This is a genomic window from Microbacterium sp. CH1 (assembly GCF_001595495.1).
Taxonomy (GTDB): Bacteria; Actinomycetota; Actinomycetes; order Actinomycetales; family Microbacteriaceae; genus Microbacterium.
The window spans coordinates 155,722-381,598 of sequence record NZ_LOSO01000011.1 but is presented as its reverse complement, the minus strand read 5'-3'; the positions used below and the strand labels follow the sequence as shown (position 1 = coordinate 381,598).

General features: G+C 69.4%; 222 protein-coding genes, 3 tRNA genes, 1 other RNA gene and 1 pseudogene (2 of these 227 running past the window's edge). 105 read left to right on the top strand and 122 right to left on the bottom strand.

Features of this window, described 5'->3' with window-relative positions; translation table 11 throughout:
* The 3 genes from AUV07_RS05175 to sucB all read left to right on the top strand — a co-directional run.
* Positions 1–885: the 3' portion of a leucyl aminopeptidase gene (locus AUV07_RS05175; RefSeq protein ID WP_062635170.1), read on the top strand. It extends 594 nt beyond the left edge of the window; only the last 885 of its 1,479 coding nucleotides appear in the window; the start codon falls outside the window, past its left edge; its stop codon occupies positions 883–885.
* Positions 886–890: 5 nt separating this feature from the next.
* The gene (lpdA, locus tag AUV07_RS05170) at positions 891–2,264 is read left to right on the top strand and encodes a dihydrolipoyl dehydrogenase (protein ID WP_062634400.1); all 1,374 of its coding nucleotides are present in this window, start codon (positions 891–893) and stop codon (positions 2,262–2,264) included.
* A 66-nt stretch (positions 2,265–2,330) separates the two neighbouring features.
* A complete protein-coding gene (gene sucB / locus AUV07_RS05165) occupies positions 2,331–4,100 on the top strand; it encodes a 2-oxoglutarate dehydrogenase, E2 component, dihydrolipoamide succinyltransferase (protein ID WP_062634398.1) in 1,770 nt (589 codons plus the stop codon).
* Positions 4,101–4,115: 15 nt separating this feature from the next.
* Here sucB and AUV07_RS05160 read toward each other — a convergent pair whose 3' ends face one another.
* Positions 4,116–5,549, bottom strand: coding sequence for a hypothetical protein (locus AUV07_RS05160; RefSeq protein ID WP_062634396.1), 1,434 nt, complete (start codon positions 5,547–5,549; stop codon positions 4,116–4,118).
* Positions 5,550–5,713: 164 nt separating this feature from the next.
* Between AUV07_RS05160 and AUV07_RS05155 the strand changes: the two genes are divergently transcribed.
* Positions 5,714–6,424 (top strand): DUF4191 family protein, encoded by a 711-nt coding sequence (locus AUV07_RS05155; RefSeq protein ID WP_025103588.1) that lies wholly within the window; start codon positions 5,714–5,716, stop codon positions 6,422–6,424.
* Between the two features lie 57 nt (positions 6,425–6,481).
* On the opposite strand, the gene AUV07_RS05150 is transcribed toward AUV07_RS05155, so the two are convergent.
* On the bottom strand, positions 6,482–7,669 hold the full coding sequence (locus AUV07_RS05150; protein WP_025103589.1) for a RimK family alpha-L-glutamate ligase: 1,188 nt from the start codon (positions 7,667–7,669) through the stop codon (positions 6,482–6,484).
* Between the two features lie 18 nt (positions 7,670–7,687).
* Between AUV07_RS05150 and AUV07_RS05145 the strand changes: the two genes are divergently transcribed.
* Positions 7,688–8,176 carry an ATP-dependent zinc protease family protein gene (locus AUV07_RS05145; RefSeq protein WP_036292426.1) on the top strand — a complete coding sequence of 163 codons (489 nt, stop codon included), beginning with the start codon at positions 7,688–7,690 and terminating at the stop codon, positions 8,174–8,176.
* A gap of 3 nt (positions 8,177–8,179) precedes the next feature.
* On the opposite strand, the gene AUV07_RS05140 is transcribed toward AUV07_RS05145, so the two are convergent.
* Complete coding sequence (locus AUV07_RS05140; RefSeq protein ID WP_025103591.1) at positions 8,180–8,575, bottom strand: RDD family protein; 396 nt, start codon at positions 8,573–8,575, stop codon at positions 8,180–8,182.
* Between the two features lie 147 nt (positions 8,576–8,722).
* Between AUV07_RS05140 and glnA (AUV07_RS05135) the strand changes: the two genes are divergently transcribed.
* The 6 genes from glnA (AUV07_RS05135) to AUV07_RS05110 all read left to right on the top strand — a co-directional run bounded on the left by glnA (AUV07_RS05135) (position 8,723) and on the right by AUV07_RS05110 (position 13,267).
* Positions 8,723–10,147, top strand: a complete 1,425-nt coding sequence (glnA, locus tag AUV07_RS05135) for a type I glutamate--ammonia ligase (RefSeq protein WP_025103592.1) — start codon at positions 8,723–8,725, stop codon at positions 10,145–10,147.
* Between the two features lie 205 nt (positions 10,148–10,352).
* Positions 10,353–10,643 carry a hypothetical protein gene (locus AUV07_RS05130; protein WP_062634394.1) on the top strand — a complete coding sequence of 97 codons (291 nt, stop codon included), beginning with the start codon at positions 10,353–10,355 and terminating at the stop codon, positions 10,641–10,643.
* On the top strand, positions 10,643–11,929 hold the full coding sequence (locus AUV07_RS05125) for a putative T7SS-secreted protein (RefSeq protein WP_062634392.1): 1,287 nt from the start codon (positions 10,643–10,645) through the stop codon (positions 11,927–11,929). The genes AUV07_RS05130 and AUV07_RS05125 overlap by 1 nt, the downstream gene beginning before the upstream one ends.
* Positions 11,926–12,408 carry a hypothetical protein gene (locus AUV07_RS05120; RefSeq protein WP_062634390.1) on the top strand — a complete coding sequence of 161 codons (483 nt, stop codon included), beginning with the start codon at positions 11,926–11,928 and terminating at the stop codon, positions 12,406–12,408. Before AUV07_RS05125 ends, AUV07_RS05120 begins: the two co-directional genes overlap by 4 nt.
* Complete coding sequence (locus AUV07_RS05115) at positions 12,405–12,689, top strand: WXG100 family type VII secretion target (RefSeq protein WP_062634388.1); 285 nt, start codon at positions 12,405–12,407, stop codon at positions 12,687–12,689. The genes AUV07_RS05120 and AUV07_RS05115 overlap by 4 nt, the downstream gene beginning before the upstream one ends.
* Positions 12,690–12,784: 95 nt before the next feature.
* Positions 12,785–13,267, top strand: coding sequence for a hypothetical protein (locus AUV07_RS05110; RefSeq protein WP_062634386.1), 483 nt, complete (start codon positions 12,785–12,787; stop codon positions 13,265–13,267).
* A 67-nt stretch (positions 13,268–13,334) separates the two neighbouring features.
* Here the strand turns inward: AUV07_RS05110 and AUV07_RS05105 are convergent, their stop codons facing one another.
* The gene (locus tag AUV07_RS05105) at positions 13,335–13,727 is read right to left on the bottom strand and encodes a VOC family protein (RefSeq protein WP_062634384.1); all 393 of its coding nucleotides are present in this window, start codon (positions 13,725–13,727) and stop codon (positions 13,335–13,337) included.
* A gap of 136 nt (positions 13,728–13,863) precedes the next feature.
* Here AUV07_RS05105 and AUV07_RS05100 point away from each other — a divergent pair, with 136 nt between their 5' ends.
* Together AUV07_RS05100 and AUV07_RS05095 are read left to right on the top strand one after the other, a co-directional pair.
* On the top strand, positions 13,864–15,243 hold the full coding sequence (locus AUV07_RS05100) for a serine/threonine-protein kinase (RefSeq protein WP_197462116.1): 1,380 nt from the start codon (positions 13,864–13,866) through the stop codon (positions 15,241–15,243).
* Positions 15,244–15,391: 148 nt separating this feature from the next.
* Positions 15,392–16,495 (top strand): AI-2E family transporter, encoded by a 1,104-nt coding sequence (locus AUV07_RS05095; protein ID WP_442922877.1) that lies wholly within the window; start codon positions 15,392–15,394, stop codon positions 16,493–16,495.
* Here the strand turns inward: AUV07_RS05095 and AUV07_RS05090 are convergent, their stop codons facing one another.
* From AUV07_RS05090 to AUV07_RS05075, 4 genes are read right to left on the bottom strand one after another with little or no spacing between them, the layout of a single operon-like run.
* Positions 16,496–17,416 carry a diacylglycerol/lipid kinase family protein gene (locus AUV07_RS05090; protein WP_060923238.1) on the bottom strand — a complete coding sequence of 307 codons (921 nt, stop codon included), beginning with the start codon at positions 17,414–17,416 and terminating at the stop codon, positions 16,496–16,498.
* Positions 17,417–17,464: 48 nt separating this feature from the next.
* On the bottom strand, positions 17,465–20,440 hold the full coding sequence (locus AUV07_RS05085; protein ID WP_062634378.1) for a bifunctional [glutamine synthetase] adenylyltransferase/[glutamine synthetase]-adenylyl-L-tyrosine phosphorylase: 2,976 nt from the start codon (positions 20,438–20,440) through the stop codon (positions 17,465–17,467).
* Positions 20,441–20,447: 7 nt separating this feature from the next.
* Complete coding sequence (gene glnA / locus AUV07_RS05080; protein WP_025103603.1) at positions 20,448–21,785, bottom strand: type I glutamate--ammonia ligase; 1,338 nt, start codon at positions 21,783–21,785, stop codon at positions 20,448–20,450.
* 2 nt (positions 21,786–21,787) lie between these two features.
* On the bottom strand, positions 21,788–22,027 hold the full coding sequence (locus AUV07_RS05075) for a hypothetical protein (protein ID WP_062634376.1): 240 nt from the start codon (positions 22,025–22,027) through the stop codon (positions 21,788–21,790).
* An 81-nt stretch (positions 22,028–22,108) separates the two neighbouring features.
* On the opposite strand from AUV07_RS05075, the gene ppgK reads away from it, so the two are divergent.
* Positions 22,109–22,855 carry a polyphosphate--glucose phosphotransferase gene (gene ppgK / locus AUV07_RS05070; RefSeq protein WP_025103605.1) on the top strand — a complete coding sequence of 249 codons (747 nt, stop codon included), beginning with the start codon at positions 22,109–22,111 and terminating at the stop codon, positions 22,853–22,855.
* A gap of 94 nt (positions 22,856–22,949) precedes the next feature.
* Here the strand turns inward: ppgK and rnpB are convergent.
* From rnpB to AUV07_RS05050, 4 genes are all read right to left on the bottom strand, one after another.
* Positions 22,950–23,333, bottom strand: an RNA gene (gene rnpB, locus AUV07_RS05065) — RNase P RNA component class A.
* Between the two features lie 24 nt (positions 23,334–23,357).
* On the bottom strand, positions 23,358–25,058 hold the full coding sequence (locus AUV07_RS05060) for a bifunctional 3'-5' exonuclease/DNA polymerase (protein WP_082802856.1): 1,701 nt from the start codon (positions 25,056–25,058) through the stop codon (positions 23,358–23,360).
* Between the two features lie 22 nt (positions 25,059–25,080).
* Positions 25,081–25,818, bottom strand: a complete 738-nt coding sequence (locus AUV07_RS05055; RefSeq protein WP_062634374.1) for a zinc ribbon domain-containing protein — start codon at positions 25,816–25,818, stop codon at positions 25,081–25,083.
* A gap of 37 nt (positions 25,819–25,855) precedes the next feature.
* On the bottom strand, positions 25,856–26,239 hold the full coding sequence (locus AUV07_RS05050; RefSeq protein WP_062634372.1) for a YchJ family protein: 384 nt from the start codon (positions 26,237–26,239) through the stop codon (positions 25,856–25,858).
* A gap of 100 nt (positions 26,240–26,339) precedes the next feature.
* Here AUV07_RS05050 and AUV07_RS05045 point away from each other — a divergent pair, with 100 nt between their 5' ends.
* On the top strand, positions 26,340–27,179 hold the full coding sequence (locus tag AUV07_RS05045; RefSeq protein ID WP_062634365.1) for an aldo/keto reductase: 840 nt from the start codon (positions 26,340–26,342) through the stop codon (positions 27,177–27,179).
* Between the two features lie 10 nt (positions 27,180–27,189).
* Here the strand turns inward: AUV07_RS05045 and AUV07_RS05040 are convergent, their stop codons facing one another.
* On the bottom strand, positions 27,190–28,026 hold the full coding sequence (locus tag AUV07_RS05040) for a helix-turn-helix transcriptional regulator (RefSeq protein WP_025103610.1): 837 nt from the start codon (positions 28,024–28,026) through the stop codon (positions 27,190–27,192).
* Between the two features lie 100 nt (positions 28,027–28,126).
* Here AUV07_RS05040 and AUV07_RS05035 point away from each other — a divergent pair, with 100 nt between their 5' ends.
* On the top strand, positions 28,127–28,891 hold the full coding sequence (locus AUV07_RS05035) for an SDR family oxidoreductase (RefSeq protein ID WP_062634363.1): 765 nt from the start codon (positions 28,127–28,129) through the stop codon (positions 28,889–28,891).
* A 33-nt stretch (positions 28,892–28,924) separates the two neighbouring features.
* Here the strand turns inward: AUV07_RS05035 and AUV07_RS05030 are convergent, their stop codons facing one another.
* The 3 genes from AUV07_RS05030 to AUV07_RS05020 all read right to left on the bottom strand — a co-directional run bounded on the left by AUV07_RS05030 (position 28,925) and on the right by AUV07_RS05020 (position 30,931).
* Entirely contained in the window at positions 28,925–29,878 is a 954-nt protein-coding gene (locus AUV07_RS05030) for an L-lactate dehydrogenase (RefSeq protein WP_062634361.1), read from the bottom strand.
* Positions 29,879–29,942: 64 nt separating this feature from the next.
* Complete coding sequence (locus AUV07_RS05025; RefSeq protein WP_062634359.1) at positions 29,943–30,830, bottom strand: TIGR01777 family oxidoreductase; 888 nt, start codon at positions 30,828–30,830, stop codon at positions 29,943–29,945.
* A gap of 28 nt (positions 30,831–30,858) precedes the next feature.
* Positions 30,859–30,931: transfer RNA gene (locus AUV07_RS05020), tRNA-Val, on the bottom strand.
* Positions 30,932–31,084: 153 nt separating this feature from the next.
* On the opposite strand from AUV07_RS05020, the gene aceE reads away from it, so the two are divergent.
* The 6 genes from aceE (at position 31,085) to AUV07_RS04990 (ending at position 38,709) form a co-directional block, all read left to right on the top strand.
* A complete protein-coding gene (gene aceE / locus AUV07_RS05015) occupies positions 31,085–33,811 on the top strand; it encodes a pyruvate dehydrogenase (acetyl-transferring), homodimeric type (RefSeq protein ID WP_062634357.1) in 2,727 nt (908 codons plus the stop codon).
* A gap of 31 nt (positions 33,812–33,842) precedes the next feature.
* Positions 33,843–35,039, top strand: a complete 1,197-nt coding sequence (locus tag AUV07_RS05010) for a PucR family transcriptional regulator (RefSeq protein WP_025103615.1) — start codon at positions 33,843–33,845, stop codon at positions 35,037–35,039.
* 97 nt (positions 35,040–35,136) lie between these two features.
* Positions 35,137–36,057, top strand: coding sequence for an ACP S-malonyltransferase (locus tag AUV07_RS05005; protein WP_062634355.1), 921 nt, complete (start codon positions 35,137–35,139; stop codon positions 36,055–36,057).
* Complete coding sequence (locus tag AUV07_RS05000) at positions 36,054–37,055, top strand: beta-ketoacyl-ACP synthase III (protein ID WP_062634353.1); 1,002 nt, start codon at positions 36,054–36,056, stop codon at positions 37,053–37,055. The genes AUV07_RS05005 and AUV07_RS05000 overlap by 4 nt, the downstream gene beginning before the upstream one ends.
* Positions 37,056–37,124: 69 nt before the next feature.
* On the top strand, positions 37,125–37,373 hold the full coding sequence (locus tag AUV07_RS04995; RefSeq protein ID WP_017202249.1) for an acyl carrier protein: 249 nt from the start codon (positions 37,125–37,127) through the stop codon (positions 37,371–37,373).
* 97 nt (positions 37,374–37,470) lie between these two features.
* Complete coding sequence (locus AUV07_RS04990) at positions 37,471–38,709, top strand: beta-ketoacyl-[acyl-carrier-protein] synthase family protein (RefSeq protein ID WP_025103618.1); 1,239 nt, start codon at positions 37,471–37,473, stop codon at positions 38,707–38,709.
* 88 nt (positions 38,710–38,797) lie between these two features.
* On the opposite strand, the gene yczE is transcribed toward AUV07_RS04990, so the two are convergent.
* A complete protein-coding gene (gene yczE / locus AUV07_RS04985) occupies positions 38,798–39,475 on the bottom strand; it encodes a membrane protein YczE (RefSeq protein ID WP_062634351.1) in 678 nt (225 codons plus the stop codon).
* A gap of 95 nt (positions 39,476–39,570) precedes the next feature.
* On the opposite strand from yczE, the gene yczR reads away from it, so the two are divergent.
* Entirely contained in the window at positions 39,571–40,974 is a 1,404-nt protein-coding gene (gene yczR, locus AUV07_RS04980; protein ID WP_062634349.1) for a MocR-like transcription factor YczR, read from the top strand.
* A gap of 139 nt (positions 40,975–41,113) precedes the next feature.
* Here yczR and AUV07_RS04975 read toward each other — a convergent pair whose 3' ends face one another.
* Positions 41,114–41,617, bottom strand: coding sequence for a DUF3145 domain-containing protein (locus AUV07_RS04975; RefSeq protein ID WP_025103621.1), 504 nt, complete (start codon positions 41,615–41,617; stop codon positions 41,114–41,116).
* Between the two features lie 238 nt (positions 41,618–41,855).
* Positions 41,856–42,629, bottom strand: a complete 774-nt coding sequence (locus AUV07_RS04970; RefSeq protein ID WP_025103622.1) for a hypothetical protein — start codon at positions 42,627–42,629, stop codon at positions 41,856–41,858.
* A gap of 176 nt (positions 42,630–42,805) precedes the next feature.
* Between AUV07_RS04970 and AUV07_RS04965 the strand changes: the two genes are divergently transcribed.
* Both AUV07_RS04965 and AUV07_RS04960 read left to right on the top strand, forming a co-directional pair.
* Positions 42,806–44,809, top strand: a complete 2,004-nt coding sequence (locus AUV07_RS04965; protein ID WP_062634347.1) for a DUF262 domain-containing protein — start codon at positions 42,806–42,808, stop codon at positions 44,807–44,809.
* Positions 44,806–46,062: an alpha/beta fold hydrolase gene (locus tag AUV07_RS04960; protein WP_197462115.1), complete on the top strand. Its 1,257-nt coding sequence runs from the start codon at positions 44,806–44,808 to the stop codon at positions 46,060–46,062. Before AUV07_RS04965 ends, AUV07_RS04960 begins: the two co-directional genes overlap by 4 nt.
* A 192-nt stretch (positions 46,063–46,254) precedes the next feature.
* On the opposite strand, the gene AUV07_RS04955 is transcribed toward AUV07_RS04960, so the two are convergent.
* From AUV07_RS04955 to glgA, 3 genes are all read right to left on the bottom strand, one after another.
* Complete coding sequence (locus AUV07_RS04955) at positions 46,255–46,512, bottom strand: type B 50S ribosomal protein L31 (protein WP_025103626.1); 258 nt, start codon at positions 46,510–46,512, stop codon at positions 46,255–46,257.
* 191 nt (positions 46,513–46,703) lie between these two features.
* A complete protein-coding gene (locus tag AUV07_RS04950; RefSeq protein WP_025103627.1) occupies positions 46,704–47,489 on the bottom strand; it encodes an ABC transporter ATP-binding protein in 786 nt (261 codons plus the stop codon).
* A 17-nt stretch (positions 47,490–47,506) separates the two neighbouring features.
* Positions 47,507–48,691 carry a glycogen synthase gene (gene glgA / locus AUV07_RS04945; RefSeq protein ID WP_062634344.1) on the bottom strand — a complete coding sequence of 395 codons (1,185 nt, stop codon included), beginning with the start codon at positions 48,689–48,691 and terminating at the stop codon, positions 47,507–47,509.
* A gap of 69 nt (positions 48,692–48,760) precedes the next feature.
* Between glgA and AUV07_RS04940 the strand changes: the two genes are divergently transcribed.
* From AUV07_RS04940 to AUV07_RS04930, 3 genes are read left to right on the top strand one after another with little or no spacing between them, the layout of a single operon-like run.
* A complete protein-coding gene (locus AUV07_RS04940; protein WP_062634342.1) occupies positions 48,761–50,002 on the top strand; it encodes a glucose-1-phosphate adenylyltransferase in 1,242 nt (413 codons plus the stop codon).
* 48 nt (positions 50,003–50,050) lie between these two features.
* Positions 50,051–50,686, top strand: coding sequence for a phosphoserine phosphatase SerB (serB, locus tag AUV07_RS04935; RefSeq protein WP_062634340.1), 636 nt, complete (start codon positions 50,051–50,053; stop codon positions 50,684–50,686).
* 38 nt (positions 50,687–50,724) lie between these two features.
* A complete protein-coding gene (locus AUV07_RS04930; RefSeq protein WP_062634338.1) occupies positions 50,725–51,420 on the top strand; it encodes an alpha/beta fold hydrolase in 696 nt (231 codons plus the stop codon).
* A 15-nt stretch (positions 51,421–51,435) separates the two neighbouring features.
* Here the strand turns inward: AUV07_RS04930 and AUV07_RS04925 are convergent, their stop codons facing one another.
* The gene (locus tag AUV07_RS04925; protein ID WP_062634337.1) at positions 51,436–52,146 is read right to left on the bottom strand and encodes a beta-ketoacyl-ACP reductase; all 711 of its coding nucleotides are present in this window, start codon (positions 52,144–52,146) and stop codon (positions 51,436–51,438) included.
* A 140-nt stretch (positions 52,147–52,286) separates the two neighbouring features.
* Here AUV07_RS04925 and AUV07_RS17755 point away from each other — a divergent pair, with 140 nt between their 5' ends.
* The 4 genes from AUV07_RS17755 to AUV07_RS04905 are packed head-to-tail and all read left to right on the top strand — an operon-like array spanning position 52,287 to position 54,169.
* Positions 52,287–52,772: a DUF4190 domain-containing protein gene (locus tag AUV07_RS17755; RefSeq protein WP_062634335.1), complete on the top strand. Its 486-nt coding sequence runs from the start codon at positions 52,287–52,289 to the stop codon at positions 52,770–52,772.
* 52 nt (positions 52,773–52,824) lie between these two features.
* The gene (locus AUV07_RS04915) at positions 52,825–53,169 is read left to right on the top strand and encodes a DUF3099 domain-containing protein (protein ID WP_025103634.1); all 345 of its coding nucleotides are present in this window, start codon (positions 52,825–52,827) and stop codon (positions 53,167–53,169) included.
* Complete coding sequence (locus AUV07_RS04910; protein WP_062634334.1) at positions 53,166–53,363, top strand: hypothetical protein; 198 nt, start codon at positions 53,166–53,168, stop codon at positions 53,361–53,363. Before AUV07_RS04915 ends, AUV07_RS04910 begins: the two co-directional genes overlap by 4 nt.
* Positions 53,360–54,169, top strand: a complete 810-nt coding sequence (locus tag AUV07_RS04905) for an SURF1 family cytochrome oxidase biogenesis protein (protein WP_062634332.1) — start codon at positions 53,360–53,362, stop codon at positions 54,167–54,169. Before AUV07_RS04910 ends, AUV07_RS04905 begins: the two co-directional genes overlap by 4 nt.
* A gap of 175 nt (positions 54,170–54,344) precedes the next feature.
* Here AUV07_RS04905 and AUV07_RS04900 read toward each other — a convergent pair whose 3' ends face one another.
* Positions 54,345–54,938 carry a pyridoxine/pyridoxamine 5'-phosphate oxidase gene (locus tag AUV07_RS04900; RefSeq protein ID WP_062634330.1) on the bottom strand — a complete coding sequence of 198 codons (594 nt, stop codon included), beginning with the start codon at positions 54,936–54,938 and terminating at the stop codon, positions 54,345–54,347.
* A gap of 21 nt (positions 54,939–54,959) precedes the next feature.
* Positions 54,960–56,558 (bottom strand): ABC-F family ATP-binding cassette domain-containing protein, encoded by a 1,599-nt coding sequence (locus AUV07_RS04895; RefSeq protein ID WP_025103638.1) that lies wholly within the window; start codon positions 56,556–56,558, stop codon positions 54,960–54,962.
* Positions 56,559–56,724: 166 nt separating this feature from the next.
* Here AUV07_RS04895 and AUV07_RS04890 point away from each other — a divergent pair, with 166 nt between their 5' ends.
* The 4 genes from AUV07_RS04890 (at position 56,725) to AUV07_RS04875 (ending at position 60,676) form a co-directional block, all read left to right on the top strand.
* Complete coding sequence (locus tag AUV07_RS04890) at positions 56,725–57,342, top strand: DedA family protein (protein WP_062634328.1); 618 nt, start codon at positions 56,725–56,727, stop codon at positions 57,340–57,342.
* 5 nt (positions 57,343–57,347) lie between these two features.
* Positions 57,348–58,616, top strand: coding sequence for a sensor histidine kinase (locus tag AUV07_RS04885; RefSeq protein ID WP_062634326.1), 1,269 nt, complete (start codon positions 57,348–57,350; stop codon positions 58,614–58,616).
* Entirely contained in the window at positions 58,613–59,284 is a 672-nt protein-coding gene (locus AUV07_RS04880) for a response regulator (RefSeq protein ID WP_062634324.1), read from the top strand. The genes AUV07_RS04885 and AUV07_RS04880 overlap by 4 nt, the downstream gene beginning before the upstream one ends.
* A gap of 96 nt (positions 59,285–59,380) precedes the next feature.
* Entirely contained in the window at positions 59,381–60,676 is a 1,296-nt protein-coding gene (locus AUV07_RS04875) for an acyltransferase family protein (protein ID WP_062634322.1), read from the top strand.
* 3 nt (positions 60,677–60,679) lie between these two features.
* Here AUV07_RS04875 and AUV07_RS04870 read toward each other — a convergent pair whose 3' ends face one another.
* Positions 60,680–61,273, bottom strand: coding sequence for a CbiQ family ECF transporter T component (locus tag AUV07_RS04870; RefSeq protein ID WP_062635166.1), 594 nt, complete (start codon positions 61,271–61,273; stop codon positions 60,680–60,682).
* Positions 61,270–61,983, bottom strand: a complete 714-nt coding sequence (locus tag AUV07_RS04865) for an energy-coupling factor ABC transporter ATP-binding protein (RefSeq protein ID WP_062634321.1) — start codon at positions 61,981–61,983, stop codon at positions 61,270–61,272. The genes AUV07_RS04870 and AUV07_RS04865 overlap by 4 nt, the downstream gene beginning before the upstream one ends.
* A gap of 50 nt (positions 61,984–62,033) precedes the next feature.
* On the opposite strand from AUV07_RS04865, the gene AUV07_RS04860 reads away from it, so the two are divergent.
* Entirely contained in the window at positions 62,034–62,618 is a 585-nt protein-coding gene (locus tag AUV07_RS04860) for a TetR family transcriptional regulator (RefSeq protein WP_062634319.1), read from the top strand.
* Here the strand turns inward: AUV07_RS04860 and AUV07_RS04855 are convergent.
* From AUV07_RS04855 to sufB, 7 genes are all read right to left on the bottom strand, one after another.
* A complete protein-coding gene (locus AUV07_RS04855) occupies positions 62,581–63,951 on the bottom strand; it encodes an MFS transporter (RefSeq protein ID WP_062634317.1) in 1,371 nt (456 codons plus the stop codon). The two genes, AUV07_RS04860 and AUV07_RS04855, sit on opposite strands and share 38 nt — an antisense overlap.
* Positions 63,948–65,102 carry a MalY/PatB family protein gene (locus AUV07_RS04850; RefSeq protein WP_062634315.1) on the bottom strand — a complete coding sequence of 385 codons (1,155 nt, stop codon included), beginning with the start codon at positions 65,100–65,102 and terminating at the stop codon, positions 63,948–63,950. The genes AUV07_RS04855 and AUV07_RS04850 overlap by 4 nt, the downstream gene beginning before the upstream one ends.
* 93 nt (positions 65,103–65,195) lie before the next feature.
* Positions 65,196–65,525, bottom strand: a complete 330-nt coding sequence (locus tag AUV07_RS04845) for a metal-sulfur cluster assembly factor (protein WP_017202280.1) — start codon at positions 65,523–65,525, stop codon at positions 65,196–65,198.
* 9 nt (positions 65,526–65,534) lie between these two features.
* Positions 65,535–66,305: a Fe-S cluster assembly ATPase SufC gene (gene sufC / locus AUV07_RS04840; protein ID WP_025103648.1), complete on the bottom strand. Its 771-nt coding sequence runs from the start codon at positions 66,303–66,305 to the stop codon at positions 65,535–65,537.
* A 3-nt stretch (positions 66,306–66,308) separates the two neighbouring features.
* Complete coding sequence (locus tag AUV07_RS04835) at positions 66,309–66,635, bottom strand: non-heme iron oxygenase ferredoxin subunit (protein WP_025103649.1); 327 nt, start codon at positions 66,633–66,635, stop codon at positions 66,309–66,311.
* Positions 66,632–67,837, bottom strand: coding sequence for a Fe-S cluster assembly protein SufD (gene sufD / locus AUV07_RS04830; RefSeq protein ID WP_062634313.1), 1,206 nt, complete (start codon positions 67,835–67,837; stop codon positions 66,632–66,634). The genes AUV07_RS04835 and sufD overlap by 4 nt, the downstream gene beginning before the upstream one ends.
* The gene (gene sufB / locus AUV07_RS04825) at positions 67,838–69,256 is read right to left on the bottom strand and encodes a Fe-S cluster assembly protein SufB (RefSeq protein ID WP_025103651.1); all 1,419 of its coding nucleotides are present in this window, start codon (positions 69,254–69,256) and stop codon (positions 67,838–67,840) included.
* Between the two features lie 232 nt (positions 69,257–69,488).
* Between sufB and AUV07_RS04820 the strand changes: the two genes are divergently transcribed.
* A complete protein-coding gene (locus AUV07_RS04820) occupies positions 69,489–70,610 on the top strand; it encodes a COX15/CtaA family protein (protein ID WP_062634311.1) in 1,122 nt (373 codons plus the stop codon).
* 54 nt (positions 70,611–70,664) lie between these two features.
* On the opposite strand, the gene AUV07_RS04815 is transcribed toward AUV07_RS04820, so the two are convergent.
* Both AUV07_RS04815 and AUV07_RS04810 read right to left on the bottom strand, forming a co-directional pair.
* Positions 70,665–71,090, bottom strand: a complete 426-nt coding sequence (locus tag AUV07_RS04815; RefSeq protein WP_062634309.1) for a hypothetical protein — start codon at positions 71,088–71,090, stop codon at positions 70,665–70,667.
* Positions 71,087–71,509, bottom strand: a complete 423-nt coding sequence (locus AUV07_RS04810; RefSeq protein WP_157523927.1) for a hypothetical protein — start codon at positions 71,507–71,509, stop codon at positions 71,087–71,089. The genes AUV07_RS04815 and AUV07_RS04810 overlap by 4 nt, the downstream gene beginning before the upstream one ends.
* A gap of 256 nt (positions 71,510–71,765) precedes the next feature.
* On the opposite strand from AUV07_RS04810, the gene AUV07_RS17940 reads away from it, so the two are divergent.
* The gene (locus tag AUV07_RS17940; protein ID WP_231868199.1) at positions 71,766–72,242 is read left to right on the top strand and encodes a hypothetical protein; all 477 of its coding nucleotides are present in this window, start codon (positions 71,766–71,768) and stop codon (positions 72,240–72,242) included.
* On the opposite strand, the gene AUV07_RS04800 is transcribed toward AUV07_RS17940, so the two are convergent.
* On the bottom strand, positions 72,188–73,093 hold the full coding sequence (locus AUV07_RS04800) for a heme o synthase (RefSeq protein WP_062634305.1): 906 nt from the start codon (positions 73,091–73,093) through the stop codon (positions 72,188–72,190). The genes AUV07_RS17940 and AUV07_RS04800 overlap by 55 nt on opposite strands.
* A gap of 249 nt (positions 73,094–73,342) precedes the next feature.
* Here AUV07_RS04800 and tkt point away from each other — a divergent pair, with 249 nt between their 5' ends.
* Genes tkt through pgl form a run of 6 tightly spaced genes read left to right on the top strand, consistent with a single transcriptional unit; the run spans position 73,343 to position 81,440 of the window.
* A complete protein-coding gene (tkt, locus tag AUV07_RS04795; RefSeq protein WP_062635164.1) occupies positions 73,343–75,439 on the top strand; it encodes a transketolase in 2,097 nt (698 codons plus the stop codon).
* Positions 75,436–76,548 carry a transaldolase gene (tal, locus tag AUV07_RS04790; RefSeq protein WP_062634304.1) on the top strand — a complete coding sequence of 371 codons (1,113 nt, stop codon included), beginning with the start codon at positions 75,436–75,438 and terminating at the stop codon, positions 76,546–76,548. The genes tkt and tal overlap by 4 nt, the downstream gene beginning before the upstream one ends.
* Positions 76,545–78,152 carry a hypothetical protein gene (locus tag AUV07_RS04785; protein WP_025103657.1) on the top strand — a complete coding sequence of 536 codons (1,608 nt, stop codon included), beginning with the start codon at positions 76,545–76,547 and terminating at the stop codon, positions 78,150–78,152. Before tal ends, AUV07_RS04785 begins: the two co-directional genes overlap by 4 nt.
* Before the next feature lie 20 nt (positions 78,153–78,172).
* Positions 78,173–79,723: a glucose-6-phosphate dehydrogenase gene (zwf, locus tag AUV07_RS04780; RefSeq protein ID WP_062634302.1), complete on the top strand. Its 1,551-nt coding sequence runs from the start codon at positions 78,173–78,175 to the stop codon at positions 79,721–79,723.
* A complete protein-coding gene (locus AUV07_RS04775; RefSeq protein ID WP_062634299.1) occupies positions 79,720–80,655 on the top strand; it encodes a glucose-6-phosphate dehydrogenase assembly protein OpcA in 936 nt (311 codons plus the stop codon). The genes zwf and AUV07_RS04775 overlap by 4 nt, the downstream gene beginning before the upstream one ends.
* Positions 80,656–80,660: 5 nt before the next feature.
* The gene (gene pgl / locus AUV07_RS04770) at positions 80,661–81,440 is read left to right on the top strand and encodes a 6-phosphogluconolactonase (RefSeq protein WP_062635162.1); all 780 of its coding nucleotides are present in this window, start codon (positions 80,661–80,663) and stop codon (positions 81,438–81,440) included.
* Here the strand turns inward: pgl and AUV07_RS04765 are convergent.
* Complete coding sequence (locus tag AUV07_RS04765) at positions 81,434–82,474, bottom strand: DMT family transporter (RefSeq protein WP_062634297.1); 1,041 nt, start codon at positions 82,472–82,474, stop codon at positions 81,434–81,436. The genes pgl and AUV07_RS04765 overlap by 7 nt on opposite strands.
* 61 nt (positions 82,475–82,535) lie before the next feature.
* On the opposite strand from AUV07_RS04765, the gene def reads away from it, so the two are divergent.
* Entirely contained in the window at positions 82,536–83,102 is a 567-nt protein-coding gene (gene def / locus AUV07_RS04760) for a peptide deformylase (protein WP_082802854.1), read from the top strand.
* Positions 83,103–83,219: 117 nt separating this feature from the next.
* Positions 83,220–83,735 (top strand): septum formation family protein, encoded by a 516-nt coding sequence (locus tag AUV07_RS04755; RefSeq protein WP_062634293.1) that lies wholly within the window; start codon positions 83,220–83,222, stop codon positions 83,733–83,735.
* 64 nt (positions 83,736–83,799) lie between these two features.
* Here AUV07_RS04755 and AUV07_RS04750 read toward each other — a convergent pair whose 3' ends face one another.
* A complete protein-coding gene (locus AUV07_RS04750) occupies positions 83,800–85,212 on the bottom strand; it encodes a helix-turn-helix domain-containing protein (protein WP_062634292.1) in 1,413 nt (470 codons plus the stop codon).
* 114 nt (positions 85,213–85,326) lie between these two features.
* Between AUV07_RS04750 and AUV07_RS04745 the strand changes: the two genes are divergently transcribed.
* The gene (locus AUV07_RS04745; RefSeq protein ID WP_025103665.1) at positions 85,327–86,424 is read left to right on the top strand and encodes an alcohol dehydrogenase catalytic domain-containing protein; all 1,098 of its coding nucleotides are present in this window, start codon (positions 85,327–85,329) and stop codon (positions 86,422–86,424) included.
* Positions 86,425–86,468: 44 nt separating this feature from the next.
* Positions 86,469–87,905 carry an APC family permease gene (locus AUV07_RS04740; protein WP_062634290.1) on the top strand — a complete coding sequence of 479 codons (1,437 nt, stop codon included), beginning with the start codon at positions 86,469–86,471 and terminating at the stop codon, positions 87,903–87,905.
* Positions 87,906–88,023: 118 nt separating this feature from the next.
* On the opposite strand, the gene AUV07_RS04735 is transcribed toward AUV07_RS04740, so the two are convergent.
* The 5 genes from AUV07_RS04735 to dusB all read right to left on the bottom strand — a co-directional run bounded on the left by AUV07_RS04735 (position 88,024) and on the right by dusB (position 93,404).
* Positions 88,024–88,099, bottom strand: a tRNA-Asn gene (locus AUV07_RS04735).
* Positions 88,100–88,196: 97 nt separating this feature from the next.
* Positions 88,197–88,970 carry an ATP-binding cassette domain-containing protein gene (locus AUV07_RS04730; protein ID WP_025103667.1) on the bottom strand — a complete coding sequence of 258 codons (774 nt, stop codon included), beginning with the start codon at positions 88,968–88,970 and terminating at the stop codon, positions 88,197–88,199.
* A gap of 36 nt (positions 88,971–89,006) precedes the next feature.
* On the bottom strand, positions 89,007–90,875 hold the full coding sequence (gene dnaG, locus AUV07_RS04725) for a DNA primase (RefSeq protein WP_062634288.1): 1,869 nt from the start codon (positions 90,873–90,875) through the stop codon (positions 89,007–89,009).
* The gene (locus AUV07_RS04720; protein WP_062634287.1) at positions 90,875–92,260 is read right to left on the bottom strand and encodes a deoxyguanosinetriphosphate triphosphohydrolase; all 1,386 of its coding nucleotides are present in this window, start codon (positions 92,258–92,260) and stop codon (positions 90,875–90,877) included. Before AUV07_RS04720 ends, dnaG begins: the two co-directional genes overlap by 1 nt.
* A complete protein-coding gene (gene dusB / locus AUV07_RS04715; RefSeq protein ID WP_062634285.1) occupies positions 92,250–93,404 on the bottom strand; it encodes a tRNA dihydrouridine synthase DusB in 1,155 nt (384 codons plus the stop codon). Before dusB ends, AUV07_RS04720 begins: the two co-directional genes overlap by 11 nt.
* 59 nt (positions 93,405–93,463) lie before the next feature.
* Between dusB and AUV07_RS04710 the strand changes: the two genes are divergently transcribed.
* Both AUV07_RS04710 and AUV07_RS04705 read left to right on the top strand, forming a co-directional pair.
* Positions 93,464–93,958, top strand: coding sequence for a glutathione peroxidase (locus tag AUV07_RS04710; protein ID WP_062634283.1), 495 nt, complete (start codon positions 93,464–93,466; stop codon positions 93,956–93,958).
* A 143-nt stretch (positions 93,959–94,101) separates the two neighbouring features.
* Entirely contained in the window at positions 94,102–95,298 is a 1,197-nt protein-coding gene (locus tag AUV07_RS04705) for a metallophosphoesterase family protein (RefSeq protein WP_062634281.1), read from the top strand.
* A gap of 64 nt (positions 95,299–95,362) precedes the next feature.
* Here the strand turns inward: AUV07_RS04705 and AUV07_RS04700 are convergent, their stop codons facing one another.
* Positions 95,363–96,037 (bottom strand): DsbA family oxidoreductase, encoded by a 675-nt coding sequence (locus tag AUV07_RS04700; protein ID WP_062634279.1) that lies wholly within the window; start codon positions 96,035–96,037, stop codon positions 95,363–95,365.
* A 52-nt stretch (positions 96,038–96,089) separates the two neighbouring features.
* On the opposite strand from AUV07_RS04700, the gene AUV07_RS04695 reads away from it, so the two are divergent.
* Positions 96,090–96,698, top strand: a complete 609-nt coding sequence (locus AUV07_RS04695; protein WP_062634277.1) for an AAA family ATPase — start codon at positions 96,090–96,092, stop codon at positions 96,696–96,698.
* On the opposite strand, the gene AUV07_RS04690 is transcribed toward AUV07_RS04695, so the two are convergent.
* Positions 96,641–97,441, bottom strand: coding sequence for an isoprenyl transferase (locus tag AUV07_RS04690; protein ID WP_062634275.1), 801 nt, complete (start codon positions 97,439–97,441; stop codon positions 96,641–96,643). The genes AUV07_RS04695 and AUV07_RS04690 overlap by 58 nt on opposite strands.
* Positions 97,438–98,184: a DNA repair protein RecO gene (recO, locus tag AUV07_RS04685; RefSeq protein ID WP_062634273.1), complete on the bottom strand. Its 747-nt coding sequence runs from the start codon at positions 98,182–98,184 to the stop codon at positions 97,438–97,440. The genes AUV07_RS04690 and recO overlap by 4 nt, the downstream gene beginning before the upstream one ends.
* Before the next feature lie 34 nt (positions 98,185–98,218).
* On the opposite strand from recO, the gene AUV07_RS04680 reads away from it, so the two are divergent.
* Entirely contained in the window at positions 98,219–98,911 is a 693-nt protein-coding gene (locus AUV07_RS04680; RefSeq protein WP_025103677.1) for a trimeric intracellular cation channel family protein, read from the top strand.
* Between the two features lie 66 nt (positions 98,912–98,977).
* On the opposite strand, the gene AUV07_RS04675 is transcribed toward AUV07_RS04680, so the two are convergent.
* Positions 98,978–99,691, bottom strand: a complete 714-nt coding sequence (locus AUV07_RS04675) for a TetR/AcrR family transcriptional regulator (RefSeq protein WP_062634271.1) — start codon at positions 99,689–99,691, stop codon at positions 98,978–98,980.
* A 66-nt stretch (positions 99,692–99,757) separates the two neighbouring features.
* Between AUV07_RS04675 and AUV07_RS04670 the strand changes: the two genes are divergently transcribed.
* On the top strand, positions 99,758–100,138 hold the full coding sequence (locus tag AUV07_RS04670; protein ID WP_062634270.1) for a VOC family protein: 381 nt from the start codon (positions 99,758–99,760) through the stop codon (positions 100,136–100,138).
* Positions 100,139–100,211: 73 nt separating this feature from the next.
* Here the strand turns inward: AUV07_RS04670 and leuA are convergent, their stop codons facing one another.
* The 15 genes from leuA to AUV07_RS04595 all read right to left on the bottom strand — a co-directional run bounded on the left by leuA (position 100,212) and on the right by AUV07_RS04595 (position 114,196).
* Positions 100,212–101,966 carry a 2-isopropylmalate synthase gene (gene leuA, locus AUV07_RS04665; protein WP_025103680.1) on the bottom strand — a complete coding sequence of 585 codons (1,755 nt, stop codon included), beginning with the start codon at positions 101,964–101,966 and terminating at the stop codon, positions 100,212–100,214.
* A gap of 234 nt (positions 101,967–102,200) precedes the next feature.
* Complete coding sequence (locus AUV07_RS04660) at positions 102,201–103,142, bottom strand: quinone oxidoreductase family protein (RefSeq protein WP_157523925.1); 942 nt, start codon at positions 103,140–103,142, stop codon at positions 102,201–102,203.
* Positions 103,143–103,185: 43 nt separating this feature from the next.
* Positions 103,186–103,656 carry a hypothetical protein gene (locus tag AUV07_RS04655; RefSeq protein WP_062634265.1) on the bottom strand — a complete coding sequence of 157 codons (471 nt, stop codon included), beginning with the start codon at positions 103,654–103,656 and terminating at the stop codon, positions 103,186–103,188.
* On the bottom strand, positions 103,653–104,636 hold the full coding sequence (locus AUV07_RS04650) for a hypothetical protein (protein ID WP_062634264.1): 984 nt from the start codon (positions 104,634–104,636) through the stop codon (positions 103,653–103,655). The genes AUV07_RS04655 and AUV07_RS04650 overlap by 4 nt, the downstream gene beginning before the upstream one ends.
* Positions 104,636–105,157, bottom strand: a complete 522-nt coding sequence (locus tag AUV07_RS04645) for an RNA polymerase sigma factor (protein ID WP_062634262.1) — start codon at positions 105,155–105,157, stop codon at positions 104,636–104,638. Before AUV07_RS04645 ends, AUV07_RS04650 begins: the two co-directional genes overlap by 1 nt.
* A gap of 54 nt (positions 105,158–105,211) precedes the next feature.
* The gene (era, locus tag AUV07_RS04640; protein WP_062635160.1) at positions 105,212–106,108 is read right to left on the bottom strand and encodes a GTPase Era; all 897 of its coding nucleotides are present in this window, start codon (positions 106,106–106,108) and stop codon (positions 105,212–105,214) included.
* Complete coding sequence (locus AUV07_RS04635; RefSeq protein WP_062634260.1) at positions 106,101–107,393, bottom strand: hemolysin family protein; 1,293 nt, start codon at positions 107,391–107,393, stop codon at positions 106,101–106,103. Before AUV07_RS04635 ends, era begins: the two co-directional genes overlap by 8 nt.
* Positions 107,390–107,851: an rRNA maturation RNase YbeY gene (gene ybeY, locus AUV07_RS04630; RefSeq protein ID WP_025103688.1), complete on the bottom strand. Its 462-nt coding sequence runs from the start codon at positions 107,849–107,851 to the stop codon at positions 107,390–107,392. The genes AUV07_RS04635 and ybeY overlap by 4 nt, the downstream gene beginning before the upstream one ends.
* Positions 107,848–108,873, bottom strand: coding sequence for a PhoH family protein (locus AUV07_RS04625; RefSeq protein WP_231868217.1), 1,026 nt, complete (start codon positions 108,871–108,873; stop codon positions 107,848–107,850). The genes ybeY and AUV07_RS04625 overlap by 4 nt, the downstream gene beginning before the upstream one ends.
* A gap of 46 nt (positions 108,874–108,919) precedes the next feature.
* Positions 108,920–109,267 (bottom strand): HIT domain-containing protein, encoded by a 348-nt coding sequence (locus tag AUV07_RS04620; RefSeq protein ID WP_062634256.1) that lies wholly within the window; start codon positions 109,265–109,267, stop codon positions 108,920–108,922.
* Positions 109,268–109,304: 37 nt separating this feature from the next.
* Positions 109,305–110,033, bottom strand: a complete 729-nt coding sequence (locus tag AUV07_RS04615) for a 16S rRNA (uracil(1498)-N(3))-methyltransferase (protein WP_062634255.1) — start codon at positions 110,031–110,033, stop codon at positions 109,305–109,307.
* A gap of 2 nt (positions 110,034–110,035) precedes the next feature.
* Entirely contained in the window at positions 110,036–111,148 is a 1,113-nt protein-coding gene (gene dnaJ / locus AUV07_RS04610) for a molecular chaperone DnaJ (RefSeq protein WP_025103692.1), read from the bottom strand.
* 36 nt (positions 111,149–111,184) lie between these two features.
* Positions 111,185–112,216, bottom strand: coding sequence for a heat-inducible transcriptional repressor HrcA (hrcA, locus tag AUV07_RS04605; RefSeq protein WP_025103693.1), 1,032 nt, complete (start codon positions 112,214–112,216; stop codon positions 111,185–111,187).
* A 109-nt stretch (positions 112,217–112,325) separates the two neighbouring features.
* Entirely contained in the window at positions 112,326–113,543 is a 1,218-nt protein-coding gene (hemW, locus tag AUV07_RS04600) for a radical SAM family heme chaperone HemW (protein ID WP_062634253.1), read from the bottom strand.
* Complete coding sequence (locus AUV07_RS04595) at positions 113,543–114,196, bottom strand: DUF1990 family protein (protein ID WP_025103695.1); 654 nt, start codon at positions 114,194–114,196, stop codon at positions 113,543–113,545. Before AUV07_RS04595 ends, hemW begins: the two co-directional genes overlap by 1 nt.
* Before the next feature lie 186 nt (positions 114,197–114,382).
* Here AUV07_RS04595 and AUV07_RS04590 point away from each other — a divergent pair, with 186 nt between their 5' ends.
* Positions 114,383–114,703, top strand: coding sequence for a GIY-YIG nuclease family protein (locus AUV07_RS04590; RefSeq protein ID WP_062634251.1), 321 nt, complete (start codon positions 114,383–114,385; stop codon positions 114,701–114,703).
* A 57-nt stretch (positions 114,704–114,760) separates the two neighbouring features.
* Here the strand turns inward: AUV07_RS04590 and lepA are convergent, their stop codons facing one another.
* Positions 114,761–116,629, bottom strand: a complete 1,869-nt coding sequence (gene lepA / locus AUV07_RS04585) for a translation elongation factor 4 (RefSeq protein ID WP_062634249.1) — start codon at positions 116,627–116,629, stop codon at positions 114,761–114,763.
* 242 nt (positions 116,630–116,871) lie between these two features.
* Between lepA and AUV07_RS04580 the strand changes: the two genes are divergently transcribed.
* The 5 genes from AUV07_RS04580 to AUV07_RS04560 all read left to right on the top strand — a co-directional run bounded on the left by AUV07_RS04580 (position 116,872) and on the right by AUV07_RS04560 (position 123,372).
* Positions 116,872–117,855, top strand: a complete 984-nt coding sequence (locus AUV07_RS04580; protein ID WP_025103697.1) for an ABC transporter permease — start codon at positions 116,872–116,874, stop codon at positions 117,853–117,855.
* A 1-nt stretch (position 117,856) separates the two neighbouring features.
* Positions 117,857–118,795 (top strand): ABC transporter permease, encoded by a 939-nt coding sequence (locus tag AUV07_RS04575; RefSeq protein ID WP_062634247.1) that lies wholly within the window; start codon positions 117,857–117,859, stop codon positions 118,793–118,795.
* A complete protein-coding gene (locus tag AUV07_RS04570; RefSeq protein WP_062634245.1) occupies positions 118,792–120,720 on the top strand; it encodes an ABC transporter ATP-binding protein in 1,929 nt (642 codons plus the stop codon). The genes AUV07_RS04575 and AUV07_RS04570 overlap by 4 nt, the downstream gene beginning before the upstream one ends.
* A 129-nt stretch (positions 120,721–120,849) precedes the next feature.
* A complete protein-coding gene (locus AUV07_RS04565; RefSeq protein ID WP_062634243.1) occupies positions 120,850–122,565 on the top strand; it encodes an ABC transporter family substrate-binding protein in 1,716 nt (571 codons plus the stop codon).
* A gap of 75 nt (positions 122,566–122,640) precedes the next feature.
* The gene (locus AUV07_RS04560) at positions 122,641–123,372 is read left to right on the top strand and encodes an alpha/beta fold hydrolase (protein ID WP_062634241.1); all 732 of its coding nucleotides are present in this window, start codon (positions 122,641–122,643) and stop codon (positions 123,370–123,372) included.
* Here AUV07_RS04560 and AUV07_RS04555 read toward each other — a convergent pair.
* Complete coding sequence (locus tag AUV07_RS04555) at positions 123,364–124,602, bottom strand: MFS transporter (RefSeq protein WP_062634239.1); 1,239 nt, start codon at positions 124,600–124,602, stop codon at positions 123,364–123,366. The genes AUV07_RS04560 and AUV07_RS04555 overlap by 9 nt on opposite strands.
* Positions 124,599–125,972: a glycoside hydrolase family 1 protein gene (locus AUV07_RS04550; RefSeq protein ID WP_062634237.1), complete on the bottom strand. Its 1,374-nt coding sequence runs from the start codon at positions 125,970–125,972 to the stop codon at positions 124,599–124,601. Before AUV07_RS04550 ends, AUV07_RS04555 begins: the two co-directional genes overlap by 4 nt.
* 220 nt (positions 125,973–126,192) lie before the next feature.
* Here AUV07_RS04550 and rpsT point away from each other — a divergent pair, with 220 nt between their 5' ends.
* Positions 126,193–126,453 carry a 30S ribosomal protein S20 gene (rpsT, locus tag AUV07_RS04545; protein WP_025103704.1) on the top strand — a complete coding sequence of 87 codons (261 nt, stop codon included), beginning with the start codon at positions 126,193–126,195 and terminating at the stop codon, positions 126,451–126,453.
* 68 nt (positions 126,454–126,521) lie between these two features.
* Here the strand turns inward: rpsT and holA are convergent, their stop codons facing one another.
* Positions 126,522–127,559 (bottom strand): DNA polymerase III subunit delta, encoded by a 1,038-nt coding sequence (gene holA, locus AUV07_RS04540; protein WP_025103705.1) that lies wholly within the window; start codon positions 127,557–127,559, stop codon positions 126,522–126,524.
* Between the two features lie 251 nt (positions 127,560–127,810).
* On the opposite strand from holA, the gene AUV07_RS04535 reads away from it, so the two are divergent.
* Positions 127,811–128,377, top strand: coding sequence for a DUF5067 domain-containing protein (locus AUV07_RS04535; RefSeq protein ID WP_082802853.1), 567 nt, complete (start codon positions 127,811–127,813; stop codon positions 128,375–128,377).
* 88 nt (positions 128,378–128,465) lie between these two features.
* On the opposite strand, the gene AUV07_RS04530 is transcribed toward AUV07_RS04535, so the two are convergent.
* The 4 genes from AUV07_RS04530 to AUV07_RS04515 all read right to left on the bottom strand — a co-directional run bounded on the left by AUV07_RS04530 (position 128,466) and on the right by AUV07_RS04515 (position 135,668).
* Complete coding sequence (locus AUV07_RS04530; RefSeq protein WP_082802852.1) at positions 128,466–130,874, bottom strand: ComEC/Rec2 family competence protein; 2,409 nt, start codon at positions 130,872–130,874, stop codon at positions 128,466–128,468.
* A gap of 85 nt (positions 130,875–130,959) precedes the next feature.
* Entirely contained in the window at positions 130,960–131,565 is a 606-nt protein-coding gene (locus AUV07_RS04525) for a ComEA family DNA-binding protein (protein WP_062634235.1), read from the bottom strand.
* Positions 131,566–131,734: 169 nt separating this feature from the next.
* Positions 131,735–134,299 carry a leucine--tRNA ligase gene (gene leuS / locus AUV07_RS04520; RefSeq protein WP_102209531.1) on the bottom strand — a complete coding sequence of 855 codons (2,565 nt, stop codon included), beginning with the start codon at positions 134,297–134,299 and terminating at the stop codon, positions 131,735–131,737.
* Positions 134,300–134,345: 46 nt separating this feature from the next.
* Positions 134,346–135,668: an anthranilate synthase component I family protein gene (locus AUV07_RS04515; RefSeq protein ID WP_062634231.1), complete on the bottom strand. Its 1,323-nt coding sequence runs from the start codon at positions 135,666–135,668 to the stop codon at positions 134,346–134,348.
* 41 nt (positions 135,669–135,709) lie between these two features.
* Here AUV07_RS04515 and AUV07_RS04510 point away from each other — a divergent pair, with 41 nt between their 5' ends.
* Genes AUV07_RS04510 through AUV07_RS04500 form a run of 3 tightly spaced genes read left to right on the top strand, consistent with a single transcriptional unit; the run spans position 135,710 to position 138,276 of the window.
* Positions 135,710–136,381: a DedA family protein gene (locus AUV07_RS04510; RefSeq protein ID WP_025104953.1), complete on the top strand. Its 672-nt coding sequence runs from the start codon at positions 135,710–135,712 to the stop codon at positions 136,379–136,381.
* A 4-nt stretch (positions 136,382–136,385) separates the two neighbouring features.
* On the top strand, positions 136,386–137,411 hold the full coding sequence (locus AUV07_RS04505; protein ID WP_062634229.1) for an App1 family protein: 1,026 nt from the start codon (positions 136,386–136,388) through the stop codon (positions 137,409–137,411).
* Between the two features lies 1 nt (position 137,412).
* Positions 137,413–138,276, top strand: a complete 864-nt coding sequence (locus tag AUV07_RS04500) for a hypothetical protein (RefSeq protein WP_062634228.1) — start codon at positions 137,413–137,415, stop codon at positions 138,274–138,276.
* Positions 138,277–138,279: 3 nt separating this feature from the next.
* Here AUV07_RS04500 and AUV07_RS04495 read toward each other — a convergent pair whose 3' ends face one another.
* The 5 genes from AUV07_RS04495 to AUV07_RS04475 are packed head-to-tail and all read right to left on the bottom strand — an operon-like array spanning position 138,280 to position 142,604.
* Positions 138,280–139,488 carry a glycoside hydrolase family 3 N-terminal domain-containing protein gene (locus AUV07_RS04495; RefSeq protein WP_062634226.1) on the bottom strand — a complete coding sequence of 403 codons (1,209 nt, stop codon included), beginning with the start codon at positions 139,486–139,488 and terminating at the stop codon, positions 138,280–138,282.
* Between the two features lie 5 nt (positions 139,489–139,493).
* The gene (locus AUV07_RS04490; protein ID WP_062634224.1) at positions 139,494–140,150 is read right to left on the bottom strand and encodes an SDR family oxidoreductase; all 657 of its coding nucleotides are present in this window, start codon (positions 140,148–140,150) and stop codon (positions 139,494–139,496) included.
* 28 nt (positions 140,151–140,178) lie between these two features.
* Positions 140,179–140,706 carry a hypothetical protein gene (locus AUV07_RS04485; protein ID WP_062634222.1) on the bottom strand — a complete coding sequence of 176 codons (528 nt, stop codon included), beginning with the start codon at positions 140,704–140,706 and terminating at the stop codon, positions 140,179–140,181.
* Entirely contained in the window at positions 140,703–141,494 is a 792-nt protein-coding gene (locus AUV07_RS04480) for a hypothetical protein (protein WP_062634220.1), read from the bottom strand. Before AUV07_RS04480 ends, AUV07_RS04485 begins: the two co-directional genes overlap by 4 nt.
* Positions 141,495–141,536: 42 nt before the next feature.
* Positions 141,537–142,604, bottom strand: a complete 1,068-nt coding sequence (locus AUV07_RS04475; protein ID WP_062634218.1) for a flavin-containing monooxygenase — start codon at positions 142,602–142,604, stop codon at positions 141,537–141,539.
* 135 nt (positions 142,605–142,739) lie between these two features.
* Between AUV07_RS04475 and AUV07_RS04470 the strand changes: the two genes are divergently transcribed.
* The 3 genes from AUV07_RS04470 (at position 142,740) to AUV07_RS04460 (ending at position 144,481) form a co-directional block, all read left to right on the top strand.
* Positions 142,740–142,812, top strand: a tRNA-Ala gene (locus tag AUV07_RS04470).
* 164 nt (positions 142,813–142,976) lie between these two features.
* Positions 142,977–143,225 carry a helix-turn-helix domain-containing protein gene (locus AUV07_RS04465; protein ID WP_062634216.1) on the top strand — a complete coding sequence of 83 codons (249 nt, stop codon included), beginning with the start codon at positions 142,977–142,979 and terminating at the stop codon, positions 143,223–143,225.
* 17 nt (positions 143,226–143,242) lie between these two features.
* Entirely contained in the window at positions 143,243–144,481 is a 1,239-nt protein-coding gene (locus AUV07_RS04460; protein ID WP_082802851.1) for a tyrosine-type recombinase/integrase, read from the top strand.
* Positions 144,482–144,552: 71 nt separating this feature from the next.
* Here the strand turns inward: AUV07_RS04460 and AUV07_RS04455 are convergent, their stop codons facing one another.
* The 5 genes from AUV07_RS04455 to AUV07_RS17255 form a co-directional block, all read right to left on the bottom strand.
* Positions 144,553–144,837 (bottom strand): WXG100 family type VII secretion target, encoded by a 285-nt coding sequence (locus AUV07_RS04455; protein ID WP_062634213.1) that lies wholly within the window; start codon positions 144,835–144,837, stop codon positions 144,553–144,555.
* Entirely contained in the window at positions 144,834–145,019 is a 186-nt protein-coding gene (locus AUV07_RS04450) for a hypothetical protein (RefSeq protein WP_062634211.1), read from the bottom strand. Before AUV07_RS04450 ends, AUV07_RS04455 begins: the two co-directional genes overlap by 4 nt.
* Before the next feature lie 341 nt (positions 145,020–145,360).
* Positions 145,361–145,645 (bottom strand): hypothetical protein, encoded by a 285-nt coding sequence (locus AUV07_RS17515; protein WP_157523921.1) that lies wholly within the window; start codon positions 145,643–145,645, stop codon positions 145,361–145,363.
* Positions 145,646–145,650: 5 nt separating this feature from the next.
* Positions 145,651–145,884 (bottom strand): hypothetical protein, encoded by a 234-nt coding sequence (locus AUV07_RS17510; protein WP_157523919.1) that lies wholly within the window; start codon positions 145,882–145,884, stop codon positions 145,651–145,653.
* Between the two features lie 129 nt (positions 145,885–146,013).
* Positions 146,014–147,012 (bottom strand): tyrosine-type recombinase/integrase, encoded by a 999-nt coding sequence (locus AUV07_RS17255; protein ID WP_197462114.1) that lies wholly within the window; start codon positions 147,010–147,012, stop codon positions 146,014–146,016.
* A 1,081-nt stretch (positions 147,013–148,093) separates the two neighbouring features.
* Here AUV07_RS17255 and AUV07_RS17750 point away from each other — a divergent pair.
* Positions 148,094–148,372 (top strand): MmpS family transport accessory protein, encoded by a 279-nt coding sequence (locus AUV07_RS17750; RefSeq protein WP_197462113.1) that lies wholly within the window; start codon positions 148,094–148,096, stop codon positions 148,370–148,372.
* 364 nt (positions 148,373–148,736) lie between these two features.
* On the opposite strand, the gene AUV07_RS04440 is transcribed toward AUV07_RS17750, so the two are convergent.
* The 4 genes from AUV07_RS04440 to AUV07_RS04425 form a co-directional block, all read right to left on the bottom strand.
* Positions 148,737–149,735: an acetylxylan esterase gene (locus AUV07_RS04440; RefSeq protein ID WP_062634207.1), complete on the bottom strand. Its 999-nt coding sequence runs from the start codon at positions 149,733–149,735 to the stop codon at positions 148,737–148,739.
* Positions 149,736–149,904: 169 nt separating this feature from the next.
* Complete coding sequence (locus tag AUV07_RS04435) at positions 149,905–150,177, bottom strand: Atu4866 domain-containing protein (RefSeq protein WP_062634205.1); 273 nt, start codon at positions 150,175–150,177, stop codon at positions 149,905–149,907.
* Positions 150,174–151,649, bottom strand: a complete 1,476-nt coding sequence (locus tag AUV07_RS04430; RefSeq protein ID WP_231868198.1) for an amidohydrolase family protein — start codon at positions 151,647–151,649, stop codon at positions 150,174–150,176. The genes AUV07_RS04435 and AUV07_RS04430 overlap by 4 nt, the downstream gene beginning before the upstream one ends.
* Positions 151,609–152,349 carry an Atu4866 domain-containing protein gene (locus AUV07_RS04425; RefSeq protein WP_062634202.1) on the bottom strand — a complete coding sequence of 247 codons (741 nt, stop codon included), beginning with the start codon at positions 152,347–152,349 and terminating at the stop codon, positions 151,609–151,611. Before AUV07_RS04425 ends, AUV07_RS04430 begins: the two co-directional genes overlap by 41 nt.
* 141 nt (positions 152,350–152,490) lie before the next feature.
* Here AUV07_RS04425 and AUV07_RS04420 point away from each other — a divergent pair, with 141 nt between their 5' ends.
* From AUV07_RS04420 to AUV07_RS04375, 10 genes are all read left to right on the top strand, one after another.
* A complete protein-coding gene (locus AUV07_RS04420) occupies positions 152,491–153,324 on the top strand; it encodes a helix-turn-helix domain-containing protein (RefSeq protein WP_062634200.1) in 834 nt (277 codons plus the stop codon).
* Between the two features lie 221 nt (positions 153,325–153,545).
* Positions 153,546–153,803, top strand: a complete 258-nt coding sequence (locus AUV07_RS17935) for a carboxymuconolactone decarboxylase family protein (protein WP_231868216.1) — start codon at positions 153,546–153,548, stop codon at positions 153,801–153,803.
* 126 nt (positions 153,804–153,929) lie between these two features.
* Positions 153,930–154,973: a LacI family DNA-binding transcriptional regulator gene (locus tag AUV07_RS04410; RefSeq protein WP_062634198.1), complete on the top strand. Its 1,044-nt coding sequence runs from the start codon at positions 153,930–153,932 to the stop codon at positions 154,971–154,973.
* A gap of 61 nt (positions 154,974–155,034) precedes the next feature.
* Positions 155,035–156,384, top strand: coding sequence for an ABC transporter substrate-binding protein (locus tag AUV07_RS04405; RefSeq protein ID WP_082802848.1), 1,350 nt, complete (start codon positions 155,035–155,037; stop codon positions 156,382–156,384).
* A 53-nt stretch (positions 156,385–156,437) separates the two neighbouring features.
* Positions 156,438–157,415 carry a carbohydrate ABC transporter permease gene (locus AUV07_RS04400; RefSeq protein ID WP_062634194.1) on the top strand — a complete coding sequence of 326 codons (978 nt, stop codon included), beginning with the start codon at positions 156,438–156,440 and terminating at the stop codon, positions 157,413–157,415.
* Positions 157,412–158,296, top strand: a complete 885-nt coding sequence (locus AUV07_RS04395) for a carbohydrate ABC transporter permease (RefSeq protein WP_062634192.1) — start codon at positions 157,412–157,414, stop codon at positions 158,294–158,296. The genes AUV07_RS04400 and AUV07_RS04395 overlap by 4 nt, the downstream gene beginning before the upstream one ends.
* Before the next feature lie 41 nt (positions 158,297–158,337).
* Positions 158,338–159,942 (top strand): FAD-dependent oxidoreductase, encoded by a 1,605-nt coding sequence (locus AUV07_RS04390; RefSeq protein WP_062634190.1) that lies wholly within the window; start codon positions 158,338–158,340, stop codon positions 159,940–159,942.
* Positions 159,943–159,987: 45 nt separating this feature from the next.
* Positions 159,988–161,232, top strand: coding sequence for an enolase C-terminal domain-like protein (locus tag AUV07_RS04385; protein ID WP_062634187.1), 1,245 nt, complete (start codon positions 159,988–159,990; stop codon positions 161,230–161,232).
* A 29-nt stretch (positions 161,233–161,261) separates the two neighbouring features.
* Entirely contained in the window at positions 161,262–162,197 is a 936-nt protein-coding gene (locus AUV07_RS04380; RefSeq protein ID WP_062634185.1) for a 5-dehydro-4-deoxyglucarate dehydratase, read from the top strand.
* Positions 162,194–163,660, top strand: coding sequence for an aldehyde dehydrogenase (NADP(+)) (locus AUV07_RS04375; RefSeq protein WP_062634183.1), 1,467 nt, complete (start codon positions 162,194–162,196; stop codon positions 163,658–163,660). The genes AUV07_RS04380 and AUV07_RS04375 overlap by 4 nt, the downstream gene beginning before the upstream one ends.
* A gap of 7 nt (positions 163,661–163,667) precedes the next feature.
* Here the strand turns inward: AUV07_RS04375 and AUV07_RS04370 are convergent, their stop codons facing one another.
* A complete protein-coding gene (locus AUV07_RS04370) occupies positions 163,668–164,825 on the bottom strand; it encodes a hypothetical protein (protein WP_062634181.1) in 1,158 nt (385 codons plus the stop codon).
* 23 nt (positions 164,826–164,848) lie between these two features.
* Here AUV07_RS04370 and AUV07_RS04365 point away from each other — a divergent pair, with 23 nt between their 5' ends.
* A complete protein-coding gene (locus tag AUV07_RS04365) occupies positions 164,849–165,691 on the top strand; it encodes an NAD-dependent epimerase/dehydratase family protein (RefSeq protein WP_197462111.1) in 843 nt (280 codons plus the stop codon).
* Positions 165,692–166,336: 645 nt separating this feature from the next.
* Here AUV07_RS04365 and AUV07_RS04355 read toward each other — a convergent pair.
* Complete coding sequence (locus AUV07_RS04355) at positions 166,337–167,026, bottom strand: GntR family transcriptional regulator (RefSeq protein ID WP_062634177.1); 690 nt, start codon at positions 167,024–167,026, stop codon at positions 166,337–166,339.
* Between the two features lie 84 nt (positions 167,027–167,110).
* On the opposite strand from AUV07_RS04355, the gene AUV07_RS04350 reads away from it, so the two are divergent.
* From AUV07_RS04350 to AUV07_RS04315, 9 genes and pseudogenes are all read left to right on the top strand, one after another.
* Positions 167,111–167,527 (top strand): VOC family protein, encoded by a 417-nt coding sequence (locus tag AUV07_RS04350; RefSeq protein WP_062634175.1) that lies wholly within the window; start codon positions 167,111–167,113, stop codon positions 167,525–167,527.
* 5 nt (positions 167,528–167,532) lie between these two features.
* Positions 167,533–168,285, top strand: coding sequence for an SDR family NAD(P)-dependent oxidoreductase (locus tag AUV07_RS04345; protein ID WP_231868197.1), 753 nt, complete (start codon positions 167,533–167,535; stop codon positions 168,283–168,285).
* 595 nt (positions 168,286–168,880) lie between these two features.
* Complete coding sequence (locus AUV07_RS04340; protein WP_062634171.1) at positions 168,881–170,023, top strand: MFS transporter; 1,143 nt, start codon at positions 168,881–168,883, stop codon at positions 170,021–170,023.
* Between the two features lie 315 nt (positions 170,024–170,338).
* Positions 170,339–171,352 (top strand): DUF4236 domain-containing protein, encoded by a 1,014-nt coding sequence (locus tag AUV07_RS17245; RefSeq protein ID WP_082802846.1) that lies wholly within the window; start codon positions 170,339–170,341, stop codon positions 171,350–171,352.
* Positions 171,349–171,447 (top strand): annotated as a pseudogene (locus AUV07_RS18210) (DUF2510 domain-containing protein); the annotation flags it as partial. The gene AUV07_RS17245 and the pseudogene AUV07_RS18210, both read left to right, overlap by 4 nt.
* A gap of 54 nt (positions 171,448–171,501) precedes the next feature.
* Complete coding sequence (locus AUV07_RS04325) at positions 171,502–172,737, top strand: GmrSD restriction endonuclease domain-containing protein (protein WP_231868196.1); 1,236 nt, start codon at positions 171,502–171,504, stop codon at positions 172,735–172,737.
* A gap of 62 nt (positions 172,738–172,799) precedes the next feature.
* A complete protein-coding gene (locus AUV07_RS18205) occupies positions 172,800–173,336 on the top strand; it encodes an NAD(P)-binding domain-containing protein (RefSeq protein ID WP_082802844.1) in 537 nt (178 codons plus the stop codon).
* 810 nt (positions 173,337–174,146) lie between these two features.
* Positions 174,147–174,458: a hypothetical protein gene (locus AUV07_RS04320; protein ID WP_062634165.1), complete on the top strand. Its 312-nt coding sequence runs from the start codon at positions 174,147–174,149 to the stop codon at positions 174,456–174,458.
* Positions 174,455–175,279 carry a hypothetical protein gene (locus AUV07_RS04315; protein WP_062634163.1) on the top strand — a complete coding sequence of 275 codons (825 nt, stop codon included), beginning with the start codon at positions 174,455–174,457 and terminating at the stop codon, positions 175,277–175,279. Before AUV07_RS04320 ends, AUV07_RS04315 begins: the two co-directional genes overlap by 4 nt.
* A 96-nt stretch (positions 175,280–175,375) precedes the next feature.
* Here the strand turns inward: AUV07_RS04315 and AUV07_RS04310 are convergent, their stop codons facing one another.
* Positions 175,376–175,801, bottom strand: a complete 426-nt coding sequence (locus AUV07_RS04310) for a hypothetical protein (protein WP_157523913.1) — start codon at positions 175,799–175,801, stop codon at positions 175,376–175,378.
* A gap of 170 nt (positions 175,802–175,971) precedes the next feature.
* Between AUV07_RS04310 and AUV07_RS04305 the strand changes: the two genes are divergently transcribed.
* Together AUV07_RS04305 and AUV07_RS17745 are read left to right on the top strand one after the other, a co-directional pair.
* Positions 175,972–177,177: a DUF3500 domain-containing protein gene (locus AUV07_RS04305; RefSeq protein ID WP_062634159.1), complete on the top strand. Its 1,206-nt coding sequence runs from the start codon at positions 175,972–175,974 to the stop codon at positions 177,175–177,177.
* Positions 177,178–177,280: 103 nt separating this feature from the next.
* On the top strand, positions 177,281–177,454 hold the full coding sequence (locus AUV07_RS17745) for a hypothetical protein (RefSeq protein ID WP_164498152.1): 174 nt from the start codon (positions 177,281–177,283) through the stop codon (positions 177,452–177,454).
* Positions 177,455–177,517: 63 nt separating this feature from the next.
* Here AUV07_RS17745 and AUV07_RS04300 read toward each other — a convergent pair whose 3' ends face one another.
* From AUV07_RS04300 to rplU, 11 genes are all read right to left on the bottom strand, one after another.
* On the bottom strand, positions 177,518–177,775 hold the full coding sequence (locus AUV07_RS04300) for a hypothetical protein (protein WP_231868195.1): 258 nt from the start codon (positions 177,773–177,775) through the stop codon (positions 177,518–177,520).
* Between the two features lie 138 nt (positions 177,776–177,913).
* Positions 177,914–178,603, bottom strand: a complete 690-nt coding sequence (locus AUV07_RS04295; protein ID WP_025104964.1) for an SDR family oxidoreductase — start codon at positions 178,601–178,603, stop codon at positions 177,914–177,916.
* Between the two features lies 1 nt (position 178,604).
* Positions 178,605–178,985 carry a ribosome silencing factor gene (rsfS, locus tag AUV07_RS04290; protein ID WP_062634155.1) on the bottom strand — a complete coding sequence of 127 codons (381 nt, stop codon included), beginning with the start codon at positions 178,983–178,985 and terminating at the stop codon, positions 178,605–178,607.
* Complete coding sequence (locus tag AUV07_RS04285) at positions 178,985–180,046, bottom strand: hypothetical protein (RefSeq protein WP_062634153.1); 1,062 nt, start codon at positions 180,044–180,046, stop codon at positions 178,985–178,987. The genes rsfS and AUV07_RS04285 overlap by 1 nt, the downstream gene beginning before the upstream one ends.
* Positions 180,043–180,645 carry a nicotinate-nucleotide adenylyltransferase gene (gene nadD / locus AUV07_RS04280; RefSeq protein ID WP_029989831.1) on the bottom strand — a complete coding sequence of 201 codons (603 nt, stop codon included), beginning with the start codon at positions 180,643–180,645 and terminating at the stop codon, positions 180,043–180,045. The genes AUV07_RS04285 and nadD overlap by 4 nt, the downstream gene beginning before the upstream one ends.
* A gap of 6 nt (positions 180,646–180,651) precedes the next feature.
* The gene (locus AUV07_RS04275) at positions 180,652–180,873 is read right to left on the bottom strand and encodes a hypothetical protein (RefSeq protein WP_062634151.1); all 222 of its coding nucleotides are present in this window, start codon (positions 180,871–180,873) and stop codon (positions 180,652–180,654) included.
* Positions 180,874–180,940: 67 nt separating this feature from the next.
* Complete coding sequence (locus AUV07_RS04270; RefSeq protein WP_062634149.1) at positions 180,941–182,194, bottom strand: glutamate-5-semialdehyde dehydrogenase; 1,254 nt, start codon at positions 182,192–182,194, stop codon at positions 180,941–180,943.
* 9 nt (positions 182,195–182,203) lie between these two features.
* Positions 182,204–182,989, bottom strand: a complete 786-nt coding sequence (gene proB / locus AUV07_RS04265) for a glutamate 5-kinase (RefSeq protein ID WP_062634147.1) — start codon at positions 182,987–182,989, stop codon at positions 182,204–182,206.
* Positions 182,986–184,485 carry a GTPase ObgE gene (obgE, locus tag AUV07_RS04260; protein WP_025104971.1) on the bottom strand — a complete coding sequence of 500 codons (1,500 nt, stop codon included), beginning with the start codon at positions 184,483–184,485 and terminating at the stop codon, positions 182,986–182,988. The genes proB and obgE overlap by 4 nt, the downstream gene beginning before the upstream one ends.
* 98 nt (positions 184,486–184,583) lie before the next feature.
* Entirely contained in the window at positions 184,584–184,841 is a 258-nt protein-coding gene (rpmA, locus tag AUV07_RS04255; RefSeq protein WP_025104972.1) for a 50S ribosomal protein L27, read from the bottom strand.
* Positions 184,842–184,859: 18 nt separating this feature from the next.
* The gene (gene rplU / locus AUV07_RS04250; protein ID WP_025104973.1) at positions 184,860–185,168 is read right to left on the bottom strand and encodes a 50S ribosomal protein L21; all 309 of its coding nucleotides are present in this window, start codon (positions 185,166–185,168) and stop codon (positions 184,860–184,862) included.
* Positions 185,169–185,381: 213 nt separating this feature from the next.
* Between rplU and AUV07_RS04245 the strand changes: the two genes are divergently transcribed.
* Complete coding sequence (locus AUV07_RS04245) at positions 185,382–185,651, top strand: DUF4031 domain-containing protein (RefSeq protein WP_025104974.1); 270 nt, start codon at positions 185,382–185,384, stop codon at positions 185,649–185,651.
* On the opposite strand, the gene AUV07_RS04240 is transcribed toward AUV07_RS04245, so the two are convergent.
* Positions 185,613–188,096 carry an Rne/Rng family ribonuclease gene (locus AUV07_RS04240; protein WP_157523911.1) on the bottom strand — a complete coding sequence of 828 codons (2,484 nt, stop codon included), beginning with the start codon at positions 188,094–188,096 and terminating at the stop codon, positions 185,613–185,615. The two genes, AUV07_RS04245 and AUV07_RS04240, sit on opposite strands and share 39 nt — an antisense overlap.
* A 282-nt stretch (positions 188,097–188,378) precedes the next feature.
* Between AUV07_RS04240 and AUV07_RS04235 the strand changes: the two genes are divergently transcribed.
* On the top strand, positions 188,379–188,990 hold the full coding sequence (locus tag AUV07_RS04235; RefSeq protein ID WP_025104976.1) for a vitamin K epoxide reductase family protein: 612 nt from the start codon (positions 188,379–188,381) through the stop codon (positions 188,988–188,990).
* Positions 188,991–189,057: 67 nt separating this feature from the next.
* Here the strand turns inward: AUV07_RS04235 and ndk are convergent, their stop codons facing one another.
* The 6 genes from ndk to AUV07_RS17925 all read right to left on the bottom strand — a co-directional run bounded on the left by ndk (position 189,058) and on the right by AUV07_RS17925 (position 195,913).
* Positions 189,058–189,474, bottom strand: coding sequence for a nucleoside-diphosphate kinase (gene ndk / locus AUV07_RS04230; protein ID WP_025104977.1), 417 nt, complete (start codon positions 189,472–189,474; stop codon positions 189,058–189,060).
* Between the two features lies 1 nt (position 189,475).
* Positions 189,476–189,889, bottom strand: a complete 414-nt coding sequence (locus AUV07_RS04225) for a DUF4233 domain-containing protein (RefSeq protein WP_231868194.1) — start codon at positions 189,887–189,889, stop codon at positions 189,476–189,478.
* Positions 189,886–191,238, bottom strand: coding sequence for a bifunctional folylpolyglutamate synthase/dihydrofolate synthase (locus AUV07_RS04220; RefSeq protein WP_062634143.1), 1,353 nt, complete (start codon positions 191,236–191,238; stop codon positions 189,886–189,888). Before AUV07_RS04220 ends, AUV07_RS04225 begins: the two co-directional genes overlap by 4 nt.
* Positions 191,235–194,729, bottom strand: coding sequence for an isoleucine--tRNA ligase (ileS, locus tag AUV07_RS04215; protein WP_062634141.1), 3,495 nt, complete (start codon positions 194,727–194,729; stop codon positions 191,235–191,237). The genes AUV07_RS04220 and ileS overlap by 4 nt, the downstream gene beginning before the upstream one ends.
* 312 nt (positions 194,730–195,041) lie before the next feature.
* Positions 195,042–195,494 (bottom strand): DUF559 domain-containing protein, encoded by a 453-nt coding sequence (locus AUV07_RS17930; protein WP_231868193.1) that lies wholly within the window; start codon positions 195,492–195,494, stop codon positions 195,042–195,044.
* 5 nt (positions 195,495–195,499) lie between these two features.
* Positions 195,500–195,913 carry a hypothetical protein gene (locus AUV07_RS17925; RefSeq protein WP_231868192.1) on the bottom strand — a complete coding sequence of 138 codons (414 nt, stop codon included), beginning with the start codon at positions 195,911–195,913 and terminating at the stop codon, positions 195,500–195,502.
* A 242-nt stretch (positions 195,914–196,155) separates the two neighbouring features.
* Here AUV07_RS17925 and AUV07_RS04205 point away from each other — a divergent pair, with 242 nt between their 5' ends.
* The gene (locus AUV07_RS04205) at positions 196,156–196,797 is read left to right on the top strand and encodes a pentapeptide repeat-containing protein (protein WP_062634139.1); all 642 of its coding nucleotides are present in this window, start codon (positions 196,156–196,158) and stop codon (positions 196,795–196,797) included.
* On the opposite strand, the gene AUV07_RS04200 is transcribed toward AUV07_RS04205, so the two are convergent.
* The 11 genes from AUV07_RS04200 to AUV07_RS17505 form a co-directional block, all read right to left on the bottom strand.
* Entirely contained in the window at positions 196,787–198,295 is a 1,509-nt protein-coding gene (locus tag AUV07_RS04200) for an ATP-binding cassette domain-containing protein (protein WP_062634137.1), read from the bottom strand. The genes AUV07_RS04205 and AUV07_RS04200 overlap by 11 nt on opposite strands.
* The gene (locus AUV07_RS04195; RefSeq protein WP_062634134.1) at positions 198,292–199,104 is read right to left on the bottom strand and encodes an ABC transporter permease; all 813 of its coding nucleotides are present in this window, start codon (positions 199,102–199,104) and stop codon (positions 198,292–198,294) included. The genes AUV07_RS04200 and AUV07_RS04195 overlap by 4 nt, the downstream gene beginning before the upstream one ends.
* A complete protein-coding gene (locus tag AUV07_RS04190) occupies positions 199,101–200,048 on the bottom strand; it encodes an ABC transporter permease (protein WP_062634131.1) in 948 nt (315 codons plus the stop codon). The genes AUV07_RS04195 and AUV07_RS04190 overlap by 4 nt, the downstream gene beginning before the upstream one ends.
* Before the next feature lie 46 nt (positions 200,049–200,094).
* Positions 200,095–201,708, bottom strand: coding sequence for an ABC transporter substrate-binding protein (locus AUV07_RS04185; protein WP_062634129.1), 1,614 nt, complete (start codon positions 201,706–201,708; stop codon positions 200,095–200,097).
* 82 nt (positions 201,709–201,790) lie between these two features.
* Positions 201,791–203,317, bottom strand: coding sequence for a serine hydrolase domain-containing protein (locus AUV07_RS04180; RefSeq protein ID WP_062634127.1), 1,527 nt, complete (start codon positions 203,315–203,317; stop codon positions 201,791–201,793).
* A complete protein-coding gene (locus AUV07_RS04175) occupies positions 203,314–204,027 on the bottom strand; it encodes a type 1 glutamine amidotransferase (protein WP_062634125.1) in 714 nt (237 codons plus the stop codon). Before AUV07_RS04175 ends, AUV07_RS04180 begins: the two co-directional genes overlap by 4 nt.
* Positions 204,024–205,154, bottom strand: a complete 1,131-nt coding sequence (locus tag AUV07_RS04170) for a dipeptidase (protein ID WP_082802843.1) — start codon at positions 205,152–205,154, stop codon at positions 204,024–204,026. Before AUV07_RS04170 ends, AUV07_RS04175 begins: the two co-directional genes overlap by 4 nt.
* The gene (locus AUV07_RS04165; RefSeq protein WP_062634121.1) at positions 205,138–206,025 is read right to left on the bottom strand and encodes an aminotransferase class IV; all 888 of its coding nucleotides are present in this window, start codon (positions 206,023–206,025) and stop codon (positions 205,138–205,140) included. The genes AUV07_RS04170 and AUV07_RS04165 overlap by 17 nt, the downstream gene beginning before the upstream one ends.
* 32 nt (positions 206,026–206,057) lie before the next feature.
* Entirely contained in the window at positions 206,058–207,206 is a 1,149-nt protein-coding gene (menC, locus tag AUV07_RS04160) for an o-succinylbenzoate synthase (protein WP_062634114.1), read from the bottom strand.
* Complete coding sequence (locus AUV07_RS04155) at positions 207,203–207,886, bottom strand: MurR/RpiR family transcriptional regulator (RefSeq protein WP_062634112.1); 684 nt, start codon at positions 207,884–207,886, stop codon at positions 207,203–207,205. Before AUV07_RS04155 ends, menC begins: the two co-directional genes overlap by 4 nt.
* Positions 207,883–208,659, bottom strand: a complete 777-nt coding sequence (locus tag AUV07_RS17505; RefSeq protein ID WP_157523909.1) for a GNAT family N-acetyltransferase — start codon at positions 208,657–208,659, stop codon at positions 207,883–207,885. Before AUV07_RS17505 ends, AUV07_RS04155 begins: the two co-directional genes overlap by 4 nt.
* A 93-nt stretch (positions 208,660–208,752) precedes the next feature.
* Here AUV07_RS17505 and AUV07_RS04145 point away from each other — a divergent pair, with 93 nt between their 5' ends.
* The 8 genes from AUV07_RS04145 (at position 208,753) to AUV07_RS04110 (ending at position 218,297) form a co-directional block, all read left to right on the top strand.
* The gene (locus AUV07_RS04145) at positions 208,753–209,901 is read left to right on the top strand and encodes a M20/M25/M40 family metallo-hydrolase (protein WP_062634108.1); all 1,149 of its coding nucleotides are present in this window, start codon (positions 208,753–208,755) and stop codon (positions 209,899–209,901) included.
* Positions 209,902–210,188: 287 nt separating this feature from the next.
* A complete protein-coding gene (locus AUV07_RS04140; protein ID WP_082802841.1) occupies positions 210,189–212,021 on the top strand; it encodes an ABC transporter substrate-binding protein in 1,833 nt (610 codons plus the stop codon).
* Between the two features lie 72 nt (positions 212,022–212,093).
* A complete protein-coding gene (locus AUV07_RS04135) occupies positions 212,094–213,137 on the top strand; it encodes an ABC transporter permease (protein WP_062634106.1) in 1,044 nt (347 codons plus the stop codon).
* Positions 213,134–214,048, top strand: coding sequence for an ABC transporter permease (locus AUV07_RS04130; RefSeq protein WP_082758500.1), 915 nt, complete (start codon positions 213,134–213,136; stop codon positions 214,046–214,048). The genes AUV07_RS04135 and AUV07_RS04130 overlap by 4 nt, the downstream gene beginning before the upstream one ends.
* A gap of 1 nt (position 214,049) precedes the next feature.
* Positions 214,050–215,699 (top strand): ATP-binding cassette domain-containing protein, encoded by a 1,650-nt coding sequence (locus AUV07_RS04125; RefSeq protein ID WP_062634104.1) that lies wholly within the window; start codon positions 214,050–214,052, stop codon positions 215,697–215,699.
* A complete protein-coding gene (locus tag AUV07_RS04120) occupies positions 215,696–216,658 on the top strand; it encodes a S66 peptidase family protein (protein ID WP_062634101.1) in 963 nt (320 codons plus the stop codon). The genes AUV07_RS04125 and AUV07_RS04120 overlap by 4 nt, the downstream gene beginning before the upstream one ends.
* The gene (locus tag AUV07_RS04115) at positions 216,655–217,488 is read left to right on the top strand and encodes a serine hydrolase (protein WP_062634099.1); all 834 of its coding nucleotides are present in this window, start codon (positions 216,655–216,657) and stop codon (positions 217,486–217,488) included. Before AUV07_RS04120 ends, AUV07_RS04115 begins: the two co-directional genes overlap by 4 nt.
* Positions 217,485–218,297 (top strand): serine hydrolase, encoded by an 813-nt coding sequence (locus AUV07_RS04110; protein ID WP_062634097.1) that lies wholly within the window; start codon positions 217,485–217,487, stop codon positions 218,295–218,297. The genes AUV07_RS04115 and AUV07_RS04110 overlap by 4 nt, the downstream gene beginning before the upstream one ends.
* 12 nt (positions 218,298–218,309) lie before the next feature.
* Here the strand turns inward: AUV07_RS04110 and AUV07_RS04105 are convergent, their stop codons facing one another.
* Complete coding sequence (locus AUV07_RS04105) at positions 218,310–219,359, bottom strand: P1 family peptidase (protein ID WP_062634095.1); 1,050 nt, start codon at positions 219,357–219,359, stop codon at positions 218,310–218,312.
* Positions 219,360–219,516: 157 nt separating this feature from the next.
* Between AUV07_RS04105 and valS the strand changes: the two genes are divergently transcribed.
* Together valS and AUV07_RS04095 are read left to right on the top strand one after the other, a co-directional pair.
* A complete protein-coding gene (gene valS, locus AUV07_RS04100; protein WP_062634092.1) occupies positions 219,517–222,111 on the top strand; it encodes a valine--tRNA ligase in 2,595 nt (864 codons plus the stop codon).
* Positions 222,111–222,320 carry a hypothetical protein gene (locus AUV07_RS04095; protein WP_062634090.1) on the top strand — a complete coding sequence of 70 codons (210 nt, stop codon included), beginning with the start codon at positions 222,111–222,113 and terminating at the stop codon, positions 222,318–222,320. The genes valS and AUV07_RS04095 overlap by 1 nt, the downstream gene beginning before the upstream one ends.
* An 84-nt stretch (positions 222,321–222,404) precedes the next feature.
* On the opposite strand, the gene AUV07_RS04090 is transcribed toward AUV07_RS04095, so the two are convergent.
* From AUV07_RS04090 to tdh, 4 genes are read right to left on the bottom strand one after another with little or no spacing between them, the layout of a single operon-like run.
* A complete protein-coding gene (locus AUV07_RS04090; RefSeq protein WP_062634089.1) occupies positions 222,405–222,623 on the bottom strand; it encodes a hypothetical protein in 219 nt (72 codons plus the stop codon).
* On the bottom strand, positions 222,620–223,234 hold the full coding sequence (locus AUV07_RS04085; protein ID WP_062634088.1) for an ArsR/SmtB family transcription factor: 615 nt from the start codon (positions 223,232–223,234) through the stop codon (positions 222,620–222,622). Before AUV07_RS04085 ends, AUV07_RS04090 begins: the two co-directional genes overlap by 4 nt.
* A 54-nt stretch (positions 223,235–223,288) precedes the next feature.
* Positions 223,289–224,467, bottom strand: coding sequence for a glycine C-acetyltransferase (locus AUV07_RS04080; RefSeq protein ID WP_062634087.1), 1,179 nt, complete (start codon positions 224,465–224,467; stop codon positions 223,289–223,291).
* A complete protein-coding gene (tdh, locus tag AUV07_RS04075) occupies positions 224,467–225,510 on the bottom strand; it encodes an L-threonine 3-dehydrogenase (RefSeq protein WP_062634086.1) in 1,044 nt (347 codons plus the stop codon). The genes AUV07_RS04080 and tdh overlap by 1 nt, the downstream gene beginning before the upstream one ends.
* 81 nt (positions 225,511–225,591) lie before the next feature.
* Here tdh and AUV07_RS04070 point away from each other — a divergent pair, with 81 nt between their 5' ends.
* On the top strand, positions 225,592–225,877 hold the 5' portion of the coding sequence (locus AUV07_RS04070; protein ID WP_062634085.1) for a LysR family transcriptional regulator. Its footprint extends 647 nt past the window's final position; only the first 286 of its 933 coding nucleotides appear in the window; its start codon is at positions 225,592–225,594; its stop codon lies off the right edge, out of view.

The following is a 225,877-nucleotide window of genomic DNA, read 5'->3' as shown; positions in this document are numbered from 1 at the left end:
CAGATCCTCGACGAGACCGCTCTCGCGGAACAGGGCTTCGGCGGCATCCTCGGCGTCGGCCAGGGCTCCGACCGGCCGCCGCGTCTCGTCCGCCTCGACTACGCGCCGGCGGACGCGCAGCGCCACATCGCCCTCGTCGGCAAGGGCATCACCTTCGACACCGGCGGCCTGTCGCTGAAGCCCGCGGCCTCGATGGTCGGCATGAAGTTCGACATGGCCGGTGCCGCGACCTCCCTCGCCGCCCTCCGCGCCATCGCCGCCCTCCGGCTCCCCGTGCACGTGACCGCCTGGCTCTGCATCACCGACAACATGCCGTCCGGCCGCGCCCTCCGCCCCGGCGACGTCATCCGCATCCTCGACGGCACCACCGTCGAGGTGCTGAACACCGACGCGGAAGGGCGCCTCGTCCTCGCCGACGGTCTGGTCGCTGCGAGCCGCGAGAACCCCGATGTCATCATCGACGTCGCGACCCTGACCGGCGCGATCGTCGCGGCCCTCGGCCACCGTCACACCGGCGTCTTCGGTGACGACGAGACGGTCGCGGAATTCCTCGCCGCCGCCGCGCGCACGGGAGAGCCGGCGTGGCACATGCCGCTGCCCGCCTACATGGAGGAGACGCTCGACTCCCCCATCGCCGACATGATCAACGCCAACATGGGAGATCGGATGGGCGGCGCGTCCTTCGCCGGCCTCTTCCTGCGGCGCTTCGTCGGCCGCACCTCGGACGCGGACGACGCGCCGCGCATCCCCTGGGTGCACCTCGACATCGCGGGCTCCGGTGAACACGCTGGCGCCCCCTACGGCTTCACCGAGAAGGGCCCCACGGGGGCGATGGTCCGATCGATCATCGCCTTCGCCGAAGCAGCATCCCACCCGGAGGCATGACACCCATGACAACCCACACCTTCGACATCGTCGTCCTGGGCGGCGGCAGCGGCGGGTACGCCGCGGCACTGCGAGCGAGCGAGCTCGGCAAGTCCGTCGCACTGATCGAGAAGGACAAGGTGGGAGGTACATGCCTCCACCGCGGGTGCATCCCTACGAAGGCGCTGCTGCACGCCGCCGAGGTGGCGGACCACGTGCGTGGCGCCTCCTCCGTGGGAGTCACGGCCTCGTTCGGCGGGATCGACGTCGCCGGGGTGCGCACCTACCGCGAGGGCATCGTCGCCAAGAAGTACAAGGGTCTCGAGGGGCTCGTCAAGGCGCGCGGGATCACGACGGTCACCGGGCTCGGTCGCCTGAACGCGGACCGGAGCGTGAGCGTCGGCGACGACGTCTACGTCGGCACGGACGTGATCCTCGCCACGGGCTCCTACAGCCGCTCGCTGCCGGGGCTCGAGATCGGCGGCCGGATCCTGACCAGCGAGCAGGCCCTCGCCCTGGACGTCATCCCCGAGCGCGTGCTCATCCTGGGCGGCGGCGTGATCGGCGTCGAGTTCGCGAGCGTGTGGCGCTCCTTCGGTGCCGAGGTGACGATCGTGGAGGCCCTGCCCCACCTCGTCCCGAACGAAGACATCGCGATGAGCAAGGGCCTCGAGCGCGCGTTCCGCCGCCGCGGCATCCGGTACTCCCTCGGCGTGCGCTTCCAGAGCGCCACGCAGGACGACGCGTCCGTGACCGTCACGCTGGAGGACGGCACGGAGTTCACCGCCGACTACCTCCTCGTCGCCGTCGGCCGCGGCCCCGCCACCGCCGACCTGGGCTTCGAGGACGCCGGCGTGCGTCTGGACCGCGGGTTCGTGACGGTGGACGGCGACCTCCGCACCGATGTCCCCGGTGTGTGGGCGGTCGGCGACATCGTCCCGGGTCTCCAGCTCGCCCACCGCGGGTTCCAGCAGGGGATCGCGGTCGCCGAGCGCATCGCGGGTCTCTCCCCCGTGAACGTGCCCGACGTGCAGATCCCGAAGGTCACCTACTCCAGCCCCGAGGTCGCCTCGGTCGGTCTGACGGAGGAGGCGGCGGTCGCCGCGCACGGTGCCGACGCCGTCCATTCCTACGAGTACAACCTCGCGGGGAACGGGAAGAGCGAGATCATCGGCACGGGCGGCCTCGTCAAGGTCGTCCGTCTCAAGGACGGACCCGTCCTCGGTGTGCACCTCCTCGGCGACCGCGTCGGAGAGCTCATCACCGAAGGGCAGCTCGCGGTCGCGTGGGAAGCCCACCCGGAGGACATCGCGCCGCTCATCCACGCCCACCCGACCCAGAGCGAGGCCCTCGGCGAAGCCTTCCTCGCACTGGCCGGAAAGCCCCTGCACGCCCTCTGAGCACCAACCGGTGCCCGAGTCACTAAGCTAGACAAGCGTCATACAACTTCTGAAGGAGACTCAGTCATGAGCACATCCGTGGTCCTCCCCGCTCTCGGTGAGAGCGTCACAGAGGGTACGGTCACCCGCTGGCTCAAGCAGGTGGGAGACACCGTCCAGGCGGACGAGGGCCTGCTCGAGATCTCGACCGACAAGGTCGACACCGAGATCCCCTCCCCCGTCACCGGCGTGATCGAGGAGATCCTCGTGGCCGAGGACGAGACCGTCGAGGTCGGTGCTCTGCTGGCCCGCATCGGTGACGGCAGCGGCGCGGCCCCTGCCGGCGATGCCCCTGCCGCCGCCGAAGCCGCTCCGGCCGAAGCCGCCGCCCCCGCCGCTCCGGAGCCCGCCGCGGCTCCCGCAGCGGAGCCGCAGGCTCCCGCCGAGTCCGCGCCCGCCGAGTCCGCCCCTGCGGCTCCGTCCGGCGACGCGACCGACATCGTGCTCCCCGAGCTCGGCGAGAGCGTCACCGAGGGCACCGTCACCCGGTGGCTCAAGCAGGTCGGCGACTCGGTCGAGGTCGACGAGGCGCTCCTCGAGATCTCCACCGACAAGGTCGACACCGAGATCCCGTCGCCGGTCGCCGGCGTGCTGCAGGAGATCGTCGCCGGCGAGGACGAGACCGTCGAGGTCGGCGCCGTGCTGGCACGTGTCGGTTCGGGTGCTGCTCCCGCCGCTCAGCCCGAGGCTCCTGCCGCTCCGCAGGCCGAGGCTCCCGCCGCGCCGGCCCCGCAGGCCGAGGCTCCGGCTGCACAGCCCGAGGCTCCGGCTGCTCCCGCTCCGCAGGCGGAGGCCCCCGCCGCGCCGGCCCAGCCCGCCGCTCCCGCACAGCCCGCTGCTCCCGCACAGTCCGCGCAGACCGAGGCTCCCAAGCTGTCGCTGCCGACCGAGAGCGACAACCTGTACGTGACCCCGCTCGTCCGCCGTCTGGCTGCGCAGCAGGGCGTGGATCTGGCCACGGTCAAGGGCACCGGCGTCGGAGGCCGTATCCGCAAGGAGGACGTCCTCAAGGCGGCCGAGACGGCGACCGCCGCACCGGCCGCCGCCGCGGCACCGGCTCCGGCACCGCTCGAGGTGTCGCCGCTGCGCGGGACCACTCAGCCGATGTCGCGCCTGCGCAAGGTCCTCGCCAAGCGCGCGGTCGAGTCGATGCAGCAGACCGCTCAGCTCACCACCGTTGTCGAGGTCGACGTCACCGCTCTCGCCGAGTACCGCGACAGCGTCAAGGCGTCCTTCCTCGAGAAGACGGGCGACAAGCTCTCCTTCCTGCCGTTCTTCGCGCTGGCGGCGGCGGAGGCCCTGCAGGCCTTCCCGATCATCAACGCGACGGTCGACGGCGAGCAGATCGTCTACCCGGCCTCCGAGAACGTCTCGATCGCGGTCGACACCGAGCGCGGTCTGCTCACGCCGGTGCTCCGCGACGCGGCCTCGAAGAACATCGCCGAGATCGCCCACGAGATCGCCGACCTCGCGGCGCGCACGCGCGACAATAAGCTGAAGCCGGACGAGCTCGCCGGCGGCACGTTCACGCTGACCAACACCGGTTCGCGCGGCGCGCTGTTCGACACCCCCGTGGTGTTCCTGCCGCAGTCGGCGATCCTCGGCACCGGCACGGTCGTCAAGCGCCCGGGTCTGGTCAAGGTCGGCGGCACCGATGCGATCGCGGTCCGCTCCTACGTGTACCTGGCTCTGTCGTACGACCACCGCATCATCGACGGTGCCGACGCGGCCCGCTTCCTCGGTGCGGTGAAGGCCCGCCTCGAGGCTGCGCAGTTCAGCGGTCAGCTCGGAGCCTGATCCGGCGGCTTCGCCTCACCTCGGCTGGTCCGCGACGCGATACGCGTCGCGGACCAGCCATTTCTCGTCCACCCACACCAGTACGACGATCATCGCCCCCGCGCCTGAGCCGTCTCGACCCGCGGACGACGACGACAGCTCCAGCACGGCGATGTCTCCGTAGCGATCCACCAGCATAGGGTCCTCCCCGCCGATGAGCTCTGCCGCGACCGCCCTGATCGCCGGCGCTCCCCCCGCGATCGCCGTCGCGCACACCGGATCCTCTCGCGACTCGCACTCCGCGATCCGCGTCATCACGTCCGGCAGGGCGGCCAGCGGATCATCGACCGCCGGTGGCGTGGCGCCCGCGGTGGGCGACGGCATCGGCGACCGCGCGGGTTCCCGCGAGGTCTCGTCCGCGGGATCCGATATCGACGGACGCGCGGTCGTCGCCGTACCCGCATCGGGGCTTCCGGCCGCAGACCCCTCTCCTCCGCTGGGCCACAACGACCCGGCGACGAGCACAGCCGCCGCGCAGACTCCGGCGACGACGAAGATCCGCGCCCGGCGGGGCCGTGTGCTGCGCCGCTCCGTCCCTCGGGGCGCTGCGACCTCGCGCGGGCGGACGAGGGCGCGCGCTCGGCCGGCGAGGTGGTCGAGGAAGGCGCGAAGGGCGGCGGCGACCGTCGCTCGCTCGCGCACGCGGGGACGGTCCCGCCGCACACCGGTCTCGCGCACCCGAGTGCGCGTGGCGGAGTCGGCTCGGAGGCGCCGGAGCGCCGTGGCGGCGCCGACCCCGGCACCCGCTTGATCCTCGGTCGCGGACTCCAGCGGCCGCGGCGCCGCGATCTCCAGCAGCTCCCGCTCCCCTTCTTCGAGCAGCCGTCGCGGTACACGGCGTTGCGCGGCAGCCGTGCGGAGATGCTTCCGGAGGCGATCGAGGACGCGGATCAGCGCCTTATCCGCGCAGTCCGCGTACAGGCGATCCAGGACCGCCAGGACCGCCGACGCCGCGTCCTGGCCCGCTCCCAGCACGAAGACAGGACGGCCGCGTTCGGTGAGCCACCAAGCCCCCGGCACCTCGGCGGCCGGCATCGGCCCCAGCTCGCTCAGCCCGCGCAGCATGCTCACGACGACCGTGCTGATCTCCCCCGAAGACAGCCCTCCCCGCGCTCGACCGGCCCGCTCCAGGAAGACGTGCAGTGTCTCCGTGCACCACGGAAGCAGCACGTCGTGTCCGCGCGCGCGACGGACGACGTCGAGAGGGGCGGCGACGTGCTGCGACCCCGCGTACCGCCACCCCGCCCATCCGGTGAGGCCCTCCGCATCGCGGCGCACGACGGGACCATCCGGCGAGGCGACGAGAGCGCCCTCCAGCGGTCCCTCCCCAGGATCCAGGAGCCGGATCGTGCGATGAGCCTGCGGCAGTACGGCCTGGTCGAAGGGCGGATTCTCGCTCTCATCTGTCATGCGACCCATCCCAAGCGATCGCCACGGTCCCGTCCGCGCATTCAGCCGCTCCGGGACGAGATCCGGCATCGGGCCGGACTGTGCAGGAGAGATGAGGCGCCCTCCTCTCCGCTGCACGCGAACGGCGGCATCGCACGGCTCTCGGACTCGGTAGGCTGGTCTCCATGGCAAAGCGTGCTCCCGAACCCGAGAAGCGTCCTGGGTTCTTCTCCCAGATCAAGTCCCTCTTCCGGTTCACGCGCGAGGCCTACCCCTGGCTCCCCTGGGCGCAGGCCGCGATCCTCATCGGCGGCGTGCTCCTCGGTCTCCTGGCCGGCTACCTGATCCCGCCGTTCCAGGTGTGGACGCTCGTCCTCTGGGCGATCACGGGCCTTATGCTCGGCGTCCTCGGCGCCCTCTTCCTCATGACCCGACTGTCGACCTCGGCCATGTACACGAAGATCGACGGCATGCCCGGTGCGACGGGTCACGTGCTCAGCACCAGCCTCGGCCGACAGTGGCAGGCCTCCGAGACCCCGGTGGGCATCAACCCGAAGACGCAGGAGGCCGTATACCGGACGGTCGGCCGCGGCGGCATCGTCGTCGTCGGCGAGGGCGCCCGCGGACGCCTCACGCGACTGGTGAACGAGGAGCGCAGCCGGGCGCAGCGCGTCGCCCACGGCGTGCCGATCACGGTGCTCTACGTCGGGCACGGCGAGGACGAGGTGCCGATCGCCGACCTCGCGAAGACTATCAAGAAGCTTCCGAAGGCCATCGACAAGGCCACCATGGCGGCCGTCATCCGCCGCATCGACTCGGTGTCGCAGTCGCTGTCGTCGCTTCCCATCCCGAAGGGGATCGACCCGACGAAGGTGCGGGCCCAGCGTCCGCGCTGACCCGCTCCCCGGAACCGCGAAGCGCGGCCGTCCTCTTCGAGGGCGGCCGCGCTTCTCTCATTCCGAGAGCGGCTGCTTGGGGAGGCGGCGCACCTTCGCACGCCGGCGCCGACGCTCGGGGATCATCGAGCGCATCTCATCGAGCTTGCCGAAGCAGAACAGGCGGTCGTCGGCCTCGAGGACCACGTGCTTGCGCGGGTTCGGGATGACGCTGACCCCGCGGTGCAGCGTGAGCACCGTGATGTCGCGTTCCCACAGACCGGCCTCTCCCAGCGTCTTCCCGACGAGGTCCGCGGCACCGTGGACCATGAGCTCGGCGACGCCGTAGCCCGTGGAGACCGTGAGGCGCTGCCGCACGTCGATCTCCGGGAAGGCGACCTGACCGGCGATGTAGTCGATGATCGCGCCCGCGACGTCGAGCTTGGTCGCGGTCTCGATGCCCTGCAGGCCCGGGGAGGAGTTGACCTCCATCACGAGGGGTCCCTCGTCCCCCTCCAGCATGTCCACGCCGGCGACACGGAGGCCCATGATCTGGGCCGACCGCACGGCGGCCCGCTCGTAGACCGGGTCGAGCTCGATCGCCTCGACCGAGCCGCCACGGTGCACGTTGGAGCGGAACTCGTCTCCGGCCGCCGAGCGGCGCATCGCCGCGACCACGCGGTCCCCGACGACGAGCGCGCGGATGTCCCGGCCCCTGCTCTCAGCGATGAACTTCTGGATGAGCACGTTCTGCTTGGTCGAGTGCAGCGTCTCGATGATGGCCTCGGCCACCTTCACCTGGGGTGCGAGGATGACGCCGATGCCCTGGGTGCCCTCGAGCAGCTTGATCACCACGGGAGCGCCGCCGACGCGCTCGATCGCCGGTCGCACGTCGGCGCGGTTGCGCACGAAGGCGGTCGGCGGCATCGCGATGTTGTGCCGGGAGAGGATCTGGTTCGCTCGCAGCTTGTCACGCGCGCTGGAGATGCCGTTCGCCGTGTTGGGGGTGTAGACGTCCATCTGCTCGAACTGCCGCACCACGGCGGTGCCGAAGTACGTGATCGAGTTGCCGATGCGGGGCAGGATCGCGTCGTAGTCGCTGAGCTGCCGGCCCCGGTAGTGCAGGTCGGGCTCATCGGAGGTCAGGTCGATCGCGAAGCGCAGCGTGTTGAGCACCTTCACGTTGTGGCCCCGCTGCAGTGCGGCCGCGCGGAGGCGTTGGGTGGAGTACGCCTGCGGCGCACGGGACAGCACTGCGATCTTCACGGGGGATTTCCTGCCAGGATGTATCAGGTGAGTAGGTCTACCCATTCAAACACCCTTACGGGGTGGCGCGAGTGGGTGAGCCTGCCCGATCTCGGCGTCGACTGGATCAAAGCCAAGATCGACACCGGCGCCCGCACCTCGTCCCTGCACGCGTTCGACATCCAGGAGTTCGAGCGCGACGGCGAGGCCTGGGTGCGTTTCCGCGTGAAGCCCTGGCAGGACAGCCAGGAGGACGCCGTCGTCGTGGAGTCCCCCATCCACGATCGCCGGGCCGTCCGGAGCTCGTCCGGGCACGCGCAGGAGCGTCTCGTCGTGCAGCTGATGATCCGGCTCGTCGACCGCGAGGTGATGGCCGAGGTCACGTTGAGCAACCGGGACGAGATGGGATTCCGCATGCTGATCGGCCGCGAAGCGCTGCGCCGCGGCTACGTCGTCGATCCAGCGCGTTCCTTCCTCGGCGGCCGCGCACCCCGCGAGGCACGCCGGCGCAACCGCGGCCGCGCCTGAGCGTCAGGCGCGGATGAGGACCGTTCCCACGGCCTTGTCGTGCAGACCGCGCTGATCCGGGTCCCACACCACGGCCGGGATCACGATCAGGAGCAGCAGCGTGCGCACGATCGGACGCCACAGACCGACCCATCCGCCGTCGAGACGGACGACACGCATGCCGAGGATGCGGTGCCCGGGGCTGCCGCCCGCGGTCGGGATGAAGAGGATCTGCACGACACCGAAGATGAGCAGCGTGGCGAACGGGTCGTACTGGAAGAACGCGACGGAGAGGATGACGGCTGCCGTCCAGTCGATCGCGAGGGCCCCGATCCGGCGTCCAGGGCGACCGATGCTCCCCGGTCCGGACTCCGGGAGTCCGAGTCGCTCACCGGGGTACGTGTTCACAGCATCCGTCACCCCTCCAGCCTACCGAGGCTGTGGATGCCCTCCGATCCTGCTCACGCTGTAACACGGACGAAACAAAGCGGATACCGTGGAGAAATCCCCCGTCCGTACTGTGCAGAGTGGCCCCGAAGCCATCGATCCGCATCACAGGAGTCGTACATGTTCAAAGATTCGTCCGAGGTACTGGCCTACATCAAGGAGAACGACGTCAAATTCCTTGACATCCGTTTCACCGACCTCCCTGGTGTGCAGCAGCACTTCAACATCCCTGCGGCGACGGTCGACGAGGCCTTCTTCACGGACGGACAGCTGTTCGACGGCTCCTCCATCCGCGGCTTCGCCAGCATCCACGAGTCGGACATGCAGCTCATCCCGGATGTGACGACGGCGTACATCGACCCCTTCCGCGAGGCCAGCACCCTCGTGATGATCTTCGACATCTACAACCCGCGCACCGGCGAGATCTACTCGAAGGACCCGCGTCAGGTCGCGAAGAAGGCGGAGAAGTACCTCACCTCCACCGGCATCGCCGACACCGCGTTCTTCGCTCCCGAGGCCGAGTTCTACATCTTCGACGACGTGCGCTACTCCGTCACGGCCGGCGAGAGCTTCTACAAGGTCGACTCCGAGGAGGCCGCGTGGAACACCGGCCGCGAGGAGGAGGGCGGGAACCTCGCCAACAAGACCCCCTACAAGGGCGGCTACTTCCCCGTCAGCCCGGTCGACAAGACGGCCGACCTGCGCGACGACATCACCCTTAAGCTCATCGATGCGGGCTTCATCCTCGAGCGCTCCCACCACGAGGTGGGCACGGCCGGCCAGCAGGAGATCAACTACCGCTTCGACACCATGGTGCACGCGGCCGACGACATCCTGAAGTTCAAGTACATCGTCAAGAACACCGCCGAGGAGTGGGGCAAGGTCGCCACCTTCATGCCGAAGCCGCTGTACGGCGACAACGGCTCGGGTATGCACACCCACCAGTCGCTGTGGAACGACGGCAAGCCGCTGTTCTACGACGAGGCCGGCTACGGTCAGCTCAGCGACATCGCGCGGTGGTACATCGGCGGCATCCTGGCGCACGCGCCGGCCCTGCTCGCCTTCACCAACCCGACGCTGAACAGTTACCACCGTCTGGTCAAGGGCTTCGAGGCTCCGGTCAACCTGGTCTACTCGGCCGGCAACCGCTCCGCCGCGATCCGCATCCCGATCACGGGCTCGAACCCGAAGGCCAAGCGCATCGAGTTCCGCGCCCCCGACGCCTCGGGCAACCCGTACCTCGCCTTCGCCGCGCAGCTCATGGCGGGCCTCGACGGCATCAAGAACCGCATCGAGCCGCACGAGCCCGTCGACAAGGACCTCTACGAGCTTCCGCCCGAGGAGGCCAAGAACATCCCGCAGGTGCCGAACTCCCTGCTGGACTCGCTCGAGGCGCTCCGCGCCGACCACCAGTTCCTCCTCGAGGGCGGCGTGTTCACCGAGGAGCTCATCGAGACCTGGATCTCCTACAAGTACGAGAACGAGATCCTGCCGATCGCTCAGCGCCCGCACCCGTTCGAGTACGAGCTGTACTTCGGAGTCTGAGCCGACCGCGGATCGCGACAGAGCCCGTCCCCATCTGGGGGCGGGCTCTTTCGCTGTCCGGTGGCCCGTGCGAATACGGCACCCAGACCTCTACGTACTTATTTGGGGGCGCTTCATACACATATACAGACTTTTAGCTGTCTTTTGACTCCGTAGTCGCTTATGCTCGATCCCGCAGCCGGGGGGCTCGCAGGAAGAGGGCAGCATGTCGCAGGACTATGAAGTCGACACGGACGTGTTGCGGGCGATGGCGGCGAAGACGCGACGCATCGTCGCAGACGTCGGATCGACCGACCTCGCCCCGCCGACGAGTGCCGGCCACGAGTGGGTGGTCGCAGCCTCTGAGCGGTTCGCCGAAGCCTGGTCTGCGGGCCTCGCGTCCCGGGTGACGGACTCCGACGACTTCACCGAGCGTTTGGCGACGACGGCCCGGGTCTTCGACGAGGGGACGGATGCCGCGAAGGCCGAGGTCGACGCGATGATCTGGGAAGAGTGATGGAGCTCGGGCAGACCCGCTCCGCCGCCGCCCTCATTCCCGGCTCCCCCGGCGAGGTCAGGCAGGCAGCCGAGGCGTGGAAGGCGCACAGCGTGGCTGCGGCACGAGTGCACGACCAGCTCGCGGCGCTCGACGACGAGGGCACCTGGACGGGCGCGGCCTACGATGCGTACCTGGCGCGCTTCGATCGTCAGCTGCTGCACTGGTCGAACGCCGGCGACGGGCTCCGCGAGGGTGCTCACGCCCTGTTCACCTGGGCGGATGCTCTCGAGTGGGCGCAGGAGGAAGCCGCGCGCGCCATCACCCTGTGGGACGAGGCCGAGCAGCAGGCCGCCACGGCACTGGCCGCGCACCGCGCCCACGTCCGCGAGCTTCGGGTCGGGCAAGGCCTCCGGCACCCGGAGGTGGAGGTGCCGTTCGTCGACCCGTCCGGTCTGGCGCATGAACAGGCCAGAGAGGTGCTGTTCAACGCTCGGGCGACACTGGAGGTGTTCGCCCGAGACTGCACCGTCCGGTTGAACCAGGCTGCGGAGACAGCGCGCATGCCGCTCACCGAGGCTGAGGCCGCGACCGCCGCCCAGCATGCCGTCACCGAGGCGGTGTTCACCCTTGCTGTCGTGCAGCCGTTCCACGCCACGATGGACATGCTCGCTGTCGCCGCGCAGACGCTGTGGGAGCACCCGGACATCATCCTCGAACTCCTGGGCGGCGCTGCGACCTTCATCGGAGGCGCCACACTCGCTGTCGGTGGCGGAGGCCTGACGGTGACCGGAGTCGGTGCCATCGCTGGCGCGCCCGCCATCGCCGCCGCCGGCGTCGGCGTCGCCGGCGCCGGCGCCGGACTCGTCGGCGACGCGGCAGGGCGATGGTTCCGCGAAACCGACCGAACCGCAGACTCCCGCAAGGGTGTCGATCGCGGGGATGGACGAGACTACGAGGGCAAATACGCAAACGGTCAGGAGAACAAGCCGTGGGTCGACAAAGAGAAGATCGGACTCGACAAGTTCGCCGCTGAAGAGCAAGTGGAAGTGATCCGCACCAAAGCCAAGGTGGGCTACGACGGCGCGCCGCAGGACGGCCGATACTATGACGGCCTCGTCCGAAACCCTGACGGGACGTTCACAGCTATCGAGGTCAAGTCCGGTGGTGCTTATGACGCGTATTTCCGGCCGGGGAGCACACAGCGCCAGTTCGACGCGCAAGTGAACGATGGGGCCGTCGCGAGAGGGCAGCTCAATGGTGAGAGTATCGAGATTTCTAGGGTGATTGTGAGAAGGGAACCATGAGCAGCTACGGACCGTTCGCAGAGAGAACCCCACGCGGCCAGGAAGGGTGGATTGAAGAGGTCTTTCGTCCGGTCCCGCACACTCTTCGACTGAGGCTCGAAGCACTGGACGGCCTGGAGACATTCACCTACATCATCTGGCGGGGCAGCGACCCGACGAGCATCGTGGGGTTCGAGTCCAAGCCTGGTGGATCCTTCATGCAGGCGGCGGGTTCAGCCGATCAGATGACCGTGGAGGTCCGGTTGGCAGGGCCTGACGGTCAGACCCACCTGTACACGGTAGGGCGTCCCGAGCCTGCCGACGAGACGACGCTGATCCCCATCAGTCAGACCCGTGCGGTGCGCGTGTTCTCGAACGAGGTGTTCACCGCTGACGAGGCCGCGGTCATTTTCTACACGTACTACCTCACCGACGCCGTCGCTCAGCCGTACGTCCTCCGCGAGCTCGACCTCAGCCAGGAGCTGTCGGAGGAACGATGAAAGTCGCGGTCCGCCACGACGCCGTCAGCGACACGGTCGCGCGTCTCGCCCTCACCGTCCGGCAGTTCCAGGAGCAGCTCGACACCCTCGACGCGGAGGCCGCTCGACTTCGATCCTCATGGTCCGGTGAGGCGCAGGCAGCATACGACCGCGCCCACCACGACTGGGGCACCGCCATCCGCCGTATGAAGGCCGCCCTCGCCGAAGCCAACCGACGGCTCATCACCGCCAACGCCATCTCCATAGAGACCGCGAGCACCGCCGCCCGCCTCTGGAAGTGACGCTCATACGGTCCGAGATGGAACCCCGCCCGCGGCAACCTGGACGGCCAAAACATCGTCGTCATCATCACGCGAGTAGAGAGCAGGGATGTCCCATGAGAGCGCCATTTACGCATGGCGAAGAAACACCCAGCGGGCAGCGCGGCTGGATCACGGACAGCTTCCGCCCCATTCCCGCGCATCTGAGGCTCATGCTGGGCCACCTGGACGGCGAGCGAAAGCTGACCTACATAATCTGGCCCGGATCCGATCCCTCCAGCACCGTGGGCTTCCGCGAGCCTGCCACGGATACCTTCATGCAGGCGGCAGGCACTGCCGACGCAATGACGGTGGAGGTGAAACTGCCTGGACCTGACGGTGAGAGCCACTTGTATACGGTCGGGCGTCCCAAGCCTGCCGACGGGACGACGCTGATCCCGATCAGTCAGACCCGTGCGGTGCGCGTGTTCTCGAACGAGGTGTTCACCGCAGACGAAGCCGCGGTCATCTTCTACACGTACTACCTCACCGACGCCGTCGCTCAGCCGTACGTCCTCCGCGAGCTCGGCCTCAGCCAGGAGCTGTCGGAGGAACGATGAGAGTCTTAGAGACCGCCAGCACCGCCGCCCGCCTCTGGCGGTGACGGCGCACCGGGCAGGGCCCGCGTCAGCGCTCGTCGGCGACGATCTCCGCCTTGAATCCCGCGGAGTTCTCCAGCCATCCGGCATAGTGATCCGGCCCACCGGCGTGCGGGTAGCGCTCCCCGTACAAAGGCCGCCAGCCGTGTTCGGGGGCCGCCGCCATGACCGCGTCCACACGGTCCCGCGGGCCCGCAGCGAAGGCGAGATGGTTCACGCCCGGGGCGCGACGATCGTGTTCGCTGCCGCTGAGGTTCGGGGATGTCGTGAGGGTGACATACGCGCCACCCGCCTCCCAGGACTCGCCCTCGGGCCACGCGCTGGCGCGGACGAACCCCACCGCACCGAGCAGCCACCCCCACTCAGCTCGCGACGACACGAGGTCGGCGACCCAGACCTCCACATGGTGAATCCCTGCCATCCGTCCAGTCTCCCAGCTGCCCGTGGATCCGCCGTTGCAGGTGTCGGCCTCCACGTCAACCCCAACGCAGTGTTTTCTCTGCGCGGATACGGTGAAGACACCGTCGGGATACCCGGTCCCGCCAATGGAGGACGCCGTGATCACCCAGGAAGCCCCGCCCACCGCCGCGCTTCTGGACGGCCGCTACCGCCTGGCGGAAGCCGTCGGCATGGGCGGGATGGCGACCGTGTATCGCGCGGAGGACATCGCCCTCGAGCGCACCGTCGCCGTGAAGATGTTCCGCGAAACCGACGATGCGGTCGTCCCCGTGGAGCGGGTGCATTCGGAGAAGGCCCTGCTCGCTGGCCTGAACCACCCGGGCCTGGTGACCCTTCTGGATGCGTGTCTCGAGCCCGGCCGACCGAAGTACCTCGTGATGGAGTACGTGCCGGGGCCGACTCTGAGCATGCGGATGGCCCGCGCGACGGTCACGCCTCAGGAGGCGGCCACGATCGGAGCGGACATCGCCTCCGCTCTGCACGCCGTGCACTCCGCGGGCATCGTGCACCGCGACATCAAGCCGTCGAACGTCCTCCTCACGCCGCCCGTCGACACGAACGGCCGATGGGCCGCGAAGCTTGCTGACTTCGGGATCGCGTGCACCATGGACACGTCCAGAGTCACCACCCCCGGGATCGTGCTCGGCACACTCACCTACATGGCCCCGGAGCAGCTGCGGAATGGCGACCTCCGGCCGTCCGTCGACATCTATGCGCTCGGGCTCGTCCTGCTGGAGGCCCTCACCGGCAAGCCGGGCTTCGCCCCCACCCTCAGCGTCGAATCCGCCCTCGCCCGTCTCCACATCGCGCCAGAGATCCCCGCGGAGCTGGGATCGGAATGGGCCGCACTGCTCCGTGCGATGACGGCGATCGACCCCGAGGCACGTCCGCACGCTCTGGAGGTCGAGAGCGAACTGCGCCGGTTGATCGATCTCCCCGTCACCGAAGAGGTGGCAACGGACCTCACCGTGCCGCTTCCGGCGCCGACGGCAGGCGCCCTCCCCCGCACCCGCGCCGAGGCTCGCGCCCGCCGTCGCGCCGCCTCGGCGCACCCCGCGGCGTCTCCGGCGCGGCGCACGCGCCGTCGTCGCGAGTCCCTGCTCATCGCCGCCGTGGTCGTCCTCGGCGCGGTGACCACGGCCTCCGCAGCACTGGTCGGACACGGCGAGCAGGCTCTCGCCAGCTCGGGCGCCGTCTTCGACGGTGCGTCGAGGATCGTCGACAGCGTCGAGGACTCCGTGCCGGTCGAGCCGGCTCCCGCGGACGCCGTCGTCGACTCCGAGCCGGCGGAGACCGTCGCTGTGGAGCCGGTGGCCTCGACCCCGGTGGCACCGACGGCACCGGTCACCGAGTCGGTCGACGAGGAGAACCTGCCCGAGAACGCCGCACCGCAGGCGCAGGAGAACCGAGGCAAGAGCCCGGGCCGCGACGGCAACAACGGCAAGGGCAACAACGGCAAGGGCAACAGCAGCCACTGACCCGACGCTCCCGACGCTCGCCGAGCCGGCGGGTGTCGCTGAGCAGCGCGCGGGACCGGGTGGAGGATGATCGAGTGTCGAGTATCGACAGAGGGAGGGGACCATGCGTCGCAGGAAGTTGATCGCACCGCCGGATCAGGCACCCAGCGTGTCCGCGCAGCGACGGTCGCCCTCGAGCGTGGTCGCCGGCGCCAGGGCGAACCCGTTCATGTTCGGTCTCCTCGGCGCCCTCGGGGTGCTCGTCGCGCTCATGATCGGCGGCATCGTCGGCCAGCTCGCCACCGTGCTGGTCTACATCGGCGTCGCGCTCTTCCTGGCGCTCGGCCTCGATCCCATCGTGCGGTTCATCGAGCGCAAGCTCCCCCGCCCCGCGGCCGTCGCCGTGGTGGTGATCGGCGTTCTCCTCGCCTTCGCCGGAATCATCCTCGCCATCGTTCCCACCCTCGTGGAGCAGATCGGGAACCTGATCGAAGACGGTCCGAAGATGGTCAAGGACTTCACGAACAGCGCCTGGTTCCAGGACGTCAGCGGACAGTTCGGCGGCACGATCAAGGACGCAGTGGACGGCGTGGTCGGCTTCGTGCAGAACCCGGACAACTTCCTCGACATCGGCGGCGGTGTCTTCGCCGTCGGCGCCGGGATCGCCGGAGGCCTGGCGGGCATCACGATCGTGGTCATCCTCACGCTCTACTTCATGGCGTCGCTGCGCAGCATGAAGCGGGTGGCTGCCCGATTCGTCCCGGCGTACCAGCGCGACACGTTCAGCGAGCTCCTGGAAGACGTCTCCAGTGCCGTCGGGCGCTACGTCATCGGTCAGGCGAGCCTCGCGCTCACCAACGGCATCCTGAGCCTCATCTTCCTGACCATCATCGGAGCGCCGGTGCCGGCGCTGCTCGCACTGATCGCCTTCATCGGCTCGATGATCCCGCTCGTCGGAACCCTCTCGGCGTCGATCATCATCTCGCTCATCTGCCTGTTCGTCTCGCCGACGACCGCGCTGATCGCGATCATCTACTACCTGATCTACATGCAGATCGAGGCGTACGTACTCTCTCCGCGGATCATGAACAAGGCCGTCGACGTCCCGGGCGCACTGGTCGTCATCGCCGCAGTAGCCGGTGGCGCGCTCGGCGGGATCCTGGGTGCGCTCGTCGCGATCCCGGTGGCCGCGAGCATCATCATCATCGTGCAGAAGGTCGTCTTCCCCAACCAGGACAGGAAGAAGACGCCGCCCGCGGTGACCGTCGCCTGATCAGCGGACGAGGACGGCGCCCGGCTGCACGCGGACGGTGAAGGCGTCGATCTCGCCGACCTCCTCGCCGTCGATCTCGAACATCTGCGGCGCGGCGAGCTGCACGCGGATCCGCTCCGCCGACACGTGGGTGGTGGAGTCCGTGCTGACCGCCTGATCGACGTTCCCGATCATGCGACGGATGCCGTTGTCCCAGACGACCGAGCGGACGGTGTCGAGCCACTGCAGCGCGCCGTCGGAGCTGATGAGCAGCATGTCGAGGAGGCCGTCGTCGAGGACGGCGTCCGGAAGCAGGCGGATGCCGCCCTGGAGCATGCCGCAGTTGCCGACGAGCAGCGTGTGCCCGCGCACCTCCTCCGGTTCGTGGTCGTCGAGCTGCAGCGTGATATCCGTCATCTCGGTGCCGGCCAGTGCGCGCCCCATCGCCTCGACGTAGGCGAGCCAGCCGGCGCGATCCTTCAGGTCGTCGTTGGTCTCCACGAGCATCTGCGCGTCGACCCCGAACCCGACCATGACGGAGAAGGCATGCTCCTCGCCGTCGAACTCCACCCAGCCGAGGTCGATGCGGTGCGGCTCGGAGTCGCGGATGTGCTCGAGCGCCGGCAGCACGCCCTCGAGCGGCACGCCGAGGTTGCGCGCGAGCAGATTGCCCGTGCCCTGCGGCACGATCCCGAGAGCGACATCGGTGCCGACCAGAGCTTCCGCGACGGCGCGGATCGTACCGTCGCCGCCGACCGCGATGACGAGAGCGCAGCCCTCCTCCACGGCCTTCGCCGCGACGCCGCGCCCGGGGTCGTCCGGGGTGGTCTCCCCCCAGCGCACATCGGCTTCCTCGCCGAACGCGAGGGTCACCGCTTCCCCGAGGACATCCCGGTCGGACTTCGTCGGGTTCCAGATCACGCCGATGCGAGGAGAGGTCATACGCTCACTCTGAGCGACGGAGGACGATCGTGCAACTCGACCGGCCGTCTAGCCGTAGAAGAGCTGCTCGAAGGTCCGCCGGGCGCGCCGCGTGACCGCCAGGTAGTCCTCCTCGAGCGGTGTCGCCGACCGGGGCGGATAGCCGAGCAGACGGGCCAGGGCATCCAGCTGACGGCGGTCGGCAGGCAGGACGTCGCTCGTCTGCCCCGTGAGCAGGGTGATGCCCGAACGGAGACGGCTCGACAGCAGCCAGGCGGCCCGCAAGCGCTCGGCGTCGTCCTCCTCGACGAGCCCGGCTGCGACCGCGGCGTCGAGCGCGTGCAGCGTGGACGTGGTGCGGAGACCCGGGACGTCGGTCGCATGCTGCAGCTGGAGGAGCTGCACGAGCCACTCCACGTCGCTGAGAGTTCCCGGCCCGAGCTTGAGGTGACGACGGGGGTCGGTGCCCTGCGGCAGCCGCTCCCCCTCGACGCGCGCCTTGATCCGCTTGATCTCCCGGAGCCCCTGGAGGTCGACCGTCTCCGGGTACCGGACGCTGTCCGCGAGCTCCATGAACCGCCCGATGAGCTTCGTGCTCCCGGCGACACCGCGCGCCCGCAGGAGTGCTTGCGCCTCCCAGGACAGCGACCAGCGGCGGTAGTAGGCCGCGTAGGCGTCGAGGGACCGCACGATCGGACCGTTGCGCCCCTCGGGCCGCAGACCCGCGTCGAGGTCGAGAGGGAGACGATGGTCGGTGAGGTGATCGCGGAGCCCCGCTACGATCCGGGTCGCGAGCTTCTCCGCTCTGCCCGGGTCGACGCCGTTCGCGTCGTACACGTACAGGACGTCGGCATCGGACCCGAAGCCGAGCTCGGCACCCCCGAACCTTCCCATGCCGATGACCGCGAAGTCGAGCGCCGCGTCCTCGGGCGGCACGACCTCGCGGAGGACGGCGCGGAGGCCCGCCTGGATCGTCGCGTCCGTGATGTCGGTGAGCGCGGTGGCCACCTCCTCGATGGTGACGACGTCGAGGACGGCTGCCATCGCCGTGCGCAGGAGCTCGCGACGCCGCAGGGCCCGGACGGCCCGCAACGCGTCGGCGACCGTCTCATGGCGCGTCTGGATCGCTCGGGCCTCGTCGTCGAGCGCCTGCGCGCTCCGCGGACGCAGCCGCTCGGCGCTGTCCAGCCACGCCACCGACTCCGGGATCCACTCCAGCAGCTCGCCGATGTACCGCGACGACGACAGCAGTCGGGTGAGGCTCTCGGCCGCGCCGGAGGAGTCCCGCAGCATGCGCAGGAACCACGAGGTGTCCCCCAGCCGCTCGCTGATGCGGCGGAACGCGAGGAGGCCGTAGTCGGGGTCGCTGCCGTCCGCGAACCAGCGCACCATGACGGGCATGAGGTGCCGCTGGATCGTCGCCTTGCGGCTGAGTCCGCGTGTCAGCGCGCCGATGTGGCGCAACGCTCCCGCCGGGTCGCGGAACCCGATCGCGGCGAGCCGGTCGTGAGCCTGCTCCGCGGAGAGGGTGCGCTCCTCCTCGGGCAGTCCGGCCACGGCGCTCAGCAGCGGGCGGTAGAAGAGGCGGGTGTGGATGTCGCGTACCTCGCGGCGGACGCTCTCCCAGCGTGCCCAGACGCCCTCCCCCGTCTCCGCCAGCTTCGTGCTGCGCGCCAGGATGCGCAGGCCGGCCGGCGTCTTGGGCATGAGGTGGGTGCGGCTGAGGTCGCGCAACTGCAGACGGTGCTCCATGAGCCGCAGCACCCGATAGTCGTCCGCGAAGGTCCCCGCGTCCGCCCGGCCGATGTAGCCGCCGACGACCAGGGCGTCCAGGCTCTCCAGCGTGCCACGCGTGCGCAGCGACTCGTCGGTGAGACCGTGCACGAGCTGCAGGAGCTGCACCGTGAACTCGATGTCACGCAGCCCGCCCGCCCCGAGCTTGAGCTGGTACGGGGCGTCCTCCGGGTCGATGTGCTCCATGACCCGCTCACGCATGCGCTGGACGCTCTCGACGAACTCCTCCCTGGCGGCACTCGACCACACGCGCGGCTGCACCGCCTCGATGTAGGCAGCGCCCAGGTCGGGGTCGCCCGCCAGCGGACGAGCCTTCAGCAGAGCCTGGAACTCCCAGCTCTTCGCCCACCGGTCGTAGTACGCGACGTGCGATGCGAGGGAGCGCACGAGGGCGCCCTGCTTGCCCTCCGGGCGCAGCGCCGCGTCGACCTCCCAGAGCGGCGGCTCGACCTCGATGGCGCTGAGGTTGCGCATGGTGTCCCTGGCCAGACGCGTGGCGATGTCGATCGCCTGCGGCTCGGAAAGCGCCTCTCCATCCGCCGTGCCGCCGACGAAGATGACGTCGACGTCGCTGACGTAGTTGAGCTCCCTCGCGCCGGCCTTCCCCATGCCGATCACGGCCAGCTGAGTGGCAGCGACGGCGTCCCGACCGGCGGACGGCGCCTGGCGGGTGCGGGCGATCGCGAGCGAGGCCTCGAGGGCGGCGCCGGCGAGATCCGCGAGGGAAGCGGCAACCGCGGCGACGACCTCTTCGGGACGCGAGTGACCGAGATCGAAGGCGGCGATCTCCGCGAGGTTCCGCCGATACGCGACGCGGAGCGCCACGACCGTCCCGTCGTCCGCCGCGTCGGCGAACCCGTCCTCCGCCCCGACGGCAGCGAGGAGACGATCGCGCCACACGTCCGCCGTGGGGAGCACGTCGATCGGTGCGGCCAGCACGTCCAGCTCGTCGGGATGCCGCAGGAAGAACTCCGCCAGTCCCACGGAGGCACCGAAGACGCGCCAGACACGCCGGCGCGTCTCCTCGTCGTCCGCGAGCGCCCGCAGCGGGTCAGGGTCTCGTCGAGCGACCCGCAGCATCCCGCGAACGGCCGCATCCGGGTCCGCAGCGACGGCCGCCTCGAGCAGCATCGCGCGCGGCACGCCGAGCAGGCTCTCGAGCTCCGCCAGCGACGCCGCAGCCTCGCTCAGCTCGGCGAATCCGAGCCGGGCGAGGGCCGAGAGCGAGACGGAGGCGTCGGGGCGAGCCATGCCGCGCTCAGAGGAGCTCGAGGTTGTTCTTCAGCTCCAGCGGCGTGACCTGGCCGCGGTACGCCTCCCACTCCTTGCGCTTGTTGAGCAGCACGTAGTTGAACACCTGCTCGCCCAGCGTCTCCGCGACGAGCTCGGAGGCCTCCATGTACTCCAGGGCGTGGTCGAGGCTGGCGGGCAGGGCGGAGTAGCCCAGCGCCCGGCGCTCGGCGTCGCTCAACGCCCAGACGTTGTCCTCCGCCTCCGGCGGAAGCTCGTACTCCTCCTCGATGCCCTTGAGACCGGCGGCGAGCATGAGCGCGTACGCGAGGTAGGGGTTCGCTGCGGAATCGAGCGCGCGGTACTCGACGCGCGAGGACTGCCCCTTGTTCGGCTTGTACATCGGGACGCGGACGAGCGCAGACCGGTTGTTGTGGCCCCACGTGATGAAGCTCGGCGCCTCGTCACCGCCCCAGAGCCTCTTGTACGAATTGACGAACTGATTCGTCACGGCGGAGATCTCGTTGGCGTGCTTGAGCAGGCCCGCGATGAAGTGACGGCCCGTCTTGGAGAGCTGGTACTTCGCACCCTCCTCGTAGAACGCGTTCTGATCGCCCTCGAACAGCGACATGTGCGTGTGCATGCCGCTGCCGGGCTGGCCGCTGAGCGGCTTCGGCATGAACGTGGCGTACACGCCCTGCTCGATCGCGACCTCCTTGATGACCGTGCGGAAGGTCATCACGTTGTCTGCGGTGGTGAGGGCGTCGGCGTAGCGGAGGTCGATCTCGTTCTGGCCGGGGCCGCCCTCGTGATGGCTGAACTCCACGGAGATGCCGAGGTCTTCCAGCATGCGGACCGAACGGCGACGGAAGTCGTGCGCCGTGCCCCCGGGCACGTTGTCGAAGTAGCCGGCGGAGTCGACGGGGACGGGCCCCTCAGGACCGAACGACGACGACTTGAGCAGGTAGAACTCGATCTCCGGGTGCGTGTAGAACGTGAAGCCCGCATCGGCAGCCTTCGCGAGCGTCCGCTTCAGCACGTGACGGGGATCGGCCACCGCGGGCTGTCCGTCGGGAGTGGTGAGGTCGCAGAACATGCGCGCGGTCGGGTCGATCTCCCCGCGCCACGGCAGCGTCTGGAAGGTCGTCGGGTCGGGCTGGGCGAGCAGATCGGACTCGTACGTGCGGGTCAGCCCCTCGATCGCGGAGCCGTCGAACCCGATGCCCTCGGCGAAGGCACCCTCGACCTCGGCCGGCGCGATGGCGACGGACTTGAGCGTGCCGATCACGTCGGTGAACCACAGGCGCACGAACTTGACGCCGCGCTCCTCGATCGTCCGGAGGACGAAGTCCCTCTGCTTGTCCATGGCTACTCTGCGCCCTGGCCCTTCTCTGCACCGAAACCGCTGGAGGGCTTCGCGTCCCAGCCCTGCTCCGCGGCCTCTTCCTCGGCCCAGGCACGCGACCGCTCCTTGAGGACCTCGGGGGCGCGGTGCGCCTCGGCCTCGGTGTCGAACGGACCGATGCGGTCGATGGACGGCGACAGCATGCCGAACTCGACCTCGCCCGTGACGGAGTTGTACCAGTACTTGTGATCGCCGTCGGTCATGGCTGCTCCTTCTTCCCGCGAGCGGTTGGGGTGATGTCATCGATCCTACTGGCGTGCACCGTGGTCGCTAAGCTATCGGCCATGGCAAAAGCGATCGGCGTCGACATCGGCGGCACGGGCATCAAAGCGGGAATCGTCGACCTCGAACACGGCACCATGGCCTCGGATCGGGTACGCGTGCCCACTCCGGCCGGCGCGGCACCGGAAGACGTCCTCGTCGCGGTGCAGACGGTCCTGAAGACGCTCGACGTGCACGAGTCGACCCTGCCGCTCGGCGTGGCGTTCCCCGCGATCGTCAAGCGCGGCAAGACCCTCTCCGCGGCGAACGTCTCGAAGGAATGGATCGACTTCGACGCCGAGCGCTTCTTCCGCGACGGCCTCGGCCGCAACATCGTCTTCGTGAACGACGCCGACGCCGCCGGTGTCGCGGAGGCCCGCCACGGAGCCGCACGCGACGTGCTCGGCTTCACGCTCCTGACCACGCTCGGCACCGGGATCGGCTCCGCGTTCCTGTACGACGGCGTGCTGCTCCCGAACACGGAGCTCGGCCACCTGAACTTCCGCGAGTACGAGTCCGTCGAGACCTATGCGGCCACCTCGGCGCGCGAGCGCGAGGGCCTGAGCTGGGAGGAGTGGGCCGAGCGGCTGCAGGCGTTCTACTCCCACATCGAGTTCCTGTTCAGCCCCGACCTGTTCGTGGTCGGTGGCGGCGTGTCGAAGAACGCGGGCGACTTCCTGCCCCTGCTCGACCTGAAGACGCCGATCGTCCCCGCGATCCACCGCAACAACTCGGGCATCATCGGCGCGGCCTCGCTCGCCGGCGACTGACCCTTCGACAGGCTCGGGGCCCTTCGACAGGCTCAGGGACCCAACGAGAGAAGGCCCCGATGACGGGAGTCATCGGGGCCTTCGGCGTTGGAGGCGAATGGGCCGACCTGTACGCCGGGTTCTGTTCCGGGGTTCTTCGCCCCTTCGACGGCCATCTCTCTCGGCGACACGTTGCCGTGCCGCTCCAGCGGTCTACCCGAGGACTCGGCGGGCCGCGTCATCATCCTCTGTCTGACCTTGCTCCGGGCGAGGTTTACCTGGCGGGCCGTGTCACCACGGCCCCCGGTGGTCTCTTACACCACCCTTTCACCCTTACCCCTTCGGGCCCTTCGACAAGCTCAGGGACCGAACGGGCGGTCTGCTCTCTGTGGCACTGTCTCGCGGATCACTCCGGGTGGGTGTTACCCACCGCCCTGCCCTGTGGAGCCCGGACGTTCCTCGGTGCGGTTGCCCGCCACGCGACCGTCCAGTCGACCCATTCGCCCCTCCAGTCTACGGGGCCTCACTTCTCGGCGGAGTCCGCGATGCGCAGATCGAGCGGCACGTCGATCGGGAAGGTGCCGAACAGGCGGGAGGTGGCGACGGCAGCGGCCTCGCGGACGGCGTCGGCCGCAGCCTCCGCCTGCTCCTGCGGCGTGTGCAGGATGACCTCGTCGTGCAGGAAGAACGCCAGGTGCGGCTCCCGGGCGAACGGCCCCGATGCCTCGGCCGCGCCGAAGACCTCGGGAAGCTGTGCCAGGCGGTGACGGATCTCGGCGAGCCAGATGAGCGACCACTCCGCCGCGGTGCCCTGGACGACGAAGTTCCGGGTGAAGCGCCCCCACTCCCGTGCGCGGCGGCGGGCGAGGGAGACCACGGCGGGATCGGCGTCGGCGCCCGTGGCATCGGCCTGCAGTCGCATCCACTCCGTGGACGGACGCGGCGAGGAGCGACCGAGCCAGGTCGAGACGATGCCGCCGTCCTCCCCGACCCGCGCCGCGTCGTCGACGAGCGCCATCGCGCGGGGATAGACCTTCCGCAGCCGGGGAACAAGTCGCCCGCTGTCGCCGCTGGTGGCGCCGTACATCGCTCCCAGCACCGCGTACTTCGCCTCCTCGCGGGTCGCGACGGCACCTGACGCGACGACCCCCGCGTAGAGATCGCCGCCGCGCGCCGCGGCCGCCATCGCCTCGTCGGCCGCCATGGCCGCGAGCATCCGCGGCTCGAGCTGGGCGACGTCCGCGACGACGAGGGCCCAGCCCGGATCCGCACGCACTGCGGGGCGGAGGTTGCGCGGCAGTTGCAGCGCGCCGCCGCCGGCCGATGCCCACCGTCCGGTCACGACGCCTCCGGGGATGTACACCGGACGGAAGCGGCCGTCCTGCACCCATTCCGACAGCCAGGTCCAGCCGTTCGCGCTGAGCAGTCGAGACAGCTTCTTGTAGGCGAGGAGCGGCTCGATCACGGGGTGATCGTGCGCGGACAGCTCCCACTTGCTCGTGGACTCCACCGACACGCCCACGCGGTGCAGCGCCCGCAGCAGCTTCGGCTGGCTGTCCAGGTGCAGCGTGGGGTCGTCGAGCAGGGCCCGCACCTCGTCGCCGCGCTCCACCATCCGTCGGGGCAGCCCGCCCGAGGCGGGACGAGCGCCCAGGGTCTCGGTGAGGATCGCGTCATGCACCCCGGCGTCCCACGGGAGCCCCGCGACGCGCATCTCCTCGGCGATCAGCCCGCCGGCCGACTCTGCGGCGCACAGCAGCGTCAGGCGTCCGTCGGCCGCCTCCGCCATCACGGTCCGCTGCGCGCGGTACTGCTCGAGTGCCGCGGTGACCGCGTCCTCACCGGACTCCTCGTCGAGGACGTCGAACAGGGAGGGGGTCGTGTCGACCGGGTCCCGGCGCTCCCACGCCGCGGCGGGTGCCAGCGGTGTGGACACCATGGCCGTGTCGCGCAGGATCGCGTGACAGAGGACGAGGTCGTGGCTGCGCGTGATCCTGACGCCTTGGCTCAGGAGCAGCGCGTAGATCTCGGCCGCGCTGCGGATGATCCACCGCGGGGCGTCTGCGGCTTCGACCGCGGCCACCCATCCCGCGAGTTCCGCCGCGGGCAGGAGCGTACGCTGCTGCTCCTCGTCGTGTTCGTCCAGCTCGATCGCGGCGTACTCCCCCGCACCGAGGCCGACCAGCGCGAGGCGTCGCTCCGGGCCCGACGCCGGCGCCGTCACAGGCGGTGCAGGCCGGATGCGCTCATGACGAGAGTCCCGACTCCTCGGTGCGCACGAGGATGCAGCCGCACTCGGGGCACGAGACGACCTCGTCCTCGGGCGCGCGACGGATCTCGTTGAGATCGGTGCCGGGCAGCATCATGCGGCAGCCTTCGCAGGTTCCGCGGGTGAGGAGCGCGGCTCCGGCGCTGTTCGCGGCGCGGCGATCGTACTCCGCGAGAAGCGGCGCGGGAACGGTGGCGGCGACCGCCTCCCGGTCGCGGGCGAGCTGGGCGCCGAGCTCGGTCGCCGCGGCGACGTCGGCCTTGCCCTGCGCGGTGAGGGCACTCCCCTCCGCGGTCGTCGCATCCAGCAGCGCCTGCTGGGCGGCCACGGCGGCGTCGGCTTCCTCGACTCGGCCCATGACGTCGAGCTCCGCGTCCTCCAGGTCACTCAGACGCTTGGCGAGGCTGGCAAGCTCGTGCTCCAGAGCCTGCGCCTCCTTCGGGTTGGTGGCCGCCGCGAGGCGCTGGGCGTCGCGGTCGCGCCGCTGCTCGGCCAGCGCGACGTCCGACTCCAGCCGCGAGAGCTCGGTGCGGGCGTCGTCCCTGGCGCCGGTCAGGACGGTGAGCTCGCGGAGCTGCTCCTGACGGATGGCGACGAGCTCGGTGATCCGGCCCGCCTGGCTCGGCTGCGTGCGGGCGCGCTCCGCCTGCGCGATGCGCCGGTCGAGGTCCGCGATGTCGAGCAGGGTGCGCTGGTTCTCCGGGGTGGCGTTCACGCTCTCAAATCTACTCGCTGCCGGGCCGAGGGCCGCATCACCGGATGTCGCCGTCCACGTAGAACCACGTCCGGTTCTCACGGACGAAGCGGCTGCGCTCGTGCAGCGATCCGCGCGTGCCGCCCTGCCGCCAGAACGCCTCGAACTCGACCACGCCCTCCGTGTCGAAAGGGCCGCCCGCCACGCGGTCCACGATCAGCAGGCGCCGCCACTCCAGGTCCGCCTCGAAGGTGATCGTCTCCGGTCGCGTCTCCGGGTGCCAGGTGCGGAGCAGGTACGCCCCGTCCTCCCGCACGAAAGCGGTGTACCGGGAGCGCATCAGCCGCTCGGCGGTCGGGGCAGGAGCGCCGTCGAGGAGGGGGCCGCAGCACGCGGCGACCGTGTCCCCCGAAGCGCAGGGGCAGCGGGAGGGCTCCGTCATGAGAGCGCGACGATCAGGGTCATGCCTGCTAGCATCGCGCGGAGGGCCGTGCGGCGCCAACTCGCCCTACGCTGGAGGCACGCCAACGCCAGGAGCACCGATGACCACTGTCCCCACCTTCCGCGCCCACAACGGCTTCGCCCTGCCGGCACTCGGCCTCGGCACGTATCGGCTGAACGGCGACGCCGGAGCCGACGCGGTCGCCCAGGCCCTCCGTGCGGGTTACCGGCTCGTGGACTCGGCGTTCAACTACGAGAACGAGGGCTCCGTCGGGCGCGGCGTCGCGGCCTCCGGCGTCCCCCGCTCCGAGGTCATCGTGACGACGAAGCTCCCCGGGCGGCACCATGCCCGCGCGACGGCGACCGCCAGCATCGAGGAGAGCCGCTCCCGCCTCGGCCTCGACGCGACCGATCTGCACCTCATCCACTGGCCGAACCCGAGCCAGGACGAGTACGTCGAGGCGTGGGAGGCGCTCGTGGACGCCCAGGCGCGGGGCGTCGTCCGCCAGATCGGCGTCTCGAACTTCCTCCCCGAGCATCTCGAGCGCATCGAACGGGAGACCGGGGTCCGGCCGGTCGTGAACCAGATCGAGGTGCACCCGTACTTCCCGCAGGAGGAGCAGCTGGCCTATCACCGGGAGCGCGGCATCCTCACCGAGGCCTGGAGCCCGCTGGGACGTGCACAGGCCCTCCTCGACGAGGACGTTGTCCGCGAGGTGGCCGCCGCCCACGACATCACGCCCGCACAGACCGTCCTCGCCTGGCACGTGGCCAGGGAGACGGTCGCGATCCCGAAGGCGTCGTCCGCGGAGCACCAGGCCGCGAACCTCGCCGCCGCCGCCGTCGTGCTCGACGACGCGGAGGTCGCTGCGATCACCGCACTCGGACGCGCGGACGGGCGCCTGTTCGACGGCGATCCCGCGGTGCACGAGGAGTCCTGAGCGCGAGGGCTCAGACGCTCTGCGTGCCGAGCACGCGTAGGAACTCCAGCTTCCCGGCCGCCTCGCTCCCGGGCTGCGCCGTCAGGACGATGAGCGCCTGCGACTCGTCCTCCGTGAACAGCGCCTGGCAGTCCACCTCGATCTCCCCCAGCTCCGGATGGACGATCACCTTGTGCTGCTCGAAGCGACGGGCGACCTCGTGGGCCGCCCAGAGCCGCACGAACTCGGGACTCCGTTCCGACAGATCCGCCACGATCTCCCCCGCCCGCGACCGCGCGCCCATGGTGCCGTACGCCGCGCGCAACGCCGCCACCAGCGCCCGTGACTGCCGGGGGTGATCGACCTCCCGGTACCGACGCCGTTCCTCCTCCGGTCGCGCGAACCAGCGATGGATGCCGCTCCTGTCGAGCCCGGTCAGACCGCTCGCGTCTCCGATCAGCGCCCGGGAGGCGTCGTTCTGCACCAGCACCTCATCGAGAGCCGAGACCACGAACGCCGGGGTGTCGTGCAGACGGTCGAGCACGCGGAGGATGCCGGGACGGACGTAGTCGGTGATAACCGCGCGATCGGGAGCGCTGAGTCCGCTGAGGCGATAGAGGTAGTCGCGCTCGTCCGAGGACAGCCGCAGCGCACGGGCGAGGGCGGCGAGGATCTGCGCGCTCGGCTGCGGGCCCCGACGCTGCTCGAGACGCGTGTAGTAGTCCGTCGACATGGTCGCCAGCTGTGCGACCTCCTCGCGGCGCAGTCCGGCCGTCCGTCGCCGAGTCCCCTCGGGCAGGCCCACGTCGGCAGGACGCAGCGCCTCCCGACGGCGCAGGAGGAAGTCGGCCAGGGCGTCACGATCCATCCGTGCAGTATCCCCCGGACGCGTGAGGGGATCCAGGGACCGCCGATCCCCCGATCGGCCGTCTCTGGAACGGCGCGGACGCAGCGTCGAGGCTGGGGCCATGGACATCACCGGAAACACCATCTTCATCCCCGGCGCGACGAGCGGGATCGGCCTGGCGCTGGCCCTCAGGCTGCAGGAGCGTGGCAACACCGTGATCGTCGGGGGACGCCGAGAGGACCGGCTGGCTGCGATCGCTGCCGCGCATCCCGAGCTCCACACGGTCCGCATCGACACGGCCGACCCGGCGAGCATCGACGAGACCGCGGCCGCGGTGCTCTCCGCACACCCGACGCTGAACGTGCTGGTCACGATGGCCGGCATCATGCGGGCGGAGGACTGGACCACGCCGGCCGGCTTCCTGTCCACCGCCGAGGAGACTGTCACGACGAACATCCTCGGCCCGATCCGTCTCGTCGCCGCCTTCATCGAGCACCTGCAGGCCCAGCCCTCGGCGACCATCATGACCGTCTCCTCCGGTCTCGCCTTCGCACCCCTGAAGGTCACGCCCACGTACAACGCGAGCAAGGCGGCGATCCACATGCTCAGCGAGTCGCTGCGGCTGCAACTCGCCGGCACGACCGTCGCGGTGCAGGAGCTCGAGCCGCCGGCGGTGCGCACGGACCTCATGCCCGGGCATGCGGAGAACGAGGCCGCACTGCCCCTCGACGCGTTCATCGACGAGGTCATGACGCTCATCGAGACCCAGCCGGACGCGACCGAGATCCAGGTCGAGCGGGTGAAGTTCCTCCGCTTCGGCGAGGCGCGGGGCGACTACGACGAGGTCGTCGCGCTGCTCAACCGCACGGATCCGCACGGCCGGTGAACCCCGGTGGGGCGGACCGTCGCCCCACCGCGGTCACTCCCGCAGGGACTCCGCGACCGCGGTGAGTGCGTCGGCGGACTGCCGCAGCAGCTCGAGCTCGCGATCCGAGAACGCGGTCGTGCGGATCGGGACGGCCCCGGCGGCGCTGACGATCGACGGCACGGACAGGGCGACGCCGTCGATCCCGTGGAAGTCGCGGAGAACCGTGCTCACGGGCATCACCGCGTGCTCGTCCCGGAGGATCGCCTCCACGATGCGCGCGCTGGAGAGCCCGATCGCGTAGTTCGTGGCGCCCTTGCCCTGGATCACCTTGTAGGCGGCGTCACGGACGTCGACGGCAATCTCATCCAGCTCCTCCAGAGTGAAGCGCGGGTGCCCCGGGGTCTCCCAGTCGAGGATCGGGACCGTGCCGATCGTCGCTCGCGACCAGAGCGGGAACTCGGTGTCGCCGTGCTCTCCGATGATGTGGGCGTGCACGCTGGCCGTGGACACGCCCGCCCGCTCCCCCAGCTTCCAGCGCAGCCGAGACGTGTCGAGCACGGTGCCCGACGCGAAGATGCGCTCCGGCGGCAGTCCTGTCTCTTGCTGCGCGATGACGGTGAGCACATCGCACGGGTTCGTGACGATGACGTAGACCGCATTGGGGGCGACCGACAGCAGCTCCGGCATCATTCGCCGGATGATGCCGGCGTTCACCCCGGCGAGCTCGGTGCGGGTCTGTCCCGGATTCTGCTTCGCTCCCGCCGTGATGACCACGACGTGGGAACCGGCCGCCACGGAGATGTCGCTGCCGCCGATGATGTCGCTGCTGCCGGTGAACTGCGTGCCGTGCGCGAGGTCGAGCACCTCCGCCTCGACCTTCTCCGTCGCGATGTCGTACAGGGCGACGTGACGGGCCGAGCCGCGGATCAGAGCTGCATAGGCCACGCTCGATCCGACGCTTCCGGCGCCGACGACGGTGAGCTTCGAGTTCTCGATGATCTCCATGCGCCCATCCTGGCAGCGCGGCCGCCGCGACGGCAGGGGTCTCGCCGGGAGAATCGCGGCGTCGTCAGACCGCCGCGGCCACCGCCTCCGCAGCGGTGCGATGGGTGAAGCGGAAGCCGGACTGCTGCAGAGCCTCGGGCCGCACGTCGGCGTCCGGGAGCAGCAAGGATTCGGCCGCATCGCCGAGGGCGAGGCGCAGGGCCCACCGGGGTGCGGGCAGCCAGAACGGCCGGTGCATCCGCTCCGCGAGCGCGCGTCCGATGTCGTTCGCCGACGCCCGGGTGGGTCCGGTGAGGTTGACGGGCCCCGCGAGCTTCTCATCGAGGACATGGCGGATACCGCGCACCTCGTCGTCCAGGGAGATCCACGGCCAGACCTGCGTACCCGGCCCCAGCGGGCCGGCGACGCCGAGCTTCGTCAGCGTGATCATCGGCCGGAGCACACCCCGGCGGTGGATCACCGGTGCCGTCCGCAGCAGGGCGACCCGCGTGTGGTCCTCCGCTCGTCGCGCGGCCGTCTCCCAGCGCACGGTGAGGTCGGCGAGGAAGGTGCTCCCGGGGCCCGAGTGCTCGGTGAGCACCTCACCCGGCGCAGAACCGTAGTAGCCCACGGCGGAGGCGGAGAGGAAGGCGGGCGCGTCCGTGCGCAGAGCGCGCAGAGCGGTGGTGAGCGTGTTCGTCGCGTCGAGCCGCGATTCGACGAGCTGACGGCGATATCCGCGCGTCCACGGGAGCCGGCCGACGCTCGCGCCTCCGAGGGCGACGACGGCCTCCGCTCCCGCGAGCGCATCCGGGTCGAGCGCGGTGTCCCCCGGCGACCATTCGATCTCGCCCTCCGCCTGCGGAGGACGTCGCACGAGGGTGCTCACCTCGATGCCGTCCGCCCTCAGGGAGGCGGCGAGGGCGGAACCGATGAGGCCTGAGGCCCCGCTGATGACGATGCGTCGCGCCATTGCCGCTCCCCGCTGCAATCGATACGGGTGGGCCCTGCCGGGATCGAACCGACGACATCCACGGTGTAAACGTGGCGCTCTACCAGCTGAGCTAAAGGCCCTGGTGCCCTCAGTCTATCCGGGCGCGGATGCGCACCCGTGTCGTGGAAGAGGGATAGGCTGAGGTCGGCGCGCGTTGTGCACGGCCGACAAGGCTGCCCGTGTCGCTTCCCGTTTCCTTGGCATGACCTGCCAGCTTGACGAAAGGTTCCCCCGTGACCGTCCACGATCAGGATCCGTACTCTCAGGGCCCCCTCGACAGCGATCCGGAAGAGACCGGTGAGTGGCAGCAGTCGCTCGACGAGCTGGTGGACGCCAAGGGCCACGGCCGCGGGCGCGAGATCATGCTCAGCCTGCTCAAGCGCTCCAAGGAACTGCACCTGAACGTGCCGATGGTTCCGACCACCGACTACATCAACACCATCGCCCCGGAGAACGAGCCTGAGTTCCCCGGCGACGAGGAGATCGAGCGGCGTTACCGCGCCTGGATCCGCTGGAACGCCGCCATCACGGTGCACCGCGCCCAGCGCCCCGGCATCGGCGTCGGCGGTCACATCTCCACCTACGCGTCCTCCGCGGCGCTGTACGAGGTGGGCTTCAACCACTTCTTCAAGGGCGCGGACCACCCCGGTGGCGCCGACCAGATCTTCATCCAGGGCCACGCCTCCCCCGGCACCTACGCCCGCTCCTTCCTCGAGGGTCGCCTCACCGAAGACCAGCTCGACGGCTTCCGGCAGGAGAAGTCGCACGCGCCGAACGGCATCCCGTCGTACCCGCACCCGCGCCTGATGCCGGAGTACTGGCAGTTCCCGACCGTGTCGATGGGTCTCGGCCCGATCAACGCGATCTACCAGGCGATGTCGAACAAGTACCTCGAGAACCGCGGCATCAAGGACACCTCGCAGTCGCACGTCTGGGCCTTCCTCGGCGACGGCGAGATGGACGAGGTCGAAAGCCGCGGCCAGCTCCAGGTCGCCGCCAACGAGGGCCTCGACAACCTCACCTTCGTCGTCAACTGCAACCTGCAGCGTCTCGACGGCCCGGTGCGCGGCAACGGCAAGATCGTCCAGGAGCTCGAGTCGTTCTTCCGCGGCGCGGGCTGGAACGTCATCAAGGTGATCTGGGGCCGCGAGTGGGACGACCTGCTCGCCCGCGACACCGAGGGCGCACTGCTCAACCTCATGAACGTCACCCCCGACGGCGACTACCAGACGTACAAGGCCGAGTCCGGCGCGTACATCCGGGAGCACTTCTTCGGTCGCGACGAGCGCGCCGCCGCGCTGGTCAAGGACTACTCCGACGACGACATCTGGAACCTCAAGCGCGGTGGCCACGACTACCGCAAGGTCTACGCCGCTTTCAAGGCCGCGACCGAGCACAAGGGCAAGCCGACGGTCATCCTCGCGAAGACCGTCAAGGGCTACGGGCTGGGTCCGCAGTTCGAGGGCCGCAACGCGACCCACCAGATGAAGAAGATGACGCTGGACAACCTCAAGACGTTCCGCGACGCGATGCACATCCCGATCACGGACGCGCAGCTCGAGGAGAACCCGTACCTGCCCCCGTACTACAACCCGGGACCGCAGGACGAGACGATCCAGTACATGCTCGAGCGCCGCAAGGCCCTCGGCGGCTTCCTCCCGGAGCGCCGCTCGACGCACGTCGGCCTGTCCCTTCCCGAGGAGAACGCCTACGCGCTCCCCAAGAAGGGCTCCGGCACGCAGGAGATCGCCACGACCATGGCGTTCGTCCGTCTGCTGAAGGACCTGCTGCGCTCGAAGGAGTTCGGCCACCGCATCGTGCCGATCATCCCCGACGAGGCGCGCACGTTCGGCATGGACGCGTACTTCCCGACCGCGAAGATCTATAACCCCAACGGCCAGCACTACACGTCGGTCGACCGGGAGCTGCTGCTCGCCTACAAGGAGAGCCCGCAGGGACAGATCGTCCACGTCGGCATCAACGAGGCCGGTGCTCTCGCGGCGTTCACCGCCGCGGGCACGTCGTACGCGACGCACGGCGAGCCGCTGATCCCGATCTACATCTTCTACTCGATGTTCGGCTTCCAGCGCACCGGTGACGCCCAGTGGGCCGCCGGCGACCAGATGGCCCGCGGCTTCATCATCGGCGCCACCGCCGGCCGCACCACCCTCACGGGTGAGGGCCTCCAGCACGCCGACGGGCACTCGCACCTGCTCTCCTCCACCAACCCGGCGACGGTCTCCTACGACCCCGCGTACGGCTACGAGATCGCGCACATCATGCGTTCCGGTCTCGAGCGGATGTACGGCGGGCAGCACGAAGACCCGAACGTCATGTACTACCTCACGGTGTACAACGAGCCGATGGTCCAGCCCGCGGAGCCGGCCGACGTGGATGTGGACGGCATCGTCCGCGGCATCCACCGCGTCTCCGTCGGCGAGGGCGACGGCCCCCGCGCCCAGCTCTTCGCCTCCGGCGTCGGCCTGCCCTGGGCGCTCGAGGCCCAGGAGCTGCTGAAGAAGGACTGGGGTGTCGTCGCCGACGTGTGGTCGGTCACCTCGTGGACCGAGCTGCGCCGCGACGGCCTCGCCGCCGACGAGCACAACTTCCTCCACCCGGACCAGGAGCCGCGCACCGCGTACCTCACGCAGAAGCTCCAGGGCGCCGAGGGTCCCGTCGTCGCGGTGAGCGACTTCATGCACGCGGTGCAGGACCAGATCCGCCCGTGGGTCCCGAACCGCTTCGCCACGCTCGGTGCCGACGGCTTCGGCTTCTCGGACACCCGTGCCGCGGCCCGCCGCTTCTTCAAGATCGACGGACCGTCGATCGTCGTGCGCACGCTGCAGGCGCTGGCCGAGGAGGGCAAGGTCGACCGCGGCCTCTCCGCCCAGGCCATCGAGAAGTACCGCCTGCACGACGTGAACGCCGGCACGAGCGGCAACGCAGGCGGCGAAAGCTGAGCCCTCGGTGACAGCTGCCTCCGCCGCCGGCATGGACAAGGCCGCCACGCTCACCTGGCTGCGCCGGATCTCCGGCGACATCGCCACGGTGACGATCAAGCGGCTGGAGGACACCCTCCCCTGGTACGCCGACATGCCACCGGCCCGCCGCTCCGCGGTCGGGCTGGTGGCGCAGGCGGGCATCACCTCGTTCATCCAGTGGTACGACGACCCGACGTCCACCCCGTGGATCGCTGCGGACATCTTCGCCGCCGCTCCCCGTGAGCTGCTGCGGAGCGTGAGTCTGCAGCAGACCCTCCAGCTCATCCGCGTCACGGTCGAGGTGACCGAGGAACGGGTGGCGGGCAAGGGCGAGCACCTTCGCGAGGCCATCCTGCTCTACTCGCGGGACGTGGCGTTCGCCGCCGCCGACGTCTACGCGCGCGCCGCCGAGGCCCGCGGCCTCTGGGACGCGCGGCTCGAGGCGCTCGTCGTCGACTCGATCCTCACGGGCGAGGCCGACGAGGAGCTACCCAGCCGGATCGCCGCTCTCGGGTGGCACGGCCACGGAGAGGTCGCGGTCCTCGTGGGCACCACGCCTCCGCAGTTCGACGTCGACCTCGTGCGTCGCACGGCGCGGAAGCTCGCGGTCGACGTCCTCATCGGCGTGCAGGGCTCGCGCCTCGTGCTCGTGCTCGGACGCGCGCGCGTCGAGGGCCAGGAGGGCGAGGACGAGGAGCTCGGGTTCCAGGAGATCGCGGCCCGTCTGGAGCCGTCGTTCGGCCCGGGGTTCGTCGTGCTGGGGCCGGCTGTAGCTGCCCTCGTCGACGCCAGCCAGAGCGCGCGTGCGGCGCTGGCCGGATTCGCGGTGGCCCGCGCCTGGCGGAGCGCACCGCGGCCCGTCGAAGCCGACGACCTGCTTCCGGAGCGCGCCCTCGCCGGCGACCCTCTCGCGAAGCAGACCCTCATCGAGCGCATATACCGCCCGTTGCAGGCGCATTCGACCGACCTCGTCACCACGCTCTGGAGCTATCTCGACAACGGCCGTTCCCTCGAGGCGACGGCCCGCGAGCTCTTCGTGCATCCGAACACCGTCCGTTACCGCCTGAAGCGGGTGAGCGAGGTCATCGGGTGGGACGCGACCGGGCCGCGCGAGGCGCTCATCCTGCAGACGGCGCTCATCCTCGGCTCCATCGGGGCCGCGGAGCAGGTACGCCGCCGTCCGCCGCTGCGCCGCCCTCCGCGCTGACCCACCCGGCGCATTCTGTGCGCCACACACAAGGGTTCCGCGCAATCTTGTGATGGATCATCCACCGTTCTGCCGCGATCGTTGGCAGACTGGGTGGGTGATTGTCGTCGTCTGCCCTGGACAGGGCTCGCAGACCCCCGGATTCCTCGCCCCCTGGCTCGAGCTCGACGGAGTGGAGGAGCGTCTCGCCGCCTACTCCGAGGCCGCGCAGGTCGATCTCCGCACGCACGGCACCGAGTCGGACGCGGACACCATCCGCGACACCCGGGTCGCCCAGCCGCTGATCGTGGCCGCCTCCCTCGTCGCCGGTGACGCCCTCGTGGCCGCCGCCGGTCGCCGCGCGGACGGCATCGCCGGGCACTCCGTCGGGGAGATCGCGGCGCTCGTCGGCAGCGACGTGCTGGACGCCGCGACGGGCATGCGCCTCGTCGGCATCCGCGGGCGGGCGATGGCCGATGCCGCCGCCCAGACCCCGACGGGGATGAGCGCGGTCCTCGGCGGCGATGAGGAGACGCTCCTCGCCCGCCTCGCCGAGCTCGGCCTCGCGCCGGCGAACTTCAACGGCGGCGGGCAGATCGTCGTCGCGGGCCCTCTCCCGGCCCTGGCAGCTCTCGCCGAGGAGCCGGTCAAGGGCACGCGCGTGGTGCCGCTCCAGGTCGCCGGAGCGTTCCACACCGACTACATGGCCTCCGCCGTCTCGGCGCTGCGCGACGCGGTCGCCGACGTGCAGCCGTCCGACCCCGAGATCACGCTCTGGACCAACCGCGACGGCTCGGTCGTGACCGACGGAGCGACGGCGCTCGACTACCTCGTCGATCAGGTCTCCTCCCCCGTCCGGTGGGACCTCTGCATGACCTCCTTCGCCGACGCCGGGGTGACCGGCGTCATCGAGCTCGCCCCCGCGGGCGCCCTCGTCGGTCTCGCCAAGCGCGGCCTGCGCGGCGTGCCGACGGTCGCCGTGAAGACCCCCGAAGACCTCGAAGCCGCCGTCGCCCTGCTGAACGGAGAAGCCGCATGACCGCCTCCCTCGCCCAGATCGCCGGGCCCGCCTACACCCGCATCTACGCCTTCGGCGCGGCTCGTGGCGAGAACGCGGTGCCCAACGAAGACCTCATCGGCCCGATCGACTCCAGCGACGAGTGGATCCGTCAGCGCACCGGCATCGTCACGCGCGCCCGGGCGGACAAGGGGACGGACGCCATCGACCTCGCGACCGCGGCGGCAGCCGAGGCCATCGAGAAGTCGGGTGTCCCCGCCGACCAGGTCGACCTCGTCATCGTCGCGACCATCAGCAACCCGAAGCAGACGCCGTCGGTCTCGGCCATCGTCGCCGACCGCGTCGGGGCCAACCCGGCCGCGGCCTACGACATCAACGCGGCCTGCGCCGGCTACGCCTATGCGGTCACCCAGGCGGATGCGCTGATCAAGGCGGGCGCCGCGCGCTACGCCCTCGTGATCGGCACGGAGAAGCTCTCCGACGTCGTGGACCCGACCGACCGCAGCATCTCGTTCCTCCTGGGCGACGGCGCCGGCGCCGCCCTCATCGGCCCGAGCGACACGCCGGGCATCGCCCCCGCCGTGTGGGGCAGCGACGGGTCCAAGGCCGACGCCGTCGGCATGAACGGCACCCTCACCGACTTCCGCGACGGCGTGGTGCCGTGGCCGACGCTCCGCCAGGAGGGCCCGACGGTCTTCCGCTGGGCGGTCTGGGAGATGGCGAAGGTCGCCCGCGAGGCACTGGACAGGGCCGGGATCGAGGCCACCGATCTCGCCGCCTTCATCCCGCACCAGGCGAACATGCGCATCATCGATGAGTTCGCCAAGCAGCTCGGTCTGCCGGAGACGACCGTCATCGCCCGCGACATCGAGACCACCGGCAACACGTCGGCCGCCTCGATCCCGCTCGCGAGCCACCGCCTCATGGCCGAGCACCCGGAACTCTCCGGCGGCCTCGCCCTGCAGATCGGCTTCGGGGCCGGGCTCGTGTTCGCGGCCCAGGTCGTCGTCCTCCCCTGAAGACGCGCCGACCTTCCCTAGACTGTTCCACGGTTCCGAATACAACCCGTAAGAAAGAGGAAGACCACCATGGCTTTCACCAACGATGAGGTCCTCGCCGGCCTCGCAGAGCTGATCACCGACGAGACCGGCATCAACGCCAGCGAGGTCGCCCTGGAGAAGTCGTTCACGGACGACCTCGACATCGACTCGATCTCGATGATGACGATCGTCGTCAACGCCGAGGAGAAGTTCGGCGTCACCATCCCCGACGACGAGGTCAAGAACCTGAAGACCGTCGGCGACGCCGTCAACTTCATCGTCGCGGGCCAGGAGTAATCCCGGCAGGATGCCACCCTCGCCCCGCGCGGGGCGTGGCATCCTCCGGCCCTGCCCATCCCCCGCACGAACTCGTTTCGACAAGGAACCACACCTCATGACCAAGCGCATCGTCGTCACCGGCATCGGCGCCACCTCCGCCATCGGCGGGACGGCCCCGGAGAACTGGGACAACCTTCTCGCCGGTGCCTCCGGCGCCCGCACGATCGAGCACGACTGGGTGCAGGAGTACGACCTGCCCGTCACGTTCGCCGCCTCCGCGAGCGTCCGCCCGGAAGAGGTGCTGCCCCGCCACGAGGCGAAGCGTCTCGACCCCTCTTCGCAATTCGCGCTCATCGCGGCGCGCGAGGCCTGGGAGGACGCGGGCTCGCCCGAGGTCGCTCCCGAGCGCCTCGGCGTCGACTTCGCGACCGGGATCGGCGGCCTCTGGACGCTGCTCGACGCCTGGGACACGCTGCGCGAGAAGGGCCCCCGCCGGGTCATGCCGTTGACCGTGCCGATGCTGATGCCGAACGCGGCCGCCGGCAACCTGTCGCTGCAGTTCGAGGCCCGCGCCTATGCGCAGACCGTCGTCAGCGCGTGCGCCTCCAGCACCGAGTCGATCATCCACGCCTTCCACCACCTGCAGGAGGGGCTGGCCGACGTCGTCATCGCCGGCGGCACCGAGTCGGCGATCCACCCGATCACGATGGCCGCGTTCGCGTCCGCGCAGGCGCTGTCGCGCCGCAACGACGACCCGGCCCACGCCTCTCGACCCGGCGCGATCGACCGCGACGGCTTCGTGATGGGCGAGGGCGCCGCGGCCCTCATCCTCGAGACCGAGGAGCACGCCAAGGCCCGCGGCGCGAAGATCTACGGTTACGTCCTCGGCGGCGGCGTGACGGCCGACGCGTACCACATCACCGGCAACGACCCGGAGGGCAAGGGGGCGGCGCGTGCCGTGATCCAGGCACTCGAGGAGGCCGGCATCACGCCCGACCAGGTGACGCACATCAACGCCCACGCGACCTCGACCCCGGTCGGCGACCCCAACGAGTACGTCGCGCTGAAGAACGTCTTCGGCGACCGGATCGACGAGATCCCGGTGTCGGCGACCAAGGCGTCGACCGGACACCTCCTGGGCGGGACCGGCGCGCTGGAGGCGATCTTCTCCCTCCTCGCGCTGCGGGACCGCGTGGCCCCGCCGACGATCAACATGACCGAGCCGGACCCGGAGGTGCCGTTCCGTCTGTCCGGAGAGGCGGCTCCGCTCGGCGACGGCCCGCAGATCGCCATCAGCAACTCGTTCGGCTTCGGCGGACACAACGCCGTGCTCGTGCTGGGCGGCGTCGACTGACCGTTTCCGCGTTCACGATGAAGGCCCCCGGGATGTGATCCCGGGGGCCTTCGTCATGCGCGCGGGCTGCTCCAGCCCTTCGACAGGCTCAGGGACCCGCGGGGGCGCTCGCCCGGACGGCGAGGCGCTGCGAACGCTCGCGGCGGCGCCGCTCGATCCGCGGGAGGAACCAGCCGATCAACGGGCCGACACCGAACGCGAACAGCACGGTGCCGACGCCCACGGGACCGCCGAGGAGGAAGCCGACGAGGAGCACGGAGCCTTCGAGGACCGTCCGCGCCAGCCAGATCGGCCACCGGGTCACCCGGACGAGCCCCGTCATGAGTCCGTCGCGCGGTCCGGGGCCGAAGTCCGCCGCGATGTAGAGTCCGGTGGCGAACGCCAGCAGCACGAGTCCGAAGACGAACATGGGCGCCCCCACCCACACGGACGGCGGAGCAGGCAGCACGAGGAGCGTGAGGTCGGCGAAGGGGCCGATGAGCAGCGCGTTGAGCAGGGTGCCGAGACCCACCCGTTGACGGAGCGGGATCCACAGCAGCAGGACGACGATCGAGATCAGCACCGTCACGACCCCGTACCCGAGGCCCGTCCAGCGTGCGACACCCAGCGACAGGACGTCCCAGGGCGCGACGCCGATGCCGCCTCGCACCATGAAGCCGAGGGCGACGCCGTAGAGGAAGAGCCCGCCCACGAGCTGCACCAGGCGCTCGACCAGGTCTCGACGGCTGGTCGCGGTGAACGGCAGGAAGACGGCACGGAAGAGCATCTCTCCATCGTGGCCCGCACGAAGGCGGGACGAGGCCGACCACTGAGCGAAAAGTGGTCTGCACATGGAAGGCCACTTTGCGGCAGGCTGGAGGCATGGCCTCCCGTCTCGTCACCCAGCTCGGTACGCAGGACATCGACGACGCCTCGGCGTCGGGCCTGGCCGACCGCATCAGAGCCCTCATCCTCGACGGACGCCTCACGGTCGGCGAGAGACTGCCGAGCGAACGGGCCCTCGCCCTCGAGCTGCGGCGGTCACGCTCGACCATCACCCGCGCCTACGGCGTTCTCGAGGCCGGCGGCTACGTGTCCCGACATCATGGCGGAAGCACCAGAGTGACCCTCCCGCACGGCCCGGCGGCCGCCACCCCCGACGCGGACGACGAGGCGATCGACCTGTCGATCGCCTCGATGGACTCGACCCCCGGCCTGTACGACGCGACCGTGCGGTCCCTCCCCCGGCTGGCGGCGCTGCGGGGCACGAGCGGCTACTCGCTGCAGGGCCTTCCCGAGCTCCGAGAAGCCGTGGCCCGCCGATTCACCGAACGCGGCGCGGCGACCTCGGCCGACGAGATCATGATCACCTCGGGCGCCCTGAACGCCGTCAACCTCATCCTCACGGCGATCGGCCGCCGCGGCGAACGAGCCCTCGTGGAGCAGCCGACGTTCCCGCATGCGCTCGAGGCTCTGCACCGGCACGGCTACCGTCTGGTGCCGACGCCGGTCGACACCGACGGCTGGGACACGCGGCACCTCACCGACACCCTGCGGACAGCGCGCCCGCACGTCGCGTACCTCATCCCGGACTTCCACAACCCCACCGGAGCGACGCTGCCGCAGGAGGAGCGGTCCCGGATCGCGACGACGGCCCGCAACACCGGCACGCACCTGATCGTCGACGAGACGACGGCTGAGCTGGACATCGACCGGGGATGGGTTCCGACGCCGATGGCAGCCGAGGGCCCGAACGTGATCACCGTGGGATCGATGTCGAAGATCGCGTGGGGAGGCATGCGCATCGGCTGGATCCGCGCCGAGCGCTCGGTCATCGCCCGGCTGCTGGCCGTCCGCCCCTCGTTCGAGCTCGGCACGGCCCTCCTCGAGCAGTGCATCGCCGTGGAGCTGCTCGACGACGTCCCGGCACTGACCCAGCACGTCCGGCGACGTCTCCAGGCCGGGCGGGATACCGTGACCGTGGGAATCGCCGGGATCCCGGGCATGCGGATGCCGGAGACGCCCGGCGGCCTCTCCGCCTGGATCGATCTCGGCGCTCCCCTGTCGACGACCCTCTCGCTCGCTGCCCGCGAACGGGGACTCATCCTGCCGCCCGGCCCGCGCTTCACGACCGGCGGCGTGCTGGAGCGGCGACTCCGGATCCCGATCACGCTCCCACCCGAGCGTGCGGCAGAGGCGATGACGCGCCTGGCACAAGCCTGGGCGGACGTGCGCGGCGGTGGAGTGAACACCGTCGACGACCTCGCGCACGCGGCCGTGATCTGACCGGGGCAGACGAAGACCCCGCCCGGTCGCCCGGGGCGGGGTCTTCGTCGAGCGGAGCGGGGATTCGTCTTCTCAGCGTCCGGGATCACTCACCGGAATCCGATACTCACGCCTCCGCGCACCCGGTATCGACGGTCGGTCAGCCGACCTTGTGGAGCCAGACGACGCGCGCGTCGTCGCTGGCGTGACGGAAGGGCTCCAGCTCCTCGTCCCAGGCGGAGCCCAGGGCGATGTCGAGCTCGCGCTGCAGCTCGACGGCGTTGCCCGCGGCGATCTCCATCGCGTAGCGGATGCGGTCCTCGCCGATGACGATGTTGCCGGCGGCATCGGTCTGGGCGTAGTGGATGCCGAGGTCCGGCGTGTGCAGCCACCGACCGCCGTCACTGCGCGGCGTCGGGTCTTCGGTCACCTCGAATCGGAGGTGCTCCCAGCCCCGGATCGCAGTCGCGAGGGCAGCACCGGTACCGACGGGACCGTCCCAGTAGAACTCGGCGCGGCGTGCGCCGGTCAGCACGGGCTGCTCGGTCCAGTCGAAGTTCACCGCACGCCCGATAGCGCGACCCACCGCCCATTCCAGGTGCGGGCAGAGCGCGCGAGGCGCCGAGTGGATGAACACCACTCCGCGTGCGTAAGCCGTCGCCATGATCTCTCCGTTTCATCAGGTGCGTCTTCCCCTACGACCTGAACCACGAAGTGGCGAGAGTATGCGGTTGTGCGCCCATTCTCGCCGAGTTCCCGCGAAATCACAAGCGTGTGATTCGACGACGAAGGCCCCGGTCCGTGACCGGGGCCTTCGGGCGCTTCGACGAGCTCAGCGACCCAGTGTGGGAAAGCTCAGGCGACCCAGCGTGGGGACGCTCAGCGACCCAGTATGGGGACGCTCAGGCCTCGCTCATGGCCTGCTTGACCTGCTGGCCCTTCGCGGCATAGTAGGCCGCGCGAGCGGCGTCCTTGCGGGCCTGCTCGGCGTAGCCGAACTCGAGCACGTCCTGCGGGACCTCGACGTTCGGGACGTCGTCGGTGCCGTGGTACTTCTCGATGTAGGCGTCGAGCTCGGGACCGGAGGTCCACGAGGTGATGAGGCAGTAGCGCGGGTCGGTGCCGTTGTGCGTGGCCGCGTGCCACAGACGCTGGGTGTCGACAATGAGCTGCGCGCCGGCCGGGAGGGCGATGCGGTACTCGATGCTGGGGTCCGTGCGGTTCTCACGCAGGACGAAGTAGCTGTCCTTGTCGTCCGTCAGGTTGAAGAACCCGCGGACGACCCAGCCGGTGCCGTCCGGGTTCAGGCGGTTGTTGTCGTCCTGGTGGAGGTTGTAGAGGCAGTCGCCGTACGGGGTCGGCTGCAGCTCGATGACGCGGCAGCGGCCGACGTTCGCACCGGGCTCCTGCGCACGACGGGTGAGGTTCGGGGCCTTGGCGGTCTGCTCGTCGATCCAGACGCCGTCCTTGTCGGTGCGCGGCGGCTTGTGGTTCCAGAAGCCGTTGCACTCGATGTCGCCGAAGGCGCTGGCGAGGGGCGCGAACCGGGTGTCGCCCGAGGACTTCCAGTCGACGTACTCGATGTCGAGCCACTCCTTGGGGTCGGCCTCCTGGTCGTAGCTGTCGAGGACGACGAAGCCCTTCTCCTCCAGCGCTGCGGACTTAATGTATCCCATGATCGAGTCATGTTCCTTTCATCGGGGGCCAGCACGTTTTAACAGGCCCTGATAAGGCAAGGCTAACAGCGGGACCTGGCGCTCCCCCGGAGGGTCGCCGTGGATAAGCGAATAGACTGGGCGGGGCACCCGGCGCGTCCGTGGCGCCTGTCGCTACGGGAGGACGAGACACCAGCATGAGCACCGCGACCAACGTCGAGGCGACGGCAGTCAACACGATCGAATGGCTCGCGGCGGGACGCACGACCATCGTCGTCCCGGTCTACCAGCGGCAGTACCGCTGGGACATCGGCGGCTGCGAGCGGCTCCTCTCCGATGTCAGGGCGGTGGCCGCGGAAGACGACGCGCATCGCCATTTCATCGGTTCGATCCTCTCCGCCGAGGACGGCTCCGGTCCGGACGCCGACCTCATCCTCATCGACGGGCAGCAGCGCCTCACCACGCTCATGCTCCTCGTCGCCGCGCTGCATCACTCGGTGCGTGACCGCGATCCGGAGCTCGCCGCCGACCTCGCCCGCGTGCTGGTCCGCCCCGACGATCCCGAGCGCACGAAGCTCCGTCCGCACGACGCCTGGGCCGATCTCTACGAGTCGGTCGTGCTCGACCGCCGGGACGACGTCGACCGCGAATCGCGCTTCGACGACAACTACGCGTTCTTCCGCAGCCAGATCCATGCCGACGAGGTGCCGTTCATCTGGCAGGGGCTGCAGCGCCTGGAGCACGTCTCGATCACGCTCGGCGCCCAGGCCAACGCGCAGCAGATCTTCGAGAGCCTGAACTCCACCGGCGAGCCGCTGCGGGATCACGAGCTGATCCACAACTACATCCTCATGGGGCTGAACCACGCCGAGCAGATGGATGTGGAAGCGCGGTTCTGGCTGCCGATCGAGCAGCACACGGGCGAGGCGATCGGCGCGTTCTGGCGCCACTACCTCGTGCTCGTGACGGGGCGTGAGGTGGCGGCGAACGGCGAGCACGGCGTGTACAGCGCCTTCCGCCAGTCGTTCCCGCGCGTCGACGTCGCCCACCTCCAGGCCGACGCCGAGACGTGGCGGCACTACGCGGAGATCTACGGCATCCTCCTCGATCCGACGAAGGAGCAGGACCCGGAGATCGCGCGGCAGCTGGGGTACGTGAACACGTTCGGACGCTCCTCCTCCCCGCTGGTCATGAGCGCCTACAGCGATCACGCGCGTGGCCTCATCGACCGGAGTCAGCTCCTCGAGACGCTCGAGTGGCTGCAGGCGATGTTCCTTCGTCGCGCGCTCGTGAACCTTCCCGCCGAACGCCTGATCGCCCGTCTCTGTCGCGCCCGTCGTGACGGACACGACGCCCTCGCCCGCGCCATCGCGCGCATCACCCCGTCGGACGAGCGGGTCAGCGCCGTGCTCAAGTACAGCGAGCTGCCGTATCCGGCCTACGTGCTCGGCCGGCTCGAGGGCGTCGACGACGTGGACGGCTTCGACGTCGAGCACGTCGTGCCCGCCGTGCCCGGCGACGCCTGGTCCGGCGACGGTGTGCGTCCCTGGAGCGAGTACTCCGAGGACGAGCAGAACAGCCACCGCGCCCTCGCACCGACCCTCGGCAACCTCACGCTCCTGGAGCAGGGGCTGACGGAGCGGGTGTTCGGCGCTTCCTTCCCCGCCAAACGCGATGAGGCCTACGCCCGCAGCGCGGTGCCGGCCACCCGCGCCCTCGCCGCAGAGGAATCCTGGGGCACGGCGGCCATCACCGCACGAACGGTGGCGCTGACGGCCGACCTCGTCCGCGTGTGGGCACGACCCGCGCTGCCGGAGATCGACGACGACGGCCTCACGCCGATCCTCGACGCCGTGCGCCGCCGCGGCTGGCCCGCGGGGTGGGAGCGCGAGTTCGACTACGTGGAGTACCGGGGCGAGCGGTGGGAGGTCTACGACGTCAAGCACCTGTTCAACCGCGTGTTCCGTCGCGCCTGGACCGACACGACCGAGGCCGCTCTCGCGTACTGCGCGAGCCACGGCGGCCCGATCTACCGCGACAAGGCGTGGAAGGGGCAGTGGGACGACCTCGATGACACGCACTTCCTCTACATGGGCTGGGACTCGAACTACATGATGACGGCCGTCCAGGGTGTCCTCGACGAGTCCGGCATCGCCGCCGAGGTCTTCGTGAAGTACTCCTACATCGGGAATGTGATGTGACAATGACCACTGTCATCCGCCGCCGCCTGCTCGACCTCGCCGTCGAGGATCACACGCTCACGGTCCCCCTCGCCTGGGACGACCCGGCAGACACCCGCACGATCGACGTGTTCGCTCGCGTCGTCGCACGGGAGGGAGGCGAGGCGCTCCCCTACCTCGTCTTCCTGCAGGGCGGGCCGGGCCACGAGGCGCCGCGCCCCTTCCACTCCTCCGCGGCACCGGCGTGGCTGGATCAGGCCCTCGCGCACTATCGGCTCGTGCTCCTGGACCAGCGCGGCACCGGCCTCTCCTCCCCCGTCGGCGACGGCGACCTCGCGCAGGGCGCCGAAGCCGTCGCCGAGTACCTGACGCACCTGCGTGCCGATGCCATCGTGCGCGACTGCGAGGCACTGCGGGAGCATCTGGGGGCATCGACCTGGAGCGTCCTCGGGCAGTCCTTCGGCGGGTTCACGACGCTGGCCTACTTGTCCACCCACGCGGATTCCCTCGATGATGTCTTCATCACCGGCGGTCTCAGCACGGTCGAGCGCGATCCGGACGAGGTGTACGCGCTCTGCTACGACAAGATGCGCACGGCCTCCGAGCGGTATTACCGACGCTTCCCGGAGCACCGCGACGTCATGCGACGCCTGATCGATCTCGCGGACGCCGGTGAGCTCGTCCTCCCCGACGGCGAGGTCGTATCGCGTTCCCGCCTCCGCTCGGTCGGCTCCGCTCTCGGCACCGACGACGGCTGGCAGACGGTCTGGTCGCTGCTCGAACGGGATCCCGCATCCAACGCCTTCCGGCACGACCTCCAGCACGCCATGCCCTTCGGCGGCCGCAACCCGCTGTACTACGCCTTCCACGAGTCGAGCTATGCGAACGGACACACCACGCGGTGGTCCGCCGAGCGCGTCGAGCCGACCGATTTCCGCGACGATCCGACGCTCTTCACGGGCGAGCACATCCGCCGCGAGTGGGCCGACACCGTCCCGGCGCTGCAGCCCTGGCGCGAGGTGACGTCGATCCTGGCGGAGCACCCCTGGCCGCGGATCTACGACACCGCCGCCCTCGCCGCCTCCGGGGCGACGGGCGCGGCCGCCGTGTACGTGAACGACGTGTATGTGCCCCTGGAGTTCTCGCTGGAGACCGCCCGTCTCCTTCCCGGTGTGACACCCTGGGTGACGAGCGAGCACGAGCACAACGGCCTGCGGACGGGGCCCGTGCTGGAGCGGCTGATCGACCTCGCCCACGGACGCCGCCTCCGCTGACCTCCGCCGCGCGACGGGTGCCACCGCCGCGCTCCGCGATCTATCCGGCGCACGGTCCCGGCGCCGACCCCCGGAGATCCGCCGGGCCGTATCGAGCGCGGACGCATCGTCATCGACGTCTGAGCGACTCGTCCACCCCGGACATGACGAAGGCCCCGCACTCGGAGGAGTACGGGGCCTTCGTGGGCGGTCTTACTTGGAGGAGCCGCCGAAGCCCTTGAAGCGCTGGTTGAACTTCTCGACGCGGCCGGCCGAGTCCATGATGCGCTGCTTGCCCGTGTAGAAGGGGTGCGAGGCCGAGGAGATCTCGACGTCGATCACCGGGTACTCCACGCCGTCCAGCTCGATCGTCTTGTCGCTCGTGACGGTGGAGCGGGTGAGGAAGGTCTCGCCCGAACCCAGGTCGCGGAACACGACAGCCTTGTACTCGGGGTGAATGTCAGTCTTCATGGGATTCCTTTGTTGCTGCCCTGGATTGTGCCAGGGACGAGGGAAGTCTGTGGTGCCGAACGCACCAAGGATCGATTCTACCAGTACTTCGACAAGCTCAGTAACCCATCGGAACCGAGGTCAGTAACCCATCGGAACCGAGGTCAGTAACCCATCGGAACCGAGCTCAGTAACCCACGAGAGGGCCGAGGTCAGGACGCGGCGCGGGCGGAGTAGCGCCCGTCCTCGCTGCTGAGCGCGATCGGCATGCCGAAGGTCTCGCCGAGGGCGTCCGCGGTGAGCGTCTCCGCGATCGGGCCCGCGGCGACCACGGCGCCGTCGCGGATCAGCAGCACGTGCGTGAACCCGACGGGGATCTCCTCGACGTGGTGGGTGACCATGAGCATCGCGGGCGTCGTCGGCGCCGACGCATAGCCGCCGAGCAGAGCCAGCAGCTCCTCGCGCGACCCGAGGTCGAGCGAGGCCGTCGGCTCGTCGAGCAGCAGGAGCTCCGGGTCCGTCATGACCGCCCGGGCGATCTGCACGCGCTTCTGCTCACCGTCGCTCAGCGTGCCGAAGGTGCGGTCGGCGAGGTGCGCGAGACGCCAGTCGCCCAGCACGCGCAGCGCACGCCGCTCATCGATGTCCTCGTAGCTCTCGTTCCAGCGCCCGAGCACGGAGTACGCCGCCGTGAGGACGGTGTTGAGCACCGTCTCGTCACGCGGGATGCGCTTGGCCATGGCCGACGACGCGAACCCGATCCGCGGACGGATCTCGAAGACGTCCGCGCGTCCGAGTGTCTCGCCGAGAACGGTGACCGTGCCCGAGGTGGGGTGCATCAGCGTGTCCGCGAGCTGCAGCAGGGTCGTCTTCCCCGCACCGTTCGGCCCGAGGATCACCCATCGCTGATCGTCAGAGACCTGCCAGGTCACGTGATCGATGATGTTGCGCCCCTCTCGGCGCACGACGACGTCGGTGAACTCCAGAGCGATCGGCATACCGAAAGCCTATCGGCTCAGGCGGACAGCTCTGCGTAGAGCGCGCGGGTCTCGTCGGCGATCGCGCCCCAGCTGAACTGCGTGCGGGCCCGCTCCCGACCGGCCTCCCCGTACTCCCGCGCCCGCGCCGGATCCGTGGCGACCTCGGTGAGGACTGCCGCGAGATCGGCGACGAAGCGGTCGGGGTCGGTCGGTGTGCCCGTGCCGTCCTGCACCTGCTCGATGGGGACCAGGCGGCCCGTCACGCCGTCGTCGACGACCTCGGGGATGCCGCCGGTCGCGGTTCCCACGACGGCCGCTCCGCAGGCCATGGCCTCGAGGTTCACGATCCCGAGCGGCTCGTAGACGGAGGGGCAGACGAAGGTGGTCGCCGCGGCCAGGATCGCCGACAGCTCGTCCCGGGGCAGCATCCGCTCGATCCACACCACGCCCTCTCGGGTCTGCTGCAGCAGCCGCACCCCCTCCTGGACCTCCGCCATGATCTCCGGCGTGTCCGGAGCACCGGCGCAGAGGATGAGCTGGACCTCGGGCGGCAGCAGCCGTGCCGCCTGCAGAAGGTAAGGCAGCCCCTTCTGCCGTGTGATGCGTCCGACGAAGACCACCGAGGGGCGGTCAGGATCCATACCGATCGAGGAGAGGAAGGCCGGATCCTGCACCGGACGCCAGCGCTCCACATCGATCCCGTTGTGGATCACCCGGACCCGCGCGGGGTCGACCTGCGGATAGCTGCGGAGGATGTCCGCGCGCATGCCGGCGCTCACGGCGATCACCGCGGCGGCGTTCTCGTAGGCGAGCTTCTCGATGCCGCTCGACACGGCGTAGCCGCCCCCGAGCTGCTCGGCCTTCCACGGCCGCAGCGGCTCGAGGCTGTGCGCCGTGAGCACGTGCGGGATCCCATGGAGCTGGGAGGCGAGGTGTCCGGCGAAGTTGGCGTACCAGGTATGGCTGTGCACGACGTCGGCGCCCGCGATGGCCGACACGATCTCCAGGTCCGTCCCGAGCGTCTGCAGCGCCGGGTTGGCGGCGGAAAGGCTCTCGGGAGCGCGGTAGGCGAAGGTGCCGTCCTCGTCGCGCGGCGCGCCGAAAGCACGCACCGTCACATCGATGTCCCGACGAAGTGCGGAGACGAGTTCGGCGACGTGCACACCCGCGCCTCCGTAGATCTCCGGCGGATACTCCTTGGTGATCATCTCGACTCGCATGCCTAGACGCTATCGAGCGGGTTGTCCAGATGCTAGTTCCCCGCGCCGAACGGGATCTATGGTGGACCCATGTCCGCTCCAAAGAAGGTCTTCGGGATCATCCTCGCCGGCGGCGAGGGCAAGCGACTCATGCCGTTGACGGCCGACCGCGCAAAACCTGCCGTCCCGTTCGGCGGCCAGTACCGCCTGATCGACTTCGCCATCTCGAACCTCATCAACTCCGGGCTGAGACAGATCGTCGTCCTGACCCAGTACAAGTCGCACAGCCTCGACCGGCATATCTCGCAGACGTGGCGGATGTCGGCGCTGCTCGACTCGTACGTCGCCTCGGTCCCGGCCCAGCAGCGGCTCGGCAAGCGGTGGTTCTCCGGATCCGCCGACGCGATCCTGCAGAGCATGAACCTGATCAACGACGAGAAGCCCGACATCGTCGTCGTGATCGGCGCCGACCACGTCTATCGGATGGACTTCCGGCAGATGCTCGAGGCGCACATCGAGTCCGGAGCGAAGGCGACGGTCGCGGGCATCCGTCAGCCGCTAGCCCTGGCATCGCAGTTCGGGGTCATCGACGCCGACCCGGAGTCCGGGCGCATCCGGCAGTTCCTCGAGAAGCCCACCGACGCCACGGGTCTCGCGGACTCCCCACACGAAGTGCTGGCCTCCATGGGCAACTACATCTTCGACACGGACGCCCTCATCGCGGCGGTCGAGGCCGACGGCGAGCTGCCGACGTCGAGTCATGACATGGGCGGCGACATCGTCCCGTACTTCGTCGACCGCGGCGAGGCCGGCTACTACGACATGAAGCAGAACGAGGTCCCGGGGTCTTCCCCGCGCGACCGCTCGTACTGGCGCGACGTGGGGACGATCGACTCGTTCTTCGACGCGCACCGTGACCTGATCTCGACCCTCCCGATCTTCAACCTCTACAACATGGAGTGGCCGATCCACTCGCAGGCGGTCAACTCCCCGCCGGCGAAGTTCGTCCGCGACTCCGTGGGGCGGATCGGCAACGCGATCGACTCGATCGTCTCGCTGGGGTCGGTGCTCTCCGGCACGCACCTCGAACGCAGCGTCGTGGGGCCGTGGACCCTGGCCGGCGGCGGCTCGACCATCACGGACTCCGTGGTGTTCGATCACGTCCACGTCGGTCAGGGCGCCCGCGTGCACCGCGCGATCCTCGACAAGAACGTCGTGCTCGCCGACGGCGCCACGGTCGGTGTCGACCGCGAACGCGACCTCGCCCGCGGGTTCACAGTCACGGAGTCGGGGATCACGGTCGTGGGCAAGGGCGTGTTCATCGAACGCTGACGCGTCATGCGGCGTGGGCTCCGGTCCCCCGGTCGCTAGGCTCGGGGGGTGACCACCGCGCGATTCCTCGTCGTCCTCGATGCCGATTCCACGCTCATCCGGAACGAGGTGATCGAGCTCCTCGCCGAGGAGGCCGGCCGTCGCGCCGAGGTGCAGGCGGCCACGGAAGCCGCGATGCGCGGGGAGATCGACTTCGCGACCAGCCTCCGCTCCCGGGTGGCTGCCCTCGCGGGCGTTCCCGTCGAGGCGTTCGCCCGCGTTCGCGCCCGCGTCGAGCCGACTCCGGGCGTCCGCGACCTCACCGCCGCCGTGCACGCACAGGGCGGAGTCGTCGGCGTCGTCTCCGGCGGGTTCCACGAGATTCTCGACGACGTCGCGCCAGGGCTCGGCGTGGACCGGTGGCGCGCGAACCGCCTCGAGGTCGCCGACGGCGCGCTCACCGGGCGGGTGGACGGTGACATCGTCGACGGCGCGGCCAAGGCCTTCTGGCTGCGCACCTGGGCCGAGGAGCTCGGCGTGGCGCCGCACGCGACCATCGCGATCGGCGACGGCGCCAACGACCTCCCGATGATGGCGGTCGCCGGCCTGGGGCTCGCCTTCAACGCCAAGCCCGCCGTCCGCGAGTCCGCGAGCCTGGTCATCGGCCCGGTCGACCTCGGAACGGTCATCCCGCTCCTCCCCTGACCCTGGCCGATGTCCGGGGCAGGGTCTACGGTCGGGTCATGGACATCATCCTCATCCCCGGCCTCTGGCTCGACGCCTCCAGCTGGGACGACGTCGTGCCTGCCCTCGAGCGCGCCGGGCATCGCCCTCGTCCGCTGACCATGCCCGGGCCCGACGCGTCTGCGGAGACGGCAGCGGGTGTCGGGATCGACGACTGGGTCGCCGCCGCGGTCGCCGCCGTCGATGCCGCGGAGGGAGACGTGGTGGTCGTCGGGCACAGCGGCGGAGGCAACGTCGCCTGGGGCGTCGCCGACGCGCGACCGGACCGCGTGACCCGGGCCGTCTTCGTCGACACCGTGCCGCCGCCCCCGGGTTCGGGCATCAGCGAGTTCCCGGTGCAGGAGGGTGTCGTCCCGTTCCCGGGCTGGGGTTTCTTCCCCGACGAGGACGTGCACGATCTGGACGACGCGACCCGTGCGAGGACGGCCCCGCTCACGCACAGCGTCCCCGCGCGGGTGCCGACGGATGAGCTCGCTCTGCACGACCCGGCACGGTACCGCATCCCGGTCACCCTGCTGATGGGAGGGCTGGATCAAGACGCCTTCGACGCGGTGATCAGCCAGTGGGGTCCGTACGCCGAGGAGTATCGGGCGATCGGCGACGCCGAGGTCGTCCGGATCGGCTCGGGACACTGGCCGCAGTTCTCGGCGCCCGAGCGTCTCGCGGAGCTCCTCGTGCGCGCGATCGATCGCTGACGAGGACTGCGGGGGTCAGTGCCCCATGCCGAGACCGCCGTCGACCGGGATGACGGCGCCCGAGATGTAGCCGGCGTCGTCGCTCGCCAACCAGGTCACGACGCCCGCGACCTCATCCGGCGTCGCGAACCGCCCCGCGGGGATGTTCGCCTTGTACTGCTTCTGCGTCTCCTCGGGGAGCTCCGCCGTCATGTCCGTCTCGATGAAGCCGGGTGCCACCACATTGGCGGTGATGCCGCGTCCGCCGAGCTCACGCGTGAGCGAGCGGGCGAAACCGACCAGCGCGCTCTTGGAGGCGGCGTAGTTCGTCTGCCCCGCGGAGCCGTACAGGCCCACGACGCTGGAGATGAGGATGACCCGTCCGAACCGTGCCCGCAGCATCCCCTTCGACGCACGCTTGACGACGCGGAAGGTGCCGCCGAGGTTCGTGGCCACGACGCTGTCGAAGTCGTCCTCGCTCATGCGCATGAGCAGGGTGTCCTTGGTGATCCCGGCGTTGGCGACGACGATCTCCACCGGACCCAGCTGCTGCTCCACCTCGGTGAAGGCCGCGTCGAGAGCGGCGGCGTCCGTGACGTCGGCGCGCACCGTCAGGGTGCCTTCCGGACCCTCTCCGCTGCGAGCGGTCACCGCCACCCGGTATCCCTCCCGCACGAAGCGCTCGGCGATGGCGCGGCCGATGCCGCGGTTGCCTCCGGTGACGAGGACGACGCGCTCCGCGGTCATGGGACACTCCTGGGTCTGGGGTCGAGGGCCGGGGTTCCGGGCCGTGATCGATCCTAGCGACGTTGCCGTGCCGCCTTCACGACGGCGGTTTGACAGACCGGGAGCCTCCTGGGACTCTGAGGGCGACGAAAGGCACCAGCGTGAGCGATCCCCGTATCTCCGGTTCGTCCGGCGAGCAGCCCCCGGCCTTCCCCCCGGCTCCCGGTTCCGCCCCGGCGTACCCGGGGTTCCCGCCGGCACCGCCGGCGAACGCCGCCACGCAGCCGTCTTCGGCGCCTCAGCAGTACTCGGCCCCGCAGCAGTACGCGGCCCCGCAGCCGTATGGAGCCGCGCCTGCGCGGCCGTCCAGCGGACTCGCGATCACCTCCCTCGTCTGCGGCATCGCCGGTGTCGTGCTGTTCTGGGCGATCGTGCCGATGCTCGCCTCGATCGCGGCCGTGATCACCGGTCACATGGCGCTCGGACAGATCCGTCGCACTCCCGGTCTCGGCGGCCGCGGCATGGCGATCGCCGGGCTCATCCTCGGCTACGTCATGATCGGCGTGCTGGTCTTCACCATCGTCTCGACGATCATCGGCCTCGTCGTCTTCGGCGCCTTCACCCTGCCGTTCGTCTTCGCGAGCTGACGCCTCGCCCGGGCATGCCGATGTCGCCACGGCGGCGTAGGCTGGAACCATCGTGAAGAACGCACGTCGAGTCCCGGCCGTCACCTCACTGCCGCAGTCCCCGCGGGATGAGGGAGACCATCGTGTGCGCCGGTATGCCCTGACGATGACGATCCGCATCGTCTGCTTCGGGCTGATGTTCTTCGTGCAGCCGTTCGGCTGGTGGACCTGGGTGTTCGCGCTGGCCGCCGCCGTGCTCCCGTACATCGCCGTCGTCTTCGCGAACGCCGGCAGCGACAGCACGGAGACCGCCGCCGAGTCGCCGATGCGCGAGATCGACGCGCCGCCCGCACCATCGCTCGCTCCGGAGACCGCCCCCGACGTCATCACCATCCGCGAAGGCCGCACCGACCGATGAGCGCGCTCATCTGCTCGCGCGCCGGCTGCCGGAGCGCAGCCACGAGGCAGGTCGTCTGGCGCAACCCGCGTATCCACGCCGCCGACCGCGAGAAGATCTGGTTGGCGTGCGATGAGCACGTCGGCTTCCTCCACGACTACCTGGCCGCGCGGGACTTCCCGGTGACGGTGCGAGACGGGGTGCCCTCCTCATGAGCAACCGCCTGACCCGCTGGGGCGTGTACGTCCTCATCGCCATCGGATTCGCGATCGCCTGCGTTTTCCTCTCCAACTGGCAGTTCGAGAGGAACGAATCCCGCGCCGAGCAGATCGCGCTGGTGGAGCAGAACTACGACGCCCCGGCCGTCCCCCTCGCCGACGTGGTCGCCGAGGACGAGCTCGACCCCGCGGACGAATGGCGCCCCGTCACGCTGCAGGGCGAGTACCTCGCCGACGAGCAGCTCCTGGTCCGCAACCGTCCCCACGGCGGAACGAGCGCGTTCGAGGTGCTGGTCCCCTTCCGCGACACGGACGGTCGTGTGCTCATCGTCGACCGCGGCTGGGTGGCACCGGGCGAGGGCGAGCTCCCGGACGCTGTCCCCTCTCCACCGTCCGGCGAGGTCACGGTGACCGTCCGCCTGCGTCCCGGCGAGCCGCTTCCCGGGTCCGGACGCGGGGCTCCGGAGGGCCAGGTGCCCACGATCCACCTCCCGTCCATCGCCGACCTCGTCGGCGACGAGGTGATCACCGGTACGTACGGACGCCTGGTCGAGGAGCAGCCCGCCGCCGAGACGGCGCTGGGTGGCTTCGAGTCCCCCACCGACGACCCGGGTCCGCACCTGTCCTATGCGATCCAGTGGATCCTGTTCGCCATCATGGGCTTCATCTTCATCGGGTACATCATCCGCACGGAGATCGTGAAGCACCGCGAAGAGGTCGAGGGGAAGCCGGCACCGGTGAAGGCACCGAAACGCCGCGACCGCGACGCGGACGCCGAGGACGAACTGCTCGACGCCCGGTGACGCACCCGCCGAGCGTCACGCGACCGCGAGAATGCGCCGGACGCTGCGCTGCCCGGCACCCTTTCGATCCCGGACGGCCCACCCTGCCGCTGCAGGATCGGAAACGGGCCCTTCGGACCGTCGGGAAGCACCATTTCGATCCCGCCTGCGGGACGCTTTCGGTCGTTCTGGATCTCTAGCGCTCTCGAGCAGAGCCCGTGACGATATGCCGCCATCCGCGGGCGACGACGTCGTACACGATCCGGGTGTGGTTCCGGTCGGACGCCCCTTGCCAGAACTCGACCCGCGTCGGCACCACCCGCCACAGCACCCAGTCTCCCGGCCCGAGACCGGCACGTGCGCTCGCGGAGCGCGCTGCGAGGTCGGCGTCGCTCTCGGCCGCGGTGGCTTCTTCCACGGTTCCCCGCACGCGCACGGCACGCCGTTGCGGCTGCCACCAGAGGTTCAGCGCCGCAACGGGCTGCGCGTCGAGCTGCGCGGCCTTCCGCGAGGACCGGGCCCCGGCGAAGGCCCAGCCGCGCGCGTCCACGTCCTTGAGGATCAGGGCGCGCGCGTCCGGGATGCCGTCCGCGTCCACCGTCGCCAGCGTCGCCGCGTGCGGTTCGGGGACACCGGCCGCGGCCGCCGCGCGGAGCCACTCCCGGAAGAGCAGCACCGGATCGTCGGGAAGGTCGTCGAGGTGCAGCGGCGGCGCCGTCCCAGTGAGGGTGGGCTGCGCACGCAACCACGCCGCGAGTTCCGAGGGAGGAAGGACCGAATGCGCCGCCATGCCTCCGACTATGCCACGCCCCTACGCGAGCTCGATGAGGTCCTGGTACTCCTGGCTCCAGATGTCCTCGACGCCGTCCGGAAGGATGAGGACGCGCTCGGGGTTGAGCGACTGCACGGCACCCGGGTCGTGAGACACGAGCACCACGGCGCCCTCGTAGTGGGCCAAAGCCCCGAGGATCTCCTCCCGCGAGGCCGGATCGAGGTTGTTCGTGGGCTCATCGAGCAGCAGCAGGTTCGCGGACGACACGACGAGCGTGGCGAGCGACAGCCGGGTCTTCTCTCCACCGGAGAGCACACCCGCCGGCTTCAGAACGTCGTCGCCGGTGAACAGGAAGGAACCGAGGACCTTGCGCGCCTCCGTCTCCGTGATGTGCGGGGCGGCGGACACCATGTTCTCGAGGACGGAGCGGCTGACGTCGAGGTTCTCGTGCTCCTGCGCGTAGTACCCGACCTTGAGGCCGTGTCCGGGCTCGAGCTGCCCGGTGTCCGGCTTGTCGACACCTGCCAGCATGCGCAGCAGCGTCGTCTTTCCCGCACCGTTGAGACCGAGCACGACGACCTTGGAACCGCGGTCGATCGCGAGGTCGACGTCGGTGAAGATCTCCAGCGAGCCGTACGACTTCGACAGCCCGGAGGCCATGAGCGGGGTCTTGCCGCAGGGGGCGGGCTTCGGGAACCGCAGCTTCGCGACGCGGTCCTCCTGACGCACGTCCTCCAGCCCGGAGAGGAGCTTCTCGGCGCGCGCGAGCATCTGGTGCGCTGCCGCCGCCTTCGACGCCTTCGCTCCGAAGCGCGCCGCCTGCTGCTGCAGCGTCGTCGCCTTCTTCTCGGCGTTGGCCCGCTCCTTCTTGCGACGTTCCTCGTCCGCAGCGCGCTGCCGCAGATAGTTCTTCCAGTTCATGTTGTAGATGTCGATGACCTGGCGGTTGGCGTCGAGGTAGAACACCCGGTTGACGGTTTCGCCCACGAGCTCGACATCGTGGCTGATGACGATCAGCCCGCCCTTGTAGTTCTTGAGGAACTCGCGCAGCCACACCACGCTGTCGGCGTCGAGGTGGTTGGTCGGCTCATCGAGGATCATCGTCTGCGCGTCGGAGAAGAGGATGCGCGCGAGCTCGATGCGACGACGCTGGCCGCCGGAGAGGGTCGACAGCGGCTGGTCGAGGATGCGGTCCGGCAGCGAGAGGTTGTGCGCGATCGACGCGGCCTCGGCCTCGGCCGCGTACCCGCCCTGCGCCTCGAACTTCTCGGTGAGCGCGGCGTAGCGCTTCATCGCCTTGGCAGCGACCGCGGGGTCGTCGGAGCCCATGGCGAGCGAGGCCTCCGTCATGCCGAGGTTGAGCTGGCCGAGGCCGCGGGCGTCGAGGATCCGGGTACGGGCGAGGTCTTCCGGATTGCCGGAACGGGGGTCCTGCGGCAGGTAGCCGAGTTCGCCGGACCGGGTGACGGTGCCGCCCGAGGGCAGCACGTCGCCGGCGAGCACCTTGGTGAGCGTGGTCTTGCCCGCACCGTTGCGTCCGACGAGGCCGATCTTGTCGCCGTCGGACACACGGAACGAGACGTTCTCCATCAGCAGGCGCGCGCCAACGCGGATCTCGAGGTCGTGCACGGCAAGCACAGCGGACGTCCGTTCGTTCGGGAGGAGGTGGTGGCCGAGCGGCCAGCCAACCAGTATATGCCGCCCTGCCTGTGGCGACGCCCGGCACGGATATCCCTCTCCAGGGTGACCGGGGCGATACCCCGGAGTGATGCCCCTCTCCCCACCCCCTGCTTACGGTGCCGGAGTGGACATCCTCAACGACCTCATCCTGCAGGCGATCGCCTCCCCGTGGCTCTACGCCGTGCTCTTCGCGGTGACTGTGATCGACGGGTTCTTCCCGCCGGTCCCGAGCGAGACGGTCCTCGTCGCCGCGGCGGCGGTGGCCGCGTCCACCGGCGACGGCAACATCGTGCTGCTCGGTGCCGTCGCCGCCCTGGGCGCCGCGATCGGCGACAACATCGCGTTCCTCATCGGGCGCCGACTGGGCACGACGAGGTTCGCCTGGATGCGGCGCCCCCGCGTCGCCGCCGCCTTCGCCTTCGCGCAGCGCGCCCTCGATCGCCGCAGTGCCACGCTGATCCTCGGCGCCCGCTACATCCCGATCGGACGCGTCGCGGTGAACATGTCCGCCGGAGCGCTCGGGTTCCCCTGGCGGCGGTTCCTCCCGCTGAGCCTCATCGCCGGTGTGAGCTGGAGCGTGTTCAGTCTCGCGATCGGGCTCCTCGCCGGCGCCTGGCTGCACGACCAGCCCGTGCTCAGCGCCGCGATCGGCATCGTCGTCGCGTTGCTCGTCGGTGTGATCATCGACCGGATCGCGGCGCTCCGCCGACGCCGTACGCCGGTCGCGCACCTGGCAGGATGAGACGCATGGCACGCCGCCGAGAGCGCACCCCGCGCCCGCCACGGATGAGCCGTCGCACCGGCGCCCTCGTGGCGCTGACTGCGGCGGTCGTCGTGCTGTACGCGCTCCTCGTCTCCCTGCAGACGGTGCTCTCCGGCACGCCGCTGCCCCTGTCCTTCCTGCTCGGCGCCGCCGTATGCGGCGCTCCCCTCCTCGTCCCCTCCCGGCCGCGGACGGCGATCGTCGTCTTCGCCGCCGGCGCCTTCCTGCTACCGCTCCTCGTCGAGCCGGCGCGCGCGATCCACTCCCCCTGGCCCTGGTCGGTACCGGCGCTCCTGGCCTTCGTCCTCCTCGTGGGCGTGATGTCCTTCGTGCAGGGAGCCCGCCTCGGAGGCCTCACCCTCGTGATCGGCGCACTGACCTCGCTGACGGCGCCGCTGGTGCGCCCGGACATGGTCGCGACGCCGGCGAGCTCCGGCAGCGCAACCGCCAATCTCATCGTGACGACCTCGGTCGCTGCCGCGATGCTGCTCATCGCCGTCCTCGTCGCCGGTCGCGTGCGTGTCGCGGCGGAGCTGACGAGGGAGAAGGAGCACAGCGCGCTGGAGGAATCCCGGCGCGCTCTCGTGGAAGAGCGCACCCGGATCGCCAGGGAGCTGCACGACGTCGTGGCGCACAGCATGTCGGTGATCCAGGTGCAGGCGTCGACCGCGCGCTACCGGATCGCGGACCTCGACGCCGAGGCCGCCGCCGAGTTCGACGACATCGCCGCCACCGCGCGTACGTCGCTCACCGAGATGCGGCGCATGCTGGGAGTGCTCCGCACCGAGGACCAGCACGCCGAGCTCGCACCGCAGCAGGGACTGGACGACGTCCCGGCCCTCGTCGACACGATCCGCAGGGCAGGGGTGGAGGTCGGCCTCGTGCTGGAGGGGATGGAAGTGGCCTCCGCGGCGGGACCCGGCGTGCAGATCGCCGCCTTCCGCATCGTGCAGGAGGCGCTGAGCAACGCCGTCCGCCACGCGCCCGGTGCCCGCGTCACCGTCCGGCTCCATGCCGACGCCGACGCCCTGCACATCCGTGTGCGCAACGCCGCACCGCCGCAGCCGACCGAGAGCCCCTCCGGCGGCTACGGCCTCCGGGGAATGCGCGAGCGCGCCGAGCTGCTCGGCGGAAGCCTCGCCGCCGGGCCGTCCGACGACGGCGGCTGGACCGTCGAGGCCACCCTGCCGCTGTCCGCGACGGCCGCACCGACCACCCCGACCGCCTCGGCGGAAGACAAGGAGAACCCGTGACGATCAGCGTACTCATCGCCGACGACCAGGCGATGGTCCGCGCCGGTTTCGCCGCCCTGCTGGACGCGCACGAGGGGATCCGCGTGGTGGGCCAGGCGGCCGACGGCGCGGAGGCCGTGACGCTCGCCGCGCGGCTCGATCCCGACGTCATCCTCATGGACGTCCGCATGCCGGAGCTCGACGGCATCGAGGCCACCCGCCGCATCCTCGGTCCGTCGTATCCTGCCGCGCACGTGCCGCGGATCCTCATGCTCACCACCTTCGACATCGACGACTACGTCTACGACGCCCTCGCCGCCGGGGCCAGCGGGTTCCTGCTCAAAGACGCTCTTCCGGAGGAGCTCGTGCACGCCGTGCGCGTGGTGGCGGGCGGCGATGCCCTCCTCGCCCCCAGCGTGACCCGGCGCATGATCGAGCAGTTCGCCGGACGGCGGCCGGCCTCACGGCGGTCTGCGACCGCCCTGGCCGATCTCACCGACCGCGAGCGGGAGGTCCTCGTCCTCATCGGCAAGGGCCGGTCGAACACCGAGATCGCGGGCGACCTGTTCATCGCCGAGCAGACCGTGAAAACCCACGTCGGCAAGGTGCTCGCGAAGCTCGGTCTCCGCGACCGTGTGCACGCCGTCATCCTCGCGTACGACACCGGTCTGGTCGAGCCCTCCGCCTGAGTCACCCCTGCGTAGGGGTCAGGACGGCACCACGGAGTGATGTCCCGTCCACCACCGCCTCCATAGCCTCCGAGGACACCGTTCCCAGGAGGACTCATGGTCATCGCCGCGGCTCCACGCCTCAGCACCCCCGCCCCCGCCGTACCCGCCCCCATTGGCCACCGCGACACCGGCATCGATTTCGTCCGGGCGCTGTGCGTGCTCGGCGTCGTCCTGCTGCACGCGGTCATGGTCGGGGTCACCGTGTCCGAGACCGGGCCGGTGTTCGAGAACGCGAGCGACGGCACGAGCTGGATCGCGCCGCTGAGCTGGGTGCTGCAGGTGATGCCGCTCTTCTTCGTGATCGGTGGATTCTCCGGGCTCCTCGCGTACCGGCGCCTGCGCGCCCGCGGCGGCAGCGCCACCGCCTTCGTGGCCGGTCGGGTGCACCGGCTCCTGCGTCCGGCCTTGTTCACGGTCGGCGCGGTCGGGCTCGCGCTCGCGGTGCTCACCGTCCTCGGTGTCGCGCCGGATCTCATCGCGGTCGCCGGCTTCCGATACGGACAGCCGCTGTGGTTCCTCGGGGTCTTCCTGCTGTGTCAGGCGCTGCTTCCCGCGCTCGTCGCCCTGCACGAGCGCGCGCCCCTGCGCACGATCACCGTCCTCGCCACCGCGGCCGTGGCGGTCGATGTCCTGCGGGCCGTCACCGGGACGGACGCCGTGGGCTTCCTCAACCTCGCTTTCGTGTGGTTGACGATGCAGCAACTCGGATTCCTCCTCGCCGACGGCCGCGTGGACGCCCTTCGTCGCCGGACCCGCGTCACGATCGGCATCGGCGCCCTCGGGGTGCTCGTCGCCCTGTTCCTCATCGGCGCGTACTCCCCCGACCTCATCGCCAACATCAATCCGCCCACGTGCGCCCTGCTGCTGGTCGGGCTGATCCACACGATCCTGTTCTCCCTGTACCGTGCGCAGATCGGGCGCCTCAGTCGTCGCCGTCCGGTGGCCGCGTTCACCGCCTTCGTCACGCGGCGGACGATGACGATCTACCTCTGGCACATGCCGGTGCTGCTGGCGATGGCCGGGGCGACGGCCGTGGCCGCCCTCCTCGGCGGATTCACTCTGCCCGCGCTCGACAGTGCGGAGTGGTGGGCCGCCCGCCCGCTGTGGCTCCTGACGGCTGTCGTCCTCACCGCGATGGTCGCGGTCCGTGTCGACCGGTTCGAGAATCACCCCTCGCCGCAAGCCACGTCCTCGCGGCGCCGCCTGGCCGTGGGAACCGTCCTCGGTCTCACCGGAGTGGTGCTGCTGCTCGTCCTCGGCACGACCGTCTCCACCGCCGCCCTCGCGGTGCTGCTGCTGGTCGCGGCGCTGCGGCTGGCCGGACGCCCCGGACGCCCCGTCCTGGCGTGACCGTCAGCCGACCCCGCGAGCCGCGAGGGCATCGCCGACCTGATCCGCGTGGCGCAGCGTCAGCACGAGCAGCGGCACTACTCCGCGCACGCCCAGGCGGACTCCTCGTGCGCGCTCCGCGTCCCGTACCCGCTGCGAGAGTCCGGCCACGACGGGAACCATGGTCAGCGTGAGCGACACCGCCATCGACACCGCCTCCGGATCGACCCCGACGCGCCGCAGCGGACGCAGGAGGCGCTGCAGCACGGCCAGGAGATCGGACATCCGGGTCGTCAGGGTGAGGAGGGCGGCGAGCAGCAGCAGCACGGCGACCCGGCCGGTGCTCACCCAGGCGGCGACGGGAGACACGAAGACGGCGAGGGCGATCGCGAGCACGAGCAGGACCGCACGCAGCCGCCACAACTCCGTCACCGCGGCGGAGAGCGGCACCCCCGCGATCGGGTAGAGCGCGAGCACGGTCGCGAGGCAGGCCGCGATGCTGAGCGGCCCGTGCGGGAACAGCGTCAACGCGAGCGCCGCGATGGCGAGGCCCACCAGTTTCGGACCGGCCGGCACCCGGTGCAGCAGTCCCGCACCGACCGAGGACGGCACGATCATGCGCACAACCGGCGGTAGCGTGCGATGACCCTCTCGGGCTCTCCCTGTCCGGCGACGCGCCCGCCGTCGAACAGGACGGCGGTGTCGCAGCGGGCCGCGAGTTCGAGATCGTGGGTGACGATCAGCACCTGCGCCTCCTGTGACAGAAGGAGGTCTCCGATCCGCCGCGCGTTGCGCAGGTCGAGGAGTGTCGTCGGCTCGTCCGCCACGATCAGCGCCGGCTCGGCGAGGAGCACCGCGGCGAGGGCCAGCATCTGCTTCTGTCCTCCCGAGAGCGACGACGCCGGGATGTCGGCGTGGGCGCCGAGACCGTGGCGGTCCAGCGTCTCCTGCACGCGGGCGGCGATCTCGTCACGGGGCCGCCCTCGGAGGGACAGCGCCAGATCCTCGGCCGGAGTCGGCATCAGGATCTGGGCATCCGGATCGGTGAAGACGAAGCCCACCCGACGGCGCACGGCGGTCCGCTCCCGGAGCGCGTCGAGGCCGTGGACGGTGACCGTTCCCGTGGTCGGCGTCATGAGGCCGTTCAGCAGCCGGGCGAACGTCGACTTCCCCGAGCCGTTCGCTCCGATCACGGCGATGCGCGGTGCGGCCAGCTCCAGCGTCACGTCGTCGAGGAGCACGCGGCCGTCGACGGTCACTCCCACGCTGTCGAGACGCAGGACCCCCGGCTCCGCAATCGTCGTCGCGTCCCGCTCCCGCCAGCGCATGCATCCTCCTGAACACCGTTCACCTGAACGCCGTTCACTATAGTGGGGGCATGAGTCCCGAGACGAATCCCGCCCGTCACGATCGGGAGAGCGTCGCACGGACCGCCCTCGCCCTTCTCGACGAGGTGGGGTTGGCCGATCTCTCCATGCGCCGCATCGCGGCCCGGCTCGACGTGCAGCCGAGCGCCCTCTACTGGCACGTGGCGAACAAGCAGGAGCTCCTCGCCGACCTCGCCGATCGGATCACGGCGACCGTCCCGGACGGAGCAGAGGGCGTGCTCGCGACCGCCCGTGCGCTCCGCGACGCCCTCTTCGCCTACCGGGACGGCGCCGAGCTCGTCCTCAGCACGTACGCGCTCCAACTCGGCTCGGCACACGCCCGCGACGCCCTGGTCGCCGCCCTCCACGCCGAGGGCGCCACGGACGCCGAGGATCGCGGGGCGGCGATCCTGCACTTCGTGCTCGGCCATGCCACCCTCGTCCAGCAGCGGATGCACGCCGACAGCCATGGCGCACTCCCGGCCTCCGGCGAGATCGACGTCACCGCGGGCCTGGACCGGGTGTTCGACCTCGGCGTCCTCGCTCTGGCCGGCGAGCTCAGCGCACCGATGACTCCGCGGCGTGCCCGAGCCTGAGCCCGGGGATCACCGCGAGCAGCACCAGCCCGACACCGAGGACGAACACGACGGCGAACGCGTCCGCGCCGCCGCCGAGGGTGGCGACGGCGAGCCCCGCCAGCGCGATGGCGACCGCCGAACCCGCGGCATCCGAGATCGACAGCGCCGAGGAGTTGAATCCCTGGTTCGTCTCGTCCGAGTAGGCCAGCGTCAGCACGGTGAGCCGCGGATACAGCAGCCCCATGCCGCCCCCGGCGAACGCCCACCCGACGATCACGAAGACCGGGGAGGCATCGAACGCCGCTGCGGCCAGGACACAGAGCATCGCCACGAGCAGTGCGCCGAGGCTGAGCGCCGTGATGCGGTGATTGCCCAGCCGCTCACCGTAGCGGCCCTGCGCAGCCGACGCCCCGGCCCAGGCGAAGGCCGCGAGCATCAGGGCGACTCCGGCCCAGGTCGCGGAGAAGTCGAACTTCCGCATCAGCAGGTACGGGATGTAAGCCTCCGCGGCGAAGAACGCCCCGGCCGCCACGCCACGCATGAGCACGACGCTGGGAAGCCCGGCGCCGGCTCGGAGGGTCCGTCGCGGCAGGAGCGGCAGCACGACGACGCCGATCGCGAGCACGGCCCCCAGTGCCACCGGCCACCCGATCGCCGGATCGAGCTCGGCGGACAGTCCGATCACGACCGCGAGCACCGCCACGACGACGGCCAGCAGCAGACGGGTGAGCAAGGCCCGGCGGTCCTGCGGCTCCCCGCGGCCGAGATCGACACCTCGCAGACGGATCGCGATCATCGAGAACGCGATCGCGGTCAGGACCGCCACGCCGAGGAACGCCCAGCGCCAATCGAGGTACTCCGCCACCGCTCCCGCGAGGAAGGGTCCGATCATCGACGGGACCACCCAGGCGGCCGCGAACGCCGCGAACACCCGGCCGTGCAGGTGCGGCGGATACAGCCGCGCGACCACGACGTACAGGGCCACCGTCTGCCCACCCGCGCCCAGCCCCTGCACCAGTCGTCCGATCAGGAACTGGGGCATCGTCGTCGCGAACCCGGAGATCAGCAGCCCCAGGATGAAGAGGGCGACGGCGGCGTACAGCGCCCCGCGCGGACCACGCGCGTCCGACCATGACCCCGCCGCGACCATCCCGATCACGCTGGTCGCGAGCGTGCCGGCGAAGGCGACCGCATACAGCGACTCCCCGTCCAAGGCGTCGCTGACGATCGGCATGACCGTGGTCACCGCGAGGGCCTCGATCGCGGCGAGGAAGATCAGGGCGACGGCACCCAGGGTCACCCAGAACCGGCTGCGGTCCCAGATCGTGGCGGTGGGATCCGCCGCCGTCATCGCTCGACGAGCGCGGCGATGCGCTCGACCGCCTCGGTGAGGATCTCCGGGCTCGTGCCGAAGTTGAGTCGCACGTGCCCGGCCCCTTCCTCGCCGAAGGCCGGGCCGAAGTGCAGCGCCACCTTCGCCTCGCGGAGGATCTTCCGGGCGGGGTTGTCTCCCCAGCCGAGGACGGAGAGGTCGATCCACGCGAGGTATCCCGCGTCCGGAAGGCGATAGCGGGCGGCGGGGAGGTGACGGGCGAGCAGGTCCTCGAGCAGGACACGGTTCTCGTCGAGCGTGCGCAGGAGGCCGTCGAGCCACGCGTCGCTCTCCTCCGAGAACGCGGCGACGGCGGCGAGGAGACCGAACTGCCCCGTCCGCCACTCCACCTCGACCGGCAGATCGCGCACGACCGCGGACGTCTCCTCCGCGGCGGTGACCATGAGCGCGCACTTCAGCCCCGCGAGGTTGAACGCCTTGCTCGCGCTGAGAACCGCATAGCCGATGCGGGCCGCCGCGTCGCTCACGGCGAGGAACGGCGTGAATCCCGTGCCCGGCTGGGCGAGCGGCGCATGGATCTCGTCGGAGACGATCGTCGCGCCGTACTCCTCGGCAAGTTCCGCCAGCGCGGACAGCGTCTCCCGATCGTGCACGGTGCCGGTCGGGTTGTGCGGGTTGCAGAGGAGCATGGCCGTCGCGCCGTCCTCGAAGGCGGCGCGGATCCCGTCGAGGTCGAGCTCCCAGCCGGTCCCGGTGTCGCGCAGCGGGACGCGCTGCACCTCGGCACCGGCCTCGGCCACGAGGTCGTAGAAGGGCGGGTAGACCGGCGGCGTGACGACGACGCGCTCCCCCGGCTGCGTGACGCGACGGAGGATCTCGACGATGCCCATGCTCACGTCCGCCGTGCTGCGCATCCGCGCGGGGTCGGGGCGCCAGCCGAAGCGGCGCTCCGCGAAACCCGCGTAGGCCTCCGCCAGCGGTGTCCGCGAGGCGATGTACCCGGTGTCCCCGAGATCCAGCGCCCGCTGCAGTGCGGCGGTGATCGCCGGGGCGAGCGGGAAGTCCATCTCCGCGACGAAGAGGGGCAGCACGTCCTCGGGATACTCCCGCCACTTCTCGCTGGTCCGCTCACGCAGCTCCGACAGCGGCAGGGCCTTCACCGACAGCATTCGTCCTCCGATTCTCCCCGCGTCGATGCGGAGACGTCGAAGCGGGCGTGCCCGGCACGCCCGCTTCGTCTGGTGGTCAGGTGACCGGAACGCTCAGATCGCGAAACCGAGCGCACGCATCATGTCGCGCCCGTCGTCCGTGATCCGCTCGGGTCCCCACGGCGGCATCCACACCCAGTTGATGCGGAAGCGGTCCACGACGTTGTCGAGGGCCTGCGCCGTCTGGTCTTCGAGGACATCCGTGAGCGGGCAGCCCGCGCTGGTCAGCGTCATGTGGATGACGAGAGCGTCGTTCTCGTCGTCCCAGGCAAGGTCGTAGATGAGTCCGAGGTCGACGACGTTGATCCCGAGCTCAGGATCCATCACGTCCTTGAGAGCCTCGGTGACCGCGTCGTACTTCTCGTCCGTCAGGGTCGCTGTCATGCGATCAGCCTACGCCTCGATGGGAGCGGAGGGGTCGAGGAACCGGTCGTAGCCCTCGTTCTCCAGACGGTCGGCGAGCTCGGGGCCGCCCTCCTCGACGATCTTGCCCGCGACGACCACGTGCACGTAGTCGGGGCGGATGTAGCGGAGGATCCGGGTGTAGTGCGTGATGAGCAGCACACCGAGGCCGGTGGACTCCTTCGCGCGGTTGACACCCTCGGAGACGATCTTCAGCGCGTCCACGTCGAGGCCGGAGTCGGTCTCGTCGAGCACGGCGAACTTCGGCTTGAGCACCTCGAGCTGGAGGATCTCGTGGCGCTTCTTCTCGCCGCCCGAGAAGCCCTCGTTGACGTTGCGCTGCGCGAACTTCGGGTCCATGCGGAGGTTGGCCATGGACTCCTTGACGTCCTTGGTCCACTGCCGGATCGAGGGCGCCTCGCCGTCGAGCGCGGTCTTCGCGGTGCGCAGGAAGTTCGTCACGGTCACGCCGGGGATCTCGACCGGGTACTGCATGGCGAGGAACAGACCGGCGCGGGCGCGCTCGTCGACGCTCATCGCCAGGACGTCCTCACCGTCGAAGGTGATGGAGCCGGAGGTGACCGTGTACTTCGGGTGGCCGGCGATCGTGTAGGCCAGGGTGGACTTGCCGGAGCCGTTGGGGCCCATGATGGCGTGGGTCTCACCGGTGTTCATGGTGAGGGTGATTCCGTTGAGGATCGGGGTGGTCCCCGCCTCGGTCTCGACCGTCACATGCAGGTCGCGGATCTCGAGAACAGACATTCTTCAGACTTCCTTCGTCACAGCGGGATCGATGAGCACGTCGTCGCCGTCGATCTCGACGACGTAGACCGGGACGGGCTCATATGCGGGGAGATTCTGGGGCTTGCCGGTGATCAGGGAGAAGGCCGAGCCATGAGCCCAGCACTCCACCGTGTCGCCTTCCACGAAGCCCTCGGACAGCGAGATGTCGCCGTGGGTGCAGGTGTCGCCGATGGCGTGGATGACGCCCTCGCCGTCCTTGATGACCGTGATCGGCACACCGTCCGGCTCGACGCGCAGCGGCGTGTCCTGCTCCAGCTCGGAGACGCCGCAGACGCGCTGCGCGGTCACGCGTCCACCTCGGCGAGCTCGGCCTCGATGGCGGCCAGCAGCTCCGACTCCAGGTCGGGGATGCCGAGGCGCAGCACGATGTCGGTGAGGAAGCCGAGCACCACCAGTCGGCGGGCCTCGTCCTCCGGGATGCCGCGGGCCTGGAGATAGAAGAGCTGCTCGTCGTCGAAGCGGCCGGTGGCACTCGCGTGCCCGGCGCCGACGATGTCGCCCGTCTCGATCTCGAGGTTCGGGATGGAGTCGGCGCGCGCGCCCTCCGTGAGCACCAGGTTGCGGTTGGCCTCGTAGGAGTCGGTGCCGGTGGCCTCCGCCCCGATCAGCACGTCGCCGATCCACACGCTGTGGGCGCTCTCGCCCTGCAGCGCGCCCTTGTAGAGCACGTCGCCGGTCGTGTGCGGGCCCTTGTGGTGCAGGTACACCTGGCTCTCCAGGTGCTGACCGGAGTCGGCGTAGGACAGCCCGTAGAGGTAGCCCTCAGAGCCGGCACCGGCGAGCTCGACGCTCGGGTTCACGCGCACCACGCCGCCGCCGAAGCTCACGACGAAGTGCTTGAGGGTGGCGTCGGCCGCGACCCTCGCCTGGTGGGCGGCCGCGTGCACGGCGTCGTCGTCCCACTGCTGCACGGAGACGACGGTGAGCTTCGCGCCGTCGCGGACGATGATCTCGACGTTCTGGGCGTACTGCGCCGAGCCCTTGTGCTGCAGCACCACCGTGGCGGCGCTGTGCTCGAGGGCCTCGATCACGATGTGGGCGTCCGCCCGGCGGTCTGCACCGGCGCCCGTGAGCGACAGGAAGATCGGCGCGGCGACCTCCTCCTCGCGCGGGATGCGGATGTGCAGGGCCTCGGAGGCGCCCTGCCACGCGACGGCGGCGGTGATGTCCTCGGCGAGGAAGACCTCGCCGCGCGGAGCGGTGCCCGCCGTGAGCGGTGCGGCCACATACTGCTCGCCGGACGTGAAGGAGTACTGCACGCCGTCCTCGCCCTCCGCAGTGCGGAACAGCGGCGTGAGCGCGGCCACCGGCGTGTGCTTCCAGTTCACCTCGCGACCGGTCGGCGTGCCGAAGTCATCGGGGTCGAACGAGTGCGGACGCTCGGAGCGGGTCTGCACCGGGACGAATCCGGCGTCCGCCACCTGGGCGGCCGGGTCGATGTGCGCGTTCGTGTGCTGCGCCTCGCTGGGCGCTGTCGTCGAGGCCGCCATTTAGCCGACCGATCCTTCCATGCCCATCTCGATGAGCTTGTTCAGTTCCATCGCGTACTCCATCGGCAGCTCGCGCGCGATCGGCTCGATGAAGCCGCGCACGATCATCGCCATCGCCTCGTCCTCGGGCATACCGCGGGACTGCAGGTAGAAGAGCTGCTCCTCGCTGACCTTGGAGACCGTGGCCTCGTGGCCGAGCTGCACGTCGTCGACACGGATGTCGATCGCCGGGTAGGTGTCGGAGCGGGACTTCGTGTCGACGAGCAGCGCGTCGCAGCGGACGGTGTTCGCCGAGTGATGGGCGGCGGCGTCGACACGGACCTCGCCGCGGTACCCGGCACGGCCACCGCCGCGGGCGATCGACTTCGAGACGATCGACGACTGCGTGTACGGCGCCATGTGGATCATCTTCGCACCGGCGTCCTGGTGCTGGCCGGGTCCGGCGAAGGCGACCGAGAGCGTCTCGCCCTTCGCGTGCTCGCCCATCAGGTAGATCGACGGGTACTTCATCGTCACCTTGGAGCCGATGTTGCCGTCGACCCACTCCATGGTCGCGCCCTCGTGCGCCACGGCGCGCTTGGTGACCAGGTTGTAGACGTTGTTCGACCAGTTCTGGATCGTCGTGTAGCGCACGCGGGCGTTCTTCTTCACGATGATCTCGACGACGGCCGAGTGCAGGGAGTCCGACTTGTAGATCGGGGCCGTGCAGCCCTCGATGTAGTGGACGTAGCTGTCCTCGTCGGCGATGATCAGGGTCCGCTCGAACTGGCCCATGTTCTCGGTGTTGATCCGGAAGTAGGCCTGCAGCGGGATCTCGACGTGCACGCCCTTGGGGACGTAGACGAACGAGCCGCCCGACCAGACGGCGGTGTTCAGCGCGGCGAATTTGTTGTCGCCCGCGGGGATGACCGTGCCGAAGTACTCCTCGAAGAACTCGGGGTGCTCACGCAGGGCCGTGTCGGTGTCCATGAAGATGACACCCTGGGCCTCCAGGTCCTCGCGGATCTGGTGGTACACGACCTCGGACTCGTACTGCGCGGCCACGCCGGCGACGAGGCGCTGACGCTCGGCCTCGGGGATGCCCAGGCGCTCGTACGTCTCGCGGATCTCCTCGGGGAGGTCTTCCCAGCTCTGCGCCTGCTTCTCGGTGGAGCGGACGAAGTACTTGATGTTGTCGAAGTCGATGTCGCTGAGGTCGGCACCCCAGGTCGGCATCGGCTTGCGACCGAAGAGCTGATAGCCCTTGAGACGGGTCTTCAGCATCCACTCCGGCTCGTTCTTGAGGGCCGAGATACCGCGGACGACCTCTTCCGAGATCCCGCGTTTCGCGACGGCACCCGCGGCATCCTCATCGTGCCAGCCGAATTCGTACACCCCCAGACCATCGAGCTCCGGGCGGTCGATCAGCACATCCGACATGCAACACTCTCCTCACAGGTCCCAAACGGTGTCATCCGCCCCGACACACCTGATCCCCGTCGAGTCTGCGGGAGCGGGTGCCGTTGGTGGGGCCCTCATCACGGGCGCTTCCATCGCGCCTAAACTGTTGACGATGCTTCAGCGCTGTCAGCGCTCATCGCAACAATCCGATTCTACAGGTTCCGCCTGACGGACGGGCCGTGCGCCACGTCTTCGACGGGCCGGAGGACTTATGCCCGAGACGACCATCCCCGCCCCTTCGACGACCAGGGCGACGGCCTCCCCCCGCTCCGCGGTATGGGGTCGTGCGCTCACCGTCTTCGCGTGGCTGTCGTTCCTCAGCGAGACGATCATCATCGGCACCGGCGGCGCCGTGCGGCTGACCGGCTCCGGCCTCGGCTGCACCGAGTGGCCGCTGTGCACCCCGGAGTCGCTCGTCCCGATCGTCGAGGTGCAGGGCATCCACGGGATGATCGAGTTCGGCAACCGGCTGATGACCGGCGTGGTCGGGATCATCGCGATCGCCGTCGTCCTGCTCGTCCTGCACACCATCAGCGGTCGCCGGGCGCTCATCAACGCCCTGTGGTTCGCGGTCGGCGGTCTCGCCGGCGCAGCGATCGCCTTCGCCCTGATCTCGCTCACCGACTTCCCGGCGTTCCCCGTCGCGTCCGCCGTGCTCCTGGTCGCGGTGATCGCGGCGGCGGTCCACTCGGTGCGCACGACGCCCGCGCGGCGGGATCTCGTCCTCCTCGCCTGGCTCGTGCTGATCGGCGTCGTCGCGCAGGCCCTGGTCGGCGGCATCACCGTGCTCACGGGCCTGAACCCCTTCATCGTCGGGTTCCACTACACGTCGTCGCTCCTGCTCGTCTGCATCACCGCCGCGTTCCTCGTGCGGCTGGCGACTCCCGAAGGACCGCGCGAGCGGGCCGTCCCCACCTGGTTCGCGATCGTGACGCACGTCACCGGCCTCGCCCTCGCCGTGACCATCCTGTTCGGCGTGCTGACGACCGGATCGGGCCCGCACTCGGGCGACGCCGACGTGCTGCGCCGCGGCTTCGACGCCACGGTCCTCGCCCACGTCCACTCCTGGCCGGGCTACATCCTCGCCGCGCTCGTGCTCTTCCTGACGGTGTCCGCCTGGGTCCTGCGCCTCGAGCCCCGCCGGTGGCTGCTGGTGCTCGTCATCGCGATCCTCGTGCAGGTGGCCGTCGGCGTCTGGCAGGCGCGGGAGGGGCTGCCGCCCGTGCTCGTGGGCATCCACATGGTCCTGGCATCGCTGTCGGCCGCGACCTACACGGTCGTCGTGCTGCACCTCAAGCGCACCGCGTCCGTCGCGTCCGTCGGCGGTTCATGACCCGCGACAACGACCGGGGCGGGGAATGGGGCGACGGCTTTCGTCGATTGCGCTCTACTCCGAGGCTTCATCCACGAGCCGGAACTCGATACCGAGGACGTCATCCGGATCATGGAAACGGATGGTGCCTGATCGAAACGGAACGTCGAAACTGGCTCGGCTGACGTCCCAGTCGCCTTGCGATGCTTCCAGGAAGACGAGAGTGAGTTCGGCTTCGTCCGGAAAAACCCGCCAGGTGCCGGTGGCACTGAAGTCGTTGTCAGCGTCCCTGTCCTCGAGGGGGTTGAAAGACGCGTCAGTGATCGTGAAGGTGCCGTCAGAACGGATCGACAACACACCGTGGTCGTCGTCGACAGCGCCCCACTCGCCGACCGGTGAGGTGAGTTGCGGACCCGCGCACCCAGTGAGGACCAGTGCCACAGCGACGGTGACGCTCGCAACCGGGAGGCTCTGGCGGCGCGATCGAGTGATTCTCTTCATCTCGAAGGTCTGCCCACGAGCCGGAACTCGATGTCGAACAATCCCTCTGCGTCTTGGAAACGGAGGGTGCCAGAGCGGAAGGGGACGAAGTCGATGCGAGGTTCGACGTCTCGAGGCCCCTGTGTTGCCTCTTCGAAATCTAGAGCAACCTCGGTGCCCTCGCGTGCGGTGATCCAACGGCCGGTGGCGTTGAAGTCGCTGTCCGAATCTCTGCCTTGGAGCGGATTGTAGGACGCACCGGTCATGGTGAAGGTGCCGTCGGGGCGGATGGAAAGGGTGCCCTCATCGCCGCCCATGGCGACCCACTCACCGACTGGCGATGTGATCTGTGGGTTCGTGCAACCTGTGAGAACGAGAAGTGCTGCGGCGGCGAGCCTCGCGAATGTCAGATCTCGGAGACGGGCGAATCGTGAGTTCACGCGTACCCCGTTTCGGTCCAGACGATGGTTTCACCGTGCATACGCTTATCCATAGGATCCCCCGGATCATCGATTCACGCCGTGAGCTTAGTGCCTTACGCCGCTGGGGCGTGGCCGCGCCTGCGTACCCCGGCTGCAGCTCCCCTCACTACGACCCGCCCACCCGGATAGAGGTCACGGTCGACTGACCTGCCGCGCAGACAATCCATAGCGCGCTCATCGGGGCCTCATCACCGCATCGACCATCGTGGTCGACATGAACAAGACACTCACCCGCAGCGCCGGGTTCTGGCTCCTCATCGTCGTCTCCCTCGCCGCGGTCGGGGTCGGCGGCTGGATGATCGCCGGACAGGTCGGCACGATGACCACGACCCTGATGGACGGCACCGCCACCGGTGTCGAGGTGTACGTCGGTCAGTCGCTCGTCGTCGTCGGCGCGGTCGTCCTCGGTGCGGGCCTGGTGGGCCTGCTCCTGTCGCTCGGCCTCGTCGCCGCGCGCACGCTGGTCGCCACCCCCGTCACCGCCGCGCCGGTCGTCGAGCAGGAGGTGCGGATCATCCAGGACGAGACGATCGAGACGGTCTCAATCCCGCGCGAGGAGCCCGCTCTCCGGACCGCCGATGCAGAGCCGCATGTCGAGGCGGAGCCTGCGTCCGCGGAGCCCCTGGCCGACGAGGATCAGAAGGGCAGCAGCGGGTCGATCGCCACGGCGACGAACAGCAGCGTCAGGTAAGTGATCGAGGCGTGGAAGACTCGCATCGGCCGCGCCTCGGTCCCCCGCACTGCCTGGTTGTACAGGCGGTGCGACTCGTAGATGAACCAGCCGCCGAACACCAGGGCGGAGACGGTGTAGACGAGGCCCATGTCGGCGATCGGCACCAGCAACAGGGAGCAGGCGACTGTGGCCCACGCATACAGGATGACCTGCAGGCCGACCTGGGACGCGTTGCGGGTGACGCCCAGCATGGGCACGTCGACGTCGTCGTAGTCGTCCTTGTACTTCATGGACAGCGGCCAGTAGTGCGGCGGCGTCCAGAGGAAGACGAGCAGGAAGAGGATGAAGGCCGGCCAGTCGAGCGAACCGGTGACGGCGGACCAGCCGATGAGGACCGGGAAGCACCCTGCGATGCCACCCCAGATGATGTTCTGCTCGGTGCGGCGCTTGAGGATCATCGTGTAGATCACGACGTAGAAGAAGATCGCGGAGGCCGACAGGATCGCCGTGAGGGGGTTCGTGGTGAACCAGAGCCACACGGTCGACACGATCGCGAGCGTCCACGAGAAGATCAGGGCGCCACGTGGGCTGACCTCGCCGGTCACGAGCGGCCGGTGCTCCGTGCGGTGCATGTGCGCGTCGATGTCGCGGTCGAGGTACATGTTGAACGCGCCGGCCGAACCGGCACTCATCGATCCGCCGATGACCGTCGCGAGGACCAGCCAGAGATCCGGCAGTCCGCCCTGCGCGAGGAACATGACCGGAACGGTCGAGACGAGGAGGAGTTCGAGGACCCGGGGCTTCGTCAGAGTGACGTAGGCGCTCACCGTGCGACCGATGGACGACTTCCGTACGGTCTGATCAGACATCGTCGAGATCTCGATCGCCTCCTCCGCGCGCGTTACCGGACAACCTCTCCAGTGTATGACACGCCGTGACGCGTTCCGCGCCTTCCACCCCTCAGTCGCCGGGACCGTCCCCGCTATGCTGAGAGCACTCGCGCGCCCGGTGCTGCGCACAACCCCGCCCGTCTCCTGGACGATGCGGGATGCGCCAGGGAAGTTGCGGATGCGCCAGGGAATACCGGCGCCCTCGAAACTGTCGGAAAGGGCATGAACGTGTCGGAATTGCAGTGGGACGAGATCGATCGACGCGCGGTGGACACCGCCCGGATCCTGGCGGCCGATGCGGTCGAGAAGGTCGGCAACGGTCATCCCGGCACGGCGATGAGTCTGGCTCCCGCCGCCTATCTGCTCTACCAGCGCGTGCTGCGGCATGACCCGACCGACACCGACTGGCTCGGTCGCGACCGCTTCATCCTGTCGGTCGGCCACTCGTCGCTGACGCAGTACGTGCAGCTCTACCTCGGCGGGTTCGGGCTCGAGCTCGACGACCTCAAGGCGCTCCGCACCTGGGGCTCGAAGACCCCCGGTCACCCCGAGTACGGCCACACCAAGGGCGTCGAGATCACCACGGGCCCGCTGGGCCAGGGCCTCGCCTCGGCGGTCGGCTTCGCGTACGCCGCCCGGTACGAGCGCGGCCTCTTCGACCCCGAGGCCGCAGCGGGCACGAGCCCGTTCGACCACTTCGTCTACGTGATCGCGGGCGACGGCGACCTGCAGGAGGGCGTCACCAGTGAGGCCTCCTCGCTCGCCGGCCACCAGCAGCTCGGCAACCTCATCGCGATCTACGACTCAAACCAGATCTCCATCGAGGACGACACGAACGTCGCCTTCACCGAGGACGTCGCCGCTCGCTACGAGGCCTACGGCTGGCACGTGCAGACCGTGGACTGGAAGAAGACCGGCGAGTACGTGGAGGACGTCGCCGAGCTCCACGCCGCGATCGAGGCGGCCAAGGGCGAGACCGACAAGCCGTCGCTCATCATCCTCAAGACCATCATCGGCTGGCCGGCTCCCGGCAAGCAGAACACCGGGAAGATCCACGGATCGGCGCTCGGAGCCGACGAGCTCGCCGCCACCAAGAAGGTCCTCGGGTTCGATCCGGAGCAGACCTTCGTCGTCGCCGACGAGGTGCTGGAGCGCACGCGCGGCCTCGCGGAGCGCGCCGCCGAGGCCCGCGCCGCCTGGCAGGAGTCGTTCGATGCCTGGGCGGCCGCCAACCCCGAGCGCAAGGCCCTGCTCGACCGCGTCGAGGCCCACGAGCTCCCCGCCGACATCGCCGACGCGCTCCCCGCCTTCGAGGCCGGCAAGGACGTCTCCACCCGCGCCGCGTCCGGCCAGGTCATCAACGCGCTGGCCGCGCAGCTCCCCGAGCTCTGGGGCGGCTCCGCCGACCTCGCCGAGTCGAACCTCACGACGATCAAGGACGCGCCGTCCTTCATCCCCGCCGAGTGGTCGACCCACGAGTGGTCGGGCACCCCGTACGGCCGGGTGCTCCACTTCGGCATCCGCGAGCACGCCATGGGTGCGATCGTCAACGGCATCGTGCTGCACGGGCCCACGCGCGCCTTCGGGGGCACGTTCCTCATCTTCAGCGACTACATGCGTCCGGCCGTGCGCCTGGCCGCGCTGATGAACGTGCCGAGCGTCTTCGTCTGGACGCACGACTCCGTCGCCCTCGGCGAGGACGGTCCGACGCACCAGCCGATCGAGCAGCTCGCGACGCTGCGCGCGATCCCGAACCTGGCCGTCGTCCGTCCCGCGGACGCCAACGAGACCGCCGCCGTGTGGCTCGAGATCCTCCGGCGCCACGAGGGCCCGGCCGGCATCGCGCTGACCCGCCAGAACATCCCGGTGTTCCCCCGCGGCGAGGGCGAGGCTTCGGGCGATACCTTCGCCTCGGCCGCCCAGGCCGCCAAGGGCGCCTACGTCCTGGCCGAGGCGCCGAACGGCACGCCGGACGTCATTATCGTGGCCACCGGCTCCGAGGTGCAGCTCGCGGTGAACGCCCGCGAGGTGCTCGCCGGCGAGGGCGTGAACGTCCGCGTCGTCTCCGCCCCCTCGCTGGAGTGGTTCGCGGAGCAGGACGAGGCCTACCGCGAGAGCGTGCTGCCGTCGTCCGTCACCGCCCGCGTCTCGGTCGAGGCCGGTTCCGTGCTCACGTGGCGCGGCATCGTCGGCGACCGCGGCCGGTCGGTCGGCATCGACCACTTCGGCGCCTCCGCCGACTACAAGACCCTCTTCGAGAAGTTCGGCATCACCACCGAGGCCGTCGTCGCGGCCGCCCGCGAGACCATCAAGGAGAACGCATGAGCACCCCCACCGCCCAGCTCGCCGCCGCCGGCGTCAGCATCTGGCTCGACGACCTCTCGCGCACCCGGATCTCCTCCGGCAACCTCGCCGAGCTGATCGCGTCGCGCAACGTCGTGGGCGTCACCACGAACCCCACCATCTTCGCGAACGCGATCACGGACAAGAACGACACGTCCTACGACGCGCAGGTCACCGAGCTCGCCGCGTCCGGAGCCTCGGCCGAGGACGCCGTGTTCGCCGCGACGACCCAGGACGTCCGTGCCGCGCTCGACGTCTTCCGCCCGGTGTGGGAGGAGTCCGGCCACGTCGACGGACGCGTGTCGATCGAGGTCTCCCCCGACCTCGCCCACGACACCGACGGCACCGTGGCGCAGGCCAAGGAGCTCTGGGACCGGATCGACCGGCCCAACCTCCTCGTGAAGATCCCGGCGACCAAGGCCGGCCTCCCGGCCATCACCGAGGCGATCGCGAACGGCATCAGCGTCAACGTGACCCTCATCTTCAGCCTGGAGCGCTACGCCGAGGTCATCGAGGCGTACCTCACGGGACTCGAGCGCGCCAAGGAGGCGGGCATCGATCTGTCCACCATCCACTCCGTGGCCTCGTTCTTCGTCTCCCGGGTCGACACGGAGACGGACAAGCGCCTGAGCGCGATCGGAACGGACGCGGCCGCCGCGCTGAAGAGCAAGGCGGGCCTCGCGAACGCCCGACTCGCCTACGAGCTCTTCGAGAAGACGTTCGCCGAGAAGCGCGCGCAGGATCTCCTCGCCGCCGGCGCCAACGTCCAGCGCCCGCTGTGGGCGTCCACCGGCGTCAAGGACCCGAACCTCCCCGACACGCTGTACGTGACCGAACTGGTCGCGGACGGCGTCGTGAACACGATGCCGGAGAAGACCCTCGAGGCGACGTTCGACCACGCCGTCGTCACCGGAGACACCATCACCGGCGGCTACGAGGAGGCCCGCGAGGTCTTCGCCGGGCTCGCCGAGGTGGGCGTCGACTTCGACGCCGTCACCGAGGTGCTCGAGGAGGAGGGGGTCGCGAAGTTCATCGACTCCTGGCACGACCTGCTCGCGCAGGTCACCGAGGCTCTGGAGGCCCAGCGATGACCTTCGCCATCCACGCATCGGGCGCGGCGCGCGTCGCCATCGAGGAGACCGTGCCGGCCCTGGTCCACGACCTCGTCGCCTCCCGCATCACCGGTGGCGACGCCACGCTCTGGGGTCCGGCCGCCGAGGCCGAGGCGTCGGTCCGGCTCGGCTGGGTCCAGGCCGTCTCGGTCTCCCGCCCGCTGGTCGCGGAGATCGTCGCACTGCGCGAGGAGCTCGCCGCGAAGGGCGTCACCCGCGTGGTCCTCGCCGGGATGGGCGGCTCCTCGCTCGCTCCCGAGGTCATCGCGCAGACGTCCGGCGTCCCGCTCACGATCCTCGACTCCACCGCCCCGGGACAGGTGCTCGCCGCGCTCGACGAGGGTCTCGCCGAGACGGTCCTCGTCGTGTCCTCGAAGTCGGGCTCCACGGTCGAGACCGACTCGCAGCGCCGGACCTTCGAGGCCGCCTTCCGCGACCTCGGCATCGACCCCACCGAGCGGATCGTCGTGGTCACGGACCCGGGTTCGCCGCTCGACGCCTCGGCGCGCGAGGCCGGCTACCGCGTCTTCAACGCCGACCCGAACGTGGGCGGCCGCTACTCGGCGCTGACCGCCTTCGGCCTCGTGCCGTCGGGACTCGCCGGCGTCGACATCGACGAGCTCCTGGACGAGGCCGAGGCCTCCCTGCTCGAGGTGGCCGTGGACTCCGCCGACAACCCCGCGCTCCGACTCGGGGCCGCGATCGCCGCCACGAGCCCCCGTCGCGACAAGCTGGGTCTGATCACCGACGGCACGCACATCAAGGGGCTTCCGGACTGGATCGAGCAGCTGATCGCCGAGTCCACGGGCAAGGAGGGCACCGGCATCCTCCCGGTCGTCCTGCTCCCGGTCTCGCCGGAGCTCGACCCGGTCCCCGCCGACCTCCAGATCGTGCGTCTCGTCGACGACGCCAACGAGTTCCACCTGCACGAGCGGCACGAAGGCGAGATCCTCGTCAGCGGCACACTCGGCGCGCAGTTCATCGTCTGGGAGTACGCGACGGCCATCGCCGGGCATCTCCTCGGCATCAACCCGTTCGACCAGCCCGACGTCGAGTCGGCCAAGGTCGCCGCCCGCGGCCTGCTCGACGCCCGCCCGGAGCCGACGGCGCCCGCGTTCGTCGAGAACGGCGTCGAGGTCCGGGTCTCCGATCCCGCCCTCGCCGTGTCGGGCACGGTCGAAGGCGTGCTGGACGCCCTCTGGGCCCAGCTCCCCGCCGACGGCTACGTGTCGATCCAGGCCTACGTCAACCGCCTCGAGGTGCCGCAGCTCCAGGGCCTGCGCGAGCTGGTCGCCGCCGACTCGGGGCGTCCGACCACGTTCGGATGGGGACCGCGCTTCCTGCACTCCACGGGCCAGTACCACAAGGGCGGCCCCGCCCAGGGCGTGTTCCTGCAGATCCTGGAGCGCACGGACGTGGACCTCGAGATCCCTGACCGCCCGTTCACGTTCGGGCAGCTCATCCAGGCGCAGGCGGCCGGCGACGCGGGCGTGCTCGCGGAGCACGGACGACCCGTCGTCTCGCTGACGATCACCGAGTCCTCGGACGACGTGCTCGCCCTCTTCGAAGCCGCACAGAAGTAACCGCAGGAGAGCCCCCACCGATGTCTGTTCCCATCTCGCGCGGGCACAACCCGCTGCGCGACCCCGACGATCGTCGTCTCAACCGGATCGCGGGACCCAGCGCCCTCGTGATCTTCGGTGTGACGGGCGATCTGTCCCGCAAGAAGCTCATGCCGGCGGTCTACGACCTCGCGAACCGGGGGCTCCTGCCCCCGGGCTTCGCGCTCGTCGGGTTCGCCCGCCGCGATTGGGAGGACCAGGACTTCGCCCAGGTCGTCTACGACGCCGTGAAGCAGCATGCGCGCACGCCCTTCCGCGAGGAGACCTGGACGCAGCTGCTCCAGGGCATCCGCTTCGTCTCCGGCGAGTTCGACAACCCGGACTCCTTCCGCAAGCTGCGGGAGACCGTGGAGAAGCTCGACGTGGAACGCGGCACCATGGGCAACCACGCCTACTACCTCTCGATCCCGCCGAAGGACTTCCCGCTCGTCGCGAAGCAGCTCAAGGACTCGGGGCTCGTGGGCGAGGACGCGGATGACGACGAGCGCTGGCGGCGCGTCGTCATCGAGAAGCCGTTCGGGCACGACCTCGAGTCGGCTCGCGCTCTCAACGCGGCTCTCGAGGTGGCGTTCCCCGCCGACTCGATCTTCCGCATCGACCACTACCTCGGCAAGGAGACGGTGCAGAATATCCTCGCGCTGCGCTTCGCGAACGAGCTGTACGAGCCGATCTGGAACCGCAACTACGTCGACCACGTGCAGATCACGATGGCCGAGGACATCGGCGTCGGCGGTCGTGCCGGGTACTACGACGGGATCGGCGCCGCACGCGACGTCATCCAGAACCACCTGCTCCAGCTCCTCGCGCTCACGGCGATGGAGGAGCCCATCAGCCTCTCCGCCGAGCATCTGCGGGCCGAGAAGGAGAAGGTCCTCGCCGCGGTGCACGTGCCGGAGGATCTCTCCCTCGCCACCGCGCGCGGACAGTACGCCGGTGGCTGGCAGGGCGGCGAGAAGGTCACCGGCTTCCTCGACGAGGAGGGGATGAACCCCGAATCGACGACGGAGACGTACGCGGCCATCAAGCTGGAGATCGACACCCGGCGCTGGGCGGGCGTGCCGTTCTACCTGCGGACGGGCAAGCGCCTCGGCCGTCGCGTGACGGAGATCGCCGTGGTGTTCAACCGTGCGCCGCAGCACCTGTTCGGCCGCGGCAACGCCTCCGAGCTCGGTCAGAACGCCCTCGTGATCCGCGTCCAGCCCGATGAGGGCGTGACCATCCGCTTCGGCTCCAAGGTGCCGGGCAACGGCACGAACGTCCGCGACGTGACGATGGACTTCGGCTACGGCCACGCGTTCACCGAGGCGAGCCCGGAGGCTTACGAGCGCCTGATCCTCGACGTCCTGCTGGGCGATCCGCCGCTGTTCCCGCGGCATGAGGAGGTCGAGCTCTCCTGGAAGATCCTCGACCCGGTGGAGAAGTTCTGGGCCGCGCAGAGTGGTCCGGTGGAGCAGTATGCGCCCGGCTCGTGGGGACCGGCTTCGGCCGACGACCTGCTGGCCCGCGATGGACGAGTCTGGAGACGCCCGTGATCATCGACCTTCCCGACACGACCGTCAGCCAGGTCGCGAAGCAGCTCGTCAAGGTGCGCGAGGAGGGCGGTGCCGTCGCCCTCGGTCGCGTCCTCACGCTCGTGATCTCCGCCCGCAAGGGCGTCGCGGAAGCCGCGATCGACGCCGCCAACGATGCCTCTCGCGAGCATCCGATGCGCGTGATCGTGCTGACCACCGGCGACGGCGAGTCCCGCCTTGATGCGCAGATCCGTGTGGGCGGCGACGCCGGTGCGAGCGAGGTCGTCGTGCTGCATGCGCACGGCGATGCCGCGAGCAACGAGGAGAGCCTGCTCACCGGCCTCCTCCTGCCCGATGCTCCGGTGGTCGCGTGGTGGCCCGATGAGGCCCCGACGTCCCCGGCGACGTCTCCCCTCGGCCGCATCGCCCAGCGGCGCATCACGGACGCCGCCACCTCGCCCGACGTCCGCGACCGCCTCGCCCTCCTCGGGCGTACGCACGCCCCTGGTGACACCGATCTGGCCTGGACGCGCCTGACGCACTGGCGTGAGCAGCTCGCCGCGGTGCTGGACCAGCCGCCGTACGAGACCATCACCGCCGTCGAGGTCCGCGGAGCGAGCGCCTCGCCGTCCACCGCCCTGCTCGCCGCGTGGCTGCAGATGGCCCTGGACGTCCCGGTGCACTGGTCGTACGAAGACCCGGAGCACTGGCAGGAGGGCATCAAGTCGGTGCGCCTCACCAGGGAGTCCGGCGACATCCTCCTCGAGCGCCCGTCGCCCGGCCTCGCCGTGCTCACCCAGCCGAACCAGCCCGACCATGATCTCCACCTGCCGCGGCGGACGCTGCGCGAGTGCCTCGCGGAGGAGCTGCGCCGGCTCGACCCCGACGTCCTGTACGGTCGAGTGATCACGGAGGGCTGGGAGAAGCTCGGTCCGCCCGAGACAGGAGAGTGACCTCGATGCCGGGATCGTCCGCAGAGAAGCGGGTCGTGGTCGAAGCCACCCCGACCGCCCTCGCCCTCCGGGTCGCCGATCGCTTCCTCACCCGCGTCCGCGCGCGTACGCGCAACGGACGGCTGGCGCACATCGCGCTGACGGGCGGATCGATGGGCGGCGCCGTTCTGCGCGCCGTCCGGGACAACCCGCGGTCGGCCGAGATCGACTGGTCCCTCGTGCACTTCTGGTGGGGTGATGAGCGGTATGTGCCGCGGAACGACGCGGACCGCAACGCCCTCCAGTCCCGGGAGGCGCTGCTCGACCACATCGACGTCCCCGCGGACAACGTGCACGAGGTCGCCGGCTCCGACAGCGGCCTCGAGCTCGATGAGGCCGCCGCGGCGTACGCCGCCGAGCTCGCCCGTTTCGGCACCGACGACCACCCCTGGCCGTCCTTCGCCGTGTGCTTCCTCGGCGTCGGACCGGACGGCCACATCGCCTCGCTCTTCCCGGACCGCGAAGAGGTCACCGTGACCGATGCCGCAGCGCTCCCGGTGCGGGACTCCCCCAAGCCCCCGCCCGAGCGGGTGACGCTCACCCGCCCGGTGCTGAACGCGTCCAAGCGCGTCTGGCTCGTGCTCACCGGGGCCGACAAGGCGTCGGCGTTGGGCCTCGCTCTCGCCGGTGCGAGCTATACGAGCGTTCCCGCAGCCGGTGCCAAGGGGCGCAAGCGGACGGTCTTCTTCGTCGACGAGGCTGCGGCATCCGAGGTCTCCCCCGACCTCATCGACCAGGCCTACTGACCGTCGGGGTCGCGCCTCTCGGGCGTGTCCGGCCGCTCCGGCGCGCTCGGCGCTGGCGGGGTCGGAGGGGCCACCGGGTCGCTGCCTCGGGTGATGCCGAGGTCCTGGCTCTCGCTGAGGACCTGCGGATGGAACCGGGCGAGTCCGACCACACCCCAGACGGCGATGCCGCCGGCGACGCCGAAGATGATGAAGACCCACCAGGGCGCCGCGGCGGCCTCACCGAGCACGAGCATGCCGATGAGGACGGCCACCATGGGGTCGACGACCGTCAGGCCCGCGATGACGAGGTCGGGCGGACCGGAGCTGTAGGCGGTCTGCACGAAGTACGCGCCCACGGCACCCGCCGAGAGCAGCGCGAGCAGGCAGACCGCGGTGATCCACTCGAACTGGCCTGCCTCGATGCGCTTGATGATGACCTTCGCGAGGGTGGCGACGAAGCCGTAGAGGATGCCGGCGCCGATGATGTAGAACAGCGCGCGCATCCGATGCCGGAGGATGAGCCAACACGCCCCGAGCACGATGATCACGACGAGCAGGATCGCGAGGATGACGAACAGCTCGCGGTCCGTGACCTCCTTCTCCGTGGCGTAGATCGCGGCGAAGAACACGAAGAGGAAGATGCCGCCGACGCAGGCGATGATCGCGGTGAGGGACTGCCTCGTGGGGGCGTGACCGGAGATGCGGGCGTTGAGCAGGGTCGTGATGACCAGGGCGATGGCGCCGAGCGGCTGCACCACGATCAGCGGCGCCTTGACGAGCGCGGCGAGCTGGCAGACGATCGCGAGGCCCAGCATGAGCGTCCCGATCACCCAGGACGGTCGCGTGAACAGGCGCTTGAGCTGATCGAGGCTGAGACCGGCGGCGCCGTCGGAGCCGCTGAGCCGCTCGACCTTCTCCACGCCCCGGTGCTGGTACTGCGCGCCGAGCGACATGAACACCGCACCGGCAAGGGCCAGCGGGATCCCCAGGAGGAGGCCGGGGTTCTGGAACGCTCCGACCAGCTGGTCGCCGACGTCCTCGACCGTCCCCATCCACACCCCTGCGCTCACAGTACGACCCTACCCGGAGAGTGCCGCCGACTAGGGTTGTGACGTGGCTGTCCTTCCGATTCGCATCATGGGCGATCCCGTCCTACACTCCCCCGCCTCCCCCGTCGAGGCGATCACCGACGAGATCCGCACCCTCGTCGCCGACATGTTCGAGACCATGGACGCCGCGCCCGGCGTCGGCCTCGCCGCCCCTCAGGTCGGCGTGCCGCTGCGGATCTACACGTACTCCTACGTCGACGACGACGACCAGCCCTGGCGCGGTGTGCTCATCAACCCGGAGCTGTGGATGACGCCCCCGGAGCCGGGCGCGCCCGACCCCGAGCTGGAGTCGGAGGGCTGCCTGTCCTTCCCGGGCGAACGGTTCCCGCTGCGTCGCTCCGATCGCGTCCGCGTGACGGCGACGGACCTGGACGGCGCTCCGGTCACGCTGGAGGTGGACGGCTGGCGCGCTCGCATCATGCAGCACGAGTTCGACCACCTCGACGGCGTGCTCTACATCGATCGCCTCTCGGACTCCGACTGGAAGACCACGCAGAAGATCGCGCGCAAGCGGGGCTGGGGGCGCCCGGGGGCCAGCTGGCTCCCCGGCGTCGACGACCTCGAAGGCTGATCGCGTTCAGCCGGCGCACAGCATCCTTCAAGTTGCGTCATAGACTCCGGGCACTATAGCGTGTTCGCGGCGGGGATATTCAGCATGCCCCGCGTCACGCTCTGAAGGGGATATTCCATGATGAAGTCGCGCACCCGTCGCGCACTCGTGCTCACCGGTTCGGCTGTCGCCGTCTCGCTCGCCCTCACCGGCTGCAGCGCGATCAACAGCATCCTCGGCGGCGGTCGCGCCGACGCCGACCGCGACGAGGAGACCGGCCAGGTCACCGAGAGCGCGAACATCGACGTCTTCTCCGTGAAGCTCGGCGACTGCATGCTCGAGACCGGCTCCGGGATGCTCACCGACGCGAACGTCGTGCCGTGCTCCGAGCCGCACGACGAAGAGGTCTTCTACGAGATCAAGATGGACGACGGCGAGTACTCGGAGGACGCCATCAGCGCCGCGTCCGAGGAGTGCATCGGCGACGCGTACACGTCCTTCGTCGGCGTCTCGTACCAGGACTCCGCTCTGGACGTGACCACGCTCACCCCCAGCCAGGACTCGTGGGAGCAGGCCAACGACCGCGTGATCCAGTGCATCATCATCGACCCGGCCGGCCAGGTCGAGGGGTCGCTCAAGGGCGCCGCGCGCTGATCCGACCGCGTCTCCACGAAGGGCTCCGCCACGAGGCGGGGCCCTTCGTCGTCCCGGTGGCTCGTCAGCCGTCGGAGGCGCGGAGGGCGAGCCACGCGGCGACGCGGTCGTCCGGATCGGAGAGGGAGAGCCCGGTGAGATCCTCGATCCGTCGGACGCGGGTCGTCAGCGTCTGTCGGTGGATTCGCAACCGCGCTGCGCTCTCGCTCCACGCCCCGTTGCACGCGAGGAACACCCGGAGGGTGTCGAGGAGTTCGGCCGGCCGCTCGGCCGCGCGCAGCGGGTCGAGCAGACGCGCGAGGCGAGTGGTCTGATCCGGATCCAGCGCCCCGAGCACGAACGACACCGTCGGAATGGCCTCGTAGCGGACCACGCGTTCGCCGCCGGTGCGCGCGGCCTCGCAGGCGTGCCGCGCCTCGTCGATGCTCCGGGCGAGGGCATCCGTGCCCGCCGGTCGGCCGAGACCGAGATAGAGCGTCGATGCGAACGCCCTGGCGCGATGCGCGATCTGCTCGGCGTGGTCTTCGCGCACCACACCCTGGACTATTCCCCGCTGCGACGTGAAGACATGCTCCGCGCCCAGCTCGTCGAGCCAGAGGCCGAGCAGATGCTCGACGTCGACACCGCTGGTGCGGGACGCGAGGGCGAAGCCCACCAGCACGCGCTCGTGCACGCCCCAGCGGCGGAGCAGACGAGTGGCCTCCTCCCCTCCGTCGCGCACGGTCTCGAACATCATCGAGCGTCCGAGGCGTTCCAGCTGACTGCTGTCCCGGGTGCGCATCAGGAGATCGAGCAACGCCGCGGCCTGCGAGCTCAGTTCCCGACCGCGGCCGGAGCTGTCGTTGCGCGGAGCGGTCACGAGCTGCGCGGTGATGTCCTGGCCCGGACCGACCGGGTGCACCTGCAGAGCGCGATGCCGCACCCGCACCGGGCGGCCGACGGCGACGGCGATCGCGTCGTCGATGTGCAGGCTCCCTGCTCCTGCGGTGGTGATGACCTCGCCGTGCCGATCCAGCAGCACCGCCCACCCGTCGATGCGGTGCGCGAGTTCCGCGATGACGCCGGTGATGCCGCTGCGCCGCGCCGCCAGGGTGAGCACCCGCATCGCCGAGGTGATCGCGCGGGCCTCCGCCGCCTGATCGACCGCGAGGAGCGAGGTCAGCGTCGGGACGAGCAGCGACGGCGGCATCGGTGCCCCGACGATCGCCGTGATCCCCGCGTCCCGCACGGCTTCGCGAAGACGGGGGCTGTCGTCGCTCGTGACCACCACGGCCTCCCCCAGCGCGCCGCGGCGATCGCCATCGACGCCGAGGATCGCGGCCTCTTCGGCCACGACGAGCGTCGCATGGAGCGGATCCACCGGCGGACCGAAGTCGTCGAGGGGCAGGACCGCATTGACCGGCCGCGCTCCGGGGACAGCGCCCGGCAGCAGCTCCGCACGGAGGTACCTGGCCACGGAGGCGACGTCACGAGCCACCTTCCGATCATACAAGTTGTCGAAGAGCGGCCGCCCTGTTCACGCTTCTGTCGGATGCCGAGGGCTTCCGCTCTCTCCTAGCATCGTGCGCATCCCCACTTCCCGAAGGATGTCATGAAAGCTGTTGTCTTCCGCGACCCCCAGTCGCCCATCGAGTTCGTCGACGTCGACCTCGCTCCTCCCCGCGCCGGTGAGGTGCGCGTGCGCATCGCCGCCGCCGGTGTCTGCCACTCCGACCTGCACGTCAAGCGCGGCGAGTGGGACGCCGCCGCTCCCCTGGTCATGGGCCACGAGGGCTCCGGCGTCGTCACTGAGCTGGGCGAGGGCGTCACCACGCTCGCCGTCGGCGACCACGTCGTGCTGAGCTGGGTGCCGCCGTGCGGCGAGTGCCGCTACTGCCGCGCCGGGCACGAGGCCCGGTGCCAGAAGGTCGCCACCGTGGTCGCTCCCCTCGGCGTGCTCTTCGACGGCACGTCCCGGCTGAGCCGCGACGGCGAGCAGCTGCACCACTACCTGGGCGTCTCGTCCTTCGCGGAGGAGGTCGTGGTCCCCGCATCCGGAGCCGTGAAGGTCCGCGACGACGCGCCCCTCGACGTCATCGCCGTGGTCGGCTGCGCGGTCGCGACCGGTGTCGGCGCCGTCCTGAACACCGCCGCCGTGGAACCCGGATCGACCGTCGCCGTGATCGGCTGCGGCGGCGTCGGGCTCAACGTCGTCCAGGGCGCCCGACTCGCCGGGGCCGAGCGCATCGTCGCGATCGACGTGCGGCCGGAGAAGACGCAGATGGCCCTGCAGTTCGGGGCCACGGACCGCATCGACGCCTCCCAGGGCGATGCCGTGGCCCAGCTGCGCGAACTCATCCCCGACGGCGTCGACTACGCCTTCGACGCGATCGGACGCACCTCCACGACCGAGCAGTCCATCCAGATGCTCGGACTCGGCGGCGCCGCCGTCATCGTCGGGCTGCCGCCCACGGGAGCACGCGCCTCGTTCGAGCCGCTCGTCCTCGCCGAGGCCGACCAGCGCATCCTCGGCTCGAACTACGGCTCGGTGCGGCCGTCGATCGACGTCCCCGCGCTCGTGGACCGCTACATGGACGGGCAGCTCAAGATCGATCCGCTGATCTCCGGTCGCCGTCCGCTCTCCGAGGCCGCCGCCGCCCTGGACGACCTCGACGGGGGCTCGGCGCTGCGCACCCTCCTCATCCCCTGACCGCCGCGCGCGGCCCATCCCTGAAACCCGAAACCAGGAGAACCATGTCAGACACCGTCGTCGCCCCGCCCGGCGCTCCGCAGGATGCCGGTCTCCGCACCGGCGTCATGAGCGGACCCGAGCTCGCCGCCCAGGCCATCGCCAACATCGCCCCCAGCGCCGTCATCGCCTTCACGGCCGCCGCCATCTTCCTCGGCGCCGGGAACGGCACCATCTACGCCTTCGCACTGGCCACCATCGTGATCCTGTGCGTCGGCTACTGCGTGGTGGTGTTCGCCCGCAAGCACGCCTCCGCAGGCTCGCTGTACACCTACGTGTCGAAGGGCCTCGGCCCGTTCGGCGCCTTCCTCGCCGGCGTGACGCTGCTGATCGGCTGCTTCGGCATCGCGGCGGCCTCCCTCAGCGGCTCGGTCAGCTACATGGGGCAGTTCCTGAGCATGCTGGGCCTCCCCGCCCAGGGACTCGGCTGGGACATCGGCCTGGCGATCGTGCTCGGCGGGCTGGCGACGCTGTTCACCATCCGCGGCATCCGGCTCTCCGCTCGGGTCTCGCTCGTCCTCGAGCTGCTCTCCGTCGGCATCATCCTCGTGCTCCTCATCGCGGCGCTCGCGTGGGCGGGCCCCTCCGCCTGGGACCCCGCGCAGGTGCTCGCGACCGGCTCGTCGTTCCAGGGCATCGCGTCCGGCATGGTGCTGGGCATCCTGGGCTTCGTCGGCTTCTCCTCTGCAGACGCCCTCGGGCGCGAGGCCAAGGAGCCGTACAAGGCGATCCCCCGCGCGATCATGTGGAGCGCCCTCGGCGTCGGCGTGCTCTACGTCTTCGCCGCCTACACCCAGATCGCGGTCCTCGGAGACGACCTCGCAACCGCCGGGAGCCCGCTGGAGAGCATGTCCGCCCTCATCGGCATGCCGGGCTGGTTCGCGGCCGTGCTCACGTTCGGCGTCTCGGCGTCGTTCTTCGCGGTCGTCGTCGCGCCGCTCAACGTGATCGGCCGCATCGTCTACGTGATGGGCAAGGAAGGCGTCGTCGCGGAGCGCTTCGGCCGCACGCACGAGCAGCACCTCACGCCACACCGCGTGCTCATCCTCGCCGGTGCCGCGGCGATCACGGTCGACATCGTGCTGCTGGTGGCGGGGGCGGCGACGGGCGACATCCTCGTCTGGGTCAACACCTGGGGCACCTACGGCTACATGGTCGCCTACGCCCTGGTCGCCATCGCGTGCGTGGTCTACACGCAGCGGGCGAAGATGCGGAACGGCCTCGTGAAGGTGTGCGCCGCGGTCGCGGTCGTGACGATGGCGTACGTCTTCTTCGCGAACGTGTGGCCCGTGCCGGCCTTCCCGTACAACGTGATCCCGTACGTGTTCCTCGTGACCGTCGCTCTCGCGCTCACCCGGTACGCCTACCTCGCCCGTCGTCGCCCTGACGTGATCGCCCGGATCGGCAACACCGAGACGAGCGCCATGGAGGGCGTCGGCTGAACCGTCCTCCCCGACAGGAAGAGCCCCTCCGCGAGGAGGGGCTCTTCCTGTGTCCCGAGGCGCAGACGAGCGGTCCGGGAACGAGAGAAGCCCCCTCCGTGGAGGGGGCTTCTCTCGTTGGCTCCCCGGCTTGGACTCGAACCAAGAACCTGCCGGTTAACAGCCGGCTGCTCTGCCAATTGAGCTACCGAGGAATGTGCGCCGCGGTGCGGGCAACTCGTCAAGCTTAGCAAACTCGAGACGCTGTTCGTGACACCGGGGCGCCTTCCGCAACCCTCGGGCGTGTCGCGCTCAGCGGCGGGAATCCGACTCCGCATTCGGCACCCAGAGCAGGTCCTTGCCGACGCCCCGCGCGACGACGTGGCCCCCGCGCAGCATGAGGGTCTCCGCGTTCAGCTCCCGGATGAAGTCCGCGTCGTTGGTGACGAGGAGAGCCGCCATCCCCTCCTCCTTGCGGCGCCGGGTGATGGCGTCGAAGACGACAGGTCGCACCTCCAGATCGAGGTTCGCGAGGATCTCGTCGGCGATGAGCACCCGCGGCTCCAGCACGAAGGAACGGGCGATCGCGACCCGCTGGCGCATGCCGGCGCTGAGCTCGTAGGGGAACTTCGCGGCGGTCCCGAGCGGCAGGTGGAGCTCGTCCAGGAGCGTCGCCACTCGGATGGAGAGCGCCCGGGTGTTGACGCGCTTCTCCCGGATGAGGATCGGCTCGGCGATGACCTCGTTGACCGTCAGCTGCGGCGGCAGGTCCGCCCCGGCACCCTGCGGCACGAAGCCCGTGCGGTAGGTGAGGATGCGATGCTTGCGACCTGGACGACGGATGTCGATGCCACACACCTGCGCCCGGCCGCCGACGACGCGCACCGAGGGATCGGTGGAACCCGCGAGCGCGGCGACGAGTGTCGACTTGCCCGAGCCGGTCGGCCCCGCGACGCAGATGAGCCCGCCGGGGGCGAGCGAGAACGTCACGCCGTCGACCGCGCGATTGGGCGTGCCGTGGCCGATCCGGTCGATGACCAGATCGGAGCACTCGATCGCATTCGAGGATTCGGGCGTGCGGGGCATATGTCCATCCTGCCGTCTCGTCCGGGACCGTTCCGGTTACGACTCGGCGAAGAACCGCTGCCGCTCCACGTCGATGTCCCGCAGCCGCACCCGCAGCGCGCGCCCGCCGTCGGAGTCGGCAGGGACGCGCTGGACCGCGCCCAGCAGCTCCTGCTTCTCGCGCTCGAGCTGCCGCACCACCAGCCGTCGGGCGAGATCCGTCGCCGACGCCACCGCGCCGGCCTCGTCTCGTGCCGGGAACGGCGTCATCAGCAGCTCGCCCGCGAGCGAACGGTACGGCTCGCGCACGCTGTTCACCGCGTCCGTCACCCAACCGGGGCGGCTGCGGTCGGGGGCCGCAGCGACCGCCTCGCGCACGGCATCGAGGCCGGGCGTGCGGAACGGCTCCGCGAGGGCTCGCGTCAGCAGCGCCGCATCGATCTGGTGACCGTACTGCAGGGCACCCATGAGCGCGTCGCGCTCCACGGCGACGTCGGGCGAACGGGGCAGGCTGGCGAGCGTCACGGCCGCGACGACCGGCCCGCCCGTGGCGGGATCGACCCGCGGCGCGGCCTCTCGACGCGCCTGAGGAGCGGCCGCCTGCGCACCGCGGGCGGCGCGCTCGACCTCCCCATGCACCTCGGTCGGGTCCATGCCGAGTCGGCGTGCCAGCACCCGCTCGTAGCCGGGGCGCAGCAGGCGGTCGCGGATCTCCGCCACGATCGGGGCCGCGGCACGGAGGGCGCCGACCCGGCCCTCGACCGTGGAGAGGTCGAAACCCGCGAGCTTGCGGTCGATGGCGAACTCGAACATCGGCTGCTTCGCGTCCATGAGGCCGCGCACCGCCGCGTCCCCGCGCTGCAGCCGGAGGTCGCACGGGTCGAGGCCGTCCGGGGCGACCGCGACGAAGGTCTGTGCGTTGAACCGGTCGTCCTCCGTGAACGCCCGCAGCGCGGCCTTCTGTCCCGCCTCGTCGCCGTCGAAGGTGAACACCACCTCACCGGACGCGTTGTCGTCGCCCATGACCCGGCGAAGCACCTTGATGTGCTCGGCGCCGAACGCGGTGCCGCAGGTCGCGACCGCGGTCGTGAGCCCGGCGAGGTGGCAGGCCATCACATCGGTGTAGCCCTCCACGACCACGACCCGGCGCGGGTCGCCGCGGGCGATGTCGCGCTTGGCGAGGTCGAGCCCGTAGAGCACCTGGGCCTTCTTGTAGATCGGGGTCTCGGGGGTGTTGAGGTACTTGGGGCCCTGGTCGTCGTCGAACAGCTTGCGGGCGCCGAAGCCGATCGTCTGCCCCGACACGTCCCGGATCGGCCAGACGAGGCGGCCACGGAACCGGTCGTACACACCGCGCTGTCCCGCCGAGACGAGTCCTGCGGTGCTCAGCTCCTCGCGCGTGAAGCCCTGGGCGGTCAGCGCCTTGAGCATGCCGTCCCATCCCCGCGGGGCGAAGCCGACGCCGAAGTGCGCCGCCGCCCCGGCGTCGAAGCCGCGCTCCCCGAGGAACCGGCGGGCCGCCTCCGCATCCGGCGACAGCAGCTGGGACCGGAAGAACTCCGCCGCGGCCGTGTTCGCCGCGTACAGCCGGCTGCGGCCACTGGTCTCCGGCGCCGCGCCTCCGTCCTCGTAATGCAGGGTGTAGCCGATGCGGCCCGCGAGCCGCTCGACCGCCTCCGTGAAGCTCACGTGGTCCATCGCGCGGAGGAAGGAGTACACATCGCCCGACTCCCCGCAGCCGAAGCAGTGGTAGTAGCCGACCTGCTGACGCACGTGGAAGCTGGGGCTCTTCTCGTCGTGGAAGGGGCACAGTCCCTTGAGGGACCCGACCCCCGCCGATCTGAGGGCGACGCGCTCCCCCACGATGTCCGCGATGTTGGTGCGGGCCTTGACCTCGTCGACGTCGGCCTGCCGGATGCGGGGCATCAGCGGGCGCCTTCTGCGACGGGCCGCCTCTCGACAGGCGTGCGCGCGCCGGGGCGCGCATGACGCGGCGTCCAGATGCCGACCTCCGCCGGGTCGATCTCCCCGACCAGGCGGTTGTGCCAGTCGATCGCACTCTGATCGGTCAGGCTCGCGATCTGATCCACGACGACCCGCGCCCGCTCCGCGTCGCTCTCGGCGGCGACGAAGTCGGCGGCGAACGCGGGCTCCAGCACATCCGCGCCGGCGGACCACAGGGTGTCGGTCGACCACAAGGCGTCGGCCAAGCGCTTCAGCACTCGGCGCTGCTCCTTGTAGACGCCCTTCCTGGCATCGATCGTGACGATCGCCTGACCCATGATCCCCTTGAGAACCGCGATCTCGACCTCGACGACGCGGGGCACGATCACGTGCGCGTTATAGCGGACCAGGCGCGTGCCCCCGAAGGCCTCCCGGGTGGCCGCGACCGCCGCGCGCGCGAACCGGCCGATGAGGTCGCTGGTGAGGTTCTTGAGCCGGGCGAGATCCTGTCGGGAACGGTCGAAGGACGCGAGCCACATCGGCTGCGAGGCGAGCCGGTAGAGGGCGTCGGCGAGTTCGTCGCGCGTGAAGTCGTAGCCGACCCACTGCTGGATCCGGCTGAGCAGGGCCTCGTGCGCCGCCGGGTCGGCGAGCTGCGCGACGTCGACGTAGCCGTTGACGATCGCGTCTTCGAAGTCGTGCACCGAGTAGGCGATGTCGTCGGAGAGGTCCATGATCTCGGCCTCGATGCAGCGCAGGCGCCCCGGTGCTCCGTCGCGCATCCAGCGGAACACGGCCTCATCCTCCGGGTACACGCCGAACTTGAGCCGGCCTCCCGGGTCGGGGACGGGGCTGTCGACGGTCCACGGATACTTGCAGGTCGCGTCGAGACTCGCCCGCGTGAGGTTCAGGCCGACGGAGGAGCCGTCGGCGTCGAGCACCTTCGCCTCCAGCCGGGTGAGGATGCGCAGCGACTGGGCGTTGCCCTCGAAGCCGCCGATGGCCGATGCCCACTCGTTCAGCGCCCGCTCGCCGTTGTGACCGAACGGCGGGTGGCCGAGGTCATGGCTCAGACACGCGGTGTCCACCACGTCCGCGGAGACCCCGAGCGCCGCGGCGAGCTCCCGGCCGACCTGCGCGACCTCGAGCGAGTGGGTCAGACGGTTGCGGGCGAAGTCGGCCGTGCTGGCGGGGCTGAGCACCTGCGTCTTCGCGGCGAGCCGCCGCAGAGCCGCCGAGTGCAGCACGCGCGCGCGGTCGCGGGCGAAGTCGTCCCGCTCGGAACGATGGGTCTCCGCGATGAAGCGCTCCGCGTCGCGCGGGTCGTAGCCGTCGGCGCGCGCGCCGACCCGGGGGTCATCCGCCACTGTTCTCGATCTCCGCTCCACGCATCATCTCCGACGCCGCCGAGGCGAGCTCGCGCGACTCCAGCCACTTCTCCGGAAGGGCCGTCTTCTTCGGGTGTCCCGCGCGACCGCGCTGCCCTTCGGCGTCCGCGCCCGGGTACGGAGCCGCACGGTCGAGTCGGCCCAGGAGGTCGTCGATCTCCTGCAGGCTCGACGCGGTGGCGAGGCCCGTGCGGATGTCGCCGCCCACCGGGTAACCCTTGAAGTACCAGGACACGTGCTTGCGGATGTCGCGGCAGCCGCGGTCCTCGTCCTCGAAGAACTCGACGAGCAGCTCCGCGTGTCGGCGGAAGGCGTCGGCGACGAAACCGAGGGTCGCGTCGACCGTCTTGCCCTCTCCCCCGAAGGCGAGAGCCAGCTGTCCGAACAGCCACGGCCGGCCCAGGCACCCGCGGCCGACGACGACGCCGTCGCAGTCGGTTTCCGCCATCATGCGCACGGCGTCGTCCGCCGACCAGATGTCGCCGTTGCCCAGCACGGGAATGCTGGTCACAGCCTGCTTGAGCTCGCCGATCGCGCTCCAGTCGGCGTGACCGGAGTAGAACTCGCTCGCGGTCCGGGCGTGCAGAGCCACGGCGGCGGCTCCGGCATCCTCCGCGGCACGTCCGGCGTCGAGGAAGGTGAGGTGGTCCCGGTTGATGCCCTTGCGCATCTTGACGGTGAGTGGGATGTCGCCGGCGGCCTTGACGGCCTGATCGACGATGTCGGCGAAGAGCTTCGACTTCCACGGCAGGGCCGCACCGCCGCCCTTGCGCGTGACCTTGGGGACCGGGCAGCCGAAGTTGAGGTCGATGTGATCGGCGTGGTCTTCCGCGACGATGATGCGGACGGCCTCGGCGATGGTCTTCGGATCGACGCCGTAGAGCTGGATGGAACGCGGCGTCTCCGACTCATGGTGCCGGATGAGACGCATCGTGGTCTCGTTGCGTTCGACCAGCGCGCGCGAGGTGATCATCTCGCTCACGTAGAGGCCGGCCCCGTACTCCCGGCACAGGCGTCGGAAGGCCGTGTTCGTGATCCCGGCCATCGGCGCGAGGACGACCGGCACGTCGAGGTCGATCGGGCCGATGCGGAGGGGGCGGGCGGGGGCGGTGGCGAGAGTCATGGCGTATCCATTCTCCCAGACCCGGAGCCGGTGGGGATGCGGCGACCTAAGCTGTGCATATGACCGATCCCGCCCTCCGTTCCATCCCCTTCACCGACGCCCAGGGCCAGCAGAAGACTCTGGACGATCTCGGCGCCGACGTGGTGCTCGTGGTGAACGTCGCCTCGAAGTGCGGACTGACCCCGCAGTACGAGCAGCTGGAGGAGCTGCAGCGCCGGTTCGGCGACCGCGGCTTCACCGTGGTCGGCTTCCCCTGCAACCAGTTCTTCGGCCAGGAGCCCGGTTCGGTCGACGAGATCCTCGAGTTCTGCTCCACGACGTACGGCGTCTCCTTCCCGGTGAACGACAAGATCAAGGTCAACGGCAAGAACGCCGCCGAGCTGTACAAGGCTCTCAAGGAGACGCCGGATGCCGGCGGCAAGGCCGGCCGCGTCGAGTGGAACTTCGAGAAGTTCCTGGTGCTCCCGGACGGGGATGTGCTGCGCTTCCGCCCGAAGCAGAAGCCCGATGCGCCGGAGATCGTCCAGGCGATCGAGGCCGCGCTCCCCCGCTGAGCGTCGTTCACCTCCGCGTCACGCGCGCACCGCGTCCCGGCGCTCGACGAGGCCGCCCTCGTTCACCGTCCGGTCTCTCCGCGGACATCTGGCATCCCTAGTCTCACCGCGGCGACACGCGCCGACGACGAAGGAGACCACGAATGCCCGACCGACTGCCCCTCAGCCGGCGAACTGTCCTCACGGCCGGAGCGCTCGGCGCGCTCGGCACCGCCCTCCCCCTCGGAGCCGCTCCCGCCGCCGCGGTGACCGTCCCGGCGTCGCCCGGCGCGGCCCAGGCGCGCACCCTGCGCTTCCGCGCGGACGGCACCTTCAAGGTCGTGCAGTTCAACGACACGCAGGACGACGAGCTCACCGACCGCCGCACCGTCGAGCTGATGGAGAAGGTGCTCGACCAGGAGAAGCCGGACTTCGTGGTCATCAACGGCGATGTGATCACGGGCGGGTGCGAGACGCGGCTGGCGGTGAAGCAGGCGATCAACAACGTCGTCATGCCGATGGAGTCTCGTCGCATTCCGTGGGCGGTCACCTACGGCAACCACGACGAGGACTCGCTGCCGCAGTCCGGCGTCGACGAGGCAGGGATGCTGCAGATCTACCGGTCGTACGAGTACAACGTGAACGCCGAGAACACGCGCGGCGTGACGGGCACGAGCAACACGATCGTGACGATCGGCTCCGCCGCGAAGAAGAACCGGGAGGCCTTCGCGCTCTGGCTGATGGACTCGGGCCGCTACGCGCCGGACGCCATCGACGGCCAGGACTTCGCCGGTTACCCGGCATGGGATTGGCTGCGCATGGACCAGGTCGCCTGGTACCGCGACCAGTCGCAGCGGCTGGAGCAGCGCCGAGGGCGCAAGGTCCCGGGCCTCATGTTCCTCCACATCGCCCTGTGGGAGCACCGCTTCATGTGGTGGGGCGGTGTGGACACCCGCACGGCGGCCGATGCCGCCCGCGGCAGGGCCCGCCACGGCATCGTCGGGGAGCGCAACGAGGACGAGTGCCCCGGGCCGTTCAACTCGGGGATGTTCAACGCGATCCTCGAGCGCGGCGACGTGAAGGGCGTGTTCGTCGGCCACGACCACGTCAACGACTACATGGGCGACTACTACGGCGTGATGCTCGGATACGCTCCCGGCACCGGCTTCGGCGCCTACGGTCTGGCCGGCGCGGAGCGCAATCGCCTCCGGGGCGGCCGGGTGTTCGAGCTGACGGAGGCCGGCGAGGAGGTCACGATCGCCACGCGCGTCGTCTATGCGCGGGACCTCGGCATCGACCTGACGGCGAACGATCAGCCGATGGAGCCGCTCCCCCTCGGACCACGCCAGCAGCGCCTCTGAGCCCGGGCAGCAGAACGGCGGGGACCCCCGACCCGGGGTCCCCGCCGTCGTCTGTCGCTGCGGGTCAGGCCTCGACGGCCGTGCTGCGCTGCGCCCAGAGGTCGCGGATCACGTTCTCGAACGCCGCCGGCGGCTGCGCGCCGCTGATGCCGTACTGACCGTCGACCACGAAGAACGGCACCCCCTGGATCCCGTAGGCGCGAGCCTGCGCCTGATCCTGGCGGACGTCGGCGAGATACTGCTCGCTCTCGAGTGCGGCGCGAGCGCGATCGGCATCGAGGCCCACCTCGGCGGCGAGGGCGACGAGGTCGTCGATGCGTCCCACGTGCTTGCCCTCGGTGAAGTAGGCGGACATGAGCCGCTCCTCCATCTCGTGCTGGCGGCCCTCGGCCTTCGCGAAATGCAGCAGCTCGTGCGCCTTCACGGTGTTCGTGTGCTGCAGCAGGTCGAACCGGTACTGCAGCCCTGCGTTCGCGGCGACGTTCGTGACGTTGGCGAGCATCTGCTCGACCTGCGTGCGCGGCATCCCCTTGTGCCCGGAGAGGAAGTCGATCTCGTCGCCGTCGAAGTCGACCGGGGTGTCCGGGGAGAGTTCGAAGGAGTGGAAGGTGACCGTGACCTGCGGAGCGTCCTCGTCGGCCGCGACCGCTTCGAGACCCTTCTCGAGGTTGCGCTTGCCGATGTAGCACCAGGGGCAGGCGATGTCGGACCAGATGTCGATGGCGATGGGTTCAGTCACACCGTGGTCAACCGTCCGCGCGTGCGACGTATTCCGTCAGTAGAATCCTCGGATGCTCTCCGCCGACGATCCCCTGCCCTTCCGGCCCGCACGGGTGCTCGTCGCGGGCGTCACCGGGTCGGGGAAGACGACTCTGTCCCGACGGCTCGCCGACCTCTGGGACCTCCGTCACGTGGAGATCGACGGCCTGTTCCACGGCCCGGACTGGACCCCGCGGGCGGAGTTCCTCGACGACGTGCGCGCCTTCGCCGCGGAGGAGCGCTGGGTGACGGAGTGGCAGTACACGAGCAAGGGCACTGACGAGATCCTGACCCCGAGAGCGCAACTCGCGCTCTGGCTCGACTACCCGTACCGCGTGGTGCGGTCGCGTCTGCTCCGACGCACCCTGAGCCGCAGCATCCTCCGCACCCGGATGTGGAACGGCAACGTCGAGAAGCCGATCTGGCACCTCCTGCGCAGCGATCCGGAGGAGAGCATCCTGGCCTGGCAGACGAAGACGCTGCGAACCTGGTCCGAGCGCTTCCCCGCGGTGCAGGAGCGCTTCCCCCACCTCACGATCGTGCGGCTGACGCATCCGCGCGAGACGGAGCGCTGGCTGCGGGCTCAGGCCGAGGTCGGGGTGTCCACGGCGCCGCCGAAGCGTCGGTCGCGGGAGAGGTAGACCCCGATCGCGCGCCAGAGCTCCTCGCGCGAGAAGTCCGGCCACAGCGTGTCGAGGAACACCATCTCGGCGTAGGCCGACTGCCACAGCAGGAAGTTGGAGGTGCGCTGCTCCCCCGAGCTGCGCAGGAACAGGTCCACGTCCGGCATGTCCGGGACGTAGAGGTGACGACGGATCGTCTTCTCGCTGATCGCGTTCGGCTTCACCCGCCCGGCCGCGACATCGGCCGCGATGGCCCGCATCGCGTCGACGAGCTCGACCCGACCGCCGTAGTTCACGCACATGGTGAGGGTGAGCACGTCGTTGTCGCGGGTCAGCTGCTCGGCGTACTGCAGCTCCTTGATGACGCTCCCCCACAGGCGCGGCTTGCGCCCCGCCCACCGCACGCGCACACCCCACTCGTTGAGCTGATCGCGGCGCCGGTGCAGCACATCGCGGTTGTACCCCATGAGGAAGCGGACCTCCTCGGGGGAACGGGCCCAGTTCTCGGTGGAGAACGCATAGACGGAGAGGTGCTTCACGCCGGCCTGGATCGCGCCGGCGACGACGTCGAGCAGCACCTCCTCCCCAGCCTTGTGGCCCTCGATGCGGTTGAGGCCCCGGCGGTTCGCCCAGCGCCCGTTGCCGTCCATGACGATGGCGACGTGCTCCGGGACGGCCGGGAACGCGGGCGGGTACACGCCGGTCCAGTCGATCGGCCGATACGGCACGGCGTCCTTGTGGGTGTAGGGCTTCGGGCTCACCGTGCTCCTTCTCCGGGGGTGGACGACGACACGTGCGCGAGCGAGCGGATGCCCCGCTCCAGGTGCCACTGGGCGTACGCCGCGACGAGACCCGAGGCGGCAGCGGTGTCGGCGTGCGGGGCCGCGTCGACGAGGTCCCAGTCGCCGCGGATCAGCGCGCGCAGCAGTGTCAAGGTTTTCTCGGCGATCCGCGGGCTCCCGGCGGGTGCATCGGCGTGGCACACGAGACCGCCGAGCTGGGCGACGAAGACGGAGTGCGGCCCCGGAGCCCCGCAGCGCGCGCAGTCCTCGAGGGACGGTGCCCACCCCGAAAGGGACATGACCCGCAGCAGATACGAATCGAGGATGCTGCGCGGAGCGTGCTCGCCGCGGGACAGCGCCCGCAGCCCGCCGACGAGCAGGAGGTACTGCTCCGGCGTGGCCTCGGCGTCGCTGAGCCGATCCGCCGTCTCGACCATGGCGTTCGCGGCTGTGAACCGGTCGTAATGCGCGGCGATGTCCGTGCCGTAGGCTCCGAGCGACTCGGCCTGCTGCACGATGTCGAGCGAGCGGCCTTCGTAGAGCTGCACGTCGGCGACCATGAACGGCTCGAGGCGGGAGCCGAACTTCGACGAGGTGCGCCGCACGCCCTTGGCCACCGCGCGCACCTTGCCGTGCCGCCGGGACAGCATCGTGACGATGCGATCCGCCTCGCCCAGCTTGTGGGTGCGCAGGATCACCGCTTCGTCTCGGTAGGTGGGCACCCTTCGATTATCCTCCGTGCGCGACAATGGACGCGTGACCGAACCGCTCTTCACCATTCCGCTGTGGGCGGACCTCCTCGGCGTCGGTCTCGGCGGAGTGCAGGGCGCGATGTTCGCCGCCGGGTTCCAGGGCCAGCGCCGGCTCGACTGGCTGGGCGTCGCCATCATCGGGATCATGATCGGCATGGGCGGCGGTCTCATCCGCGACATCCTGCTCGGACAGACGCCCGCCACCCTGCAGAACCAGTGGTACCTGGTCACGGCCGCGGGTGCCGCCCTGCTCGGCATGCTGCTGGCCGGGCTCTTCACGCGGCTCAACACCGCGATCGTGGTGCTGGACGCCGTCGTGATCGGCATGTTCGGCGCCTTCGGGACGAGCAAGGCGCTCGCCTTCGGCATCCCGGAAGTGCCCGCGGTCTTCATCGGCGTCTGCGCCGCGGTCGGCGGGAGTGTGCTCCGCGACATGCTGATGGGCCTGCCGACGGCGATCATGCACGTCGGCTCGCTGTATGCCGTCGCCGCGGCCGCCGGCTGCACGTTCATCGTCGTCGCGAACGCCGTCGGGATGCCCATCCCCCTCGCGGCCGTCATCGGCATCGTCGTGACCGCTGTGATCCGGATCCTCGCCGTGACGTTCGACGTCTCGCTTCCGGAGCAGCGCCGTCTCTACCGCCGCAAGGTCGCCGCGGAGACCGGTGCCATCCCGATCGTGAAGCCCCAGGACTGACTTCGAATCGCCCGATTGGCTCCATCCCGCCGCCAAATACGACCAATCGCGCGATTCGAACGACGATCAGGTGGCGGCGAGCCCGTCGATCACGCGCGCGAGGCCGAACTCCCACGCCGTCCGAGCGTCGTAGGGGCCACCCATGGACTCCCCGGCAGCCTGGCCCACCGACCGGGCGAGCGGCAGGTCGTCACCCAGGTAGACCGCCAGACGCGGTGCCGCCTCCGCCCAGGAAGCCGCGAACGACTCGGCACTCTGCTGCTCCCGCATGCGGGCCGCCGCGGAGAGGGTGAAGTCCAGCACGAAACTCAACGCCGCGTCGCGCTCCACGGCGCCGAGGCCGAGACCGTCGAAGGCGTGGAGCTCCCGGTCGTACTTGCCGATGGTGCCGGGGCCGAGTGCGACCCGCGGATCCCGGACGTCGATGAGCCACGGGTGGGTCCGGAAGAGGCGCAGGTTGTCCTCGGCGATCGCCCGGACCCCGTCGCGCCATCCGGAGGCCTGCACAGACGCGACGAGCATCCTGGCATGCATCGCGTCCGCCATCAGGACGAGCAGGTCGGCGCGGCTGTTGACGTGCGTGTAAATCGACATCGGCGTCAGCTCGAGACTCTGCGCGAGAGACCGGATGGTCACCGCGCCGAGGCCGTCGGCGTCCGCCAACGCGACAGCACGGTCGACGACATCATCCGTCGAATGACGCGCCTTCGGTCCGCGCTGTGGGGTCGCGGGAGCCACGGGGCTGTGCCGCCAGAGCAGATCGACGAGGTTCTTGGTCATCGGGAATAGCCTAGACCGCTCACGCCTTAACACTGTACGCTGTATAGACTTTCAATTAGGAGAACCATGAACATCACGCAGACCGCCCTCTCGCTCAACGTCCCCGACGTCGCCGCCTCCGCCACCTTCGCCATGACGCACTTCGGGTTCGAGGAGGCGATGTCCGCGGAGGGCTTCGTCTCGTTGCAGCATCCGGGGCCGGTGCCGAACGTCATCTTTCTCGAGACGGGGCTGTCGACATTCCGCCCGGAGGAGATCGCCGGGTCCGCCGGTCAAGGCACCCTGATCGTGTTCGTCGTCGACGAGATCGACAAGGAGTTCGCCCGCATCGCCGCCGCGGGCGCTCGCGTGGTCACCCCTCCCGAGACCGAACCCTGGGGCGAGCGGTACTGCCAGTTCGCCGACCCCAACGGCATCATCTGGCAGCTGGTGCAGTGGGTGGACTGACCCTCTACTTCGAATCGCGCGATTGGCCCCATCCGGCGGCCGGAGACAACCAATCGCGCGATTCGAAAGAGGGTCAGACGGCGGCCAGCTCCTGCTGACGGCTGCGGATCGACCGGTTCACACCGGACACGATCGCCTTGAGCGATGCGGTCGAGATGTCGCCGTCGATGCCGACGCCCCACAGGCGCTGATCGCCCACCTGCAGCTCGACGTAGGCCGCGGCCTGCGCGTCCCCACCGGCACTGAGAGCGTGCTCCACGTAGTCGTAGACCGTGATGTCGAAGCCCTGACCACGCAGGACCTCGACGAAGGCGGCGACCGGACCGTTGCCGTTGCCCGACACGGAGACCTCCTGGTCGTCGTCCCGCAGCACGACGTCGAGCACGACGTCACCGGACATGTCGCTCCGGGTCTGCGTGGCGAGCAGTTCGAACCGGCCCCACTTCGCCTCGGTGTCCACGGCGGGCAGGTACTCGTCGGTGAAGATCGACCAGATCTGCTCGCTGGTGACCTCGCCCCCCTCGGCATCCGTCTTGGCCTGCACGACCCCGGAGAACTCGATCTGGAGCTTGCGCGGCAGATCGATCGCGTGGTCGGACTTCAGCAGGTACGCGACGCCGCCCTTGCCCGACTGGGAGTTCACGCGGATGACGGCCTCGTAGGAGCGACCGAGGTCCTTCGGGTCGACGGGCAGATACGGCACGGCCCATTCGATCTCGTCCACCGTCACGCCCTGCGCCTCGGCCCTGGCGGCCATGGCCTCGAAGCCCTTCTTGATGGCGTCCTGGTGCGAGCCGCTGAACGCCGTGAAGACGAGGTCACCGGCCCACGGGCTGCGCTCGGGCACCGGCAGCTGGTTGCAGTACTCGACCGTGCGCTTGACCTGGTCGATGTCGCTGAAGTCGATCTGCGGATCGATGCCCTGCGTGAACATGTTGATGCCCAGCGCGACGAGGTCCACGTTGCCCGTGCGCTCCCCGTTGCCGAAAAGGCACCCCTCGATGCGGTCGGCTCCGGCCATGTACCCCAGCTCGGCCGCGGCGATCGCGGTCCCGCGGTCGTTGTGCGGGTGGAGCGACAGGATCACGTTCTCCCGGTGGTTCAGGTGACGGCTCATCCACTCGATGGAGTCGGCGTAGACGTTCGGCGTCGCCATCTCCACCGTCGCGGGGAGGTTGATGATGACCTTGCGGTCCGGCGTGGGCTCGAAGATCTCGATGACCTGGTTGCAGACGTCGACCGCGAACTCCAGCTCGGTGCCGGTGTAGCTCTCCGGGGAGTACTCGTAGTACACCTGCGTGTCCGGGATGGTCTTCTCGAACCGGCGGCACAGCCGGGCGCCCTCGAGCGCGATGTCGATGATGCCCTGCTTGTCGGTGCGGAAGACGACCTCGCGCTGCAGCACGCTCGTGGAGTTGTAGAGATGGACGATGGCCTGCTTCGCGCCGGCGATGGCCTCGTAGGTGCGGGCGATCAGGTGCTCGCGCGCCTGTGTCAGGACCTGGATCGTGACGTCATCCGGGATGAGGTTCTCCTCGATCAGCTGACGCACGAAGTCGAAGTCGGTCTGGCTCGCCGAGGGGAAGCCGACCTCGATCTCCTTGTAGCCCATGCCGACGAGCAGCTCGAACATGACGCGCTTGCGCTCGGGCGACATCGGGTCGATGAGAGCCTGGTTGCCGTCGCGGAGATCGACCGCGCACCAGCGGGGGGCCTCGGTGATGCGGGCGTCGGGCCAGGTGCGGTCAGGCAGGTGGACGGCGATCTGCTCGTGGAACGGCCGGTACTTGTGGATCGGCATCGCGGACGGGCGCTGGGTGTTCTGCATGATGGGGCTTCTTCTCTTCGTCACAATGAACGGGCCAACACAAGCGCCGCGACGAGGAAGGCCCTAGTTTGAGGACTCGTCGCGGCAGCTAAGAAGAAGCAGACCGCCAAAAGGCATGGGGTCATGCTAGCAGGATCGATGCAGACATCGCGACGTCGCGGCGTCCGCACCCGATGGAGGGATCGGTCGATGCGAGGGCGTCGTCATCGTGACCGCGGCACTGCGGGAGATCGGCTAGCCCTCGGGGATCAGCGCGAGCTTGCCGCCCGGGTGCCCGGTGGCGAGGAGGCGATGGGCGTCCGGCGCCTCGGCCAGCGGGAAGGTCCGTGCCACTGGGACCACGAGGTCGCCGTTCTGCGCGAGGGCGACGAGTTCGCTGCGCACCTCGTCGCGGAACCGGGCGCTCTCCGGCATCGACCCGGCGATCGCGAGGAAACCCTCGGCGGACGCCCGCGACGGGTTCGCGATCGTGACGATCCTGCGGCGGTCCGTCACCAGGCTCAGGGAGACGTCGACGGCCTCGTCGGTCCCCACGGCATCGAGAGCCGCGGCGACCGGAACGTCCGCCAGCGCGCGCACCCGCTCCGCGAGCCCGGCACCGTGGGCCACGGGGATGCCGCCGAATCGCCGCACCTCGTCGAAGCGCTCCGGGCTCGCCGTACCGATCACCCGGACGTCCCGCAGCCGGGCCTGCTGCAGCACGCTGACCCCCACCGCACCGGACGCTCCGTGCAGCAGGATCGTCTCCCCCGGGGCCGCCCCGGTGACGGCGAGCATCTCGGCAGCGGTCGTGCCGACGAGCAGGAGGTTCGCCGCCTCGGGGTGCGCGAGCGTCGTCGGCTTCGCGAAGACCGTGGCGGCCGGCACCGTGAGCTCCGTCGCGTACCCGCCCCGGACGCGGAAGGCCACGACCTCGTCGCCGACCCCGGCGTCGCCCGAGCCGATGCGGGTCCCAGGGCCGATCGCCACGAGCTCACCCGAGACCTCGTACCCGATGGCGACCGGGAACTCGAACCCCGGCCGAGCGGCCGCCACATGCTTCGCGTCGGCCGGATTCACCCCGGCGGCACGCACCCGGATCGTGACCTCCCCCTGGCGCGGCGGCGCGGGGACGTACTCCTCGAAAGCCCACGACTCGGGAGGTCCGGCCGTCGCCGCCACCCAGTGCTTCGCCATGCCCTCGCCCCTCATCGTCTCCTGTACCGGGCCGCCCCGACGCTCAGAGGAAGCAGCGAATGTTGGTCGCGGAACCCGAGACGTTGCTCCAGGCATTGGCGTTGACGGTCGCGAGCACCGAGGTCCCGTTACGCACCTGCATGTACCCCGAGGTCCGCGCGTTCGCAGCGGAACGTGTGGCGAACGACGAGGGGATGGTGATGGTGGTGCAGCTCCCCCAGCTCAACATGCCACCGCCGAGGTTGGAGGCGTTGTACGCGCAGATCCGGCCGGTCGCGCAGGAGCCGACGGAACGCGCCGCGACCCGCGAGGTCGCCGGGGCCGGTCGGTACTCCATGTCGAGTTTCGGCCAGACGGCGCTTCCGCCGTCGGTCACCACACCGCCGGGAACCTCTTCGAGCAACTGGGAGAGCTGCGGATCGACCGGCTCCTCGGTTGCCGCGACGGCGGGGCCGCCGGTCACGACGAGAGCCAAGGCCACGAGAACCGCGGTCAGCGGGCGCGAGTGCTTCATTGCACGACCTCCTCAGGGATGTCCCACATCCGATAATCCACGACCGCACCGGCCGGGAAGACGCCGTCGTCCTTCAGGACGGTTCGCTCGATGCCGACGATGCGGCCGGTGTCGAGGGACACCAGAAGGTCGTCGCTCACGATGCCGTCCGCGGACAGCACCCGGATACCGGCGACAGGACGCCCGAGGCGGTCTGTGGACTCGCCGAGCGCCTGCGCTCCTCCGGAGGCCTCGATGAGCGTCAACACCTCGGCGTGCTGCGCGTTGGTGAGCGTCCACTGGCCGAAGACCGAGGTGAGTGCGGTCACCACCTCGAAGGCCGTCGGATCGTCCGGCATGCCGAACGCCTCCAGAAGCGCCCGCACGTCGGCGGCGGACTCCCCCGGCGCGGCGACGACCGGGGTCTCGAACTCGCCGGGGGCGAAGGTCACGCGCGAGGCCACCTCGCCGCTGCTCACGATCTCGGAGTCGCCGTTCGCGACCGCGTCCTCGGGATCGTAGGGGACGCCGTTGATGGCGAGGGCCTCCCCGGAGAGGTCTTCCCGCCAGGTGAACGTCGAGAACTGCGGCATGACCTCGGTGCGCCCCGTGTCCATCTCCGCGTTGAACGACCAGGACGCGGTCCGCACCGAGCGCTCCGGGTCGGCGGGCGGCGCGAACACCGTCAGTTCGGTCTCCGCGTCGGCCACGATGTCGCTCAGAGAGCCGGTGCTCTCGAAGACCAGAGGCGACGGAGTACCCGCGACGGCGGACTGCGGCGGAGTGAGGGCCGCGAAGGCGATGGCGACCGAGGCGGCGGCGGCGGTCAGCCCTGCGGCCCAGCCGATCGTGCGGGTCCGCCGGCGGCGCTGCGGCGCGGGAGCGGACCGGATGATGCGGTCGCGCGCAGCGATCGCACGCGCGTCCGGCTCGGCGTCGCGCGGCGTGCGCGCGGGATCGGCCTCGACGAGCACGCGCTCGAGCAGGGCATTCTCAGGCATCACGCACTCCCCGTCTCCTCCAGTCCCAGCGTGGTGCGCAGCCGTTCCTCGGCCCGCGCCAGCGTCTTCCGTACCCGGGACTCAGAAGTGCGCAGCAGCTCCGCGATCTCCCCCACCGCGAGTCCATCCCAGTACGTGAGCATGATGATACGCCGTTGCCCCGGGGTGAGGACACCCAAAGCTCTGAGGACTTCGCTGCGCCCGAACCCGCCGAGGGTCTCCGGGTCGCCGGAGAGCCCCGCGTGCACGGCATCGATCGCACCGTGCGCGGTGGGAGAACGCCGAGCGCGGGCACGAAGATGGCGGTCCGTCTGTCGGAGCAGCCAGACCTTCCCGGGGGGACGGGTCGGGCGCAGCCGTGACCACGCGACGAGGAACACCTCCGACACGATCTCGCTGACCTCGTCGTCATCGGGGACGACGCCCTCGATGTGGTGGCGCACCGTCGCCCAGTGCTCGTCGAACACTCGTGTGAAGACCTCGTTCCGCAGCGAGCTCGGGTCTTCGCCGCGGCCGATCATGTCGGTGGGGTCGGCGGTCGGCCCGCCGCCTCCGACGTCCTGCTGCCCGGCATGTCAGAACCCGAGCCGCCCGAGCTGCTTCGGATCGCGCTGCCACTCCTTCGCGACCTTGACATGGAGCCCGAGGAAGACGCGGGTCCCGAGCAGTTCCTCGATGCCGGCGCGGGCGCGCGCTCCCACGTCGCGAAGGCGCTTGCCCTTGTGGCCGATGATGATCGCCTTCTGGCTGTCCCGCTCCACGACGATGGACGCATGGACGTCGGTGAGGTCGCTGTCCTCGCGCGGGGCGATGTCATCGACGACGACGGCGATCGAGTGCGGGAGCTCGTCGCGCACGCCGTCGAGGGCGGCCTCGCGGATGATCTCCGCGATCCGGTCCTCCGCGGACTCGTCAGTGGTGACGCCCTCGGGGTAGAGCGCGGGCCCCTCCGGCATGAGCTGCAGGATCTCGTCCGCCAGCACCTCGAGCTGATCCCGCGTCAGCGCCGACAGCGGGATCACCGCCGCCCAGTCCTCGCGGAGGGAGTCCACCTCCATCAGTCGCTCGGTGATCTCATCGCGCCCGGCGGCATCGGTCTTCGTGACGATGGCGATCTTCTGCGCCCGCGGGTAGCCGTCCAGCGAGGCGGCGATCCGGCGGTCGCCGGGACCGACCTTCTCGGTGGCGGGCACGCAGAAGCCGATCACGTCGACGTCGCCCAGGACCTGCTCCACGAGATCGTTCAGCCGCTCGCCGAGGAGTGTGCGCGGCTTGTGGATGCCGGGCGTGTCGACGATGACGAGCTGCCCGTCCGGACGGTTGAGGATGCCGCGGATCGCTCGGCGCGTGGTCTGCGGCTTCTCGCTGGTGATGGCGATCTTCTCGCCGACCAGGGCGTTGGTGAGCGTGGACTTGCCCACGTTCGGCCGCCCGACGAAGGTCACGAACCCGCTCCGGGTGTCTTCAGTCATCGCGCCGCTCTCCTTCATCCTGCACTTCTTCGGGCTCTGCCGCCCGTTCCACGAACACCGTCGCGATACCGCGCCCCCGCCCGCGCGAGGCCCCGCCGGTGAGCACGAGGCCGTGGACGGTCGCCGTCGCACCGGGCTGCGGCACCTGGCCGAGCGTCTTGCCGAGCAGGCCGCCGATGGAGTCGACGTCCTCGTCCTCGAGCTCCAGACCGAACAGATCGCCCACGTCCTCCAGCGAGAGCCGGGAGCTCACCCGATAGCGGCCGTCGCCCAGGTCGACGAACTCGGCGGACACCTGATCGTACTCGTCCGAGATCTCCCCCACGAGCTCCTCGATGAGGTCCTCCAGCGTCACCAGGCCGGAGATCCCGCCATGCTCGTCGATCACGAGGCAGACGTGCACGGCGTCGCGCTTCATCTGCTGCAGCAGCGTCTCCGCGCGCATCGACTCGGGGACGAACATGGCCGGCCGGGCGATCGGACGGATGGAGGCCGCGCGCCAGGCGCTGTCGTCCCGGTACGCGAACTGCACGAGGTCCTTGAGATACAGCACCCCGACGACGTCGTCGGCCTCATCGTCGACCACGGGCATGCGGGACACGCCGCGATGCAGGAAGAGCGACATGGCCTCGTCGGTCGTCGCCTCCGCACCCACGGTGACCATCTCGGTGCGCGGCACCATCACCGCCCGGACGAACTGGTCGGTGAAGTCGAACACCGAGTGTATGAGGTCGCGGTCGTCCTCCTCGATGAGGTCGTTGGACGCGGCCTCATCGACCATGCTCAGCAGCTGGTCCTCGCTGGAGAACGAACTGCGTCCGGTGCCCGGCGTGACACGGTTGCCCAGGACGACGAGCCCCTGGGCGATGGGGCCCAGGATGATCCGGAGTCCGCGCACGATGGCCGCGCTCCCGCGGATCATGCTCTCGGCGTGCTGGTGACCGAACGTCCGCGGACTCGCCCCGACGAGGACGAAGGTGATGCCGGTCATCAGGATGGCGGCGGCGAGCATCGCCCACCAGATGTTCTCGAAGACGATCGTGAACGCCACGGTGACGAGCACGGCAGCCGTCACCTCCGCGAGGACACGGATGAAGGCGACGGCGTTGACGTGCGCGTCCAGGTCGGCGGCGATGCGCCCGAGGGCCTTCGCACGGCGCCCCTCGGTCGCCATGTCCTCCAGCCCGGCGCGCGAGGTCACGCCGTATGCCGCGTCGATCGCGGCCATGAGGCCGCCGAACGCCACCAGCAGCACCGCGGCGACGAGCAGCAGCAGCTCCGTCATCGCCGGCGGCGCTCGGACGCGGCGAAGCCCTGGATGAGCTGCTTCTGCAGCCCGAACATCTCCCGCTCCTCATCCGGCTCGGCGTGGTCGAACCCGAGCAGGTGCAGCAGTCCGTGCGTGGTGAGCAGGATGAGCTCGTCCATGAGGGTGTGCCCGGCGGCCTGCGCCTGCGTCTCCGCGACCTGCGGGCAGAGGACGATGTCGCCGAGCAGTCCGGGAGGCGTCGGACGGTCCTCGGTGCCGGGCCGGAGCTCGTCCATCGGGAAGCTCAGGACGTCGGTCGGCCCCGGCTCGTCCATCCACTGCACGTGCAGCGCCTCCATAGCGCCCTCGTCGACGAGCACGATGGCCACCTCGGCGTCCGCGCTGACGTGGAGCTGCGCCAGGTTGAAGTCCGTCAGCCGCTGCAGCACGGTCTCGTCGACATCGATGGCCGACTCGTTGTTGATCTCGATCATGAGAGCCCTCGTTTCGGCATGCGGTCGCGTGGTCCGGGTCGCTGGGCGCCGCGGCGCTCGGCACGGTTGGCGAACTCGTGCGCCTGCTCGCGCTCGGCCCGCTGCGCCACGCGCCGCTCGTCGTACTCGCTGTAGGCGTCGACGATGCGCCCCACCAGGGAGTGCCGGACCACGTCGTCACTGGTGAGACGGGAGAAGTGGATGTCGTCGATGCCGTCGAGCACCCGGGTGACCAGGCGGAGGCCGGAGGCGCCCTGCGGAAGGTCGACCTGTGTGATGTCGCCGGTGACGACCATCTTCGTGCCGAACCCGAGACGCGTGAGGAACATCTTCATCTGCTCGGGCGTGGTGTTCTGCGCCTCGTCGAGCACGACGAAGGAGTCGTTGAGGGTGCGTCCGCGCATGTATGCGAGGGGCGCGACCTCGATGGTGCCCGTCGCCATCAGGCGCGGCACGATCTCCGGATCCATCATCTCGTTGAGCGCGTCATAGAGCGGCCGCAGGTACGGATCGATCTTGTCGGTGAGCGTGCCGGGGAGGAAACCGAGGCGCTCCCCCGCTTCGACCGCCGGACGGGTGAGGATGATGCGGGTGACCTCCTTGCGCTGCAGCGCCTGGACGGCCTTCGCCATCGCCAGGTAAGTCTTGCCCGTTCCGGCCGGACCGATGCCGAACACGATCGTGTTCTCCTCGATCGCGTCGACGTACTCCTTCTGACCGAGGGTCTTCGGCCGGATCACCTTGCCCCGCGTGGAGAGGATCGCCTCGCCCAGCACCTCGCTGGGCCGCGGGCCGCCGTCCTGACGCAGCATGCGCGCCGAGCTGGACACGTCGCTCGGGGCGAGATCGTGCCCGGCTTTGGTCATCGTGAGGAGCTCGTCGACGAGGGCCTTGGCCTTGGCGACGGCATCGCGCGCACCCGTGAGCGTGATCTCGTTGCCGCGGACGAGCACCTGCACGTCACGGTGCTCGCGCTCGAGCATCCGCAGCAGCCGGTCCTGCGGACCGAGCAGCTGCACCATCGCGACGCCGTCGGCGTAGAGCCGTTCGGTGACGTTTTCCTGATCGTCAGAAGCCAACGAGCTTGTTCTCCTCGAGGTTGCCGAGCACATGGGCGTGCACGTGGAAGACGGACTGCGCGACGCTCGCGCCGTTGTTGAAGATGAGGCGGTACTCGCCGTTGGCGTGTTCCTCCGCGATGCGCTTGGCGGCGGCGACCATCTCGGCCAGCAGCGCGGGATCCCCGGCCGCGAGCTCGGTCACGTCGCGGTACTCCTCGGTCTTGGGGATGACGAGCACATGGAGCGGCGCCTGCGGATCGATGTCGCGGATCGCGAAGACGCGGCCCATGTCGAGCAGGATCTCCCCGGGGATGTCCCCGGTGAGGATGCGCGTGAAGATCGAGGGTTCGCTCATGCTCTCAGCTTACTGGGGGGACGCGCGGTGCGGCCGGTCACCAGCGCCCGAGGGCCGCGGACAGCACGGCGATGGCCGCGGGGCCCGCCGTGGACGTGCGCAGCACGGTGTCGCCGAGCAGCACGCGTTCGGCGCCCGCGGCCGTGAGCTTCTCCAGCTCCTCCGGAGCGATCCCGCCCTCCGGACCCACCACGAGCACGAGGTCACGGTCATCCAGCACCAGGGCGGAGAGCCGCACGGGCGCGGTCGGGTCGAGCAGGAGCACGCGCTGCGTCGCCGCGCGGGTCGCGAGCTGTGCGGTCGTCTCCGGGGCGGCCACCTCGGGTACCCAGGCACGGTGCGCCTGCTTCGCGGCCTCGCGGACGATCGTCGCCCAGCGCTCGCGTCCCTTCACCGCCTTCGGCCCCTCCCAGCGCGACACGCTGCGACCCGCCTGCCACGGCACGACCTCGTCGACGCCGAGTTCGCACGCGGCCTGCACGGCGAGCTCGTCGCGGTCGCCCTTCGCGAGCGCCTGCACGAGCACGAGGCGTGGGCTCGCCGGCTCGTGCTCGACGCGCGCGGTGATCCGGACGTCGACGCGCGACGGCGACACCGCTTCGGCCACGCCGGTCAGCCAGATGCCCCGACCGTCACCGACCGTGACGGCCTCGCCGACGCGCAGCCGCCGGACGACGGCCGCATGCTTCGCCTCGGCCCCGGTCAGGGAGACGAGGCCGCCCACCGCGGCATCACCCGCGGATTCGACGAGGAAGTGCAGCGCCACGATCAGTGGGCGCGGAACCGGTCGCGCAGCTTGGAGAACAGGCCCTGCTGGAACTGCGCGAGCTGCGGGCCCGGCGCCTTGTTCTTCTTGGCGAAGTCCTCGATGAGCTTGCGCTGCGCGGAGTCGAGCTTGGTGGGGGTGACCACCTGCACGCCGACGCGGAGGTCGCCGCGCTGGGTGCCGCGCAGCGGCGTGATGCCTCGGCCCTTGATGGTCAGCACGTCACCGGACTGCACGCCGGCGCGGATCTCCAGGTCGACCTCCCCGTCGAGTCCCTCGATCGAGGTCTCGGTGCCGAGGATGGCGTCGGTCATGGACACCTCGAGCGTGGCGAGCAGGTCGTCGCCGTCACGGCTGAAGGCGGGGTGCGGGTTGACCGTGACCTCCACGTAGAGGTCGCCGTTCGGGCCGCCCGCGCGGCCGACCTCGCCAGAGCCGGGGAGCTGCAGCCGCAGTCCGGTCTCGACGCCCGCCGGGATGTCGAGGGACACCGTGCGGCGCGAGCGGACGCGTCCCTGCCCGCCACAGGTGCCGCAGGGGTACGGGATGGTCGTGCCGTAGCCCTCGCAGGTGCCGCACGGCTGGGAGGTGACGACGTTGCCGAGAAGGCTCCGCACCTGACGCTGCACGTGCCCCGTGCCGCCGCAGATGTCGCAGGTGACGGGCGACGTGCCCTCCTGGCAGCACGAGCCCTGACAGGTCTCGCAGAGCACGGCCGTGTCGACCTCGATGTCGCGGTGCGCACCGAAGACCACATCGCCGAGGTCGAGGGTGACCCGGACGAGCGCGTCCTGACCGCGCTCTCGCCGCGATCGCGGACGGGCGCCGCGTCCGCCACCCTGTGACGCGCCGAAGAACGTCTCGAAGATGTCGCCGAAGCCTCCGAAGCCTCCGAAGTTGTTCGCGCCGTCACCGCCGCCCATGTCGTACCGGCGGCGCGACTCCTCGTCGCTGAGCACGTCGTAGGCGTGCGTGACGAGCTTGAACTTCTCCGCAGCCTCCTCCCCCGGATTCACGTCCGGGTGGAGCTGCCGTGCCAGGCGCCGATACGCCTTCTTGATCTCGTCGGTGGAAGCGTCCCGGGACACCCCGAGAACCTCGTAGTGGTCCGCCACAATCGCCTTTCTGCGTGTGATTTCCGTGGGGCCGCGTCAGCGGCCGGCCTCGTCGTCGTCGAGCATGCGCGACAGGTAGCGGGCGACCGCCCGCGCTGCCGCGAGGTTGCTCGGATAGTCCATCCGCGTCGGTCCCATGACGCCGACCCGCGCGGTCCCCGAAGGCGCCGCGTAGTTGCTGGCGACGATCGACGCCTCGCCGAGCCCGAAGGAGGCGTTCTCGGTGCCGATGCTCGCCGCGAGGCCGTGCTCGTCCGGCACCATCTCGCTCATCAGCCGCAGCAGCGTGACCTGCTCCTCGATGGCCTCGAGGAGGGGGTGGATGCTGCCGCGGAAGTCCTGTTCGCGCCGCGCCAGGGTCGCCGCTCCGGCCATCACGAGCCGCTCCTGCCGGAAGCCGCCGAGTTCGTCGATCACGACGCCGGCGAGGGTGCGGAGCACGCGATCCTGCGGCGTCTCCTCCGTGGCGAGCAGCGCCTGAAGCCGGTCGGAGGCCGCCGCGATCGCCTGCCCGGTGATGAGGGCGGAAAGTCGCGCGCGCAGCACGGCGAGGTCGGCCTCGTCGATCGCGTCCGGCAGAGCGGTGATCCGCTGCGACACCCCACCGGCGTCCGTCACCAGCACCGTGAGGAGCCGGTTGGGGGCCAGCGTCACGAGCTCCACGTGGGTCACGTGCGCCCGCGCGAACGACGGATACTGCGCCAGCGCGACCTGGCCGGTGAGCTGCGTGAGGACGCGGACGGTCCGGACCATCAGGTCGTCGAGGTCGGCCGGGTCGGCGAGGAACGACTCGATGGCGGAACGCTGTGCGGTGGAGAGAGGACGGAGCTGGGCGAGGTGATTGACGAACACCCGGTAGCCCTTGTCCGTCGGGACGCGCCCGGACGACGTGTGCGGAGCCGTGATCAGCTCCTCGTCCTCCAGCTGCGCCATGTCGTTGCGGATGGTCGCGGCCGAGACCCCGAACGAGTGCCGGTCGACGATGGAACGGCTGCCCACGGGCTCGTGCGTCTCGACGTAGTCCTGCACGATCGCGCGGAGGACCTGCAGCCCTCGCTCTGTGACCATGGCTTCCCCTTCCCGCCGACCGGATGCTGGCACTCTGCTGCCCTGAGTGCCAATCCTACCTCCTGCGACCGGGAGATCTCCGAAGGCGGGGCAGCGCCGGTGGAGCCGCTCAATCCGTCAGTTCGCGCACGACGGCGTCGGCGAGGAGGCGGCCGCGGAGCGTGAGCTGCACGCGCCCGCGGATCGCCGCCGGCGCGTCGATGAGCCCGTCGGCGATGAGGCCGGCGATGCGGTCGCGGTTCTGCTCCGGGACGTCGGTCACCGCGATCCCCTCACGGATGCGGCTGAGGAGGAGGATGCGCTCCAGGGTCCGCGCCTCCGGGTCCGGACGTTCGCGCCCGGCCGCCGGCGAGGACGAGGCCGCCAGCCGCTGCGCGTAGGCCGCCGGGTGCTTGACGTTCCACCACCGGAGTCCGGCGACGTGGCTGTGGGCGCCGGGGCCGAAGCCCCACCAGTCGCTCCCCCGCCAGTACGCGAGGTTGTGCCGCGACCGCTGCCCTTCGCTGCGGGCCCAGTTGCTGACCTCGTACCACTCGAACCCGGCGGCGGCGAGGCGCTCGTCCGCCAGCTCGTACATGTCCGCCTGCAGGTCGTCGTCCGGGGTCGGCACCTCACCGCGACGGATCTGTCGCGCGAGCTTCGTGCCGTCCTCGATGATGAGGGCATACGCGGAGACGTGGTCGGACTCCAGGGCGAGGGCGGCGTCGAGCGAGGCCTCCCAGTCGGCGAGGCTCTCCCCCGGTGCGCCGTAGATGAGGTCGACGCTGACCGCGAGTCCTGCCCCCTTCGCCGCGGCGACGGCGGTGCGGACGTTCTCGGGGCGGTGCGTCCGGTCGAGCGCGGCGAGGACGTGCGGGACGGCGGACTGCATGCCGATGGACAGCCTCGTGACCCCCGCCTCGGCGAGGATGCGCGCGACCTCCGGGGTCACCGTGTCGGGGTTGGCCTCGACCGTGACCTCGGCGCCCGGTGCGAGTCCGAACGCCGCGGTGGCCGCTCCCAGCATGCGGGCGAGGTCTCCCGCGGGAAGCAGCGTGGGCGTGCCGCCGCCGAAGAACACCGTGTCCATCGGGCGCAGCGCTCCGGCCTCGTCCAGCACCGTACGCGCGAGGGCGATCTCGCCGATGAGGGTGGACGCGTAGTCCTCCTGCTTCGCGCCGCGCAGCTCGCCGGACGTGTACGTGTTGAAGTCGCAGTAGCCGCAGCGCACCCGGCAGAACGGGATGTGCAGGTAGGCGGAAAACGGCGTCTCGGCGGAGATCGGAAGGTCTGCGGGGAGACGCCCATCCGCGGGCGCCGGATCCCCGAGCGGAAGTGGTCCCGCCATCACACCGGGGTCGCGTAGAGCGGGGAGATCGCGCGGAGGTAGCGCGCGAAGAGCTCGCGACGGCGGCGTTTCATCAGGGCGGGGACGAGCCGATAGAGCAGCGTGTTCGGGGCGTCGAAAGCCCGGACCGTGAACCAGACCTCGTCGTTGTCCTCTCGCCAGTCCACGTCGAACGACTCCTCGCCGCTCACGACGGAGCCCCCGACCGTGCCCAGTACGAAGCCGATCCGCCGGGTCTCCTCGGTGACGGAGATCACGCGCAGCTCGGAGTCGGCGCGCATGCCGCCGACCCGTCCACGGAGGTGGAGCGTCATGCCCGCGCCTACGAAGGGCATCCCCTCCGCGTCGTAGCGCGGCTCCACATCCCGCTTGCTCGGCGCGATGGGATTGCCCTCGGCGTCGAAGCTCACGCCCGCATAGGCGGGGCCGGGAGCAGGGCGGACGTCTTCGACGGAGAGTCCAGCCGCACGCTGCGCCGTCCACGACAGCAGGGCTTCGCCGGCCGTCTGAAAACGCTCCTCGCCACTGCCGATCCGCCAGGATTCCTCCGCCGGGATGCTGCGCTCGGGCGGGTACTGCATCAGATCGGGGGCGTGGGTCGCACCCACGGCCGCATAGTCCACCGTGTCGTCTCGGAAAGTCCCGCGCCGCATGAGATCCAGCCTACTTCGGGTTCCCTGAGCGAACACCCCCCGCGCCGCACGCCGTCACATCCTTGCCCCCTGACGCTGGGTCCCTGAGCCCGTCGAAGGGCTCCTCCACAACGGTGGGTCCCTGAGCTTGTCGAAGGGATTCCTCACGCCCCGGGAAACCGCACGCCCCTCCGCCATGATGGCCCGATGCCATGGACCTACATCCTCGAATGCCGTGACGGCAGCTTCTACACGGGCAGCACGAACGGCGACCTCGAAGCCCGCATCTGGGAGCACAACCACGACGACGCGTTCGCCGCGAACTTCACCCGGAGACGCAGGCCCGCGGCTCTGGTCTACGCGGAGCGCTTCGACACCGTCGACGCGGCCTTCTTCCGGGAGAAGCAGATCCAGGGATGGAGTCGTCGGAAGAAGATCGCACTGATCGAGAGTCGGTGGGAGGACCTCCCGTCATTGTCGAGGTCGTACGGTGCGCTTCGACAAGCTCAGCGACCCAACGACGGCTGACCGCTTCGACAAGCTCAGCGACCCAACGTGGATCGACGGGCTCAGCGACCCAGCGTGCTACTTCTTGTCCTTGGTCTCGACGTCGCCAGAGAGCGCGGCGATGAACGCCTCCTGGGGGACCTCGACGCGGCCCACCATCTTCATGCGCTTCTTGCCCTCCTTCTGCTTCTCGAGGAGCTTGCGCTTGCGGGTGATGTCACCGCCGTAGCACTTGGCGAGCACGTCCTTGCGGATCGCGCGGATCGTCTCCCGGGCGATGATGCGCGCACCGATCGCGGCCTGGATCGGCACCTCGAACTGCTGGCGAGGGATGAGCTTGCGCAGCCGCTCCGCCATCATCGTGCCGTAGGCGTAGGCCTTGTCCCGGTGCACGATCGAGCTGAACGCGTCGACCTTCTCGCCCTGCAGGAGGATGTCGACCTTGACCAGGTCGGCCTCCTGCTGTCCCGACGGCTCGTAGTCCAGGGAGGCGTAGCCCTGCGTCTTGGACTTGAGCTGGTCGAAGAAGTCGAACACGATCTCGCCGAGGGGCATGTTGTAGCGCAGCTCGACGCGCTCCTCGGAGAAGTACTCCATGCCCAGCAGCGTGCCGCGCCGCGACTGGCACAGCTCCATGACGGTGCCGACGTAGTCCTTGGGCAGCAGGATCGCCGCCTTCACCATCGGCTCCGACACCGAGCCGATACGCCCGTCCGGGTACTCGCTCGGGTTCGTCACGGTCACCGTCTCGCCGGTGTCGCTCGTCACGACCTCGTAGATCACGCTCGGGGCCGTGGTGATGAGGTCGAGGCCGAACTCCCGCGAAAGACGCTCGGTCACGATCTCCAGGTGCAGCAGGCCGAGGAAGCCGCAGCGGAACCCGAAGCCGAGCGCCACGGAGGTCTCCGGCTCGTACTGCAGCGAGGCGTCGGAGAGCTTGAGCTTGTCCAGCGCCTCGCGCAGTTCCGCGTAGTCGCTGCCGTCGATCGGGTAGATGCCCGAGAAGACCATCGGCTTGGGGTCCGTGTAGCCGGGAAGCGCCTCCGCCGCGGGCTTGCGCGCGTTCGTGATCGTGTCGCCGACCTTCGACTGCCGCACGTCCTTCACGCCGGTGATGAGGTAGCCCACCTCGCCGACGCCGAGTCCCTTGGTCGGAGTGGGCTCCGGGCTCGACACGCCGACCTCGAGGGCCTCGTGGTTCGCCCCGGTGGACATCATCTGGATGCGCTCGCGGGGCGAGAGGCTGCCGTCGACCATCCGCACGTAGGTGACGACGCCGCGGTAGGCGTCGTACACGGAGTCGAAGATCATGGCCCGCGCGGGTGCGTCCGCATCCCCCACCGGAGCCGGGATCTCCTCGACGATCCGGTCGAGGAGATCCTCGACCCCCATGCCGGTCTTCCCTGACACACGCAGCACGTCCTCCGGCTTGCCGCCGATGAGCGAGGCGAGCTCCTTCGCGTACTTCTCGGGGTCTGCGGCGGGGAGGTCGATCTTGTTGAGGACGGGGATGATGTGGAGGGCGTTCTCCAGCGCCAGGTAGAGGTTGGCCAGCGTCTGGGCCTCGATGCCCTGCGCCGCGTCGACGAGGAGGATGGCACCCTCGCACGCGGCCAGCGACCGCGACACCTCATAGGTGAAGTCCACGTGACCCGGTGTGTCGATCATGTTGAGCGCGAAGACCTCGTCCGGGCCCTGCGCCTGCCCCAGAGCCCACGGCATCCGCACCGCCTGGCTCTTGATCGTGATGCCGCGCTCCCGCTCGATGTCCATCCGGTCGAGGTACTGGGCGCGCATGTCCCGCTCCGCGACCACGCCGGTGATCTGGAGCATGCGGTCGGCCAGGGTCGACTTGCCGTGGTCGATGTGGGCGATGATGCAGAAATTGCGGATCTGCGCAGCCGGCGTCGCGGCAGGCTGAAGCGGGGTGAGAGCGCGTGGGGACATGTCCCGTCGATTGTACGGTGAGGGCCCTCATAATCCCCATTCGTGCGTATCGGTGATAGTCTCCCGAAGTTGCCCGGGATCAATCCGTGACACCGGATCCCGTAAGCGATACGACTCCGTCACAGACTCCGTGAAGGCTGTCGCGTCGCGCGGAACGGCGGATGAAACCCGATCATCCGCCCGGCTCAGCGTTGCGTCGGCAGACCCCGAGCGCGTCTGGAGAAGAGAAAGACAAATCCCCCTTGATCAAGTACCTCGCGCGCCGTGCCCTCGGCTGGCTGCTCATGATCGTGGTCGCGACGAACCTCACCTACTTCCTCGCGTGGGGCTTCCTCGATCCGCGCAGCAACTACGTGGGTCGTCGCCCTCCGCTCACCGAAGAGCAGATCGTGAACACCCTCGCTCCCCGCAACCTGAGCGACACCGTCCCGCTCATCGAGCGGTGGTGGACGTGGCTCACCGGCATCCTGCTCCGCTGGGACTGGGGCGTGAGCCCGACGGGCGGATCCGTCAACGAGCAGGTGGCCTACCGCATGTGGGTCAGCGCGGAGCTCGTCCTCGGTGCGACGATCCTCACGACGGTCCTCGGCATCGCGCTCGGCGTGTACACCGCGTCTCGGCAGTACAAGCTCGCCGACCGCATCGGCCAGGCGACGAGCATCATCACCCTGAACATCCCGATCGTCGTCGCGGCCTTCGCGATCGTCCTCCTCGCGATCGGCCTGAACAACGCCACCGGCACTCGCATCTTCTACGTGACCGGTAACGCCAGCCAAGGGGTCGAGGGCTTCTTCCCCACCCTCATAGACGTGCTGCAACACCTGACGCTGCCGACGATCGCGCTCGTGCTCACGGGGTATGCCAGTATCCACTTCCTGCAGCGGTCGCTCCTGCTGGACAACATCAACGCCGATTACGTCCGCACGGCCCGTGCGAAGGGCCTGACCAAGCAGCAGGCCATCCGCAAGCACGCGCTGCGCACATCGCTCATCCCTGTGGCCACGCAGGTCGCCTTCACCATCCCCGCGATCTTCACCGGCGCGGTGCTGACGGAGACGATCTTCGCGTGGAACGGCATGGGCCGGTACTTCATCGAGACCATCACCAAGAACGACATCCACGGAACCGTCGCGATCGCCGCCTTCGGTGCGGTCCTCACGGCGATCGGCGCCATCCTCGCCGACATCGCCGTCGTCGTCCTCGACCCGCGCGTGAGAGTGAGCTGACATGAGCACCGACATGCTCGACCCGACCATCCACCCGGAGCCGGAGACCGCCGGTCCCGAGACCACGCGCGTCGCCACCAAGCGCCTGTCGAAGTGGACGCTGTACTGGCGGCGCTTCTCCCGCAACCGCGGAGCCCTCATCGGCCTCGTGATCTTCGTGCTCCTGGTTCTCTTCGCCATCCTCGGGCCCTTCATCGCTCGGTACGACCACATCGAGCTCGACTTCCTGAACCTCAGCACGCCCCCGTCGGCAGAGCACTGGTTCGGCACGAACAACGCCGGAAACGACCTCTTCGCCCAGGTCGCCGTGGGCCTGCAGCGGTCGCTCATGATCGCCATCACCGTCTCCGTCGGCGTCACGATCGTCTCGGCACTCGTCGGCACGGCCGCGGCCTACTTCGGCGGCTGGACCGAGCGCATCTCGCTCCTGGTCATCCACTTCATGATGGTGATCCCGAGCTTCCTCATCCTCGCGATGATCTCCAACAAGGCCGGCGGCGACTGGCGGGTCATCGCGCTCATCATGATCTTCGTGATCGGGTGGTACTTCCCCGCTCGTGTCATCTGGACCATGGCGCTGTCGCTTCGTGAGCGCGAGTACGTCAGTGCCGCCCGCTACATGGGCGTCGGCGGCATGCGCATCGTGCTCCGCCACCTGCTTCCCAACATCGGCTCCCTCCTCGTCATCAACTTCACCCTCGGCGTCGTCAACGCCGTGGTGACGGAGACCGGCCTGTCCTTCCTCGGCTTCGGCGTCAAGATCCCCGACGTCTCGCTCGGTGCCCTCATCGGCGCCGGATCGAGCTCGCTGACCACGTCGCCCTGGCTGTTCTACTTCCCGGCGGCGGCGCTGACCCTGCTCACCGTGTCGATGGCGCTGATCGCCGACGGCCTGCGCGACGCCCTCGATCCCACTTCGGCTGCTGGAGGCCGCGCATGACCAACGTCCTCTCCGTCCGCGACCTCAAGGTCAGCTTCGCCTCCGAAGCCGGCCGCGTCGACGCCGTCCGCGGGGTCTCCTTCGACCTCGAGGCCGGCAAGACCCTCGGGATCGTCGGCGAGTCCGGCTCCGGCAAGTCGGTGACGTCGCTCGCCATCATGGGGCTCCTCGATGAGAACGCCAAGGTGACCGGCTCGATCATGTACGACGGGCAGGAGCTCGTCGGCATGACCGACAAGCAGCTGTCGGTCATTCGCGGCAACGGCATGTCGATGGTCTTCCAGGACCCGCTGACCTCGCTCACGCCGGTCTACACGGTCGGCGACCAGCTCATCGAGGCCCTCACGGTCCACCGCGGCCTGTCGAAGAAGGACGCCTGGGACCGTTCCGTCGAGCTGCTCAAGCTCGTCGGCATCACCGAGCCCGAGCGCCGGATGAAGTCCTTCCCGCACGAGTTCTCCGGAGGCATGCGGCAGCGTGTCGTCATCGCCATCGCGATGGCCAACAACCCGAAGCTCATCATCTGCGACGAGCCCACCACGGCCCTCGACGTCACCATCCAGGCACAGATCCTCGACCTCATCGAGAAGGCGCAGGATGAGACCGGCGCCGCCGTGATCATGATCACGCACGACATGGGCGTGGTCGCCCGCACCGCCGACGACGTGCTCGTGATGTACGCCGGCAAGCCCGTGGAGCACGCCCCCGTGCGCGAGCTGTTCCACAAGACCCGCATGCCGTACTCGATCGGCCTGCTGGGCGCCATCCCCCGCGTGGACAAGGCCGAGAAGGAGCCGCTCACCCCCATCAAGGGCAATCCGCCGCTGCTCATCGACCTGCCGGACGCCTGCCCGTTCGCCGACCGGTGCCCGATCGTCATGGACGCCTGCCGCGCCAAGGAGCCTGAGCTGCTCCCCGTCCCGACGGGATCCGGCGACCTGCACCAGGCCGCGTGCATCCGCGCCCACGAGATCGAGGACGGCGGCCTTCTCGGCGGACTTCCCGTCTACCCGGTGCGCCCCGTGCCGGAGAGCGACCTCACGCGGTCCCCGCGCGAGGAGCGGCCGATCACGCTCGAGGTCAAGAACCTCCGCAAGACCTTCCCCTTGCTGAAGGGCGCCTTCCTGAAGCGCAAGGTCGGCGAGGTCCAGGCGATCAAGGGCATCAGCTTCGACGTGCGCGAGGGCGAGACGATGGCCATCGTCGGCGAGTCGGGCTCGGGGAAGACGACGACGCTGCTGCAGATCATGGACATGGTCAAGCAGACCGATGGTGACATCGTCATCGCCGGCACCAGTGTCAACGACATCCACAGCCGCAAGGTCGAGCGCGCCCTGCGCCGCGACATCCAGATCGTCTTCCAGGACCCGATGGGCGCCCTCGACCCGCGCATGACCGTCGCGGACATCATCTCGGAGCCGCTGTTCGCGATCGGCACGCCGAAGGAGGAGGCGCACCGGCGCGTGGACGAGCTCATGGACCTCGTCGGCCTCAACCCCGCGCACAGCGACCGCTTCCCGCAGGCGTTCTCCGGCGGTCAGCGGCAGCGGATCGGCATCGCCCGCGCCCTGTCGACGAACCCGAAGATCGTCGTGCTCGACGAGCCGGTCTCCGCGCTCGACGTGTCGATCCAGGCCGGCGTCATCAACCTGCTCGACGAGCTCAAGACCAAGCTCGGGCTGTCCTACCTCTTCGTCGCGCACGACCTCTCGGTGGTCCGTCACATCGCCGACCGGGTGGCTGTGATGTACCTCGGCGAGTTCGTGGAGCACGGCGATGTGGACCAGGTCTTCGACGACCCGCAGCACCCGTACACGAAGGCGCTGCTGTCGGCGATCCCGGTGCCGGATCCCGACATCGAGCGCACCCGCGAGCGGGTCGTCTTCGATGCCGACACGATGTCCACGAAGCCCGCTTCCGTCTGAATCGAGGCAGGCGGAGCCCTCGGTCACCGTCCGATAACGGTTAGGCGGCATTCACCGTCACGCGGTGTACCGGGATAAAGCGCGAACTAGTCTTCCCCTTATGAAACGCCGAAAGGCGAAAGGAGCACCATGAAGAACAAGAAGTTGCTGGGGGCGGTCGCGGTCGGCGGCGCCCTCGCACTCGCCCTCGCGGGTTGCGCGAGCGGTTCCGGGAACAACGGCGGCGGAGACAACGGCGGCGAGAAGGTCGAGACCAAGACCGCCGACTACAACCCGCAGGACCGCAGCAACCTCCAGGAGGGTGGCGAGGTCAACTTCCCCATCAACGAGATCCCGGAGCAGCTCAACGCCTTCAACGGCGACGGCAGCGCCGACACGGTCCGCCTGTGGTCGTGGTACATGCCGCAGATCCTCCTCGTCTCGCCGGAGGGCGAGGTCACGAAGAACGACGCCTACCTCGACACGTACGAGATCGGCGAGAAGGATGGCAACACCACCATCACCTTCACGTTCACGGACGAGGCGCACTTCAACGACGGCACGGACATGGACTGGACGGCCGTCGATGCGACGTGGAAGGCCAACCGCTCCTACGAAGAGGGTTTCACCCCCAACGCGACCGACGGCTACAAGCAGATCAAGTCCGTCGAGCAGGGCGACACCGCGAAGACCGCCGTCGTGACGTTCGACGGTATCTACGCCTGGCCGTCCATGGCCTTCCTCACGGGTGGGGTGCTGCACCCGGCAGCAGCTGACCCGACCGTGTTCAACGAGGGCTTCATCGGAAACATGCACCCGGAGTGGGGTGCGGGTCCCTACACCGTCGACACGTTCGACGCCAACGGCGGCTTCGTCTCGTTCAAGCCGAACCCCGAGTGGTGGGGCAACGCGCCGCTGCTCGACTCGGTCACCTTCACGGCCATGGAGCCGGACGCCGCGGTCAACGCCTTCAAGAACGGCGAGATCGACATGGTGGGCGCCAACACCAACGACCGCCTCAAGCAGGTGCAGGACGTCGAGGACACCACCGTCCGTCGTGCGCAGCAGACCGCCAAGACGATCCTCATGGTCGACGCCGACAAGCCGCAGTTCGAGGACATCGACGTGCGCAAGGCCTTCTTCCTGGGCGTGAACATCGACCAGCAGAAGCAGATCGCATGGAACGGCCTCGGCTATGACGAGCCGGTCGCCGGTTCGCTGAACCTGTACTCGTTCCAGGATGGCTACGAGGACTCGTTCGCCACCGCCGGCCTGAAGCACGACGTCGACGCGGCCAAGAAGCTGCTCGACGACGCCGGCTGGACCGAGGGCGAGGACGGCATCCGCGAGAAGGATGGCGAGAAGCTCTCCGTCACCTTCCCGGTCTTCGGTGAGGACCCCACGCTCGAGGCGCTCGCGAAGTCGCTGCAGGCGCAGCAGAAGGAGATCGGCATCGACCTGAAGATCGATGTCCGCGCTTCGGCCGACTTCTCGAACGACCTCACCTCGAAGAACTGGGACGTCGTGTCGCTGCGCTTCACGGACTCCGATCCGTTCGGCCCGGCCTGGTTCTGCCAGCTCTACTGCTCGGACAGCCAGCTGAACCTCTCGAGCACGAGCACCCCGGAGATCGACAAGCAGATCGCCGACGAGGTCGAGAGCCAGAAGGACGCCGAGTCCTGGACCTCCGCCGCGATGGAGCTCGAGCCGAAGATCGTCGAAGAGACGTGGGGCGTCATCCCGCTGTACAGCGGCCCCTCGATCTACGTGGTCAAGAACGGCCTGGCGAACCTCACGCCGGAGCCCTACGTCGGCCTCGACCTGTTCGGCGTCACGCCGATCGAGAACGTCGGCTGGGAGAAGTAACATCCTCTGACACATCTCGTGTCGAAGCGGGGTCGGTGGTCCATCCACCGGCCCCGCTTTCCTTATGCTGAAGGCGTGACCGTCCAGACCGTCCTCGTGCACGGCATCCGCACGTCGTCCACCATGTGGCGGTCGCAGATCGAGTACCTGGAGGCGCACGGGCATCCCGTCACCGCCGTCGACCTCCCCGGCCACGGCAGCCGGATGGACGAGGACTTCACCCTCCACGAGGCGCTGCACACGATCGACGCCGCCGTCCGCGCCGCGGCCGAGACGGGCCCCGTGCTGCTCGTCGGCCACTCCATGGGCGGGCTGCTCTCGCTCGCGTACACCGGTGGCGCAGAGCCTCCGCCCGTCGACGGACTCGTCGCCGCCGCGTGCACCTCGCTCCCCCGCGGCGCGGGGTTGCGCGCGTACCGACTGTTCGCCCGGGCCGTCGACTCCCTGCCCGACCGCGGCATGTGGCTGACGCAGCGCATGCTCGCCGCGACGATCCCCGAGGAGAATCGCGGCGACTTCGCCGCCGGCGGGTACGCCCTCGACGTCCAGGACCAGACGCTCCGCAGCCTCGCCGCCCTGGATGTGGCGGCCGCGGTCCCCCGCATCCAGGTGCCCCTCTGGTTCGTGAACGGCCAGTACGATCAGCTCCGGCTGAACGAACCCCTGTTCCGGCGCCTGGCCCCGGAGGCGGAGCTCATCGTCGTACCACGGACCACGCACCTGATCACGGCCATGCGCCCGCGGGTGTTCAACGCCGTCCTCTCCCTCGCGATCGCGACGATCGAGCAGCGCACGGCGTCACGCTGAAAGCACCCGGGGCCGCGCGGCGCCGGTGAGCGCTCCGCCGACGAGCGACAGGACGGCTGCCGCGAGGAAGACGAGCCAGAACCCGCCGGCCAGCGCGACGAGCCCCGCCCCCAGCACGGGACCGATGAGCTGTCCGAGGGCGGCGGTCACGTTTACGATGCCGAGATCGCGCGCGTGATCCTGCTCATCCGGGAGGAGATCGGCCGCGAACGCGAGGCCCACCGTCGAGAAGGCGCCGTAGCCGACGCCCATGAGCGCGGCGGCGACCATCGTCATCTCGAAGGTCGGCGCGGCGACGATCACCACACCCGACGCCGCCTGCACGATCGTGGCCCCCACGGCGAGCCGGCGCCGCTCCCCTGTGCGGTCGGAGATGATCCCGGTGATCACGGAGGCGAGCACCACGAAGACCGTGTAGACGACGATCAGCAGGAGGAGGTTGTCCTGTGCGGTCGTGCTCTCCTGTCCGAGACCGTGGAGGAGGAAGAAGAGGAACAGCGCCGTGCCGAGGGCGTTGCCGATATTCGTGACGAGCCGGCCCGAGAGCATCCAGGCGAAGTCGCGGTCGCGGAGCGACGCCAGGCGGGGCCGCCCGATGCGCGGGGGACGCAGCGCCTCCGTGCTCGGGGGGTCCGACAGCAGCAGCGCCGCCGCGACGCCCACCACCGCGATGATGCCTGCGAGGAGCAGATACCCGGCGACGATGCCGAGGCCGAGCAGCACGACGAGTCCGACCCCGAGCACGATGCCGACCGCCTGGCTCGACCCGACCGCGGCGGAAGCGGCACCGCGCTGCGTCGTCGGGAGCTGGTCGGCGATGAGCGCGGTGAACGCGGCGGAGGAGACGGCGACGCCGATCGAGACGCCGACCCAGCCGGCGCCGATCGCCCACGGGCCGTCGGCGAATCCGGTGAAGACGAGACAGACGGCCGTGAGCGCGACCCCTCCCAGAGCCCACGGCCGCCGCCGGTGCGCGCCGGCGCGGGCGCGGTCCGAGAGCGCCCCGGCGAGCGGCCCGGCGACGACGCCGGCGAGACCACCCACTCCGAGCACGATCCCGGAGGAGACGACGCCGCGGATCCAGTCGTCCTCGGGAGTGTCGAGCTGCAGCGGCAGGAGGAGCTGGACCGGTGTGAGCTGGACGGTCCAGATCGCGAGCCAGGAGAGAGTGAACAACGACATCCAGCGCAGGCCCGCTCGGCGGGTGCCGAGGCCCGGGGTCGCGCTCATGCGCGTGCCGCCTCGGCGTCCCTGGCCGCGCGAGCACCCGCGATGAGGTCGCGATACCAACCGTAGGAGGCCTTCGGGGTGCGCTCCCCCGTGGAGAAGTCCACGTGCACGAGGCCGAACCGCTGCGTGTAGCCGTCCGTCCACTCCCAGTTGTCGAGCAGCGACCAGACCGTGTATTCCTCGACGGGGACGCCGGCGCCGATGGCCTCGCCCACCGCGTCGATGTGCGCGGAGAGGTAGGCGATCCGGTCGGCGTCCTCCACGGGGCCGGCGACGTCGGGCTCCGGGAAGGACGCCCCGTTCTCCCCGATGATGATCGGAGGCATGCTCGGGTGGCGGCGGTGCAGATCGATCAGGAAGTCGCGCAGGGCGGACGGCATGATCGGCCACTCGGGACCGAACCCGGTGACGGGCACTCCGGGAGTCGGAACGATCTCGAACGGGATCTCATCCTCGGCGGCGGCGGCGGTGACCGTGGTCGGGTTGTAGAAGTTCACCCCGTAGAAGTCGATCGATCCCGCGATACGTGCGAGATCGTCTCCGAGGACGGGCAGCGGCGGGAGCCCGAGCGCCTCCAGGTCTGGTGTCGTCCCGGAGAGCAGCGGCTCGCTGAACAGCCGGTTGTGCAGGAGGTCGTACACCGCGGCCGCGGTCTGATCCTCCTCGCTGTCCCGCAGCGGCAGGACCCCGGTGTGGTTGTTGACGAGTCCCACGCTCACCGCGCCACGGGCATGCAGCGCCTCGGCGGCTCGGGAATGGGCGAGCAGCTGATGGTGCACGGTCGGAAGCGCACCGCAGAGGAGCTGCCTGCCGGGTGCGAGCGCGCCGACGGCGTAGCCCTGCAGAGTGGTCATCGCGGGCTCGTTCAAGGTGTACCAGGACGACACCCGGTCTCCGAGGCGGGCGGCGACGAGGGCGGCGTACTCGCCGAAGCGCTCGGCGGTGTCGCGGGCCAGCCAGCCACCGTCGGCCTCGACCGCGCTTGGCAGCTCCCAGTGATAGAGGGTCGGGAACGGGGTGATTCCGGCCTCCAGCAGGCCATCGACGACGCGGGCGTAGTGGTCCAGCGCCGCGACGTTCCCGGGGCCGCGTCCATCCGGCTGCACGCGCGCCCAGGGGATCGAGAACCGATACCGATCGAGCCCGAGACCGGCCACCAGGGCGACGTCATCCGCCACGCGGCGATAGCTGTCGCAGGCCGGCTCCGCCGTCGAGCCGTCCCGGATGCGTCCGGGCTTGGCGATCTCGTCGTCCCAGATCGACCGGCCCGCGCCGTCGGCACGGCGGGAGCCCTCGATCTGGACGGACGAGGTGGCGGCGGACCAGCGGAGCCGCGCACGCGCGGCCGGGTCGGTGCTGAGGGGGGTCATCGGGCTCCTGACGTCGTCGTCGTTGTGGATGATTCTGCACCCGGTCCCACCTCCCGCGCGACGGCGTCTCGCCCGAGTGGCGTCGTTTCGCACGATCCCGCCCGGTACTGGTAGACTCGACTCTTGGCTTGCGTGTGGGTTCTTCCCTCACGACCGCCGTGCAGCAGCCCTCTTCTGCTGCCGGCACTCCGAATCACTCCTGTACAGAAAGCGTCCACACGTGGCAAACATCAAGTCGCAGATCAAGCGCAACAAGACCAACGAGAAGGCTCACGAGCGCAACAAGGCCGTGAAGAGCGAGCTGAAGACTCTCGTCCGCCAGACCCGCGAGGCCGTCGCCGCCGGCGACAAGGCCGCCGCCGAGAAGAGCCTGAAGAAGGCCTCGGTCAAGCTCGACAAGGCCGTCAGCAAGGGTGTCCTGCACAAGAACCAGGCATCGAACCGCAAGTCGGCGATCGCCAAGCAGGTCTCGGCTCTCTGAGCTTCCGACTTCCGGAAAGCCCGTCTCCTCGTGAGGCGGGCTTTCTGCTTTCCCGGGAGGCGGGAGCCCTAGCCCCCGAACGGCTCACGGGTGGCGATGACCGTCACCATGCGCTCGAGCGCGAAGATGGGGTCGCGCGCCGCGCCCTTGACCTCGGCGTCGGCGCGCGCGGTCGCCTGGATCGCCATCCCCAGGGAGCGCTCGTTCCAGCCCGCCAGGTCGCGACGCGCGCGGTCGACCTGCCAGTCCTTCATCCCGAGGCGCTGGGCGAGCTGCCTGCTGGGCTCACGGTTGCCGGCGACGCGCGCCATCGTGCGCAGCTTCATCGCGAACGCGGCGACCATCGGCACCGGGTCCGCGCCGGAGGACAGGGCATGACGGAGCGCCACGAGAGCCTCGCCGTAGCGACCCGCGATGGCGGTGTCGGCGACGACGAATGCCGACACCTCGACCCGGCCGCCGTAGTACTTCGTGACGACCTCTTCGGTGATGTCGCCCTCGACGTCGCCGATGAGCTGCTGACAGGCGGCGGCGAGCTCGGTGAGGTCGTCGGCGAAGGCCGAGACGAGCGCTCGGAGTGCCGGCGGAGCGATGCGTTTCTTGGCCGCCTTGAACTCCCCCGCCGCGAAGTCGACCCGGTCGCCGTCGCGCTTGATGGCGGGGCACGCGATCTCGATCCCGCCACCCGTCCCCGCGCGCAGCGCATCGAGGAGCTTCTTCCCGCGGACGCTGGCGCCCGTATGGCGGAGCACGACCGTGGCCCCCTCCTGCGGGTTCTCCAGGTACCCGATGGCCTCCTGGAGGAACGCGTCAGAGCACTTCTCCACGCCGGACACGCGGACCAGGCGCGGCTCTCCGAACAGCGACGGCGAGGTCAGGGAGAGCAGCGTGCCGGGCGCGTAGTCGTCGGCACGCACGTCGCTGACCTCGAGCGCCGGATCCTCCGCACGGAGGTAGTCGCGCACCCCGGCGATCGCGCGCTCGGCGCAGACCTCCTCCGGGCCCGAGACGAGCACCAGCGGCGCGGGATGCGGCTCCCGCCACGACACCTGCGGGATCTTCGTGGCCTTCGCGCCGCCGCGGGAGGGAGGACGGGAAGCTGCCATGGGACCAGCCTACCGGCGGCATCGGACACCGACTCAGGGCGGCGCGACGTCGGTCCAGACCCGGGGACTTGCGCCACCTCGAATCGTGTTCCGCCCGAGGTTGAGCCGGAGACGATGCGCCCCAAATGATGACGTGCTGATAACGATCGCCCGGCCCGCTCATCTGGCGATCTCTCACGCGTCCATCCGCCACTAGCGTGAGATTGCTGACGTCGCGTCAGCGATCACACTCACGCTTGGGGGACGCGCTGATGCGCCTGTCAAAAAACAACTTTGCTGTGCTCGCTCTGGTGACCACGGCACTCCTGCTCAGCAGCTGTTCGGCACCTGCGGCCGAGACGAAGCCTCAGACGACCACTGCGGTGTCGAGCGATGACACCGCGGACGAGTCGGAGACGACCACCGATGCATCGTTTGCCGACAACGTCCTCACCCTGCCCGAGTACACGATCACGATCACCGACACGAAGAAGATCGCCGTCGGCGAACCGGGCAACGAGTATGGCCAGAAGCCCGTCATCGCGTTCTGGTACGAAGTCACGAACAACTCCGATGACACGATCGATCCGTCCATGGCGTGGATCGGCACGTTCACCGCGATCCAAGACAATGACCCGAACGCCGTCAACGAGCTCGGCGTCGGAATGCTCCCGGACGAGCAGTTCCTCGACTCCCAGCTGCAGGACATCAAGAAGGGCGGCACTGTCGCCAACGCTGTTGCCTACGAGCTGGACGACGAGACCACTCCGGTGGAGCTTGTCGCCTCTAACGACCTCGGCATGACCGAGATCGGACGCGCAACGTTCACGCTGCAGTGACCCACTGAGCACGACACCGAACCGCTCCCGGCGCACGCCGGGAGCCGTTCGAAGTCACAAGCCAGGTGTGTTGCCTCGTGGATGACACTCAGGGTGGCGCGACGTCGGTCCAGACGCGGAGGGCATGGTCCTGGATGCCGAGCAGCGTGCGACCGTTGCGGTCGGTGCGGTACACGTGGGCGCCGAGAGCCGACAGCATCTCCAGGGTCTCCCGACGCGGGTGTCCGTAGTCGTTCCCCGCGCCGACCGTGATGAGCGCCGCGCTCGGATGCAGAGCCTCGTACAGAGCGGACTCCTGATCAGCGCTCCCGTGATGGGCGACCTTCACCACGTCGTACCCCGTCAGCGGTGTGCGGCGCAGCAGCGCGCGTTGCGGGGCCGCGGAGAGATCGCCGAGGAACAGGGCCCGCGGCACTCCTCCCCCGGCGAACTCAGTGACGACGCTCGCATCGTTGCCCGGCGGGAAGGCGACGCTGTCCTTCAGCGGCCAGAGCACCCGCCACGATGCTCCGCCGAGAGTACCCCGGTCTCCGCCTCCAACCGCGCGGAGGGCTGCGCCTGCCCGCGCCAGGCCGTCGAGCACGCGCGCATCGGCATCGTCGGCGGGTGGTCCGTGCAGCACCGTGCCCACTCGCCCTTCGAGCACGGCCGCACCCCCGACGTGGTCCGCGTCGAAATGCGTGAGCACGAGCAGGTCGATGCGATCGACGCTCAGCGAGCGGAGGCAGGCGTCGAGCGCCCCCGGGTCCGGACCGGTGTCGATGAGGGCGATCGCGTCGTCGGAACGGACGAGGAGGGCGTCTCCTTGGCCCACAGCGCAGACGGCGACCGCCCAATCCTGTGGCGTCCGCAGCGCGGCGAGCGGCCCGTCGATCAGCGCACGGGAGGCTCCGACAGCCGCGAGGACGATGAGGAGGGCGGCCGCCGCGCCGCGGACGATGGGGACCAGGCGGCCGGCAATGTGAGCCCGCCTCTGACGAGCCGGCTCTGCCTCCTGAGCCGCCGGCGCGGCGCGCTGGCGAGGGCGTCCGCAACAGCAGACGACCGCGATCGCGGCGCTCACCGCCGCGACCAGAACAGCGCTGACGACGCCCGCCGGCAACAGCACCTGCGCGCCCGGGAGCCCCGCGGTGACATGCGCGACCGTCGCGATCCACGCCGACGGCAGCCAGGCGGACGCGGCGAGCAGATCGGCGAGAAGCGGAAGAGCGGCGGTCAGACACGCAAGCAGCCCGATCACCGTCGCGAGCGGCGCGGCCGGCTCGGCGAGGAGGTTCGCGACGACCGAGACGAGCGACTGCTGCTCCGCGAACAGCGCGATCACGGGCGCGCACGCGAGCTGCGCCGCCAGAGGCACCGCGATCGCGAGGGCGAGCGGACGGGGCAGCCAGCGCGCGATGCCGTTCGCCAGCGCCGGGGCGAGGAGGATGAGTGCCCCGGAGGCCACGGCGGACAGCGCGAATCCCGGCGTCGATGCGAGCCAGGGATCAACGATGAGGAGAGCGGCCACGCATAGGGCCAAGATGCCGGCCCCAGCGCTCGGACGCCCGACGAGGATCGACAGCATGCCCGCGGCGGCCATCGTGGCGGCCCGGATGACGCTCGGCTCGGGCGTCACGAGCACCACGAAGGCGGCCAGCGCCACGATAGCGAGAACGACCCGCAACGCCCGTGCCCCTCCGCACAACGCGACGATCCCGAAGACCGCAGCGACGACGATCGCGCAGTTCGCCCCGGATACGGCGGTGAGGTGGCTGAGGCCGCTCGTGCGCATGTCGGCGTCGACTGCGGCAGGCACAGCGGTCGTGTCGCCCACGGCCAGCCCGGGAAGGAGGCCCGCACCGGGCTCCGGGAGTCGGGTGGCGCGCTCGACGAACGACCGGCGGAGGTCAGCAGCGAATCCGAAGACGCCCGGTGCAGACCGTTCCACCGCTCCCGCGGTGACGAAGACGACGAGGGCCGCCCGCTCCCCCGCATCCGTTTCCGCACTCTCTCCGGTCACCCGAACCTGCGCACCGAGGACGAACCCCTCCGCTTCCTCGATGCCGATGCGCACTGGACCGACCGCCGGCGCCACGGCCCCGGGCGCACCGATGCCCCGCAGCTGCACGTCCATCCACAGACGCCCATCGCGTCCCACGGACGCCGACGACGAGACTTCACCGACCGCTTCGACGGCTCTGCCTCCCCACGCGTGCACGGCGTCACGGTCCGCGGACTGTGCGAACACGGTGAACGCCACGGCCGCCGCCGTCGCGAGAACCACGATGGCCAGTCCCCCGATCGTCGCGACTGCGCGGCGCCGGATCGCGAGCGCGGCGCCGATGATCCCCGCGGCCGCCAGGCATCCACCCGCCACCCACCCCGCCGCTCCCGGCATGAACACGCAGACCAGGGCCACACCCCAGGCACCGACCGCCACCGGGAGCAGGCGCAGATCACGCGTCACGCCGATCCCCCGCTCGGAGCCCGGGGACGAACGCGGCAGCTCCTGCATCCGATCAAGCTAGAGTCGCGCCGACGCCCGCTCCGCCCGCCGCGACCACCGCCGCCGACCTGCGATCCCCAGCGAGAGGAACTGCTCACACGCGCACCCCGTCTCGCAGCCCCTCCAAGACCTTCTCCCCGATCCCCGGTACCGCCAGGAGGTCGTCCACCGTGCGGAAGCGACCATTCTCCTCGCGCCACGCGACGATGCGCTCGGCCAGCGCCGGCCCGATTCCCGGAAGCTGTTCCAGAGCCGTCTGATCCGCCGTGTTGAGATCGACGGTACCGTCGCCGGGAGGCCCGGACGAGGGGTCGGCGACGGCACCCACGACCGGCACGAGGATCTGCTCCCCGTCCTCGACCCGTCGGGCGAGGTTGACCCCCGCGAGGTCGGCGGCATCCGTCGACCCGCCCGCGGCCGCGAGAGCGTCGACGACCCGGGAGTCGGCGCGCAGGACGTACAGGCCCGGGCGCTCGACCGCCCCGAGCACATGCACGTAGATCTCCGCGGGCGCGGGCTCGGGCTCGACCGACGCCGAGCTCTCCGCGAGCGGGACCGCATCGACGGACGACGGTTGGCCGCGCACCAGCCCGAGGCCGACGGCCGTGGAGAGCGCGACGATCGCCAGCACGACCGCCGCACCGAGGCCGAGGCGGAGCCCCCGACGAGGCGGAGGAGGTGGAGGCGGGGACGAGGTCATCCGGTCACACTATGCGCCCGCTCCGCCCCTTCCCGCCCCCGAAGCCAGTGCCCGTGGAAAGACACTCAGAAGGGACTCGTCGTGGAGGACAGCCGTTCCCGGTCGCGACGTGAACGCGACATCATCCCTTCGCGTCCGGGTCCACGGAACCGCGGAGCACCCCCGTGGCTCAGCCCTTGACGACGATGCTGACGATCTTCGGGGCTCGCACGACGACCTTGACGATCTCGCGATCGCCGATCGACCGGATGACCCGCTCATCGGCTCGCGCCAGCGCCTCGAGCTCGGCCTCGCCGATGCGTGCCGGCACCTCGAGCTGCGCGCGCACCTTGCCGCCGATCTGCACGACCGCGGTGACGGTGTCCTCGACGAGCAGCGCCGGATCGGCGGAGCGCCACGACACGAGTCCGACGGACGGCTCGTGTCCCAGGATCTCCCACATCTCCTCCGCGGTGTGCGGGGCGATGAGGTCGAGCATGACGGCGATGGTCTCCGCCGCCTCACGGACGGCGGGGTCGGCAGCACCGGCAGCGCCGTCGATCGTCTTGCGGGTCACGTTGACGAGCTCCATCAGACGGGCGACGAGCACGTTGAACTTCGTCTGCTCGACCAGCGCGGGCGCCTCGGCGAGCAGCTTATGCGTCGCACGGCGCAGCGCCGCGTCGCCTCCGTCGAAGACGACGTCGACGGGGCTGGCGACCTCGTGCGCGATCCGCAGGGCGCGCGCGAGGAACTTCTGCGCACCGGTGGTCGACACGTCCGCCCAGTCCTTGTCGTCCTCCACCGGACCGGCGAAGGCCAGACCGACGCGGAGCGCGTCGGCACCGTGGGCGTCGAGCTCCTCCTGGAACAGCACCAGATTGCCCTTGCTCTTCGACATCTTCTGTCCGTCGAGCAGCACCATGCCCTGGTTGATCAGGTTGGAGAACGGCTCGGTGAAGTCGATCAGCCCCATGTCGAAGAGCACCTTCGTGATGAAGCGTGCGTACAGCAGGTGCAGGATCGCGTGCTCGACACCGCCGATGTACGAGTCCACCGGGGCCCAGCGCGCCGCCTGGGCGGGGTCGAACGCCACCGTGTCGCTGTTCGGCGACAGGAACCGGAGGAAGTACCAGGAGCTGTCGACGAAGGTGTCCATCGTGTCCGGATCGCGCAGCACCGGGTCGCCGGTCTCCGGGTCAGTCGTCCGCACCCAGCTCTCGGCGCCGCCCAGCGGGGACGTCCCCTTCGGCTTGAGGTCGAGGCCCTCGACGCTCGGCAGCTTGACCGGCAGCCGGTCCTCCGGCACCGGGACGATACGGCCGTCCTCGGTGTGGAGCATCGGGATCGGGGTCCCCCAGAACCGCTGACGCGAGATCAGCCAGTCGCGCAGGCGGTAGTTCTTCGCCGCCCGACCCGTCCCCGTGGCCTCCAGCTGCTCGATGGCGCGCGCGATAGCGTTGCGCTTCGACAGTCCGTTCAGCGGACCGGAGTTGATCATGCGCCCCTCGCCGGTGAGCGCGACGCCGGTCTTCGCCGGGTTCTGCTCGTCGAGCGCGGCGTCCGCATCGATCGGGACGCCGTCCTCGTCCACCTCGATGACCGGCATGGCACCGGTGACCGGGGCGGTGGTGTCGACGACGACCTTGACCGGCAGGTCGAACGCGCGTGCGAAGTCGAGGTCGCGCTGGTCGTGCGCCGGGACCGCCATGACGGCGCCGTGCCCGTAGTCGGCCAGCACGTAGTCGGCCGCCCAGATCGGCAGCTTCTCGCCGTTGACCGGGTTGATCGCGTAGCGGCCCAGGAACACGCCCGTCTTGGGACGGTCGGTGGACTGCCGATCGATGTCGGTGGTCTTCTGCACCTCGGCCAGGTAGGCCTGGAAGCGCTCGCGCACCTCGGGCTCGGCCTCCGCGGCGATCTCGGCGGCCAGGTCGCCGTCGGGCGCCACGACGAAGAACGTCGCACCGTGCAGGGTGTCGGGGCGCGTCGAGAACACCGTCACCGGCTCCTCGCGCCCCTCGATGCGGAAGTCGACGTCGGCGCCGACGGAGCGGCCGATCCAGTTGCGCTGCATCTGCAGCACCTTGTGCGGCCAGAACCCCTCGAGCTGGTTCAGGTCGTCCAGCAGGCGGTCCGCGTAGTCGGTGATGCGGAAGTACCACTGGGTGAGCTTCTTCTTGACGACCTCGTAGCCGCAGCGCTCGCAGCGCCCGTCCACGACCTGCTCGTTGGCCAGCACGGTCTGGTCGTTCGGGCACCAGTTGACCGGGCTCTTCTTCCGGTACGCCAGGCCCCGCTCGTACATCTTCAGGAACAGCCACTGGTTCCAGCGGTAGTACTCGGGGTCGGACGTGTGCAGCACCCGGCTCCAGTCGAAGGAGACGCCGTACTGCTGGAAGCCCACCTTCTGCTGCGCGATGTTCTGGTACGTCCACTCGCGCGGGTCAGCACCCTGGCGGATCGCGGCGTTCTCCGCCGGCAGCCCGAAGGAGTCCCACCCGATCGGGTTCAAGACGTTGTGGCCCCGGTGACGCCAGAAGCGGGCGACGATGTCGGAGTAGAGGTAGTTCTCCGCGTGCCCCATATGCAGGTCGCCGGAGGGGTACGGGAACATGGCCAGCACATAGCGCCGCGGCCGGGTGTCGTCGTCTCCGCCCGTGAGGAACGTCTCGTGCTCCGCCCAGTACTTCTGCCACTTGGCCTGGATGGCGTGCGGCGAGGAGAACTCCTCGTCGACGGGAGCGGTGGACATGTTCTCGGACAACGAACGCACGACCAATCTGAAGGGAAAAACGGGATCAGTTCAGGATATCGGAACGCCAGGTGGCGGGCATTTCCGCGCCCAGCGCCGCGAGCGGGGCGCGGGCCTTCGTGGCGACCTCACGCACCTCGGCCGCGGGCACCGATCCCCACGTGATCCCGCCACCGGCGCCGACGAACGCCGCCTCCTCGTCCACGACGATGCTGCGGATGACCATCGCGAGATCGAGAGCACCGTCGACGCCGATGTAGCCGAAGCAGCCGGCGTAGACGCCGCGAGGGGCGCCCTCGAGGTCGTGCAGCTGCGTCATCGCCGACAGCTTCGGTGCTCCGGTCATGCTTCCGGCGGGGAACGCCGCCTCCAGCAGCGCCCCGACCGTGATCCCCTCCGCGGCCGTGCCGCTGACCGTGCTCACGAGTTGATGCACGGCCGGATAGGTCTCGACTTCCCAGAGGCCTTCGACGCGGATCGACCCCGGAACGCAGACCCGGGAGAGGTCGTTGCGCATGAGGTCGACGATCATGACGTTCTCGGCCCGCTCCTTCGGATCCGCGGCGAGTTCTGCGGCGAGCGCGGCATCGGTCGCGGCATCGGCGCCCCGAGGACGCGTGCCCTTGATGGGACGGGTGCGGATGACGCCACCGCCGGCGTGGAGGAACTGCTCAGGGCTGGCACTGAGGAGCGCACGTCCCCCGATGCGCAGGAATCCCCCGTGGTGCGCCGGCGTCGCCGCCCGGAGCCGCCCGTACACCGCGACGGGGTCGTGGACCCCGGGCACGGTGAACCGCGTCGTGAGGCAGAGCTGGTAGGCGATCCCGGCGTGGATGAGGTCGCGGCAGCGGTCGATGAGCTGCTCGTACGCGGCGGGAGTGTGGCGGGCCTCGGCGACGTGTCGGTCCTCCAGCACCCGCGGCGTCGGCGCCTCGGAGCCGGCGTCGCGCAGAACGGACTGCAGCCAGCGCTCCCCCTCACCGCTCTCCTCCTCCGCGGCCAGCAACCACAGGCGGTGCGCGGCGTGATCGACCGCTACGGCCGTGGTCACGCGCAGCCACGTCCGGGCTTCCGGCTCCGGCTCGGTGGCGACCGGAGCTCCCGCGCGGGCGGCTCCGCTCTCGTAATCACGCCAGCCCACCCATCCCCCGCGGAACGGCGGCATCCCGGCCTCGACGGACCCGGCATCCAGGCGCACGTCCTCCGGAAGCGGCTCCGCCACCCCGGTGCCGAGGAAGCTCCATCCCTCGGCGGCGTCAGCGCCCGCATCGAGCCAGAACACGTCCGCGTGCCGCTGCGCGAGCACCGCGAAAAGCCGCTCCGGCGCCACCCAGGACGGCAGGGCTCGGGGAGTCAGGCGGTCGGGCACCTTTCCAGCCTAGGACCCGGCTGCTCCCGTATCCTCATGGGGTGGACGACCTCCTGCTCTGGCTCCTCGACACCGTGCAGTCGATCGATCCGGTCACGCGCACGCTGGTCGCAGGTCTCGCCGTCATGCTGGAGACGAGCATCCTCATCGGCCTCATCGTCCCCGGCGACACGATCGTCATCATCGCCTCGATGGGCGTCGCCACTCCCCTCGAGGGCATCGCGATGGGCGTGGCCGTCGTCGTCGGCGCCCTCATCGGCGAGAGCATCGGCTTCTGGCTCGGCCGCTGGCTGGGCCCCTACATCCGTGCCTCCTGGCTCGGACGGCGGATCGGCGAGCACAACTGGGTGCGCGCGGAGAACTACCTGGCCCGACGCGGCGGCATCGCCATCTTCCTCTCCCGCTTCCTCCCGGTCCTCCATTCCCTCGTCCCCCTCACGGTGGGGATGAGCGAGTACCCCTATCGGCGCTTCCTGGCCTGGACGACCCCGGCCTGCATCATCTGGGCCTCGGCGTACGTGAGCGTCACCTCGCTGGCGGCCGGGAGCTTCCGCGAGCTCGTCGACCGCGTGCACTTCGCGGGCTACCTGTTCGTCGGAGTCATCGCCCTGTTCCTCGTGCTCGCCTACCTGGGCAAGCGGCTGCTGCACCGTCTCGAAGCTCGTCATCTGGAGGCCCCGGCGGCGGAGTCCGACGCCGACGTGAAAGACTGAGGCAATGGCCCCCGCACCCCCGGCGCCCAGGATCCACTGGTTCGCCCGTCTCGAGCACCGCCTGCACGTGTGGCGCGAGGGACGAGCGCGCCGCCGCGGCCGGAGCGCCACCGTGCTGCCCTTCCCAGGCTACGGCGGCCCCGGGTGGGTCCGTGTTCTCGGTCGCGTGCTGATCGTCCCGCCGCAGCGCCGAGGCCGCGACGGGGAACCGGCGAGCATCCGCGGCTGGCGCAGCTTCGTCGGCATCCCCGTGGGTTTCGCCTCGGTCGACGTGCATGTCGGCGACAGCACGCATCGGGTGGTCGCCGACCGCGGCGGCGTCATCGACACCGTCATCCGCGCCGACCTCGAACCCGGCTGGCAGACCTTCACGATCACCGTCGAGGGACAGGAGCCGATCGAGGCGCGGGCCTTCGTCGTCGCGGAGAGCACCCGGTTCGGCGTCGTCTCCGACGTCGACGACACGGTCATGGTCACGGCGCTCCCCCGGCCCTTCATCGCCTTCTGGAACTCGTTCGTCGTCGACGAGCACGCCCGCATCCCGGTCCCGGGGATGGCCGTGCTGCTCGACCAGCTGCTCCGGCAGCACCCGGGGGCTCCGATGGTCTACCTCTCCACCGGCGCCTGGAACGTCGCCCCCACGCTGTCGCGGTTCCTCGGTCGTCACCTCTTCCCCGCCGGCTCGCTGCTGCTGACCGACTGGGGCCCCACGCACGATCGCTGGTTCCGCAGCGGGCGCGACCACAAGCTCACGAACCTCCGGCGACTGGCCACCGAGTTCCCCGACGTCAAGTGGCTCCTGATCGGCGACGACGGTCAGCATGACGAGGCGATCTACACGCAGTTCCAGGAGGAGCACCCGGATTCGGTCGCGGGTGTCGCGATCCGGCGGCTGCTGCCTGCCGAGGCGGTGCTCGCCGGCGGCCGTGCCGAGATGGAATCCCATGACGCGGACGAGGTGCCGTGGGTGAGCGCCGAGGACGGCGCGGGCCTGCGCGACCAGCTCGGCGACGCCGGCATCCTGCACTGACATGATCCTCACCCGTGACGACTGGCTTCGGCGCGAGGACGCGCATCGGGAACGAGCCGACGCGCTGACCGCCTCGCACCGAGACCGTGTGGCGCGCGGCGAGAAGCACCCGGTGTGGGACTTCCTCTTCACCTACTACGGCTACAAGCCCGCGCAGCTGCGCCGCTGGCACCCCGGAGCGGGTGTGGAGCTGGCGGACGCGTCCGAGCGGGTGGCATGGCGCTGGTACGCCCCCGGGGTCACCCCCGACGGCGTGACGCCGGATGCCGAGCGCTTCGCCGCCGAGAAGCCCGAGCTCGCTCGCCTCGTCGCCCTCATGCTGCGCCGCACGGGTTCCCGTCCCGGGCAGTTCGGCTGCTTCGGTCTGCACGAATGGGCGATGGTCTACCGCGCCGCAGAGCATCGGCATGCCGTCCCCCTCCGGCTGGGGCAGGCGGGCACGGATGCCGTGGTGGAGTCACACGATCTCCGCTGCACGCACTTCGACGCCTTCCGGTTCTTCACTCCGGAGGCGGTGCCTCGCAACCGGGCGGCGTTGACGAGAGAGGATCAGCCCCTCCTCGAACAGCCCGGCTGCCTGCACGCCGGCATGGACCTGTACAAGTGGGCGATGAAGCTCGGCCCGCTCGTTCCCGGAGAGCTGCTGCTGGACGCGTTCGAGCTGGCGCGCGACATCCGGCTGCTCGACATGCAGGCCGCCCCGTACGACCTGTCGGCGTGGGACGTCGAACCGGTACGCATCGAGACGCCGGAGGGCAAGGCCGAGTACGTCCGGCGCCAGCGTGGTTTCGCGGACCGTGGCGCCGCCCTCCGCGCCTCCCTCCTCACCGCCTGGCTCGGCCCGGACGAGCGCGCCGCCGCCTGAGCGTCAGCCGGCGGCGCAGTCCCCGCAGACGGCCCACGACGACGACGCTGCGGCGAGCTGCAGACGCAGGGTGAGCACCCGGGTCGCCGCGTCCTCCAGACGCTCGGCGGGCAGCGTCCCGGCGTCGACCGCCGCGGTAATCCCCGCGGCCATGTCGGTCGCGGTCTGGGCGGTGGACCCCGCGATCATGAGCACGAGGTCGTTGCCGGCCGCGACTGCGGCGACACCGTTCGCGACCGGGTCGGCGTACGCCGGGTCCCCCGAGGACAGCAGCATGCCGAGGTCGTCCGTCACGGCCACGCCGTCGAAGCCGAGCTCCTCCCGCGCGATGCGATGCCACTCCGCGGAGAGCGACGCCGGTCGGGAGTCCACGGCGGTGTACACGAGATGGCCGTACATGAGCACCGAGGCACCGGCGTCGATACCGGCGGCGAACGGGACGGCGTCCGTCTCACGCCAGGCGGCCTTCGTCATGCCGGTGCTCGGGATCACGTGATGGGAGTCGCCCGGCGCCGCTCCGTGCCCGGGGAAGTGCTTGAGCGTGGACGCGACGAAGTGCTCCTGGGCCGTGGTCGCCGCCACGGTGCGGTCGGCGGCACTCTTTGGATCGGTGCCGAGGGCCCGCCCGAAGATGAACGAGCCGGGGTCGGCAGGGACATCGGCGACCGTGCCGAAGTCGACGGTGATCCCCGCGCGGGCGACGAGCGCGCCGCGGGCCGCGAAGGCTGCCGAGGTCTCGGCGACCGGACGGCTCTTCAGGGTCGTCGACGCCGGGAAGGTGTCCCAGGGCAGGCGCGAGACGATGCCGCCCTCCTGGTCCACGGCGATCAACGGCGGGAGGGCGAGGTCGACGGTCAGCGCCGCCGTCAGTGTGCGGAGCTCTTCCTCCGTGGCCGGGATGTTCCCGCCCATGAGGATGAATCCGCCGAGCCCCGACTGCATGTAGGCACGCAGCGCCGCCGGATCGGTCCCGCCGATATGTCCCATCACGATGGATGACGCCTGCTCCGCGGTGCTCATGTCCGCGACGAGAGCGGCGGCCTGCTCTCGGACCGCGCCGGGCTCTGCGGCCTGCACCGATACCGCCTCAGCGGACTCGGCGCTGGACTGCGCGACGGCCGACAGCGAGGCGCCACCGGCAAGGGCGACCAGGACGAGCGCGGCGCCGGCACCTCGCCGTGCCCGGCGCCCGAGTGACCGACTCCGCTTCATCGCCCTCAGCGCGCGAGCGCCTCGACGATCGGCACCGAGGTCTCCTCGTCGCCGTTGCCGAAGCGGATCGTGCGCCCGATCGTGCCCGGGTCCTCCAGGGTCGCGACGATCACCGCCGCGACGTCGGCGCGGGAGACCTCGCCGCGCCCCTCCGGATCGATGCGGATGCGACCGGTCGGGTCATCGAAGGTCAGCGTGCCGGGGCCGAGGATCGTCCCGTCGAGGTCGGAAGCGCGCAAGTGCTCGTCTGCGGCCCACTTCGCGTCGGCGTACGGGAAGAAGGAGTCCCCCTCCGGCACGCCGTGATCGGCCGTGGAGCCGATCCACGACACCATGACGTAGCGTCGCACGCCCGCGCGCTCCGCCGCGTCCATGGTCCGCTCCGCCGCGTCGCGGTCGACCGCGTACGTACGCTCCGGGCTCCCGCCTCCGGCACCCGCCGACCACACCACGGCATCGTGTCCGCGGAGGATCTCGGTGAGGGCGTCGACGTCCATGGTCTCGATGTCGGCGACGAGCGCGATCGCGCCGCCGTCCTCCACCTCCGTCACGTGATCGGGGTTCCGGATCACCCCGGTGACCTCGTGACCGCGGGCGACGAGGAGCGGGGCGAGCAGCAGGGCGATGCGGCCGTGACCGCCGAAGACGAGGATGCGCGACATGTCTTCACCCTACGCGCCTCGACTGACGTCAGCCCGGGGTCTGCGAAGTGTCGATGACGAAGGCCTGCGGATGCGAGGGGAGGTACCGCACGACGACGGGCGTCCCGGTCGGGATCCACGCGTCACGGTCCGGGTACACGGCGGGGGTGAAGAAGTCGCTCTCCAGCGTGTACTCGGTGCCGTCGGCCGCCGTGAACGTCACCCAGTCCCCGTCGACCGTACCCGTGGTGGGACGACCGTTCTCGAAGATGTACGCGCGGGTCACCGGGACACCGGTCAGGCTCAGGATCCCGATGATGAGGGAACCGAGCATCACGAAGGCCAGCACCCGGAAGAACACGCGGACCACGGAGCCGCCGATGTTCCCCCTGGATCGCGTGCCCGCCGGAACAAGGCCTTCCCGCTCACGGACAGCCCGCAGCGAGCCGCCTCCGGTCGTGCCTCGCGCGGAGACCGCGAACAGCCCGAGGATCGAGAACGCCGCGATGAAGACCATCGCATAGCCGTGCGCGGCGGGGAAGTTCACGAGCCACATCAGCGCGTCGAGGGGGTTCATCGTGCCGCCTCCTTCTCGATGGTGACGGCGACCGTGTGCGGGTCCTCCCGCCGGTAGAACGCCCAGATCGGTGCCCCGACCTGCAGGCGCGACACGGCCTGCGGGTAGACGAACACGGTGGTGTCGGCCTCCCACGGCTCTGCTCCCTCGGGGGCCACGAGCACCTTCAGCGCGAGCTCGCTCTGCCCCTCACGGCGCCGTCCGGTCGGACGCACCTCGACGACGGACGCGGGCACCTGGGTCCCCGTCGTACGCGCGCGGACCTGGGACGGGTCGATGAGGCCCCGGTCGATGCGCCACTGCAGCATCGCCTCTCGGACGCTCGGGTCGCTGAGGTCGGCGAGCTCGACCGTGTCGGGGTCGTCGACGTTGTAGCGGACCGGGACGGGCTGCCCCACCTGCAGCGCTCCGACGTCACCGGCGTCGAGCAGCATGCGCAGCTGTCCGATGAAGTCGTCGCCGACGCTGGGGCTGACCCGGATGAACAGGTCGTACTGGGGCACGTCGTTCACGGTCACGCCGGTGCGCGACATCTCGACGACGGTGCCGACGCCGATCTGCGTCGGTCCGCGGACCTTCTTGCGCCGCGCCAGACCCGACATCGATCCGCCGAAGGTGAGCAGCAGGCCCCAAGCGACGCCGATCACGATCGGTCCGCCCAGGCCGTCACCGCTCGCGAAGGGGAGGATCGACTCCCGCTGGTTCACGCCGAACAGGCCTTCCCCCACCCACACCACGAGCCACGCGGAGAGCAGCAGCCAGACGACGGTCAGGATGATGCGCAGCATGCCTCCCAGCGTATCCACAGGACGCGCCGGACGACGAAACGGTCAGGACGAGACCACGGCTCCCGTCTTCGCGAGCGCCCGGACGACACCGGCCGCAGCGGCCCGCCCCGCCCTGTTCGCGCCGATGGTGCTCGCGGAGGGGCCGTACCCGACGAGCTGCACCCGGGGGTCGGCCACCGCCGTCGTACCGCGGCCGCCGCGGTCGAGCTGGATCCCACCCGCGGCACTGCGCAGGTGGAGCGGGGCGAGGTGGCCGATGGCCGGCCGGAACCCCGTCGCCCACAGGATCACGTCCACCCGCTCGAACGATCCGTCGGCCCAGCGCACGCCGCCGGGTTCGATGCGTTGGAAGAGCGGGCGACGGTCGGCATACGCGCCGAGGCGCTCCGCTTCCCGTTCCTGGGGGCGCAGCATGAGACCCGTGACACTGACCACGCTCTCCGGGGGCAGCCCGGCCGCCACCCGCTTCTCGACGAGCGCGACGGCGGCGGCACCGGCCTCCGGCGTGAAGTCGTCGTCGCGCCAGACGGGCGGGCGTCGGGTGACCCACAGGGTCTCGGTGAGAGGGGCGAGGGCACCGAGGAACTGCACGGCGGACGCACCGCCGCCGACGACCAGCACCCGCTTGCCGCGGAAGTGCTCCGGGCCCGGGTAGTCGACGGTGTGGAACTGCTCCCCGAGGAACGTCTCCATCCCCGGATAGTGCGGGATGAAGGGTTGCGTCCAGGTGCCCGTCGCGTTGACGAGGGTGCGGGTGCGCCACTCCCCCTCGTCGGCCTCGACGACCAGGACCCCGGCGTCGCCATGGACCCGGCGGACGTGCACCGGCCGCAGCACCGGAAGATCATGGGCCTTCTCATACGCGGCGAAGTACTCCGGCACCGCGATGTTGGCCCGACGCCCGTCCCGCGGCGGCGCGGTGTCTCCCGGAAGCTCGGCGACCCCGTGCACGTCGCGCATCGTGAGGGCATCCCACCGGTGCTGCCAGGCTCCCCCTGCCCGAGCATCGGCATCCAGGACGACGTGCTCGATCCCGCGGCGGCGCAGGTGGAACGACGCGGACAGCCCGGCCTGGCCGGCGCCGATCACGATGCTGTCGAGAGTGCTCACGATGGATCGAACGCCGTCGCTCCTCCGGATGTTCCTCGAGCCCCGACGCGCCCGGGCGGCCCGTCCGGATTGGTGCGGATGCGGATTCGTGTAGTAGTGTTTTCACGTTGCCCGGAGCACTCCGGAGCAGCGTCTGGGCCTGTGGCGCAGCTGGTAGCGCACCTGCATGGCATGCAGGGGGTCAGGGGTTCGAGTCCCCTCAGGTCCACGAAAAACCCCTGGTGATCCAGGGGTTTTTGCGTTTCTGAGGAGCACCGTTTCGAGGCCGCTCACGACTTACTTACGTTTTTCGACGAGTTCTAACCATCTCGGACGAAAAGCAACGAGAGCCCACGTGCGCGCTAGAGCCGAGGCGCCGCGCATGTAGTGAGCATGACGACACACTCGGCCACCGACACGAACCCTCTCACCGGGCGGAACCTCGACGACCTCCCCGACGTGCTCACCATCAAGGAGCTCGCGACCTGGGCGCAAATCCCCGTCAGCACCCTCTACCAGTGGAACTTCAAGGAGATCGGCCCCCGGCCGATGAAGTTCGGCAAACACCTGCGCTACTCACGCACTGAGATCCGCGAGTGGATGGATAGCCTCGACCGCCACCACTGGTCACCGGCCTCGTAGCAGTCCGCAATACGACTATGGGCAGACCAGAGATGACCCCAGGATCCTGGGGGCAGATACGCATCAAGCAGACCTCGGACGGCAAGTTCGTCGGACGCGTCAGCTTCCGAACTTACGAAGGCCGACGCGGCGAGACAACAGCGCAGGCCACGACGAAGGTGGGCGTTGAACGCAAGCTCAAACTCAAGCTGCCCGCCCTCATCGCGGCGTCACACTCCCCCGCAGCTGCGAGCAGCGTCACGTTCTCGACCCTCGCCACAGAGTGGATCGCGTTTGAGGAGCTCAAGATCCCCGATCACCTGAAGGCTCGAGGCACCCACGCGGAACACCTCCGTATCCTTCGCCGTCATCTGCTGCCAGCCTTCGGCGACACCTACGTCAGCGATATCACCGCCCCGATGGTGTTCCACCACTACACGAAACTCGCCGCGGACCACGCGCCGCTCGCCCGGAACGTGAAGGCCCTTCTCACCCAGATCCTGGCTCATGCCGTAAACCTCGGCTACATCACCGGACAGAACCCGGCAGCATCCGTCAGGAGTCTCCGTCGACCGCGAAGGACGATCTTCGCGCCAGAGGTAGACGAGCTACGCACCCTGAGGGAAGCGACGCTCGCCTACATGAATGACGACAGTCGCCCCGGGCCCGCTCCGAGCATGCTTCTCCTCGACTGCATCGATCTGATCCTCGCCACCGGCGAACGAATCAGCGAGGTCCTTGGCCTTCGCTTCGGGAAGGACATCCACCTCGAAGGCGATGTCCCGTACTGCACCGTCAACGGCGCCATCAAGGAGAAGGGCGGTCCGAAACGGTGGGAACCGTTCCCGAAGACGGAAGCCGGCCGCCGAGAACTCCCCCTTCCCGACTACGCCGTCGCCATCATCCTCCGACGAACCATCGAAAACCGAACGGGCAGCGAGTTCCTGTTCCACACGCGTACAGGCGCACCCAACGGGCCCCAAGACGTCCACCGCGCACTGCGCCAAGTAAGAAAGCACAGCGGACTGCCCGACACCTTCGTCCCGCACGCCCTTCGGAAAACCGTCGCAACACAAGTCGCTCGAACGCTCGGACTTGACGCAGCGGCGATGATCCTTGGGCACAGCAAGTCGCGGGTCACCGAGCAGTCATACGCGAAACGAGACCTCCGCGCTCCCGATGCCCGTGACCTACTTCAGACGCAAATGAACGCCATCGCATACCCAGCGAACACGTCCCCGGACGCCAGCGGTGAGCCAGACCCTTCGAACGAGTAGCCCCCGCCTCTGCGCATAGCCGCGCAATTACGGTTGCCGATCGATCGGCACCGTCGACAGCATCAGCCGCGCTACCGCCAGAGCGCGGCGGCGGTGCTGGCGGTTTCCATGGAGATGGCGTTGGCGGTGATGAGTCGGCGGTTGGCTTCGGCGAGGGCGGCCTTCATGCCGCGGATGGCGGTGTCCCAGTCGTGGTGGGCGCGGTCGTATGCGGCCTGGGCCTCACCGGACCATGAGGATCGCAGTCGAGCGGCCTCCGCGTCGAGGGCGTCGAGCTGCTCCTGGAACTGCCGGACGGTGAGGGCGAGACGCGCGACCGTGTCGGCTATCGCGTCGTGACGGACGGCGACTCTCATCGTTCCTCCGACAGCTCCTGGCTGAGGTCGAGCTCGCGGAGGACGTACGGCTGAGCGACGGCGTCGGTGAGGTAGTACGTGTAGAAGATGACCGCGGCCTCGTCAGCGGTGAACACCTCGTTCGAGAACACGCGCACCGCACGGGTCTGACTGATCGGAATCAGCGTCGTCGTTCCGTCCACGGGCTCGGCACGCCCCCTTTTCGGCGCGACCGCGCTACTGCTCATCACGGCTTACATGATCCTGACGCCGGTGTCAGCCTGGTACGAGGTAGCGACTATCGCGCTGACCTCGGTCGGCGCAATGACCTATTTGGTGTGCGGCATCCGCGAATTGTGCACGGACGCACGGAGCCTTCATGAGCCCCGCGATTGACGTTGGATGTCGGTGCGGCCTGCCTGTACACCTGACCATCACAAAGGAGAAACACGGCATCGCGATAAGCGCCGACGCGCAACCGCACGCGAGCGCATGAGCTCAGCGAGGAGCTCGATGCACCGTGTGCCGCAACGCTGAGACGCAATCACTCTGGGGATGCTTTGATGATGTGAAGGTCGCTTTGCCGGGCGAGCCAGTCCAAATCTTTCGCGGGGAGCAGTTGGTCGCCACGGGCATACGCTCCAAGCACACGGCGGAGCGCCTGCAGGGCGAAGTGCTGCTCACGCCATGCGTCTGGCGCAACTACGTCGCGATGCGGGGCAATCATGACGACCGTCACCGCTTGCCGGGTAGCGTCTCTTAGCTCTTCATTTGGGAAGTACACCGCGCTGTCGCGAAGGATCGCGAGGTCTGGCCCGGTGTAGTCCACCGCACCTACAGCGAACCTCGCGAGGTCGCTTCGGTGATGATGTGATCGCTGACTGCGCCGACAGCGGCGATGGCCCGATCGATCTGTTCCCTCGCCTGGACACGGATTGCATCTTCTCGGTCAGCGGCTCGTTCACGTTGGCGCTGTTTACCTGCGACTAGACCACCGACGATGGTGAGCCCGCCACCGATGAACAGCAGAATGACATCACGGGCGCCTTCCAGGATGAACTGCTCCACCGTCGAAGCGTACCTCTCGCGAGCAGGAAACGAGGTATCCCTGAATCTGGAATCGGACTCGACTTGGCCCTTTCGACTATGACAGAAGGCCGGTGGTCCCACCTGAGAGTGCGGGCTAAAAGAAGACCGTCATGGTGTAGTGGCCGACTGATAGCAAGTTTCGAGCAGCCGCGCGGCGTCTTCTTCAACGAGAGAAAACGGCTTGATGTAGTACCGCTCAGTCGTGTCCAACCGTGCATGCCCGAGGAGGTGCTGCGAGATCTCGGCGCTACCGAGTCTCGCGACTGTCGTCGCAGCGGCTTTACGAAACATGCGTGGGCTGAGGCGATCCACATCCAGCCCGAGGGCCGCGATTTCTCGAGGGAAGAACTTCCGGAAGCCGCGAAAGACCCTGTCTACATTATTGACGGTGTACCCGGTACCACGATCCGTAGTGAAGACGTATCCTTCCGCGCTTTCCAAACAATTCTCCTTGCGGGATCGCAGCACGTCCGACGCGAAGTTTGGGAGCGGTATCAGCCGGGACTGGCGCGCGCGCTTCGGAGTGCTCTTGCGGTAACTTCCGTCCGGCCGAGACGTGCTCACAATCGTTCCGTTAACGTCTACGGCCAACCGGCCATCTACCTCGACAACATCCCGTCTTCGTACAGCAAGGATCTCACCAGTTCGCATAGAAGACCCGAGCGCAAGGAGCATCACGTCACGAACCAGACCCGCATCGGGGCGTCGACCCGACCGGATTCGAGAATGCAGGCCTGGCCACTCCGCAAGCAGGTCCAGCAACCCTCGAAGCTGCTCTGCGCTTATGTCGACGAAGAAGACAGGCGCGTCGGAGGGAATCGGGTCGACGTCGTCCACCGGGTTGCTCGTGATGACTCGGTTCTGCACAGCCCACCGCATCAGCTGTCTCAGCACGCCCTTCGCCCGACGGGCAGATGAAGCACTGTATTGGGCTGCGACCAACTTGAGGTATCGATCGACGATTCCTGTGTGAACATCCCGCACACGCAGCAGCCCCAGAACCGGGAGAACCTTGCTTCTGAGCACCCTCATGTACTCCTCGCGCGTCGCGCTCTCCATCTGTCTTAGCTGAAGGTCTTCGAGCCAATAGCTCGCTACTTCCGCCATAGTCGACCCACCCCAGGGCAGCCGAAGAAAACCGAAAGTCAGTTCCTCAGCACGGTCGCGAAGGGCGTGGACAGCATCAGCTTCAGTGTCCCCCGTACACGAGAGGCGAACAGCGCTGCCGTCCAGCATTCGCATGCGAGCGCGAGCGCGAACTCGACCACCAAGGTCCGCGAAACTCACGCTTCCGAGTTGTCCGGGTGTGAGACGAGGGCGCCCGACCGTGCGGGGCATGCTTGCACGTGCATCCTGCGGTGTTGTCGGAAGTTCCCGCGGCGTTTCGAACCCGAACAAGCCATCCGGCATGACACCCTCGCCCTGAGCGGCTGCAGCGATCAGGGCACTGCGAAGCCGGTCAATGGCACCCGTTTCCGTATCACCCCGTACAACCTCGCCTGGTTCGGGCGCAGAAGTACCATTTCCGGCCAATTTATGGACGGATCGGTTCGGCTGGCCATGTTCTGCCATGACGCACACCTCTCAAACTCCGCAGAATTACGCTGCTGAGTTGGCCACGACTGTGGGGCGGGCGGGACTTGAACCCGCGATCGTTGGCCTGGCACTCACTTCAGAGAGTACGCCTGTCACAAGACGCGTCTAGAGGATGCAAGGACCCCTACTCCACGCACTAGGCTCGCACAGCTTCGAGGCAGGCACGCGGTCGCATGCTGAAACATCAGCATTCATTGAGCGTTCGCGATCAGGCCGAAGCGATTCCCTTGCGTCTCATGGTGCACGCTCGAACGCGATGCTGTTGTCCATGAGCAACCAGGGCACCTAAGAAGTGCGCCTCACGATTCGGGAAGACGGTCCGCGGACTGACCTTCGTGCCGCCGCAGCCATTGCGGTCACCCGACCGGGTTGGGCTCGATCGTCCCGTCAATAGTCGGCGCAGACTTCTTACGCGGGCGGGGATACTCCTCCCACAATGTGGCGTAAGTGCCGTCATAGCGACGCTCAAATCGAAGAACCTCGTTTGCGTCGTCGAAGGCCGCCGACCGCACGAGGTACTGCCGTGACCGCAAGGATGGCAGTCCTACCCACTCGAGGCTGGAGGGACGCGCGAACACATGCGTGTAAGGGAGTGCAGCTGACCCTGGCTCCGCCAACGGTGGTGTACGAGGTGACCGGGGACGGGTCAAGTGCGGCCATCACCTGGATCGCCCCTGGTACTTACGACATCAGCCAGGCAACCGACGCGCGCCTTCCCTGGCGTATGACCTTCGAGACCCAAGCTGACTACCGGAACTTCAATGCCCAGATCCTCAACGGTTCGACCGTGACCTGCAACATTTACGTCAACGGGGAACTACGCAAGACGAACACATCGACTGGTCGCTTCTCGGTCGTTCGTTGCGGTTGATTGCACTTAGAGCAGCGCGATGCCCCGCCGTGCTCGCTCGCTCGCTCCGCCCACGCCGTGACACCGGGCCCGAGGAGCTCGTCAGATGCATAGAAGTGCTCGGCATCTAATGAAGCACACAACTAGTCGGACCTCGGCAGATACTCATCGGCGGGGGAGCTTCAGCGAATCGGGCTTCCGAAGGTCGGATCTCGTTTCGCGCAGTGGAAAATGCTGCGCGATGCGCAACGTGATCAGTCGCTTCGGCTCCCTAATGGACAGAACGAGACTGCACGGTCGCCCTCCGACCGAGCGTGCAGTAAGCAAGCCACAATGGACAGCGGGCGGTGAGTTCGCTCACCACTCGCCGTGCCGGAAGGCAGCCTCAGAACGAGCGATCACCGACGGAGGCGTCAGCGAGGACCATGTTCAGCCACTCAGCCTGTCGGATTCGCTGCAGATGGCCTCCACCCTCGTGCCCGTTGTATGGGTACACGACCATCCGCTTGCTCGCCGCGGCGTGGTGATTGAAAGCCGCGTAAACAGTGGACGGAGGGCAGGTTGGGTCCATGAGCCCGACAGAGAAGAGCGTGGGCGCGGTACTGCGCTTTGCGAAGTTCACACCGTCGAAGGCTGAGAGGGTACGAAGCACGTTTTCCTCCGAGGAGCGGTGCACTGACAGGTATCGAGTGATCTCGATGATTGGATCCCGGCCCCCGATGCGAATTGCTCGCTCGATGTGACAGAGGAACGGCACATCCACCATCGACGCGACGAGACCACCGACGAGACCAGAGACGGCCAGCGCAATCGCGCCACCTTGGCTCCCGCCGCACACGGCCACGAGCTGCGCGTTCACCTCGGGCAGGGCACGCGCCGCCTGCACCGCGCGAACACCGTCCGCGAAGACGCGGCGATAGTAATACGTTTCGCGGTCTTCGATCCCACGAGTGGTGAAGCCGGAGGACGCCGGTCCCGAGCCGTGCGGGTCAGGAGTAGCCCCACCTTCGCCCTGGTTGGCGCCCTGACCTCGGGTGTCGACGAGGAGGTGTGCGTACCCGGCAGCCGCCCAGTGCTGATGTTGTCCTGCGAGCCCGCGGCCGCCGCCGTAACCGATGAACTCCACGACGGCAGGTAGCGGCGCGGTCGCATCGGCGGGGGTGGTGAGCCAGGCGCGGATGCGGTCCCCGGCGAACCCGGCAAACTCGATGTCGCGAACGACGACCGTGCGATAAACCGTGTGGACGATTTCGCTCGTCACGTCGAGTTCATGAGCCGAGGTCTCAGAAATGGTTCGGCGCCAGAAGTCGTCAAAATCGGCGGGCTCTATGACATCGGGTCGATACGTGACGAGTTCGGCGAGCGGGAGGTCTGTGTGCGGCACGCGCTATCCAATCGTTGAAGGCGAGTGTGGCCATCCGCTCAGCGCGCGTCGGCCACCATGCTTATTCGTATCAGAAGGGATGTGTCGAACCGACCACTCCGGGCCACCCGCCCATTCGAGACGTAGCCCCGGTGAGGGCGGGATGCCGTGTTAGCGTCCCGCCCTCCTCTCAACGAGTCGGGCCCTCGGCGTCCGGATCCGGAGTGCGGTACATGACCATTCCTGCGTGATACAGCACGCCGTTCCGGAAGACACCGTCTGCGGAAAAACCGGTGTCATCGCGATACACGATGTCGTCGCCCGTCACGCGGTAGTCACCCGTGTACGCGCCTTCCACCGAGCCGCGGGCCTCTGTGTAACGACCGGCGGGAAGGAGACGCTGTCGGATGCGACCGTCCGCTGTGACCCACAGCCCGACGTAAGGGTGAGGATCCGCGGTCACAGTGCGTCCACCCGCGCGTTGATCCCATCGCGGGATGCGACGACACTGTCCCGCAGCGCGTCAATATCGACGTCCACCAGTCGCCCCTCCCACTTCCTGGCGCGGCCTGCCACCAGCACGGTTTCGATGTTGCGCGCATCAGCCCCGAGAACGAGCGTGCCGACCGCGTCGTTCAGCGGCATGTTGTTCACGTCATCGGCGCGAACGATGAGCAGATCAGCCGCCTTGCCCGGGGTGAGCGATCCCGTGACATCGCCGAGGCCGTTGGTGACGGCGCCCTGGAGAGTAGCGAAGTCCAGGACATCGCGGGTGGTGATGCGTGGCAGCATCTCGCTGGTTCCATACATGGTGGACGTCGCGCGCATGCGCTGGATCGCGTGCAGGGCCCGCATCTGCGTGAACATGTCGCTCGCCAGGGCGACCTCCACGTCAATGCTCAGCCCGGGGCGGATGCCGACTGCAAGCGCCTCATCCACGGCCGGGATTGCTGTCTCCAGTCCGATCTGCGCATCAGAGGTGGGAGCGAGCGACACGGTGACACCGGCATCTCCCATCGCAGACCATGCGTCCGCGGTCAGCCCCGTGGAGTGGATGAGCGTGAGCGTGGAGTCGAGGATTCCTTCACGAGCCCACTCGAGGATCGCAGCGGACGACGACTCGCCGAAGACCGCATCGATGCTCGTTGCGATCCCCAGGTCCCGTGCGACGGACGCCAGATGGTGCCCATAAGCGAGCACCGGGCCCGCGATCTCGTCGGTCGACAAAGCTGCCAGCCGCACCGTGATCAGGCCGTCATTCGCGCCCTGGAACTTGCTCACCATCCGGTCGACGTCGGCGGGCCACTGTCGATCCCAGTCGCCGAAGTGCGGGCCCATCGACGCATGCACGCCACGGATGCCGGTATCGATGAGCGCCTGCGCCGCAGCGTCCGAGTGAGCAGTGGTGCGGGAGTTGTGCGAGAAGTCGAGCATCGTGGTGATGCCCGAGTCGAGGGCGGTGAGCGCGGCCAAGCGGGTGCCGACATGCATGTCATCGGGGGTGTAGCTCGGCGCGATGGCAGCAAGCGTCGACATGACGTACTCGCCCAGGTCGTTCACATCGGGGATGCTCCGGCGGAGCTGAGTTTCCCACGCGTGGCGGTGGGTGTCGACGAATCCGGGACTGACGATGGCGCCGCGGGTGTCGATCACAATGGCCTCAGCCACTTTCGCGGAGTGCCTCGGGTCTGTGCGGAGGTTCGCGCCGACCGCGAGGATCTGGTCGCCTTCGATCAACACGTCCCCTTCGGGAAGGTCGGGGATGGAGGAGTCCATCGTGACGACGGCGCCTCCGGTGAGGAGGATCGGACGCTTCGCGTCGCGGGCTGCTGCGAAGTCTTTCAGGGAGGTCATTTGGTCTTTCTTTCTTCTTGGGTACGCGGGTGGTGGGGGCTTAGGAGCGGTGGAACGTGTAACCGGCGTGGTGGAGGACACCGTCGATGAACTCGCCGAACGCCCAGAAGCCGAGGTCGTCGAGGTAGTCGATGCGCGATCCGCTGACCCAGTAGGACCCCTGGAAGGCGTGGGGGCGACCCCCACGGGTCTCGTCATAACGGCCGTCAGCGGTGAGGTGCTGGTGAACGAAGTCGTTCTCGTCGATCCACGTGCCTAGGATGTCTGCGGGGATCTCCGAGGTCTCGGTCGTGGCCGCGGTGGCGGACCGGTCAGCGTCGTTGACGGGCTTGCTGTTCCAGACCACGACCTCACCGTCGATCACCAGGGCGCTCACGGCACCCGGATCCTGAAGGAATCGGCGAAGGGCGTCAGCATCGGCTTCCTCTGGCACTGCAGGAAGAATCGCGAAGGTGCCGGGGTTGCCGGGCGCCAGCGCGGTCGCGCTCCGATACGACGGGGCGCGAAGACCTTCGAGACGTGCGACATCTACGACCGCCGGCACGAGAACACTGCCGTCGCAATCGATGACGATGGCGCCGTCGTCGTCTGCGGCGGTGAGAAGTCCTGGGCCGATACCGACGATACGCGCTCCTCCAAGGAGGACGTCCGCACGAGCGAAATCGCCCACCAGGGGGTCCTCGGTGATGATGCGGGCATTTGCGAAAAGCAGCGGGCGGTGTCCATCCGTGTGGTTCGCACGGATGAGGTCGAGGAGTTCGGCGGTGAATGAGTTGTTCACAGTGGTCCTTCTGGTTAACGGCAGTCGAGCGATTCCCGACGCTTTCCACATTCACGGCGGGCGAGAACGTGAACCAGACCGGCGTAAGCCGGGGTGCAGCGCACCCTGCCTCGACGAGTCGGGGAGCGTTACCGTCGTTCTATGACTTCTTCGGATCTTGGAGCGTTCCTGAAAGCGCGCCGTGACCTCGTCCAGCCGGGGGACGTTGGTATACCTGCGCGAACAGGGCGGCGGGTCCCAGGGCTTCGCCGGGAAGAGGTGGCGATGCTCGCCGGAGTGAGCGTTGACTACTACACCCGCCTGGAACAGGGGCGGGAGAGGAACCCCTCCCCCTCGGTGCTGAACGCGCTAGCGAGCTCACTCGATCTCGATCCAGATCAACGCGAACACATCTTCCGTCTCGCTGACCTCACCCCGCTGGAGAGAGTGGCCCCGGCTCAAGCTGTGGATGAGTCGCTTCGCGAGTTGCTGTCGGCATGGTCGCATACCCCCGCGCTGATCTTGAACCGTCAGCTCGACGTACTCGCGGTCAATGAACTCGCCGAGGCCCTGTACAGCGGCTTTCAGCAGCTGGACAACCTGGCACGCATGACCTTCCTCGATCCGTTCGCGAAGCAGTTCTTCATCGACTGGGATCGGGCGACCACAAGCTGCGTGGCCAACTTGCGTTTGGCGCTCGGTCATCCCAGCAGCGCTGATGCGGTCCGGGCCCTCGTCGCGGATGCGTACTCGCAAAGCGAGGAGTTCAGACGCCTGTGGGACCGCGGCGACGTGCGAGGGAAGACTCACGAAGCAAAGGCGTTCCGGCACCCCGACGTCGGGGACATGGTCTTGAACTTCAATGCGTTCGACGTGCGCAGCGCCCCGGGGCATCAGCTCGTGGTCTACCAAGCCCCATCCGGGTCCACGAGCCTCGACAAGCTGCGTCTGCTGGGGTCCCTGACGGCGCCGGTGAGCACGTCTCGCGACACGTAACCCCAGCTAGAGCGGACTCAGGAGCGTCTCCTCGACACGCTCACATCACACGCGAAGAACGGATGAATGATGGCTGTGTCGACAGACCGACAGGGACGGTATGAGCACGGGAAGGTGGTGCTCTACGCAATCGATGGTGAGGCCGGAGAGAAGGTTATCGATGCGCTCGGCGACGTCTCTCCAGAACTCGCCCATCAGGTGGTCGCTTGGGGCTTGGCGAGATGTATTCACGGCCGGGCTTGGAGCCTCGGGACAGGCAGCTGGTCACGCTCGGGATGCTGACGGCACTCGGAGGCTGCGAGCCCCAACTCGATGTTCACATCAAGGCCTCGTTGAATGTGGGGCTCACGCCGCAGGAGATCATCGAAGCCCTCCTGCACTCCGCCGTCTACTGTGGTTTCCCACGGGCTCTCAACGCAACGTTCACGGCGAAGAAGGTTTTCGCGGAGCGCGGACTGATGGCGATGGCTCAGTCGTGACCAGGAGAACCCCTGCACATCCCCTCTGTGAGGATGGAAAGAAGTGGACTCCTGAGATACGTGCTTGACGTGAGAATCGGATGCCCGTAGTCTCACTAATACCAATAAGGAAGGTGACGGAACACCGTGACGAAGGCGTCCAAGCCCAGCCAGAAGGACATCGCCATTGCAGCAGGCGTGTCCCAGGCGACGGTGTCCTTCGTGTTGACCCACCGTTCGGTCGAGAACGGCATCTCTCACGACACCCAGCGTCGAGTCGAAGAAGCCGCACAGCGACTTGGCTACTCTCCCAACGTGGCCGCACAGTCACTGCGCGGCGGGCGCACCGGCCTCATCGGCGTGCACACCTACGAACGAATCTTCCCCGCGAGCCCGGACCACTACTACCACCAGTTTCTCATCGGCCTCGAGGAGGAAGCCTCCTCGCTCGGCTTGGATCTGGTGCTTTTCACCTCGGCCCAGCGTTCCACGTCCAGCCGGTCCGTCTTCGAAGGAGGCCACAACAGGATGCGCCTCGCAGACGGCGCCGTGATCCTCGGAGCGCGCAAGAACGACGATGAGCTGCAACGTCTGGCTGACGAGGGATTCCCCATCGTCTCCGTGGGTCGCCCCTCTCGCCCGAATCCGAGGATTGCCTCCGTCCGCGCTGACTATCGCTCCGTCCTTCTCACGACCGTCGACCAGCTCGCGGAACTGGGCCACCGTCGCATCCTCTACACCGGCCACATTGAAAGGCTTCCCGCACGAACGGAACGCTTCGAGGGTTACCTCGAAGGTTGCGACCGACGCGGCATCGATGCGGGCGCCCCCGCCTGGACGGACCCGATGTCCATCCGCGGTCAGTGGGTCGCAGATGTCGTGCGCTCCGGAGTCACGGCCATCGTGGCGGAGACCACCGCACACGCACACGCTATCCACACCGCAGCCCTCGCAGCAGGCGTCCACACCCCGGCTGACCTGTCTCTGGTATGCCTCGACGTCAGCTCGAATCCGGGCGACTTCGTTCCATGGAGCCACATCGTCGTCCCTCGCTACGAGATGGGACGTCGAGCGCTCCACCTCTTGCACCGGCTTCTCGACGACCCTTCAGTAGCCGGCCGCGTGGACTCGCTCGCCTGTGAGCCCGCACATCTCTCCACCCTGGCCGCTCCCAGTTCGGCTGCGGCCTAATCGAGCACCATCCCGCCCTACCCCCAGCACCACACCTCGCTAATACGAATAAGGAGTCGACATGGTTGTCGAACATTCAGCACATCGCAAAGGTCACGCCCGCCGCCGAGGAGTAGCCCTTCTCGCTCTCACTGCCACCGCAGCCCTCGCCCTCTCCGCATGTTCCGGAGGCGGAGCCGCAAGCTCAGCCGACAACGGCGGTGACGACGAACTCACCGTCTGGTTCCCCGGGAGCAACCCCGTGGAGATCGAGTTGGTGACGAAGTCCATCGTCCCGGCGTTCGAGGAGGAAACAGGCGTCGACGTGAACGTCACGTACCTCGACTACAGCGACTTGTCGACGAAGCTCAACGCCGCCTTCGCCGGAGGCACGGCTCCCGATGTCTTCGGTCATGGTCCTGCCGCTGTTGCCGACTTCGTGATCAACGACCGCGTCGAACCGCTCGATGATTACGTGGACAAACTCTCCGCGGATGACCAGGACGATCTCGCTGCCGCCCTGACCGGAGGCCAGGTCGACGGAGTGCAGTACCTGATGCCGCTCTCGCTCCAGGGCGTGCTCCTCGTCTACAGCAAGGCCGATTTCGCGGCGGCAGGTCTCGACCCGGAGAACCCGCCCACCACGTGGGAGGAAGTCCATGACGCCGCCGAGAAGCTGACGGTTCGGGACGGCGCAGGAACCATCACGAGGTCAGGGCTCCTTCTGCCCAGCCAGCCTGTCGGGCGTCAGCAGGCGTTCACCACGCTGCTCTACTCCGCAGGCGGCTCGCTGATCTCCGAGGACGGCACCAAGTCGGAGTTCGACTCCAAGGCCGGCATCGAAGCGCTCGAGTACTACGTCTCCACATACAACGGTGACGACGCAGTCTCTTCGAGCCTCGGCGCGAACTACATCGACTCCCCCACCGCACAGCAGCCGCTCGCCCTGGGCACCGCGTCCATCACCGCGCTCTCGGCTCAGGCCGCAAGTCAGCTGCAGAAGACGTTCCCAGACAAGGAATTCGGGGTGATGACCCCTCCCGGATTCGACGGGTCGGATGGCTACGCTGTCGGCGGTGCGGGCGCGGGACTCATGATCAACGCGGACAGCGCGAAGAAAGACCTGGCCTGGAAGTTCATCCAGTACATGATTTCGCCGGAGACCGTCACCGCGTACACCGAGGGCATCGGCACCGTTCCCATGCGCGCATCAGCCGCCGAGAGCTCCTACGTCAAGTCCAGCCCCGTCATTCAGGCCTGGCTTGAGAACTCTGAGCAGCTGCGAGCCAACCCGAACGTCCCCGGCTGGGTGCAGGTGCGCGACACCATCGACAAGTACCTGGAGCAGGCGCTGAACAAGACGCTGAGCCCGGCAGAAGCCCTGGACCAGATGTCCGTAGCCGTCGACTCCATTCTCGCCCAGAACAAGTAATCAACCCGACCTGGTTCCGGGGCCCAGCGGGCCCCGGAATCTGAGGAGATCTCATGACGACGATGTCGATCATCCCTCCCGAGAGCGTGGAGCCTGACAGCACGCGTGCCATCACGACCGCACGGAAGCGTGGGACACGAAATCACGCCGCTGGGAGGCGGCGGTGGACACGTCTGAACTGGATCGGTCTGGGGTTTGTCGCACCTGCCGCCCTGTACATCGCAATCTTCCACCTGGCTCCGGTCATTGTGGGGCTGTTCCTGAGCTTCACCAAGTACAGCCCGCTCTCGCGTAGCGGTCCAGAGTTCACCGGAACGTCGAACTACGAGGCACTGCTCAGCAACCCCGACTTCGGCAACGCGCTTGCGGTCACGGGGAAGTACGTGCTGATGGTTCTCCCAGCCACGGTCATCTTGGCCCTCCTGCTCGCACTCGTAGTCAACCGGCCCTTCAAGGGCGTCGGTATCGCCCGCTCTGCGCTCTACATCCCGCACATCGTTTCCCTCACGGCAGTCAGCATGGTGTGGCTGTGGATGTATTCGCAGAACGGCCTCTTCAACGAGATCCTCGGATTCTTCGGCATCCCCGGCCAAGCGTGGCTGCTGGACGAGGACACTGCGCTTATTGCGGCTTCCGCCATGCGCATCTGGAAAGCGTTGGGGAGCAACATGGTGCTCCTCCTCGCCGGCTTGCAAGCCATACCCAGAGAGCTCTACGAAGCCGCTGCCGTGGATGGTGCGGGCGCATGGCACAAGTTCCGACACGTGACTCTTCCGGGCCTGCGGCCCGTGCTGGTGTTCGTCGTCGCCATGGACATCATCGCGTTGGCTCAGAGTTTCGCGGAGATCTTCGTTCTGACTCAGGGCGGTCCGCTCGGGTCGACGACCACGGTGAACTACCTCATCTATACCCAGGCGTTCCAGTACAACCAATTCGGCGCCGCCTCCGCGATGGCGTTCGTCTTGTTCGCCTTCATCGCCGGATTCTCGATCCTCGCCGTGCGAGGCCTCACCGGAAAGAGCACTCGATGACCACCGTGATGCATCGCCGCACCCGCCGCCGTCTGTCGCGCTTCGGGAAATCCACCCTCGTGCTGGGCGTCTCTCTGCTTGTTCTGACACCGTTCCTGTGGATGATCAGCCTGGCGTTCACCCCGGCGGACAAAGCGTTCGGCACCGTCAGCCTGATCCCGTCCGAACCGACCCTGGACAACTTCGTCACCGCGCTCACCGAAGCCAACATGCTGCAGGCCCTCGGGAACTCGGCTGCGGTCGCGGCCATTGTCGTGTTCGGGAATTGCGTGTTCGCCGTCCTCGCCGGCTACGCGTTCGCGATGCTTCCCTTCCGCGGGAGCACCGCGATCTTCTACACGATCCTGGCCACCACCGCGATTCCAGCATCCGTGACCCTCATCCCGCTGTTCCTCATGACCAAGGGCTTCCCCCTCGCCGGTGGTAACGACATTCTCGGTCAAGGCGGCACCGGACTCCTCGACAGCATCGGTGGACTCGCGTTGCCCAGCCTCATCGGTGCCATGAACATCTTCCTCGCCCGGCAGTACTTCATGGGCGCCGCACCCGAGCTCGCGGAGGCAGCACGCATCGACGGTGCCGGCGAGTGGCTCATCTTCCGCCGGATCTACTTCCCCCTCGCCAAGCCCCTCATCGCCGTCGTCGCGATCTTCTCCTTCGTTGGCGTGTGGGACGACTTCCTCTGGCCACTCGTCATCACTACCTCGCGGACGAGCCAGACGGTTCAGCTCGCGCTCGCCCAGTTCCTGGCCAGCGGAAACATCCAGTACGGACCCCTGATGGCAGGCGCCGTGCTGATCACGATTCCCGTGCTCATCGTCTTCCTCTTCAACCAGCGGAGCTTCATCTCCGGCCTCGCAGACGGCAGCGTCAAGGGCTGACCGTGCCCGTAATTCCCGTTCTCACCACCGAAAGCAGCGAAATGAACCCCCTTCATCCCGATATCCTCATCGTCGGCGGAGGCATGGGCGGCGTGTCCGCCGCCCTCTCCTCCCTCCGCAACGGTGCCACCGTGGTCCTCACCGAGGAGTACCCCTGGCTCGGAGGACAGCTCACCAGCCAGGCGGTGCCGCTGGACGAGCACACATGGATCGAGGAGACCGGGGCGACGGCGTCGTACCGGCAGCTGCGCGATGGCATTCGCGAGTACTACCGGCGCTGGTACCCCCTCACCGAGGCCGCGCGCGCGCAGGTACACCTCAACCCCGGCGCGGGGCTCGTCAGCGCCATCTGTCACGAGCCCCGAGTTGCGGTTGCGGTGCTGGAAGGAATGCTTGCGCCCTACCGCAGCTCCGGTCGGCTCAAGGTGCTGCAGCCCGCAGTTCCGGTCGCCGCAACCACGGATGGTGACCGCGTCGTCTCCGTCACTGTCGAGCTCCGCGAGGACGGCTCGCGGCAGACAATCGAGCCGAAGTACGTGATCGACGCCACCGAACTCGGGGATGTCCTTCCGCTCGTCGGAGCGGAATACGTGACCGGATTCGAGTCGCAGAGCGACACGGGTGAGCCGAGCGCGCCGGCCGAGGCTCAGCCCGACAACCAGCAGGCCTTCAGCTGGTGCTTCGTGCTCGACCACGTCGACGGAGACCACACCATCGACAAGCCCGCAAACTATGACGCCTGGAGCAAGGTGCAGCCGGACTTCTGGGGCGCTCCGATGATTTCGCTCACCGCACCGGACCCGCGCTCCCTCACCCCCTACGCGCGCACGTTCTCCCCGGGCATGGACGACGATGTTCTCGCCTCTCGCGCCGACCAGCGCGCGAGCGGCGGCGACAACGAACTCTGGAAGTTCCGCCGTATCGCCGCCCGCAAGCTGTTCGTCCCGGGCGCGTACGAGAGCGACATCGTCCTCGTCAACTGGCCCATGATCGACTACCTGGGTGGCACACTCCCCGACAACCCCGATGCGGCCACGCATCTCCAGGCATCCCGCGAGCAATCCTTGGCAATGTTCTACTGGCTGCAGACCGAGGCCCCGCGCCCTGACGGAGGGACGGGGTGGCCTGGGCTGCGTCTTCGCGGCGATGTGACGGGTACCACTGACGGCCTCGCGCAAGCGCCCTACATCCGCGAATCCCGCCGGATCCGCGCGCTGACGACGGTGCGGGAGCAGGACTTGTCGGTCGCCGTGCGTGGGCACGGCAAACCCGCGCAGTGGGACGACTCGGTAGGAGTCGGGATGTACCGCATCGACCTTCACCCCACCACCGGGGGTGACAACTACCTCGACATCGCCAGTGCCCCATTCGAGATTCCCCTGGGCGCGCTCATTCCCCAGCGCCTGCGCAACCTGCTCCCTGCGGGGAAGAACATCGGCACCACACACATCACGAACGGTGCTTTCCGACTCCACCCCGTGGAGTGGAACATCGGCGAGTCAGCCGGTGCACTCGCTGCTCACTGCATCGCCGCGGGCACAGAGCCGCACGCCGTTCACGCCGACTCGACTCAGCGCGCGGACTTCCAGCGTCATCTGACACGGCAGGGTGTGCAGCTGCACTGGCCGGACATCGTCGGGTACTAGCCCCGAACACCTCACGTCGCCCCTCCTACGAACGAATCGAACACCATGAAGATCGAACGTGTCGTTGTGACGCCCATCGCGTTTCACGACCCGCCCCTTTTGAACTCCTGGGGTGTGCACGAACCCCTCGCCCTCCGCACCATCGTTGAGGTTACCCTCGACGACGGCACTGTGGGACTCGGCGAGGGTTCCGGGGAACAGCACGTAATCCGGCTACTGCAGGCTGCCGCCGAGCACCTCGTCGGCGTGGATGTGTACGCGACGACACGCATCGAGTCCCTCATGCGGGCGCTGCCGATCGGTCCAGGACTCACCCCGGAACGCGCCCGTCAGGCTGCGGTCTCGGCGTACTCGATTATCGAGGTCGCGTGCCTCGACGCTCAGGCTCATCTGGCCGGAGTGCCGGTCAGCGACCTCCTCGGCGGGCGCGTCCGCGACGTCGTGGGCTACAGCGGATACCTGTTCTACAAGTGGGCAGGTCACCCGTCCGGAGCCGCCGATTCGTGGGGCGAAGCGATGGACCCTCAGGGGATCGTCGACCAGGCGCGGATCATGATCGACCGTCACGGATTCCGTTCTCTGAAGCTCAAAGGAGGAGTCTTCCCTCCCGAGGAGGAAATGCAGGCAATGGAGGCACTAGCTGCCGAGTTCCCCGGGGTCCCTTTGCGCCTGGACCCGAACGGAGCGTGGACGCCCGACGTCGCGGTAGCCGTCTCGGATCGCCTCGACGGAATCCTCGAATACTTGGAGGACCCAGTCATCGGCACCCCCGATATGGGAGCGGTGGCAGCGCGCACGCGAGTGCCCCTGGCGACGAACATGTGCGTCGTGTCGTTCGAGTCCATCGCTCCCGCAGTCGCCCACCAGGCCGTGAGCGTCATCCTTGCTGATCACCACGCGTGGGGAGGGCTGCGCCACTCCCGTGAGCTCGGCGCGATCTGCGCGACGTTTGGCATCGGTCTGTCAATGCACTCCAACTCGCACCTGGGCATCTCGCTCGCCGCGATGACTCATCTCGCCGCCGCGACGCCAAACCTGGACTACGACAGCGACACGCACTACCCGTGGAACGCCGAGGACGATGTGATCACCACGCCGTTCACGTTCGTCGACGGGGCAATCGCGGTTTCGACAGTTCCTGGCCTCGGCGTCTCGCTCGATCACGACCGCCTCGCGGCGGCACATGAGCGCTACCTCGCCTCGGCCCGCCACACGCGGGATGACACCGGGTACATGCGCACCGTTGATCCGCACTTCGATCCCCACCCGCCGCGATTCGCCCTCCTCTAGTTTCCGCCCGTTCTCACCGAAAGCAGCCCATGACTTCCTTGACCGAACTCGACGGCATCCTGTACTTTCCCGTCACCCCTTTCACCCCTCGCGGCACCCTCAACATCGACCTGTTCACTGACCTCGTCGCGGATCGGCTCACCTGGAACCCGGGTGCTGTGTTCCCCGCCTGCGGCACGGGCGAGATCCATGCACTCAGCAGCAGTGAGGTGGGCCGCATCGTGCAGAGTTCCGTGGATGTCGTTGCCGGTCGCGTGCCTGTCATCGCCGGAGCGGGCGGACCGCTCGGGCACGCGCTCGAGTGCGCACGCAGCGCCGCCGACGTCGGCGCCGACGCTCTCCTGGTTCTGCCTCCGTACCTCGTATCGGGCACGGCGGAGGGGCTGGTCGCGTACGTGCGTGCCATCGCCGCCGCCTCTGCCCTGCCGGTGATCGTCTACCACCGCGGCACCGCCCAGTACACCCCCGAGGCGATGCGTAGACTCGCCGAGGACCCCGCCGTGATTGGCTTCAAGGACGGCACCGGAGACATGGGTGTGCTCCAGCAGATCCTGAGCGCCGTACGCGCCTCCGGTCGAACCGACCTGCAGTTCTTCAATGGACTGCTCACCGCGGAACTCACGCAGAGCGCCTTCCGCGCGGCAGGCGTACCCCTCTACTCGTCGGCGGCGTTCGCCATGGCGCCTGCCGTGGCGACGGCTTTCTACCGCGCCTACCGCACAGGAGAAGAAGACCAGCGTCGGGCGATCCTCGACGCGTTCTACCTCCCTCTTGTCGCGCTGCGCGACCAGACCCCCGGCTTCGGCGTGTCCCTCGTGAAAGCCGGACTGCGCCTGCGGGGACACGAGGTCGGCGGTGTTCGGCCGCCCCTGACCGACCCCAACGAGGCCCAGCTTGCGGAACTTGACAGGATCCTCACGGTCGGCGAGAGCCTGGCCGAGCACGCCGGGGTGGTTCTGCGATGACGCCGTCGTCCGTCCAGACCAGCCCCATCAAGGACGTGGACAGCGCCGTCGCTGCCGCAGCGGCAGCGTTCCCTGCGTTCGCCGCAACGACCCGGAGCGCCCGTGCGGAGCTTGTGCGTGCACTCGGCGCCGCGCTCGACATCGACGCTTCTGCGCTGGTGCAGTGCGCGGAAGAGGAGACCTTCCTTGATGCGGGGCGTTTGGCGGGAGAGGTCAGGCGGACCTCCGACCAGCTGCGGTTCTTCGCCGACCTCGTCACCGATGGCGGCTACCTCGAGGCCCTGATCGATCACGCCGCGCCGGATGCCGTGCCGCCGCGCCCCGACCTTCGACAGATGTTGGTGCCAGTCGGCCCGGTTGCTGTGTACGCAGCCTCCAACTTCCCGTTCGCTTTCTCCGTTCTCGGCGGCGACACCGCGTCAGCACTCGCCACGGGCTGCCCCGTCGTCGTCAAAGCCCACCCGGGCCACCCGCAACTGAGCCGACGAGTCGCCGAGCTGGCCGCCCGCGTCGTTTTCGATCTCGATCTCCCCGAGGGTGTGCTTTCCCTCGTCGAAGGGTTCGAAGCCGGCCGGCAACTCGTCCAGCACCCCAACATCCGTGCGGCATCTTTCACCGGCTCCGTCACCGGCGGGCGCGCGCTCTTCGATCTCGCCGCGGCGCGTGAGACCCCGATCCCGTTCTTCGGTGAGCTCGGCAGTCTCAACCCGGTCGTGGTGACGTCCGGAGCCATCGAGAAGGACGCCGCACGGCTCGCGGACGGCCTTCGAACGTCTTTCACCCTCGGGGTGGGACAGTTTTGTACCAAGCCAGGTGTCGTCTTCGCACCTGAAGGTGCCGACTTCGCTCGCCGAGTGCAGGAGAGCGCCGCCGGCGGAAATGGCGGCCGCATGCTCACCCCCCAGATGCTCAAAGCGCACGAGGAAGCTCTCGCCTCGGTCTCGACGATTCCCGATGTCGAGGTGCTTCCCCTCCCCCTGGAGAAGCAGGCCGGGCAACTAGCCCGCGGTGCCGTGATCTCCTGCACCGTGGACACGCTGCTGGCCCACTCGGACGTCCTGCTGGAAGAGCACTTCGGGCCATCGACCGTCATCGTCGAGTACGGCGGGGAGACTGAGCTTCACCGGGCGCTCGGCGGCCTCCCCGGGGCGTTGACAGCCACGATCCACGCCAGCGCCGACGAGGACGTGACCGAGATCGTGGCGTCGCTGTCTGGCATCGCCGGGCGTGTGCTCTTTGAGGGCTGGCCCACCGGAGTCGCCGTGACCTGGGCCCAACACCATGGCGGCCCCTACCCCGCGACTACGGCACCATTCACGTCTGTGGGTTCTGGAGCCACCCGCAGGTTCCTTCGTCCGTTGGCCTACCAGTCCGCGCCAACACGGCTGCTTCCGGATGAGCTTCGCGATCAGCCCCAAGAGCCGCTCCCCCGACGCGTCGACGGTGTTCTCCAGGCGCGCTGAACGTCGCCTAGGCCCCCCGCAGGGCTCGGAGGGTGTGGGTGACCGCGCGAAGTCGGGGTGCGGAGAGGAGACCGCCATGGTAGACGATCAGGTCGTCGACACCCTGCTCAAGCAGGCCGCCCCATCGATCCGAGAGCTCCTGGGGTGCGGCCGGGGGCATAGCCGAGACGTAGGCGGACACGCGACCTCCACGCTCCTGGTGAAGGGCTGCGATGTCGTCACGAAGGAGACGACTCGCGGTGGCCTCGGAGAGGACGAGGTCATCGACAGGCAGCGGCCCCGGTGCGAAAGAACTGAAGGAGCTCGTGCCCCAGGGCTCCAGTCCCGTGTGAACACTGACGCGAGTGACGCCGCCACGCCGTGCCGTCTCCACGGCCGCATCGAGGAGCGTTGCAGAGGCCGCGTGCCGGTGGGCGAGCACTGTGGCTGCGCTGTCCTCGCCGATGGCCGCGGCCACGCTCGCCTTCCCAGTGCCAACACTGGATCGGATGGCATCGGCGACGCGTGCCGTGTCGAGCCCCCCGGCGTTGAGCTCCGAACGGCAGGCGTCACAAAAGCAGATCGAGAGAAGCGCAGCATCCGCCTCCGACCAATCCGCGCCTGTGGTTTTGTCGTGCGCGCCGAAATGCTCCGCCCCCATCTGCCCCACCGCCTCGAGCATGATCTCCGTGACCCCGCGTGCCGCCGCCTCCTCGACCAGGCCGCAGGCGTATGCCACCACATCAGGAGCGGCCGGACAAAGCGCGTGAGACAAAACGTCGCCGAAGGCGTTGCGCACCCGCACGTCGGACGCAACATCCGTGACGTCCGGACTTTGACGAATCCCATAATCATCGTGCGTCAGCACGAGCCAGGCTCCGACCTGAACTCCGGCGTTCATCAGGGCGTCACGCGCTTCGCCGAAGGTGTCGCCCGGCGCCCAGGCGCCCGGGGCACGAGGCGCGAAGCGTCGATTTGCCCATACTTCAGGGCGAGCCGGCATGTACAGCGCGGAGTGATCGGCTGTGACGAGGCGATGCTTCGGGTGCTGAGGGGTGGAGGCTCGGACGCCGTGGTACGCGGCGGCCAGAAGCACTCGGTCGACTCCGGTCGCCGCGAAGCGACGGGCCGCCGCGTCGTCGTCGACGATGTCCCAAGGGTAGGCGCACAGCGCGGAACCGAACATGATGCAACTCTAGAGGAGCGGCCATGACCCCCCAGATTCATACGACAGCCCGTCCCGGCAGCGTCCCCGGGATGCAGAAGGTTGCGGTCACCGGCGGCTCCGGGACTATCGCGTCCTCCCTGCGTCCCCGCCTTTTCAAGGAAGGACGCTCCCTCATCCTTCTCGACATCCAGCAACCGTCCATCCCCGTTGGTGAGAATGAGACGTTCGTCCTCGCGGGGCTTGACGAAGTGAACCGAATGACCGAGGCCTTCACGGGCTGCGGACTCGTGGTCCACCTGGGTGGCATCCCCACGGAGGCTTCCTGGGAGGAGATCTTGACCGTCAACATCGATGGCACCCGCAACGTTCTCGAAGCCGCACGACTCGCGGGGGTGCAACGCGTGCTCCTCGCCAGCTCCATCCACGTTGTGGGCATGTACCCCACGGACGCGATCAGGACGGATCCGGTTCCCGCTGCTCGACCGGACGGCTTCTACGGGGTGGGCAAGGCGGCCGCGGAAGCCCTCGGCAGCATGTACGCCGACCGCCACGGCATGAGCATCGTCTCCCTCCGAATCGCGAACTTCGCTGAACGACCGTCCAACGCGCGAGGACTCGCTCTGTGGCTCTCACCCGATGATTGCGCACGAGCGGTGGAATCTGTCTTTCAGCTCGGCACCCCCGGACACCACACAATCTGGGGGGTCTCCGCGAACACCCGATCCCCGGTCAACACCTCCGCCGGGGCCCTCATCGGATTCACCCCGATGGACGACGCGGAGCGGTTCGCAGACCTGATTGATTCCGCACCAGGCGCTTATGACGGCCATCTCGGCGGCGCGTTTCTTGCGCCCGAGAGACCCCCGGGGAGACGGTTTGCGTAATCGCTCTAGGGCCGGATGCGCCGCCCGCGGTACGGGTTCTACTCACTGCCCGACGAGGACGGCAGCTCAGAGTTCGCCTTTGTCCAGCAGAAATCCCGACAGCAAGACCTGCGTCAGGTCATCCACCAGTCCGCCTGTGTGCTGACTTGCCCTGACGCCGAGAAGGTTCAGAAGGGCTGTGTGGCTGGGAGCGCCTAGCAAAGCGCGAGAGAACGGGAAACACATGAGCCATAGCGACTCCACCGAGACCCCAGGACAGGCGTGGTCTCCGCAACGCAGTAGCAGGGAGGCGATCCAGTCGCAGTTCGGCGCTTCACGAGCAGAGCTGGCGTTGTGGGCACTCACTACCGGCGATCCTCTCGCCGACGCAGTGGTAAAAGAGATCCATCACGGTGGCTACGATGTGCGGACAGCGTTGTCCAATGGGATGAGGTTTGGACTCGCGTCGCTGAGCAGCGGCCCTCGCTCCGGTCATTGCCGGCGTAAGGAGCAGACAGCGCGCGTTGAGGGCGAGGCCCGAACGGTGGGAGGCGATGGTGTCCAGTAACCTCGGGCAGGCGCGTGGTCTCGCGGCCGAGCCCGCCGCGCCGTCCGCGTATGAGCGGCAGGGGAATCCGATTTCGACGATCTCGCACTGATTCAGCGTTAGGGAGCCCGGAGGGCACTCTTTTCTCCGAGTAGCGCGTCCCGAGCGTCGAGGACGTGCTGCTCGGCCTCTACCCCGACCTCTGCGAGCGCACCACTTTTGAGCAGCGAGACGAGTCGGGAATGCTCGTCAACGATACGGGCCCGGTAGTCACCCTCATCCTCCGATACGCGACGGAGTTGGAAGAGCTGCACTTGAGATCGGATCGCTCCCCACGCGGACCACAGCCGGCGATTCGCCGCCGTCTCGTAAATTCGGTCGTGGAATTGAATATCGAGGGCGATGAGTTCCCGCTGAACAGCACCTCGAGCCAGAGCAGTCCTCATCTCATCCACGATCAGCGTCAGCGCGGAGATGTCCTGAGGTGTCCTCTTCCTACGGGCGGTCATCGCCGCTAACCGGTCCAGAGCAGCGCGGACGGAATACACCTCTCGCACATCCTCCGGTGTCACCTCGATGACCCGCGTACCGCGATGCCAGGCTCGGTGGATCAGCCCTTCCGACTCGAGGATCGCGAGGCCATCGCGAACGGACCCGCGACTGACGTCGAGAAGAGCGGCGAGCTCGACTTCCCGCAGCGAGGCTCCCGCCGGGTAGCGCCCAGCAAGGATGGCTTCTCGAATCATGTCGGCGGCACTATGAGAGAGGCCGCGTCGAGCGGCCGCGCCCACCGGGGAATCCTGCGTCATGAATCAATGTTGACATTCGGACATTCGGAATGCAAGTGTTGCACTGACCCATCCACATGGGGATGGGCGAACCGAGGAGCCTCTATGCCCCGCCCTGCCGTTCACCTCGCTATCCCGGTCACTGATCTCCCCGCCGCGCGCGCCTTCTACGGCGGTGTCCTCGGCCTCGAATCGGGTCGGGAGAGCGACCACTGGATCGACTGGAACTTCTACGGTCATCAGCTTGTGACCCATGTCACCTCCGGGACGGCCGAGGCCGGCCTCAGCGAGGTCGACGACCACGAAGTACCGATCCCGCACTTCGGCCTGCTCCTCGGTGTGGAGGCGTTCACGGAGCTGAGTGATCGGTTGCGCGCTGCGGGCGTCACGTTCCTGATCGAACCGTACCTGCGCTTTCCCGACACTCCCGCCGAGCAGTGGACCATGTTCTTCAAGGACCCAGCCGGCAACTCTCTCGAGTTCAAGGCCTTTAGCGATGAGAATCAGGTGTTCGCAAGGTGAGATCCGTGCTGGTGACGGGCGCATCAACGGGAATCGGTGCTGCGGTGGCCCGGCGATTCGCGGAGGCTGGCGACCGAGTTGCGGTGCACTACCGGTCGAACCGCCAGGGCGCCGAGTCGACCCTTCGCAGCCTGCCTGGCGATGGCCACGCTCTGGTCTTCGGCGATGTTAGCGATCCAGGCGACGTCCGAGACATCGTGAGGCAGGCAGACGCATCGGTCGGCCCGCTGGACGTTCTTGTGTGCAACGCCGCGGTCGCGCCCACTACCGCGAACCGGCATGTCATCGGCGAGACGACGTATGAGGATTGGGGCGATGTCTTCCACCAGATGGTGAGCGTGAACCTGCTGGCATCCGCCAACCTGGCGTGGGCTTTCGCCTCGCAGGCCATCGGCCGGAGAAGCTCAGGCGCCATCGTCAATATCGGGTCCCGTGGTGTCTTCCGCGGTGAGCCTGAGCACCCCGCCTACGCGGCGAGCAAAGGCGGGTTGCACGCGCTAGGACAATCGTTGGCACTCGCTCTCGCACCGCATTCGATTTCTGTCGCCACGGTGGCTCCCGGCTTTGTCGCCACTGCGCGACAGCTTGCCAAGCTCGATGGCCCCGGCGGAGCAGCTCTTCGAGGACAGAGCCCGTTCGGTCGGGTCGGAACGCCCGAAGAGGTGGCGGCAGCTGTTGTGTGGCTTGCCTCCCCGGAGGCGATGTGGTCATCGGGAGCGATCCTGGACCTCAATGGCGCTTCCCACCTCCGCTCCTAAACCGCGTCGCGCGGCGAAGGACTTAAGGGCGCCAAGGCGCCTCAGGGCAGGACGTATACCTGTCAGCGGTGAACCGGTGCGCTGCCTGCCCGCGCAGGGCAGGCAGCGCACCCGTCGCACGACAGGTCTCGGCTAGGGTCGTCGCTCCGCTCGAGCCAATCGGAAGACCGTCACGGCCGTGGCAACGTCGAGAACCGCAGGCCCCACGGTCTTGCCGCATCGCCAGAGAACGCGCCGATGACGGCGTCCAAGGCCTGAACCACCGCCAGTGCTCCCCCGATGAGGACGAGCCCAGAGCGGTTCCGACGGGCGGTGACAACGACGAGCAGGCCCAAGAGCACGAGCGCGCGGCCCCGTATCAGCTCGTAGGCCCGGGCTCCGCGACAATCGTCGCAGGCCCGAACCCGACGCTTGCCACAGCGTTCACACCCATAACGGCCACCGGAAGGAAAAACGCGGCGTGCCTCGGGGCAGTGATGCGCCTAGGTGTGCTGCGGCCTGGTTCCGATGACCACGGCGCGAAAGGGTGAGATGTACCGCCCTCCGAGAAAGAGCTTCCTTGACCGTTCAATACCCTTCCTTGCGCCGTAGTTGGGTGACCATCGTCGTGCTGGCATGCACCGGCATACTCGCTGTCGGGCAGACCTACGTGGTCCTGGGCCTGGTCGAATCCATGGCCCACGGACTCTCTACCCCCGCCGCAGCCGTTCCGACCGCGACGACCGTGTTCGGTCTGGCGTATGCAGCAGGTTTCTTGCTCGCCGGCCCTCTGGCCGCGAAATTCGGCGCGCGACGGGTCCTTCTGCTGGGTCTGGCCGGCGCGGCAGTGGCGACCGTCGCTGCTGGACTCGCAACGACCTTCGAAGCGGAGCTGGTCCTTCGCGGAATTCAAGGCGCCGTGACCGCTTCGTTCGCTCCCTGCGCCCTGATGTGGATCGCCCAACAGATGCCGGTTCGGCTTCGCTCATCGGCGACGACTGCGCTGACTGCGTCGTTCTTTGCCTCGACGACCTTGCTTCCGATGATCGCCCACAGCCTCCCGGACCGCTGGGGGTGGCGAACCATGTTCTTCATCGGCGGCGCTTCGCTCCTCTTGTGTTGCCTGATTCTGACTGCCCTTTTGAGGCCGAGCCTCGTGACTCCCGGCTTGCCCCTGAACGCTGCGATGGCGACTCTCTTCCGGGTCGTCAGACGTCCTCGGATGCTCCTGCTGTTCGCCGCAACGACCGTGGTGCTCGGGGCCTACGTCGCGCTCTTCGTCGCGATAGAGCGTTTCCCCTCCCCGGCTGTTCTCGATTTCCCCGGAGGCGTTCAAGGACTCCGCGCGCTTTCCTTGGTCGCGCTCGTCATCGCCACTGCAGTTGCTGGCGCACTGACCGTCGTTCCCGCACGGTGGCGCGCGGTGGGCGGCTTCATGCTGGTGTGCATTGCTTCCGGCGGAGTTGCACTGGCTCCGACCCCCCTCATACTCGGCGGGGCCGTGATCGTTTTCGTGGCAGCAATCGCACTGACAGCGCCCGCCGTCATCGAATGCATCGTCTCCACCGCTCCGTCCGAGGAGACAGGCGCCGCAATGGGTTGGTACGGAGCATTCACGTTCCTCGGCGGCAGCCTCGGCCCGACGCTTCCGGCCGTCACGCAAGGCCTCCCCGGAAACGTCGGCTTGATCGCCGCTGCGGCTATCGTCGGCAGTTCGCTGATGCTGGCCTCGCGCGTGTCCCGGCGTCCCTCAATATGACGATGGAGATCTGAAGTCGGGCGACCCCATCGACGTCGGCTGCCCCCGTCACCGCGGCGCGCCCCTCCCGCGGACGCCAGCCCTCTCAGTTTGCGGCGGCTCGAGTCGTGTGCTGTCGGACGACGGGGGCGCGAGCCTTCGACCTTGCTGCGTCCACCGCGCGGACGACGCAGAGGCTCGGACCACCGGTCTGAGCCTCCCGCCGCCGGGCCCACGTCCTTCACGAGGTACTCGAGCCAGTTGTGCAGCAGATTTCCCACCAAGGCGCTTGCGCCTGAATAGAATCATTTGGGGTTGTCGTAGAGAGGCTGAACTATGGGGTTCAAGGTCCGAAAGTCTATTAAGATCGCACCCGGCGTGAGATTGAACGTGTCGAGCAAGAACATCGGGGTGTCTGCAGGCGTCCGCGGGGCTCGCGTCAGCGTGAACACCAACGGTCGCGTCACGCGGACTGTCAGCATCCCAGGCACGGGGATCTCCCACACGAAGTCGTCGAGCGTGAACGCGAAGCGCCCTGCACCCCGACCGCGCCAGCAGCCGCAACCGGTGGCCCCACCCAAGCCGAAAAAGGTCAAGCCTGGGCTGACCGCTCCGGCGTGGGAGAAGCAGCTGTTCAAGCAGCTCAGCGGACAGCCAGATGCGGCCGCCATCCACGCGGTTGGCCAGCAGACCCCCTCGGCCGCACCGACCGCCGCGATGGTCGAGGTGCTCCGAGTGGCGGCGCCCAACCGCGATGATGCGCGCGCTCGCGTCCTCCTCGGGTGGCTCTTCGATACCGGGTACGACCCCGAGTCTGATCCGTTCATCACCAAGTATGTGGAGACCTCGGAGATCAGCATCCCAATCGCCACGGGAGTCACCGCTGCGATGCGATGGGACCGGCAGGCTCTCGGGCTGCTGGCTGCCGAACTGGAGCAAGCAGCAGGAGATTCCGGTCGAGCCGTAGCCATCGTTGAAGAGCTCGAACCCACAACCGTCGCGGCTGTGTCCCTCGCCGAGCTCTATGCCGAGCAGGAACGATGGGCCGACATCGTCGACATGACCAATGGCCTTGCCAACGAGGATGTGGCAGCGACATTCCTCCTCATCCAACGAGGCACCGCTCTGCGCGAACAGGGGTACTACGAGGCCGCCCGCGAAGCCCTGAAGGAAGCACTTCGCGTGCGCTCGCGCCCCGTCGAACTGCGTCACCTTGCGCTCATCGCGAGGGGTCACACCTACCTTGCTGAGGGCAAGAAGGCAATGGCACGTAAAGACTACGAGCGGGTTCTCGCGGACAACGCCGCCTACCCCGGGCTCACCGAAATGCTCGCCGCTGTGACCTCGTGACCGCCCCTGCCGCTGGCTGGTTCCCCGACCCCGAGAACCCGAAGCAGACACGCTGGTGGGATGGACAGAAATGGACGGCGCAGACCGCCCCACCGCCGCCACCAACCGGCTTGCTTCCCCCACCCGCGGAAAGAGCTCCGGTCGCGACGGTGGCGCGAAAGATCCCCACCTGGCTGTGGATTACCGGCGGCTTGGTCGCAGTCCTCGCGACGGTGTTCCTCTCGCCTCTGGTCGCGTTGATCGCGCTTGTCGTGGCGATCACTGGGATCGTCGCACTGGCTCGCAATGCCCCCACCTGGCTGCGCTTCACATCACGCAAGCGCGCCGTGATCTGGACCGTCGCTTCCGCCGTCGTCTTCTTCGTCGCGGGGAGCATCAGCACCGCGGTGTATCCGACGGACGACAGCTCGGCAGGTGACGAGCCGGCAGCCGTCGCGACGACTGCCGCCACCCCGACACCTACGCCCAACCCAACCCCGTTTGCAGACGACGAAGCGGCACCCGTCGCTTTCACCGGCGAAGCGGGGACGGCGAAGGACACGTCCGCGACGGCGGACCAGTCTGCTCTTGCCGTCCTCGCGACACTGGAGGTGAAAGGCCGCGCCCCGAAGACAGGGTACGACCGCGACGAGTTTGGTCAGCGCTGGCTCGACGTCGACCGCAACGGATGCGACACACGGAACGACATCCTGGCCCGCGACCTCGCGGACATCGTCCGGTCTGGGCCGTGCCGGGTGACATCCGGTTCACTGCTCGACCCGTTCACGGGCACCGAGATGCTGTTCGTACGCGGACAGGGAACCTCGGAGCTGGTTCAGATCGACCACGTCGTGTCGCTGTCCGACGCATGGCAGAAGGGCGCTCAGCAGCTCACGGCGGATCAGCGCGCGACGTTCGCGAACGACCCACTGAACCTCCTCGCGGTCAACGGTGCAGCCAACGCGCAGAAGGGTGACGGCGACGCGGCAACCTGGTTGCCCGCCAATCGCGACTACCGCTGCACGTACATCGCACGGCAGGTGGCGGTGAAGGCCACCTACGGCCTGTGGGTGACGCAGGCGGAACACGACGCCATTGCTCGCGTGCTCGAGACCTGCCCCGACGAGCCCGCACCGAGCTCGGCTTTCGCCGCACCGGCCCCACAGCCGACGCCGGAACCAGCGCCCGTTCAACCTGATCCCGCACCGGCACCTGCACCGGCACCAGCGCCCGTGCAGCCCGCTCCGGCTCCAATAGAACCTGCCCCCGCTCCAGCCCCGCCTGCGAACACGTTCTACGCGAACTGCGATGCGGTGCGCGCCGCAGGCGCATCACCCCTGTACGCCGGCTCGCCGGGATACAGCCGGAAGCTGGACCGAGACGGAGACGGCGTCGCGTGCGAGTAGACGCTACCGAGTAGCCCAGCACCACGACGGCGGTGGGGCGGGCGTGATGGCACAGTGGTGCGATGGCAAGTCAGCAACCAGGGCACGCAACTTCGGCAGACGCGACTATCGGAATCGTCGGGCTCGGACGGATGGGGACGCCGATAGCGAGATCCCTGGGTGAGACGTTCTCGGTCAGCGCCTTTGATATCGACTCTGAGAGAGCGTCGAGCACCCCGGGCCTACGCTGGTCAGCAACTCTGCGCGCCCTCGCCGCCGCCTTGGACGTCCTCGTGACTGTCCTTCCGGGTCCGCGCGAGCTCCAAGCGGCCGTGGCCGACGCGTTCCCGCACCTTCGTCCGGGCTCACTCTGGATCGAGATGACCTCCGGAGACCGCGAGATCACGCGGGAGCTTGCTGCCAGCGCACAGGAACACGACATCGATGTGGTCTCAGCTCCCGCCGGCGGCACCCAACGCCCGCTCGGCGTTGCGGAGGGGCCTGAGGCGCGCAGTGATGCACAGAGTGGCCTCGGAACGGGGAACGACCCTGTGTGCCACAGGAGCGGATGCTCGGTGATACCACCGCTTCAGCCGCACCAACGTCAACCACCCGTATAGCTGCTCCCGCTCAGTGTGCTGGGCTAGAGGTAGTCAGTCAAATCGGAAGCAAACAGCTTCCGTGGTCGTCGCGCGGTTGGTCGATCAATCATGCGCTTTGCCGCCAGGAGCGCGTTCACTCACCACCCTGCGGCAAGTAACCGCGAGCCGCTCAGTCATCCCGGGGGGCCAACACCGCACGGTAGTGTCCTCGACGACTCACCCAACACTCGCGGCCTACCCTTGGAGATGCCGCGGCTGAGCAAGTCAGGTGCGCACAGGTAGCTGTCGCGCCCGTGGGCGCGCCCTATGGGGACCTCCTTCCGCATCTATCGTCTACAGGACTGAGTCCAGGCGGCTATGCAGGATCCCTTCATCCCGGCTCAAACTCAGGATCCCATCTCCCGCGACACCGCTGCGCTCCTACACCGCGTTCGAAGAACCGGCCACAGGTGGCGTGGATCCTCGCCAGCCAGACGCCGGAGAAGTCCCGACTTACTCACGCTAAACAGCAGCAACTAACGGCAACCAACCCGGCTGACGCCGTCGCTGATGCCACGACACTTGCTAGAGTCCATCGCAGATCATCAACAACCAGAAAGGACCAGACTGCACGCAAGCCATGCAGGGGGTCAGGGGTTCGAGTCCCCTCAGGTCCACGAAAAACCCTCGGTTCGCCGGGGGTTTTTGCGTTTCTGCGGTGTGCTGCATCACGCGAGATCAGGCACCCGCGCCGCGTCAGGCATTCACTGACCTCCCTGCCTGATGCCGCGCTATCGCCTGGTGAGGAGCATACGAAGACGAAACAGTCGTCACGGTAGAGTGTTACATATGCATGCTTCCGTGGCGCGACGCGGTCGCCGCTTCGCTTTCGTGATCCTCGGTATTCTCGCCGTCCTCGCGCTCGGCATCGGCGGGGTGATCGCGTGGCGCCTCCTCGCCCCCACCCCGTCGGACTACGAGGGCCTCGACGCCACCGACAAGGAGATGCTCACCCAGTTGTCGGAGCAGTACGACGTCACAGCGGCACATGCAGCGGAGATCTGGACGGACGCCTACCGATACGAGGAGCAACCGCTGGTGCTGCTACGCACGGACGGGGAGAAGAGCTCCTTCTGGCGCACGCGATCCTCGTCAACATGAGCGGTGTCACCGACACCTCCGGCATGACGAATATCGACGTTCCCGGAGCCACTCACCTCGATGACGTCCGCATCAGCCGGACCTTCGCCGTCGGCGACGCGCTGCTGTACGCTACGTCCAACTTCGGTGTGATCGAGGTGGGCGGCGATGATGTCCTCGCGTTCAAGTACAACCAGGCGATGCTCGACACTGAGACGACGACGTCGCAGGGCTTTCAGCGCTTCTCCCTGTACGAGAACTTCCACGTGACGAAGCAGGGCATCGACACCGAGGTGCCCGGTGCCTGGCCGTGGGAGGCCGGCGGCGCGATACCGGACTACCCGCACACGGAGGCGCAGTACGAGCTGCTGCGCGTGGAGGCGCGGATCTTCGACCGGGTCGAAACGGAGACCGATCCGCAGGCGCTGGCGACCCTCGCGTCCGACCTCGCCACGGTGCGCATGCCGCGTTACACGATGTGGCCGACGCTGAAGGCGGAGATCGATCTGGAGGCCATCGAGGGGACGGCGACTTACGTGGAGCGGGCCTTCGACAGAGCACGAGGTCTCACTCCCGTGCAGAGCACCTTCACCGACGGTCTCGAAGCGCTGATCGACGACCCGGAGCAGCAGACCGTCCTGGAACGCGACTACTCCTACTTCACGGGTGCACAGCTCGGCCTCCTCCTCGACCGCATCGCTCCCGACTGGAAGACGCAGATCGAGCCGGCTCCCGTCGGGTCCGCGTCGACCCCGTTCGCGACGCTGCAGCGCGTGACCGGCGTGACCACGGCACCCGACGAGGCACAGCTCCGCGCGATCGTCGACCGCTACCTCCCCTAGCCATCCACTCGGCCTCAGGCAGTCGCGCGACAACAGGCCCCAACAGGAGGGGATTCCTGCTGCCGCGCGAATGCCTGAGGCGACGCGCCGCGCGGGTCAGTCGAGGACGGCGCGGCACGCGACGGAGTCCGCCGTGGTGGTCTCCTCGTCCGTGCGGAGGAGCTCGAGGTTCGCATCACCCGCATCCTGCACGATCGCGCAGGTCACGCCTGCTCGGGGGTTCTCGATGACCACCGCGGCCTCCTGACCTTCGGTCACGATGGCCTCCAGGGTCATGTCACCGGGACGGGCATCGACGACCTTCTCCTCCGTCTCCTTCGTCCCGAACACGAAGCCCTCGCTGAAAGAGGTGTCCTGGTACCGGATCTTCTCGTCGCCGCTCAGGCCGTGGAGCTCGTATGTGATGCGGTAGTCGGTCGGCTGGTTGAACAGGTAGTAACCGGCGGCGCCGAGTCCTCCGACGACCGCCAAGCCGGCGGCGATGGACACTCCCAGGACGATAGCTCTCCTCTTCGTGCTCATACCTCCACGCTGTCATCGGCGCGCTCGCCACGGATCGGTCCGTCGATGTACGCGGCTCCCCCGTGCGGATGAAGTGCAGGTCCTCCGAAAATGCACGGTTCTGCAGGGATCATCGGAAACACATCGGCGGTGGAAAGGATCGCCACCGATCACCTCCCTAGCCTGATGCCATGAACACGACCTCCTCTCCGGCACAGAAACGCCTCGCTTGGCTCTCCGGCCTCGTCCTCGCGGGCGGCCTCGTCTTGAGCGGCTGCGCCGCAGCCACGACCGCCGAACCGACGACCTCTGCCTCGTCGACCGCCTCGGCTTCCGCCGCCGCGTCGACGGAGGCCGGAACGACTGCGGGGACGATCGCCGACACGTCCGCCGCCGCCGAGGCTTTCCGCGCGACCCTGACCGACGAGCAGAGGGAGGCCGTGCTGTACGACTTCGACGACGAGACGAAGACGACGTCGTGGTCGAACTTCCCGGTGACCTTCGTGCAGAGAGCAGGACTGAACCTCACCGATCTGACCGCAGAGCAGCGGACGGCGGCGCTCGCCGTGCTGGAGGCTCTGCTGAGCGACGAGGCCTACGCCACCGTCACCGGGATCATGGGGGGCGATGAGTACCTCGCCGAGAACAGCAGCAGCACCGAGGATTCCCTCGGGCAGTACTACATCGCCTTCTTCGGCGATCCGACGGCGACCGACAGCGCCTACGAGGTGCAGTTCGGCGGGCACCACCTCGGCATCAACGCCACGCTGGACGGCAGCACCGACGCGATCACGTTCGCTCCCACGCACCTCGGCGTCCAGCCCGCCGTCTACACGAACGAGGACGGCGAGGAGGTGCAGCCCTTCGACGGGATCTACACGGACGCCTTCGCGTTCTTCAACAGCCTCACCGCCGACCAGCAGGCCACGCTGACCTCCGGCGATGTGAGCATGTGCGCACCGGGCGACACGTGCGATTTCGCCAACGGAGCCGGGCTGTCCGGGGCCGACCTCTCCGACGAGCAGCGGGACCTGCTGCTCCAGCTCATCGCGAACTGGGCCGGGATGAGCGACGAGGAGACCACGGCGTCCACGCTGGCCGAGATCGAGGAAACGCTGGATGACACCGTCATCGCCTGGTCCGGGGCGACGACGTACGACATGAGCACAGGCAACGGCATCGACTTCTCGATCTCCGGCCCGAAGGTGTACGTCGCGTTCCAGGCGCAGCAGGGCTCCGCGGGCGCCGACGTCGACGGCGTGACCACGTCGGGCTGGGGGCACGTGCACACCATCTACCGCGATCCGACCAACGACTATGCGAACAGCGTCACCCAGCAGGCCGCGTCCGGCATGAGCGGCGGCCCGGGAGGCGGCGGCACACCCCCCGCCTCCTGAGATCGGAGCGGGCTCCGTAGCCACCCCCGCCACCGCCCGTCAACGGTCTCCCCCGGGCGCGCGTGCCGGCGTAGACAGAGGGCATCCGACGAAAGGAGACGACATGTCCAACACGACTCCCCCGATCCCGCCTCTCCCGCCGATCGCCGACGGAGACGCCGACGACGTCCCGACGCGCGAGGTGGACGGCGAAGAGGTGCTCGACGAGGATGCGGACGACGCCCAGATCGACAGTGCGGAGGCCGATCGCGCCGCCGTCGCCGGCGACGACGACTGATCCGGACACGGGAAAGGGCACCGCCTCCTCACGGAGCGGTGCCCTTTCTCACGCGGAGCCGGCTCAGGTGGCCAGCAGCGGCGGACGGTGCGGGATGGAGATGGGCCGTGTGGCCCGGCTCGCCCCCTGCATCCGCTCGACCTCCTCCAGCACCTCGAACGCCGTGCCGTATCGGATCGCGAGCGGAAGATCGCGCAGCCACGTCACCTCGACCTCGGTGTCGGCGAGCTCGTACACGCAGGCGACGACATGACGCGGGTCGTTCGGGGGATAGCGCAGATCGTTGATCACCCACTCCGACGGCGTGATGCGGTGAAGCACGAAACGGGGATCAGGAACTTCTGACATCAGTCGGCCCTCCAGGACTCTCTGATGACGAGCCTCCGATACCCCGCCGGGGAAGGGAAGGGCCTTGACACCTTCGCGACGAGATGCAGGAGAATGGGGGGATCGGCCTTTTCAGCCCTGGGGACGCACCGTGAGATCCGTCAGGTGGGCGTCCCGCGGCAGGTCGAGCGCGGTGAGGATCGTCGTCGCCACCGCCTCCGGTGTGATGAACCGCGTCGCGTCGTACTCCTGGCCTTCCTGCCGGTGCACCCGCTCCTGCATGGGCGTCGCCGTCCGCCCCGGATACACCGAGGTCACGCGGATACCGTGCTCGGCCTCCTCCTGCCGGAGCGCGTCCGCGAGAGCCCGCAGGCCGTGCTTCGAGGCCGCGTAGGCCGACCACCCCGGGCTCGCCCGAAGCCCGGCGCCGGAGTTCACGAACACGACATGTCCCCGCGAGACCCGGAGCACGGGAAGCAGGAGCCGGGTGAGCTCCGCCGGAGCGACCAGATTGACGGCGAGCTGCTGGTCCCAGAGCGCCGGGGTGAGCTCCCCCACCGTTCCGAGATCGACGACGCCGGCCGCATGCACCAGGGAGTCGATGCGATCCGGCAGGCTCTGCTTCGAGAGCGCCCACGACAGGCGTCCCGGCTGGGCGAGGTCACCGACCAGGGTCGAGACCCCCGGCAGCTCCTCGGCGATCTGTCGTGCGCGTCCCGCGTCGCGCGCGAGCACCACGACGTCGTCGCCGCGCTCCACGAGCCGTCGGGCGAGGACCGCGCCGATGCCCGATCCCGCACCGGTCAGCAGGTGCGTGGCCATGTCAGGCGTTGTCGGCCGACGTTTCGGCGACCTCGAGCGGGATGACCGGGCAGTCCTTCCACAGACGCTCCAGGCCGTAGTAGACCCGCTCCTCCTGGTGGAAGACGTGGACGATGAGGTCGCCGAAGTCCAGCAGCACCCAGCGCGCCTCGGCACGCCCCTCCCGGCGCACGCGCTTGTGACCGGACTCGACGAGACGGTCTTCGATCTCGTCGGCGATCGCGGCGACGTTCCGCTCGCTGTTGCCGGTCACGAGGAGGAAGATGTCGACGAGCGGAAGCGGCTCGGAGACGTTCAGCGCGACGAGGTCCTCACCGCCCTTGGCCACGGCGGCGTCGGCGGCGATGCGCAGCATCTCTTCGGCGGTTTCGGGTGATTGCATCAGAAGACGTTTCCTGTGAAGGCGATGACCAGGGCCGTGCCCAGGCCCAGCGCGAGGGCGCCCGCGACGATGGCGGCGATCAGCATCAGCCGGTTGCCCTTCTCGGGTGCCGGCGGACGGATCACCTCGCCGGCGGGCTTGATGGTGCTGACCGCGGAGCTCGCCGCGATCGGAGTCGGGGACGACGCGGGCGGGAGCTCCCCGTCGATGAGGACGGCGTCGACCTCTTTGCCGTCCGTGGTGCCGTGAGCGTGCCCCTGCGAACCGAGCCCCTTGGGCAGTTCGTAGGACCCCGTGACGAGGATCTCGCCCGTGGAGGCCACCGGGCCGGACAGCGACCCCTCACCGGCCGACGGCGTGAAGATCAGGGCGTTCGGTGCCGAGTGCTGGGTGCCCCCGGAGTCGTTCGAGGTGAGCAGTTCGTCGAACGAGGGACGGAACGGCGCGGGCTCGGCGGGCGCGTCCTCCTGGAGCACGCCCTCCCCGAACGTGGGGCTCACGGTCGGGCGCTCGCCCGGCTCGATATCGTCGTCGCCCTCCTCCTCGAGGAGATCCTCGTCCGAGGCCTCGTCCTCCGCGGGGACACCGAGGACCTCCGACAGATCCGACGGGGCCGACTCCGTCTGCGCACCCTCGTCCTCGACGAGGGGCACCGTGCCGACGGTGTCGGCGACGTCGGCGGCGCTGACGGGCTCCGCGGCGACCTCGTCATCGACGGCGTCGTCCTCCTCCGTCGGTGCCGCCGGCTGCTGATCCGCCGCGACGTCGTGCGCGGCCTGATCCTCCGTGCCGTGTGCCGGGACCGAGGCGGTCTTGATCTTCTCCTGCTCCCGCGCCTGGCGGCGGGTCAGCGGAGCGGCACCGGGCTCGACCGGGCCTTGGGCGACCGGAGCCGGGGGGATGACGACGGGCTCGGCGGCGCGGGGCAACGGCTGGGCGGGAGGAGCGGACTCCGCGGCCGCCTTCGCCTCTTCCTCGCTGATGATCGGGGTGGATCCCGTCAACCGGATCTCCCGCAGCTGCTTCCGCGTCAGCGGACCTCGCTGATCCGATGTGCTCATGCCTTGCTCCGATACAGATGATGCTTCGCGATGTACTGGACGACCCCGTCGGGGACGAGGTACCAGACCGGTTGATCGTCGCGGACGCGCTCACGGCAGTCCGTCGACGAGATCGACAGCGCCGGCACCTCGAGCTGGCTGACGTCGTCGCTCGGGAGGCCGTCGATGCTCAGAACGTGTCCTGGGCGGGAGACCGCGACGAAGTGGGCCAACTCCCACAGTTCATCATGGTCTCTCCAACTGAGAATTTGCGCCACGGCATCAGCACCGCTGATGAAGAACAGCTCGGCGTCCGGACGCTGAGCCTTGAGATCCCGCAGGGTGTCGATCGTGTACGTCGGTCCTGCGCGGTCGATATCGACCCTGCTGACCGTGAACTGCGGATTGGACGCCGTGGCGATCACGGTCATCAGGTAACGGTGCTCGCTGGGCGTCACGTCGGCCTTCTGCCACGGACGACCGGTCGGGACGAACACCACCTCGTCGAGATCGAACGAGTGCGCGACCTCGCTGGCGGCGACCAGGTGGCCGTGATGGATCGGATCGAAGGTGCCGCCCATCACGCCGATGCGCGGTGCGCGCGTGGTCGCGGTGCTCATGAGGGCCTAGTGGCCGTGTCCCGCCTCGTGGTCCTTGCCGTGCTTCGCCGCCCAGGCCTCGGCCTTCGCCGAGTGGCGGTTCGCGACGTTCTTGTACGACAGCGTCACGATCCCGAGCGCGGCGAACACGATCGCGGCGATGACTCCGAAGATCACCGTTTCGAGGGCCACGTTGCCGTGGTGCTCGGTCTCTGCGGCGGCCATCGCGATCTGTGCGACGAGGTTCATCCTGACTCCGTTCGTGGCGTGCTGTCTCGGGGGTCCTGTGGGGATACAGCGTCCCCCAGTCTAGCCCTCACCCGCGCGTCTGACCTGCCCCACGCGCGAGCCACTTCGTACTGGTCAGTTCGGAGAGCCCCATCGGGCCGCGCGTGTGCAGCTTCTGCGTCGAGATCCCGACCTCAGCGCCGAAGCCGAACTCGGCCCCGTCGGTGAATCGGGTCGAGGCGTTTGCCATCACGACCGCGGAGTCGACTTCGCCCAGGAAGCGTTCCGCGTTGCGCGCGTCGGTGGTGATGATCGACTCCGTGTGACCCGTGCTGTATCGGCGGATGTGGTCGAGAGCGTCGTCGAGGCTGTCGACCACCTTCATGGCGACGTCGAGGCTGAGGTACTCGGTGGCCCAGTCCTCCTCCGTGGCCGGGATCACGTTGGCGACGAGGCCCGCCACGACATCGTCGCCGTGGATCGCCACACCCTCGCTCATGAGCGCGCTCGCGACGAGGGGGATCAGCCGCGGGGCGGCCTGCCGGTGCACGAGGACCGTCTCGACCGCGTTGCACACGCTCGGCCGCTGCACCTTGGCGTTCACGACGATGTCGCAGGCCCAGTCGTCGGGGGCGCTCTCGTCGAGCAGGATGTGCACGTTCCCCGCGCCCGTCTCGATGACCGGCACGGTCGACTCCGTCACGACGGTCTCGATGAGACCGGCGCTGCCGCGCGGCACGAGCACGTCGATGAAGCCGCGGCCGTGCATGAGCGCCTTCGCCCCGTCGCGCCCGAAGTCGTCGACGGTCTGGATCGCCTCCGGCGTCACGCCCGCCGTACCGAGGGCGGCGCGCATCACGTCGACGAGCACCGTGTTCGAGTCGCGCGCGGCGCTGCCTCCGCGCAGGACCACGGCGTTGCCGGATCGCAGCGCGAGCGCCGCGATGTCGACGGTCACGTTGGGACGCGCCTCGTAGATCGCGCCGACCACCCCGAACGGGACGCGTACCTGCTCGAGAGCCACGCCGTTGGGCATCCGATGGCCACCCACCACCCGGCCGACGGGATCGGGCAGCGCGGCCACCTGGCGGACGGCGGCGGCGAGAGCCGACACCCGCTTCTCGTCGAGGCGGAGCCGGTCGATGAGGGACTCGCCGATGCCGTCGTCACGCCCGCGCGCGACGTCGCGCTCGTTGGCCTCGATGATCCGGGCGGCGTTCGCCTCGAGAGCGACGGCGACGGCTTCCAGCGCCCGCGCCTTGTCGTCGCTGGTAAGAGCGGCGGTCTCCCGCGAGGCCTCCTTGGCCCGCTCCAGGCGCGTCTGAGGGGTGAGGTCGGTCATCCGCCCAGTCTAGGAGGTGGCCGGCTCGAACCAGGTTCCGATGTCGGCACCCGCGAGCGCCTGGGCGACGAGGTCCGCGCTGGTCACCAGGACGCCGATGCCGGAAGCCGCGGCCAGCCGGGCGGCGGAGACCTTCGTGGCCGCTCCCCCGGTGCCGACGCTGTTGACGACGGTGGCGCCGAACTCCAGCCCGGAGAGATCGGCGTCAGGGGCCACGATGTCGATGGGTTCCGCCCCGGGATCGCTCGGCGGGCGCGTGTACAGCGACTCGATGTCGCTGAGGAGGATGAGCGCATCGGCCTCGATCAGCTGGGCGACGAGAGCGCCGAGCCGGTCGTTGTCGCCGAAGCGGATCTCCTGTGTCGCAACGGTGTCGTTCTCGTTCACGATCGGCAGGATGCGCAGCCCCAGCAGACGCTCCATGGCGCGACGCGCGTTCGACCGCGACGTCGGGTTCTCGAGGTCTCCGGTGGTGAGCAGCACCTGACCGGCGACGATGTCGAAGGGCCGCAGGGCCTCCTGATACCGGTAGACGAGAATGTTCTGGCCGACCGCGGCCGCGGCCTGCTGCGTGGCGAGGTCGGTGGGCCGCGCGTCCAGGCGGAGGAAAGGGATGCCCGAGGCGATCGCTCCCGACGACACGAGCACGACCTCTGCTCCGCGGGCATGCGCCGCGGCCAGCGCCTCGACGAGCACCGGGATGCGCCAGGACGACTCGCCGCTGATGGACGACGAGCCCACCTTCACGACGATCCGCGTCGCCGTCGCGAGGTCGCCGCGCGTGCGTGCGGTCACGCCTCGTCCTCGCGGTAGGTGGCCAGGCGCTCGGCCTCCAGCTCCGCGCGCGCCTGCGCCTTGGCGTCCATGCGCTCGTAGTACTGCTCGCGCCGCTCGGACGTGGTGCGGCGGGCGTTCGGCGCCAGACGCGGGTCGGTGCCGCGGGGTGCCGTCATGAGCTCGGCGGCGGAACTCATCGTCGGCTCCCAGTCGAAGACGATGCTGTCGCCTTCGCCGATGACGACGGTCGAACCCTGCACGGCGCCGAGGCGGAAGAGCTCGTCCTCGACGCCCAGCTTCTCCAGACGGTCGGCGAGGTAGCCCACGGCCTCCTCGTTCTGGAAGTCGGTCTGCTGCACCCAGCGCACCGGCTTCTCGCCGAGGATGCGGTAGATGTTGCCGTAGGTGCCGCCCTCGACGCGGATCGTGAACGGCTTCACCGAGCCCTTCGGCCGGATGACGACGCGCTCGCGTGGCGCCTCGACCGCGGTCTCCTTGCGGTGCTGCTCGACCAGCTCGCCGAGGGCGAGCGTGAGGGGGCGCAGCCCCTCGTGCGAGACCGTGGAGATCTCGAACACCCGGAAACCACGGGCTTCCAGGTCAGGACGCACGAGGTCGGCGAGGTCACGCGCCTCCGGCACGTCGACCTTGTTCAGCGCCACGAACTGCGGGCGCTCCAGCAGCGGCGTCTGCCCCTCCGGCACCTCGTACGCGGCCAGTTCGGCGAGGATGACGTCGAGGTCGGAGATCGGGTCGCGGTTCGGCTCCAGCGTCGCGCAGTCGAGCACGTGCAGCAGGGCGGAGCAGCGCTCCACGTGCCGCAGGAACTCGAGTCCGAGCCCGCGTCCCTCGCTGGCGCCCTCGATGAGGCCGGGCACATCGGCGACGGTGTAGCGGAAGTCCTCCACCTGGACGACACCGAGATTCGGGTGCAGCGTCGTGAAGGGGTAGTCGGCGATCTTGGGCCGTGCGGCCGAGATCGCGCCGATGAGGCTCGACTTGCCCGCGGACGGGTAGCCCACGAGCGCCACGTCGGCGACGGTCTTGAGCTCGAGCACGACATCGCCCTCGAAGCCCGGGGTGCCGAGCAGAGCGAACCCGGGAGCCTTGCGCTTGGGGGTCGCCAGGGCCGCGTTGCCCAGTCCACCCTGACCGCCGGCGGCCACGACGAAGCGCTCGCCCGGCTCGATCATGTCGATCAGGACGTCGCCGTTCGGGTTCTTGACCACGGTGCCGACCGGGACGGGGAGCTCCAGGGTCTCGCCGTCGAAGCCGGAGCGGTGGTCGCCCATGCCCGGTCCGCCGTTGCCCGACGAGCGGTGCGGCGAGTGGTGGTACGACAGCAGCGTGCCGGTCTGCGTGTCGGCGACGAGCACGATGTCGCCGCCGTCGCCGCCGTTGCCGCCGTCCGGACCGCCGAGGGGCTTGAACTTCTCCCGGTGCACGGAGACGCAGCCGTTGCCGCCCTTGCCTGCACGCAGGTGCAGAGTGACGGTGTCGACGAACGTGACCATGTGCGAGTCCTTCGGTTGCTCAGGGTGCCTGACGGCAGATACACGGACGGGGCGAGCCGAAGCCCGCCCCGAACCGGATGTTTAGCGTGGTGCTGTGATCACTCAGCAGCAGCGACGATGTTGACGACCTTGCGGCCGCCCTTCGCGCCGAACTCGACCGCACCGGCGGCCAGAGCGAACAGGGTGTCGTCGCCACCACGGCCGACGTTGGCGCCGGGGTGGAAGTGGGTGCCGCGCTGGCGGACGATGATCTCGCCGGCGAGGACCTGCTGACCGCCGAAGCGCTTCACGCCGAGGCGCTGTGCGTTGGAGTCACGACCGTTACGGGTGGAGCTTGCGCCCTTTTTGTGTGCCATGTCCTGGTCTCCTCGGTCTTACTTGATGCCGGTGATCTTGACGCGCGTGAGCTCCTGGCGGTGGCCCTGACGCTTCTTGTAGCCGGTCTTGTTCTTGTACTTCTGGATGACGATCTTCGGGCCGCGGAGGTTGCCGACGACCTCAGCCGTGACGGTGACCTTCGCCAGCGCGTCGGCGTCGGTGGTCACCGTGGAGCCGTCGACGAGCAGCACGGCGGGCAGCTGGATCTTGTCGCCCTGGGCAGCCTGAACACGGTCGAGCTGAACGATGGTGCCGACCTCGACCTTCTCCTGCCGGCCACCGGCGCGCACTACTGCGTAAACCACTTCATACCTGTTTCGTTGGGGAGCACGCGGCTCCGAGAATCTCACGGGAAGACTGTTGCTTGCATGCGTCGCTGGTACGACGGGCGCGAATGCAAGACTCTCCGCTTCGGCCGTCGAGGACGAGGCGGCATGCGCACCAAGGGACTACTTTACCGGATGCCGGACGACCTCGCAAAGTGAGCCGGGTGACGGGGCCGGTCGTAGGCTGACGGAGTGACCGTACTCGTCGACGACCCCCGCTGGCCCGCCCACGGACGCCTGTGGGCGCACCTGGTCAGCGACGACAACCTCGACGAGCTGCACGCGTTCGCGCGCAGCCACGGGATCCCGGCGCGGGCCTTCGACCTCGATCACTACGACGTCCCTGAGGACGCGGTCCCCCGGCTCATCGCCGGCGGTGCACAGCACGTCTCCGGCAGGGAGCTGGTCACCCGCCTGATCGCGTCAGGCCTCCGGGTCCGCGGACGCGACCGGCGCCACTGACGCCTCCGAGCTCACGGACACCGGCGTGCCGGAGAGCGCGGCGGTGGTGACCCGACGCCGTCCACGACCCTGACCCGGCGCCTTCGGCTCCGGGAGCGCGTCCAGGACCGAGTCGAGAAGCTCCTCGGTCGGCGTCTTCGGCCCCTTGCGGTCCCCGCGCTTCTTCCGGGCCTTCTTCGGGCGCTCGGACGTGGGAGCCGGTGCGGGCTCGGCGACGGGAGCCTCGGCGACCGCGTCACCGGCAGGCGCGATCGTGGACGCGGCGATCTGCGCGAGGGCCGACTTGGCCCCCTCGGTGATGCTGTGGGTCACCGGCGGCGCGGCGGGGGCCGAGTGGTTTCCGCCGCCGTTGCCGTTGCCGTTGCCGCTGTTGCCGCGCTGGCGGCGTCCGCCGTTGCCGTTGCCGCCGTTGTTGTTGCCGTTGCCGTTCGCGCGGTGCTTCACGACCGGGTCGTGGTGCACGATCACGCCGCGACCCGCACACACCTCGCACGCCTCGCTGAAGGTCTCCAGCAGGCCGAGGCCGAGCTTCTTGCGCGTCATCTGCACGAGCCCGAGCGAGGTGACCTCGGCGACCTGGTGCTTCGTCCGGTCGCGGCTCAGGCACTCGATGAGCCGACGCAGCACGAGGTCGCGGTTGGACTCCAGCACCATGTCGATGAAGTCGACGACGATGATGCCGCCGATGTCCCGCAGACGCAGCTGGCGGACGATCTCCTCCGCGGCCTCGAGGTTGTTCTTGGTGACGGTCTCCTCGAGGTTCCCGCCCGAGCCGACGAACTTGCCGGTGTTGACGTCGACGACCGTCATGGCCTCGGTGCGGTCGATCACGAGCGAGCCGCCGGAGGGCAGCCACACCTTGCGGTCCAGCGCCTTCTCGATCTGCTCGGTGATGCGGAACGCGTCGAACGGGTCGACGTCGTCCTCATAGGCCTCGACGCGCTCGAGCAGGTCGGGCGCGACGCTCTCCAGATACGCCCGGATCGTGCGCTGCGACTCCTCGCCCTGGATGAGCATCTTCGTGAAGTCCTCGTTGAAGACGTCACGCACGATCTTCACGAGCAGGTCGGGCTCGGCGTGCAGGAGCGCGGGGGCCTGCTGGCTCTCGACCTGCTTCTGGATGTGCTCCCACTGCGAGGTGAGGCGCTGCACGTCGCGGGTCAGCTGCTCCTCGGTGGCGCCCTCGGCCGCCGTGCGGACGATCACGCCGGACGACTCCGGCAGCACCTCCTTGAGGATGCGCTTGAGTCGCGCCCGCTCGTTGTCGGGCAGCTTGCGGCTGATGCCGTTCATCGAGCCGCCGGGCACGTACACGAGGTAGCGGCCGGGCAGCGAGATCTGGCTCGTGAGGCGGGCGCCCTTGTGACCCACGGGGTCCTTGGTGACCTGGACGAGCACGCGATCGCCCGGCTTCAGCGCCAGTTCGATGCGACGGGGCTGGTTGCCGGTCTCGACGCCGTCCCAGTCGACCTCGCCCGAGTAGAGCACGGCGTTGCGGCCGCGACCGATGTCGACGAACGCGGCCTCCATGCTGGGAAGCACGTTCTGCACGCGACCGAGGTAGACGTTGCCGATCAGCGAGGCGTCCTGATTGCGGGCGACGTAGTGCTCCACGAGCACGCCGTCCTCCAGCACGCCGATCTGCGTGCGGCCGTTCTTGGAGCGCACGACCATCTTGCGGTCGACGGACTCCCGGCGTGCGAGGAACTCGGCCTCGGTCACGACCGGACGGCGGCGACCGGCGTCGCGGCCGTCACGACGGCGCTGCTTCTTGGCCTCGAGGCGCGTCGAGCCCTTGATCGCCTTCGGCTCGGTGATGTACTCGACGACGCGCTGACGCTGCCGCGGCTCGTCGCGCTGGTCGTCGCCCTCGGAGCCGCCACGACGACGACGCCCCCGGCGGCCTCCCCCGGACTCGTCCTGGTCGCGCTCCGGCGCACGGTCGTCGCGACCGGGGCGTGCAGGAAGCGGGACGATCTCCGGTGCGTAGAAGTGCAGCTGGGTCGACACCTGCGACACGAAGACCTCGGGCAGCAGTCCGAGCGACACGGCGGTGACCGGCGCGGGCTTCTCCGGCTGCGCAGGGACCTCGGGCTCGGCAGGAGTTTCGGACTCCGCGGGAGTTTCGGACTCCGCGGAAGCCTCGGACTCCGCAGGGGCCTCGGGCTCGGCAGGGGCCTCGGGCTCGGCAGGAGCCTCGGACTCGGCAGGAGCCTCGGACTCGGCAGGAGCCTCGGACTCGGCAGGAGCCTCGGACTCCGCAGGAGCCTCGGACTCCGCAGGAGCCTCGGACTCCGCAGGGATGTCCTCGGACGGAGCCTGCGCTGCAGGAGCCTCGCTCTCCGCCTCGAGCTCTGCGGCGTGGGTGGGCGCCGTCAGCGGCTCCGCGGCATCAGCCGGGGCGTCGAGGGCGGGGGCGTTGTTGTCATTGTTCTCATCGGCCATCTCTGGCGTGCTCCCTGGCACGGTCCACTGCGTGTCCCGTGAAATCTCATGCGGCACCCGCGGGTGCCGCGAACTCAATCGGCCTGCGACCGGCTCATGGCTCTGGTCGCGTGGGGCATGGGCCCCGAAGTCTGCTCGACGCGTGTCGCGGCAACGCCGTTCATCGCATCACAGGTCATTATCGCACCAAGTCGGTCCGATCGCGGCATCCCGTCGCTCACCGCCCGTTTTCTCCGGGCGGTTCTCGCCCTTTCCATAGCCGTCGCTGGGATAATCCTGAGCATGAGCGAGCAGCGCACCCGCCCCGTCGTCTATGCCGTGTGGTTGATCATCGCGAGCGTCATCGGCTGGTACGCCGCCTTCCAGCTCACCGTCGAGAAGTTCGCACTGCTGGAGAAGCCGCAGGAAGCGCTCGGGTGCGATCTCAGCCCGTTCATCCAGTGCAGCGTCAACCTGCAGTCGTGGCAGGGATCGGTGTTCGGCTTCCCGAACCCGATCATCGGTCTCACCGGCTGGATGGCGCCGCTCGTCGTCGGCGTCGCGATCCTCGCCGGGGCGCGGTTCCCGCGGTGGTTCTGGGCGGCGTTCGGCGCGGGCATCACCTTCGCCTTCGGCCTCGTGTGCTGGCTGATCGCGCAGAGCCTGTACAGCCTCTTCGTGCTCTGCCCCTGGTGCATGGTCACCTGGGCCGTGACGATCCCCACCTTCTTCGCCACGATGGTCCATCTCGCCCGCAACGGCACCTTCACGAGCAACGCGAAGGTCCGAGCGCGCGCCGAGAAGCTCATGCCGTGGGTGCCGCTGGCGACCGTCATCGCGTACGCGCTCATCATCTTCCTCGCGCAGCTGCAGGGACTCGATTTCCTCGGCGAGATGGCGAAGATCCTCTTCTGATCTCTCCGTGAGAACGACGAAGCCCGTCCGCCATTTCGGCGGACGGGCTTCGTCGTGAGGATCGGGGTCAGTCGAACCAGATGCCCAGCTCGCGGGCGGCCGACTCGGGGCTGTCCGAGCCGTGCACGAGGTTCTGCTGCACCTGGAGGCCCCAGTCGCGACCGAAGTCACCACGGATGGTGCCCGGCGCGGCGGTCGTGGGGTCGGTGGTGCCGGCGAGGGAGCGGAAGCCCTCGATGACGCGGTTGCCCGCGAGGCGGATCGCCACGGAGGGACCGGACATCATGAACTCGAGAAGCGGCTCGTAGAACGGCTTGCCCTCGTGCTCGGCGTAGTGCGCGGCGAGGAGGTCGCGGTCGGGCTCGACGAGGCGGATGTCGACGAGCGCGTAGCCCTTCGCCTCGATGCGGGCGAGGATCGTTCCGGTGAGGCCGCGGGCGACACCGTCCGGCTTGACGAGGACGAGGGTTTCTTCGGTGGCCATGTCATTCACTCTCTGTGTCTGCATTCTGCGCGGTCGGAGACTCGCTGGGGCGTCGTGCGTCCAGGCGGGCCCCCATGATGGTCGCATATGCCCACATGCCGCCGAAAATCAGGACGACGAGAAGCACCGCTGGGACGGCGATGGCCGACAGCGCGACCACGATCTGCACGATCCACCCGGCGGGGATCGCCCAGGGCTTCGTGATCATGCCCGCGATGACGACGCAGGCCACGGCCACGACGGCACCGCCCACGATCCCCCACCACTGCTCGATGCCGGCGGGCAGAGCCTTCAGGCCGAAGATGGTGAGACCGACGAGGAAGACGACGATCGCCTCGAAGCCGAGCACCACCGGGGCGAGCTTCTGGACGAGGGTGCGCGGGGCGCGCGGTCGACGCGGGGCGGCGGCACTCATGCGCGCCACCCCGACTTCCAGTCCTCCTCCTCGGAGAGCGCGATCGCCTCGCCCGCGAGCACGACGGAGCCGGCGATGACCACGGCCCGACGATCCGACGAGGCCGCCCATTCCCGGGCCGCGTCCGCGGCGTCTGCGAGGGACGGGTGCACGGTGGCGCGCTGTCCGGCCTGTTCGACGAGATCGGCGATGAGGTCGGCATCGCTGGCGCGGTCCGACTCCGGCGCGGTCGCGAAGACGTGCGCGGCGGCCGGCGCGAGCCGCGCGACGATCCCCGCCGCGTCCTTGTCCGCGAGGACGCCGAGCACCAGGCCCCACTCGTCGAAGTCGAAGCTGTCGTCCAGCGCCTGGGCGAGCGCCGCGGCGCCGTGCGGGTTGTGCGCGGCGTCGACGATGACGGTAGGGGCGATGCCGAGGAGCTGCAGGCGGCCGGGAGACGTGCTGCCCTGCAGTCCGTCGGAGATCACTCCGCCGGCGATCGCCTGACCGGCGCCGCCGATGAGCGATTCGACAGCGGCGACGGCCAGCGCGGCGTTGTGGCCCTGGTGCGCGCCGTACAGCGGCAGGTACTCCTCCTCGTACTGCCCCGCGAGGCCCCGGATGGTGAGGAGCTGACCGCCGACGGCGAGCTTCTGCTCGGCGAGCCCGAAGTCCTCGCCATCGAAGGCGATGGTGGCATGGCGCTCCGCGGCCACGCGGCGCAGCACCTCGGCGGCCTCGGCGGGCTGCTGGGCGGAGACGACGGCGGCGCCCTCCTTGATGATGCCGGCCTTGACCTGGGCGATCTCGGCGATCGTGCTTCCCAGGCGGTCCGCGTGGTCGATGTCGATCGGAGCGAACACCGCCACGTCTCCGTCGGCGGTGTTCGTGGAGTCCCACTCGCCACCCATGCCGACCTCGAGGACGAGCACGTCGACGGGCGCGTCGGCGACCGCGACGAAGGCGAGGACCGTGAGCAGCTCGAAGAACGTCAGGGGGGCCTCCCCTGCCGCCTCGAGCTCGGCGTCGACGATCCCCACGAAGGGCTCGATCTCGTCCCAGGCGTCGGCGACGGCCTCGTCGGCGATCGGCTCGCCGTCGATCATGATGCGCTCCGTGAAGCGCTCCAGGTGCGGGCTCGTAAACAGGCCGGTGCGCAGGTCATGGGCACGCAGCAGGCTCTCGATCATCCGCGCGGTCGACGTCTTGCCGTTGGTGCCGGTGATGTGGATGACGCGGTAGGTGCGCTGGGGATCGTCGAGGTACTCGAGGATCCGCGCCGTCCGCTCCTTGCGCGGCTGCACCCAGCGTTCCCCGGCACGGCTCAGCAGCGTCTCGTAGACGGCGTCGGCCCGGTCTCTCGCACTCATGCGCCCACCTTCTCCAGGTTCGTGTCGATCGTGACGAGGAGCGGCGCCTTCCCGGCCCCGAGAGCCTTCGCCCCGCTCCGATGCACGCCGTCTCCGGGGCTGGTGACCTCGTCGACGAGCCGGTCGAGGTCGTCGGTCGGCTGCACGGCGAACGCCACGGCGAGCGTCTCGGCGGCGATGAGGTCGGCATGGGTCTCCAGCGCCGCCGCCTCCGCGGGAGCGGCGTTGAGGGCCAGCACGATCCGGTCGCTGACGTCGAGCCCGGCGTTCTTGCGCGCCTCCTGCACGACGCGGATGGCGTCGCGGGCGATGCCCTCGGCTTCCAGCTCCGGCGTCGTCTCGGTGTCGAGCAGGACGAACCCGCCGGACGGGACGATGGCCAGGGCTTCCCCCTCGGGGCGACCCGTGGTCTCGAGCACGAGGTCGTACTCGGCAGGCTCCAGTGCGATGCCGCCGGCGGTCACGACGCCGTCGGTCTCGGACCAGTCACCCGAGCGCGCGGCCTGGATGGCCTTCTGCACGTCCTTGCCGAGGCGCGGCCCCGCGGCGCGGGCGTTCACGCTCAGGCGGTGGCTGATGCCGTACTCCCCGGCAGCCTCATCGGTCAGCGGGACGAGCTCGACGGTCTTCACGTTGAGCTCCTCGCGGAGGATGTCCTCGAACTGGCCGAGGTCGCCCGCGAGCGGAGAGACCACCGTGAGCCGTGCGAGCGGCAGCCGCACGCGCAGCTTCTCCTTCTTGCGCAGCGCGTTGCCGACGCTCGACAGCTCACGGACGGCATCCATGGCGTCGCGGATCTCGTCGGCGGCGGGGAACTGATCCGCATCCGGCCAGTCCTGCAGGTGCACGCTGCGCCCGCCGGTGAGACCCTGCCACACGCGCTCGCTGATGAGCGGGACGAGCGGCGCGGCCACGCGGCACAGCGTCTCCAGCACGGTGTACAGGGTGTCGAACGCCTCGCGGCTCTTCGGGTCGTCCGTCACGCCCACCCAGAACCGGTCGCGCGAACGGCGGATGTACCAGTTCGTCAGCACCTCGGCGAAGTCGCGCAGTCGCGCGGACGCGGTGGTCGAGTCCAGGCCCTCCAGATCGGCCCGGACCTCGCGGACGAGGTCGCCCAGCCGCGCGAGGATGTAGCGGTCGAGGACGTCGGTCGAGTCGGTGCGCCACGACGCCTCGTACCCGCCTCCCTGGGCCGCTGAGCCTGCTCCTCCCTGGGTTGCTGAGCCTGCTCCTCCCTGGGTTGCTGAGCCTGCTCCTCCCTGGGTTGCTGAGCCTGTCGAAGCATTCGCATACGTCGCGAAGAAGTACCACGAGTTCCACAGCGGCAGCAGGAACTCCCGCACGCCGGACCGGATGCCCTCCTCGGTGACGATGAGGTTGCCGCCGCGGAGCACTGCGCTCGACATCAGGAACCAGCGCATCGCGTCAGACCCGTCGCGGTCCAGAACCTCGGACACGTCCGGGTAGTTCCGCAGCGACTTCGACATCTTGTAGCCGTCGCTGCCGAGCACGATGCCGTGGCAGCTGACGCCCGTGAACGCCGGGCGGTTGAACAGCGCCGTCGAGAGCACGTGCATGACGTAGAACCAGCCGCGGGTCTGGCCGATGTACTCCACGATGAAGTCCGCCGGGGAGTGCGAGTCGAACCACTCCTGATTCTCGAACGGATAGTGCACCTGGGCATAGGGCATCGAGCCGGAGTCGAACCACACGTCGAAGACGTCGCCGATGCGCCGCATCGTGCTCTTGCCCGTGGGGTCGTCGGGGTTCGGCCTCGTCAGATCGTCGATGTAGGGGCGGTGCAGGTCCACCTCGCCCTCGGGGTTGCGCGGCAGCGTGCCGAAGTCGCGCTCCAGCTCCTCCAGCGAGCCGTAGGCGTCGACGCGCGGGTACTCCGGGTCGTCGCTCTTCCAGATCGGGATTGGCGAGCCCCAGTAGCGGTTGCGGCTGATCGACCAGTCGCGAGCGCCCTCGAGCCACTTGCCGAACTGCCCCTCCTTCACGTTCTCCGGCACCCAGGTGATCTGCTCGTTGTTCGCGAGGAGGTCGTCCTTGATGTCGGTGACCCGGATGAACCAGCTCGACACGGCCTTGTAGATCAGGGGGTTCCGGCAGCGCCAGCAGTGCGGGTAGGAGTGCTCGTAGCTCTGCAGCCGGACCAGGCGACCGTTGTCGCGGATGATCCGCACGAGCGGGGTATTCGCGTCCATCCACAGCTCGCCAGCGACATCCGTGACGTTCGGGAGGAAGCGCCCGCCGTCGTCGAGCGACAGGATCGTCGGGATGCCCGCGGAGCCGGCGACGCGCTGGTCGTCCTCACCGTAGGCGGGTGCCTGGTGGACGATGCCGGTGCCGTCGGTGGTGGTGACGTAGTCGTCGACGAGGATGCGCCAGGCGTTCTCCGTGCCGTAGGTCTCCTCGTCCGCGTAGTAGTCGAACAGGCGGTCGTATGTGACGTCCGCCAACTCTGCACCGCGCAGCGTGGCGTCGACCGCGGCGAGCGCGTCCTCCGGGCTCTCGTAGCCGAGATCCTTGGCGTACCCGCCGAGCAGATCCCTCGCGAGCAGGTAGCGGTGCGCAGAGGCCTCGACCGCGAGCTGGTCGGCCGAGGGAGCGGCGCGCCCCTGGTGCACGTCGGAGGCGCCTGCGGGACCGGCGGGCAGCACGACGTACTCGATGTCCGGCCCCACGGCGAGCGCGAGGTTGGTCGGCAGAGTCCAGGGGGTCGTCGTCCAGGCGAGGGCGCGCACGCCGGTGAGCCCGAGCGCCTCGGCCTTCGCGCCGGTGAGCGGGAAGGTGACCGTGACCGACGGGTCCTGTCGCATCTGGTAGACGTCGTCGTCCATGCGCAGCTCGTGGGCGGACAACGGCGTCTCATCGCGCCAGCAGTACGGGAGCACACGGTAGCCCTCGTAGGCGAGCCCCTTGTCGTACAGGGTCTTGAAGGCCCAGAGCACGCTCTCCATGTAGTTGAGGTCGAGCGTCTTGTAGCCGCGCTCGAAGTCCACCCACCGGGCCTGGCGGGTGACGTAGTCCTCCCACTCCCGCGTGTACTTCAGGACCGAGGAACGCGCCTTCTCGTTGAAGACGTCGATCCCCATCTCCTCGATCTCGCTCTTCTCGGTGATCCCGAGCTGCTTCATCGCCTCGAGCTCGGCCGGGAGCCCGTGGGTGTCCCATCCGAAGACGCGATCGACCTTGTGCCCGATCATCGTCTGGAAGCGCGGGAACACGTCCTTCGCGTAGCCCGTGAGCAGGTGGCCGTAGTGCGGCAGACCGTTCGCGAAGGGAGGGCCGTCGTAGAACACCCACTCGGGAGCACCCTCTCGCTGCTCGATGGAGGCGCGGAAGGTGTCGTCGGTCTTCCAGAAGTCGAGCACCTCCTCCTCGATCTGCGGGAAGCGGGGGCTCGGCGCCACAGACCCCTGGGTCCCTGAGCTGGTCGAAGGGTCGGCAGCGGGGCCGAAGGAGGAGCGCGGGTAGGTCATGGTCTCTCGCAGTGGTCGTCGTGGCGGATGCTGCTGCGAGGACGATCCTCGCGGACCGCGGTACCACCTCGCGTGCCCCTGCGTCCCCTCGCCAAGCTCAGAGACCCACGGACCACTCTCACTGCGGCTATGACGGGCCTGCCCCGCTCGGTTCTACTGAGTCCGTCGCCGGACCGTTCTTCCGAGAGCTCCCCGGTGATGGCCGGATCGATGCTCGTGTGCCCATTGTACGCGTGCTCCTCCTCCCGCGGATTCTCTTCGACGTCGCAGGATCTGGAGACATCCCTGCGACCCGGGGCGGAATCTGCGACATCACGCCGTGCGAGCACGATGCAGTCCCTGGGCGACGGCGCGCATGAGGAGGTCCTGCACCGCGGGCCACTCGTCCATCACCTGGTGATAGCCCAGACGGATGACGTGGTAGCCGCGCAGCTTCAGCTCCGCATCATGACAGTTGTCCTGGTCGCGCTGGACTCCGACGTGCGTGCCGCCGTCGATCTGCAGCACGAGTCGCTCGCCGATCAGGGCGTCCACCCTGTGCCCGGCGATCCACGTCTGGAAGCGCAGCGGCAGCCGGAGCCAGCGCAGTCGCACGCGCAGGTAGGTCTCGAGCCCCGCATCCGCGAACGGCAGCGCCTCGGCCAGGAGCCGCCGCCCGCGCGGTCCCCAGCGGAGTCGGAGCAGCCTCTCTCGGTCGACGAGCCCCTTGTTTAATGCCGACTCCCAGGTCGCGAGCGCCTGTTCGTACGGCTCACACGTGGACACCAGGCTCAGCACGTTTCGATCGGGTCCTCCAGGGCATCGGGGTGTCGCGGGACCAGAGGCCGAGCCCAGTGCACGCGGGCCTCCGGCGGCTTCCCGCCCCGGCTGCCCGGGCTGGCCGCGAGGTGAAGGCGCGGTCTCTCGTCATGCACCCAGATGCCCAGCCGCCGCGCCTGCGTCACGCACGTCAGCAGAACACCGTGCTGGGCCGCGGTCACCCGACGCGGATCGGCATCGGGCAGCGCCACCCACCCGACCCGCACCCGCTGGATCATGCACTCCGCGACCGCCATCTCGAGGTCGTACCGACTGACCCCGCGGTCCCGCAGCCGCTCGACCCGTGCGACTCCGTCGACCTCGCGCATCGCCTGCAGCAGCCGCGCCCGCCTCATCCCGTTCATGCCCTCGATGCTGCTCCCCACCCCTCCCTCGTTCCCCGCCTCGGTGAGCTCCTCCCGCCCTCTGTGCACAACTCCCCCACTCCCTCTCCTGTGCAGCCCGAGTCCCTCTCCCCTTCCCCCCCGCTCGATGTCGCAGATTCACGCCCCCGTCGGAGGAACCTGCCGAGGGCCTGCGACGCGGCGCAGATCAGCGACCTCCCGCAGGCTGAAGCCGGGATGCACGGAGGAGCGAGGGTGTCGGAGGGAGGACATAGCCTCGGAGGATGCCGAACTCCCCGACCGCACCCCGTGTGTCCGCGCCCGACCTCCCACCCGTGCTGGAGCCCCGTGAAGCCGCGCGCCGGGCCGACCTCCTCGCCGCCGCGCTGGAGCTCACGGGCACCGTCGACCTCGCGTACGCCACGCTCGAGCAGTGCGCGGTCCAGGCAGACGCCGACAGCATCGAGCTCACCGGGGCCACGCTCCTCGACGTCGACCTGCCCGAACCGCGCATCGCGTCGCTCCGGCTGCGGAACGCGAGCATCCGTCGACTCCGGATCACGGGCGGCCGCATCGGGACCCTCGACCTCGGCGACGCCCGCGTGGCGGAGCTCGAGCTGCGGGACGTGCGAATCGACTACCTGAACCTGGGCGCCGCCCGCGCCGAAGACGTCGACGTCGTGGGATGCGCCGTCCGCACGATCGACATCCCGCAGGCCGAACTGACGCGCGTCCGGTTCCAGGCCTCGCGCAGCGACGAGGTCGACCCCCGGGGCCTGCGCGCGAAGGACGTGGACCTCCGCGGCCTCGACGCGCTCTCCTACCTCGACGTCCAGAGCCTGCGCGGCACCACGCTCTCGTCGGTGCAGGTGCAGCAGCTCGCGCCCGTGATGGCGGCCGGGCTCGGGATCACCGTCACGGACTGACGGGGCCGCTGGCCGCGAGCAGCTCCCGGGTGAACGGATGCTGCGGCGCCGCGAACACCGCCGCCGTGGGCCCCTGCTCGACGATCCGGCCGTCCTGCATGACCAGGACGTCGTCCGCGACGGCGCCGACGACGTCGAGGTCGTGGGAGACGAAGACCATCGTGAGCCGCCGCTCCTCCTGCACCCGCGCGAGGAGCCGGAGCACCCGCTCGCGCACCGAGGGGTCGAGGGCCGAGACGGGCTCGTCCAGCACCAGCACGTCCGGGTCGGCGGCGAGCGCTCGGGCGAGGGCCGCCCGCTGCCGCTGCCCGCCCGACAGCGCCGCCGGCCGTCGCGCCGCCAGACTCGCATCGAGCCCGACCTCCGCGAGCAGCGCCGCCACTCGCGTCCGACGCGCACCACGCGGCACCCCTCCCGCCTCCAGCGCCTCCTCCAGCGACCGCCCCACGGTCCACCGCGGGTCGAAGGCGCCGAGCGGGTTCTGGTGCACGAGCTGCACGCGCGGCGTTCCGTTCCAGCGCAGCACTCCGGTGTCCGGCCTCTCGACGCCCACCAGCATCCGGGCGAGGGTCGTCTTGCCCGATCCGGATTCGCCGACGATGCCCAGCGTCCGACCGGCGGACACCGTGAACGACGCGTCGACGACCGCGGGCACCCCGCCGAACGCCTTGGACACGTCGTCGGCGACGACCACGGCCTCCGAGGACGTCGCACGCTCCTCCCGCGGCTCATGCATCGTCGCCGCGAGGAGCTGCCGGGTGTACGGGTGGCGAGGGGCGGCGAGCACCTCCGCGACCGGGCCGGACTCCACGATCCGGCCGTCCTTCATCACCAGCACCCGGTCCGCCACTCGCCGCACCGCCGCGAAGTCGTGACTGATGAAGACCACGGCGGTGCCGTCGTCGGCGATCTCCCGCAGGAGCACGAGGATCCGGGCCTGCACAGTCGCGTCCAGAGCCGTGGTGGGCTCATCCGCGACGAGCACCGCGGGGTTCCCGGCCAGCGCCGAGGCGATGAGCGCGCGCTGCCGCAACCCTCCGGAGAGCTCCTGCGGACGCTGCCGTGCGCGGCGGTCGGGGTCGGGCATCCACACCCGTCCGAGAAGCTCTCGCACCCGCGCAGCGACGGCCGCGCGCCCGCGCACGAGGCGGTGCAGCCGCAGCGGCTCGGCGATCTCGTCCGCGATCCGTCGCAACGGGTCCAGTGACACGAGGGCGTCCTGCGAGACGAGGCCGATCCTGGTCCCCCGGAGCCGCCGCCAGCCGCGCTCGGTCAGGGTGGCGGCGTCCACCCCGTCGATGCGGAGCCGGTCGACGGCGACGTCTGCCGTCGGCGGCGTGAGGCCGAGCAGAGCGCGGGCCGAGAGCGACTTCCCCGCCCCCGACTCCCCCACGATCGCCACGCACTCTCCGGCGTCCACCGTGAACGAGACGTCCTCCACGACGGGACTCCCCGCGAAGGCGATCCGCAGTCCCTCGACCTCCAGCGCCGCACTCATGCGTCCCTCCCGTCCGCCCGCGCTCGGAGGATGCGTCCGACCACCGTCGCGCACACCACCGTCAGCGTGATCGCGAGTCCGGGGAAGACCGACACCCACCAGGCCTGTCCGAGCACATTGCGCCCGCCGGCGAGCATGAGGCCCCACTCCGGGGTCGGCTCGGACGGCCCGAGACCCAGGAAGCTCAGTCCGGCCGCGGCCAGGATGCTCGAGCCGATGCCGATGGTCGCCAGCACGCTCAGCGCCCCCAGCACCCCGGGCACGACATGGCGCCGGAACGCCCGCAGCGGCGGCACGCCGAGGATCCGGGCGGCCTCGACATGCTCGGCCACGCGCAGCGTCCTGGTCTGCACGCGGGCGAGGCGCACGTACACGGGCGCGGCGGCCAGCGTCACCGCGATGGCGATGTTCACCGGTCCCGGACCCAGCACGGCCACCACGACGAGCGCCACCAGGAACTCCGGGAACGCCATGAGCACGTCGTTGATGCGCATGAGCGTGACGTCCACACCGCGCGGCGACATACCGGCGAGCGCCCCCACGAGCAGGCCGGCAGCGAGGGCGATGGCGGTGGCGAGAAGCCCGATCCCGACCGAGCGCCCCGCGCCGAACACCACGCGGGAGTACACGTCGCGGCCGCTCTGATCGGTGCCGAAGAGGTGCTCGGCACTCGGCGGCAGCAGAGCGGCCCGGACCTCGGTCTGCAGCGGATCGTGCGTGGCGAGCAGTCCCGGCCACAGGGCGGCGACGGCGACCACCGCCAGCACGAGCACGGCGGAGCCGAGGAGGATCCGCTGCCCCCGACTCATCGGACGACTCCGGGTCGGGAGGAGGCGGCGACGCGGGGATCGATGAGCGGATGCACGAGCTCCACCACCACGTTGATGACGACGAAGACGAGAGCGCTCAGCAGGATGATCCCGGTGAGGACGGGGAGATCGCGGTCGTTGATGGCGGCGAGGGTGACCCGCCCCAGGCCGGGCCGGGCGAACACCGTCTCGACGAGAACCGCACCCCCGAGGACCGAGCCGGTGAGATAGGCCGCGACGGTGACCGCCGACGCGGCGCCGTGCCGCACCCCGTGCCGCAGCGTGAACCAGGTGGGTCCGGCACCCCGCGCACGGACCGTCTCCGCGAAGGGCATCCGTTCCGCCTGCATCAGCCCATCACGCAGGACCTGGCTGAGCAGTGCCGCCACCGGGAGGGCGAGCGTGATCGCCGGGAGGACGATGGTCGCCGGATTGCGGGTGCCCGAGACGGGGAACCAGCCGAGACCGAACGCGAAGACGCTGAGCAGCAGCAGCCCGATCCAGAACACCGGCGAGGAGAGCACCACGAGCTCGACGCCGGCGGCGACGGTGCGCCCGACACGGCCCCGCACGAAGACCGCCACCGCGAGGGCGAGGACGACGGCGATCCCCAGCGCCAGGGCCGAGAGCTGCACCGTCGCGCCCATTTGCCGTCCGATGACCTCGGTCACCGGCAGCCGCAGCTGGTAGGACTCGCCGAGGTCACCCCGGGCGAGCTGCCCGATGAAGCCGACGTACTGCTCCAGCGGCGGGCGGTCGAGACCGAGATCGGCGCGGATGCCGTCCTTGACCGCCTCGCTCACCTGCGCCTGCGGGCCGAGCATCACCGAGACCGGGTCGCCGGGGATCACCCGGAAGGCCAGGAACGCGACCGTCGCGGCGCCCCACAGCACGATGACCACCGAGGCGACGAGCCCGAGGGCACGGCCGAGCACCGCTGTCACGGTTCGATCACTCCGCCCGCTCCCTCGAAACGACGGCCGCCGGATGTCAGCCGAGGCTCACATCGTAGAAGAGCGGCCGCCCGTAGAGGTCGTAGTCCAGACCCTGCACGCGCTCGCCGACCGCCGTGATCGCCGAGGGGCTGTAGAGCGGGACGATGGCCGTGTACTCCGCGTTCCACTGCTGCAGCTGCGTGTAGAGCTCGTTGCGGGCGTCCTGGTCGCTCGACGCGACGGCCTCTTCCAGAAGCGCGTCGATCTCCGGATCGCTCACCTGCGAGGCGTTCTGGAAGCCGTCGGTGTGCAGGTGCGCACGGAGGAAGTCGGCGTCCACGCCGGAGAAGCCCCAGTCGGTGAGGTCGAACGTCTTGGGCTCGTACTGGGCGTTGTAGGCACCGGGCTCCAGTTCCTCGCGCTGCACCTCGAAGCCGATGGCCTTGAGATCCGACTGGATCGCGTTGGCCAGCGCCGCGCGGTCGTCGGGGACCGGGGTCCAGGCGATCCACCGCACGGACAGGCGCTCGCCGTCCTTCATGCGGATGCCGTCGGCGTCGCGCTCCGTCCAGCCGGCCTCGTCGAGCAGGGCGTTCGCGGCGTCCTGATCGAACGGCCAGGAGTCCTCCAGCGACGCGTCATAGCCCGGGGTCGTGCTGCCGAGGACGCTCCACGCCCGCGGGAACTGCCCGAAGTAGATCTCCTCGACCGCCGCGTCGACGTCGATGCCGCGGGCGAACGCCTGCCGCACCTTCTCGTCGGCGAAGACGCCGTACTTCTCGTTCAGGTAGAGCGAGTAGGGCAGTCCGGGGTACTCCACCGAGTCGACCGTGACGCCGGCGTCGTCCAGACCGGCGACCTGGTTCGGCGGGATGTTGCTGGCGAGGTCGGCTTCGCCGCTCTCGATCACTCCGGTGCGCACCGACGCCTCCGGCTGGATCTGCACGCGCAGCGTCTCGAACGCCGGCGCCTTCGTCTCGTGCGGACCCCAGGCGTAGTCGTCGTTGCGCGTGTAGACGATCTCCTGGTCGGCGGTGTACTCGGTGAGCACGAAGGGTCCGGTGCCGACCGTGACGTCGGGACCGCCCGCCTTGAGCTTGTCGGCCGACTCGGCCAGCACGGCCGGCGAGTAGAAGCCGAGCTGCGGGGTGCTGGCCGCCTGCAGGAAGGGCGCATACGGCTGCGTGAACGAGACCTTCACCGTGTGGTCGTCGACGACCTCGGTTCCGGCGTAGAAGTCCGCGCCGAGCATGCTCGCCGCCTGGGCCGAGGCGGTCTCCGGGTCGACGATCCGGTCGAAGTTCGCCTTCACGGCCTCCGCATCGAACGGCTCGCCGTCGGTGAAGGTCACGTCGTCGCGCAGCGTGAAGGTGTACTCCGTGCTGTCCGGCGAGACTTCCCAGCTCTTCGCGAGCCACGGGCTGAACGTGCCGTCGTCCTCCTGGAACACCAGGGAGTCGAGCACCGCCCGCTGCACCATGCCGGAGACGTCGAGCTGGCTCACCTGCGGGTCCATGTGCCCTGCGGACAGGTTCGCGCCCTCGATCGACCACACGAGCTCACCGCCGTCGCTCTCCGTGGACGGGCCGGCGCACGCGCTCAGCACCAGGGCAGTGGCGGCGGCGAGCGCGGCGAAGGGAAGGAGGCGACGCACAGGGGTGGCGGGCATGAGGATTCCTCAGAACGGACGGGTCGGGATGTCTCCATCCTAGGGCGGTTTTTTGGACCCGGTCGATCTGTGCGACCCGGGATCAGGGCGACGGCAGGATGATCCGGTGTCGCTCTGCGGCTCCGGCCCCTTCCCCCTCGACACGCGTCTGCCCTGGCGCGACGACCGCCGCGCTCACCCCCTGCACGCGAGGCTCCGGCAGCCCGACCAGCCGCACGTCGACGAGGAGGTCGCCGCGGTTCCCCGCAATCCGCCAGCGCAACTCGGCCTCGGTCGCCGCGGCCACCACACGGTCGAGGAACGGGTCCTGGTCTGCGCGGAATCCGCCGATCTCCTGGACCTGTGCCTCCAGCCGGGCATCGCGGACGTCGGCCGGGATGTCATCGAGCACATGGTCGGCGAGGAACGGGTACGTGGCGGCGGGCCGTCCCGAGCGGATCGCGGCGTCGAGAGCCTGCGCGGCGGCGACCGTCTCCGCCCACGGGTGCAGGACCGCGGAGGGGGCGTCCGTCCGTTCGAGCAGCTGCTGGAGCGCGGCGCCTGCGATCCGCCGGGCGCCGAACTCGTCGGAGTTCCCGAAGGCGACGACGCCGATGCCGCTGGCCGCGTGCCAGCGCATGTGCGCCGAGAATCCCGGAAGACCGCCGGAGTGCTGCACGATCCGCCCGAACCGCCGGTCGTCTTCGACGAAGAGGCCGTAGCCGTAGCCGGCCCCCGCGAGGTCGCGCCCGTCGAACATCGCCGACGGCACCGGGATTGGGGTGCGGGCCTGCTGCAGCTCCCGACGCGACGCCGGAGCCAGCACGTCGGGCGCCAGCGGGTCGTCGGTGAAGGCCGAGCCGAGGAACCACATCCATCTCGCGATGTCGTCGACGGTGCTGAACATGCTGCCGATGCAGCCGAGCGCGCCGGACCCCACGAACGGCTCGGGGCGGAACGTGGTGCCGTCGTCGAACGTCCGGAAACCGCCGGCCAGCGTCTCCGGCGCGTAGCCGTCCGACACGTGCGCCGTCCGGCGCAGCCCGAGGGGCTCGAGCAGGGTCTCCCGGATCACGTCCTCCACGGCCCGGTCCGTCACCGCTTCCACGACGCGGCCGAGCAGCGACTGGCCGAGGTTGGAGTACTGGTAGACGGTTCCCGGCGCGGCCGCGAGGTGCACCCCACCTGCGAACACGGCGGCGATCTCCGCACGGGAGGCGCCGAGATGCCGGTCCACCCAGGCGTTGTCCTCCCCCAGACCGGACCGGTTGGAGAGCAGCAGGTCGCCCGTGACCTCGACGTCCGCACCCCGATGCCGCAGCCGGACCTCCGGCAGATAGGTGCGGATCGGCGCGTGGAGGTCGAGCAGCCCGCGGTCTCGAAGGGAGAGCACGGTGGCGGCCAGGAAGCTCTTGGACATCGACGCGATGCGGAAGACCGTGTCCCGCGTCGTCGGGGCCTCATCGGCGCGGGGATGGCCGTGGGTGAGCACTGCGCGGACACTTCCCCGTTCGGCCACCGCGGCGATGGCGGCCGGGGCGGCACGACGCGCGCGCTCGTCCAGGCCGTGGCGGAGTGCCTCCGCGGCGGACTCGGCGGTGACGAGGAGATCCGCATCCTGCCCGGTCATACGGGGACCCCGGCGCGCACCTCGTCGGCGAAGGCCTCGATGAGCGCGCGGCTGGCCGCGGTGTTGTGGTCGTGCACGCGCTCGGCGGCGGCGATGAGAGCGGGAAGCGAGCGTCCCTCTCCTCGCAGCGCCGCGTCGTCCCATCGGGCGAGGTCGGCCGCGGAGGCCTCGGGATGGAACTGCACGCCGCGCACCCGCGCCCCCAGCCGAAAGGCCTGGTTCTCGACGGCGGCGCTCGTCGCCAGCAGCACCGCCGCGGATGGGAGCCGCGTGATCATGTCCTGATGGTTCTCGATCATCGGAGCCTCATCGCCGAGGGCCGCGAACAGGGCGTCGGCACGTCCTGCCGCGGTGGGGCGGATGGGGGTCGCGCCGCGTTCGATGGGTCCGGTCTTCTCGGCGACCTCGCCGCCTGCCACGTGGGCGAGCAGCTGACCGCCCAGGCAGATGCCGAGGGTGGGGAGGTCGCGGTCGATGGCCTCCGCGGCGAGCGCCCGCTCTGCCGCGAGCCACGGCGCGCAGTCATCATCGTCCGGCATGAGCCCGCCGCCCAGCATGACGAGTCCGGCGTAGCCGTCCAGGGAGGCGGGCAGCGGCTGCTCGGCTCCCACCACCTCGTCGACGTCGATCGCCTTCTCCCGCAGCCAGGTGCCGAGGCGGCGCGGGCCGGAACTCGCGGAGTTCACGATCACGAGGACGCGCGGGTTCACAGCGCCCCCTCCCGCGCCGTCGTGTCGACTGCGGGAGCGAGCGCGGCCGCGGCGGGCTCTCCTGCGCGGCCGGCGAGGAAGGCCTCGTGGTCGGGGTCCGACGCCTCCAGCACCCGGAGGACGTTCTCGTGCGCCAGGGCCCGGAGGTCGTCCTCCGACCAGCCTCGACGCCGCAGCTCGGCGAACAGCGCCGGGTACCCCGAGACGTCGCCGAGACCGTCCGGCATCGCATCGGAGCCGTCGTAGTCGGCGCCGATCCCGACCGCCTGCGCGCCGGCCACGCGACGCACGTGGTCCAGGTGATCGGCGACGTCCGCGACGCCGACGCGCGGCGCCTCTCCCTCTCCCCCGGCTTCCCACCAGTCCCGGCGGCCCTGCGAGACGAACGTGGGGACGAACGGCACCATCACGACGCCGCCCTGCGCGCCGATCGCTGCGAGCACGTCGTCCGGCACGTTGCGGGGGTGGTCGCACACGGCGAGGGCGCCGGAGTGGCTGACCATCACCGGGCGGGTCGTGACCTCCAGGGCATGCCGCATGGTCGTCGGAGCGACGTGCGAGAGGTCGACGAGCACACCGATGCGGTTCATCTCGCGCACCACCTCGCGTCCGAAGTCCGTCAGACCGCCGTGGCGCGCCTCGTCGGTCGCCGAATCCGCCCAGGCGATCGTCCGCGACCAGGTCAGGGTGAGATACCGCGCGCCGAGACGCGCGAACTGCCGCAGCACGGCCAGCGATCCACCGAGCTGGTCGCCGCCCTCGATGCCGATGAGCGAGGCGATCCGCCCCTCGGCCATCGCCGCACGCACGTCGGCCGCCGTCCGAGCGATCGCGAAGCGCTGCGGGTGGGCGGCGACGAGGCGGTGCACGAAGTCGATCTGCTCGAGCGTGGCCACCACCTGCTCCGCCCCCTCCAGCACGGGATCGACCCAGACCGACCAGAACTGGCCGGCGACCCCGCCCGCGACCAGTCGCGGCAGGTCGGTCTGCGTGGCCGCCACCGGGCCGGAGAGCTCCGCGACCCTGTAGCCGAGCAGCGTCCTGCTCGCCCAGGCGAGGTCGTTGTGGCCGTCGATCACCCGATCGATCGGCAGATCCGCGTCGACCATCTCAGTCCTCTCGTCCATCCAGCACCGCGTTCATCCGCGCGGTGAGCACCGGGTCCACAGCGCGCGCGACGCCGTCCAGCTCCCGCACGGGCACCGCACCGCGGGTGCTGGAGCAGAGCCAGAGGGCGTCTGCCCGCTCCAGATCGTCCCGCATCATCGAACCGACGCGGGAGGGCACCTCGGCGAGTCCCGCGAAGACGTCGGCCTGGGTCGTCCCGGGGAGCACCCCGTACTCGGGCGGTGGCGTGACCAGCGCCCCGTCGAGCCGCGCGATCAGCGTCGACCGCGGCCCTTCGAGGACGAACCCGTCGGCGCTGACGAAGACGACGTCGTCCGCACCCCGGCTCCGTGCCTCCCGCAGGGCCGCCTGGTTCACCGCGTAGGCGAGGGACTTCGCTCCCTGCAGCAGCCAGGGCGCCGTCTCCATGACGTCGTGCCGGTACCCGCGGTCGAGCACCACCGCGGAGACGCCCCGCGCGCGGACGGCCTCCGGGTCCTCTCCCGCGAAGCCGAGCACCCACCCCGTCGGTCCGGCCGGGTCGATCTCGTCCCCGCGGGTCATCGCGAACTTGATCGAGGCGATCTCCCCGTCGCGGAGCACTCCGGGGCGGGAGACCTCGGCGGCCGCGCGGCGCACCGCCCGCCCCCACCGCTCGCGGCCCGGCGCGGGCAACCCTAGGAGCTGCGCCGAACGCTCCAGCCGCACGAGATGCGCCTCCAGGGCCTGCGGCCTTCCCCCGCGCACCACGGCGGTCTCGAACACGCCGTCGCCGCGGGTGACGCCGAGGTCGGTCGCCCGGATGATCGGCTCCCGCGGATCGACGGCATGGATCCCGTCCTCCGCGGCCTCGGCGGCGAGATCGAGCCGGTACAGCAGCAGTGCGCGCATGGGATTCCGCTCTCGCAGGGTTCGGGGGCCGGTCAGCCCGCGGTCAGGACGGCCTCAGGGGCCTCGGCCGCGGAGGAGTCGAAGACGCGGGACGCGTCACGGGCGATGCGCTCGGCGAGCACCTCGTGTCCGATGCCGGGTCCAGTGGGGACCGTGACGCGACCGGCGACGGCGGTCACCGGAGGTGCGATGATGTCGGACTCGTAGTACTTGTCCGATCCCGACACGTCCGACGGCAGCAGGAAACCGGGGAGCGAGGACAGCGCGACGTTCGCAGCCCGCCCGACGCCGAACTCGTGCATCCCGCCGCACCACACGGGGATGCCCGCGTCCCGCGCCACGTCGTGCGCCGCGCGGGCGACGGTGAGCCCGCCCATCCGCGACACCTTGATGTTGAGGACCCGCCCCGCCCCCAGCCGGATCATGGTCCGCAGGTCGCCGAGGTCGACGACCGACTCGTCCAGGCACACGTCCGTGTCGAGCCGCGCCTGCAGATCGGCGTGGGCCACGAGATCCCGCGGCGCGAAGGGCTGCTCGATCATGGTGAGCGCCTCGCGATCCAGGCGTGCGAACACCGCGGCCGCCCGCTCGTCATCGGCATAGGCGCCATTCGCGTCCACGTGGAGATCCAGGTCGGGGTAGGCGCCGCGCACCGCACGCACCGGCTCGACATCCCAGCCCGGAGCGATCTTGAGCTTGACGCGGGGGTAGCCGGCAGCGCGCTGCAACTCCACCTGCGCGAGCAGCTCGTCGATTGACGGCTCGATGCCCAACGACACCCCCGCGACGACCTCATCGCGCGTCCCTCCGAGAGCCGCGGCGAGCGCGATCCCCCGCCTCCGGGAGACCAGGTCCCACACCGCGCCGGAGAACCCGGCCTTCGCGAACTCGTGCCCGCGGACCCGTGCCCACGACGCCTCCAGCTCCGCCGGCTCCTCCCCCTCGGCACGGAGCAGCGCGGGCACCAGGTAGCGGGTCGCGATCTCCCACGCGGTGACCGTGGTCTCCGCTCCGTAGAACGGATCGGACGGCGACGCGATCTCCCCCCACCCCGTCTGCCCGTCCGCATCGGTGACCTCGACGAGCACGTGCTCGATGCCGGACTTGCGGTGCGAGCTCGTCTCGAAGCTGTGACGCAGCGGCTGACGCAGGGCGAACAGCCGGACGCGGACGACCCTCACGCGTCCTCCTCCGGGCGGGGCCGCGCGGTCTCGGGGCCGTAGAGACCCAGGCGCGCCACCAGCCGGTCGCGTTCGGCGAGCCGCCGTCGCGCTCCCTTCGCGCTCGCCGTGGTGAGCGCGCTCAGCAGGTGGCACACCGCCGCGACCGGGGTCGGCGAGTCGGCGTACGACGCTGATCCCGTGCGCACCCGGATGAGCGAGGTCGCGATGGATGCGAGCGGGGCGTCCTCGCTGTCGGTGATCACGACGAGCTGACCGCCCGCCTCGTGGAAGAGCCGCCCGAGCCGCACGGTCTCCTCGCGGTAGCGCCGCAGGGAGAAGGCGATGAGCACGTCGCTGGCCCGGACGTCGGTGAGCACGGTGAGCGGCTGCAGCGCGTGCCCGTCGACGAGGAAGACGTTCGACAGCGTCGCCGAGAGATCCGCGTTGAGGAGTTGCGCGTACGCCGCCGCCTTGCCCTCGCCGGCGACGTACCGTCGCCGGGCACCGAGCAGCAGCGCCGCGGCCTTCGGGACCTGGGCCGAGCGGCTGAGCTCCTCGAAGGTCTGGGCGAGCGTGCGCTGCTCCGTCTCGATGATCCGCGCCTGGATGCTCTCGGCGGACAGGTTGGTGCGGATGCGCTCGCCGTAGCGGTCTCGCGGAGAGACGAGGTCGCGATCCTCGTGGTCGTGGTCGTTCATGCCGTGCCCTCCCGAGGTGTCGCGCGGTAGACCGCCGTGTCGTCGTCGAGGCGCGTGGCCCCGACGAGGACGTCTCCGCGGCGGAATGCCGCAGTCATCGTCCGCTCCAGATCCCGCCGCAGCACCGCGCGCTCCTCGGCGTCGAGGGCGCCGGGTCGCGTCGGGATCGCGATCCAGGCGCCGCCGTCCGCCGCCACGGCTCGCCCCCAGTCGTCCGGCCCGAGCACGGGAGGGACGGGGAGCGACCGACGGGTCGGACGATCGGCGACGTCCAGGTCCCAGGAGACCACCAGACGGTCGGTGTCGGGGCGGGCGTAGTAGTCGCGCTCGTAGGCGATGCCGACGGCCCCGAGAGAGCTCAGGTTGAAGTGTGCGTTGCGTGACAGCAGCGGATCGAACGTCCACCGCATCGTCCGCTGCCCCCAGCGCAGGGCCACGGCACGCTGCGCGAGCTTGAGCGCCTGGCCGACGCCGCGTCCCTGGTGCGCGGCATCGACGGCGGCCGCCTGCGAGTAGTGGAAGGACGCGCCGGTGGTGTCACAGCCGGCGAACCCGTACGCGAACCCGATCAGTTCCCCGTCGTCGGCGAAGGCGCCGACCGCGGAACCGCCGTTGCGGGCGAGGGCGGTGAGCAGGTTGGCGTTGAGGGCGTACTCGTTCTCCGTGTACGCGAAGACGCGGGCGTACAGCGCGGCGGCCTCACGGAACTCGGTGTACCGGGTGAGTTCGCGGCAGCCGTGGGCGACACCGGCGGCCACCGAAGAATGAGGCACGATACGTTTCCTAAGATCGAGGAGTCCTGCTGCTGTGAGCGATGCTATCGGCGGGTTGCGGGGCGATCAAGGGGCAAGATACGGTTCGTAACCGTGACGACTCTCTCGGCAGTGCGCGACGGGGACCATCCTTCCGACGACATCATCGCACTCGTGCGCGAACTCGTGCTGATCGAGACGCCGAGCCGCGACACGGGGGCGAGCGCCTGCATCGCCGACCTGCTGTCCGCCTGGTTCGCCGGCGTCGGCGGCAGCGTCCAGCGGATCCCGCACGAGCTCGGAACGGATCTCGTCATCGACGTCCCCGGTACCGGAGACCCGGTTCTCCTCGTCGGCCACACCGACACCGTCTGGCCGGCGGGCACGCTGACGGACGACCTGCCGTGGGCCGAGGACGGCGATGTCGTGCGCGGCCCCGGTGCCTACGACATGAAGGCCGGCATCGTGGTGATGCTCGAGGCCCTGCGGCACCTGCAGTCCGTGCCGCTCGAACAGCGGCGCGCCGTGCGGATCGTGCTCGTCGCGGACGAGGAGATCGGCTCCCCCGTCTCGGGCCCCCAGCTCGCGGAACGGGCCAGGGGCGCGGCCTGCGCCATCGGATTCGAGTCCCCGCATCCCGACGGCGCCCTCAAGGTCGGCCGCCGCGGCAGCGCCCGGGTGCGCATCGCCGTCACCGGCCGCGCGGCCCACGCCGCCCTCGACCCCGAGCATGGCGTCTCCGCGATCGACGAGCTCGTCGACCAACTCCTCCTGGTCCGCACGATCGTGACGGACCCGGAGCTTCCGAGTCCGGTGCTGTGCAACGTCGGCGTCATCGACGGCGGCGCGAGGACCAACGTGGTGCCGGCGCACGCGGCCGCCGAGATCGGCCTCCGCTTCCAAGACCCGGACAGCGAGCAGCGCGTCCTCAGCGCCCTCCAGGAGCTGGCACCGGTGCGCCCCGGCGCCCGCCTCGAGGTCGCCGTGCTGAGCGCCCGGCCCGCCTGGCAGGCCTCGGCGGAGGACACCGACCTCCTCACCCGGATCGCCGCGGCCGGTGCCGCGCTCGGCCAGCAGGTCGACGGCCGCCCCGCGGCCGGCGCGGGCGACACGAACCTCCTCGGCGGACAGGGTCTGCCGACCGTCGACGGCTTCGGCCCCCGGGGCGGCGGTGCGCATGCGCTGGACGAGCACTTCCTGCGCTCCTCCCTGCACGAACGCATCGCGCTTCTGCGTGCCGTGCTCACCGTCCCGGCGGAGTGACGATACGATTCCGGTTCCCGTGCCCGGGCCGAACCGGCCCGAGATACGTTCCGGATGTCCGCATCGAGGAGTCATCCTTCGCTCCCCTCGTTCCGATGCGCGCATCCTGGCATCCGCGTGTTTCCGCCGTGTTACACCCGCTCGACGGCCGGCGATCTTTCCGATCTGCGCGATTTTTCTTCCGCGATACGCATCGAATGTCTTGACCACGGGGCCGTCTTCCGCTTGCATGGTCAGCACCGACCCGGCTTCACTGTGGATCCGGGCGGCGCCCGAAGGGACCTTCCATGCGTCTTGCCCCCCGCTCCAGAACCGTGCGAAGTCTGACCGCCGCCGCGATCGCCTCCGCGCTCCTCCTCGCCGCTCCGGTCGGTGCCGCTCAGGCGCAGTCCGTCAGCGCCGCCACCGAATCCCCGGCCTCCGACACGACGCTCCGGATCGCTACCTCCGGATTCGTGGACACGTTCAACCCGTTCATCTCGATCTACCTGACGCCGACGAACATCATCCGGTACGTCTACGAGTCGCTCGTGCAGAACGACGCCGAGGACGGCTCCCCCACGAAGGGCCTCGCCGACAGCTGGGAGGCGACCGACGGCGGCCAGACGTGGACCTTCACCCTCCAGGACGACCTCGTCTGGTCGGACGGCGAGCCCATCACCTCCGCCGATGTGAAGTACACGTACGACCAGATGATGACGGTGCCCGCGCTCGGTACCGCCAACGGCAACCTCGTCTCCAACTTCGACACCGTCGAGGCCCCGGACGACAAGACCGTCGTGATCACCCTGAAGACCCCGCAGGCCCCGAACCCCGGCTCGGAGATCCCGATCGTCCCGAAGCACATCTGGGAGGAGGTCGACGACCCGACGACCTTCACCAACGACGCGGACGTGGTCGGCTCCGGCCCGTTCGTCCTCGACAGCTACTCGGCCAACCAGTCCATCGTGCTGAAGGCGAACGAGAACTTCTGGCGCGGCGCCCCCAAGACCGACGCGATCCAGTACGTGTACTACACGAACTCGGACGCCCAGGTGCAGGCGCTCAAGGCGGGCGACGTCGACCTCGTCACCGGCCTCACCCCCACCCAGTTCTCGGCACTCGAGGGCGTCGACGGCATCACCACGCACTCCGGTGAGGGCCGCCGCTACCACTCGATCAGCATCAACGTCGGTCAGCAGACCCGCGACAACGTGCCCTACGGCACCGGCAACGCCGCGCTGAAGGAGCTCGAGGTGCGCCAGGCCATCCGTCTCGGCACCGACACGGCCACCCTCCTCGACAAGGTCCTGGACGGCGAGGGCACGCTCGCGACGAGCTTCATCCCGGCGTCCTTCCCGAAGTGGCACCTGTCGGACGACGACGACGTGATCGTGGGCTTCGACCCCGAGGCCGCGCAGGCGAAGCTCGACGAGGCGGGCTGGGATCCCGGCGCCGACGGCATCCGCGAGAAGGACGGCCAGCGCCTGAGCCTGCGCCTGCTGACGGACGCGGACGACGCGAACGAGCAGTCCATCTCCGACTTCTTCGTCCCGTGGATGAAGGACATCGGCATCGAGATCACGGTCGAGTCCACCGACTCCGACACGATCAGCGCGAAGGCCACCTCCGGCGACTACGACCTGTACTTCAGCGGCTGGTCGGTCAACCCCGACCCGGACTACCAGCTGGGCATCAACACCTGCATGAACCTGCCGACCGCGACCGACGGCACCGGCGGCACCACGCAGGACGGGTACTGCAACCCGGAGTTCGACGAGATGTACGCCGCGCAGCGCTCCGAGATCGACGCCGAGAAGCGCCAGGAGATCGTGCACGACATGCTCGCGCTGAACTACACCGACACCGCGCAGGTCGCCACCTGGTACGCCAACTCGCTGGAGGCCTACCGCTCCGACCGCTTCACGGGCTTCACGCTGCAGCCGAAGGACGGCGGCATCATCGCCAACCAGGCCGGCTACTGGGGCTACCTCACCGTCGAGCCCGTCGAGGGCGCGACCGCCGGCGGCACCGGCACGAACACCGGACTCCTCATCGGAGGCATCGTCGTGGGGGTGGTCATCATCGGAGGGCTCATCTTCTTCCTGATCCGTCGCCGCAACATCGCCGACGTCGAATGAGTCCGGCGAGACGCCGCGGGTGGCGGGCCTCCGCCCCCGCGGCGTCTCCCGGTCCGCTGTAAGGAGACCCCCATGTCCAACGCGGTACCCCCGTCCACCTCCGCCATCGCGACGAGCGCCGCGGCCGAGGAGCAGCCGAAGGGCGTCGGCGCCCTCCGCTACTTCCTGGTCAAGCTCGGCGGCGCGGCCATCAGCCTGGCGATGGTGATCCTCCTCGGATTCTTCGCCTTCAAGATCCTGCCGGGCGATCCGGTGGCCTCGATCGCCCGCGAGCGCGGGATGAGCGCCGAACAGGCCGATCAGCTGCGCGAGCAGCTCGGTCTGAACAAGCCCCTGTGGCAGCAGTTCGTCGACTACCTCGGCAACGTCTTCACCCTGAACTTCGGCACGAGCTACGTCTACCGCACGTCGGTGTCCGACCTCATCGGCCAGTACTTCTGGAACACGATCCTCCTCACCGGCACGGCGGCGATCATCGCGATCGCCCTCGGCCTCTGGCTCGGACAGAAGGCGGCCTGGAAGCACGGTTCCACCTTCGACCGCATCGTCTCCGGCACGTCGCTCGTGTTCTGGTCGGTGCCGACCTTCTGGCTGGCCCTGCTGCTCCTGATGGTCTTCGGCGGCACGCTGCACTGGTTCCCGACCGGGGGCATGGTCTCCCCCAACCCGCCCACCGATCCGGTCGGCGCGGTCCTGGACGTGATCTCGCACATGGTGCTCCCGGTGATCACGATGGTCGCGGTCGTGTACGCGCAGTACCTCATGGTGATGCGCAGCTCGCTCCTCGAGGAGATGGGCGCCGACTACCTCACCACCGCGCGGGCCAAGGGCCTCCGGGAGGACCTCGTCCGCCGTCGGCACGCCGTCCCCAACGCGCTGCTGCCGACCGTCACCCTCGTCTTCATGCACATCGGCGGTCTCATCGCCGGGGCCGTCACGGTGGAGACGGTGTTCTCCTGGCCCGGGCTCGGGAAGCTCACCTTCGAGGCCATCTCCGGCCCCGACCTCCCGCTCCTGCAGGGCACCTTCGTGGTGTTCTCCACGATCATCATCGCGATGAACCTCATCGCGGACCTCATCTACCGGCAGCTCGACCCGAGGGTGAGGCGCGCATGACCACGGCATCCCCGACCATCCGTTCGCCCCGCGCCCTGGCGTGGCACCGCCGCGGCACCGCCTTCGTCGACTTCTGCCGGCAGTTCGCCCAGCACCGAGCGGGCATGGTGGGCCTCGTCTTCCTCGTGATCGTGGCGCTCATCGCGATCTTCGCTCCCGTGATCGCCCCCGCCAGCATGCTCGACGTCACGAAGCTCGTCGACGTGCAGCGCTTCGCCCCGCCGTCCTGGGAGCATCCCCTCGGCACCGACCATCAGGGTCGCGAGATCTGGGTCCGCATGGTGTGGGGCGCCCGGGTGTCCCTGCTCGTCGGCCTCGCCGCCACGGCGATGTCGATGATCATCGGCACCCTCGTCGGTCTCTCGGCCGGCCACTTCACCGGCTTCTTCGGCGGGCTGATGATGCGCATCATCGACTTCTTCCTCGTGCTGCCGTCGCTGATCCTCGCGATCGTGCTGTCGTCGGTGCTGAGCCGCGGGGTCTGGACGATCATCATCGCGATCGGCCTGACCTCCTGGGCCGGTACCGCCCGCGTCGTCCGCGCGCAGACCCTGTCCGTCGAATCGCGCGACTACATCGAGCGCTCGCGGGCCCTCGGCGCCGGGCACTGGCACATCATCATGAAGCACCTCCTCCCCGGGGTGCTCCCGCTCGTGCTCGCCAACACGACGCTCACGGTCGGCTCGGCGATCATCTCCGAATCCACCCTGGCGTTTCTCGGCCTCGGCGACACCACCCTGCAGTCGTGGGGCTCGATCCTGAAGAACGCGATGGACGTCTCCGCGGCGACCAGCGGCTACTGGTGGTACGTGCTCGTGCCCGGCATCGCCATCGTCCTCGTCGTGCTGTCGTTCACCCTGATGGGCCGCGCCGTCGAGAACATCACCAACCCGACGCTGAGGAGCCGCTGAGATGCCCGACCTGATCTTCGACGACGTCTCCATCACGTACCGCACCTCCGGGCGGTCGGGTCGGGACGAGGTGGCGGCCGTGCGCAACGTCTCGCTCACCCTCCCCGCCGGGCAGACGCTCGGCATCGCCGGCGAGTCCGGCTCCGGGAAGTCCACTCTCGCCATGAGCGTCCTGCGGCTCCTGCCGCGCAACGCCCGGCTCAGCGGCCGCGTGCTGCTCGGCGACCAGGACGTCGCCACGTTGTCCTTCGGGCAGTTGCGCGCCGTGCGCTGGGCGCAGACATCCATCGTGTTCCAGGGCGCGATGCACTCGCTCAACCCGGTCCGCACGGTGGGCTGGCAGCTGCTGGAGGCGCTGGAGCTGCACGCCTCCGACCGATGGAAAGGCGAGAAGGCGCGCAAGGAGCGGGTGCGGGAGCTGCTCGACATCGTCGACCTGCCGCAGCAGAAGAGCGAGTCGTACCCGCACGAGCTCTCCGGCGGCCAGAAGCAGCGCGTGATGATCGCGATGGCCCTCGCCTGCGATCCCGAGGTCATCATCGCGGACGAGCCGACCACCGCGCTCGACGTGATCGTGCAGAAACAGATCCTCGACATGATCTCGCGTCTGGTGGCGGAGCGCGGCATCTCGATGCTCATGATCAGTCACGACCTCTCGGTGCTCGCCACGGCGTGCGACCGGATCGCCATCATGCGCGACGGCGAGCTCGTCGAGGTCGGCGAGAGCTACGCGGTCTGCACGACCCCGCAGGAGGCGTATACGCGACAGCTCGCCGACGCCTTCCCCACGATCGGCGACCCCGCCTCGCGGATGGCCCCGGTGACGCGGCACGGCCGCGATGCGGACGACGTGCCGGAGATCACCCACGGCGACGCGGTGCTGCTGGAGGCGCGCGGACTCAACGTCACCTACCGCTCCGGCGGGCGCCCCATGCATGCGGTCCGCGACGTCGACCTCTCGGTGCGCAAGGGCGAGATCGTCGCGCTCGTCGGCCAGTCCGGCTCCGGCAAGTCGACCCTCGCCCGCGCACTCATGGGACTCCAGCCCGCCGACCCCGGGTCGCAGATCCTCTTCGATGGCGCACCGATCCCGTCGAAAGGGCGCGACCTCGCGCGGTTCCGCTCGCAGGTGCAGCTCGTGCTCCAGGATCCCTGGGCCGCCCTGAACCCCAAGCACAGCGTCTACGAGTCCGTCGCCGAGGGGCTGCGCGTGCAGCGCTTCCCCGGCGACGAGCGCGAACGCGTGGCACAGAGCCTCGCCGACGCGGAACTCACCCCGCCGGAGCGCTACTTCGGCGCCATCCCGCAGGAGCTCAGCGGCGGGCAGCGGCAGCGCGTCGTCATCGCCGGTGCGCTCGCCGTGCAGCCGCAGCTGCTCGTCGCGGACGAACCCGTCGCCTCGCTCGACGCGTCCGTGCGCGGAGAGATCCTCGGGCTCCTGCTGGAGCTGCGCCGCCGCCTCGGGCTCTCCGCCCTCGTCATCACGCACGACCTCGGTCTCGCCTGGAACATCGCCCACACGGTCGCGGTGATGTACCACGGACAGATCGTCGAGCACGGACCCACCGAAGAGGTGCTGCTGAACCCGCGGCACGAGTACACCCGGCACCTGCTGTCCGCGGCGCCGCGCATCGAGGAGAAGACGGCATGAGCACCCTGACGGAGGCGGCGGTGTCGCCGTATCTCGACACGGCTCCCCTGCAGCCCGGCGACACGGTGGCGATCGTCTCGCCGTCCGGTCCCGGCAACGAGGAGAACACGCAGCGCGCCGTCGGCTACTACGAGTCCTGGGGGCTGAACGTCCGGGTGGGTGAGCATGTCCTCACGCCCCACCCGCGCGCGTCGTACCTCGCGGGGCCGGACGACCTCCGCCGCGCCGACCTCGTCGACGCCTGGCTCGATCCGGACGTGGACGCCGTCGTCACGGCCCGCGGCGGCTACGGTGCCCTGCGCCTCCTCGACGGCATCGACTGGGCCGACATGCGCCGCGGGGCGCTGCGCCGGGACGGGCGGCCGAAGCTCCTCACGGGCTCCTCCGACGTGACCGCCCTGCACGAGACGTGGCGCGCGCACCTCGACGTCGCGACGCTCTTCTGCCCGATGGCGGGGAACAACGTCTTCCGCGATTCGGAGCAGGTGCGCGACGACGTGCAGCGCTGGCTCTTCGAACCCTGGCGCGGGCGGGAGCTCATCGGCCCGAAGACCGAGATCATGACGCCGGGCCGCGCCGAAGGGCGCTTCACGGGCGGCAACCTCAGCCTGCTCGCCGCCGGACTCGGCGCCCCGGAGGCGGACGTCCCCTCCCCCGGCATCCTGTTCCTGGAGGACATCACCGAGGAGCCGTACCGCCTGGACAGCTTCGTCACGCAGCTCCGGCGCGCGGGCCGTCTCGCCCAGGCGACGGGCATCGTGCTCGGCTCCTGGCACGAATGCGGCGACCTCGACCTCGTCCACGCGCTCATGCGGGACGAGTTCCAGGACGCCGGGGTCCCCGTGCTGTGGGAGCAGGGCTTCGGCCACGACCCGCACGCCCTGACCATCCCGCTCGGTGTCGACGGGGTGCTGGACGCGACCGGCGACGAGCCCCGCCTCACGGTGGGACGGCCATGATCGCCCTCCCGCCCCTCGACCCCCGTGTCACCTGGTCGATCCGGCTCGCCGACGCCGGCAGCGGGGAGACCCTGGCCGAGCACGAGCCGCACACGCAATGCGAGACCGCGAGCATCGGCAAGATCTTCCTGCTTCTCGAGGTCGCTCGACGGCTGGAGGCGGGCGCGCTCGCCGAGGACGACCGGATCGCGATCCCGGACGAGCACCGCGTCGAGGACTCCGGGCTGCTGTACCGCATGCACGATCAGCGCATCACGGTCCACGATGCGGCGCTCCTCGTCGGGGCGGTGAGCGACAACCTCGCCACGAACGCCCTGATCCACCTCTGCGGTCTGGAGGAGGTGCGGGCCGTCGCTCCGGCACTCGGGTACCGCGACACCGCCCTGCACGACTACATCCGCAACGAGCGCACCCCCGACCTGCCCTGGACTCCGTCGTTCGGCACCGCGGCCGAGCTGTCCGACGTGATGCGCCGACTCGGGGCGGGCGAGGCGTTCTCCCCCGCGGTGAGCGCCCGGGTGCTGGACTGGCTCGCCGCCGACACCGACACGTCGATGACCGCCGACGCCTTCCTCCTCGACCCCCTCGCCCACGTCGAGGCCGAGTATCAGGGCATGGTGCTGCGCCACAAGACCGGCAGCGTGAGCTTCGCCCGCGTCGACGTCGGGCTGCTGCGGGGCCCGAGGGCCGCCGTCGCGTATGCGGTCACGGCGAACTGGAAGGACTCCGCGGCCGATCTCCGCGCGCCCGTGCTCGACGGCATGCGCGCGGTCGGCGAGCTCATCCGCGCGCACGTCACCGGACGCGCACGAGACGAGGAGGACGCATGAGCGCGATCGACGTGGAGCTCCCCGACGAGAACGGCACGGTGTGGTCGATCCTCGTCCAGGACATCGACTCCGGCGAGGTGCTGCTGCGCCATGACCCGGAGGCGGTGCAGGACACGGCGAGCGTCGGCAAGATCTTCCTCCTGCACCGCCTCCTCGCCGAGGTGGACGCCGGCACGCGGACTCTCGACGAGCGCGTGACCCGACGGCCGGTCGAGGCGATCGAGGACTCCGGCCTCTGGCACCTGCTGCAGGCGTCCGAGCTGTCGCTGTACGACGTGGCGGCGCTCATCGGGGCCGTGAGCGACAACGCCGCGACCAACACGCTGGGCCGCGTCATCGGCATCCCGACCGTGCAGGAGCACACGCGCGCGCTCGGCTACACCGCCTCGGCCCTCGACGACATCGTGCGGTGGCCGATCCCGCCCGGTGCCCCGAAGACGCTGTCGCACGCCAACGCCGCGGAGCTCGTGCTCTTCATGTCGCGCCTGGCCGACGGGACCGATCTCTCCCCCGCCTCGGCCGACACGCTGCGCCGCTGGCTGGGCGCGGGCATGGACCTGTCGATGGTCGCGTCGGCGTTCGACCTCGACCCGCTCGCGCACTGGGGCTTCGATCGCGGCGTCTGGCTGTTGAACAAGACCGGCACGATCTCCCGCGTCCGCGCCGACACCGGGATCGTCATGTCCCCTACCCGCCGGATCGCCTACGCCGTCCTGGCGAACTGGGACCGGGGCGCCGACGGACGCGGACCGGTGCTGGCCGCCATGCGCCGCATCGGCGAGGGCATCCACGCCGCGCTCGCCGACTGAGACCGCCGCGGCTCAGACGACCCCGGCGCGAGCCAGGCGTTCCCGCACCCGATCGATCGGCACCGCGTGCGCCGTCCGCCCCTCGGGGCCCACGGTGGTCTCCGCGGACAGCACCGAGTTGACCAGCGCCTCCTCGACCGCATCCATCGTCGCGGCGAAGAGCGGCGAGAGCTCGTCGTCCGCCGCCGGACCGCCGTCCGCTTGGTCGTGCACCGAGAAGGCGATCGCGTAGTCGCCGCTGCCCTGCGCATAGTCGGCGCCGACACCGCGCATCGCGAACACGGCCCGGTTCGCCACGCGGCCGAGCTGCCGCCCGTCGACGGGCGCGTCCGTCGCGACGACGATCATGCAGGAATTGCCGACGGGCTGTGCCGGAGCATCGGCGAGGAGCTCCTCCGCGGGCAGCGGCACGCCGGCGATCCGCAGCGTGCCGCTGAAGTTCGTCTGCACGAGCGCCCCCACGGTGCGCGAGCGCCCCGCGACCGCGACCAGCCGCGATGCCGTGCCGATGCCACCCTTGTACCCGAGGGCGACGGTCCCGGCACCGGCGCCCACACCTCCCTCGGCGACCGCCCCCGGAGCCGCCGCAGCCAGGGCCGCCGCCACCTGCTCCTCTCCGACGGCTCGGCGGCGGATGTCGGAGAGGAACCCATCGTTCGTCTCGCCCACCACCGGGTTCAGCGTGGTCGTCCGTGCGTGCGCCGGCGTCGCCAGCAGATGCCCGAGCAGCGCATCCGCGACGCGGAACACGGACAGCGTCGAGGTCAGCAGGATCGGCGTCTCCAGCGCCCCGAGCTCCCGCAGCTGTGTGACGCCGACGAGCTTGCCGTAGCCGTTGCCCACGGAGAGGTTCGCGGGAAGGCTCCGACGCTCGGCGGTGAGGGCGTCGGGGACGATCGCCGTCACGCCCGTGTGCAGACCGTCGCCGTGCAGCGTGGCGTGCCCCACCCGCACACCGGGGACGTCGGTGATCGCGTTCTCCGCGCCGCGCGGGAAGGCTCCGGACGGCACACCGAGGTCGGCGAGACGGGGACGGGAGGACGAGGACGACGGCGGTGTCATGCTCCGATCCTTCCAGCGTCGGAGGGGCCGACCGCAGCGCCGCGCCGGAGGCTCCGCCGGGTCGAGCGCCCCGCCCGTGCGCTCGATAGACTGGGCGGCACCACCCACACTCAGGCACGCTCACACAGTGCCGCATACATCGCTCGAGGAGACCTCCATGTCCGCCATTCCCGACAAGCCCGCACTCGAAGGTCTCGAAGCGAAGTGGGACGCCGCCTGGGCGGAGCAGGGCACGTACCTGTTCGACCGTCTGCGCGCCGCCGAGCTCGGCCGTGAGGGCGTCTACTCGATCGACACCCCGCCGCCCACAGCCTCGGGCAGCCTCCACATCGGTCACGTGTTCTCCTACACGCACACCGACGTCAAGGCCCGATACGAGCGGATGCGCGGCAAGACTGTGTTCTACCCGATGGGCTGGGACGACAACGGTCTTCCCACCGAGCGCCGCGTGCAGAACTACTACGGTGTGCGCTGCGACCCGTCGCTCCCCTACGACGCCGACTTCACCCCGCCGTTCGAGGGCGGCGACAACAAGTCGAGCCGGGCCGCGGACCAGCAGCCGATCAGCCGTCGCAACTTCATCGAGCTGTGCGAGCGCCTCACGATCGAGGACGAGAAGCAGTTCGAGGCGCTGTTCCGTCAGCTCGGGCTGAGCGTGGACTGGACGCAGACCTACCGCACCATCTCCGACGACACGATCCGGCAGAGCCAGCTCGCCTTCCTCCGCAACATCGAGCGCGGCGAGGCGTACCAGGCCCTCGCGCCGACGCTGTGGGACATCGACTTCCGTTCCGCGATCGCGCAGGCCGAGCTCGAGGACCGCGACCAGCAGGCCGCGTACCACACGATCGAGTTCCCCTTCGCGGACGGCTCCGGATCCATCGCGATCGACACCACGCGCCCGGAGCTCCTCCCCGCGTGCATCGCGATCGTGACCCACCCCGAGGGGCCGCACAAGCACCTCATCGGCACCAAGGTGCGCACGCCCTACTTCGGCGCCGAGATCGAGATCCACGGCCACCACCTCGCCCAGCCCGACAAGGGCACGGGCGCGGCGATGGTCTGCACCTTCGGCGACGTGACCGACATCATCTGGTGGCGCGAGCTGCGCACCTCCGCCGGCGAGTCCCTGCCGAACATGACGACGATCGGTCTCGACGGCCGCTTCCTGGCCGAGGCCCCGTCGATCGTGGCCGACGCCGACGCACGCGCCTGGTACGCGGAGAACGTGGCGGGCAAGACCGTCTTCAGCGCCCGCAAGGCGATCGTGGAGAAGCTGCAGGAGACCGGCGACATGACCGCCGTCGGCAAGCCCTTCCAGCACGCCGTGAAGTTCTTCGAGAAGGGCGACCGCCCGCTCGAGATCGTCTCGACCCGGCAGTGGTACATCCGCAACGGCGCCCGTGACGGGGAGCTGCGCGATCAGCTCCTCGCGCACGGCACCGAGCTGGCGTGGCACCCCGACTTCATGCGGGTCCGCTACGAGAACTGGGTCGGCGGCCTCACGGGCGACTGGCTCGTGTCCCGGCAGCGGTTCTTCGGCGTGCCGATCCCGCTCTGGTATGCGCTGGACGAGAACGGGGAGCGCGACTACGACCGCGTGCTCACCCCGGATGCGGCCGCGCTGCCCATCGACCCCACCACGGATGTGCCGGCCGGCTACACCGAGGCCCAGCGCGGCGTGCCGGGCGGGTTCGACGCCGAGGCCGACATCCTCGACACGTGGGCGACATCGTCGCTGACCCCGCAGCTCGCGGGCGGCTGGCAGCGCGACGAGGAGCTGTGGCAGCTCACCGCTCCGTTCGACCTGCGCCCGCAGGGACAGGACATCATCCGCACCTGGCTCTTCTCGACCATGCTGCGCTCCACGCTCGAAGACGGCCGCGCCCCGTGGAAGAACGCCGCCATCTCGGGCTTCATCGTCGACCCCGACCGCAAGAAGATGTCGAAGTCGAAGGGCAACGTGGTCACCCCGGCCGACGTGCTCGACGCCCACGGCTCGGACGCGGTGCGGTACTGGGCGGCGTCGAGCCGCCTCGGCATGGACGCGGCCTTCGACCCGCAGAACCCGACCCAGGTGAAGATCGGCCGGCGCCTCGCGATCAAGGTGCTCAACGCCGCCAAGTTCGTGCTGTCGTTCCCGGTGCCCGAGGGCGCTCAGGTGACGCACGCGCTCGACGCCTCGATGCTCACGGCACTCGACGGCGTGGTGGCCGAGGCGACCGCGGCCTTCGACCGGTATGACGCGGCGCGGGCGCTGGAGCTGACCGAGGCGTTCTTCTGGACGTTCTGCGACGACTACCTGGAGCTCGTGAAGGAGCGCGCCTACAACCAGAACGACGTGGGCCAGGCCTCGGCCGCCCTCGCGCTGCGTCTGGCGCTGTCCACGTTGCTCCGGTTGCTCGCACCGGTGCTCTCCTTCGCCACCGAGGAGGCCTGGTCGTGGTTCGAGGAAGGCTCCGTGCACACCGCAGCGTGGCCCGAGAAGCTCGGCATCGAGGGCGACCCGGCCGTGCTGGCCGCCGCGAGCGAGGCGCTCATCGGCATCCGGCGCGCGAAGACCGAGGCGAAGGCATCGCAGAAGACCCCGGTCTCCCGTGCCGCCATCGCCGCTCCCGCCGCGAAGGTCGAGGCCCTGCGCGCCGCGGCGGACGACCTCCGCGCGGTCGGCCGCATCGCCGAGCTCGAGATCACCGAGGCGGAGGAGTTCGCGGTCACCGCGATCGAGCTCGCCCCGGTCGAGGCCTCCTGATGCAGCTCGGCACGCGGTGGGCCACGGATGCTCAGCCGCCCGCGTCGGTCCCCGAGGCGCTGCGTCCCGCCATCGCCGAAGTCGAGTCCCGGGGCCTCACCGGCCACTGGACCCTCACCTGGCTCGAGGGCCGCGCGATCGCCGAGCTCGACGCCGGCTGGGAGGTCCTCCAGACCGCGTCCGGTGAGGTCATCGCCCGCCCCTTCTGATCCCCGAGACCCCGCTTCATCGTCGAGACCCCCTCCTTCCCGCGCGGGAAGGAGGGGGTCTCGACGCGTTCCCGGGGTCTCGGGTCAGCGGCGCGGGGCTCCGAGCTGCGCGAGGAGATGATCGACGGCATGCGGGTCGTGGCGGCGGGCCTGCTGTTCGCGGAGGAGATCGAGGGCGAGGGTCCGCCGCTGTGCGCGCCGCTCGATCCGGTGTTCGATCATGGCGGTGACCCGGTCGGCGAGGCGCAGCAGACTGCGCTCCGTCCGCGTGGGGCTGACGAGGTGGAGGGTCGCGGCGGTCATGATGCCTCCTTCGTCTCGGTCGTGGCCGCACCATCCGGTGTCGGCAAATCGAAGATCTCGGCGCGGAGGGAAACGCGGCGCACGTCGGGCCCCTCCTGACCGCGGTACCGCGCGATCGCCTTCTCCACGACCGCCTCCAGCTCGGCCCGCAGCGACATCGCCTGCTCCGCGGTCATGTCCAGGTGCGTGGTGATCGTCACGCCCACGTCGCGCCAGCCCTCGGGGACCTCGGACTCCGAACGGTTGAGGTACTGCATCAGGGTCTCGTGCCGGAGCCGGAAGAACTCCGACGTGACGATCTGTGCCGCGGCACGGTTGGCCGGCGACATCTGCTCGTCCGGGCCGGGTACATCGATGCGTCCCTTCGGACGCTCCCACCATCGCTCCCGAGCCGTGCCCCGGCCTTCCACCTCGCGGATGAGGTCGTGGGCGGCGAGGGCGCGGAGGTGGTAGCTGGTGGATCCCGAGGTCTCCCCGACGAGCGCCGCGAGAGAGCTGGCCGTCTGAGGACCGCGAGAGGCGAGCAGATCGAAGATCCTGACCCGCAGTGGATGGGCGAGCGCTTTCAGCGCCCCCGCATCCAGCGTTCGTACCTGCGTCTCGTGCGTCATGAATGCAAAGATACGCTTGCAAATAACTCTTTGCAAGCGTTTCTTTGCATCCGATCAGCTCACGGCCTCTCGGGCCGCGACGAAGGCCGCTACGCAGCGCTCCACCTGGTCGGGCGTGTGCGCGGCGGAGAGCTGCACCCGGATCCGCGCCTTCCCGCGGGGCACCACCGGGAAGCTGAACGCGGTCACGTACACGCCCTGGTCCTGCATCGCCGCGGCGATTCGGGCGGTGAGACCGGCATCGCCGAACATGACGGGCACGATCGGGTGCTCGCCCGGAAGCAGGTCGAACCCCTCCTCCGACATCCGGGCGCGGAACAGCGCCGCGTTGTCGCGCAGCCGCGCCCGGAGGTCGGCCGATCCCTCGACCAGGTCGAGCGCGGTCAGCGTGCCGGCCACGATCGCCGGAGCGAGGGTGTTCGAGAACAGGTACGGGCGGGAGCGCTGACGCAGCAGCGCGACGATCTCCGCGTGCGAGGCGACGTACCCGCCGGAGGCGCCGCCCAGCGCCTTGCCGAACGTGCCGGTGTAGATGTCCACGCGATCCGCGACGCCGCACAGCTCCGGGGTCCCGCGTCCGTTCTCGCCGACGAAGCCGACCGCGTGCGAGTCGTCCACGAAGACGAGCGCGTCGTAGCGTTCCGCCAGGTCGCAGATCTCGGTCAACGGGGCGATGTAGCCGTCCATCGAGAAGACACCGTCGGTCACGATCACGCGGAACCGGGCATCGGCGGCCGCCCGCAGCTGCTCCTCCAGATCCGCCATGTCGCGATTGCGGTACCGGAGCCGGCGCGCCTTGGACAGCCGGATCCCGTCGATGATGGACGCGTGGTTCAACTCGTCCGAGATGATCGCGTCTTCGGCGGAGAACAGCGTCTCGAAGACACCGCCGTTCGCGTCGAAGCAGGAGGAGTAGAGGATCGCGTCATCGGTACCGAGGAAGTCCGCGAGCCGACGCTCCAGTTCGAGGTGCTGCTCCTGGGTGCCGCAGATGAAGCGGACGCTCGCGAGCCCGTACCCCCACTCGTCCAGGGCCGTCCGGGCCGCAGCGAGGATGCGCGGGTCGTCGGCCAGCCCCAGGTAGTTGTTGGCGCAGAAGTTGAGCACCCCGGCGCCGTCGGCCGTGATCTCCGCCCGCTGTGGTCCGCGGATGCCGCGCTCGCGCTTGGTGAGCCCCACCTCCTCGATTCCCGCCAGCTCCTGCGCCACATGGTCCTTGAAGGTCGCGTACATCACAGCTCCGTCCAGTCGAGAATGATCTTGCCCGTGCCGGCGGACTCCGCCGCCGCGAATCCGCGCTCCCAGTCGCGCGCCGGTACGACCTCGGCGATCACCCGGCCGATCGCTTCGCGCAACGTCGCACTCGTCTGGAGCATCGCGCCCATGGCGTTCCACGTCTCGAACATCTCCCGGCCGTAGATCCCGGTGATCGTGAGCATGTGCGTGACGAGCTTGCCCCAGTCGATGTCGAACCCGGTCGACGGCAGCCCGAGCATGGCGATGCGTCCGCCGTGGTTCATGTTGTCGATCATCGCCGGGAGCGCCGACGCCGCGCCGCTCATCTCGAAGCCGATGTCGAAGCCCTCGCGCATGCCGAGCGCCCGCTGCGCGTCGCGGATCTCCTGGCGGGAGACGTCGACGACCTCGTCGGCTCCCATCCCGCGGGCCATCTCCAGACGCGGCGCGCTCACGTCGGTCCCGACGATGAAGCGGGCGCCCGCATGCCGGGCGACGGCGATCGCCATCAGGCCGATCGGACCGCACCCGGTGACGAGCACGTCCTCGCCGACGAGCGGGAAGCGGAGGGCGGTGTGCACGGCGTTGCCGAGCGGGTCGAAGATCGCGCCGAGCTCCGGGGTGACCTCGGCGTGGTGGACCCACACGTTCGTCGCCGGCAGCGAGAGGTACTCGGCGAAGGCGCCGTCGCGCTGCAGCCCGAGTCCGATCGTGCGGATGCACATCTGCCGCCGCCCGGCGCGACAGTTCCGACAGGTGCCGCAGACGATGTGTCCCTCGCCGGACACCCGGTCGCCGACCGCGATGTCGTGGACGAGCGGCCCGACCTCGACGACCTCCCCGTAGAACTCATGTCCCGGGATGAGGGGCGCGGCGATCGCGGAGGCCGCCCAGTCGTCCCATCGCCGGATGTGCAGATCGGTTCCGCAGATGCCCGTGCGGAGGACACGGATGACGACCTCGCCGGGACCCGCGACGGGGTCGGGACGCTCCACGAGCGCGAGGCCGGCGCCGGGTTCCTCCTTGAACAGAGCTCTCATGCTCTGATCTCATCGCATCCGTTGCTGTAGAACAATCGGCATCTTCTGCATCGTCTCTATAGCGGAAACTAAACTGTCGTCGTGGAACTCCATCAGCTCCAGATCCTCCGCGAACTCGGAGCGCTGGGAAGCGCGACCGCCGTCGCCGAAGCGCTCCGGGTCACCCCCTCCGCGGTCTCGCAGCAGCTCGCCGCACTGCAGCGCTCCTTCCCGGCCCCGCTCACCCGTCGCCAGGGCCGTACCCTCGTGCTGACCGCCGCCGGCGAGGTCCTGGCAGCAGCCGGAGCTGAGGCCATCGACGCGATGGCGGCGGCACGCCACGCCCTGGACGACTTCGAGGGCGCGGCGACGGGAGAGGTGAGCATCA

Bases quoted from the DNA above. Each gene is read 5' to 3' on its own strand.
- AUV07_RS04565 (WP_062634243.1), top strand. From the start codon at position 120,850: ATGAAGAACAAGAAGTTGCTGGGGGCGGTCGCGGTCGGCGGCGCCCTC.
- AUV07_RS04695 (WP_062634277.1), top strand. From the start codon at position 96,090: ATGCTCTCCGCCGACGATCCCCTGCCCTTCCGGCCCGCACGGGTGCTC.
- AUV07_RS04295 (WP_025104964.1), bottom strand. From the start codon at position 178,603: ATGGCCACGCACCTGCTGACCGGTGCGGGATCGGGCATCGGCGCGGTC.
- AUV07_RS05120 (WP_062634390.1), top strand. From the start codon at position 11,926: ATGAGCAGCTACGGACCGTTCGCAGAGAGAACCCCACGCGGCCAGGAA.
- leuS (WP_102209531.1), bottom strand. From the start codon at position 134,299: ATGTCCACCGCTCCCGTCGACGAGGAGTTCTCCTCGCCGCACGCCATC.
- AUV07_RS04525 (WP_062634235.1), bottom strand. From the start codon at position 131,565: ATGACCTCGTCCCCGCCTCCACCTCCTCCGCCTCGTCGGGGGCTCCGC.
- AUV07_RS04205 (WP_062634139.1), top strand. From the start codon at position 196,156: ATGCCGAACTCCCCGACCGCACCCCGTGTGTCCGCGCCCGACCTCCCA.
- AUV07_RS04185 (WP_062634129.1), bottom strand. From the start codon at position 201,708: ATGCCCGCCACCCCTGTGCGTCGCCTCCTTCCCTTCGCCGCGCTCGCC.
- AUV07_RS05105 (WP_062634384.1), bottom strand. From the start codon at position 13,727: ATGGCAGGGATTCACCATGTGGAGGTCTGGGTCGCCGACCTCGTGTCG.
- AUV07_RS04485 (WP_062634222.1), bottom strand. From the start codon at position 140,706: ATGAACCCCCTCGACGCGCTGATGTGGCTCGTGAACTTCCCCGCCGCG.
- AUV07_RS04970 (WP_025103622.1), bottom strand. From the start codon at position 42,629: ATGGGATACATTAAGTCCGCAGCGCTGGAGGAGAAGGGCTTCGTCGTC.
- AUV07_RS04800 (WP_062634305.1), bottom strand. From the start codon at position 73,093: ATGTCTGATCAGACCGTACGGAAGTCGTCCATCGGTCGCACGGTGAGC.
- AUV07_RS04355 (WP_062634177.1), bottom strand. From the start codon at position 167,026: ATGACGCAGGATTCCCCGGTGGGCGCGGCCGCTCGACGCGGCCTCTCT.
- rpmA (WP_025104972.1), bottom strand. From the start codon at position 184,841: ATGGCACACAAAAAGGGCGCAAGCTCCACCCGTAACGGTCGTGACTCC.
- AUV07_RS04225 (WP_231868194.1), bottom strand. From the start codon at position 189,889: ATGAGTGCCGCCGCCCCGCGTCGACCGCGCGCCCCGCGCACCCTCGTC.
- AUV07_RS04675 (WP_062634271.1), bottom strand. From the start codon at position 99,691: ATGACCAAGAACCTCGTCGATCTGCTCTGGCGGCACAGCCCCGTGGCT.
- AUV07_RS04320 (WP_062634165.1), top strand. From the start codon at position 174,147: ATGCATGCTTCCGTGGCGCGACGCGGTCGCCGCTTCGCTTTCGTGATC.
- AUV07_RS04785 (WP_025103657.1), top strand. From the start codon at position 76,545: ATGACCTTCGCCATCCACGCATCGGGCGCGGCGCGCGTCGCCATCGAG.
- ybeY (WP_025103688.1), bottom strand. From the start codon at position 107,851: ATGATCGAGATCAACAACGAGTCGGCCATCGATGTCGACGAGACCGTG.
- yczE (WP_062634351.1), bottom strand. From the start codon at position 39,475: ATGCTCTTCCGTGCCGTCTTCCTGCCGTTCACCGCGACCAGCCGTCGA.
- AUV07_RS04460 (WP_082802851.1), top strand. From the start codon at position 143,243: ATGGGCAGACCAGAGATGACCCCAGGATCCTGGGGGCAGATACGCATC.
- AUV07_RS04110 (WP_062634097.1), top strand. From the start codon at position 217,485: ATGAGCGCGATCGACGTGGAGCTCCCCGACGAGAACGGCACGGTGTGG.
- ppgK (WP_025103605.1), top strand. From the start codon at position 22,109: ATGGCAAAAGCGATCGGCGTCGACATCGGCGGCACGGGCATCAAAGCG.
- AUV07_RS17940 (WP_231868199.1), top strand. From the start codon at position 71,766: ATGAACAAGACACTCACCCGCAGCGCCGGGTTCTGGCTCCTCATCGTC.
- AUV07_RS05050 (WP_062634372.1), bottom strand. From the start codon at position 26,239: ATGACGGAGCCCTCCCGCTGCCCCTGCGCTTCGGGGGACACGGTCGCC.
- AUV07_RS04310 (WP_157523913.1), bottom strand. From the start codon at position 175,801: ATGAGCACGAAGAGGAGAGCTATCGTCCTGGGAGTGTCCATCGCCGCC.
- AUV07_RS04645 (WP_062634262.1), bottom strand. From the start codon at position 105,157: ATGATCGGCCGCGGCGAAGACCCGAGCTCGCTGCGGAACGAGGTCTTC.
- AUV07_RS04670 (WP_062634270.1), top strand. From the start codon at position 99,758: ATGAACATCACGCAGACCGCCCTCTCGCTCAACGTCCCCGACGTCGCC.
- AUV07_RS05125 (WP_062634392.1), top strand. From the start codon at position 10,643: ATGGAGCTCGGGCAGACCCGCTCCGCCGCCGCCCTCATTCCCGGCTCC.
- AUV07_RS04120 (WP_062634101.1), top strand. From the start codon at position 215,696: ATGAGCACCCTGACGGAGGCGGCGGTGTCGCCGTATCTCGACACGGCT.
- glnA (WP_025103603.1), bottom strand. From the start codon at position 21,785: ATGGACAAGCAGAGGGACTTCGTCCTCCGGACGATCGAGGAGCGCGGC.
- AUV07_RS04855 (WP_062634317.1), bottom strand. From the start codon at position 63,951: ATGACGGCGGCGGATCCCACCGCCACGATCTGGGACCGCAGCCGGTTC.
- AUV07_RS04575 (WP_062634247.1), top strand. From the start codon at position 117,857: ATGAGCACCGACATGCTCGACCCGACCATCCACCCGGAGCCGGAGACC.
- AUV07_RS04950 (WP_025103627.1), bottom strand. From the start codon at position 47,489: ATGCCGATCGCTCTGGAGTTCACCGACGTCGTCGTGCGCCGAGAGGGG.
- holA (WP_025103705.1), bottom strand. From the start codon at position 127,559: ATGGCAGCTTCCCGTCCTCCCTCCCGCGGCGGCGCGAAGGCCACGAAG.
- AUV07_RS04875 (WP_062634322.1), top strand. From the start codon at position 59,381: ATGGTCATCGCCGCGGCTCCACGCCTCAGCACCCCCGCCCCCGCCGTA.
- tal (WP_062634304.1), top strand. From the start codon at position 75,436: ATGAGCACCCCCACCGCCCAGCTCGCCGCCGCCGGCGTCAGCATCTGG.
- AUV07_RS05090 (WP_060923238.1), bottom strand. From the start codon at position 17,416: ATGACCTCTCCTCGCATCGGCGTGATCTGGAACCCGACGAAGTCCGAC.
- AUV07_RS04905 (WP_062634332.1), top strand. From the start codon at position 53,360: ATGAGCAACCGCCTGACCCGCTGGGGCGTGTACGTCCTCATCGCCATC.
- sucB (WP_062634398.1), top strand. From the start codon at position 2,331: ATGAGCACATCCGTGGTCCTCCCCGCTCTCGGTGAGAGCGTCACAGAG.
- AUV07_RS04990 (WP_025103618.1), top strand. From the start codon at position 37,471: ATGACCAAGCGCATCGTCGTCACCGGCATCGGCGCCACCTCCGCCATC.
- AUV07_RS04625 (WP_231868217.1), bottom strand. From the start codon at position 108,873: ATGGTGCAGCTGCTCGGTCCGCAGGACCGGCTGCTGCGGATGCTCGAG.
- zwf (WP_062634302.1), top strand. From the start codon at position 78,173: ATGTCTGTTCCCATCTCGCGCGGGCACAACCCGCTGCGCGACCCCGAC.
- AUV07_RS04375 (WP_062634183.1), top strand. From the start codon at position 162,194: ATGACGCCGTCGTCCGTCCAGACCAGCCCCATCAAGGACGTGGACAGC.
- AUV07_RS04845 (WP_017202280.1), bottom strand. From the start codon at position 65,525: ATGACAGCGACCCTGACGGACGAGAAGTACGACGCGGTCACCGAGGCT.
- AUV07_RS04530 (WP_082802852.1), bottom strand. From the start codon at position 130,874: ATGCAGGAGCTGCCGCGTTCGTCCCCGGGCTCCGAGCGGGGGATCGGC.
- AUV07_RS04755 (WP_062634293.1), top strand. From the start codon at position 83,220: ATGATGAAGTCGCGCACCCGTCGCGCACTCGTGCTCACCGGTTCGGCT.
- AUV07_RS05030 (WP_062634361.1), bottom strand. From the start codon at position 29,878: ATGGAGATCATCGAGAACTCGAAGCTCACCGTCGTCGGCGCCGGAAGC.
- AUV07_RS04850 (WP_062634315.1), bottom strand. From the start codon at position 65,102: ATGCTGTCGGTGAAGGCCCTGCCGCTGTCGGAGCTGCGTGAGCGGACC.
- AUV07_RS04535 (WP_082802853.1), top strand. From the start codon at position 127,811: ATGCGCCTGTCAAAAAACAACTTTGCTGTGCTCGCTCTGGTGACCACG.
- AUV07_RS04940 (WP_062634342.1), top strand. From the start codon at position 48,761: ATGTCCGCTCCAAAGAAGGTCTTCGGGATCATCCTCGCCGGCGGCGAG.
- AUV07_RS04655 (WP_062634265.1), bottom strand. From the start codon at position 103,656: ATGAAGCACTCGCGCCCGCTGACCGCGGTTCTCGTGGCCTTGGCTCTC.
- AUV07_RS17255 (WP_197462114.1), bottom strand. From the start codon at position 147,012: ATGGCGGAAGTAGCGAGCTATTGGCTCGAAGACCTTCAGCTAAGACAG.
- AUV07_RS04710 (WP_062634283.1), top strand. From the start codon at position 93,464: ATGACCGATCCCGCCCTCCGTTCCATCCCCTTCACCGACGCCCAGGGC.
- AUV07_RS05010 (WP_025103615.1), top strand. From the start codon at position 33,843: ATGGACAAGGCCGCCACGCTCACCTGGCTGCGCCGGATCTCCGGCGAC.
- AUV07_RS04115 (WP_062634099.1), top strand. From the start codon at position 216,655: ATGATCGCCCTCCCGCCCCTCGACCCCCGTGTCACCTGGTCGATCCGG.
- AUV07_RS05145 (WP_036292426.1), top strand. From the start codon at position 7,688: ATGTATCAGGTGAGTAGGTCTACCCATTCAAACACCCTTACGGGGTGG.
- AUV07_RS04765 (WP_062634297.1), bottom strand. From the start codon at position 82,474: ATGGGGACGGTCGAGGACGTCGGCGACCAGCTGGTCGGAGCGTTCCAG.
- ileS (WP_062634141.1), bottom strand. From the start codon at position 194,729: ATGACCTACCCGCGCTCCTCCTTCGGCCCCGCTGCCGACCCTTCGACC.
- AUV07_RS05025 (WP_062634359.1), bottom strand. From the start codon at position 30,830: ATGGCGCGACGCATCGTCATCAGCGGGGCCTCAGGCCTCATCGGTTCC.
- nadD (WP_029989831.1), bottom strand. From the start codon at position 180,645: ATGAGCACCGCGACCACGCGCGCACCGCGCATCGGCGTGATGGGCGGC.
- AUV07_RS04270 (WP_062634149.1), bottom strand. From the start codon at position 182,194: ATGACCGACCTCACCCCTCAGACGCGCCTGGAGCGGGCCAAGGAGGCC.
- pgl (WP_062635162.1), top strand. From the start codon at position 80,661: ATGCCGGGATCGTCCGCAGAGAAGCGGGTCGTGGTCGAAGCCACCCCG.
- AUV07_RS05035 (WP_062634363.1), top strand. From the start codon at position 28,127: ATGGACATCACCGGAAACACCATCTTCATCCCCGGCGCGACGAGCGGG.
- ndk (WP_025104977.1), bottom strand. From the start codon at position 189,474: ATGGCCACCGAAGAAACCCTCGTCCTCGTCAAGCCGGACGGTGTCGCC.
- lepA (WP_062634249.1), bottom strand. From the start codon at position 116,629: ATGTCCCCACGCGCTCTCACCCCGCTTCAGCCTGCCGCGACGCCGGCT.
- AUV07_RS04490 (WP_062634224.1), bottom strand. From the start codon at position 140,150: ATGTCGCGCATCCTCGTCTTCGGCGGTCACGGCCGCATCGCCCTGCTG.
- AUV07_RS05000 (WP_062634353.1), top strand. From the start codon at position 36,054: ATGACCGCCTCCCTCGCCCAGATCGCCGGGCCCGCCTACACCCGCATC.
- AUV07_RS04285 (WP_062634153.1), bottom strand. From the start codon at position 180,046: ATGAGCACATCGGATCAGCGAGGTCCGCTGACGCGGAAGCAGCTGCGG.
- AUV07_RS04925 (WP_062634337.1), bottom strand. From the start codon at position 52,146: ATGACCGCGGAGCGCGTCGTCCTCGTCACCGGAGGCAACCGCGGCATC.
- AUV07_RS17245 (WP_082802846.1), top strand. From the start codon at position 170,339: ATGGGGTTCAAGGTCCGAAAGTCTATTAAGATCGCACCCGGCGTGAGA.
- AUV07_RS04975 (WP_025103621.1), bottom strand. From the start codon at position 41,617: ATGGCGACGGCTTACGCACGCGGAGTGGTGTTCATCCACTCGGCGCCT.
- AUV07_RS05155 (WP_025103588.1), top strand. From the start codon at position 5,714: ATGGCAAAGCGTGCTCCCGAACCCGAGAAGCGTCCTGGGTTCTTCTCC.
- AUV07_RS04620 (WP_062634256.1), bottom strand. From the start codon at position 109,267: ATGAGCGAACCCTCGATCTTCACGCGCATCCTCACCGGGGACATCCCC.
- AUV07_RS04170 (WP_082802843.1), bottom strand. From the start codon at position 205,154: ATGGACGAGAGGACTGAGATGGTCGACGCGGATCTGCCGATCGATCGG.
- AUV07_RS04595 (WP_025103695.1), bottom strand. From the start codon at position 114,196: ATGCGGCGCGGGACTTTCCGAGACGACACGGTGGACTATGCGGCCGTG.
- AUV07_RS04900 (WP_062634330.1), bottom strand. From the start codon at position 54,938: ATGGCGGCGCATTCGGTCCTTCCTCCCTCGGAACTCGCGGCGTGGTTG.
- AUV07_RS05045 (WP_062634365.1), top strand. From the start codon at position 26,340: ATGACCACTGTCCCCACCTTCCGCGCCCACAACGGCTTCGCCCTGCCG.
- AUV07_RS04235 (WP_025104976.1), top strand. From the start codon at position 188,379: ATGAGCGAGCAGCGCACCCGCCCCGTCGTCTATGCCGTGTGGTTGATC.
- AUV07_RS17745 (WP_164498152.1), top strand. From the start codon at position 177,281: ATGTCCAACACGACTCCCCCGATCCCGCCTCTCCCGCCGATCGCCGAC.
- tdh (WP_062634086.1), bottom strand. From the start codon at position 225,510: ATGAGAGCTCTGTTCAAGGAGGAACCCGGCGCCGGCCTCGCGCTCGTG.
- AUV07_RS04305 (WP_062634159.1), top strand. From the start codon at position 175,972: ATGAACACGACCTCCTCTCCGGCACAGAAACGCCTCGCTTGGCTCTCC.
- AUV07_RS04635 (WP_062634260.1), bottom strand. From the start codon at position 107,393: ATGACGGAGCTGCTGCTGCTCGTCGCCGCGGTGCTGCTGGTGGCGTTC.
- obgE (WP_025104971.1), bottom strand. From the start codon at position 184,485: ATGGTCACGTTCGTCGACACCGTCACTCTGCACCTGCGTGCAGGCAAG.
- AUV07_RS18205 (WP_082802844.1), top strand. From the start codon at position 172,800: ATGGCAAGTCAGCAACCAGGGCACGCAACTTCGGCAGACGCGACTATC.
- AUV07_RS04315 (WP_062634163.1), top strand. From the start codon at position 174,455: ATGAGCGGTGTCACCGACACCTCCGGCATGACGAATATCGACGTTCCC.
- AUV07_RS04385 (WP_062634187.1), top strand. From the start codon at position 159,988: ATGAAGATCGAACGTGTCGTTGTGACGCCCATCGCGTTTCACGACCCG.
- AUV07_RS04650 (WP_062634264.1), bottom strand. From the start codon at position 104,636: ATGCCTGAGAATGCCCTGCTCGAGCGCGTGCTCGTCGAGGCCGATCCC.
- AUV07_RS04955 (WP_025103626.1), bottom strand. From the start codon at position 46,512: ATGAAGACTGACATTCACCCCGAGTACAAGGCTGTCGTGTTCCGCGAC.
- yczR (WP_062634349.1), top strand. From the start codon at position 39,571: ATGGCCTCCCGTCTCGTCACCCAGCTCGGTACGCAGGACATCGACGAC.
- AUV07_RS04140 (WP_082802841.1), top strand. From the start codon at position 210,189: ATGCGTCTTGCCCCCCGCTCCAGAACCGTGCGAAGTCTGACCGCCGCC.
- AUV07_RS04155 (WP_062634112.1), bottom strand. From the start codon at position 207,886: ATGAACGACCACGACCACGAGGATCGCGACCTCGTCTCTCCGCGAGAC.
- sufC (WP_025103648.1), bottom strand. From the start codon at position 66,305: ATGTCTGTTCTCGAGATCCGCGACCTGCATGTGACGGTCGAGACCGAG.
- AUV07_RS04085 (WP_062634088.1), bottom strand. From the start codon at position 223,234: ATGACGCACGAGACGCAGGTACGAACGCTGGATGCGGGGGCGCTGAAA.
- AUV07_RS04275 (WP_062634151.1), bottom strand. From the start codon at position 180,873: ATGAACCTCGTCGCACAGATCGCGATGGCCGCCGCAGAGACCGAGCAC.
- AUV07_RS04590 (WP_062634251.1), top strand. From the start codon at position 114,383: ATGCCATGGACCTACATCCTCGAATGCCGTGACGGCAGCTTCTACACG.
- AUV07_RS04745 (WP_025103665.1), top strand. From the start codon at position 85,327: ATGAAAGCTGTTGTCTTCCGCGACCCCCAGTCGCCCATCGAGTTCGTC.
- AUV07_RS04820 (WP_062634311.1), top strand. From the start codon at position 69,489: ATGCCCGAGACGACCATCCCCGCCCCTTCGACGACCAGGGCGACGGCC.
- AUV07_RS04105 (WP_062634095.1), bottom strand. From the start codon at position 219,359: ATGACACCGCCGTCGTCCTCGTCCTCCCGTCCCCGTCTCGCCGACCTC.
- AUV07_RS05085 (WP_062634378.1), bottom strand. From the start codon at position 20,440: ATGGCTCGCCCCGACGCCTCCGTCTCGCTCTCGGCCCTCGCCCGGCTC.
- AUV07_RS04730 (WP_025103667.1), bottom strand. From the start codon at position 88,970: ATGCCCCGCACGCCCGAATCCTCGAATGCGATCGAGTGCTCCGATCTG.
- AUV07_RS04220 (WP_062634143.1), bottom strand. From the start codon at position 191,238: ATGAGTGCGAGAGACCGGGCCGACGCCGTCTACGAGACGCTGCTGAGC.
- AUV07_RS04420 (WP_062634200.1), top strand. From the start codon at position 152,491: ATGACTTCTTCGGATCTTGGAGCGTTCCTGAAAGCGCGCCGTGACCTC.
- AUV07_RS04380 (WP_062634185.1), top strand. From the start codon at position 161,262: ATGACTTCCTTGACCGAACTCGACGGCATCCTGTACTTTCCCGTCACC.
- AUV07_RS04130 (WP_082758500.1), top strand. From the start codon at position 213,134: ATGACCACGGCATCCCCGACCATCCGTTCGCCCCGCGCCCTGGCGTGG.
- AUV07_RS04125 (WP_062634104.1), top strand. From the start codon at position 214,050: ATGCCCGACCTGATCTTCGACGACGTCTCCATCACGTACCGCACCTCC.
- AUV07_RS05110 (WP_062634386.1), top strand. From the start codon at position 12,785: ATGAGAGCGCCATTTACGCATGGCGAAGAAACACCCAGCGGGCAGCGC.
- glgA (WP_062634344.1), bottom strand. From the start codon at position 48,691: ATGCGAGTCGAGATGATCACCAAGGAGTATCCGCCGGAGATCTACGGA.
- AUV07_RS04090 (WP_062634089.1), bottom strand. From the start codon at position 222,623: ATGACCGCCGCGACCCTCCACCTCGTCAGCCCCACGCGGACGGAGCGC.
- AUV07_RS04165 (WP_062634121.1), bottom strand. From the start codon at position 206,025: ATGCGCGCACTGCTGCTGTACCGGCTCGATCTCGCCGCCGAGGCCGCG.
- AUV07_RS04740 (WP_062634290.1), top strand. From the start codon at position 86,469: ATGTCAGACACCGTCGTCGCCCCGCCCGGCGCTCCGCAGGATGCCGGT.
- AUV07_RS04885 (WP_062634326.1), top strand. From the start codon at position 57,348: ATGGCACGCCGCCGAGAGCGCACCCCGCGCCCGCCACGGATGAGCCGT.
- lpdA (WP_062634400.1), top strand. From the start codon at position 891: ATGACAACCCACACCTTCGACATCGTCGTCCTGGGCGGCGGCAGCGGC.
- AUV07_RS04455 (WP_062634213.1), bottom strand. From the start codon at position 144,837: ATGAGAGTCGCCGTCCGTCACGACGCGATAGCCGACACGGTCGCGCGT.
- AUV07_RS04705 (WP_062634281.1), top strand. From the start codon at position 94,102: ATGCCCGACCGACTGCCCCTCAGCCGGCGAACTGTCCTCACGGCCGGA.
- AUV07_RS04965 (WP_062634347.1), top strand. From the start codon at position 42,806: ATGAGCACCGCGACCAACGTCGAGGCGACGGCAGTCAACACGATCGAA.
- AUV07_RS04465 (WP_062634216.1), top strand. From the start codon at position 142,977: ATGACGACACACTCGGCCACCGACACGAACCCTCTCACCGGGCGGAAC.
- hemW (WP_062634253.1), bottom strand. From the start codon at position 113,543: ATGGCGGGACCACTTCCGCTCGGGGATCCGGCGCCCGCGGATGGGCGT.
- AUV07_RS04930 (WP_062634338.1), top strand. From the start codon at position 50,725: ATGGACATCATCCTCATCCCCGGCCTCTGGCTCGACGCCTCCAGCTGG.
- AUV07_RS04135 (WP_062634106.1), top strand. From the start codon at position 212,094: ATGTCCAACGCGGTACCCCCGTCCACCTCCGCCATCGCGACGAGCGCC.
- AUV07_RS04860 (WP_062634319.1), top strand. From the start codon at position 62,034: ATGAGTCCCGAGACGAATCCCGCCCGTCACGATCGGGAGAGCGTCGCA.
- valS (WP_062634092.1), top strand. From the start codon at position 219,517: ATGTCCGCCATTCCCGACAAGCCCGCACTCGAAGGTCTCGAAGCGAAG.
- AUV07_RS04480 (WP_062634220.1), bottom strand. From the start codon at position 141,494: ATGCTGCGCATCATCCTGACCGTCGTCTGGCTGCTGCTCTCCGCGTGG.
- AUV07_RS04405 (WP_082802848.1), top strand. From the start codon at position 155,035: ATGGTTGTCGAACATTCAGCACATCGCAAAGGTCACGCCCGCCGCCGA.
- AUV07_RS05160 (WP_062634396.1), bottom strand. From the start codon at position 5,549: ATGACAGATGAGAGCGAGAATCCGCCCTTCGACCAGGCCGTACTGCCG.
- AUV07_RS04495 (WP_062634226.1), bottom strand. From the start codon at position 139,488: ATGAAGCGGAGTCGGTCACTCGGGCGCCGGGCACGGCGAGGTGCCGGC.
- hrcA (WP_025103693.1), bottom strand. From the start codon at position 112,216: ATGGTCACAGAGCGAGGGCTGCAGGTCCTCCGCGCGATCGTGCAGGAC.
- AUV07_RS04500 (WP_062634228.1), top strand. From the start codon at position 137,413: ATGATCCTCACCCGTGACGACTGGCTTCGGCGCGAGGACGCGCATCGG.
- AUV07_RS04660 (WP_157523925.1), bottom strand. From the start codon at position 103,142: ATGGCGAAGCACTGGGTGGCGGCGACGGCCGGACCTCCCGAGTCGTGG.
- AUV07_RS05040 (WP_025103610.1), bottom strand. From the start codon at position 28,026: ATGGATCGTGACGCCCTGGCCGACTTCCTCCTGCGCCGTCGGGAGGCG.
- AUV07_RS04550 (WP_062634237.1), bottom strand. From the start codon at position 125,972: ATGACCCCCCTCAGCACCGACCCGGCCGCGCGTGCGCGGCTCCGCTGG.
- sufB (WP_025103651.1), bottom strand. From the start codon at position 69,256: ATGTCGGATGTGCTGATCGACCGCCCGGAGCTCGATGGTCTGGGGGTG.
- AUV07_RS04095 (WP_062634090.1), top strand. From the start codon at position 222,111: ATGCAGCTCGGCACGCGGTGGGCCACGGATGCTCAGCCGCCCGCGTCG.
- AUV07_RS17935 (WP_231868216.1), top strand. From the start codon at position 153,546: ATGTATTCACGGCCGGGCTTGGAGCCTCGGGACAGGCAGCTGGTCACG.
- AUV07_RS04350 (WP_062634175.1), top strand. From the start codon at position 167,111: ATGCCCCGCCCTGCCGTTCACCTCGCTATCCCGGTCACTGATCTCCCC.
- AUV07_RS04195 (WP_062634134.1), bottom strand. From the start codon at position 199,104: ATGAGTCGGGGGCAGCGGATCCTCCTCGGCTCCGCCGTGCTCGTGCTG.
- era (WP_062635160.1), bottom strand. From the start codon at position 106,108: ATGACTGAAGACACCCGGAGCGGGTTCGTGACCTTCGTCGGGCGGCCG.
- sufD (WP_062634313.1), bottom strand. From the start codon at position 67,837: ATGGCGGCCTCGACGACAGCGCCCAGCGAGGCGCAGCACACGAACGCG.
- AUV07_RS05115 (WP_062634388.1), top strand. From the start codon at position 12,405: ATGAAAGTCGCGGTCCGCCACGACGCCGTCAGCGACACGGTCGCGCGT.
- AUV07_RS04870 (WP_062635166.1), bottom strand. From the start codon at position 61,273: ATGATCGTGCCGTCCTCGGTCGGTGCGGGACTGCTGCACCGGGTGCCG.
- AUV07_RS04865 (WP_062634321.1), bottom strand. From the start codon at position 61,983: ATGCGCTGGCGGGAGCGGGACGCGACGACGATTGCGGAGCCGGGGGTC.
- rsfS (WP_062634155.1), bottom strand. From the start codon at position 178,985: ATGCAATCACCCGAAACCGCCGAAGAGATGCTGCGCATCGCCGCCGAC.
- glnA (WP_025103592.1), top strand. From the start codon at position 8,723: ATGTTCAAAGATTCGTCCGAGGTACTGGCCTACATCAAGGAGAACGAC.
- AUV07_RS04240 (WP_157523911.1), bottom strand. From the start codon at position 188,096: ATGGCCGATGAGAACAATGACAACAACGCCCCCGCCCTCGACGCCCCG.
- AUV07_RS04555 (WP_062634239.1), bottom strand. From the start codon at position 124,602: ATGAGCGCGACCCCGGGCCTCGGCACCCGCCGAGCGGGCCTGCGCTGG.
- AUV07_RS05130 (WP_062634394.1), top strand. From the start codon at position 10,353: ATGTCGCAGGACTATGAAGTCGACACGGACGTGTTGCGGGCGATGGCG.
- AUV07_RS04505 (WP_062634229.1), top strand. From the start codon at position 136,386: ATGGCCCCCGCACCCCCGGCGCCCAGGATCCACTGGTTCGCCCGTCTC.
- AUV07_RS04570 (WP_062634245.1), top strand. From the start codon at position 118,792: ATGACCAACGTCCTCTCCGTCCGCGACCTCAAGGTCAGCTTCGCCTCC.
- AUV07_RS04080 (WP_062634087.1), bottom strand. From the start codon at position 224,467: ATGTACGCGACCTTCAAGGACCATGTGGCGCAGGAGCTGGCGGGAATC.
- AUV07_RS04200 (WP_062634137.1), bottom strand. From the start codon at position 198,295: ATGAGTGCGGCGCTGGAGGTCGAGGGACTGCGGATCGCCTTCGCGGGG.
- AUV07_RS05075 (WP_062634376.1), bottom strand. From the start codon at position 22,027: ATGACCGACGGCGATCACAAGTACTGGTACAACTCCGTCACGGGCGAG.
- AUV07_RS04400 (WP_062634194.1), top strand. From the start codon at position 156,438: ATGACGACGATGTCGATCATCCCTCCCGAGAGCGTGGAGCCTGACAGC.
- AUV07_RS04390 (WP_062634190.1), top strand. From the start codon at position 158,338: ATGAACCCCCTTCATCCCGATATCCTCATCGTCGGCGGAGGCATGGGC.
- dusB (WP_062634285.1), bottom strand. From the start codon at position 93,404: ATGACTCTCGCCACCGCCCCCGCCCGCCCCCTCCGCATCGGCCCGATC.
- AUV07_RS04180 (WP_062634127.1), bottom strand. From the start codon at position 203,317: ATGACCGGGCAGGATGCGGATCTCCTCGTCACCGCCGAGTCCGCCGCG.
- AUV07_RS04995 (WP_017202249.1), top strand. From the start codon at position 37,125: ATGGCTTTCACCAACGATGAGGTCCTCGCCGGCCTCGCAGAGCTGATC.
- AUV07_RS04815 (WP_062634309.1), bottom strand. From the start codon at position 71,090: ATGAAGAGAATCACTCGATCGCGCCGCCAGAGCCTCCCGGTTGCGAGC.
- dnaG (WP_062634288.1), bottom strand. From the start codon at position 90,875: ATGCCCCGCATCCGGCAGGCCGACGTCGACGAGGTCAAGGCCCGCACC.
- AUV07_RS04395 (WP_062634192.1), top strand. From the start codon at position 157,412: ATGACCACCGTGATGCATCGCCGCACCCGCCGCCGTCTGTCGCGCTTC.
- AUV07_RS04370 (WP_062634181.1), bottom strand. From the start codon at position 164,825: ATGTTCGGTTCCGCGCTGTGCGCCTACCCTTGGGACATCGTCGACGAC.
- leuA (WP_025103680.1), bottom strand. From the start codon at position 101,966: ATGCAGAACACCCAGCGCCCGTCCGCGATGCCGATCCACAAGTACCGG.
- AUV07_RS04910 (WP_062634334.1), top strand. From the start codon at position 53,166: ATGAGCGCGCTCATCTGCTCGCGCGCCGGCTGCCGGAGCGCAGCCACG.
- AUV07_RS04365 (WP_197462111.1), top strand. From the start codon at position 164,849: ATGACCCCCCAGATTCATACGACAGCCCGTCCCGGCAGCGTCCCCGGG.